The organism is Diaphorobacter sp. JS3051 (assembly GCF_015832135.1).
Classification (GTDB): domain Bacteria; phylum Pseudomonadota; class Gammaproteobacteria; order Burkholderiales; family Burkholderiaceae_C; genus Diaphorobacter; species Diaphorobacter nitroreducens.
Genome location: NZ_CP065406.1, coordinates 899,562 through 1,122,823 on the forward strand (window position 1 = coordinate 899,562; position 223,262 = coordinate 1,122,823).

Here is a 223,262-nt window from a genome sequence, read left to right on the forward strand (position 1 = left end):
ACTTCGACTTTCCAGGGCGTTCCAAGGACGTCCATGGAGTGTTGCAAGTCATTGTCACGGTTCGATTTTTTAAGAATCTTCGATCCAGTGACTTCCAGCGAAATCCACTGACAGCCGGTCAAAACCGGTACATCAGGTGGTACATCGCAATGCGGAGCTTCCCAGTTCCGCATTGTTGCTGGGGGAGCCGGGGCCCGACGGGAAACATGGCACTCAACTCGCTTTCAAGGAGTTGGGATCATGCTTTCGGACCTCACGGTTCGCCAGGCCAAGGCGACCGGCAAACCGTACACCCTGGCCGACACAGACGGCCTTTCCCTCTTTGTTTCAGCCACCGGTGCAAAGGCGTGGCACTTCCGCTTCTCGTGGGGCGGCAAGCGCGACCGCATGTCCTTTGGCACGTATCCAGCGCTCTCGCTGAAGGACGCCCGTGCGCTTCGCGATGAAGCCCGCTCGCTGCTCGCCAAGGGCGTCAATCCCCACAGCGAACGCAAGCGCAAGCGGCATGCGATCGTCCTGGCCGGCGAGCACACCTTCATGGCCGTCTACGAGCAATGGCTGGCCCATCGCCGGCTCTCGCTGGAGGAAGGACGGCAGACCAGCCTGGAACAGATCGGGCGCGTCTTCAAGAAAGACGTGTTCTCGTCGCTGCGGCACCTGACCATCTACGAGATTACCCGCGCGCACCTGCTGGACATCATCGGCAAGGTGGAAAAGCGCGGCTCGCTGTCGGTGGCCGAGAAGCTGCGGACCTGGTTCACCCAGTTGTTCACGTACGCCACGGTGGCGATTCCCAACATGGGCGAGAACCCGTCCAGGGACCTGGAAGTGGTCGCGTTGCCCTTGCCGCCGGTCGAACACAACCCGTTCCTGCGCATGCACGAACTGCCGGCCATGTTGCAGACGCTGCGCAAGTACCGCGGACGCCTGAACACGCAGTTGGGTTTGCGGCTGCTGATGCTCACCGGTGTGCGTACCGGCGAGCTTCGCTTCGCCACGCCCGATCAGTTCGACCTCGACCGGGGCCTGTGGATCATCCCGGTGGCCAGGCTCAAGCAGCGCAAGCTGCTCACCAGGAAGAAGCGCAAGCGCCTGATCGACATCCCGCCCTACATCGTGCCGCTGTCGGTGCAGGCGCAGGAGATCGTTCGCCACCTGCTCGACAACTGCAAGCCTGCCCAGGTCCATCTCATCCCAGGCGACTGGTGCCTGAAGAACCCGATCAGCGAGAACACGCTCAACGCCGCGCTCAAGCGCATGGGCTACGAGGACCAGCTCACGGGGCATGGCATCCGGGCGACGATCTCGACGGCGCTGAACGAACTCGGCTACCCGAAGAAATGGGTGGATGCCCAGCTATCGCATGCCGATCCAGACAAGATCAGCGCGACCTACAACCATGCCGAATACGTCGAGCAACGCCGCGTCATGATGCAGGACTGGGCTGATCGCCTGGACCTGTTCGAGCAGAACCAGGTCGAGGTTGCCAGCCGGCATCTGACCATCACGCTCCAGGGCCTGCCGACCATCGCCGGCCAGGCGGCCGTGCAGCCGCCGGTGGTCGACCTCACCGCGCCGCAGCTGATCGTGACCGCGCCGACGTCCAACCAACCCGAAGCGCCGGCATCGGTGCAGCGGCTGTCGGCCGTGCGCATGCCCGAGTACGCGCGGCCGCGCCTGTCGGAGGTGCAGCGCGGACGCCTGCAGGTGCTGGAGACCTTCGAGGCGCCACACAACCTCTCGGTGGCGGACTACGCCAAGCTCGCGGGCAAGTCGCGCCGCTGGATCACCTACGAGATCCAGGCCGGCAACCTGCTGTCGGTCCACATGGGGCATCGCGGGCAGCGCGTGCCGGACTGGCAACTCGATCCGCTCAAGCGCAGGCTGATCCAGTCCGTCCTGAAGCAACTGCCACGGGGTATCGACACCTGGGACATTTACCACGCTCTTCTGCGCTCGTACGAGGCTCTCGGGACACGGCCGGCCATCGAAGCCGTCAATCCAACGAACCTGCACCTTGCCGCGCGGTTGGTGGCCGCACAGTGCATGCAGGCGAGCGAGCCAGTCGTGACGACCGAGTTCCCTGAGCAGGTCCGGCAAAGCGTGCAGCGGCTGGTGCGCGAAGCCGTAGCTGCCGATGCCGCCGAAGTGACGCCCGGAGACTGATCGAGCCAGGGTCGCGCCGAAGTTCGGTCAGGCGCTTGCCTGGAGCGCTTGGAAGAACGGCTCCAGGCGGGTGCTGTCCGTATTTCGACGGCTCAGGAAGTACGTGGTGAGCGTCAGCGCGCCCTCTTGCAAGGGACGCTGGATAACGCCAAGGGAACGGTAACCCTCGATGCGGGCGGCGGGTGCCAGGCAGACGCCGTAGCCAGCGGCCACCAAGGTCATCATCAACCCGAACGACGTGGCCGTCGTGACGGCCGAGGGGACGACGCTGGCTGCCGTCAGCAGTGAGTCGATTTGCCTGCAGTAGCCCACACAGCCACGGCCATCCAGGGCGATCCAAGGGTAGTCGGCCGCCTGATCCAGGGACACTGACGCGAAGGCCAGCAAGGGGTGATGGACCGACACGGCCAGCGCCAGCGCATCGCGCCAGACGGGGCGGACATCGATGCCTTCAGGGGCTGTGGGCGACTGGCAGAGGCCCGCCTCGAAAGCCCCCGCGAGCAGTCCTCGATGCAGATCCTCCAGGCGTTCTTCATGAAGGCGAATGGGGTGGTCCGGATGGCGCCGACGATGTTCCGCCATCGGCACCGACAACCGGGGATAGGCCAGGCAGTCCGACAGGGCAATGTTCAAGGGATCGGGAGCGATCATCGTGTCACCTGCACAACGCCGACACTGGAAAAAAACCGGGCGCGACCGGTTGATGAGATAAGTTTAACGTGGTTTAAATTCACTTGGCACGTGACGCTTCGCTTCTATTGATGCAGAAGCGATCGGTGCAACGCGGGAGACCCGCAGGGACAAGAACCTATGAAAGCGAGCCAGCGCGCGCTTTCGGCGTTGCCGTGCGCGAGGCACGGACCGTGCAGGGGCTTGCCCAGGAGGTGCTCGCGGAACAGGCGGGCATCGCCCGGTCGCACATGGGCAAGATCGAGCGCGGCGAGCACATGCCCACGCTGGTGTTGATCCTGCGGATCGCGAAGGGGCTGGGTTGCTCGGCCGCGGCACTGATGGCCGCGACCGAATCGCGACTGTCCGGGGAACAGGACGCCACCGAATAGCCCGGCAACGCAGGCTTGGCTGGTCAGTCATCTGGTCGCAAGCATGCGGCATGCGTTGTGCCCGGGGGCGCAGAATTCTGCACCAAGGACAGGTAGGGGTTGTCCGGCGGGACTTCCGCGAACAATGCCGAAGGCGCCGCCAACAGATAGCCGTGCAACCGCCGCGACTTGCGCGGCCCGGTGACTTCGCAAGTCCAGATGTTCAGGCCGCTGCCCTGTTTGCGGTGCAGCCCCAGCTTTTCGAAGCGCTTTTGCACCCATTGCCAGTCGTGCATATTGTCCTGCCGGGCCAGCGCCTGGATCTCCGGATGTTCCTGCACGTAGCGCTGGAAGATGCCGGGGCTGACCAGGTACGCCGTGCCATCGACGGTATGCACCAGTGCTTTCGCATCGTTGATGATGAGCTTGCGCGACTCGATGCCTTGCTTGAGCCAGGCGATGAAGTCTTCCCCGGACGGCATGGCCTTCGCGGGAGCCGGCGTGGTGGCAGGAGTGGTCGGCGTCAAATGGGGCAAAGACGTAGTTGCGGTGGTGGATGGCGATGGCGGTTCCGCGCTGGCGGACGATGCGCTGGTGGTGGCTGCGTCGGACGCATCGAGCATCGACAGCAGATCGGAGACCGGGTCCGCGAGCCCGGCCGGGGAATCCGCCACCCCAGGGGACGGTGAGGTGGCCGGGATGCCGGCGGAGGCCGGCGCTGCCTCATCGCCAGGGAGGGCCTCTTCCGTCGTGACCGTGCCGGCGAACGGTGCGGGACGCTCGCCCGACTCCCAGATCAAGGCCGGCGACAGGCGCAGGAAGGTAAAGCTGTGGGACCAGCCGGTGCCGCTCGTGACGGTCGCCCGCCAGATCGCCTTCCCATCCGGGGCGGGCTGCACGATGCCATGGTCCTGGAGCACCGAGAAGACGGCGGTGTTGTTCGATGGGATGCTTTCGATGCCCTGCGACAGGAGATGCGCGCGCAGCTTGTCGCTGACCGTCTTGCTGACGAGCCAGAGTGCGTCCTGGGTCAGCCATCCATCCGACGGTCCGCCGGGCTGGTTCAGCTTGAACTCCTCGCGCAGCAGGTAGCGCAGGCCATCCAGCAGCTTGCGCTGCAGCGCATGCTTCGGCGCCGCCATGGCCCTGGCCGGATCACCACCGAGCGCCAGGGCCACCGATGCCTGGTCGGCCTTGACGACCAGTTCGCCCAGCGTGCCGGCATGTTCGTATTGGCCCGCCAGCACGTACAGCAGCGCCGACCACAGATCGTGGTAGTCGCTCAGCCAGTCGAGGATGCCGGCATCGAGCACACGGGTGTAGAGCAGCCCCGTGGCGGCGCCATGCAGCCGGTACTCGCGATCCGTCCGATAACGAAAGCGGTACGGCTGCCGCAGCGGCCCGTGCCAGGGGTGCCAGACCAGGCCATCGGCCTGCTCGACGTGCAGGTCGACCGCGATCTTGCCAATGTCGTGCAGCAGCGCGGCGTAGGCGGTACCGGCGGTCCAGGCCTCGGCTTGCGCGGCCTGGGCCTCGGGCGGGGCGCCGGCCGGGAGCAAGTGGGACTGCCTCAGCTTGAGCGCGTAGGCCACGATCTCCAGGCCGTGGTCCAGCATGCCGCCCGGCCAGGCATGGTGATGCGCCTCCGAGGCCGGGAACTGCTGGACCAGCTCGGCGTAGCGTTCCAGCGGCGCCAGGTACAGCGAGCGGAACTGCCGACGCGACAGCGAGGTGCGCTGCCAGATGTGTTCCAGCAGCCGCTGCCGGCGCGGCTCTGCCAGCAGCGCTGCGGCCGACTGCGGCCGGGTCAACCCTTTGGCAGGCTCGGCGGGAGGCGGCGCGGCGGCGGTGGCCGGCGGCACCCGTTTGCGCTGGAACAGCGAAAGCATGGCGACATCCTGGTGACGGGCTGGCCGGAGGAGCCTTTTGGCCTTTTCGGGTAGGGCCTTTCCCCTTGAGGCCATTCCCTTGCTCCATCCCCAGCCCTTTGGCCTTCGACAAGCCCTTTGATATAGGGGCAGTCGGCTTCGTGTGCCGCAATCAATGCGGAGCCGGTGCGCTCCAGGATCGGAATCGGAACAGGCACTGTGTTTTCACCGGATCAGGCAGTTTCAACCGGCGCTGGAAGCACGGCAGGCCCTGAAACCCCTGCACCCGAAGGCATGCTTGTCGAGAATGAAGTAAGGAAGTAAGATTTCCTTTGAAACTTACGGAGGCCTCCCATGCTTGCCAAGCTCACTTCGAAAAATCAAATCACGCTGCCCAAGGCGGCCGTGTCCGGCGTGGATGCGGCGGAGTACTTCGACGTGACCGTCGAGGGCGGTCGGATCGTCCTGACGCCGGTGCGGGTCCAGAAGGCCCAGGCCGTGCGCGAGAAGCTGGAGCAACTCGGGATCACCGAGCAGGACGTCGAGGATGCCGTGGCCTGGGCGCGGCGCTGATGCGCAGGGTCGTCCTCGACACCAACATCGTGCTGTCGGCGCTGATCTTCAATGCTGGACGCCTGGCCTGGATACGCCACGCCTGGCAGCACCAGCAGTTGCAGCCGCTGGTCTGCCGGGAGACGGCCAGTGACCTCCTGCGCGTCCTGGCCTATCCCAAGTTCAAGTTGTCGACGTTGGAACAGCAGGAACTGCTGGCGGACTTCCTGCCCTACGCCGATGTGGTGGAACTGCCGATGCCATGGCCCGACCTGCCGGCCTGCCGCGACGACAAGGACCAGGTGTTCCTGGTGCTCGCGCATGTCGGCAAGGCGGATGCGTTGATCACCGGCGATGCGGACATTCTCGCCATGCGAGAGGACTTTCCCGGCTTGATCATGAGCGCCGAAGCATTCGCGGCGCGGCAGGCATGAAGAAGACCGGCACCGCCATGCCCAACGACCGTGGAACGACCATGAGGTAGCCAACCATGAAGCACACCGCAGGCATGACCATCGCAGCGCGACTCGGCCGCTGGCTGGGCGGCGTATGGCGCGGTTGGCTGCGCGCGGAGCGTCGGACACATCGGTGGCTGATGGCGCAGGGACTGCCGACAGGCGGTGCAAGGGTGCTGACCTGGGTGATAAAGCTGGCGATCCTCGGTGTGCTGCTGTTGCTGTACGCCGCATTCTGGGTGGCGCTGATGCTGGTTGCCGTCGTTGTGGCAGCCAGGATGGCGGAGCAAGCGCCGCAAGGCAACGATGATTTCGATCTGCAATTTCCAGCGAGTCTGGATGAACTACGTCAAACGCCTGGCTACGATCCAAACCTTTACAACGACACCTCTCACGAGATGTACAGCGAAGACGATTGAAGCCGTTCATCGCTGAGTCATTTCAGCTTCCTCGACATGACGCCTGGCCCCTTGCCGCCTGCGTTGCCCGCGTCTTTGGTGCCTGCCGAGAAAGCATTTGCGACAGTTCCGGCCCGAATCCCAGCCCAAGTCAATGCGCCAATCCAGAATGCCGGGAGCACCAGGAACATCGTGGCCATCACGAAGTTCAGCAGCATGTCTCCGAAGGTGTTGTTGAGGCCCACCAGCGGATCGAAGTTCGTGTGCGGCCGGTTCCAGCCCCACCCCCAGCCGTAGAGCGCATCGAGGATCCTCGAGTCGATCCAGCGGGCAAGCTGAAACCAGAAATCGGTGAAGAACAGCGCGAACTGCACCACGCTCACCGTGACCACGGCCTTGAGGTCATAGGTGCCAATCAGCAGCACCAGCGGGATGCAGATGACCAGCGCCATCTTGAGCAGGGACAGCACCATCGGCAGCGCCTGCCGCACCACGTCCATCGCCGGGAAATAGCCCAGTGATCCGGCGGTCAGCCCGACGTCACTGGCGGCGCGCGTGACGATGTTGGGCAGCGTCATGTCGATCTGGCCACCGTAGTCCGTGTAGACCGCCCCCTGGTTGAGCTTCTGCTGGCGAGGGCTGGCGACGGCGCGGATCACCGAGTCGTTGACCTCGGCCTGGCTCAGGAAGCCTGCCCAGCCGGCCAGTCGTGTCAGCAGGCTGGGATCGACCTGGGCCAGCAGTCGTGCCCGCAGGCCCTGGCTGCCGTCGGCCCACCACTGCCGGCAGGTCGGGTAGCCGCCCCCGCCGGGCACCTGGGCCAGGCCGGCGTCGCGCGTGGCGTCGAACGGCCAGGCATCGCGCGGAGTCCTGGAGCGGTAGCTGTCGTAGAAGCCGGCGGTGCCGACGAAGTAGTTGGAGCCGATCCAGGTGACGTCGTGCATCTGCTCCTCGCTCAGGCTGGGCCGGGTCATGAACAGCTTGGCGCGGGCGGGGCCATAGCAGTCGCGGGTGAAGTCGCTGACCTCCTGGGCCAGCACCGGGTCGTCGATGCGGGTCGCGTCGATGTCCATGCGGATCTGCCGCAGGTCGGTGCCGCAGGGAATGGCCGCGACCGAGGCGCCGGTGATCGCGCGCGAGATCGCGTGCATGGCGAACCACCACACCGGCACCTTGGCCGACTGGTTGTTGATCGTGCTGAACGATTGCGACCAGCCAGTATCGGTCGGCTCCGGGACATTCACTTGGCATTGGGTCGAACGCGAACGGTCGTACTTGATGGTGTTGAAATCCACATCGATGAAGGGGATGCCCGCGAACATGATCACCAAGATGGCGACGAAGACGCGGTTCTCGATGCGGGCCGAGGACAGCACCCCCTTGTTGCCCTCGTCCGCGCCTTCCGCGCGGGCCTTCAACCATTCCTGGATGACGATCGCCAGGAACGGGACGGCGAACATGCCGCTGGCGACCAGCACCGACCAGATGCCGTTGTGGACCACCCAGGACACCAGCGTCAGGTAGTACTCCAGGTAGTCGGTCGTGAACAGCGTCATGGCGAACCTCGCGCTACCGTGCCTGCATCAGCAGGCTGGCTTCCAGCACGATCACGGCGACGATGGCCGCAACCTCCGCGCGCAACAGCCGCTGCCCGGCAGCGCGCTCCGGTTCCCGCGCGCGCAGGCGACGTCGCATCCAGAGCCACCCCCAGGCGGTGGCGGCGTACAGCAATAACCGCCAGGCCAGGAAGGCCCCGGATTGCGCCGCCATCCAGCGCTGCCAGCCCTCGATGCCACCCGCGATGCGGATGCCGACCACATTGACGGCGGTCGCGGCGATCAGCAGCGACACCGCCCACACCAGCACCAGGATGGCACGCCGGCTGGACAGCCAGCGCAGGCACCGCACCACGGTATTCATGGATGGCTTCCGCCGGACGGCGGCCGCTGCAGTTCATCGACGCGGTTGCGCACAGGATCGCCCTCGTAGATGCCACGCGCGCCGGCGGCGCGGGTGCTGTGGCGCTGGATGATCGCCATCGGCGAGTTGCTGGCCAGTTCGCGGCGCAGTTCCAGTTCGGTCTTCAGGTTGTGAATCTCGCGATCGAGGATGTCGCTTTCGTGGGTAACGGCCTTCTGGGCCAGTTCGTTGGCGGCGACGTTGGGCTCCTTGCGCCCGGTCAGCAGCGTGCGTTGCAGCAGCAGCGCCTTCTCCAGCACGCTGGCCAGAGCGACCTCCGAGGCCAGGCGCCGGGCCAGGATGTCCTGGTCCGTCTCGTCGCGAAGGGCCTCGATCACCCCACGGGTGATGGGCAGCGACGCGCTGCTCGCAGCCTGCAGGTTCTGCGCCGTGGTTGGACGGCTGCCGGCGACCAGTTCCTGCAGGGCCTGCAACTTGTCCTCGTATTCCTCCTGGATCAGCGGGGTCAGGCCAACGCCCGGCGTGGTGACGGTCTTGGTGCATGCATCGCAGGTGCGCTGTTCCTGCTCGCCCAGCACGCGAACGGCCCAGGCCGCGGCGGCATCGGGCGAACTCCAGGTCTGGCATGCCAGGTTGCCGCCGCAACTGGCTTGCGGAATCGAACTGGTGTCGCCGACGCCACGGCCGTTGAGCAGGTTGTAGCCGGCGCGGGTCACGTCGCCGACCACGCGCACCGGACGTTGGCCTGCGCCGCCGGCGTTGTCTCCGCCGACCCAAGGAACGCCATTGTTGCCACGGTTCGCCTCGGCGTCGTCGATCGCCGAGACCGCATCGGTGCTCGCGACGGCCTGCTTCAGCGCCATGCCTTCGGCGAGTTGGTCCCAGCCGAGCTGCCCACCCGCCATGTCGGCCATGCGATTGGCGATGGCACGGCAGGTCAGCTTGCTGCGATCGAAATCCAGCCTGGCTTGCAGCACCCCATTGGTCAAAAGGTTGTACAGCCCTGGATCGGCGCGCTGGATGATCAAGGCGGGCAGCGACGCCACGGCAGCGGTGGCGTTCTGGATCACCGAGGACATGATGGCCTGGAAGCCGTTGGTGATGCCGTTCAACTGGTTCTGCAGCGTGGTGGTGATGCTCATGTCGCCACAGATCAGGTTGCTGTTCCAGCCGACGCCAACGCCGATGGAGTGCATGTTGGCCGCACCGCTCATGGATACCGCGCGGCCGCCTCCAATGCTGTAGAGCACGTCGTCGCCGATCACGCTGCCCTGATACTGGACGCCGTACTCGTTGACGCTGGTCTGCGCCCCGGCGCTGGAGTAGCACAACGCTGCGACAACGGCCAATGCGACGTACAGAAATCGACGGGCGGTCGGAAATGAAGTAGTCATGGCATCGGGTCTCACAGGAAATCGACGCTGCCGAGGAACACCTGGCCGCGGCGCTGGCAGCAGCTATAGGGACGCCACAATGCCCAGGCGTAGTCGCCTTGCCGGGCCTGCACCTTGGCATTGCCATGGGGGAATACCGCGCAACTGCTGGACAGCGTGGGGGTCAGCTCCTGCCACTTGCCCGTGGCAGCATCGGTTTCCATCAGGGCGCCGGCCGGCCAGTAGCCATCGCGCGAACTGGCGAGCAGCGGTTGGTAGACGTGGATCTGGTTGCGGCGCGTCACGATGTCACCCGCGCGCTGGGCGACCACGGCTGCGGCCTTGTGATCATCCACCTGGTGCAGGAAGCCGCCACGCGGATAGACGTTGCCCCAGAGATTCAGGCCCGTGCGCGCGCCGATCTCGCGTCGGCCGGGAATCAGTGCTTCCGGATACAGCGCCTCGGGGATGTTGTAGCGCCATGCCAGCGTGTCGAGCGTGCTCAGCAGATAGGGCATGAAGGCGGTGCCGGCGCCCTCGCAGGTGTAGCCGGAGGCGCTGGCGAACTGGCTGAACACATAGCCACCCGGATGGCCGATGACGTCGGCGTTCTTGAACTTCGCCAGGTTGTTCTCGTGATCCTCGTTGGTGGTGCCGTCGCCGCCGGCCTTCGCGGTCGGGTTCGGCAGGCTCATCGCCCGCACCTCGACCCAAGGGTTCTCGCCGGTGTTCGAGTAGCTCGACACCACGGCATCCGGGATGTAGTGGCGCACCTTGACCGAGGTGCGTACGGTGCATCCCGTCCAGGTGCAATAGAGCCAATAGCAGATGCCGGTGACGCGGTATTCCAGGCAATCCGGCGACAGGGTGGAGGCCACGATGGTGGCGGTGTTCAGTGCAAAGGACGATGCGGAACACCCCAGCAGCAGCGCTGCGATGGCCAACCGCTGGCGCCGGGATGGCGCGAACGGACGCCTCGTCATGGCTGCGTCCTCCGGTATTGGTCGATGCGGGCTACCGCACGGGCCACGTCCGTCTCGCCATAGACCACGTATCGGCGATCCACCACGATGGCCGGAACCTTGGTGACGCCAAGGCTCCAGGCATCGGCAATACCCTGGTAGGCGGTGCCGATCCTTCGCTGCAGGTCTGTACCGCCCAATTTCAGGCGTTGCTGGACGATGGCGCTGGCGCGCTCAGGATCGGTGGGCAGGTTGTCGGCCAGCTCCGCTTCGAGCACCGCGGCCGCGTCCAGGATGAGGTGTCGGTCAGCCTGGCCATGGACCGGATGATGCGAGTCGGTAACGACCCATACTTCCGCCGCGGCGGCGCGGGTGGCCAATGCCAGGATGGCAATGCCCGAAGCAAACCATGCTGAGCGAGCGCGAGCGGCATGAGGAACAGCGCAAGAGTCCATGAGACAACACCGGAGGGAAGCCGATCCGGTGACAGTCGAACCGAAACCCGGCCTCGACACGACAAACAAACCGGAGACCGCCTCGCCCCGTTTTCACCATCCCTGTCCGCCCCGACTCGCTGATCGGACCTGCGCGCTTGCCAGAAGCTGACTGTGTGCAGTGGATGGGTATGGGCCGATCCGGCCCCGTGGCCCAAGCTGTTCACATCGGGCGCCGATGTGGCTTGATTGCTGACCGAGATTGATATCGGCGATGACAACGACCACGCATTTGGCTTTTGCGACTTGGGCCTGGGGCGCCGGAAGTCGGCTGCGTCAGTCTCGGCGAACTGGCGACGGTGCTCGGCGGGCTGGGGCTGCTGATCGAACGCGACCTGTCGTTCCGTGCCGAGAAGCGATTGCGTACCTATGCGCACGATGTGCGGCTGGCCAGGCGGATCGTTGACTCACTCGGCCCTTGGATCACCGCAAGGTGCTCCTGTCCACTACATTGAATCAGTGCAACGCCTTTTCGCCCGGGCGCAGCGTCAAGACACGCACACCGCTCGCAGTGACGGCAACGGTATGCTCGAACTGAGCCGACAGTTGCCCGTCGCGCGTGACGACCGTCCAGCCGTCGTCCTCAGTTCGAACGGCACGCCGTCCTTGGTTCACCATCGGCTCGATGGTGAACACCATCCCTTCCCGTAGCGCCAGACCCGTTCGCGGTTTACCCCAGTGCAGCACTTGCGGCTCCTCGTGCATTTCACGGCCGATGCCGTGGCCGCAGTATTCCCTGACGATCGAATAGCCATTCCTGCGGGCATGCCGCTCGATGGCGTGGCCCACGTCGCCGAGCGTAGCGCCCGGGCGGACGGCCTGGATGCCTTTCCACATCGCTTCATAAGCCACTTGCACGAGTCGCCGCGCCGGCTGTGACACCTCGCCGACCAGATAGGTCTTGCTGGAATCGGCGATGTAGCCGCTCTTTTCCAGCGTGATGTCGAAATTGACGATGTCCCCGTCCTGCAGGATGTCCTCGGCGGAAGGAACGCCGTGGCAGACCACATGGTTGCGGGAGGCGTTGAGCGCGTAGGCGTACCCGTATTGCCCTTTGCTGGCCGGGCGTGCGTTGAGTTCATGGACGATGAGGTCATCGACCAGATCGTTGACCTGCATCGTGGACATGCCGATCAGGTTCAATCGGTCAAGATGGCCGAACACCTGAGCCAACAGCCGGCCCGACTCGGCCATCAGCGCGATTTCTTCTGGGCGCTTGGTCATGCCGACCCCATCTTGATGGGGTGCGCCACAACGCCCGCGGCCTGCAGTTCACGAGCAACGATATCGTTGAAACTCTGTGTCGGGTTCATTTCGCAGAGCATGCCGATCCTGATCCAGAAGGCCGCCTGCGCATTGATCGACCGGCACGACACCGCGCTTGCCTTGCGCAATTGGTCATGCAGATCGTCGTCGATGTTCACGATACCCATGTGTTTTGGACTATATGAAACATATATGAATCATATAGTCCGCCTGGCTATGGCGCAAGTGAGCCGATGATGTGACCAAAGACTGGAGCATTGATGTCTGGGCGTTTCCGGCCAAGAAACATGGCTGGTCGCGCTATCGTGCTATGCATCAACCCCCTGCCGGGTTTCGCCCCTGTCGGGCTTCCATCGTTCCCTCGCTTCGCTCGGCTAACGCCTTCGGCCCGGCTTCCTAGATCCGGGGCTGGGTGCTTCGGTTGCCGTGTAGCCAGCGCTGAGGGAAGGCCGTTGCCATGTCCAGCCGTCTCCTCTGACTTCAACACCTTGTCCGCGACTGTTGCCCGTGTCCGTGTCATCGTATGCTCATCCCACAACCGTGCCCGTGAGTGTGCATGCTGGGGGGCCGCGTTCGGATCGACAGCCAAGGCGGCCGCCACAAGTTGGTCTCGCCTTCAGCAGCGATGAATCGCTTGGAGAACGAAGTCGGCCCGCTCGGCCACACTGGCGCGCGGAAGCAACCTGACTTCGTAGCCGAGTGCCCGGTAGGTTGCATCCAGGTGGGCGTACTCCGCCTCCGCCTCGGGAAAGCCGTGCCGCCGCGCCTCGTCGGCGCCATAGATGTCCGGCCAGGGCGGTGCGAGGAACACGAGCCGCCCATAAGGGTGGGATTCGCCCAGGCTTTGCGCCAACGGTACGCCGCAGAGTCGTTGAAGCGCTGCAGCGGCGTCGATCAGCCCTCGGTCGAAGAAAACCGGACCAGCGTCCCGTGCCGCGCCTTCGAGATCCATGGCGGCGACGCTCAGCGCCTCGCGCAGAAAGGCCGCCATGTCGGTCCATGGCAGGGCGTTGCCGCCCTGTCGAATCTGCTCGGCGATGATCCTCCGCCCGGGTTCGGCGACGGTCGCATGACCACGCCGCTGCAGTTCCCCGAGCAAGGTTGACTTGCCACCGCCGGAGCACCCCGAAATGACCACCTGAGATGACATCGACGTCACCAGTACGGCGCATCGTTGCCCGGCGGCACCGACGGTCGCGCATAGCCGGCCGGTGTTCGCGCCAGTTGCGCGCTGGGGCGCACGGCGCGCAACTGGCCGAAGCTGGAGGTTTCGTCGGCGAGCCAGGGGCTGAGGTCTGGCCTGCCGGCCCGCAGGCCATCCTCGATGCGCCCCAGCCCGCGCAGCCAGTGCCCGGTCTGCGCCAGCGACACCTGCACGTGCCAGCTTCCCCCTTCGCGTTGTTGTCGCCACAGCGCGGCGGCGGCGCCGAAAGCCATCAGGAAACCGCTGGCCTGGTCGAGGATCTGCATCGGCAGCGCGCGCGGTTTACCATCGCCCGCCGCTTCGCCTTCGGCGTGGTTGAAACCCATCGCCGTCTGCACCAGCGAATCGAAACCGCGCCGGTCGGCCCAGGGCCCTTGCGGGCCGTAGGCGGTCAGCGACATGGCGACGATGCCGGGCCGGCGTGCAGCCAGGGCCTCGGGCGAGAAGCCGAGCGCGGCCAGGCCGCCGGGCCGGTAGCCCTGCGAGAACACGTGGGCGTCTTCCACGAGCCGCCACAGCGCCTCGCGACCGGCCTCGGTGCGCAGGTCGATGTGCGCCGAGCGCTTGCCGCGGCTGGTCTCGGCGATGGCGGCGATGTTGGGCAGGCTCGGTGAATTGACCAGCATCACGTCCGCGCCGAACGAGGCCATCGCCCGCCCACCGACGGGGCCGGCCAGGATGCGCGTGAGGTCGAGCACGCGCAGGCCGGCGAGCGGCAGGTCGTCCGCCGCCAGGGCAGGCAGCGAGCGCGGCGGCGCGTCACCGATCCGGGTGATTGTCATCAGCGGTTGCGCGGCCAGGGCTTGGCCGTGGGGCGTGGTATCCCACTCGGCGAAGCTGCGCAGCGCCGTGGCCACCAGCGCGTGGTCGGCCGCGGCCTGCTCGAAGTCCAGCGCCTTCCAACCCAGCAGGGCCTGCTCGGCGTCGGCGCGTGTGGTGGTTGCCGGATCCAGATCCAGCAGGCGCAATGCGCCGTCGCGGTGGTGCCGGAAATTGGTATGGACGCGCACATAGCCATCGGCGCAGCGGTACAGGCCGGCGAACGGGTCCCACAGCTCGGGCTCATGGCCGTCGAGCGTGAACCAGCCGGTGCATTCGGCGGCGGCGTGGGCCATGTCCACGGCGACCCGCTGGCGCGGAGCATCCCGGGCATGGCCCAGTTCGCAGGCGGCGAGCGCGGCCGCGGCAATGCTGGCCTGCGCGGCGGTGCCGACGGCGAAGGACGAGGGAAACACCGGGTCTTGTCCGGTCAAGTCGATCCAATCCAGGGCTTGCGATGGCAGTCCGGACAGCGGCCATAGCGCGCTCAGCGCGTCACACGAGTTCATCGAAGGGGCTCCTTACAGGTGGTTCGCCTGCCCAATCGACATTCCACCATGCCAACAGTGATTCGCCGCCAGCCTGTTCTGCGATCGAATAAGCAGGCTCACGATCCCGGGGCGTGGGATCGCCTCGCACGACGCGAGCGCATCATCCAAGCGGTCGCAAGCATGGTCAGCACCGCCAGCCCGAGGCCCAGCAGGAACCCTTCTTTGTAGCCCACCCTCGCGGCCAAAGCGATCAGGAACGAGGACGCCATCGTTTCGCCGAGGTCGCGCGCGCTTTGCACCATCGTCATGTCGGTGCCGGCCTGGGTGCGTCGCCGGCAGAAATTCATCGCGGCGGTCATGATCGCCACCGAGGCACAACCCGATCCGATGCTGGCCAGCACCGTGGCCATGACGACAGCGGTCATGGGCATGGCCGGCGTCTGCGTTGCGAGCCAGGCCCAGGTCACGGCCGACAGGCCAGCGCTGGCAATCCCGAACTGGAACGCGGGCCAGGCCCCGAACCGATGCACGAGCCATGCGCCGCCACCGCACCCTACCAGGATCGTGAACGCGCCTCCCAGCATGCCGACCTGGCCAACGCGGGCCAGCGGCCATTGCGCATCGACCAGCAACAGCTTGCCCAGGCCGTGACATGCCACCACGGTGATGGCGGACAGACATGCCGCGACGACCAGCGCCCATGCATTGCGGCCCGATCGCAGGAAGTGCCATTGACTGGCCTTGCTGGTTCTTGCCGCCACTTCGAGCGCCTGTGGTTCGCGCCATGACAACGTGAGCACCAGGCTCGCGGCGATGGGCAGGACCAGTCCAACGATGGCCCAAGTCAGTCCGAGCATCCCGTAGAGCATGAGAAAGACCGGACCGCCGTAGAAGAAACCCACCATGGTGCTGGCCACTTGAATTGCATTGGCCATGGGCAGGGATTCGGTCGCAAACTGCTCCGCGACGAGGGCATCCGTGGCCACATCCTGGGTGGCGCTGGACAGCGAGGCGGTCACCGCCAAGCCCAGGATCCAGGGCAGCGTCTGCGCCGACAGGCCCAGCAGGGCGACCGCAAGCAACGCCGCCAGTACCAGACCTTGCATGGGCAGAATCCAACTGCGGCGGCGACCGGTGCGTGGGCTCCAATGATTGTCCACCCATGGCGCCCAGAGCCATTTCAGCACCCAGGGCAATCCCACGAGTGGCAGCCAGGCCAAGGCCTGCAGGTCCGTGCCGGCATGCCGCAGGGAGGCGGGCATGGCTTCCATCGCCAGGCCGAAAGGAATGCCCTGGGATACATACAGGCAGGCGATCAGAGGCCAGAGCCTGGCGGGCGTGCGCGAGAACGATGGTGATCCGCTCATTTCAGCGTTCCGAATCTCGTTGCCGATGCTCGCTGTCGGTCGCCGGTGTCACGAACAGCAATTGCCCTGGCTGCACCACTTCCAATCGGTGCCAGCATCCTTGGGGAACGACGAGGGAATGCCCGGCATCGACGTGCAGGCGCGTTTCCTCAAGGGGCGTATCCAGCACGACGTCGATACAGCCTTGAAGCACCGTGAGCATCTCATCGCCGCGGGGGTGACGTTCCCAGTGACTGCCATGCACCGAGATGGAATCACTGAAGGCGCGGATGCCGATGATCCAGTCGGACTTCACGCGGCCACGTTCGCTGAAGGGGACCAACTGCAAGGCGGAACCGGGTTGGAGCACTGCCAGTGTGCGAGTCAGGGAAAAAGGTTTCAGCATCTGGGTGGGATCGATTTTCATGGTGGTGTTTCCAGTTTGCGGGCGGTGCCCCAGAACGCGATGGCGCTCGACAGAAGCAGGACATTGATCGACAGGGCTGGCCACGGCGCTTGCCAGGCGCTACGCCATTGGGTTGCAAGGCTGGCTGCGGCCGCCACAGCGAGAAGCGCCGCAGCAAGCTGCAGCAATGTGGTGGGCAGTCGTGCGCGCCATTTCCCCGGCAGCAGGCAGCAAATCAGCGCACCCGCCCAGGTCAGCCCGAAGCCCATGGCCTGCCAGCGCTGGCGCGACGGCCATGAGTCAGGCGTCAACGCCGTGATGGCAAACATGGTGCTGCAGGCCAGCAGCAGGCCGAGGGTCATGCCGCTCAGCCATGGCCGCAGGTACTGAGCGGAGCTATCGCTGGCGTGTCGCCTGAGCCAAAGCCAGGTGCCACTGCCCGCCAGCACTGCGCCGGCCAGGCCCGCCAGGGCATGCAGCCAGCGGCTGGCCGCATCGGCATAGCGGGCAAAGTGCAGGGGCTGGATGGCGATGAAGCCTTGCGTGAACGGGCCCTGGTTGGCCGCGCTGTCGTGCCGCAGCAGGCCCAGGTCCGTGAGTGCATAGTGATAGCGTTCGAAGATGGCCGTGCTCAATTGCCAGCGCTGCGTGCCGCGCAGCGTGGCGTAGGCATGCGCGTCGCCCCAGTGGTGGACACTGATGCCCTGGACACGAAAGTCGGGATTCATCTGACGATGGCGCAGCATCAATTCGTCCATGCTGGCCATGGGCGCACGATGCCCGCTGGCCGGGCGCGCATAGGGTTGCATCAATGCCTGCATCACCTGGCCCGGCTTGTCGGGGAAGGCAAGCGGTGCCAACTGGACCGTGGCCAGCGCCCCGAGTCCCGAGAAGACGCCGGTGACCGCGATCAGCAACAGCAGCGGCGCCAGCCACAGGCCGAACAGCCGGTGCGCATCGTAGGCCGCGGTACGCAACACGGCTCCCAGGCGCAAACGCCACAGCGTGCCTTCCTGCCGGGGATGCAACACCACGCCGCCGACGACCAGGGCGCCCAGCGCAAACCCAAACAGGCTCACGAAGACGCGACCGGGGAAGCCCGCGAAAAAGGTGTTGTGCAGGCGGGTGACGATGCCGGTCAGGTCGCCATGCACGGCAGGCACGGGTGGCACAGACAGGGTTGGCGCCGGGCCTGCCCATCGTTGTTGCGACCGCATGGGTTGAACGTGCCATGGCCCAGGGCCGGCCTCGGGCCTGTCGAACTGAAGTGAGTCTGCCTCGGGAAAGGCTGCCAGCGCCTGCGCGAGCAGGTCATCCAGCCCGATGGGGGCCTGGGCAAGCTGCCGTTCGGTGGGCATTTCCCAACTGCGCAGTTCCGGCTTCAGCACCGACAGCGCACCGCTCAGGCAGATGACGAAGAGGACGCCGCCGAGCATCGCGCCCATCCAGTGGTGGCTGATGGACACCGCCCTGCGCAGTGGCAAGCTGGCCGGACGGCCAGCCACCAGGCCGACCGCGAGCAGCGCGCACTGCGTGAGCACGGCGCAGAACAGCCCTGCATAGAGGCGATTCAGTGGATCGGAGCCGGGCCCAAGGCATGTCATCCCGACGGCTACGCCGATACTCACCAGCGGTGCCACGACCAGTAAGAGCAGTCCTCGCGCCCGGCCATTGAAACCGGAGGGCCGCATGTCAGTACTGCGCTCGCAGTGTCAGCATGACGCTTCTCGGTTCCCCGTAGCGGTTGTTCCACTGCGGGCCGGAGAGGCTTTGGTAATAGCGGCGGTCGAACAGTTTGAACATATGTTCCGCACCGAGATACGCGGGACTACGCCAGCCCTCGCCGCAGCGAGTTTTCCTAGGGATGAAGCGGATTCACCATATCCCGGTGCCTTCTGCAACCCGACCTGATTCCCCGTCGCCAGGCTCCTACTTGGCCCCTGGAATCGGTCATCCCGAGGACTTCTCATGGCCAAGATCAAGCTCACCAAATCCGTGGTCGATTCGGCGGAACCCGAAGCCCACGACGTTGAACTGCGCGACACCCTCGTGCCCGGCTTTCTCTGCAAGGTCACGCCGGCCGGGCGCAAGGTGTTCATGCTCCAGTACCGCACCAATGCCGGCGATCGCCGCAAGCCCTCGCTCGGCCTGTTCGGCGAATTGACCGTCGAGCAGGCCCGCAGCAAGGCGCAGAACTGGCTGGCGGAAGTCCGCCAGGGCCGCGACCCTAGCGCGGCCAAGACCGAGGCGCGCAAGGTGCCGACCATGAAGGAGCTATGCACGCGCTTCATGGAAGACCACTCGAAGCGGCACAACAAGAAGTCTTCGCAGAAGACCTATCAGACCTATATCGACAACCACATCATCCCGAAGCTCGGCAAGCTCAAAGTCTCCGAGGTCAAGCGCGCCGACATTGCCGCGATGATGAAGAAGATGGAACACATCCCGACCTGCGGCAATCGCACCTACTCGCTGCTGCGGGTGATGTTCAACCTGTCCGAAGTGTGGGGCTACCGGCCCGAAGGCTCGAACCCGTGCCGCCACATCAAGGGACTTCCCGAGCGGGGCCATTCCCGGCTCATCACCGACGAGGAAATGGTCAAGCTGTTCGCCTACCTCGATCAAGCGGAGATCCAGCGCACCATCCGCCCCGAAACCATGTTGGCGATCCGTCTGCAATTCGAGTTCGCGGCGCGCATGTCGGAAATCCTGTACCTGCAATGGGACTGGATCGACTTCGAGAACCGCCGCGTCAACTGGCCCGACAGCAAGACCGGCCCCATGTCCAAGCCCATGAGCGAGGAAGCGCACCGGTTGCTGTCCAATGCCACGCGCTACGAGGATTCGCCCTATGTCATCACCGCCGCACGCAATCACAAGCGGCCCATGTCCAAGGGCGTTTACTACCATGCGTGGTGCGTCATCGCCCAGCGCGCCGGTCTGGAGCACGTCGGCACCCACGGCATCCGCCACCGCTCGGCCACCGACATTGCCAATTCCGGCATCCCGATCAAGGTGGGCATGGCGCTGACCGCGCAGAAAACCGTGGCGACGTTCATGAACTACGTCCACACCGAGGACAAGGCCGAGCGCGAGGCCAGCGACGTGGTGGCGAAGCTGCGCAAGTTGATCGCCAGCGGCCAGCAGGCCGCGCCCACGAAGGCCGAGGAAGCGACGGAACTGCCGCAGGCGCTGGCCGAACTGTTCAAGTTGCTCAAGCGTTCGCCCGAACTGCTGGAAAAGCTGGAAGCCGCGTGATGCCGGCCCAGGCCATACCGGGAAATGTCGTGACGGCGACACGACATTTCCCGTCCTCGCCCGGCCCCGAATTGTCGTATCACCGATACGACAATTCGCGCAGCCGAGAACGAGCGGATGCTACGCCGGAACACGCTCCAGCGAGTTTCCGGCCGCGCTTGCCTGCGGCATCCTTCCTTCATTTGCGGATGGACGCCCGCGCCGCTTGAACTGACCGGCTTCGTTCCACTGGGCATGCCTGGGCGGGCCGTACCTGCCACGGCAAACGAGCCTGCCTAGCGATCTGGCAGCATCCATCCCTTCATGGACAAGTCATGCCACTGAGTGGTATAGTGAGGACAGAGATGCACATCTTCAAAACCCGTCACTTCCAGCGGTGGATGCGCAAGACGGCATTGGGCGATTCTGATCTGCGCAAGGCTGTCCTTGAAATGGACGCCGGGCTGATCGACGCTGATCTCGGCGGTGGCGTGGTGAAGAAACGTATCGGATTGGCCGGGCGCGGCAAGCGCGGCGGAGTGAGAACGCTCGTCGCCACCAACAAGGGCAACCGCTGGTTCTTCGTCTTCGGGTTTGAGAAGAACGAGCGGGACAACATCAGCGACGCCGAACTGCAAGCCTTGCAGGACTACGCCGCCGATTTGTTGGAGCGCACGGCCGCACAACTGGATGCCGCCGCTGCCGACGGCACTTTGCTGGAGATCACCGATGACTGAAAAAGCCCAACCCAAGAGCCGCATTCTGGAAGCGGTGCATGAAGGCGCCCGCGACCTGCACCGCTTGGGGTTCATCGACAAGCGCAAGATGCAGAAGTACGACCTGCTGTGCCTGGAGCCGGTGCAGGACTACGATGCCGCCAGGATCAAGGCGCTGCGCGAGCGCCTGCAACTGAGCCAGGCCGTGCTGGCCTCGGTGCTCAACACCAGCGCGTCCACCGTCCGCAAGTGGGAAGTGGGCGACAAACGCCCCAGCGGCCCGTCGCAAAAGCTGCTGGACATCATCGAGCGCAAGGGCCTGGAAGCCGTGCTCTGAACGGCCGCAGGTACATTGCATTCGCCCCTTCTCCAGAGAGGTGGTTCCTCATGACCAAGACCCGCGCACAACGCAAGCCGACCGCAGCGCCTGACAAAGCGGCTTCTGCTGGTCGCGTCTTCAAGTTCTCGCTCAAGGGCATCCCGGCCGTGGATGCGGCGATGGAAGCCCGCCTGGAAGCCGCAGCGCGGATTCCGCGCAAGGATCGGCATTGCCCGGTCATGGTCGAAGCGCCGGACGCCTGAGCCAGCGCCGATCAGACGAACAAAACCCGCCAGCGATGGCGGGTTCTGCATTTCAGGGGTCGGCGCAGCGGCCCATCGGCACTTACACCGACGCGCAGAACCGCGAAACCGCATCAGCGACCACCTGCGGCGCTTCCCGCTGCGGGAAGTGCCCGACGCCATCGAGCACCTGCCGCTCGTAGCGGCCCGTGAAGAACGCTTCCCGTCCCTTGGAACTGTCGGGGTGGTTGCAGGTATCGACCCCGCCGTGCAGCACCAGGGTCGGCACGGCCAGGACGGGCGCGGGGTTCAGGTGCGCCTCGTCCTCCGCGTAGGCCGGGTCGCCCTCGGCGAAGCCCCAGCGGTGGCGGTAAGAGTGCAACACGATCTCGGCCCAGTCCTCGCCCTGGAACGCCCGCGCTGCCTCGTCGAAGTCGGCCGGGTCATACCAGCCGGTCGGCGCCCAGGTGTCCCACATCTGCCGGGCGAACGCCTCGCGTTCTTCCCGTACCACGCGCTCGCCGCGCGGCGTGGCCATGTACCAGTGATACCAGTAGTTGCGCGCCTGCGCCAAGGACAGCGGCTGGTTCGGGTCGTTGGTGCCGTATCCGACCGACAACATCACCAGGTGCGAGGCCGCACCTTCGCGCAGGCCGCAGGCATTGGCGGCGGCCCGCGCGCCCCAGTCATGGCCGATCAGTGCCGGGCGCTCCAGCCCCAGCACGTCGATGAAGCCCAGCAGATCGCGCCCCAGCGCGGACAACTGGCCGCTGCGTGGCGTGGCGGCATCGCGGAACCGGATCGGCGCGAAACCGCGCAACGCCGGCGCCAGCACGCGGTAGCCGGCTTCGGCCAGCACGGGTGCCACGGCCTTCCAACACTCAGGGCTGTCCGGCCAGCCGTGCAGCAGTATGGCGGTTCGGTCGCCCTGCGGATTCCATTCGAGATAGGCAATGTCCAGGCGGTCGGTTAAGGCATGCTGGTAGGCGTTCATGGTGTCGTCCCTTGTCATGGTGGATGACCCAGCGTAGCTGGACGACACTGTTCGATTAGCGAATAATCATCGTCTATTAATGACTTTTTGCATTTAATGATCGAATGGACACTGCTTCGCCCGCCGCCGATGGCACACCGCTGGACACCGTGCTGCTGCGCACGTTCCTTGAAATCGTGGACAGCGGCAGCTTCGCCGCGGCCGCCGAGCGCCTAGCGCTGACGCCCTCGGCCGTCAGTGGGCACATGCGGCGGCTGGAGCAGATTGCCGGCGCCAGCCTGCTGGCGCGCACCACGCGCCGCCTGGAGCTGACCCAGGCAGGCGACACCCTGTACGCCTACGGCCGCAACATCCTCGATCTGGAGCGCGAGGCCCGCGCCAAGCTGCGGGGTACACCGCTACGCGGAAAACTGCGCATCGGTGCATCGGAAGACTTTGCCGGCGCCTGGCTGCCCCAGGTGCTGCACCGCTTTCGCCAGTGGCACCCCGACGCAACGGTCGAACTGAAGGTCGGCATCACCGCCGACCTGCTGCGCCAGCAGGAGCGCGGCCGCCTGGATCTTGTCTTCGGCAAGCAATGCAGCCGCGTCGAGGGCAGCGGCACGTTGTTGTGGGAAGAACCGCTGGTCTGGGCCTATGCGGCGGATCAGTCCTTGCCGGCGGGCCAGCCGCTGCCGCTGGCGGTCTTCCCCGAGCCGTGCGTCTATCGTGAGTCCGCCGTCACGGCACTGGGCAAAACAGATCAGGCTTGGCGCATTGTCTTCGAAAGCAGCAGCATGGCCGGTTGCCTGTCGGCGGCGCGGTCGGGCTTTGCCATTACCGTCATCGCCGACAGCCAGCGCAGCGACGCTTTGCGCGTGCTGGGCAGCGAAGACGGTCTGCCCGAACTGCCGGCGGCGCGCTTCTACGCCTTCGCCCGCGAGGACAGCGCCGCCAGTGCGGCGCTGGTCGAGGCGGCCCGCCGCGCAGGCCAAGGCCGTTTCATGGGGCACGGCCTTCGGGACTGACAATGGCCGAGCCGGTCTTCGCGGGGCGCTGCTGCGTTGCCGCCCCACGGCGGAACCCTCTATCGCCGGCCATGAAGGCTTCCAGCATGTGCGGGATCAGCGTCGCCGCATCGACCGCTTCGCCATAGGTCTGCGCGTGCAGCGCGGCGTAGCGGTCGAGGTCGGCTTTCAGTCCGGCTGGGCAGGCAAAGGTCAGCTTCGTGGATTCCATCTTTGGCAGCGGCCCCAGCCGCAGCTTTTTGGTGGTGCTCATCGTGAAGTCCCCCGGTTAAAGAACAGCGGCTGGTACGGCCGCAGCACCAGATCGCGGTTGACGATGATGCGTACCGGCAAGCCGGGGCGCTGGGTCAAGGTGGGCTGGATGTTGAGGTTGCGCCGGGTCATCTCCTGGCCGACCTGATTGATGCTGTCCTGCGCGCTGTCGCGCCCGGCGATGATGACGCGATCACCGTCCTGCCGGTTCTCCGGCGCGGCCAACTCGGCACCAATGCCCAACAGCGTCGTCAGCGCCGCGCCGGCAAAGATGCGATCCCAATGCCAGTCCACATCGTCTTCCAGGCCGGCATAGCCGGCCGGGTCGGTGCCGGCCAGGTTGTCGAGCGTCAGCGATGACGTGTCGGGCAGGATGACCCGGTTCCACACCACCTGCACGCGGCTCTGCCCGTAGCTGACCTGGCTGTTGTAGCGCCCGAGGATGCGCGCGCCCTGCGGGATCAGCAGGAACTTGCCGGTGGCCGTGTCATAGACCGGCTCCGTCACCGTGGCGATCACGTCGCCCGGCAAGTCCGACTTGATGCCCGTCACCAAGGCGCCTGCGATCACCGTTCCGGCCATGACCTGATAAGGCGAAGCCGGCAGGGTCAGATTGCCGGAATTACGGGTTTCCGTGGAACCGCCTTTCAAGAACGCCTCTTTCTGGTCTTGCCGGTTCTGTACGGCGGTCGGGTCGGCAGGCTGGGCCGCCGTCGAGGCCGGGCCAGCCGCCAGTGGGTCGAACGCCGCATTGGCGGCGAAGCCCGGCGCGGCGGCCACCTGCGTCTGCGCCACCGGCGCGGCCTGCTGCGAACCCGAGCGGAAGAACACCGACGATGCTGCGGCCGCTTCGGCTTCCTTGCGCAGCGCGTCGTTGGGATCATGGCCAGGGGCCGCGTAGGCGGCCGTCACCGGCTGCTGCGACTTCACGATGGCCGGGCCAAGATCGCCCGGTAGCGGCGGCCCCAGCTCGGGAACGGCGGGCGGCAGCTTCGAGTAGTCCGTCGGCAGCGCATCCAGTCCTTCCGACTTCGACACGCGATCCACGTTGTAAAGCTCGGTCTGCTCGCTGGTTCCGCGCCGCTGCGGTTGCAGCGACCACATCAGCGCGCCAAGCACGGCGACCGACAGGGTGCCTGCGAGGATGGCCAGCGTGCGCCGGTTCAGCCGCGTGACCGGGTGCGGTTGGGCGCGCAGCGCCACCGCCTCGGGCGCGACCTTGCCCGTCGCCTGCGACGCAGTGAGGTCGGGAGTGTCGTCCTGGCTCATGGTCAGTTCCTCCCACTCCTTGATACGACGCCATCGGTGCGCTCGATGCGTACCACGTCGCCACCATCGCCGCCCAGGCGCAGTTCAGCCGCGCCGAACAGCCGATCCACGATGTAGTACGGCGGGCGGAAGCGGTAGTTCACCAATTGCCCGTCACCTTCCGGCCCGATCACGAACAGCGGCGGCAGCTCGCCCTGGGCGATGCCCGGCGGGAACTGGATATAGACCTTCTCGCCGTCATCGAAGGCGCGCAGCGGCTTCCACGGCGGATTGCTGCCGCTGACCGCGTAGCGGAAGCGGATCTTCTCCAGCGACAAGCCAGTATCGACTGGCGCGGCGGCGCTGGCCGCCTGCGACTGGCGCTGCAAGGCCAGCATCCGGTCTTTCGGATAGTCCCAGGACACCGAGGCCATCCACGCCTTTTCCGTCGAGGTCAGCTCCAGCAGATAGGTGCGACGGCTGGTGGTGATGACCAGATTGGTTTTCAGGCCCGATCGGATGGGCTTGACCAGCACATTGACGCGCAGCGCGTCGCCGCTGCCGCTGGACGTGTCGCCCACGATCCAGCGCACGGTATCGCCTGCGGCGACCGTCACCAGTTCCTCGCCCGGCTGGAGCGAAACCACGGTCACGCGCCCCGGCGCGGCATAGACCTGATAGAGCGCGCCATCGGTGAAGGGCCACACCTGAATCGCATTGACGTAGCCCTCGCGCGTGGGCGCGATGCGCGCCTCGGCATTGGCGCGCGAAACGCGCACCTTCTCATCGGCCGGCTCCGGCGCGGCCGGGGCCGCATCAGCCTCCGGCAGCGGCTTCAACTGCGCAGGCAGCGCCAGCGGCTCGGGGACGGCGACGACTTCCACCGGCACGGGCGGTTCGGGCAGCGGCTGGGCCTGAACCGGCTCATCGAGTGAGATGGCCGGCGGCGGCTTGCCTTGCGTGGCGCAGCCTGACAGGGCTGCAAGCGTCAGCACGAAAGCGTAAAAGCGGAAAGGCAGGTTCATGGCTTGGCTCCTTCGGAAGAATCCAGTTCGCGGCTCCACGCCAGGCCATTGACGTAGATGCCCAAGGGGTTGCGGCGCAGGCGTTCTTCGGTGCGTGGGGTTTGCAGCACGATGGACACCACGGCCGTCCACCGCTCCAGGCCGGCGGCTGCGCCGTTGACGTAGCGGCGTTCCGTCCAGCGCACGTTGAACGACGTGTCGCTGGCGCGAACCACGCTGGTGATCTGCACCGTCACCGACTCCTTGCCGATGCGCGCGAATGGGTCATTGGTGCGGGCGTAGTCGTTGAGCACGGCCGCGCCCTTGTCGGTGGTGTAGTCGTAGGCATCCAGCCAGTTCTGCCGCACAACGATGGGATCGACGGACAGCGAGCGAACCATCGTCACAAAGCGCGCCAAGTGGTGTGCGATCTGCGCATCGCCTGGCCGGTACGGCGTGGCGGCTTCGCCCACGGCGCGTACCTGTCCGGCCTGATCGACCTCGATGACGTAAGGCGTCACGATGGACTGCGCGGAACGCCACACCAGACCGCCGGCCATCAGCAGCGCAAGCACCAGGCAGCCGAAGGCCATCAGCCGCCAGTTCTTCGCCTGCACGCGGGCCGAGCCGATGCGGTCGTCCCACACCTGGGCGGCGGATTGATATGGGGTGGCAGGCTGCGGCGTATCGGCGTAGCGCACCTGCGGGCGTTTGAATCGCATGGGTGTTCTCCTTGGTGGTCAGGTATCGGAATCGCGCAGGCTCGGGCCTTGCCCCGGGCCGCCGCCGTCGCCACCGCGCAGCGTGTGGGCGGCGGTGGTCGCGGCATGGGTGATCTGCTGGCGGCGGTGCATCCGCTTGGCCCAGGCGGGTTGCTCTTGCTTGGGCGCGCTGGCGGTGCCGTCCGCGCCTTCGCCTGCGGCGGCCTGGCCGGAACCGGCAGCGCCGGCGCTGGCATCGGTGCCGTTCCAGCCAGCCCGGAAGGAATCGGCCACCTTCTGCCCGGCGGCGGAAGCGCCGGACGCGGCGCGGCGCCCTGCGGCCTGCGCGCCGGTCTTGGCGACATTCCCAAGGCCAGCCGCCGCGCCCTTGGCCCCGCCGCCCGCAGCGGCGGAACCGGCCTGGAATGCCGATCGGGCACTACCAGCCGCCGACGTGGCGGCGCGTGCACCTACGCCGGCCAGCTTGGCGGCAGCCGGGGCCATGCGTGCCCCGGCCATGACGGCACCGCCCACGCCAGTCGCGGCGGCGCCAACGGCAACGCCAGTACCGACAGCACCAACCGCCGCGCCGGCCATCGCGCCCGCGCCGAGTTGCGGCGCACCGGACACGAGGCCCGTGGCGATGCCGGGGCCGAAGATGCCGAGCGCCAGCAAGGCGAGCGAGGCCAGCATCACGACCAGCGCGTGGTCGATGGATGGCTCGTCGGGGTGAACCTGGAACTCCGTGAACAGGCCCGATCCGATGCCGACGATGACGGCCAGCACCAAGACCTTGATGCCTGACGACACCACGTTGCCGAGTACCTTTTCCGCCAGGAAGCTCGTCTTGTTCCAGAGTGCGAATGGGATCAGGACGAAGCCGGCGAGCGTCGTCAGCTTGAACTCGATCAGCGTGATGAAAAGCTGCACCGCCAGCACGAAGAAGCACAGGATCACCACCAGCCAAGCGAGGAACAGCACCACGATGGGGTCGAGGTTCACGAACACTTCGGGAAAGCCAGCCATGTCGCCGATCTGCTCCAAGATCGGCGCGCCTGCGTCGATGCCGGTCTTCGCCAGCCGGCCCGGTTTCAGGAAGTTATCCATGCTCAACGTCGAGCCGGTGGCCGTCAGGCCCAGGCCGGCAAACGACCGGAAGACGATGCCGGCCAGCCAGTTGAAGTTGTTGATGATGTAGGCGAAGGCACCCACGTAAAGCACCTTGCGCAGGAGCTTGGCGATCACGTCCTCGCCTTGGCCAGTCGCATGGCTCATGGCCCAATACAGGCCCGCGATGGTCATGTCGATGACGATCAGCGTGGCGGTCAGGAACGCCACTTCGCCATGCAGCAACCCGAAGCCCGAGTCGATGTAGCGCGAGAAGGTATCGAGAAAACGGTCAATGATGGTCACGTCGTTCATGGCGTGTCCTCCGTAGCCGCGAGCGGCGCATCGCCTTCTGGCGCGTCGTCAGTGGGTGTGTCGAAGCTCGGCGGGATCGGTGGCAGTTCGGCCAGCGTCCGGTATTCGTCCGGCCCGGTCTGGCCGGCGAAGAAGCGCCGCCGGAAGGCTTCGGCGGCGGCGCGGCAGGCGTCTTCGCCTGCGGCTTGCCGGTCGGTTGCGCATTGGGCGCGCAGCGCCTTGAGTCGCACGGGATCGGCGGCCAAGGTGGCGGCCAGGTCTTCGGCCCTTTGTTGGTCGGACGACTGGCCGCAAGCGGTCAGCAGCACGGCCAGCAACGAAACCGGCAGGACGTGAACGCATCGCATGGCCGCCTCCTGTCAGTTGTTGTAGAAGTTGACGGACTGCGGCGTGTACGGCGTGCCGGTGCCGAGGAAGCGCCGCCGCACTTCGCGGGCGCGCTCGGTGGCCGCCGCCTGCCGCGCCAGTTCCAGCGAGGCCGCCCGGTCTTGCGTGATCTGGAGCTGCTGGGCCTGGATGGACTGCTTGGCCTGCAAGGCGAGAAGCTGGTTCGTCGCCTGCATCGCTTGCAGCGCGCCGGTGGCGGACTGGCTCTGGCTGACCAGATCGGCCAGCGCGCTTTCGTCTTGCGCCAGGTTCTGCGACACCTGGGCTTGCATCCGCATCGCGGTGTGCAGGCCGTTGAGCGTGTTTTTCCAACGCTCCTGCGCATCGCGGAACATCTGATCGCCACTGACGGTTGCGGCGTATTGCTCGGGGTACAGACGTGCGAACTCCCGATCCATGTTCGTCACGTCGTAGGCCAGCCCCTGCGCTTCGGCGATCAGGCGCTCGGTGGTGGCGAGCGTCGAGCGCAGCCGGTTGACGATGTTGAAGTCCAGATTCGCCAGGTTGCGCGCCTGGTTCATCAGCATCTGGGCTTCGTTCTGGAGCTGATTGATCTGGTTGTTGATCTGCTCCAGCGTGCGGATGGCGGTCAGCGTGTTCTGCACCAAGTTGACGGGATCAACGAAGGTGAGTGCCGCCGCCGGCTGGGCGAGCATCAGCGAGCCGGCCAGCGCGGCGGCCAGCGTTACGGAAAGCACACGGGTCTTCATGGCAGGTTCTCCTGTCGTGGTTGGGAAAGGAAAGAAGCCGCTGCCGGCGAGGACGGCAGCAGGTCGGCGGCCCAATCAAGGCCGCGATGGCGCAGCCACGCGCCGGCGAAGCCGGGGGCGCCGGCCTGCGTCAGTACGCGGTCGATGTCGCGTTGGTCTTGTGGTGTGGATGCCCCGGCAAAGGCGAGCGCGGCCGGCCCCAGGTCGAGGTCGAACAGGCGATTGCCAAGGCGAGATTGGTAGTAGTAGTCGCGCTTGGGCTGCGCAGTGGCGATGATTTCGATCTGCCGGCTGTTGAGGCCGAAGCCCTCGTAGATCGTGCGAATCTGCGGCTCGGTGGCCTGCGGGTTAGGTAAGAAAATCCTGCTCGCGCAGCTTTCGATGACCGCCGGTGCGATGGATGACTCTTTGACGTCGGCGAGCGACTGCGTATCGAAGACGACGGAAACCTGCTTTTTCCGCAAGGTCTTGAGCCACTGCCGAAGCCGGGCCGCGAATATGGGATCGTCCAGAAAGACCCACGCCTCCCCAAGAAAAAGCATCGTTGGCGAGCCATCGAATCGTTCTTCCAGGCAGGCAAAGAGGTAGTTCAGAACGGCCAGCACGGCGGCCTTGCTGTGCATGAGTTCTTCCATCTCGAAGCACTGCACATCCGCGCTACCCAGCCGGTCGTGGTCTGCATCCAGCAACTTGCCGTGCGCGCCACCGAGGACATAGGGCGCGAGCGCCTGGCGCAGCACGTTCGATTGCAGCAGGACGGACAGGCCGGTCAGCGTGCGCTGCTCCACGGGCGCACCGGCCAGGCTGCCGAGCGCCGACCAGATGGCAGCCTTCTCGTCGGGGCCGACGGTCACGCCTTCGTGCAGCAAGCGCCCTTCGATCCATTCGGCGGCCCAGGTGCGGTAGCCCTCGCGGTCGATGCGGGCCAGCGGCTGAAAGGCAATCTCGCCATCCGCACTGAGGTCGTAGTGCTCGCCACCCAGGCCCAAGGTAGCGGCGCGTATGGATCGCCCTACGTCAAAGACAAAGACACGCGAGCCGCGATAGCGGCGGAACTGCATGGCCATCATGGCGACCAAGACCGACTTGCCCATGCCGGTCGGGCCGACGATCATCGTGTGCCCCACGTCGCCGATGTGCGCCACCAGCCGGAACGGCGTCGCGCCATCGGTGCGCGTGACGATCAGCGGCGGGCCATCCAGATGCTTGTTGCGCTCGGGGCCGGCCCACACGGCAGACACCGGCATCATGTGCGCCAGGTTCAGCGTCGAGACGATGGGCTGGCGCACGTTGGCATAGGCGTTGCCAGGGATGGACGACAGCCACGCATCCACGGCATTGAGCGTTTCGGGGATGGTGACGAAGCCGCGGCCCTGAATCACACGTTCCACCATGCGCAGCTTTTCATCGGCAGCGGCCGGGTCGGCGTCGAGCACCGTCACCGTGGCGGTGAGGTAGCCGAAGGCGACTTGATCGCTGCCCAGCTCCTGCAAGGCGGCATCGGCATCGGCCGCTTTGTTGCTGGCGTCGGTATCGACCAGCGGGCTTTCCTGCTGGAAGATGGTTTCGCGCAGCAGCGCCACCACGTTCTTGCGCTTGGCGAACCACTGGCGGCGCAGGCGGCCCAACTCCTTTTCCGCCTCGGCTTTGTCGAGGCAGAGGAACCGGGTTGACCAGCGATAGGCAAAGCCCAGGCGGTTGAGGTCGTCCAGCAGGCCCGGCCAGGTCGAGGTCGGAAAGCCCCGCACCGACACCACGCGCAGATGCTGGTCGCCCAGCATCGGCGCGAGGCCGCCGACCAAGGCGGAATCGGCCAGTAGCGCGTCGAGGTGAAACGGCACTTCGGGCACGCCGACGCGGTAGCGCCGCGTGGACACCGTGGCGTGCAGGTAGGTCAGCGTCTGGCTGTCGTCCAGCCATGCGATCTCCGGCATCACGCCATCGAGCAGGTCAAAGACCCGATCGGTTTCCGCCACGAAGGCATCGAGTCGGCCTCGCCAGTCCACGCCGTCGCCGGGTGCGTGCTCGTAGAGCAGCTTGGCGGCGCGGGCGCGGGATTCCTCCGGCGGCAGGTACACCAGCGTCAGGTGATAGCCGCTCTCGAAGTGGTTGCCCGATTCCTCGAAGGCGGCGCGGCGTTCCTCGTCCACCAGCCACGACAGCGGTTCGGGGAAGTCCGAATGCGGGTAGTCCGCTGCCGGCCGGCGCTCGGCTTCGATGAACAGCGCCCAGCCCGAACCCAGGCGGCGCAGCGCATTGTTGAGCCGCGCCGACGTGGCGATCAGCTCGCCTTGTGTAGCGCTGTCCAGATCCGGCCCGCGAAAGCGCACCGTGCGCTGAAACGAACCATCCTTGTTCAGCACCACGCCCGGCGCGATCAGCCCGGCCCAGGGCAGCCAGTCGGCCAGCAGCGCGGGCCGCTGACGGTATTCGGCAAGGTTCAGCATGGCATCCCCCTCACACGTCCAGCAGCGGCTTGTGCTTGATGTGTCGGGCGAAGACCTGCATGAACTGCGGATCGACACGCGCGCCCCACACGGCCAGCGAGTGGCCAACGATCCAGAGCACCACGCCAGGAATCCAGAGTTGCAGGCCCAGCCCGACGGCGGCGGCCAGCGTGCCGTTCGCAATGGCGACCGTTCGTGGCGCACCGCCCATGAGGATCGGTTCGGTCAGCGAGCGATGCAGTGGCACCTCGAAGCCCGGAAGATCGTTGGCCGTGCTCATACGACGGCCCCGCCGGAGAAGCTGAAGAACGACAGGAAGAACGAGGACGCGGCAAACGCGATGCTCAACCCGAACACGATCTGGATCAGCTTGCGAAAGCCCCCCGACGTGTCACCGAAAGCGAGCGCCAGGCCCGTGGCGATGATGATGATGACGGCGACGATGCGGGCCACCGGCCCCTGGATCGACTCCAGAATGGATTGCAGCGGGCCTTCCCACGGCATCGAGGAACCGGATGCCTTCGCCGTGCCCGCCGTCATCAACATGACGGCGGCCAGCAGCAGGCCGTGATGCGCGGGGCCGGCCAGTCGCCGCAGGCGCGCAAGGATTGAGGCCGGATTTACGGAAGTACGGAAAGCGTGAGCGTGCATCTGCGTCATGGCAGTTCTCCAGGTTGGTCAAGGGACGGGGAGGCGCAGCGGCATTGGCTGCAAGAGGAACCGGCGGCAGCTCGGGAAACGGCGTTTCCAGCGCGTCCGCCAGGCGATAGCCCACGCCGTCGAAGCCGACGACACGGGCGATGCTTCCGACGCGGCGCTTGCGGCCACGTCCGGCGATGTGGATGACGACATTGACCGCCTCGGCGATCAGCGCACGCGGCGGATTCACCGCGACTTCGAGAATCAACTGTTCGAGGCGCAGCAGTGCGCCCAGCGCGGAACCGGCGTGGATCGTTGCGATACCGCCGGGATGGCCGGTGCCCCACACTTTGATGAGGTCGAGGGCTTCGCCGCCGCGCACCTCGCCGACGATCACGCGGTCGGGCCGCAGGCGCATCGTGGCGCGCACCAGCTCGGTCATCGACACGACGCCAGCGCGGGTGCGCAGCGGCACATGGTCGCGGGCGGCGCATTGCAGCTCGATGGTGTCTTCGAGCACCAGCACGCGGTCACCGGAGGCGGCAATCTCAGCCAGCAAGGCATTGGCGAGCGTGGTTTTGCCGCTGCTGGTCGCGCCTGCGATCAGGATGTTCTGGCGCTCGCGCACGGCGCGGCGCAGGAAGTCCGCTTGGCTTGCGGTCAGGATGCCGTCGCTGACGTAGAGATCCAGGCCGATGATGCTCACGGCCCGCTTGCGCAGCGCGAAGGCCGGGCCGGGTGCGGCCGGCGGCAGAATGCCCTCGAACCGTTCGCCGGTTTCGGGCAACTCGGCGGTCAGCAGCGGCTGGCCGCGATGCACTTCCGCACCGACATGCGCGGCCACCAGCCGGATGATGCGTTCGCCATCGGCCTCGGGCAGCTCCGCGCCCAGCGGCGCGCGGCCCGACGAAAGCCGATCCACCCACAGGGTGCGGTCGGGGTTGAGCATGATCTCCACCACGTCCGGGTCTTCCAGCGCGGAGGCGATCAGCGGCCCCATTGCCGTGCGCAGCATCTGGATACGACGATCCAGCGAGGTTGCGGCGGACGAATGGGGTTCGGGCTGGGTCTTCGGGACGGCGCTCATGAGGCACGCTCCGCAGCGCGTTCATGGCCTTCGGCCTGCGCCGCCGCGTCATCCATCCGCATCGGGTCGGGGTGCAGTTCTTCCACCACGTCGCGCACCAGGCTCCGACCGCGCAGCAAGTGGCGGCCGAGCTGTTCGACGAACTGCTCAAAGCGCGCTTTGCCCTGTGCGCGGGCCGCATCTTGATGCGCTTCGGGAACCGGCGTGCTGACGGTCAGGAAGTAGCGGATGAACAACGCCAGTGTTTCGATCTGGATGTTCTGGTCGCGCTCCAGGCGCTCGGCCTGCCGTGACAGGCGATCCAGCCGCTTAGCGATGGCGGCCTCGCGCTGATCGTCAGCGTCGGGCGATAGCCAGGACGCCAGCGCGGCGGCAACGATGCTGGACTTCGAGACGCCTTTCTTGGCGGCCAGTTCGTCGAGGCGTTTGACGTGTTCGTGCTGGATGAACAGATTGAGGCGGTATTGGCTCATAAGTCGATTCCGTCGTTGGGGTTCAGCGATGCCAGCCGGGCTGTGCGCTGCATCGCGGGGTCGAGCTGGCCGGGAAGCGGCAGCGGTAGGTCGTCGTCATCGAGCAGCGCCAGGTCGGTCGCGTGCGCGTCCGGCAGGGGGTCGTAGGCGACGGTTTCGGAGAGTTCGGGCTGGCGGCGCGGGCCGCCGTCATCGGCACCGCCAAGGTCATCGGTGGATGACATGGCCGGAGTGGCGGGTACGGCGGGAATCGCCAGGTCGCTCCAATCGTCAGGGCGGGCCGGCGGCACATCGGCATAGCGTCCGGCCGCGAGCGCAGGCGGCGGCAGTACGCGCCGGGTGAAGTTCTCGTCCTCGTAGTAGCGCAGCTTCCGCGCCTTGATCGGCGGATGGCCGGAGATCATTACCACCGCCTCGTCGGGTGGAAGCTGCATGACTTCGCCCGGCGTCAACAGCGGTCGAGCCATCTCTTGACGCGACACCATGAGATGCCCGAGCCAGGGGGCCAATCTGTGCCCGGCATAGTTGCGCTGCGCGCGCAGCTCGGTGGCAGTGCCGAGCATTTCGGAAATGCGCTTGGCCGTGCGCTCGTCATTGGTGGCATACGCCACCCGCACATGGCAGTTTTCCAAAATGGAATTGTTCGGGCCGTAAGCCTTTTCGATCTGGTTGAGCGATTGCGCGATGAGGAAGCTGCGGATGCCGTAGCCAGCCATAAAGGCGAGCGCCGTCTCAAAGAAATCCAGCCGGCCGAGTGCAGGGAACTCATCGAGCATCAGCAGCAATTCGCGCTTGCGCTCGATGCCATCGGAACCATCAAGGGACTCGGTGAGCCGGCGGCCGATCTGGTTGAGGATCAGGCGCACGAGTGGCTTGGTGCGGCTTATGTCCGAAGGCGGCACCACCAGGTACAACGACACTGGCCGTTCAGCGGAAATCAGATCAGCGATGCGCCAGTCGCAGCGCGACGTGACTGCGGCTACCGTGGGGTCGCGGTAGAGGCCCAAGAACGACATGGCGGTGGACAGCACACCCGACCGCTCGTTGTCCGACTTGTTCAGCACTTCCCGCGCGGCGGATGCGACAACCGGGTGCGGTGTATCGCCTAAGTGCTTCGTCGTCATCATCCGGTGCAACGTCAGCTCGAAGGGACAAGCCGGGTCGGACAGGAAGTTGGCGACGCCGCGCAGCGTCTTGTCTTCGCCTGCATAGAGCACATGCAGGATCGCGCCGACCAGCAGTGCATGGCTGGTCTTCTCCCAATGGTTGCGTTTCTCCAACGCGCCTTCGGGATCGACCAAGATATCCGCAATGTTTTGCACGTCGCGGACTTCATGCACACCGCGTCGCACTTCCAGCAGTGGGTTGTAGGCGGCGGATGCCGGGTCAGTGGGGTTGAACAGCAGGCAATGCGAGAACAGCGAGCGCCAGCCGGCGGTCAGCTTCCAGTTCTCGCCCTTGATGTCGTGAATGACTACCGACGAAAGCCAGGAAAGCAGCGTCGGGATCACCATGCTGACCCCCTTGCCGGTGCGCGTGGGAGCAAACGCGATGATGTGTTCGGGGCCGAGGTGCCGCAGGTAGTAGCGGAGCCTGCCCAGCATCCGGCCCAGGAAGACGCCTGCGGCCTGTGTCAAACCGGCGTGCTTGATTTCCTCGTCAGTCGCCCAGCGCGCCGAACCGTAGGTCGTGACCATGCGCGATTGCCGCGAGCGCCACACCGACATGGCGATGGCGACGACCACGGCCAGCAGGCCGCTGCCGCCTGCGATGGCCCCGCCTATGTCGAAGACATGCGGCGCATAGGCATCGAAGAAGAACCACCACTCGAACAGCCGCCAGGGGTGATAGACCGGCGTGCCGAAGAAATCGAACCACGGCGAGCCAAGGCGTACTTGATAGCCCAGGGCGGCGGCTGTCCATTGCGTTGCACTCCATACGCCGGCGATCACGATGCCGAAGACGGCGGCGATCTGCCCAAACAGCACGCCCTGAGCTTGCATTGACTGGCCTCCGATGTTCCTGCGCTTTTCCTCGTTCCGAAGCGGCACAAGGACGTGCCGCATAGCGCGAGGATCAGTGCCGGGTCAGTGCCGGTCAAAGACTGTTATCGGAAGCAAGATGATGAAAAAAGCAACGATTCGTGAATCGTCGTACCTGAGTAAATCGCCGCGAGTAAGGGCGCCTTGTGACGCGACGGGAACATTGGCGGCGAAATTTCCATCCGATCAGCCCGATGGGGATTGCTGGAAACCAAGCAACGTCCACGCGAGGTTGAAATCCCGCAAGCCGGATAGTTGCCTTATGCTGACGGCAAAGTGGTTGCAATTAGGTATTGCGGTGCCGTGTGGAGCGCAATTTCGTACAAAGAACAATGAAGGCGGATACGGCCATGACAGACAAGGCCAAGACACGGGAGCGCACCCGATACCAGCGCCTCGACATGCTCGGCGGGCTGGACATGCTGGAAGCGCGCTACCACCAGCAGCGGTTCTCCCGGCACGTCCACGAGACGTTCTGCATCGGCGTCATCGAGGAAGGTGCCCAACGCTTCTATCGCTCCGGCGCGGAGCACGTGGCACCGAAGGGCGACATCATCCTGGTCAATGCCGACGACGTGCATACCGGCAGTTCGGAAATGGAAGGTGGCTGGGCCTATCGGGCGATCTATCCCCATCCCGACCTGTTCTTTGCGATCTCCAGGGACATGCAGAGCGCGGCGGGGACAATCCCCTGGTTTCCTGATGCGGTGCTGCACGACCCCGGCCTGGCGCAGCAACTGCGCATGACGTTCGACCTGCTTGCCCGTCCGGGGGACACGCTGCTCAAGGAAACGCTACTGCTGTCGTCGCTGACCTGGCTGCGGCTGCGCCACGGCAAGACGCGCCGCCCGCCACGAGCCTTGCCCTGCGCGACGACGCAGATCGCCAATGTCAGGCAGCGGATGGATAGCAGCCCTGAACATGACTTTTCCCTGATCGAACTGGCGGACATGGCCGGTCTTAGCCCGTGGCACTTCTTGCGGCAGTTCAAGGCGGTGGCCGGGATTCCGCCGCATGTCTATCTCGTCCAGGCGCGACTGCGCAAGGCCAAGGACATGCTGCTGCACGGCAGTCCCATCGCGGCGGTTTCGATGGCCTGCGGCTTCACTGACCAAAGCCATTTCAGCCGCCATTTCAAGAAGTCGCTGGGCGTGACACCCGGCGAGTTCGTGCGCGGGATTTCACGCCAGTAGGCTCGGCCTCGATACGGCAAGATCGTTCAAGACGCCATCGCCGCGTGCCACTAAAGTCCCCGGTCAGTTTGTTTCAGACCTGACCAGGCAGACGATGGACGATTCGGCCGCACCGCATACACCGCCCCTGCGCGCATCGCAGCGAAGGCAACAATTTTTCCAAGGCGTCGTGGAGATGCTGCCGCTTTGCCTGGCCGTGGTGCCGTGGGGCCTGTTGGCCGGCTCGATGGCCATCCAGTCCGGCCTGAGCGTGTGGCAGAGCGTCGGCATGTCCGCCATCGTCTTCGCCGGCGCCGCGCAACTGGTCACGCTGGGTTTGCTGGTGTCGGGCGCCAATGTCCTGACGATCGTGATCTCGGTGTTCCTGATTACGTCCCAGCACTTCATCTATGCCCTGTCGTTGCGCGGCTTCGTCTCCCGCCTGCAAGCGCGTTACCGGCTTCCGATCGGCTTCCTGCTGACCGATGAACTGTTCGCCCTGAGCAGCACGAAAGACAGCACGCGCGAGCTATCCGTCAGCTACCTGCTGGGCGCGGGCCTAGCCTTCTACCTCGGCTGGGTGGCGTTCAGCGTCGCGGGCATCGTCATGGCGTCGTCCATTCCCGACCTGGATCGTTACCACCTCGATTTCTCCATCATCGCCACCTTCGCCACCATCGTCGTGCCGATGGTCAAGGACAAGAGCACATTGTCGGGCGTCGCCGTGTCGCTGCTGCTGTCCATGCTGCTTGTCTACGGCCATGTCGAGGGCGGCATCGTGATCGCGGGACTGTGTGGCATGGCGTTCTCCGTCGCGGTGGCCCGGATGACGCAGGTGCGGCCATGAGCTGGACGCTGCTGCTGGCGCTTGCCGCCATCGTGTTCGCCAATCGCTACGTGTTCCTTGAACCGCGGCTGCCCGTGCGGATTCCGAAACTGCTGCATGACGCCCTGAAATACTCGGCCCCGTGCCTGCTGACGGCCATCTGCGGCCCCATCATCCTGATGGACAACGGCGCGCTCCGCTCGTTTCCCGACAACCCCTACCTGTGGGGCAGCCTGTGCGCGGTCGTCATCGCCTTCTTCGTCAGGCAAATGGTCGTTGCGGTTCTAGCGAGCTTGCTGGTGTTCTACGTGCTTGTCTTCGTGCTCGGTTGAACCGCGTCCTGGGCGCGTGAGAGACGCAGCAAGCCAAGCTAAGAGTTCTCGCAGCGCCGAAACTTCAGAACTTCGGTGGCGTCTCCGATGGCGTGTAGGGTGTCTTGCCATCGCCATAGAACCGCTTGCGCGTGGCCTCGGCCACCCGGTTGCAGAGCACGTCTCCCAGCGTCGCACGGTCGGTCTTGCATTGCTGGCGCAGTTCCTTCAACCGCGCTGGATCGGCGGCCAGCTCGTCCACGGTCGGCACGTTGGCCGGCTTGGGCGTCTCGGATTGGCCGCAGGCCGTGAGCGCGGTGATCAATAGCAGTGGTGCAATGCGTTTCATGGCGGGGTGTACTCCTGCGGATCAGGTTCAGGTGGCGGCGCGGGCCTCGCGCCTTCAGGCAGGTCGATGGCCGGCACCCGTTCGATGAAGCGGGCGAGCGTTTCCGAAGGCTCGCCTTCCGGGCGCAGCAGGTAGGTCGTCAGCAGGGGCGAGCGTCCAGCCAGGGGCCGGGCCACCACACCAGATTCCTGGCTTGCCGCGATATGTGGCGCACCGGCCAGGCCCAGGGCGAAGCCGGCTGATACGACCACCATCATCAGCTCGAACGAGGCGACGCGCTCGGCGATCAGGGGTTCCCGGTCGGCATGGCGCAGCAACCGATCGACCTGGCGCGCATGCCCCTCGCACGCCTGCGGATCGCATAGCACCAGCGGAAACTGCAGCACTTCATCCAGCGGAATCCGCTTGTGCTTGAGCAGATGATGGCGCGCCGGGACGGCCACCATCAGCGGATCGTTCCAGACTGCTTCGGCGGTGATGCCTTCACCGACCTCATCCGACTGTGCAAAGCCCACGTCGTACAGGTCGTCTTGCAGTCCTTTGATCTGCTGCGCCAGCGGTACTTGGAACAGCCGAATATCGACCTCGGGCTCCTCCTGTCTGCACATCGCCAACAAGGCCGGCAACCGTGACGGCGTGATGCCATCGGACAGTGCAATGCGCAACTGTCCGTGGAAACCATTGGCCGCCGCCTTCACGCTGTCGCGTGCCTGCTGCAAGGCCGAGAACACGCGCGGCACATGCTCCAGAAACAGCTTGCCCGCTCGCGTCAGGCGCGTGCTGCGGCTGGTGCGGACGAACAACTGTTCGCCCAGGTCTTCTTCCAGTTCCTTGATGGTGCGCGATAGGGGCGACTGCTCCATGTGTAGCTTTTCCGCCGCGCGTGCGAAGTGGAGTTCTTCGGCAACAGCCAGGAAGCAACGAAGATGCCGGAGTTCCATCGCGCACCTTCCCCTGTCAGCCTGCCGACCGCTGTGTTCTTGCCAGCATCAGCAACAGGATGCAGACCAGCAGAGCGGCACCGAGGTTGTAGAGCATTCCGACGACGAAGGCGGAAGCGTATTGGCCTGCTTGCGCCACCGCGTCATCGCCTGCGGCCAGCGCCGCACCGAACAGGATGCCGACCACGGCCACGCCTAGCGCGGCGCCGACCTGCTGCACGGTCGAGATCACGCCCGAAGCCATGCCAGCCTGCGCTTCATCGACAAAGCCCAGCACCAGGTTCAGCAGCGGCGTCATGATGAAGCCTTGGCCGGCACCGACCACGACCAGAACGGGGATCAGCCGCATGGGCACCAGTTCCGCGCCCGCGGCTTGCACCTGGGCGATCAGCAGGCCGATCGAAGCGGCATAGACCAGCGCCCCGCTGACGATGGCGGCGGTTCCCCAGCGGGCAACCAGCCGAGGCGCTGCCAGCGATGCCGCGACGAAGCCCACACTGCACGGTGCGAAGATGCTGCCCGCCACGAAGGGATCGAGGCCCAGCCCCGTCTGCACCAGCAGCGCGAAACACAAGAAGAAGGAACTGGACGTGGAATAGACCAGCAGCACCAGCACCGCGCCCAGCGCGAAACGGCGCTGCGCCAGCAGGCGCATGTCCACCAGCGGCAAGCCACCGGCAATCCGCCGCTGCTCCTGCTGCCGGTAGAACAGCATGAGCAGCGCCGTCGCCACGCCCAGCGACCCCAGGCTCCATGCCGGCCAGTCTTGGCCCGGCCCCTCGATCAGCGGCACTAGCAGCAACGCCAGCCCGGCGCTGACCAGTGCCACGCCCGTCCAGTCCAGCGCCGGGCGCTGCGGCGCGCGCGACTCGGGAACGCACCGTGCGGCGGCGATGGCGAACAGGCCAATCGGTACGTTGATGAGGAAGATGCTGCGCCAGCCCAGCCCAAACAGGTCGGCATGCACCAGCCAGCCGCCCAGCACCTGCCCGGCGATAGCGGCCAGGCCCAGCGTCATGCCCAGTAGGCCGAAGGCACGGCGGCTGTCGTCGCCGTCGAAGTTGACCCGGATGGACGCATAGACCTGCGGGAACAGCAAGGCGGCCGCCAGCCCCTGCAACACCCGCGCGCCGATCAGGAAACCGGCGCTGGGCGCCAGTCCGCACAAGGCCGAGGCGAAGGTGAAGCCCGCCATGCCGACGATGAACAGCCGGCGACGCCCGAACAAGTCGCCCAGCCGGCCGCCGGTAATCAGCAGCACACCGAAGGCCAGCTCATAGCCGGCCACGATGAAACCGATCTGCGCGAAGCTCGCGCCCAGCCCGGCCTGCATGCTGGGGATGGCCACGTTGACCACGAACAGGTCGAAGATCGTGACGAAACCGGCGAGCAACAGCACGGACAAACCGAGCCACGGCGGGCCACTGACGGCGCGCTCGGGCGGCCTCGCAAAGCAGGGATTTGAGTTCATCTTGCGTATCCAGGGTAAAGACGCGATCATTCTCAAATCCTTTTTAAACAATTACAATCTAACTGTTTATGCTATTACTAAAAACAATGAGGTAGCGATGCGAACCCTGGAACGAACGCGCTCCGATCTGGCGGCTTTCCTGCGCGCGCACCGCGAACGCCTGTCGCCGGCCGACGTAGGGTTGCCCAGCGGTGGCCGCCGCCGCACGCCAGGACTGCGGCGCGAGGAAGTCGCCGCGCTCGCTGGTGTCGGCTTGACCTGGTACACATGGCTGGAACAGGGGCGCGATATTGGTGTTTCGGCCACCTTTCTGGACAACCTGGCGCGAGTGCTGAAACTGGATGCCGCCGAGCGGCGACACCTGTTCCTGCTGGCGCACGAGAGGCCACCGGCCGAGCCGGGCAAAACATGGTGCGTGCTGCCGCCGCTGGTGCGGCGCTTGATGCACGACCTGCCGCACCCGGCCTTCGTGCTCAACCTGCGCTGGGACGTACTGGGCTTCAATGCGCCTGCCGATCAGATTTTCGGCTTCGGCGCGCACGCGCCCGAGCGGCGCAATCTGCTCTGGCTGCTGTTCACCGATCCCGCCCTGCACGAGCGCGTGGACGCCTGGGAAGAACAAGCTCCGCTGATGCTGTCCAGCTTCCGACGCGACTTTGCCCGCGCCACGCAGGAAGCGGACATTCACGAACTGGTGGACGAACTGGAACGGGTTTCGCCCGAGTTCAAGACATGGTGGCGGCAGCACGACGTTCATGCGGCCTGCAATGGCGTTCGCAAGCTGCTGATCGACGGCAAGCCCGAGCCGTTCGAGCACACCTCGCTGACCGTCGATGAAGACCGGCACCTGCGGCTGGTGGTGTATGCGCGCCAGGAGACTGCCGCGCATAGCCCGTAGTCGGAACCGTGACGACTGCTCGATGTGCAACGCTTCGGGGACGCGGGCGAAGTGCGGTTCTTCAACCACGACCAGAAAAGAGCGTAGATGCCGAAGCGCCATGCTGCACCTACCCTTGAAGCCCTGCGCCGACGAAAGCCGGACGCCGCATCTGCCACAACATCCAGACGATCCCCAACCCCACGGCAACGGCACCGACCCATGCCGTGCTGGTCAGCCCCATCGCCTCCAGGCTCGCCCCGCCCAGCAGCGAACCCAGCGCGATGCCGCCATTGAAGCCGGCGATGTTCAGGCCAGCGGCCACCGCCGGCGCTTGCGGCGCGTGGATGTGCGACAACCCGATCCCCCGCGCCTGCAAGGCCGGCACCGCCGCATAGGTCAGCGCACCCAGCAGGCCCGTCAGCAACACCATCAATGGCAACGACGGCGCCGATGCCCAGATCGCCAACAGCACCATGGCCAGGCCGGCCAGTACGGTCATCACGGCCGCATCTGCGCCCCTGCGGTCGGTCAGCCGCCCGCCCCAGATGTTGCCGATGGCTGCCATCACACCGTAGCCCAGCATCAACAGGCTGCTAGTACTTTCGCTGACGTTCGTCACTTGCAGCAGAATGGGCGAAATGTAGGTGTAGAGCGCGAACGACCCGGCATAGGCCAGCACTGTGATGCCGGCCCCGGCCAGCAGGCGCGGATTGAACATGGCTTGCAGGCCATCCATCGCGTTGGCCTGCGCCGAGGCATCGTCCCGATCCGTGGGCATCAGGGCCAGCAGGCCCAGGAAGCCAATCGCGCCGCTGGCGGCGACGGCCATGAAGATGACCTGCCAGCTCAACACGCTGCCCAGGTAGGTGCCGAGCGGCACGCCCAGCGCCAGGGCCAGCGTCAAGCCGCCGAACACCACCGCCACCGCCGCACCGGCCCGATGCCGCCCCGCCAGTTGCGTGGCGACGCTGGAGGCCACGGCCAGAAACACGCCATGCCCAAGCCCCGAGGCGAAGCGGGCAATCAGCATGGGCGTCAGCGCATCGGACAGGCTGACCACCGCGTTGCCCAGCGTGAACAACCCCATCGCCACCAGCAGCAGGCGCTTGCGCGGCCAGCGCGTGGCCAGCGCCGTCAGACCCGGCGCACCGATCACTGCTCCTAGCGCGTAGGCCGTGACTGCCGTACCGACCTGGCTGACGCTGGCATGCAGGTCAGCGGAAATGGTGGACACCAGGCCAATGGTGACGAACTCGGTGAAGCCCAGGGCGAACGCGCAGAGCGCGAACACGTAGATGACGAAAGGCATGCGCTGGTTCATGGTTCAGGCCCGTCCTGCCGATGCCAGCAGCGGCAACATCGCTTCGCCCACGCCCTTGGCCGAAGCAGGGTTCTGGCCCGTTACCAGCCGTTCGCTCACGACCACCTGCGCCTGGAAGTTCGGCGCAGGCACATGCCGGGCGCCGCGCGCCTGCAAGGCATCGGCCAGCAGGAACGGCACTGTGCCGTACAGGCCAACTGCGCGTTCCTCGTCATTGGTGAAAGCCGATACGTTCTTGCCCGCGACCAGATAGCGGCCATCTGACAGCTTGACGTTCACCAGCCCGGCCGGGCCGTGGCACACCGCCGCGACCACGCCGCCGCGCTCGTAGATGCGTGCGGCAATCGCGGCCAGCTCGGTGCTGTCGGGGAAGTCCCACATCGTCGCGTGGCCGCCGGCATAGAAGACTGCGGCATAGGCGTCGGCATCGACCTGGGACGGTGCCAGTGTGGTGTCGGTGGCGCCACGCAGCGTTGCATCGTTCCAGAACGCGGCATTGACCGGATCGTCCAGATCAAGGCCGTCAACATGCGTCTTGCCGCCCTTGGGGCTGACGAAATCCACGGCGTAGCCGGCATCCGCGAGTACCCGGTGTGGATGCGTGACCTCGGAGAGATAGAAGCCGCTGGGCGCCGCGTCGGCGGCGTCAACCGGCCCCTTACGGTCGTGGCTGGTGAGGACGAAAAGAATGCGCTGGCTCATCGAGAACTCCTGTCGGGCTGCGCTGCGGGGCGCACCTCCAAAGGGAGCATGGCGACGGCAGCATGGGGGACAAAGAGTGTCAGTCTCGCGGATTCGGTATATCCTTTAAATGACCAAAATAGACAAACACTTTCCACGAAATGACCTAAATGGCTCTGCGCAACCTCGATGACCTGGCGGTGTTCGTGCACGTGGTGGAGCGCCAGAGCTTTTCCGCCGCCGCACGCGACCTGCACCTCGCGCCCAAGACGGTCAGCAAGCAGATCGCCCGGCTGGAACAGGCGCTGGGCACCACGCTGTTCGAGCGCAACACCCGCAACCTGCGCATCACCGGCGAAGGCCGCGCCATCGCCGAGCGCGCACGGGTCGCGCTCGGCGTGCTGGAAGAAGTGCAGGAACTGGCGAGCGGCGCCAGCCAGGAGCTGAGCGGCACCATTCGCCTGACCGCGCCCACGCCGTTCGGCCGCAAGTTCGTGGCACCGGCGATCCACGACTTCTGCCGCCTGCATCCCAGGGTCGGCTTCGACCTGCGCCTGTCCGATCAGGTGCAGGATCTGTATAGCGGCGACCTGGACATGGCGATCCGCATGGGCGAGCTGGCCGATTCGCGCTTGGTGGCGCGGCGCGTGGCCGACAACCGGCGCATCCTGGCGGCATCTCCCGCCTACCTGAAAGCGCATGGACAACCCGCGCAGCCGGAAGAACTGGAGCGGCACAACTGCCTGGTGTTCGCCTACCCGGGCCTGCTGCAAAACACCTGGCCGCTGCGCAAGGGCCGCCGGGAGAAGCCTGTCGCGGTCAGCGGTACGCTGTGCAGCGACAACGGCGACGTGCTGCATGCCTGGTGCCTGGCCGGACTGGGCATCTCGCTGCGCGAGACCTGGGACATTCACGAGGAACTGCGCGACGGGCAGCTGGTACGTGTGTTGCCGGACTGGGAAGCCACGCCCTCGAAGATCAGCATCGTGCGGGCACGGCGCGAACCGGTGCCGCGCCGGCTGACGGCGTTCAGCGATTTCCTGCTGGAACGCTGGCAGAACGCGCCGTGGGATCGCTGACTCGGCATACTGCCGATAGAGTTGCGCCCACGGTTCACGGTCGCTTTGTGCGACGCCCCTGAAGGTGACGGCGTCCGCGCTTTGATGCGTGGTGTTCGCGTTCATGCGGTGTCCGTCCATCTGGCCGCCAACAACCGCCTGGGTTGTCGTGCCAAGGGAATGTTCCTGCCGCTCGTCCATGATGAGCATCTCCCGTTCAGCGCTGACGGGCGATCGTCGCCGTGCGTTGCAAAGTCATCGCCCAGAACAGCAACGCCAGCAGGCTGACCGCCGCGCCCAGCGCACAGACGCCCTGCCAACCGGCATGCGCATAGGTCACGGTGGTGCCGATCGCACCCTGCCCACTGCCGACCGCATAGAACAGCATGTAGAGGCCGACCAGCCGGCTGTGCGCCTCGGGCCGGGTGCGGAAGATCAGGCTCTGATTGGTGACATGCAGCGCCTGGCAGCCCAGATCGAGCAGCACGATGCCGATCACCAGCGCCCACAGCGACCATTCCATCAGCGACAGCGGCCACCACGCCAGCAGCAGCACCGCAAGCGCCGCCGCGCTGGTGCGTTGGGCATGTCCCCGATCGGCCCATTGCCCGGCACGCGCAGCGGCCAAAGCGCCCACCACGCCGACCAGGCCAAACGCACCGATGACAGTGTGCGAAAAGTCGTAGGGCGGCGCGCTCAACGGCAGCACCAGCGCGCTCCAGAAGATGTTGAACGCCGCGAACAGCAGCAGCGCCAGCATGCCGCGCACCTGCAACACCTTTTCTTCCCGCAGCAGTGTCAGCATCGAGGCGATCAGGCGGAGGTAAGGCATCGGATTCGGTGCCGGAGGCAAGGCAGGCAGTCGCCGCCACAGCGGTAGCGCGATCACCAGCATCAGCACGGCGGCGCAGAAGTACACGCCGCGCCAGCCCGCCAGATCGCTGACACCGCCAGCGAACACTCGCGCGAGCAGCAGGCCGATGAACACGCCGCTCTGTGCCGCTCCCACAACGCGGCCTTGTTCACGGGGAGCAGCGGCGCTGGCCGCGTAGGCGATCAGCCCCTGTGTCATCGCCGTTCCCAGCAGGCCCACGGCAAGCATGCCTGCCAGCAGGATTGGCGCAGACGGCGCCATGCCGACCATCACCAGTGCCGCCACCAGCGCCAGTAGTTGCACCGCCATCAGGCGGCGGCGCTCAACGCGATCGCCCAGCGGCACCAGCAACAACAAGGCCACGGCGCATCCGACCTGCGTGGCTGTCACCACGCCACCCACGGCTGCATGGCTGATACCGAAATCGCGGGCCAGCGCATCGAGCAGGGGCTGCGCGTAGTACACGTTCGCCACGCTCAGGCCACTGGCAGCGGCAAACAGCAGTACCAGGCCGCGTGGCATATCGGCAGTTCGGGTTGGCATCGTCTCCAGAGGGGCCGGCACCATCGAAACGTGGGATGACTTCATGATCCATCGCCCATTCAATCTAGTTTCAAAATAAAACTGTTTGAATGTTAGATCAAGTGGTTTTAAAATGCAACCATTAGCCTTATCCCTGTCAGCCAGCCAGGAGATTTCATGCCAACCCGCAAACCTATGAACGACGCACCTTGTCCTGTTGCGCGCTCCGTCGATCTGATAGGGGATCGCTGGTCGTTGCTCATCGTGCGCGATGCCTTCGACGGCATGCGCCGCTTCGGCGACTTCCAGCGCAGCCTGGGCGTCGCTCGCAACATCCTCTCCGACCGCCTGCGCAAGCTGGTCGATGCCGGCGTCCTTGAAACGCAGGCGGCCTCGGATGGCACCGCCTACCAGGAGTACGTGCTGACAGCCAAAGGGGAAAACCTGTTCCCCATCGTGGTGGCGTTGCGGCAATGGGGCGAACAACATCTGTTCGAGCGTGGCGAGCGGCATTCGGTGCTGATCGACACGCGCACCGGCAAGCCGATTCCGCGCATGGCACCCACGGCGAGGGATGGCTCCGTGCTGGAACCGGCCACGACCGAAGTACGGAAGGTCACATAGGGCAATCGGTTGTTGTCCGTTCTTCATTGCCCCTTCAATCCTTCACCATCCTGCGCGACAAGGCCGATTCCCGCCTGCGCAGGAAGTCCCGCAGCAGCGCCGGGTAGTCTGGATGCGCGGCCTCGCGCACCGACGCGCGGCCGGCCAGCGCAGCACGCCAGGCCGTGGTCTTGGGCAAGCCGTCGAAGAAGCGGAAATCCCCCAGGCCATCGAACACGTCGAAGTAGCGAAACACCGGCCCGAACACCGCATCCACCAGACTGAACGCTTCCCCCGCGAACCAGGCGCCGTTGCCGGTGCGAATGGCCAGCGCAGCCTCGACCTGCGCCAGCCGCGCACGGAGCTGATCGGCTTGCGCGTCCAGCGCTGCATCGTCCTTGGCGTTGTAGAACGCGGCGATGGTGTTGAGCAGCGATGAACCGAACTCCATCCAGGCGCGATGGCGGGCACGGCTCAGCGCATCCTCGGGATGCAGGCGCGGCATCAGAGTGTCATCCAGGTACTCGCAGATCACGGCCGACTCGAAGATCGGCGCATCACCGACCAGCAGCACCGGCGTCTTGCCCAGCGGCGAGCAGGCCAGGAACCAGTCTGGCTTGTGTGCCAGATCGACATCGCGGCGCTCGAAGGGCACGCCCTTTTCCTTGAGCACGATCACCGCGCGCTGCACATACGGGCACAGCACATGGCTGACCAGGGTGAGTGGGTGGCTCATCGCGCGATCTCCCGCTCAAGCTGCCGGCACGAAGCGATGGCTGCGCCGCAGCGCATGTGCGCCGTCGCCCAGCAACCACAGCGCCACCGAGGCCGCGACCAGGAACACCGGGTACTCCCAGCCGCCGCCGGCATTGGTATGCGCCCAGCCATTGGGCACATGCACCCAGGCCGCCACGGCCATGACCGGCACCAGTGCCAGCGCGATCTGGCGCGCATAGAAGCCCAGCAACAACGCGATGCCGCCCAGCAGCTCCACGGCGAACACCGGATAGGCCAGCCAGCCTGGAATGCCGACGCTGCCGAAATACTGCGCCGTACCCGGCAGGGTGAAGACGAACCATTTGAGCAACGCGTGCGCCACCCACATGACGCCCAGGCTGATGCGCAGCAAGGCAATGCCATAGGCCGAAGAAGATGGCGTGATTGCCATGAAACCTCCAATTTACGAATGAATGGTCTCAATCGTATGATTGCGGTGACGCAATAAAAATAGGCAGGCAGGAAAGAAGTGATTGCAAAAACGCAATACAAACTGGGCGCAGGCGACCTGGAAATCGTCCTGGCCCTGGTGCGTGCCGGCAACCTGGCCGGTGCGGGCGAACGGCTGGGCGTCGATGCCTCGACCGTCTTCCGCTCGATCCGTCGCATCGAGCGTGGCTTGGGGCAAAGGCTGTTCGAGCGGTCACGCGCGGGCTACTTGCCGTCGGAGCAGGCGCAGGTGCTGGCCGAACATGCCGAGCAGGTGGAGTCGCGGCTGGAACAGGCGCGCTCCGCCGTGCAGCTCACGCCCGAGCAAGTGTCGGGCACGGTGCGCATCACCACCACCGACACCATCCTGCACGGGCTGATCGCGCCAGCGCTGCGCACACTCGCTACCCGCCATCCCTTGCTGGACTATGAGCTACATACCGGCAATGAGTTGACCAGCCTGACGCGGCGCGAGGCTGACATTGCGGTGCGCGCCACCAAGAAACCGCCGCAGCACCTGGTCGGCAAGCACATCGGCCCGATCCGGGTGGCGCTGTACGCCAGCAAGGGCAGCGGCATCCGGCGCTACCAGGATGTTGAAGCCGGCAAGGCCGCCTGGATCGCGCCCGACGATGCGCTGCCGGAACACCCCTCGGTGCTCTGGCGCAAGCGCCATCATCCCAAGGCAGTGCCGCGCTACCGCGTCAACAGCATCCTGACGGTGATGGAACTGGTGGCCGCCGGTATGGGTGTCGGCGTGCTGCCGGTATTCCTGGCGCAGCCGCGCAAGGACTTGATCGCGCTGACCGACATCCTCGACGAATGCCAGACTGAACTGTGGCTGCTTACGCACCCCGAGTCTCGGCATCTGCGGCGGGTGTCTACGGTGTTCCGGCATCTGGGGGAGCACTTGAACCTTTGACTGCCAGGGTGCTTGCCAGCGGGTCGATTTCATCTGCACGGCTAAAGCGATCAAAACCGCCCGGAAAGCAGATACCCCGCATCAGGTACATGCGCCGCCAAACCCAGGGTTTTGAGTATCTGATACCGGAAACAGTGGAAGACCTGCAGCATCACGAATGCCTATCGTTCAGCCCGACAGCCTTGTCCTATTGGCTTGGCACTGGTGAGGACGTGCGTCGTCGATCAGTGTCGGGAAGATTGCAGATAAACAACGGCCAGGCACTCCGCATTGCTGCACTCAATGGCATGGGCATCGTCTTGCAATCCACCCTTCTGTTGGAAGAGGACATTCAAGCTGGCCGTTTGATTCAATTGTTTCCCGAGCAAGGTCTGCCGAGCCGACCGATGAGCGTTGTTTACCTTCCTGACCGCTACCATTCGACCAAGCTACGTAGTTTTGTGGCGTTTCTCATGGAGCACTTCCCGCCAATGGCCCGCGTGTAGTGCCTGCACCTAACAACTCAGCTTATTGAGAGATTGCGCTGCCGCCCGATTTCCCATGACACTCCACCGCCGCGCACCGTCGCTGCAAGCTGCTGCCCCAGCCGCTGTTCAATCACCGGACGCCACGGCACAAGCGAGAAGCCCATGCCGTCGTCCAGCATCGCGTACCGCCCGCTGGCGAGCATGACCGAGCGCCGGTAGATGCCGGCTACGCGCTGTCCGTCCGCCACTGGGCGATGTGACAGTCCGGTTTCGGCGGCAATGTCCTTTCCAACTTGCGCCAGCTCCCGGTTGCGCAGCGTCGCCAGCAGGTTGCGGGCGAGGATCACGCGCTGGCCGCGCCGCTGGGCCAAGCCCTGTTCTTCAAGGAAATCGGCGCGCTGCTGCATCGCCTGCTTGGTCTCGCTGCCAAAGCCCAGGTCGCCCAGCCCCTTGCCGCCGCCGATCAACTGCTGATCCAGCCAGGTCGCGCCGATCACCCGCGCCTGTCGCTCGATCGGCAGGTGCGATTTCAGCTCCACGGCCACGCCACCGAGGCGCTGTGCGTCGTTCTGGCGGCCACGTTCGGCCAGGTCGTCCGGCACCTTCCATAGTCCATCAGCCACACGTTCCACGATGCCGGCCCGGCGCAGGGCTTCCAGTCGGCGGACATGGGCCGCGACGACCTCCTGCGGGTCGCGGCCGGGCTTGGCTCGGCCTTGCTCGATCGCCAGGTGATGATCGGCGCGGTACAGGCCATCGCTCGCCAGCGCGACGATGTTCTTGTCGGCCGCCCGCACCTCGTTGGAACCGCGTACCTCCACCACGGCTCCGGTGGGATAGTTCGCCAGCTCGTCGCGGGCGTTCAACGCGACGTAGTGGGCCTTGCCGTCCACCCCGTCGATGACCAGATAGCCGCCGTCGTGCAGCTCGTCGGCCAGCCCCTTGCCAGCCACGCGACCGACGATGCTGCGGCCGCTTCCATCTGCATTTTGGCCCGGCTCGAACACCGCCAGCTCGCGCGGCTGACCGCTCATGGCACGTTGCATCGTTCGGATGATGTCGCCACGCTCGCCCAATGCGCGCAAGGTCTTCTCCGCATCGGCATGGACGGCCCAGGTGCCGGGCTGCGTATCGTCGGCCAGGCCCAGGCGCTGCAAGCGTTGCAGGCGGCCGATCAGCAGCAGGCGCTGGCGTTGCAGCCGGGGTTCGTTGAAGCGTTCGATCTGCACCCGGCCATCCTCGCCGGCCTCGCGTTGCAGGGTGCGGTCGAGGCTCGTCCAGCGCTCCTGTTCCACCTCGCGCTGCAAGGTCTGCTGGATCTCCAGTTCGGTGCGCGGCCCCAGCCATTCGGTCGCCAGTTCGGCGGCGCGATGGCGGAAGCCGTGGGCGATGTAGTCGCCGGCGATGATGAGGTCTTTGCCGGTGTCGTCACGTCCGAGCACGATCAGGTGGGTGTGCGGGTTATCGGTGTTCCAGTGATCGACCGCCACCCAATCCAGCCGCGTGCCCAGGTCGGCTTCCATGCGGTCCACCAGATGCCGGGTGTAGGTGCGCAAGTCGTCCAGTTCCGCGCCGTCTTCGGGCGAGACGATGAAGCGGAAATGGTGCCGGTCGTCGGCGCAGCGTTCCTTGAAAGCGTCCAGGTCGGCTTCGTCCGTCTGCGCCCCATAGGCCCGCCCCGGTTCGCCATCCCGGCCCGCGCCGTCGCGCTCGATGTAGCGCAGATGCTTGGCGAGCGATTGCGGGCTGGCATTGCGCTGATTGACCAGCAGGGTCTTGATGGTCACGCGCCGCGACATGGGCGTCAGCTTCACCCCGGCGAAACGCGCCGCCGTATGGCCGCGCCCCAGGCGCGAGCCGGGCCGCTGGCCGGTGCCGGCCGCCCCAGGACTGCGCACCGCTGACTTGCCGCTGCTGGCTTTGCCGGCCTGCTTGAGCACCCTGGAAACGAAGCTCTGCCCCTGGCCCTTGCCCCGGTTCTTCGGGGCGCTGGGGCGCACCCGGAAATCGTCGTCGCGGCGGTCGGTCATGGCTGCGCTCCTTGCAAGCTCTGGCGTGTCCTGTCGTGCGAAGCACGCGGACATGCCTGCATTGGCGCGACCTTCGCGCCCCACGCGGCACGGCGGCGGAGCCGCTGCGTGCCGCGCCACCCCCATGTGCAGACAGGCTCTCGACGCGGCCTGGTGCCGCGTCCTTTTGTCTTGCCTTCCGCCTTTGCCCTTCGCTGTCGCTCCGGGCGTCGGCGGCCCGGCGGCGCTGCGCTGCTTGCAACCCGCCCGCCGGCGAACGCGCCAATGGCTGCAGGCCGGGCGCGTTCGAGGCAAGACGCCTGCACGTTGGACGGCTGCGCCGGATGTTGCGCGAGGCGCGGCGCGGATGCGCCCGCGCTGCACGCGCGACGACACGGCGGCAGCCACCGGAACGACATGCCCGATGGCACGATGAGATGCACGGCAACGTGCAGCGAATCGGCGGCCATCATGGGCGTGTTTCCAGCCAGACCGGATACGCGACGCCGATCACGGCGGATGCGCTGACCGGCCCGAAATACCGGCTGTCGAACGATGCCGGATTCGTCACGCTCAACAGGAGCAGCTCGCCCGGGTCGAGGCGTCGGCAAAGCTGCAAGGACGGCAGCGGCCGGCCCAGCCGGTCGGCAGGCAACGCGGCGGCCACCGGCACGCCGTCGATGCGTACCTGACCGGCGACGATGCAAACGTGTTGCGGTGCGACTGCGCCCACACGTTTGAGCAGCGGAATGCGCGTCGGCAGGTAGCCGCGCTGCGCAGCCAGTGCGGCGGCCTCGGCCGGCAGCGGCACCAGCACGATGCTGTCCACGGACAACGGACGTGACAGCGAGGCGGTGCGCGGGTCGAACGGCTCGATGCGATACCAGCCGACCGCCACGCTGTCGGATGGGTTGTACGTCAGGCGAGGCAGCGGCGACACGAGAGCCGCCCAGGCCAGCGCAGCGAGGCCGCAGGCGGTCAGGCCCGCCAGCACGATGCGAGCGCGCAGGCGCGAGCGAGGACGTGGCGCGGGGCCGGTCGTAGAAATGCTGGTCATGGGAATGTCCTTCCGGCCAGCCAAGCGGCGTGCCGTTCGATGCTGTATTCGGGCAGCGGCAGGCGCGCCGCTAGCCGGTTGCTCAGCGTGCGCCAGTACGCAGGCGAGACGGCAGACGGGGCGATGCCCAGCGCCTCGATGGCGTCGATGCGTTCCAGCACGGCGCGCACGCTGGCGTCACCCTCGGCGTGCAGCAGCAGGCGCGCACCGGGCCGCACGCCGGGGATGCGCTGCAAGGCATCCAGCGGCGTGGCGGCTTGCATCACCATCAACTGCCAGCGGATCGTGCCGTAGTCATTGGCCTGCCAGCGGATGCGGCAGAACATCGCGCCTGGCAGGAACTCCGCACAGCGCCGCCAGCGGTCGAGCCGAAGCGTGCGCGCCGGTTCGCCGAAGCGCAGGTAGAGCTTGAATCGCGGTTCGATGTAGGCCAGCGATACGCGCGTCAGCGGCACGTTGCCGGCCTGGCCGGCGAGTACCGCGAGCGACGGCGCAGCCGCAGGCGATGCGGCAGCCGTGGCCGTGTTCGCGGCGGGTGCAGCGGATGCGTTCATAGCGTGTTCTCCGTGCGGTTCTCGGGAAATTCCCGCTCTAGCAAAGCGCGCAGCAGTTCGGCCACCGTCACGCCCCGCGTGAAGGCCGACACCTTGATGCGCGCCCGCATGGCGGGCGTCACGTCGAGCGTCAGGCGGGCTGTGTAGAGGTCGCCCTTGTTGAGCGCATCGGCGTCGCCCTGGCGAATCCATGCCTCGGCATGCGGATTCGCGGGCGGACGTGCGCCGATACCGACGCGCTTGGCCGTGCGTTTGCTGTTATGTGGTGGTGGCTTCGCTGTCATGTCGGCCACCGCAACAGTTCATCGACCAGCGCCGTGATTTCGCGCGCGGCAGCGCTGTCCGGTGCCGTCTCGCGGGCCAGCCGGCCAGCGGCCACGCTGTCGGCGAAGACGATGCGCTGGCGAACCTCGGCGCGTAGCGCCGGCAGCGGCTGCTCGGCCAGCGATTGCCGCGCCTCCCTGCCAATGATCGTCGTGCTGATGCGCCGGTTGATGACGAAGGCTGCGCGCAGCGCAGGCCGGAACACCTGCGCCTCGCGGATCAGCGCCACCATCTCGGCGCTGGCCCACACGTCATAGGGGCTGGGCTGCACCGGGATCAGAACACGCTCGGCCGCCAGGAGCGCAGAGCGCGCCAAGGCGGCAATCCTGGGTGGCCCATCAATGACGACGTGATCGGCCCGCCTGGCAAGTTCTGGCGCTTCCTGATGCAGCGTTTCGCGGGCCAGGCCCACGGTGCTGAACAGCCGTGGCAAGCCTTGCTGGCTTCTGCGCTGCGTCCAATCCAGTGATGAGCCCTGCGGATCGGCATCGAACAGGACAACATGCTGGCCGCGCAGCGCCAATTCGCCCGCGATGTGGGTGGCGAGCGTGGTCTTACCGACACCGCCTTTCTGGTTGAGCAGAGCGAGAATCATGGTGCGGCCCTCCGTGTTGGAAAGCCGGTCTTTCGCTTCTGCATTTCGTGCCGTTTGGTGGTTGTCCACCGAAACGGCGCTTCTCTACTAAAAGTTAGAGAATTTAAGTTAGGAATGTTAGAGGGCGGCAAAACCCAATGGTGGCAAGGGTTTGCGGCCGATTTTGTTGCCTGATAGCACGAGGATTTGTTGCCTGATAGCACGAGCCTCCTGTTGCCTGATAGCACGAGTGAATTAACAGGTTTTCCCGCAGTTATCCCCGTGCCGTGGGCGGCACGGGCCGGAAGGTCAGCAGCTCGGTTTTCTCGCCGGGCATCCGCTCGATGCCCAGGACGTAGCCGGGCAACGATTGCCGCGCCACCAGGGCGCGCAGGTCGGCGGCGAAGTCGTAGAAACGCGCCACGCTGCCCGACTTGCGGTACAGATGCTGGAAATCGAATTGCCAGCCGTGCTCCTGCCGGCCGCCATGCTTGCGCACCAGGCGGTACAGCCAGCGTTCGATGCCGCCCGTGAGCCGGAAGTACGTCGGGTCGATGGTCAGCACCAGGGCCGCGTCCACCACGCCCGCGTAGAACCAGTCCGGCAGGATCAGCTCGATGCCCAGCGGCGTGCCGCTGGCATCGGCCAATTCCTTCCACTCGTTGATCCACGAAAAACGGTGCAGCCGCCTTCCCGTGGTTTCGCGGATGGACGTGGCCACTGTGGTCGATTGCAGCCGGTCGAGGGCGGCTTTCAGGCGCTGGTAGTCGCGCAAGCTTGTGCCACGCCCGATGAAGCGCAGGATTTCGTAGGGGCGCACCTGCATCAGCCGCGAGGTCGGGATGCCCGCATCGCGGGCTTCCACGATCTGGCTGGCGGCCCAGATCAGGATGTCGGCATCCCAGATCGTCGCGATGCCGTGTTCCTGCGTCCCTTCCACGCGGATGGTGATGCCGCCCGCCCGGAAGTCGATCGGCGCGGTGCGCCGCGACTTGGCGAGCGAGAAGAACGGAAAGGCCATCAAGTCCTGGCTGTCGCGCGGCGCCATGTCGCCCGGCAGCGCGCGGAACAGGTCGAGCTGTTCGCGCTGCTGCGCTGGTCGCTGCCGCAGGGGCAGCGATGGGCTGGACATGGCGATGGCCACCGGCGAGCCAGAGATCAGCGGCCGTCACGATAGTCGCCCGCATGCCGCTCGGCGTATTCCGGGTCGGAAGTCGCCGCGTAGCTGCGCGCATCGGCCCAGGCGTCGAGGTCGCTCACGGCATACATGACGCGGCGGCCGAACTTGCGGAACTTCGGCCCGCCACCGATCACGCGCTGTTTCTCCAGCGTGCGCGGCGACAGGCGCAGGTAGTCGGCGGCTTCGTCGTTGGTGAGATAGCGTTGGGGCTGCGCGGGCGCAGCGGCGGCAGGCCGCAAGGGAGCAGGTCGCATGGGAAGTACCTCCATCAAGCCCGGCCACACCACGCGGCCGGATAGAGGCACTTTCAAGAAAGCGAGGCTTCTTGCTAAGGGACGAATTGCAGGGACTGCAAAACGTCCCCCCTTACTGCGATACAACTGGCGGGAGCTGCGCCAGGCTGCGATAGCCGCCGCGCATCAGCGCCTCGCCACGGCGCACCAGCCTCCGCACGCGGGCACGCAAAGCACTGTCTTTGTGCCAGTCGGCCGCGACGGCATCTGCGCCGAACAACCCTTCGGCCACTTCGCGCAAGGATGCACCTGCCAGGGTCGCGTCGAGGGCCTGCAAGGTATGCAGTTCCAGCACCGCGGCCGGCATGGGTCGGGAACGAGCCGCTGCCGCCGGTGCAGCAACCGTGGCGGCGGCCAAGGCATCCAGTTCGGCCGCCAGCGTGCGATAGCGCGCGCAGGGCGTGGCGCAGGCGCGGGTGGCGTAGAGGTAGGCCATGCCATCCTCCAGGCCCGGCCCGAGGGCGAGCCGCAGGCAGCAGCCGGGCCAGTGCGACACCAGCACCAGGCGCTTGCCGTCGTGGATCAGTTGCTTGCGGCCAGGCACGCGCCAGAACTCGAAGGCGTAGGCATCGGGCGGCGGATCTGCATCGGGGTAGAGCTGCACCACGGCATCGTGATCGGGGAACCAGGCCGGATGCGCGTCACGCGCATCCAGGGTGGGATCTTCCAGCAGGCGCAGGCCCCACGCCTGCGCCGCGTCCGGCCGGCGGCGACGGCGCAGCCAGTCGCGGCGGTAGTCGGGATTCCTTCGCAGGTACTCCCAGGCCAGCGCGGGGCCGTCCAGGTGCAGGATGTAGAGATAAGCCGCTGTCGGATACCAGTGTTCGGCGCTTCGATCAGTCATGGCGAGACCTCCCTGTGCTTGGGGTGCGTCGCCACGGATTCCGTCGTGCGGGAGCTATCGAAACGCCATCAGGTCGTCATCAAAAAAGATTAAGCTGTAACTGTCGGTGTCAAGACCGTTTGGCTCCGGCGTGTTGCGGAAATCGTCTGAATGCGACGGCTACGCAACCCGGAAATGGTGCGCGGCATCGGATACCGTGCCGCAGGCCGCGCCAAAGATCATGACTGTTTGCATCAGGCTGGCACCGCTTCGGTGCATCAATGCCGATTGAGACCGTACAGGTCTTGGGTAAGACCGAAATAGTCACAATGCGCCCCGGCTGGCCGGGCTGCGCTGGCCTTCATCAGTCCGTGATCGCGCCGTTTTCCTGCGCCAGCCGGACGTACTCCGACAGCGGGCGTAGCGCCTGGAAATACCGATCCCGCCGCACCGGCAGCTTGCGCGGGCCGACGATGCCGGCCAGGTCGGAGAGCTTGACCGTGCCCAGCGAGGGCATCCCGATACCGAGGTCGATCAGCCCGTAGGCCGTGTCGCCGTCCACCGGGTCGAGCGACACCAGCAGCCAGGTCACATGCGCATCGGGGGTAAACAGCCGCACCACGGGCAGCGGGTCGAGGTGCTGGCCAGCGGCGAGCGCCGCGCCGTGGGCGAGCAGCCGGGCGCGTTCGTCAGCGGTGACAAGTGGCAGGGTCATGGCCGGAACCTCCACGAAACCGAGGATGCACGGATGCGCTTCTGCGTCGAAGCACGGAACCGCCGAACCGTCTCCGTGCTTTCGTGCGCAAGCACGGATGCGCAAGCCATCGCATCCTGAGAAGAACGCAAGCGCAAAAGCGGAATTGTAGAAAGCCGGAAAGACACGGATGCGATTCCCCGGTTCTGCTGGAATCCGTAGATACGGATTTCCGTAAAGGCACGGAACAGCGTTTTTTCGTCAATGAGTTAAAGATAACGTGGTTTTAATTGTCCTTCGATTCGACGCTTCTGTCTATGCAGAAGCGATCCGTTCAGCCAGGCCGACCGGCCGGCGTTACCACCTTCGATGCCGATCTGGCGCAAGCCTTCGGCGCGGCGGTGCGCGCGCTACGGATGGAGCGAGGGATTGCGCAAGAATCGCTGGCGCACCTGGCCGGCATCGAGCGTTCGCACATGGGCAAGGTCGAGCGTGGCGAACACATGCCCACGCTGGCGGCCATCTTCAAGATCGCCCGCGCACTCGATTGCAGTACGGCGGTGCTGATGGCCGAGACGGAAAGCCAGATCGCGGCGTCCGAGACATAGCCGCAAGCGGAGCGCGCAGCGCCATCAGGCGCGAAGGCGTGAGGGATTGAAGCCGCATGGCCGTGACGGCTTGCCGGTACGGGGCGCAGCCCGAAAGCCCGGCGGCGCTTCCAGCGCCGACACGCCATCTTGCGCTTGCTGCCACGGGCTTCGAGCCATTCGACCATCACCGATGCGATGCCGTCGCTGGACATGCGGGGCAGGAGACAACCGCCGAAACCATGTGCGTGCGGCGCTGCGATCAGCAGCATCGCGCCCCGCCGCAATGGGCGGGGCGCGGTGGGCGGCCGTCAGGCCGCCTTGGGCTTGTTGCGCGACCAGATCAGGTCGTGCGTGCCGTTCTCACCTTCGATCAGGCGGGCATAGACGGTCGCCGGGAACGAAGGATCGTCCAGGGTCACGGACACGTAGGGGCGCCCGGCCTCGCTGGTCTTCCTCCACGCAGCGCCGATGTCGTGGCCAGCCGCTTGCAGGCGGTAGTCGGGAGCGTTCTCGTTGTCGCCCTTGTCGTTGGGAACCAGCTTGACCTTGACGTTGAGGGTCAGGGTGCGAAGCGTGCCGGTGAAGCCGTCTTTCTCTGCGGTGAAGGTGCCGATGTTTGCCATGATGAATTTCCTTTCGGTTGAACAGGGTTCGCGCCCATCGCGTCCTGTTGTGATCCGACCGGCGGGGGACGGGCTGGCTGCACCGCTTGCGGGCGCAACGCAGTGGAGCGCCTGGAAGCGAAAAGAATTTGTCCCGCGAGGAATGCGCGCAGCGCAGGGGAAATTGTTTTCGCTGGAAGGTTGCAGCCATAGAAGCCCGGCCACCGCCAGGATTCACAAACAGAAAGGACGCCTTGGGCCGACCCGCTCCGAAAGGAAACATGGCCGACTCGGCTCCCCGCGTGACGGCTTCATCGGCTTGCGCCCTGACACGGGCAAGGACAACGCCCAGCGACAAGGTGAAAGCGTCCCTGACGTAGCAGGTGGCTTCTTGCCTGAGGCGTGGCGTGGAAGCTCCATTGCAAGGCCGGGCGGCGTGTCGGTGAACCGTCCTTCGTGACGTACAAGCGACGAACCGCCAGCGTCGAGGACGGCACGCTTTCATGCAACCTGTGGCAGCAAGCCGGGGCGTAGGCCCACAAGCCCCGATCATTGTGGCGGGGCGCATTCGGAATGTCGTCGGTGCTGTGCGCCGACGCACTGATGGGCTTCGAGGGTTTCTCGCGCACAAGGCTACTTGTGCGCCGCCCCTGCGTCGCCTGCCCGAAGGCGGCGCAGGGGCGCTCTGGCTTTGGGCCTTGAACACCGGGCGCGGCCACGACCGCGCCCGGATTTTTGGCATTCCCCGCGCCCAAGACGGAACGGCTTGGGCGCGGGCTGCTCCCTATTCTTTGGTTTCGATGATCCACCACACGGCACGCGGCAAGGCGCGGCCCGTAATGGGGTGCAGGTCGGTCAGGGCGGCGCGGGCTGTCCAGCCGCGAGGCGGGCGGTAGCCGCGCACGTCGCCAGCGCCATGCCAGCGGCGGGCGCGTACCGTGCCGGGGGCGTAGGTCGCGGCCATGCGGGGGCGGTTCGTGGTGTCGTGGCTCATGGGGGAATCCTCGGCATGAAGCGCCCCGGCCGGAACCGGGGCGCTATCTGTGGTGCAAGGTCACGCGGCCAGTGCCTCGGCCTGCGGCTGCTCATCCGCCACGGCGGCGACTTCCTCCGGCGGTTCGGCTTCCTCGTCCGCCGTCACGTCCTGCGCGTCCTGCTGCGGGGCTTCGGCACGGAAGATGGCGGGCATCCAGCCGGTGCCATCGGCCAGCCGCTCGGCTTCGCTGGCAATGTCGCCTTTCTTCAACTTCGCCAGCCGGGTGACGTGCACCGGGGCGTACTGCTCCACGGCTTCCAGAATTGCGGCCTTCGGCACATGCTGGAAATAGCCGTCAGCGGTGGGCTTCCACCATGCGGCCATGTCCAAGCCGACAGCCTGCGCCAGTTCCGCGCCCGGTTGCTGCGTCGTAGCGCGGGGCGTCACCACGTCCACCGTGGAAGCCACGCACACGGCCAGCAGCCGCACCAGTTCATCCTGCGACTTCGCCACCAGCGCGGCGAATAGTTCGGCGCTGTCCTCCGGCAAGGCTTCGCCCGCGACTTCCTGCAAGGTGCGCAGCGCCACGGCGGCAGGCGATTCCGACACGTCCGGGGCAAGGCTTTCCAGCCGGTCTTGCACTTTCAGGCTCACGCCCAGCGGCAGGTCGTGCCCGTAGTGGCTTTCCTGCAAGACGGTCTGCACCATGCCATGCACCAGCGCGGCCAGCGCCACTTGCGGATGCCGGGCGACTTCGATTTGCAGCGCGGTGGTGCGGTGGGCGCTCAACCGCTGCGCCAGCTTGTCAGACATGGCGGCGGTCTTGGGCTGCCCTTCGCTGTCTCCGTCCTCGCCTTCGTCGTCGTTCTCGGCTTCTGTGCCGCCGAAACCCTGCCGCAGCCGTTCCAGCGTGCGCAGCGCCTTGGCTTCGGCTTCGCGCATCAGGCCGCGATGCACCACGGCTTCGCCGCTGCGGTCGATGGTGACGATGGCACCGGCTGCCGCCTTCACGTTCGCGCCGTAGTCCTGCAAGCCATCTTCCAGCGCCTGCAACTGCTCGCCCAGGCGTTCGCCTTCCTCCTGCAAGGCATCGGCCTTTTCCTCGTCGTCGGCGTCCAGCGCGGCATCCACGGCCTCGGCCAGTTCGTGCAGCTTGGCTTGCAGCTTCTCGATGCGTGCGGCTTCGCGCTTGTTCGGTTCGCGGCGTTCCCTCGGGGCGCGTTGGAAGGCGTGCAGGTCGGCATGGGTCGTGCCGGGCGTGGCATCCACCCATGCCCATCCCTCGGCCTTCACCTCTGCGGCGATGCCTGCCAGCTTGTCTTGCGCCAGCCGTTCCAGCAGCGCGGCATCGGTCAGATACACGCCCGCATCGCCTTCGGCGAACAGGTCGCGGCGGATGCCGCCGCCTGCGGCGTCGTAGGTGTCCAGCCCGACGAAGCGCACCAGCGGATGCCGGTAGGCGTCGATTTCGCGTTCGGTCAGACGGTCGCGCAGCGCGGACGGCTGGCGCTGCCACGTTGGCGCATCGTAGAAGGCGCTTTCCTGCGCGGCGTGGTCGTCGGTGATGGCAAGGGCCATCAGCTGGTCGAGCGCGACGGCATCGGCGCGGTAGTCGGCCAGCAGGCGCGGCGACACGTTGGCGAGTTTCAGGCGGCGTTGCACCACCAGCGGCGTGACGCTGAAATCCGCTGCAATGTCCTCGATGCTGCGGCCATCGGCCACCAGCGCGGCGAATGCCTCAAACTGGTCGGCGGGGTGCATGGCTTCGCGCTGCACGTTCTCGGTGAGGCTGGCCGTGCGGGCGGTGCCATCGGCCACCAGCAGGCAAGGCACTTCCCATTCCTTGCTGATGCGGTGCTTCTTCGCCAGCAGCTTCAACGCGGCGAGGCGACGGCCACCGGCCACCACTTCGTAATGCTCGCCATCGGCGGCGGCAATGATGATGAGGTTTTGCAGCAGGCCGACACGCTGGATGCTGGCGGCGAGTTCGGGAATGGACATGCGCGGGGTCTTGCGCACGTTGCGGCCAGTCGGCCGCGACACCAGCCGCGACAGAGGGACAAGAATCAGGTTCTTGGTCGGGTCGGCGGTTTCCAGCGGGATAGCGGCGGCGGTGTTGAGGGCGCGGGCTTCGGTTTGGGTAATGGCGTTCATGGTGATAACTCCTAACGGTTCAGGGATGCAGCAACGAGGGATGCGGCAAGGGCTGCTGCCTGCCCCTGCCGCGTGGGGAATCAGGCTTTCAACTGGCGCATGCCATCGGCCAGCAGCCAGAGGGCGCGATTCAGTCGGATGTTTTGGTCGATGCCCTGCACCGGGCGGGTTTGCTGCCGGCGTCCGTTGGCGCTGCGCCCGCGCAGGCCGCCTTGGGTCAGGTTCTCTTGCGTGCGGTTGAACACGCTCCACAAGTCCGGGCGGCGGTCATCAAAGCGGCGCGGCATCAGGATTTGCGATTCGGTGATGGGTGCGGGCTTTTTATCGGTGGGGTCGTACTTGAGTGCCAGCGCGGAACGGGCGAACACTTCGGCCTCGCCTTCGTCCAGCGTGATGGCGCGCATGGCATCGCGGGAATCCTTCACCCGGTCGAAGCCGCGCAAGACTTCGTAAGCGCCTTCGATGACATGCCCGGAAACATCGCCCTTGTGCGGCACGCGCACATCGGCCACGGTGTCGCCGCAGACAAGGCCATTGCTGCACACGAACCGGAACATGCCGGCCAGCATCTGATAGCTGCTCGTCCCGTCATGCGAGTTCAGCAACACAATTTCATTGGCCTCCGCGCCGTTGATCTGGCTGGCGTGGCGCAGGCGCAGCATGTGTTTGGTGTGCTCGCGCTTACCTTGGTCGCGCACGCGGGTCTGCGTCACCATGAAGGGCTGGAACCCTTCTTTGCGAAGCTCGGCCAGCACGGCGGCGGTGGGGATATAGGCGTAACGCTGCGAACGGCTTTCATGCGGCGCGTCCGCGAAGATGGACGGCGCTACGCGGTGAATCTGGTCATCGGTCAGCGGGTAGTCGCTGCGCAGCGAGGGGGAACGGGAAGCGAATCGGGATGCGAGTTGCATGGTCTTTCTCCTGACGAAAAGGGTTTGCTGTTCACACCGCACACCGGATTCCTAGATTCGGAGCCCAGCCTTTCGGCTGTTCGGTGCGGTCGGCACGAGGAACCCGGTTGGCCCTGTTGCCACCGTCTTTCCTGAGTTCATCGCCCGCGGCCAAAGGAGCGCGCGGACGGGGGCCGTCAAGGAAACAAGCGCGGGGTTGGTGCGGCCCGCAGGCGCAGCCGAGGACACGGCCCTGCGCGCCTTGACGGCACACGGAAGCGGGCTACGGTCGCGGACAAGGTGATGAAGTCAGGGGAGACGGCTGGACATGGCAACGGCCGCCCTTGTGTGACGAACCGCACGGCAAGCGAAGCGCGCAGGCCCGGATCTGGAAGCCGGGCCGGAGGCGTCAGCCGAGCGGAGCGAGGGAACGATGGAAGCCCGTCAGGGGCGAAACCCCGCAGGGGGTTCGATGCGCAGCACGACAGCGCGACCGGCCATGTTTTCTGGCCGGGGACGCCCATCCCGCCTTTGCCTTGGCGCTGCTGGAGCTGATGCCGAAATCGGTGCGTTTTTGAGCGAATTTCGACTGGAGACAAAGAAGGTGCCTGCCTATCGTGAAGGCTTCCCAACTTCGGAGAGTTCCCGTGACACAACAACCTTGCACCGAGGCTTCAACGACCAGCGCATCACCGTCAGGCATCTTTCTGCCCTCGATGGTCTGGACGACCGACCGCGAGACAGTCGCAGCGGAGAAAAAGCGGCTGCTGGCCCTGCATCAGCAGCTCAATGCCGTGGTGAACAACGCGCACCATGCCGACGAATGCGCCACCTGGCACATGATGGCCGAGGCGTCGCTGTTCCAGTTGGATCAAGACATTGACGCGCTGTTCGACTGGCTGGAAGCCAATGAGCGCGGACAACGGCGAGAGCGCCCGGACAGGATGTACGACTGACGCCATACAGTGCCGATCCGGCGCCAGCCGGTTCGGCGGCATCGAGGGGCGCGAAGGCATTAAGCCGCGTCGTCAGGGCGCAGGCTGGATTCCGCGACTGGCATCCAGGGCGAGGTCGAATTGATGAAGTAGCGTCGGCCGAGCGCGTACAGCCCGCAAGGCCCGGCAGGCTGATAGAACCCGGTGACGCGGCGATGGAACTGTGCGCCGAAGTCGTTGGTGTAGATCACCGCGTCGCCGATCTTGAAGCGCAGCGGCTGGCCGTTCTCCGGCGCGAACGGCTTGTGCGCGTCGTGCTGTGCCGAAACTTCGATGACCCAATCGTGATGGCTGCTCATGACATGAACTCCTGAAAGGTTGCCGGGCGGAATTGCCCGCCCCTTTCGGGGCACGGCGCAGCGCAAGCAGTCAGGGGTCGCAGACGGCCGCCAGGACGCAAGCGCGCACAAGCGCGCGCCGCCCTTGACGGCGAGAACGCCGTGGCACGATGAAGGGAACAGCAAGACCGCCCACACCCTCCATGCGCCTCGGCGCGGCAGATTCGCCAGACACCATCTGGCTTTTTCGAGGTGGCATTGCGCGAAAGCGCGAAGGACGCGGATACAGCAAAAAAAATGGCGCGTCGTCCCGAAGGACAACGCGCCGGATGGTGGCTGTGCGATCAATGCGCGGTCATCGCCTGCAACTGCTCGATCACGCCGGGTTCAACGAACACGCAGGGCTGCTTGTCCTCGATAGGCACGTTGAACACATCGGCGAATACCTCGCGTTTCAGGTGCGCCAGGCGGCCCGTGCGGTACGCCTGTTCGGGCTTCATGCGGCCGCTGGCCTGTGAGCCGCTGCGCTGCGGGTCGCATTCGACCAAGGCGACAAAGCCATCGTCGGACAGCTTCTGATGTTCCGGGCACAAGCCCCAGCCTGTCGCCGTGTGGCGCTCCATGCTCGCGCGCAGGCGCTTGTCCAGCAGGATCGCGCCGGTGTCGAAGCGAGCGCCGCAGACCAGGCAAACGTGTTGTTCGAGGGAAACGTGCGATTTGTCGTTCATGACGATCTCCGGTTGCACGGGCGGAATTGCCCGGAACCGTCGCCAGCACGACGCAGCGCAGCCGTCAGGGGTCAAGGACGGCCACGGGCCGCAAGCGTGCTCGCACGCGCAGCCCTTGACGGAGAGAACGACGTGATACGGTGAAGGGGACAGCAAGACCGCCCCACGTCATGCACAAACCTTGGCATGCTGAATTTCCGAAACACTGTCTCGGATTTCCGTGGCGGTCAGCGTGAGCCGCGCGCCACCGCCAGCAGAACGCCGAAGCCGACCAGCAGCCCGCCGAAAGCACGGTCGATCCAATGGCGCACCGCCAGCAGCCGGTCGCGCACGGCCCCGGCCGAGAAGCACAAGGCGACCAAGGCGAACCAGGCCATGTGCGCCACGGAGATGAAAGCGCCATAGCCGATCTGCACCGCCAGCGGGGTGTCCGGCCGCACCACCTGCATGAACAGGCTGACGATGAACACCGTGGTCTTGGGATTCAGCGCATTGGTCAGGAAGCCGGTGCGCAGCGCCGCCGCATCCGACAGCGGCGCCACGGTGCTGTCAGCCAGCGCGCCGGCAGGCTTGGCCCGCAGCATCTTCACACCGAGATAGACCAGATACGCGGCACCGACCAGCTTGATGGCATTGAACAGCCACAACGACTGCTGGATCAGCAGGCCCACGCCGACCAGCGTATAGGTGACATGCACCAGCACGCCCAGGCCGATGCCCAGGGCCGTCAGCACACCGGCGCGACGCGACAGCATCAGGCTGTTGCGCGTGACCATCGCAAAGTCCGGCCCAGGGCTGATGACAGCCAGCAAGGTGATTGTGATGACAGCTATCAGTTCTGGCATGGCGTATCCTGTCGAATAACAACGAATTGTCGAGATACTACCGACGAAAATCCCCAGTGAATAACGATGCTTTCTGACAAGAATGGTGAGCTGGAATCACCATTGACCGACACGCGCCTGCCTTCGCTGCTGGCCTTGCGCTGCTTCGAGGCAGCGGCCCGGCTGGAGAATTTCAGCCGGGCCGCCGACGAACTGCACCTGACCCACGGCGCGGTCAGCCGGGCCGTGGGTCTGCTCGAAGACGAGCTGGGCGTGGCCCTGTTCGAGCGCCGCAGCCGGCGCGTGTTCCTGACCGATGACGGGCGCACACTGGCGCGCGCCGTGGGCAATGGCCTGGATCTGATGCGGCAGGCCGTCGGCGAGCTGCGTGCCAGCGCCCGCCAGGGGCGGCGCTGGGTGCTGTCGTGCGAGCCGACCTTGCTGATGCGCTGGCTGATCCTGCGCTGGCCGGACTTCCAGGCCCGGCATCCGGGGATCGACGTGCATCTGGTGGCCGGCGGCGGGTCGTTCTCCTTCGCCAGCGGCATCGACCTGGCCATCCGTCGCGACGACTTCCCCTGGCCCGAGGGCTACCACGCCGAACCCTTGTTCGCGGAAAAGGTCGGCCCGGTCTGCCGCCCCGACAAGGTGGCGACCTGGTTCTCCACGAAGAAGGCCGGCGCCGTGCTCAAGGCCGGCGCACCGCGCCTGCACACGCGCACGCGGCCGGGCGCATGGTCGGAATGGGCGACGGCCGCAGGCCAGCCCGTGTCGGACGCGCCGGGGCAGACCTTCGAGCACTTCTATTTCAGCTTGCAGGCGGCCGTGGCCGGCCTCGGCGTCGCCATCGGCCCCTGGCACCTGGTGCGCGACGATCTGGACAGCGGCGTGCTGGCCGCGCCGCTCGGCTTCATCGAAGACGGCTCGCGTTACTGCCTGCTATCGCCCCAGCCCCTGCCGCCCGATGGGCCGCAGGCCGACTTGCTGGCATGGTTGCGGGCAATGGCCTGAGCGAGCTGCGGACGCAGCAAAAAGGGGCCGAAGCCCCTTCGGTCAGAGCAGGCCGTGTTCGGCAAATGAAGTGGTCTTGCTGCCCGCCACGATGATGTGATCCAGCGTGCGGACATCCACCAGCGCCAGCACCTCCTTGAGCTGCTTGGTCAGCACCTTGTCTGCGGCGCTCGGCTCCGGGTTCCCGCTCGGGTGGTTGTGCGAAATGACGACTGCCGCCGCGTTGTGACGCAGGGCCGTCTTGACCACTTCGCGCGGATGCACCTCGGCCGAGTCGATCGTGCCGCGGAACATCTCGGCATACTCGATCAGGCGATGCTGTGTATCGAGGAACAGCACCGCGAACACCTCATGCTCGAAGCCGGCCAGCTTGGCGCGCAGGTACTCCTTGACGGCCGCCGGCGACGTGAATGAATCCCCGCGCTGCATCTTGTGCTCGATGGCCTGGCGCGCAGCTTCCAGAATCTGGTCGGCCGTCGCCGGCCGATAGCGGCCGCGACCATCGCGCACCATGAGCGGAGAATCGACGGAAGGAAGAAGGGTCAGTTGCGACATGATCGTGCTCCGGTTGCTCGGGCGGAATTGCCCGGAACCGTGGCGAGCACGGCGCAGCGCAAGCAGTCAGGGATCGAAGACGGCCATCAGGCCGCAAGCGTGCGAGCACGCGCAGTCATTGACGGCGAGAACGCCGTGATACGGTGAAGGGAACAGCAAGACCGCCCACACCCCGCCCACTGCACAAAGTCGGCTTTTGGGGCAAGCGGAGCGCGCAGGCCTGTGGGGCCAAAAGCGTCAGGGAAGATTTCCCAGACACTGCCTGGGAAATTTCCATAGCGACGACCGAGGGCCGAAGGCGTCAGGGGAAAAAGCCGGATGGCCGCGATTCGGCACGAAGCGCGGGGCGCAGCCCGCGCACCCGACGGCGGAACGCCGGGACGCCCAACATGGGCATCGAAGGAACAGAGGAATTGGGGGAACTGCTGCGCTGGAACACGCCATGCTTGTCCGGTGGCGTTCTTTCCCTTGGCTCTTATCCGGCTCCTAGACCAGGCAGGCAGGGCATCTTGGGCAGCGAGGAACGGGCGCTAAACCCGCATGGGGACTGGCTTTCCGGCGATCAGGCCGCTTGAAAATTCTGCTTGACAAAACTATCGAACAGGTTGTTGAGATGCAGGGCCGCACTCAGGTTGCGGTTGATACGGTAGCCCAAGCGCGCGCTGACCAGCGCATAGCCGCCCTGGCGCAGCGTCAGGCCACCCGACTGCACGGTATAGGCGCTTTGTGCCTGCACGCCCATGCCGGCGCTGAGGCGGCCGCCGTCCCAGGGAAACGCATAGTTGGCCCACAGGCGTGCGATGTGCCTGGGCGTGAAGCTGGCGAAGGCCTGTCCTTGCGACTGGGCATCCTTCAGATACTTCGTGGTGTTGTAGGTGTAGCCGAACGAGAGGTCGAGACCAGGCAGCGGCCGGCCGCTGATCTCGGCTTCCACGCCCTGGCTTTCCACCTCACCGCCACTGATGTAGAAGCAGGCCGTGCCGGCGCACGGGTACGCCGGGTCAACCTGGGCGCGATTGCGCTGGCGGATGTTGAAGAACGCCAGGCTGGTGTTGAGCTTGCCATCCAGCAACTCGCCCTTGATGCCCGCTTCCAGGTTGGTGCCCTTGACGGGATCCAGCGTCTTCCCGTCCCAGGTCGTCTGGGTCTGCGGCTGGAAGATCTGCGCGTAGCTTGCGTAGAGGGACCACTGGGGAGCGATGTCGAGGACCACGCCGCCGTAGGGCGTGAGTTCGTTGCCCAGTTTGGTGGACGTGCCTGCGCCTTCCTGTTTCCAGCGGCTCAGCCTGACCCCGGTGATCAACGTGAGAGGATCGGCCAGCGAGAATCGGCCCACCGCATAGAGCCCGGACTGCGTCGTGCGGGTCGGGCCACGGGACGCGTAGGGTCCGATGCCGGGTTCGGGCACGCTGCCGGGGTCCCAGTCCCAGACGTTCACGGGCTGGTTCACCGGCGTCAGGAAGCTTGCCGAGAATTGCTCCAGGCTCGCGCGCTGGTAGTTCCATCCCAGCGTGGCCTCGTGGCGTCGCCCCAGGAGCTGGAAGGGGCCATTCAGGTAGCCGTCGATGCTCTTCTGGTCGTTCTCGAACTTGTAGGCCCCACCAGTCAGGCGCGGCCCCGCGCCCGTGGCGGGGTCGACAGCCCCGTTGGCGCCGGCGTACTTCAGCGTGGAATCACCGTTCTGGTAGTTGACGGACAGCTTGGCGGTCCACGCATTGCCGAAGGCATGCTCGATGCCGCCGAACACGCGGGTGGTATCCCAGTCGAAGCGATCCCAGTCCACGTCCAGATAGGTGGAGCGAGGCAGGCCGATGTCGGAGCCGTCCTTGTAGAACGGCACGCCGGCCATGTTGGTGGTGAAGCGGATGCGTTGCCGCTGCAGGCCGACGGTCAGCACCGTGTCCGGCCCCAGGTCGAGATCGGCCGTGCCATAGACCGAACTGGTCTTCTGGCCGGCGACGTCGTAGAAGAAATCGCGATCCTCGTGGTTGGCAACGATGCGGGCCCTCAGGCTGCCGCTCTCGTTGAGCGGGCCGCCCACGTCGACCAGGCCGCGATAGCGATTCCAACTGCCGGCCGACAGCTCGCTATTCGCCAGGAACTCGCGCGGAGCGCGCTTGGGAACGAGGTTGACCGTCGCGGCCGGGTTGCCCGATCCCTGCATCAGGCCGTTCGCGCCACGCAGGATCTCGACGCGTTCGTAGATACCGGCATCCTGGGGCGGGCTGGCCATCTGCCCCATCTGGATGGGGACTCCGTCCTGCTGGAACGAGTCGATCTTGAAGCCGCGAGCGTAGTAGCCGGTGGTCAGCAACTGGTACGGTTGCACCGTGATGCCGGGGGCGTGCTGCAGGACCTCATCCAGGCTTTGCAGGTTCTGCTGGTCCATTCGTTCGCGCGTGATGATGGTCACGGACTGGGGCGTTTCCCTCAGCGTCTGCGAACCCTTCAGCAGCGAGGGCGTGGTTTCCCGGTCGGCTGTCACCGTGACGGTGTCCAGCTGGCTGATTTCGGTGGTCGATTGTGCGAAGGCACCTGGTGGGAGCAACAGCAAGGCCGACAGGCTGGAACAACTGCTCGCGCGCAGCCATCCACGCGTTCTGGAGATAGGCATGGTAAGGACTCAAAAGCAACTGGGAATCAATTGCATTGAGTCTAGGCATCGCGCAGCGCTGCCAATGGCGCTGGCCGGTATTCTTCTGGCGTTCGCCGATATCGTTCAGCGGCAGAGTGTGTGCGGCGCGATGCCGAAGCGCCTTTGGAAGGCCTTGGAGAAATGCGAGTCGGTATAGCCGCACATGCCGGCGGTGGCGGAGACGCTGCATTCCCCGGTCGCCAGCATTCGATAGGCTTGCTGGAGACGCTGCTCCCGCACGAACTCGTAGATGCTCATGCCGAACAACTGGCGAAAGCCACGCGTCAGGAGCGTGACGCTCAGCCCGACCTGGCTTGCCAGCCAGTCGAGTCCCGGTGGATGGCTGATATCGTGCATCAGTATTTCGTGGGCGCGATGGAGGCGATCGCGATGGCGTACCGGCAGGGTGATTGCTGTCGACGAGGGCGGTTGTACGTCCAGCGTTGCCAGCACGTTGGCCGTCAATTCCAGCGCCTTTCCAGACAGGTACAAGTCGCGCAACGCGCCCTGCAAGGGACATAGCAGCAATTGCTTTGCCAGTGCCTGCAGTGCCGGGCCAGCCTTCGCATCGTGGATGAACGGCGTCGAGCCGGCCATGTCCAGGAGGCGATCCATGGGCCTGCCTTGCGTGTCGAACCACTGCATCAGGCTCGACTGGGGCATGCGTACGGCCACATAGCGCAGGGGCGTATGGGCATGGAAGCTATGGGTGACCGTGAACGGCTGGTCGCTCAAGCTCAGGTGGAGGGCCGGCCCGCTCACCTGGGTGGGCTGCGACGGTGGCATGCGGTAGCGGACAGCGCCGTCCCCGAGCATGAGCACGAGTTTCAACCCCGGCTCGTTGTCTTCGGTGATGACCTGGTCCGGCTTCACGCGCATCGCGCCGCCGCCGATGGTCATCGGCGCCGTCGAAGCCTGTAACTGCCATTGCCCGGACATCATCACCCTGCCGTATATGTTAATGACAATCATTATTGCCCATTCGCATCGACATGCCGGTCAAGCCACCCTGCTGGCAATGCATCAGGTCCTTGCCGGACCTCACGAAGGCCCTTCGCATCGGCCGGCCGTGAAAGGCCGTGGTCGTCACGGCCGTTCGAGGATGCGGGGACCGGGCCCTTCCGCCCCCAGTGCGTCCTGAGGATTGCGCAACGGGCATTCGTCCAGCGACAGGCATCCACAGCCAATGCAACTGTCCAACTCGTCGCGCAGCCGGGTCAGTTTGGTGATGCGTTCATCCAGATTGGCGCGCCAGCGTGTGGACAGTTCCCGCCACTGGGCCGCGGTGAGCTTGCTTCCCGGTGGATAGCGGCCAAGTGCCTCCTTGATTTCCTCAAGGGGAATGCCCGTGCGCTGGGCCACCTTGATCACGGCGATGTAGCGCAACACGACCGAGGCGAACCGGCGCTGGTTGCCGGCGTTGCGTGTGCTGGCGATCAGTCCCTTCGACTCGTAGAAGTGGATGGTGGAAACCGGCACGCCCGCGCGATGCGCCACCTCGCCCACGGTGAGCAGGCGCGAGAAATCGATCGGCTTCTTCGGTTGCATGGCTTGACCTCAACTTTACTTGAGGTTTTATAGTCCGCCGCATCGATCCTGGCAAGTCCCTTCGGGGCGGCCAGTCTTTCTCCAACCCACCGGTCGCGCGGCTGAGCCGTGCGGCCGTTTCTTCGAGAGCGGACACGCATGCGAAACATCGTTGACAAGACATTGGACAGCCGCTGGCTGTGGATTGGCGCCCGCGTCCTGCTGGCGGTAGTGTTCCTGTCTTCCGGGCTGGCCAAGCTGCTCGACTTCCAGGGCGGGCTGGCCGAAATGCGCGCCGCGGGGCTGGAGCCGGACTGGCTGTTCAACATCGCCACCATCGCGGTGCTGCTGGGCGGTTCGGTATTGCTGTTGCTCGATCGTGCGCTGTGGCTGGGCGCCGGCGCATTGGCGATGTTCCTGATGCTGACCATTCTCGTGGTGCACCGCTTCTGGGCGCTGCCGGAACCGCAGGCCCAGGCGGCCATGTTCTGGGCCCTGGAGCACATCAGCCTCATCGGTGGCCTGGTCGCAGCGGCGATCGCCAGCCGCCTGCGTCGGCAGTTGGAGGGCAAGGCATGAACGCCCGCTTTGCTTTTCTTGGCTTGGTACTGGCGTGCTCGATCGGGCTGGTTGCCTGCACCTCGGGCGCGGACGAAGGCGGTGGCTGGCCGGCCACCAAGGTGGCGCTGGCGCCGGTCGAGCGTGCGCAGGCGCCGCGCGCGTTCCATGGGGTCGGAGAGCTTGAAGCGGCGCGGCAGGTGGAACTGGCGTCGGAAACCGCCGGTCGGGTCACGCGCATCGCGTTCACCTCCGGGCAGCGGGTGAAGCAAGGCGACCTGCTGGTGCAGCTCAACGATGCGCCCGAGCAGGCCGAGCGCTTTCGGTTGCGCGCGCAGCTGCGCAATGCCGAGACCGTGCTGGCGCGCACCCGCCTGCTGCTGGCCGACAAGGTGGCCACGCAGGAGCAACTCGACCACGCGCAGGCCGCGCGCGACATGGCGCAGGGCGAACTGCGCGGGATCGAGGCGGTCATCGCGCAGAAGGCGATCACCGCGCCGTTCGCGGGCACGATCGGCATTCGCCGCGTGCACGAGGGGCAAACCCTCGCTGCGGGCGATGGCATCGCCAGCCTGGTCGATGCCGGCACCCTGCACGTCAACTTCGCGCTGGAGGAACAGGCGGTTCCGCACGTGCGGCCTGGCCAACCGGTCGAGATCCGGGTCGATGCCTGGCCGGAGCGCCGTTTCGAGGCGCAGGTATCGGGCGTCGATCCGCTGATCGGCGCGTCGCGCACGCTACGCGTGCAGGCGAGCCTGCCGAACGCCGACGGCGTGCTGCAAGCCGGCATGTTCGCCAACGTGCGCCTGCTGCGTGAGCAGCCCGCGCCGGTGCTGGCGGTGCCCGAGACCGCGGTGACCTACACCGCCTACGGCCAGACGGTATTCGTCGCCGAAGCCGCCGAGCCGCAGGGAATGACCGTGCGCCGCGTCGCGGTGAAGACGGGCGAACGCTGGGATGGCCGGGTCGAGATCGTCTCCGGCCTGAAGGAAGGCGACCGGGTGGTGGTGTCCGGCCAGCTCAAGCTCAGCGACGGCATGGTGGTCGAGCCCGTTGCACGCGACGCGCTGCATGGGAACGCCGCCTCGCCCCAGGCGAAGACGGCCCGGGAGCAGGCGACATGAGGTTCACCGACGTCTTCGTGCGCCGCCCGGTGCTGGCGCTGGTGGTCAGCAGCCTGCTTGTCTTGCTGGGGCTGTTCGCCCTGGGCAAACTGCCGATCCGGCAGTACCCGACGCTGGAAACCGCCACCATCACCGTCAGCACCGAGTACCCGGGCGCCTCGGCCGAGCTGATGCAAGGCTTCGTGACCCAGCCGATCGCGCAGGCGGTGTCCTCGGTCGAGGGCATCGACTACCTGTCCTCCTCGTCGGCGCAAGGCCGCAGCCTGGTCACGTTGCGCATGGAGCTCAACCGTGACTCAAACCAGGCGCTGACCGAGACTATGGCCAAGGTCAACCAGGTGCGTTACCGCCTGCCCGAGCGCGCCTATGACCCGGTGATCGAACTGTCGGCCGGGGATTCGACGGCGGTGGCCTATGTGGGCTTCTCCACCGGCAGCCTGTCCACGCCGGAGCTGACTGACTACCTGTCGCGGGTGGTCGAACCCCTGTTCTCCGGCATCGACGGCGTGGCCAAGGTGCAGGTGGACGGCGGGCAGAAGCTGGCGATGCGCCTGTGGCTGGACGCCGAGCGCCTGGCCGGGCGCGGCCTGACCGCCACGGACGTGGCCGACGCGATCCGCCGCAACAACTACCAGGCCGCGCCGGGCCAGGTGCGCGGGCAGTACGTGATCGCCAATGTGCGGGTCAATTCCGACCTGACCAGCGTGGAGGAGTTCCGGGATCTGGTCATCCGCCAGGATGGCAACGGCCTGGTGCGCCTGCGCGACGTGGGCACGGTGGAACTGGGCGCCGCCTCGACGCAGACCAGCGGCCAGATGGACGGCGAGCCGGCGGTCTACCTGTCGCTGTTCCCCACGCCCAAGGGCAATCCGCTGGTCATCGTGGACGGCATCCGCCAGTTGCTGCCGGACATCGAGAAGACCTTGCCGCCGGGCGTTAAGGTCGCCATGGTCTACGAGCGCGCGCGCTTCATCGATGCCTCGATCCAGGAAGTGGTCAAGACGCTGCTGGAAGCGGTGCTGATCGTGGTGCTGGTGATCTGGCTGTGCCTGGGCTCGCTGCGCAGCGTGGTGATCCCGGTCGTCGCCATCCCGCTGTCCATGCTGGGCGCGGCGGCGCTGATGCTGGCGTTCGGCTTCAGCATCAACCTGCTGACCCTGCTGGCGATGGTGCTGGCCATTGGGCTCGTGGTGGACGACGCCATCGTGGTGGTCGAGAACGTGCATCGCCACATCGAGGAAGGTAAGTCGCCGGTGGCGGCGGCGCTGGTCGGCGCGCGCGAGATCGCGGGCCCGGTGGTGGCTATGACGCTGACCCTGGCCGCCGTTTACGCCCCCATCGGCCTGATGGGCGGGCTGACCGGCGCGCTGTTCCGCGAATTCGCGCTGACCCTGGCCGGCGCCGTGATCGTTTCCGGCGTGGTGGCGCTGACGCTGTCGCCGGTGATGAGTTCGCTGCTGCTGAAGTCCAGCCATCAAGGCAACGGACCGGGGCGCATGGCCCGCATGGCCGAACGGGTCTTCGGCGGCCTCGCGGACCGCTACGGACGGGTGCTGGGTCGGTCGCTGCGGCATCGCTGGCTCAGCGGCGGCTTCGCCCTGCTGGTGGTCCTGAGCCTGCCATTCCTGTACCAGATGCCGCAGCGCGAGCTGGCACCGCCGGAAGACCAGGCGGCGGTCCTGGCGGCGGTCCTGGCGGCGGTGAAGTCACCGCAGCACGCGAGCCTGGACTATGCGGAACGCTTCGCCGATGAATTGCACCGCGTCATGTCCGCGGTGCCCGAGACGATCGGCACGTGGATCATCAACGGCACGGACGGCCCGGCCAACAGCTTCGGCGGCCTGATGCTGTCCGACTGGGGCGAGCGCGCACGCAAGGAGCCGCAGATCGTGGCCGAACTGCAGGGCGCCGTCGGCGAGATCGTCGGCAGCGACATCTTCGTGTTCCAGGTCGCGCCCCTGCCGGGCGGCAGCGGCGGCCTGCCGGTGCAACTGGTGCTGCGCAGCGCGCAGGACTACCCGGTGCTGTACGAGGCCATGGAGGGGATCAAGCAGCGTGCCCGCGACAGCGGCCTGTTCGTGGTGGTGGACAGTGACCTGGAGTACGACAGCCCCGTCGTGCAGGTGACGATCGACCGCGCCAAGGCGGCAAGCCTGGGCATGGCGTTGCAGGACATCGGCGACTCGCTGGGCGTGCTGGTCGGCGAGAACTACGTCAATCGCTTCGCGCTGTTCGGACGCTCCTACGACGTGATCCCGCAGAGCGTGGGCGAGCAGCGCCTCACCTCGCAGGCACTGGCGCGGCAGTACGTTCGCACTGCGGGCGGCGAACTGGTGCCACTGTCCACCGTGGTGCGCCTGGACATGGGCGTGGAGCCCAACCGGCTGAACCAGTTCGACCAGCAGAACGCGGCCACCCTGCAGGCCATTCCCGCGCCGGGCGTCTCCCTGGGCCAGGCCGTGGCCTTTCTCGAACAGGCCGTGGCCGAGTTGCCACCCGGCTTCAGCCACGACTGGCAGTCCGAATCGCGCCAGTACGTGCAGGAGGGCAACGCGCTGGTGTTCGCCTTCCTGGCCGCATTGGTCGTGATCTACCTGGTGCTGGCCGCGCAGTACGAGAGCCTGGTCGATCCGCTGATCATCCTGATCACAGTGCCCTTGTCCATCTGCGGCGCGCTGCTGCCGCTGGCGCTGGGCTGGGCCACGCTGAACATCTACACCCAGATCGGGCTGGTGACGCTGATCGGGCTGATCAGCAAGCACGGCATTCTCATGGTCGAGTTCGCCAACGAACTGCAGGTCCACGAACGGCTGGACCGCCACGCCGCCATCATCCGCGCCGCGCAGATCCGCCTGCGGCCGGTGCTGATGACCACCGGGGCGATGGCTTTCGGCGTGGTGCCGCTGCTGTTCGCCAGCGGGGCCGGCGCCAACAGTCGTTTCGGCCTGGGGGCGGTGATCGTCTGCGGCATGCTGGTGGGCACGCTGTTCACCCTGTTCGTGCTGCCCACCATCTACACCTGGCTTGCGCGCGACCATCGCGTGCAGGGTGCGCGCAGCCGGCAACTGGCCGAGATCGAAAGGGCCGAGGGAGCGTCGACATGAACACAGTCACCACGATCTTCCGCGCATGCTCGGCCACGGCGTTGGCGACGGCGCTGGCCGGCTGCGCGGTCGGGCCCCAGTATGTCCGGCCGCAGGCGCCCGCCATCGTGCTGGCCAGTCCGCAGGCCGCGGAATTCGCCGCGCCTGGCACCGAATCGATGCCTGCCGCGTGGTGGCGCATCTTCGAGGACGACGACCTTGGTCGCTGGATCGAGATGGCGCTGGCGCACAACCACGACATCCGCCAGGCCCGCGCCAGCCTGCTGGCCGCGCGCGCCGTCTTCGACGAGCGCCGGCTCGACCGGCTGCCGGGCGTGACCAGCGGCGCTGGATACACCCGTGGCATCCAGCAGCAACCCAGTCGGGGCGGTGCGCGCACGCTGTCGGAATCCTGGCAGGCCGGCTTCGACGTGCAGTGGGAGATTGACCTGTTCGGCCGGCTGGACCGGCTGCAGGAGGCTGCGATGGCGCGGGCCGAGGCCAGCGAGGCGGAACTGGAGATGACGCGCCAAAGCATCGCGGCGGAGGTCGCCCGCACCTGGTTCGAGGCGCAGGGCGACCGGCGGCAACTGGAGGTGGCGCGGCGGGAGGTCGACAACTGGCGGGAAACCGTGCGGCTCGCACAGGCCCGCCTGCGCGCTGGCGCCGGCCTGCCCGAGGACGTGGAGAACGCCCAGGCCAACCTGTTGCGCAGCGAGGCGGCGATTGCGCCGCTGACGGCCGCGTTGCAGCAGGCCCGCCATCGGCTCGATGTGCTGGCCGGGCGCCAGCCGGGCCAGGGCGGCCTGCCCGATCCGGGGCACGCGCAAGCCGCGCCGCTGGCGGCGCAGCTGCCGCTGGGCGATGTCAACCGGCTGATCCTGGCGCGGCCCGACGTGGCGCAGGCGGAGCGGCTGCTGGCCGCCAGCGTCGAGGACGTGGGCGCGGCCACCGCCGACCTGTATCCGCGCATCGACTTGGGGGGCTTCCTCGGCTTCTTCGCCCTGCGCGACGGCGACTTCGGCAGCGCCGCCTCGCGCGCCTTCCAGGTCGCGCCCACGGTGACCTGGCCCGCCCTGCGCCTTGGGAATGCCCGCGCCCGCCTGCGCGGGGCAGAGGCCCTGGCGGACGGCGCGCTGGCGCGCTACGAACAGGTGCTGCTGACCGCCCAGGAGGAAGTCGAGAACGCGGTGACCCACCTGGCCGAACAGCAACGCCAATTGGCCGCGCTGCTGCAGGCGGGGCAGCATGCCCAGGCCGCGTTCGACATCGCCGACAGGCGCTACCGCGCCGGGGCCGGCAGCTACCAGGCGGTGCTGGAGAACCAGCGCACCCTGTTCCAGTTGCGCCGGCAGGTGGCACAGCAGGAAGCCATCTCCCAGGCGCGGATCGTGGCCCTGTACAAGGCATTGGGATGGCCTGTCCCGAGTCCCGGGGACGTGGCGAGCCTGTCTGCCGGCCCGGGCCGGCAGGACCCGGGGCGGGATTCCGGAGCGTAGCGATGCTGATGCGCCATATCCGGTATTTCATCGCCGTGGCGGAGGAACTCAGCTTTACCCGTGCTGCGGAGCGGCTTCACATCGAACAGTCGCCGCTGTCGCGATCCATCCGCCAACTGGAGGATGACCTGGGCGTCCGGCTGTTTGAGCGCAACAGCCATGGCACCCGGCTCACCTGGGCTGGACAAGTCTTCCTCGAGGAGGCGCGGCGCGTGCTGGCGGCGGCCGAGCAGGCCCGTGCCGGCGCAAGGGCTGCCGCGACCGGATACCGCGGGCTCCTGCGAATCGCGCTGTCCGACGGTATCTCGCCATCGCACTTGAGCAACCTGCTGGCCCGCTGCCGCGAGGAGTCGCCCGAGGTCGAGATCAGCCTGTTCGAAGTGACGCTCGCCCAGCAGCTGAAAGGCCTGAGAGAGGGCGACTACGACGCGGGGTTCGCGAAGGCGGAGCATCCGGGGGAAGGATTGCTGGCCACGCCGGCGTGGAGTGAGCCTCTGGTCGTCGCGGTGCCGGCGAGGCATCCCGCCTTGATCCATCCCGAGCTTTCCCTGATGGAACTGCAGGCCCATCCACTGGTGCTGTGCGACCCGGACGCGTGCGCAGGATGCAGCCGGCAGCTCGACAGGCTCCTGCGTGCCGCGGAATGCGAGGTCAGGATTGCCGAAAGGGTGGCATCCCATGACCTGCTGATGGCGCTGGTGGCGGCGGGCTACGGCCTTGGGATCACCACCCGCACGCATCTGTCCCTATGGCGGCACCCGGATGTCGTCTCGCGTCCGCTGGCCGGTGAAGTGCCCCCGTTGGTGACCTATCTGCTGCGCCGGGATGCCGAGGATTCGGAGCAACTGCGCAGCTTCGTCGAAAGGTTGCAACGACCCAGGAGGCAGGTGCCCGACAAGGAGTAAACCGCCTGTTTAAATTTCCAGAAGTAGATCGGCCAAAGCCTGCGGATGGCTGATCATTGCATCATGCGGCGCATCCAGTTCCAGATAGTTCCAGCCGTCGTTCCTGGCCCGTGCGACAGAGCGTGCGAGAAGCTCGCCGGGCGCCTGGCTACAGCGGACGTAGGTCCTGCGGCAGCCGGACAACGGGCTTTCCAGGCGGACGGATTCGAAGTAGCTGTGTGCGGGCTGGCTCCTCAGGCGCATGTCGACCCATGCCTGGTCGGCCGGGGAGATGCCAAACTGCGCAGCGGGCAAGGGAGGGATCCGCCAATCCGGATCGGAGTCCATGGCACTGGCGTAGCGGTCAATGAGATGAGGCGCGTGATCGAGCAACTTCTCTCCGTCGACTGGAAGGAACGCGTCGAGGAGCACCAGATGGTCGATCCTTTCTCCCAGGCGTGATGCGGCGGCGCAAACCGGGAATCCGGCATAGCTGTGGCCGACCAGCGTGATCGATTCGAGGTTCTCGGCATGGACGAGGATGTCGTCGACGTGGTGGCTCAGTCCGAAGCGCCCAGGGGCGCCATCCAGGCCGCTCAGCGTCGGTGTCACCACACGTCGTCCCGCAGCAGCCATCAGTGAGGTCACGCGATCCCAACACCAGCCGCCGTGCCAGGCGCCATGCACGAGGAGAAGGTCGCTCGCATGGAGGGATCGTGTCATTGCGTGGCCTGATTGGACAGCAGGGGATACAGCGACAGCACGAGCAGGATGGCCATTGCGATGTTGAAGATGCGCAAATGGCGCTTGTCCGTGAGCCAACGACGCAGCGTCGTGCCGAAGGCGGCCCAGACGGCAACGCTGGGCGCATTGACGAGGGCATAGAGTGCAGCGATGACGATCACCGCCAGCACGCCGCCCTCTGCGGGTGCGTAGGTGGCGATGGCTCCGATGGCCATGATCCACGCCTTGGGATTGACCCACTGGAAGGCGGCGGCCTTCCAGAAGCCGAATGGCCGACCAGGGGCGGCCGTCTCCTGCAACGGCTGTGAGGTCGCGATCTGCCAGGCAAGCCAGAGCAGGTAGATCGCACCGACCACGCGCAACGTGGTGTACAGGGATGGGTACGCGAGGAACAGGCGCCCGAGTCCCGCACCCACGCCGAACACCATCGCCGCGAAGCCGATGCTGATGCCGAGGATGTGCGGCACGCTGCGAACGAACCCATGGTTGAGTCCCGAGGCGAGCAGCATGGTGTTGTTGGGGCCGGGCGTGATGGAAGTCACGAACGCATAGGTCATGAAGGCAAGGAGCAGGTCGGGTCGCATCGGCGTAGGGGCATCGCGGTCATGGAAGAGGAAGCTGGGTGAGGTCGAATGCTGCGCCGGGTCACGGTGCGCCGGTGCAATGCGCGACGAATCCGCTGCGCTGTTCGATGCGGCGGTAGTAGGCGTCCACTGCATCCAGGCGGGGATGCTCGAAGGGCGTCTGGTACCAGCGATGGACCGACAGTCCAACGGCGATGTCCGCCAGGCTGAAGTCCTCGCCCGCGACGTAGGCGCCCGTGTCGACCAACTGGCCGTCCAGTACGCGCATGAACCGATGCCAGTCTTCCAGGGATCGCTGGACCTGCCGGGCGTCCGCGTGCTCCGGCGAGCGTCGAACCAATGCCATGAAGGCATGGCTCCACGCGCGGTTGAGGTCCGACGCCTGCCAGTCCAGCCACTGGTCGACGCGGGCGCGCGCCATGGCACCGTGTGGATACAGCGCGCCGTCGCCATGGCGATTGGCGAGGTAGCGCAGGATAGTGTTCGATTCCCACAGCACGAAGTCCCCGTCGACCAGCACGGGCACCATCGCGTTCGGGTTGAGCGCCTTGAAAGTGTCCGTGTTTACATCGGTGTAGCCGCTGCCCCAGTCTTCCCGCTCGAACGGCAAGCCGAGTTCGGCACAAGCCCAAAGGACCTTGCGGACGTTGATAGAGGATCGCTTTCCAAGGATCTTGAGCATTGCTGTCTCGGTAGGTCGTTCGAAGTCACGCGGCAGTGAGCGACTTCAGCTGCGCTGATGGAGCATCAGGTGAGAGGCAATTCCTGACGATGCGTGATGATGCGAGAGACAAGCCCATAAGAAATCGCCTCTTCGGCCGGCATCCAAAGATCGCGCTCGATATCCTTCTGCACCCGCTCTAGCGGTTGGCCTGTTTCACGCGAGATGACTTGGGCGATGCGTTCCCGGGCCTTGATGATCTCCTTGGCCTGGATGGCAATGTCGCTTGCCGGTCCGCCCGCGCCTCCGCTTGGCTGATGGATAAGGAACCGCGTCTGCGGCAGGCAGAAGCGCCGCTCGCGTGGCGCTCCCAAGTAAAGATGGTTGGCTGCACTGCCAACCCACCCGGTGCCCACCATGTTGACGGGCGCGGAGATGAAGCGAACCACATCGTGGATTGCATCGCCGGATTCAAGATGCCCCCCCGGCGAGGAAACGATCATGGTGATGGGAGCGCTGGATTCGGCGTCCAATGCCAGGAGCTTGCGGACGGTTTCGCGAGCCAACTCATCTGTCACGGTTCCGAACACCAACACCATCCGTGCCCGAAAGGCTTTTTCTTCCATGAAGATGCTGCTGACAGGCTGAGCAGTCTGTCGTTTTTCGTCGTTGCTTTCGGGCATGGTTCGATACGCCTGGGGAATGTAGCGAGGCCGGCACAACGCATGACGTAGCAAAGAAGGCCGGTCTTTCGGAAAGATGTTGCTCAGACTATAAGTGCCAATTATCATTACAATCAAAAAATTGTCATGGATACATTTGCGGGATGCCGACTGCACGCTACAAACGCTTGGTTGACAGATTTGCCACCGAGATTCGGTCTGGTCAGTTGCCGCCGGGTACTCGCTTGCCGACGCATCGACAACTGGCGGCAAAAGAGAAGATCGCGCTGGTCACCGCCAGTCGTGTCTACGCCGAGTTGGAGGAAATGGGGCTGGCCATAGGCGAAGCAGGGCGCGGCACCTTCGTGCGCGAGATTGCACTGCCGGCGGGGCTGGGCATGGATCAGCAGGCGATCGCTGCGGACATGGTTGATCTGAACTTCAACTACCCCGCCTTGCCAGAGCAGACCGAGCTGCTACGGGCCGCCTTGCGGCAACTGGCTAGCGCCGGCGATCTGGACGCGTTCTTGCGTTGTCATCCGCATGGGGGCCGGACACATGAGCGAGCGGTTTTTGCCGCGTATCTGGCACGGTCCGGCCTGCAAGTGAAACCAGAACACGTATTGGTGGTCAATGGCGCTCAACATGGCCTGGCCGTCGCGGTTATGGCGCTGTTGCAACCCGGCGACGTGGTCGCCGTCGATGCGCTGACCTACCCAGGGTTCAAGGCCTTGGCCGATCAGTGCAGGCTGGATCTGGCCACGCTTCCAGTTTCCGGCCTGGAGCCCGATCTGGATGCGCTGGAGCGCTTGTGCCGCGAAAGGCCCGTGCGCGCCGTCTATGCCATGCCGACCATCCACAACCCGCTGGGATGGGTCCAATCTGCCGATAGTCGCCAGCGGCTGGTCAAGCTTGCCCGAAAGCATGACTTGATCCTGATCGAGGATGCTCCCTACGCCTTTCTTGAACCGAATCCACCCGAGCCGCTTGCGGCGCTGGCACCAGAGCGATGCGTTCACGTCACTACGCTCTCCAAGAGCGTGGCAGCCGGACTGCGCGTGGGTTTGGTCACCGCGCCGGCAGACTGGATTGCCCGGCTCGAACGCGCAATCCGGGCGACGATCTGGAATACGCCCGCGGCGATGACCGCGCTGGCTTGCGCGTGGCTGACAGATGGAACGGTGGACAGATTGATAACCGAAAAGCGCCGCGATGCGGCAGCCCGGCAAGCGGTGGCAGCACAGGTGCTCGCCGGATTGAACCCGGTCAGCCACCCGGTTTCCTACTTCGTATGGCTGCCACTGGGCGAAGAAGTGCGTGCCGAGTCCGTGGCCATGTCGCTTCTGGAGCGAAACATATCGGTGTCTACCGCCACGCCCTTTTCCGTGGGTTCGAATACCCCCCATGCCTTGCGTATCGCGTTGGGATCGGTCGACCTCGCCACGTTGAAGCAGGCGTTGGGTACGGTACGGGACACCATCGAGTGTGCGTGTTGATCCGAATTTCAATACCGTCCAGCAATACCTTCTTTGTGGAATGCGATAACAGCAACGGATACTGATCTATTCAGGCGCAGTGTATTGATGGGTGGCTGCATTGCCGACCCAACCTGTGCCCACCATGCTGACGGGCGAGGAAACGAAGCGCACGACATCGTGGATCGCATCGCCAGATTCAAGATGGTCTCCCGCGGGGGACACGATCATGGCGATCGGCCACATCCCCGCGAAGCGACCTTCTCGGGTGGACCCATGGCAAGGACCGGACAGGCCGCGAGCTCGGGTGCGGGTGACGACATCACCGGATGGTCGTCATTGCGGAGTGCGGGTGTCTTCGCTGAGTGCCGCGTCGGCGGCATGGGTGGGCCCTGGAGCGCGCGACGCATCGCTGGCAACCAGATCAAGTGCAGACAGCAGCGCATCGCCCTCGACCAACCCATGCAGCAGCAGTGATCTTCCCGTGAGGCTGTCTTCCAGCCGCACGGTGGGCGTGGCGGTGATGCCGCTGCGCAGGGCCTCGTCGGCCTGCGCGCGAACGATGGCTGCGGGGCGCTCGCTGTCCAGGCATGCCTGGATGGCGGTGGTTATGCCTGGCCAGGTCAGGTCTGCCGGCAGCCCCTGGCCATCGCCCCGGGTGTTTTGGTAGAGCCATGCGATGGCACCGAAGAACGCCTCGTGGCCTTGCGCCTCACCTGCGCACTCGGCCATGCGGGCCAGCCGACTCGCCTCGGGATCGTGCATCGCCAGCGGCAGGTGATGCCACCGCAGGCTGGTCTCGGGATGGGCATCGATCCAGGCCATCAGGGTCGGGGAGTAGGCCTTGCAGAACGGACACTCCAGGTCGGCGTACAGCGTCAGCGTGAAGCGCGCATCGGCTGGGCCGCGGCGCCAGGGTGGGCCGGCCGGATGCGCCTGCGCGACCTCGGGCCCCGTGCGCGGTGCCGGCGCACCGGGCGTGCGGTACAGGAGCCATCCCAGCAGGCCCGCAGCCAGGATGCCAGCCACCATCCAGTGCAGCCGTGGCAGGCGCCCGGCGCGCTTGCGAATGGCCTGGGCCCGGCCCGGCAAGGTGGTTCGCTTCGAGGACATGACGCGCTCCGGTCATTTCGGCAAGAACAGCGGCGGCGATGCGATGCCACGCGCCTGGTCGATCTTCTCGGCCACCTTGAAGGCGGCATCCAGTTCGCCGATGCCGTACTGGCGCATGAGCTGGTAGCGCTCGGCCTTCTCTTCCGGTTCGGTCTGCGCAAGGGCCAGATAGAGGCTGGGCGGCACGGCGCGGAACAGCACTTCCATCGACTTGGACAGGATGACGCCCTCGCTGAACTTGCCCGCCTCCTTGCGCGCGGACAGCATCAGCGCCTTCTGCGCGGGTGAAAGTTCGCGGAACCGGGCGATCTTCTCCACCTCGTCGGGCGGCATCGACAGGCAGATCCACCACTCGATCATGTTGAGCATGGGCTCGGCGGCCTTGGGCAGGTCGTCGATGTTCTGCGTCGCCAGCCAGTACCACGCACCGAGCTTGCGCCACATCTTGGTGATCTTGACCACGTAGGGCGCGAGCAGCGGGTTCTTGGTGATGATGTGGCCTTCGTCGGTGACGTTGATGATCGGCCGGCCCAGGAACTGGTCGCGCTCGGCGATGTTGTTCACCGTGTTGATCAGCGAGATATAGGCGATGGAGAGCTGCGCGTTGTAGCCCTCGCGCGCGAAGGTGGCCAGATCCACGATGGTGATGTCCGCCTCGGGCCAGGGCGTGCCCGGACGGTCGAACATCTCGCCGTCCGCGCCCTGGCAGAGCATGTCCATCGCATCGGCCATCTCCAGCAGCCGCGCGCGCCGGGCATCCGGCAGGTTGGCGTCGCGGGCGCGTTCGCGCAGCGCGTCGCGCACGTCGCGGGTGAGCACCGTGCGCGCCTGTGCCACGCAGCGCTGGGCGGCGTCCAGGATGCACTGGCGAATCAGGCTGCGGTCGGCGCGCGTCATGCGCGCTTCCTCCTTGTCCTCGCCGCCGGTGATCATCAGCCGGGCGGTGATTTCGAGTTCGCCGAGCACGTCGCGCTGGTCATCCCCGTCGTCGGCCTGATGGGTGTCGCCGTCCTCGTCCAGAGCGTCGGCATCCAGCGTCTGCACCTGGCCCGGCGTATCGACCAGGCGCCAGGCATCGGCGAATGGCGCCAGGCTCACGCCCGAGCCGGGTGCCAGCTTCACGCGATGCACGCTCAGGCCCAGCCGCGCGGCGAAGTCACCGAACAGGCCGAAGCTGTTGCCGGCCTCGACGATGAACAGCCTGGGCCGGTAGATCGCCGTGACCTGGTTGAGGATGTTGTTCAGCGTGGCGCTCTTGCCGGAGCCGGTCGGGCCGAAGAGGAACAGGTGGGCGTTCATCTGCCGGTCGAGCCGGTTCAGTGGATCGAAGGTGATCGTGCCGCCGCCCCGGTTGAAGAAGGTGATGCCCGGATGGCCGGTGCCCTGGCTGCGCCCCCACACCGGCGCCAGATTGGCCGCGTGCTGCGCGAACATCAGTTGCGTGTACCACTGCCGCTTGTCCGCCGCCGGGTCGAACAGGCAGGGCAGCCAGCGCAGGTAGGTGTTGAGCGGGGCCACCTCGTCCTCTTCGCGCACCGGCTGCAAGCCCGCATTGAGCATGACATTGACCAGTTGCAGGCCGCGGGCGTCGAGCTGCGCCATGTCGCGGCCGCGCAGGTAGAACGCCAGCGTGCCCCGGTACAGCTTGTGCGCGCTGCCGATGAGGCCGCGGGCCTGCTGCACGTCCTGGCGCGCCTGCTCGCTGGCGAGCGTTTCGCCGACCGCCTTGCGGGCCAGGTGGTTGAGGTGCGCCTCCAGCACATCCTGCGGCGTGGCGACCAGGGTCAGGCACATCACCGTGTCCTCGGGCATCTGGTCGAACAGCGCGTTCATCGCATCGCCGCCCTTGTGCGTTTCGCCGGTCACGTGTCCGGTGGCGGGCGGCGAGCGCAGGCGGTCCATGACGATGACCCGGTGCGGCATGCTGTCGAAGAACCACAGGCCGTTGGCGACATCCGAGCGCGGCTGGCCGAAGAACAGGCGTTGCGCGAAGTCGCCGCTGGCCAGTTCGATCTCACCCTCTTCCCGTTCCTCGGGGTAGCGGGCGAGCGCGTAGAAGCGTTCCCGGTCTTCGGTCGTGCTGCCCAGCGCGCCGGGATTCGGGTTGAACCAGCGCAGCAGCCAGTCGTGAATGTCCGCCGCGCCAAGGCGCCGGGCCTTGACGCCGGCATTCGCCAGGCCACCGACCAGGCGGTCGCAGATCGTCGCCAGGGCCTGCTCGGGCGATTGCCCTCGCCGGGCCGATGCGGCGTCCGGGGTGCGCCGATAGACCACCATGCGCACGCGCCGGGTCTGGCCGCGCCACGGCAGGCGTGTGACCGTGGTGTCCTCGAACAGGCCGCCCGGCTTGGCGATCGCGCGCAGATGGTGACCGAAGAAGCGCAGATAGAACTCGCTGAACGCGCTGCCCTGCGCGCGTGGATGCAGGTATGCCCCCAGCGTGCGCAGGTAATGGTCCCAATCGGCTTCGTCCTGCGCGTAGAGCTGCACCACCCACGGGTTCTCGTCCAACTCGTCGAAGGAGTCCTGCAGCGCATTCTCCAGGGCATCGCGGGCCTGCCACAGCCAGGCGGCCTCGCGCCCTTCGGTACCGATCGGCTGCAACTCGAAGAATGCCGCCACCGATTGGCCATCTTCGAGCAGCATGCACTGCGTGCCCGGCAGGTACTCGACCCAGGGCAGCAGGTCGGCGAAGGACGGCGCCACGTCGTAGAGCGCCGCGTGGTCGGACTGCGTCGCGGGTCGCCGATGATGCCGCCCAGGGGCGGCGCCAGGTGCCTCGATGCCGTGCGCGGCAAGGCGGGCGACATGCTGCGCCCAGGCGTTCGGCTCGATGTCGGCCTGGACTGGCCCGGGGGGCGGGCGACGCAGCCATGGCAGTCGCCAGCCCATCAGTAGTCCTCCAGCCGCTCGCCGGGCATTGCGTACTGCACGCGCTGGTAGAGCGGGAAGACGGTGCTGTAGCCGGGCACCGGTACCGGGTCGGAGCCGGCCAGATGCGGAAAGACGTACATCACCAGATCGGGGTTCGGCAGTCGATGGAACTGTCGCTGGATCTCGTTCTCTGCAGTGCGGGTGTAGGCCGCGTTCCGGGCGGGCGCCGCGAGGGTGTCAGCGTCGGTCAGCGGGCGGCGCAGGTCCTGGCGTGCGTCGAGCAGCAGGCGGCCGGCCTGGCCTCGGCTGTAGCCGCCAGTCTCGTGCTGCCAGATGTCCAGCATGGTGTGCTCGCCCCGGGGCAGCAGCTTTTCCGAACTGGTGGCACAACCCGCGAGAACGGCGGCGGCGAGCAGGACAAGGGGGCGGTCAATCCAGGTCCGACGCATGCGCTTCTCCCATGAGGTGATTCACCCGGCGCCCCTTGGCGTCGTGGTCGATGGCGATCGGCTGCTCCAGGTGCACGGCCACCCTGGCGCCGGGCTGCACGTAGACCGCCGCGAAGGCCTGGCCGTAGAGCTTGTTGACCCAGTCGGCCATGTCGCGCACGCCACCTGCCAGGATGCGGCCCATGGCCTCGTTGCCCGAAATGCCGACCGTGCCCAGCGAACCGCTGTTGTTGGCGACCACGGCCACGCTGCCGTTGTCGGACTTGATGAGCGAGGCGGCGCCTGCGCCGGCCGCGGTGATCAACGCCTGCGATCCCAGGTACTGCTGGGCATTGCTGCGGCGCTCGCCCGAGACGCACGGGATGCCGTAGGGATCGCTGATCCAGCCCAGGCCATCCAGCAGACTGGTGCTGTTCTGGCTTCGACTGCGCTTGCCGTCGTCTTCCGGCACCGTGCGGATGGTGCCGTCGCTGAACACGAAGGTGATGGAGCGGACCTGCCCACGCACGCACGAGAGCGTCCAGTCGCCCGAGGCCGTGCCGCTGACCACCGCACCGGCCACGTCGGGAATCTCGATGCCGTTGGCCGCCAGGTTGTCGGCCCCGATCAGCACCTTGAAGGGAAACGGGTCGTTGACGGTGCCGTCGATGGGAATGCGCCCGATCAGCGCGGTCATGGCGACCGAGCCCATCAGCGTGGCGTTGGTGGGCACCGTATAGACCGCCTGGGTGGTGCCGGCAACGGTCTGCGCCGGCCTGTCGCTGACGGCCTCCGTCGCGGCCGTCAGCCCCGGCGAGGCTGGGCCGAAGCTGGAGGGAAATCCCGGCAAGCGCTGGCCGCCGGCCGAACCGCCCTTAGGATCGGGCCGGGCGTCATCCGGTTCGATCCAGCGCATGCCGCCATCCTTGAGCGGCCCGCCGTCATGCCCGTCCAGTCCAAGGCCGATCGGTAGGTCGGCGGCATCGCCCTTGCCGGACAGCCCGTCCAGGCGGCGCTGCAATTCCTGCATCAGCCCTTGCGTCTGCTGCCGGTCGCTGGCGGCCTGGGTGCGCTCCTGTTCCAGGCGGCGGCGTTCGCTGTCGAGGGCGTTCTGGATGCGCTGGTCGATCGCGCCCTCGCGGGTACGCAGGCGCTCGTTCTCGGCCTTGTGCTGGCGGTTGTCGCTCAGCGCGGTCTGCAGTTCGGTGCGGAGCTGCTTGACCTGCGCGACCAGGGTGGCGACGGTATCGCGCGGGGTGTCGCCCGCGATGCCGAGCGCCTTCATTTCCTCGGGAGTGAGCTGTCCGGGGGCATCCGGCTTGCCAGGCGCGGCGTCGCCGCCCGAGAACAACCTGGCGCCGACGAACACCAGCAACAATGCCATCGGAATCAGCAGCCACTTCAACAGGGGATTACTCCTCATCGGACGTCCTCCCCGCAGCGGCGGCCGGCGGCAAGTTCGTGCCGGCATCGATGGGACTGAGCACCGGCATCAGGGACTCGGCCAGGCCACGGCCGCGCGTGACCAGGTAGACCACTGTGGTGTCGGTCGAAGTGCCCGCCGGCCCCAGGTCGGGATGCTGGAAGGTCGCGGCCACGAAGTCGCCTTGCAGCACCCTTGGATCGAGATCGATACGGTGAGGCGAGGTGTTGGTCAGGCGCACCGCGGTGACCCACTGGTCTTCGAGTCGCCAGGCCGCCAGCGCCCGCGCCTTCAGCGGCAGCGTTGGCAGCAGTGTGTCCAGCGCGAGCGGGCGCCGCAGCGGCACGCGCCCGATGCCGGCCACGGGCTCGACGGTGCGCAGCGGTGCGTAAAGGTTCTGCGCCGCGTAGCGCGTCAGGACAACGGTTATCGGCGTTTGCCGACTCCTCGCGGGTCGCACTGCTTGGGTTGGACCGGCGGCAGTGTCACCGCCGGCCTCCGCAGCGGCGTCCTGCAGGACGATGCGTACAGGCTCCAGCGGCTGCTCGCCTTCCCCGGCGTCCGTGGCTGCGATGTCGACCAGCACGATGGCGCCGGATTCCACGTCCTGCAGTTGCAGCCGCGTCGGCGCGATGGCCTCGCTGGCGCGCAGGTAGATGGCTCCACCCGCACTCTGCACGCGCAGCCGCTCGCCCAGGCTCGGGGGCAGGCCGACACGCACGTTGCGGTCGATGAAGACCACGCGCTCCTGGCCGACGACCAGCGGGACGGCCAGCGGTAGCCGCTGCCAGCGCAGGATCTCGATGGCATGGCTGTCCGGCACCAGGCCGAAGCCGAGGGCCAGGCTCGCCACGATGGTGAAGACGTGGTGTTTCATGGGTTGCCTCCCTGCGAAAGGCCGCCGCCGGGCGTGCCGGACGGAGGCACTGCCGGCGACGGTGCCTCAATCCGCTGCGGCGCGCCGTCATAGCAGTCCAGCGCAAGGCCGAAGGGGTTGTGCTGGGGATCGACGTCCAGCCGCACCACTTTCAGCGGATAGCGCACCAGGGCCCGCTTGACCTGCTCGGCGCCGTAGTACTCGTCCGCGCTGACATCGAGCGTGACGATCCAGTCGCGGCTGGAAACCGTCTTTACCCGCATCGTGGGGTTGTCGCCAAAGCCGCGCCCCGGAATCTCGTAGATGCCACGCACCCGCTGGCGCAATTCGCCACTGCTGCGCCGGTGCTCGTAGTCCTGGCGCAGGAAGGCCTGGCAGGCCGGTGTGAAATAGGCCGACAGCGCGTGGAGGTTGCGCGGGTAATCCTGTTCGCCATCCGTCGGCCAGCGCTGGACCTGCTGCCAGACGTAGAAGGCGAACGCATAGACATTCTCGGGCGGCACATCCCACCAGGCGCGGGTGCTGCCCGAGCGCAGATCGGGGGGCACGTGGATCGTCAGTTGCCTCGGCGCACTCCACCAGCCGAAACCGAGCAGCAGCGCCACCACGAACAACGCACCGGCGCCCAGGCGCAGCGTGCGCACATGGGCCTGCAGGTGATGGACTTCATTCCTGAAACGGCTCATGAGGCGGCTGCTCCGCGTGAGCGCCGGGTGGTCCAGTACCCAGACCGCGTGATGAGACGGTGCCCACCGAGCCAGGACGCTGCCAGCGGATGGCGCAGCGCCAGGCGCCACTGCAGTTGCCGGTACAGCCAGATGTCCGGGCGGCCGCGCTTCTGCCGGCGCAGGAAGCCGCCACCACCGAACACGCCAGCCGCCACGCCGGCCACGATCAGGGTCGGCACCATGGCGACGCTGTGCGTGGCCCAGGCCAGCGGCACGCCGGCGATGAACCCCGCCACCGCGGACAGACCGGCGCAGATCCAGAGTTCGTCGGCGGTCAGGCCCCTCACCACCACGGGCTGGCGGTTCAGCCTGTGCGGCAGGAAGGTCACCAACCCGTCACGCGCGATATCGTTCAAGGCAGCCATCGCCGCTCAGAGCACGCCAGTGGCCTTGGTCAGCAGCCAGATGCCGACCACCAGCAGGATCGCACCCACGGCCACGGTGAGGCCGAACTGGCCCCAGGTGGCGCGGCCGGTATGGATTTCCGAGTAGCGTGTATAGGCGTGGTAGCACACGCCGACGAACATCGAGGCGACCACCAGCAGCGCAATCAGCAGCACGATGTCGTAGCCGTAGTTCTGCAGCGTCTGCATGATGCCGCTGCCCTGGCCGCGCGAGGGGTCCTCGATGGTCGGCAAGCCCTGCGCCCGGGCCGCCAATGGCAAACCCATCAGCATCAATGGCGCGAGGATCGTGGTGGCAACGCGATGGGGAATCGGATGGGTCTTCATGGCGGTAGGGCCTTTCGTGGTGGTCAGGACAGGAGGAAATAGGTCAGCACCAGGTACATCGCGACGAAGCGCACGACGACACCCAGGAACTGACGCTGGGACAGGCGCTGCTCGGCCCAGCCGGTGTAGGCGGTACGCATGGCCCACACGCCCCACAGGAGCAGGACGGCGAACACCAGACCGAGCACCACCGTGGCCACGGCGGCGGGGGCGAAGCCGCCATTGGCCTGGAAGGCGCTGACCTGGGCGGCGTTCATTGGGGTGCCTCCTGGTCGGAGGGCGGGCTGGACTGGCGGTAGTCGCCGGACAGCTCGACCGGATCGCGCGGCTGGGCGCGCGGCGGCGTCAGGTAGTCCTGGATGCCGGCCCGAACGCGCTGGAGGTCCTTGCGCAAGCGGGCATGGTCGAAGTGGTAGCGGGCGCGCTCCTGCGGAGCGGTGAGGGCGGCGTGCTCGGCCTGGCGATCAATCAGGTCGATCTGGCGAACCAGAGCCGCAAGCTGCTCGCGCTCGATGGCATCGTCTGACGCGGTGGCGGGTTGCCCGGCCGCAAGCAACATGGCCAGCAGCGACCATGCGAGCGTGTAACGGTTGGGTTGCGCCATCGAGCCATTCCCGTGAATGCGGATGGCCAGATGCTGTTCCGTCGCCGGCTTCGGTGCCGCCGTGAATGCGAAATGCGGTTCGACCGGATTCCATCCGATAGCTGCGCATTCGGGGCTGGATGCAGCCGCCGATGATTGGTCATCGGCCGGGGTTCGTTGGTAGAATTGAGCAAACTTGGCAAGCGAAGGCTATGAAAGATCAACCGAGACGGTTTTCAGATGACTGACGCCGAAAGCGAAATCCTGACGCTTGAAGAGGTCGCGGCATACCTAAAAGCTGGTAAGCGGACGGTCTATCGCCTGGCTCAAAGGGGAGAGATCCCGGCGTTCAAGTTGGGAGGGACGTGGCGTTTCCGGCGATCCGAGCTGGATCGCTGGATTGCTAGCAGCATTAGCAAGATGAAACCGGAGACGGACTGAGTCTGGAAAGGCTAGTGTAGTGTTGCATTCTGTTTGGAACTTAATCGGCTATTGGCGCGGATGACCTTTTGCAGGATGTCGCGAGCGTTCTTGGTCCAGATGAACGGCTTGGGGTTGGTGTTGTGATGCGCGATGTACTCATCGATGGCCGAGACGAGTTCGGGCACGCTGGTGAACACCCCGCGGCGTAGCCGGTTCTCGGAGATGTCGCGAAAGAAGCGCTCGACCATGTTCAGCCACGATGCCGAGGTCGGCGTGAAGTGCATGTTGAATCTGGGGTGCTTGGCCAGCCACTCCTGCACAGCTGGATGCTTGTGCGTGGCGTAGTTGTCGGCGATCAGATGCAGCGTCTTGTCCTTGGGCGTCTCCCGATTGATTTGACGCAGGAACTTCAGCCACTCGATGTGGGTGTGGCGCTGCTGGCACTGGCCGATGACCTGACCGTTGAGCACGTTGAGCGCAGCGAACAAGGTGGTTGTGCCGTTGCGCTTGTAGTCGTGCGTCATGGTGGCCGCGCGCCCCTTCTTGAGCGGCAGCCCGGGCTGCGTTCGGTCCAGCGCCTGCACCTGGCTCTTTTCGTCGCAGCACAGCACCAGCGCATGCTCGGGCGGCGACATGTAAAGCCCCACGATGTCTTCGAGCTTTTGCACGAACTGCGGATCGCGCGAGACCTTGAAGCCGCGCACGATGTGAGGCTTGAGACCGTGGGCCTGCCAATGGCGCATCACGGTGCTGGCGCTGACGCCCAACTCAGCGGCCATCGTGCGCGTGCTCCAGTGCGTGGCCGCCTCGGGCTTGGTCTGTGTGGTTAGCTTCACAAGCTTGGCCACATCCACCTTCACCGGCGGTGCGCCGCGCGGCAAGTCGCGCTCGATACCTTGCAGCCCCAATTGCAGGTAGCGTTCACGCCAGCGCGCCACCTGCACGCGCCCAATGCCAAGCTGCTCGGCAATATCCTTGTTTTGCAGCCCCTGCGCGGCCAGCAGCACGATCTGGGCGCGCTGGGCCAATCTGACGCTGGTGCGCTTGGAGCGCGCCAGCCGGCTCAGCTCGCTTTCCTCTTCATCCGTCAACACAATCGTCGGGGCAACTCGCAATTTTTCACTCCAATGCAAACCGTAGTAGAGCATTGGAGCGTGGTTGCTCAATTAAGTTTCATTAAGAATCAAACACTACACTAGCAGCCGACTACGCCTGAGACATAAGGGGGAGACCGCAGTTGACGACAACACAGCTCTTGACACCGCATCAACGTCAGTACGTTGCGTGGCTGCTCACGCGCCGTGCGGCGGGCGATTCCGTGGAATCGCTGGCTTCAACACTGGTCGACTCGCAGGTTGATCTCAATCCACATCAAGTGGATGCCGCTCTCTTCGCCTGCCGCAATCCCCTTTCGCGCGGTGTGCTCCTCGCTGACGAAGTGGGGCTCGGCAAGACCATTGAAGCAGGGTTGGTCATCTCTCAGCGTTGGGCCGAGCGACGCCGCAAGATTCTCATCATCGTCCCGGCCAACCTGCGCAAGCAATGGCACCAGGAACTGCAAGACAAGTTCGGCCTGCAAGGATTGATTCTCGAAGCCAAGAGCTACAACGCAATCCGCAAGCAGGAGCGACAGAACCCTTACCTGTTCGCCTCCGGTCCGGTCATCTGCTCCTACCAGTTCGCCAAGTCCAAGGCTGACGATGTCATGAGCATTGACTGGGACTTGGTCGTCCTAGACGAAGCGCATCGCCTGCGCAACGTCTACAAAACTAGCAACGTCATTGCCAAAACACTCAAGGAGGCGTTGTCGCACGTTCACTCCAAGGTGCTTCTGACCGCAACGCCGTTGCAGAACTCGTTGCTCGAACTCTATGGGCTGGTCAGCTTCATCGATGATCGCGTGTTCGGAGACCTTGACAGCTTTCGCTCGCAATTTACTGGCCGGGAACAGGCCTTCAACGCCTTGCGTGACCGACTGGCCCCCATCTGCAAGCGCACTCTGCGCAAACAGGTTCAGCCCTATGTGTCGTATACGGCGCGCAAGGCCATCATCCAGGAATTCACGCCGTCAAACGAAGAGCAGGAACTGTCCAGACTCGTCGCTGATTACTTGCGTCGCCCCAACCTGAAGGCCATGCCCGAGGGGCAGCGCCAGCTGATTTCACTGGTGCTATGGAAGTTGCTCGCGTCCAGCTCGCACGCCATCGCAGGCGCGCTGGAGACGATGGCCAAACGGCTTCAGGGAGTGCTTGACGAAACTGCCGAGATTCCCGATCTGGCCGAAGAACTCGACGAGGACTACGAGTCGCTGGACGAAACCGCTGATGAGTGGAGCGAGCAGGAAGCCGCTTCTACGACGCCGAGCCGCTCAGAGCGGAATGCCATCGCGCAGGAAATCGAAGAACTTCGCCACTTCAAGGCGCTGGCAACCAGCATCCGCGACAACGCCAAAGGCAAGGCGCTGCTCACTGCGCTGGATCGCGCCTTCGCCGAGCTGGACCGGTTGGGCGCGGCCAGAAAGGCCATCATCTTCACCGAGTCCAAGCGCACACAGGAGTACCTCCTCAGCTTGCTGGCTAACACGCCCTACGGCGACGGCATCGTGCTCTTCAACGGCACGAACAGCGACCAGCGTGCGCAGGCGATCTACAAGGACTGGCTCAAACGCCACGAAGGCACTGACCGCATCACCGGCTCCAAGACCGCCGACACTCGTGCGGCACTGGTTGAGCACTTCAAGGAGCGCGGCAAGGTCATGATTGCCACCGAAGCAGGCGCCGAAGGCATCAACCTCCAGTTCTGCTCGCTCGTCATCAATTACGACCTGCCGTGGAACCCTCAGCGCATTGAGCAGCGCATCGGGCGCTGCCACCGCTACGGTCAGAAGCACGACGTGGTGGTGGTGAACTTCGTTGATCTCAGCAACGAGGCGGACAAACGCGTCTACGAATTGCTGGCGCAGAAGTTCCAACTTTTCGAGGGCGTGTTTGGCGCCAGCGACGAAGTGTTGGGCGCTATCGGTTCGGGCGTCGATTTCGAGCGACGCATCGCTGATATCTACCAAAACTGCCGAGAGCCCGAGGAGATTAAATCCAGTTTCGAGCAACTCCGACTTGACCTTTCGGGAGAGATCAGCGACGCCATGGTCAAGACGCGTCAGCTCCTCTTGGAGAATTTCGATGAGGAAGTGCAAGCCAAGCTCCGTGTCCGCGCGGAAGATAGCCACAGCGCCCGGAGCAGATTCGAGCGGATGCTGATGGAGCTAAGCTGCGCGGAACTGGGCGAATTTGCCAGCTTCGATGACGACGGTTTCCTCCTGCAGCGTGTGCCGGACGGCATTGATTCCAGTGCACGCGCTGGAATCGAGCTGGGACGTTATGAGTTGCCCCGTCGCTCCGGCGACGCACACCTGTATCGAATCCATCACCCGCTGGCTTCATGGGTCACCGAGAAGGCCAAGGCCCGTACGCTTGAAGGTGCGAAGCTCGTGTTCGACTACGACGCATACGGTACCAGGGTGAGCACCCTGGAGCCTTATCGCGGCAAAGCGGGATGGCTCACACTGAAGCTGATCGAAGTCGATGCGTTGAGCAACCAGGAGCAGCACCTGCTGGTAACGGCCATCACGTCGGATGGCATCACTCTGCTGGAAGACGATCCCAGGAAGCTACTGCGCCTGCCCGCCGTTGCCCAGCCGCCCAGCCTGCTCAGCAGCGGGGTCGACTCCGCACTGGCGTCCGACGTCGAAGCCCGCAAGGCCGAGCTGCTGCGCGAGATCAATCAGCGCAATCTCGGTTACTTCGAGCAAGAAGTACAGAAGCTGGATGCGTGGGCTGACGACCTGAAGTTGGGCCTTGAGCAGGAAATCAAAGAGATCGACCGGCAAATCAAGGAGGTGCGCAGCACTGCCGCCACCGCGCCGACGTTGGAAGAAAAGCTGTCCTGGCAGAAGAAGCAACGGGAGCTTGAGGGCAAGCGGAGCAAGCTCCGCCGCGATCTGTTCTCCCGGCAGGACGAAGTGGAAGCACAGCGCAACGGGCTCATCGGCCAGTTGGAATTGCAGCTTCAACAGCAAGTGGAGGAGCGCATGCTGTTCACCATCGAGTGGGAACTGAAATGATGACAAAAAGAGAGATTTCTCGGGGTGCAATTTGGAGGCAGTGGGACCTGCATGTCCATACGCCCGCATCATTCCATTGGTCGGGAGAGAGGTTCGAAAACGACCTCTCCTCTGCGGCAAGCAAGAAGCTGGTCGATGAAATGATCGAGGCCATGAACAAGGCAGAACCTGCTGTGTTCGCGATCATGGACTACTGGACATTCGATGGCTGGTTCGCGCTGAAGCAACGACTCTCTGACGCGGACGCGCCAAAGCTCACAAAGAAGGTCTTTCCCGGGATTGAGTTGCGGCTGTCAGCGCCCACTGAAAAGCGGCTGAACGCGCACGTCATATTCTCAGACGAGATCGCCGATCAACATCTGAAGGATTTTCTTGCCAATCTCAAGATCGAGCGCCTTGATCGCTCCGTATCCAAGGACGCACTTGTAGATCTCGCTCGCGCGACTGCCGCCGATATGCTGGCAAAGAAGGGGCACAAGAAGGAAATTGTCGAAAGCGACTACGCGGATGCGCTGTTGGCTGGGTACAAGTTGGCTGAAGTAAAAACGGAGAGCTACAAGAACGCGATTGCACGTGTTCCGAATGAGTTCGCGATTGGGTTCATGCCATACGACACCAGCGACGGGCTTACAGAGGTTAAATGGGAACAGCACTACTCCTACTTCCTCGGGCTCTTTGAATCGTCACCTATCTTCGAGTCCAGGAATTTGGACCTGAGAACAGCTTTCCTGTGTGAGAAGACATCGACCAACCACGCCTGGATCGATAATTTCAAGCACGGGTTGAAGGGTATCCCCAGGCTCGTGGTGGCAGGCAGTGACGCTCATTGCTTTGTTGGCGCCGCCGGGAATGATGACAAGCGGGGCTACGGTGACTTCCCTTCAGGGAAAAGAACGTGGATCAAGGCCGACCCAACGTTCCACGGCCTTAACAGGCCGTTGAAAAAGTGCTTTTCGAACGCATCAGGGACGCTGAGTGCGAAGACACGAGCTGCCCAGACGCGTCTGCGCAGCGATTGCAACGGCCCATCTGGCCGGTTTGCAGGCCCTCCCGCCCATTTCGGGCGCACGTATCCCTGGGCTCACGCATGATGCGCGTCCCACCAGCCGCCGATGCTGCCCATTCGCACAAGGTTGTAGGTGGCAAAGCACAGCAGCGCCTGGCCCGTGAGCTTGGCCTGACCGATCAGCTTGGTCTTTGCCAGACCACCGACGGTCTTGATCCAGCCAAAGGCCTCTTCGATGCGCTTGCGCACCTTCAGGCTGGTCTTGTAGCCCTCGTGCCGTGTCACTCGCGCATCCACCGCCGAGTGTTTGTCCTTGGCCGCCACGTGGGGCGTGACTTTGAGCTTTCTGCAGCCTTTGATGAAGGCCTTGCTGTCGTAGCCCTTGTCGGCACCGACCGTGGCCCGTTTGTTCCTGTTGCCCCGACGCTCCAACATGGCCAGCGCCGCCTCGCGCTCGGCCGTGCCGCTGGCGTGGGTGATCTCGACATCCACGATCAGCCCGTTGCGGTTCTCCATGAGGATGTGCCCCATGTGGCACAGGCGGGATTTGTCGCCCTGGCTCTTCTTGAACAGCCGGGCATCGGCGTCCGTGGTGCTCTCGTGGGTGTCGTTGCAGCGCTCCTGCCCCTTGAAGTCCACCTCGGGGTTGCGCCCAGGCGGCGTGCCGCTGTCGTCGTCTTTGCGCTTGAAGCTCTTGTGCGAGGCCCAGGCGTCAATGAGCGTGCCGTCCACGCTGAAGTGCTCGTCGCTGGCGAGCTTGCCCCACTGGGCACTGAGCTTGACGCGCTCGAAGAAGGCGCGGGCGAGGTCTTCGTTGAACAGACGTTCGCGGTTGGCGCTGAAAGTGGAGTGGTCCCAGACCTTGTCTTCGATGTTCAGGCCCACGAACCAGCGGTACAGCAGGTTGTAGTTGATCGCTTCGACCAACTGGCGCTCGCTGCGGATGGAGAACAGGATCTGCAGCAGCAAGGCCTTGAGCAGCATCTCCGGTGGCACCGATGGGCGGCCACGGCGGGCGTACACCGCTTCGAACTCGCGGTTCATGGTTGCCAGCAGCGCATCAACCACCGCGCGCAACTTGCGCAGCGGGTGTGCCTGCGGCACGCGCTCTTCAAGGCTGATGTAGCTGAACATCGCCCCCTGGAAATCTTGACTGCCTCTCATCGTCCTCGTCTGGGTCGTTCACCGATGGCTTCAGATCGTAGCGGCCAACGCGGGCGTCGGCGGGGGATTTTTCAACGGCCTGTTAAGCCCAAACAGGCCGCCGCGCTTATCCAGCAAGCGCTAGCAGCTCATCATTCAATAGCACCCAGGAGCGTTGCCTCCTGGCGCACGCAATCGACGGCGAGCGACGTAGCGCATGGCGCGGGCCAGCACCTGTGACACCCCGTGTGGCACACAGGTGCCGCGGAAAGTCGCGCCACTGCGCCGCGCAGCCGAGCAAGCCGTGGGGCAGTACGGCGGACGCCAACATTGCCCGCCCGCCAACGCCGGAACACCTGGGGAGCACGAGAGGGGATCGTATTCACCTCGACCTTTCCGCCGTCGACCGGCACGGGCGACAGACGCGGCGCACCCTGGCTCACGACTTTGGTATGTTTTTGATAGCTGCTAGCGCCCGCCCCACAAGCGCCAAAGGCCAATTTGACCTCAACTCACAACAGCACAATGTCGTACTGCGCCTGGCCCATGGCGCTTTCGGCCTGCAGGGAGATCGGCTTGCCAATGAAGTCCGACAGGCCCGCCAGGTGCTGGCTCTCCTCGTCCAGGAACAGCTCCACCACGCGCGGGGACGCCACCACGCGGAACTCGCGTGGATTGAACTGGCGCGCCTCGCGCAGCACCTCGCGCAGGATGTCGTAACACACACTGCGCGCGGTCTTCACCTGGCCCGCGCCCTGGCACGTGGGGCACGGCTCGCACAGCATGTGCGCCAGCGATTCGCGCGTGCGCTTGCGCGTCATCTCCACCAGGCCCAGCTGTGAAAAACCGCCCACCATGGTCTTGACCCGGTCGCGCGCGAGCTGCTTGCGGAACTCCGCCAACACCGCGGCCTGGTGGTCCTCGCGCAGCATGTCGATGAAGTCGGCAATGACGATGCCGCCCAGGTTGCGCAGGCGCAGTTGCCGCGCGATGGCGCCCGCGGCCTCCAGGTTGGTCTTGAAGATGGTGTCGTCGAAGTTGCGCGCGCCCACGTAGCCGCCGGTGTTCACATCGATGGTGGTCAGTGCCTCGGTCTGGTCCACGATGAGGTAGCCGCCCGACTTGAGCTGCACGCGCCGGCCCAGCGCCAGGGCGATCTCCTCGTCGATGGAATACAGATCGAAGATGGGGCGCTCGCCCTTGTACAGCTGCAGCTTGGCTGCGGCCGCAGGCATGAATTCATTGCCGAACGCCTTCAGCGCCACGAACTGCTCGCGCGAATCGATGCGGATGCTCTGCGTTTGCTCGCCCGCCAGGTCGCGCAGCACACGCTGCAGCAGGCTCAGGTCCTGGTACAGCAGTGAGGTGGGCGGATGCGTCAGCGCTGCCTGCCGGATGCCTGCCCAGGTCTTGCGCAGGTAGGCGATGTCTTCGGCCAGCTCTTCGTCGCTGGCGTCCTCACCATTGGTGCGCAAAATGAAGCCGCCGCCGTTGCCCGATGCCTGGTCATCCACCAGCTTCTGCAACCGCGTGCGCAAGGCGTCGCGCTCGGCCTGGGGAATCTTCTGCGACACGCCCACGTGGTCGTCCTGCGGCAGGAAGACCAGCAGCCGCCCGGCGATGCTGATCTGCGTGGACAGGCGTGCACCCTTGCTGCCGATGGGGTCCTTGATGACCTGCACCATGAGCGCCTGGCCCTCGAAGACCTGCTTCTCGATGGGCACGGGCGGTTCGTTCTTGCGCGCGAACATCGGCGCCTCGCCGCCTTCCTGGCGGTGCCACACGTCCGCCACATGCAGAAAGGCCGCACGCTCCAGCCCGATGTCGATGAAGGCCGATTGCATGCCCGGCAGCACGCGCGAGACCTTGCCCAGGTACACGTTGCCGACCAGGCCCCGCTCCAGCGTGCGCTCCACGTGCAGTTCCTGCACGGCGCCGTTTTCGACCACGGCCACGCGCGTTTCCTGCGGCGACCAGTTGATGAGGATGTCTTGTTGCATGGGCTTTTGCCAGATGAGGCGCCCATGATGCCTCAGAACCAGCGCTGCCCGCCGCCATACCGGCGGCCGGCGCCCGTCACACCATCGTCGCCAGCATGCCCTGCATGAGTTGCGGCTGCAGCGCCACCACGTCGCCCACGATGATGAGCGCAGGGGGACGCACCCGGTGCTGCTGCGCCAGCGCGGGCAGGTCCTGCAGCGTGCCGGTGATGCAGCGCTGCCCGGGCAGCGAGGCTTGCTCCACCAGCGCTGCGGGGGTGCGGTCCGGCAGGCCGTGGCGCACCAGTTCGCGGCAGATGATCGGCAGCGTGCCCATTCCCATGTAGATCACCACGGTCTGGCGCGGGCGTGCCAGCGCCTCCCAGTCCAGCGCCACTTCGTTGTCGCCGCGCAGGTGGCCGGTGGCAAACACCAGGGTCGCGGAGTGGTCACGGTGCGTGAGCGGGATGCCGGCGCAGGCGCCCGCACCCTGCGCGGCCGTGATGCCCGGCACCACGTCGAACGCGATACCGGCCTCGGCCAGCGCCTGCACCTCTTCGCCGCCACGGCCGAAGATGAAGCCATCGCCGCCCTTCAGGCGCACCAGGCTACGCCCGCTGCGCGCCAGGCGCACCATGAGGTCGATGATCGATTCCTGCGGCAGCGTGTGGTGCGAGGACTGCTTGCCCACGTAGATCAGGTCGGCATCGTCAGCCACGTAGCGCAGCACCTCCTTGCCGACCAGGTGGTCGTAGAGCACCAGGCGCGCGCCGCGCAGGGCCTTGACGGCGCGCAGCGTGAGCAACTCAGGGTCGCCCGGGCCTGCGCCCACCAGTGTCACGTGTCCAGGCTTCGGGGGCTGTCCGGACTCTCCTGCTGCGGGTGCCACGGTGAACCAGCGCGCATCTTCAATGAAGCTCATATGGGCCTCTCCTTTGCGGATCATGGGGTGGCTCCATTGTTCAAAGGCTGCACCGTTTGCGTCCTTGAACCAGTTCAAGGACAGCGGCAACACCCGCTGCGACGATGCTCCCACTCGCATGAAGAGGGGATGGACAGCGACCTCGCGAGAGTGGCCGTGGCAGCCGCCAGGGCCCACCCAAGCGCTGATCCGTGACGCAGAGGACCCACAATGACAGCAAAGAGGATCGCCAGGCTGGTCGCATTAGCGGCCGCCACCCTGGTGTCTGCCACCGCTATGGCGCAGGACGCCAAGCCAGTCTCGGAGGCCGAGAAAAACTACCAGGCAGGCGGATCGCCGCTGGCGGAAGTGCCCATGTACCAGAGCACGAACCCCAAGGCACCCAAGATGACGCAGGCCGAGTTCGACCGCGCACGCCAGATTTACTTCGAGCGTTGCGCGGGCTGCCACGGCGTGCTGCGCAAGGGCGCCACGGGCAAGCCGCTCACACCGGACGTGACCCTGCCCAAGGGCACGGACTACCTCAAGGTCTTCATCGCCTACGGCTCGCCTGCCGGCATGCCCAACTGGCAGACGTCCGGCGAATTCGACGAGGCGACCGTGGACCTGATGGCCCGCTACATTCAGCAGGACCCTCCCACACCGCCCGAGTGGAGTCTGGCCGACGCCAAGAACACCTGGAAGGTCATCGTGCCGCCAGACCAGCGTCCCAAGAAGAAGATGAACAAGTACAACTTGGACAACATCTTCTCCACCACGCTGCGCGACACGGGCGAAGTGGCGCTGATCGATGGCGACACCAAGCAGATCATCAACATCGTCAAGACCGGCTACGCGGTGCACATCTCGCGCATGTCGGCTTCGGGGCGTTATCTGTTCGTGATCGGCCGCGACGCCAAGATCAACATGATCGACCTGTGGATGGAAAAGCCCGACAACGTGGCTGAAATCCGCGTGGGCCTGGAAGCACGCTCGGTGGACACCTCCAAGTTCAAGGGCTATGAGGACAAGCTGGCGATCGCCGGTGCATACTGGCCTCCCCAGTACACCATCATGGACGGCAACACCCTGGAGCCCCTGAAGATCGTGTCCACCCGCGGCATGGTCGTCGGCACGCAGGAATACCACCCCGAGCCGCGCGTGGCTTCCATCGTGGCATCGCACTACAAGCCCGAGTTCCTGGTGAACGTGAAGGAAACCGGCAAGACGATGATGGTGGACTACTCCAACCTGAATGCGCTGAAGACCACCGAGATCGGCTCGGCCCCCTTCCTGCATGACGGTGGCTGGGATGCATCCAAGCGCTACTTCATGGTGGCTGCCAACAACAGCAACAAGATTGCTGCGATCGACGCCAAGGACGGCAAGCTGGCCGGTCTGACCGAAGTGGGCAAGATCCCCCACCCCGGCCGCGGCGCCAACTTCACGCACCCCAAGTACGGTCCGGTGTGGGCCACGGGTCACCTGGGCGACGAGACCATCTCGCTGATCGGCACCGACCCGCAGAAGAACAAGCAATACGCCTTCAAGGAAGTGGCCAAGCTCAAGGGCCCGGGCGGCGGAGCGCTGTTCATCAAGACCCATCCCAAGTCCAAGCACCTGTGGTCCGACGCACCGCTGAATCCTGATCCCAAGGTTTCGCAAGCCGTGGTGGTGTTCGACATCAACAACCTGGACAAGGGCTACGTCACGCTGCCGATCGCCGAATGGGCAGGCCTGCCCGATGACGGTGGCGCCAAGCGCGTGACCCAGCCTGAGTACAACAAGGCAGGTGACGAAGTGTGGTTCGCCGTGTGGTCGGCCAAGGACAAGCAAAGTGCGCTGGTCGTCGTGGACGACAAGACGCTCAAGCTGAAGTCCGTGATCAAGGATCCGCGCCTGATCACGCCGACCGGCCACTTCAACGTGTACAACACCCAGCACGACGTCTATTGACGCACTTCGAAGGCCAGCCATGTCACGCACCGCGTTCCTGTCCCTGGTCCTGGCATTGGCCGCTTCGGCGGCCGGCGCACAGGGCACGCCCGACCCTGACCGAGCCGCCCAGCTCGTGCGCATGGTGCGGCAGGACTGCGGTTCGTGCCATGGCATGCGCCTGACGGGCGGCCTGGGTCCCGCGCTCACCCGCGAGGCCCTGGCCGGCAAGCCGCCCGAGTATTTGGCTGCCGTCATCACCCACGGCATCCCCGGAACACCCATGCCGCCCTGGAGCGCCATGCTGCAGGGAAGCGAGGCCCTGTGGATCGCCGAACAGCTGGCCAATGGGTTCCCCGAAGAAAACAGGAGGTCCGCCCCATGAAACGGCGTGCCCTGCTCTCCCTTACCGCCAGTGCACCCCTGATTGCCACGGGCTGTGCGGCTCCCTCTTCCACCACCTCCACATCCGCCGCTCCTGCAGCCACGCTGCAGGGCACGGGCGATCTAGGCGTGGTCATCGAGCGCGCCAAGGGCGCACTCACCCTGATCAACACCAGCCGGCGCGAAGCCGTGGGCCGCGTTACCGGCCTGGGCGACCTGTCGCACGCCTCGGTGGTGTTCTCGCGTGACGAGCGCTTTGCCTACGTCTTCGGCCGCGACGGCGGCCTGACCCAGGTAGACCTGCTCACCCAGCGCATCACGAACCGCGTGATGCAGGCCGGCAACTCCATCGGTGGCGCCATCAGCGCCGACGGCAGCCTGGTCGTGGCGCAGAACTACACGCCCGGCGGCGTCAAGGTCTTCGACGCCGCCACCCTTGAGTTGCTGGCCGACCTTCCCGCCCACACGGCCAGCGGCGAACGCTCGCGCGTCGTCGGCCTGGCCGACCTGCCGCAGCGCCGGTTCATCTACAGCCTGTTCGACGCGAACGCCATCTGCATCGCCGACTGCTCCAACCCCCGAAAGCCGCAGGTCACCACCATCCCCAACATCGGCCGCCAGCCCTACGACGCACTGGTCTCGCCCAACGGACGCCACTACATCGCCGGCCTGTTCGGTGAAGACGGCCTGGCCATGGTGGACCTCTGGGACAACCCGCCGCGCGTGCGCCGCATCCTCGCAGGCTACGGCCGCGGCCAGCAACCGCTGCCGGTGTACAAAATGCCCCATCTGCGCGGCTGGGCCATCGCGGGAGGCCATGCCTATCTGCCGGCCATTGGCCGCCATGAGGTGCTGGTGGTCGACACCGCCACCTGGGCCGAGGTCGGCCGCATTCCGGTCGCGGGCCAGCCGGTGTTCGTGATGGCGCGGCCCGACGGACGTCAGGTGTGGGTCAACTTCTCTGTGCCAGACTACAACCGCGTGCAGGTCATCGACACTCCGAGCCAGCGCGTGGTGCAGACGCTGGAGCCCGGCAAGGCCGTGCTGCACATGGAATTCACGCCGCGCGGCGAATCGGTCTGGATCAGCTGCCGTGACGACAACCGCGTTCAGGTCTACGACACGCACACCTTGCAGTCCCAAGCCAGGCTGGACGTGGACGCCCCCAGCGGCATCTTCTTCACTGCCCGCGCACAGCGCATGGGGTTCTAAGCCATGCCGAGCAGCCAGAACGCAACCCACCTCGCGCTGCTCAACCACTGGCAGCGCGGCTTTCCCTTGTGCGCCGAACCCTTCGCGGCCATCGGCCATAGCCTGGGGATGGATGCCGAGGCCGTGCTCAGCGGCTACGCACGGTTGTGGCAGGCGGGCGCGCTCAGCCGCATCGGCGCGGTGTTCGCGCCGGGCGCGGGGGGCGCCTCCCTGCTGGCGGCCATGGCCGTGCCGCCCGAGCGGCTCGACGACGTGGCCGCCACGGTGTCGGCCCACCCGGGCGTCAACCACAACTACGAGCGCGAGCACACCACCAACCTGTGGTTCGTGGCCACCGGCCATGACGCGGACCAGGTAGAGCGCCTGCTCCAGTCCATCGAGCACACCACCGGCCTGCCCGTGCAGCGCCTGCCCATGCTGCGCCCCTACCGCATCGACACCGCCTTCGACCTGGAGAGGACGTCCGCAGGCGTGGGGGACGGCGTCGGCACCACGGGCCCCACGGGCCGCGCACGCACCCCCCTGGCACCCGAAAACTGGCCCCTGGCCGCGCTGGCCGAGCAGGGCCTGCCGCTGACCGAGCGGCCCTATGACGTATGGGCCGACCAGCTTCACAGCAGCACGCCCGCCGTGCTGGCCACCATTGCCCGCTGGCAGGACGAAGGGCTGCTCAGCCGCTTCGGCGTGGTGGTGCGTCACCATGAACTGGGCTACACAGCGAATGCCATGGCCGTGTTCGACGTGCCGGACGACCACGTGGACACCCACGGCATGGCCCTGGCCCATGCGCACGGCGTAACGCTGGCGTACCGCCGTGCGCGCACGTCAGACTGGCGCTACAACCTGTACTGCATGGTGCATGGGCGCGACCGCGCAGCGGTGCATACCCAGCTGGCGCAGGCCGTGGCCCAGGCGGGCCTGGCCACTTGCCCCAGCGCCGTGCTGTTTTCGTTACGGCGCTTCAAACAGACGGGTGCGCGGCGGTTTGCCCACCATGCGCCCCATGCCATTCCCGAACCCATGCAGGAGGCCGTCGATGCTCTCCCCTGAAGACGCTCGGCTGATCGACCACCTGCACGGCGGCTTTCCGCTGGTGGACCACCCTTTCGCCGCCGTCGCCGCCGACATCGGCTGGACCGAAGAGCAGGTCATCGAACGCCTGCACCGCCTGCTCGCCCAGGGTGTGCTCACGCGCTTCGGCCCGCTGTTCCAGATCGAACGCGCAGGCGGCCAATTCGTCCTCGCGGCCATGGCTGTGCCCGAGGATCGTTTTGACGCCGTGTGCGCTGCCGTCAATGCCTTCACCGAGGTGGCGCACAACTACCGCCGCGAGCATGCGCTGAACATGTGGTTCGTGGTGGCGGCCGAGTCCCCCGCGCTGGCGCGCGAGACCCTGGCACGCATCGAAGACGCGACTGGCCTGCCGGTCTACGCCTTTCCCAAGGAAGAAGAGTATTTCGTGGAGTTGCGCCTGCCGCCCCTGCCGGCGCAGCCCACCGGAGAACACCATGGCGCTTGATGCCTTCGACCGTGCGCTGATCGCCGCCACGCAGGGCGGGCTGCCGCTGGTGGCGCGCCCCTACGAAGCCGTGGGCGCCATGCTGGGCGTGCCTGGCGAGCAGGTGCGCGAGCGCCTGGCCCGGATGATCGACGAGGGCCTGGTGCGCCGCATCGGCGCGGTGCCCAACCATTACCGCCTGGGCTACACGGCCAACGGCATGAGCGTGTGGGACGTGGACGATACCCAGGTCGCCGCGCTGGGCCGCCAAGTCGCCGCGCTGCCGGGCGTGAGCCACTGCTACCGCCGCCCGCGCCACCTGCCCCACTGGCCCTACAACCTGTTTGCCATGCTGCATGGCCCCAGCCGCGCGCATGTCGAGCAACAGGCCGAGCAGATTGCCGGCCTGCTGGGCGATGCCTGCCGCGCCCACGACATCCTGTACTCCACGGCCATCCTCAAGAAGACCGGCCTGCGCCTCAAGGAAGACTGACCATGTTTCGCATCAGCCAGTACCTGCGTGAACTCGCCCAGGCCCAAGCCACCGGAACCTACCCCACTTCGCGCGAACGGCACGCGCGCGGCCCCGTGGTCATCTGGAACCTGATCCGGCGCTGCAACCTCACCTGCAAGCACTGCTACGCGCTATCGGCCGACCACGACTACGCTGGAGAGCTGTCGTTGCAAGAGGTATACACCGTCATGGACGACCTCAAGGCCTTCGGCGTGCCGGCGCTCATCCTCTCGGGCGGCGAGCCACTGCTGCGCCCCGACCTCTTCGAGATCGCGGCGCGCGCGCGTGACCTGGGCTTCTATACCGGCCTTTCGACCAACGGCACGCTGATCGACGCGCCCATGGCCGCGCGCATCGCTGGCGCGGGATTCGACTACGTGGGCATCAGCCTGGATGGCCTGAAGCCCACGCATGACAAGTTCCGCCGTCTGGACGGTGCGTTCGACCGCAGCCTGGCCGCCATCCGCCACCTGGCCACGCACAACGTCAAGGTGGGCCTGCGCTTCACCATGACAGCGCTGAATGCACACGATCTGCCCGCACTGCTGCAGCTCATGAAGGACGAGGGCGCCAACAAGTTCTACTTCTCGCACCTGAACTACGCGGGGCGGGGCAACATCCACCGCGACAAGGACGCGCACCACCAGGCCACACGCCAGGCCATGGACCTGCTGTTCAACCATGCCTGGGCCGATGCCCAGGCCGGCAGCCTGGACGACTACGTGAGCGGCAACAACGATGCTGACGGTCCCTATTTGCTGCAATGGGCGCGCGAGCACCTGCCGCAATGGGAAGACGCCTTGCGCCAGCGCCTGGTGGCCTGGGGCGGCAATGCCAGCGGCCAGATGGTGGCCAATATCGACAATCTGGGCCATGTGCACCCCGACACCATGTGGTGGCACCACGACCTGGGCAGCGTGCGCGAACGCCCCTTCTCGCAGATCTGGAACGACATCAGCGACCCGCTCATGGCGGGGCTCAAGCAGCACCCGCGCCCTGTCCAGGGCCGCTGCGCCAGTTGCCAGTACCTCACGATCTGCAATGGCAACACCCGCGTGCGCGCACAGCAGCTCACGGGCAACCCCTGGTTCGAGGACCCCGGCTGCTACCTCTCCGATGCCGAAGTGGGCGCCTCCAGCACGCCCTTCGAGTCCCCCGCCAAGCATGAGCGCCGTCGCACGATCGAGATTGCCCATGCGTAAACTAGAAACACCTTTCCCTGAGCGGCTACGCCGCTTCCCCCTTCTCTGCGCTATCGCGAAAAAGGTGGATACCGCCGCGGCGAAGCGGCCCTTGCGCGGCAGCCGCTGGTCTGGACCGAGCCGTTATCTGGCGGCCTTGGGTCTGTTCTGGCTCACGGGCCTGCACGCCCAAACCACCGAAGCCCTCCAGCCCAACGCCCCCGCTCTGTACCAGCAGCACTGCGCTGTATGCCACGGCGCGCAGCGCACCGGCATCATGGGCCCCGCACTGCTGCCCGAGAGCCTGGAGCGTGTGCGCCCCGCCGAGGTGTTGCGCGTCATCCAGCAAGGGCGCCCCGCCACCCAGATGCCCGGGTTCTCCGAGCAGTTGGGCGACGCGGAGATTCGCGCCCTGGCCGCGTGGGTACGTACCCCCGTGGTGCCCGCGCCGCGCTGGGGCGAGGACGATATCCGGGCGTCGCGCACGTTCACGCCCGTGCCCGACGATGAGCCCGCCAAGCCGAAGTGGAATGCGGACCCGATGAACCTCTTCCTCGTCGTGGAAGGAGGCGACCACCATGTCTCGCTGCTCGACGGCGACCGCTTCGAGGTCATCACGCGCTTTGCCAGCCGCTATGCGCTGCATGGCGGCCCCAAGTTCACGCCGGACGGGCGCTACGTGTTCTTCGGTTCGCGCGACGGCTGGATCACCAAATACGACCTGTGGCGCCTGCGCGTGGTGGCCGAGGTACGCGCGGGCCTGAACATGCGCAACGTGGCCGTGAGCGGCGACGGGCGCTGGGTGATGGCCGCCAACTACCTGCCCCACACGCTGGCGCTGTTCGATGCCGATCTGAACCTCGTGCAGACATACGCCGCAGCCACGCTCGACGGCAAGGCGAGTTCACGCGTTTCGGCCGTGTACGACGCCACGCCGCGCAAGAGCTTCGTGGTGGCGCTCAAGGACATCCCCGAGCTCTGGGAAATCTCGTACGACCGGAACGCGGCCCCCATCTACGATGGTCTGGTGCACGACTACAAGATGGGAGAGGCCATCGCCAAGCCCGGCTACCTGGGCGTGCGGCGCACCCCCCTGAGCGAGCCGCTGGACGACTTCTTCTTCGACCAGTCCTACCGCCACGTACTCGGCGCCACGCGCCCGCGCAGTGGCGCCGACGAACGCGCAAGCGCACAGGTCGTGAACCTGGACATCCGGCGCAAGGTGGCCGATCTGCCCATCGCCGGCATGCCGCACCTGGGCTCGGGCATCACCTTCGCCTGGGGCGACACCACCGTGCTGGCCAGCCCAAATCTGGGCGGCGGGGCCGTGGACGTCATCGACATGCAGACCTGGAAGACGGTACGCACCATCGCCACGCCCGGCCCGGGTTTCTTCATGCGCAGCCATGAGGACACGCCCTACGCCTGGACCGACTCCATGATGAGCCCCACGGCCAAGGACACTCTGACCATCATCGACAAGCGCACGCTGCAGCCGGTGGCCCAGGTGCGCGAGCCCGGCAAGACGCTGGCGCACATCGAGTTCACCCGCGATGGCCGCTACGCCCTCGCCAGTGTCTGGGAAATGGACGGCGCACTGGTGGTCTACGACGCCGCCAGCTTCAAGGAAGTCAAGCGCCTGCCCATGAAAAAGCCCGTGGGGAAATACAACGTCTGGAACAAGATCACCCGCAGTGAGGGCACATCGCACTGAACGATTTGGGGTAGATCAAGTCAAAGCCTAGGGGTATCCCCTGTAATGCGCGCATGGACATCGCGCACTTCGACATACCGCGCTACCTTGCGGCACTGCCCCTGTTCCAGGAAATGGCACCCCAGGAGCTGGAACGCCTGGGCACGGGTTGCCGGCTACGCCGCTATGCGCGCGGCGAGATGGTGTTCAGCGTTGGCATGCCCTGCGAGGAATTCCACGTCACCGTAATGGGGCAGGTGAAGCTGTTTGCACTGTCGCCAGCGAGGCAGGAGAAGGTGATCGAGCTTGCCGGCCCCGGCATCAGCTTCGCCGAGGCGCTGATGTTTACTGATCGTCCCTATATCGTGAACGCCCAGGCCCTGACCGATACTCTGCTGCTCTCCGTAGGCAAGGCGGCCGTGGTGCGCGAGATCGAGAACGAGCCGCGCTTTGCCATGCGCATGCTCGCCGGCATCTCGCGCCGCCTGCACGGCCTGGTGCATGACGTGCAGACCTATACGCTGCACAACGGCGCGCAGCGCGTGATCGGCTACCTGCTGCACTCCCTGCCCGAGGACGCACCTCATCCCCCTGCCGCGCCTGTGCCTCCGCAATGCCCGGCCCGCGCGGCACTGCAGTCCGTTGCTCCCGCGCCGCCAGCCAGCGCGCGCAGCATCTCGCTGCCGGTGAGCAAGGCCACCATCGCTTCGCGGCTGTCGATCACGCCCGAGTATTTCTCTCGCGTACTGCACGACCTGGAGGCCGCCGGCCTGATCCACATCGATAAGCGCGACATCCACATCCCGGATACGGCGCGCCTGGCGAAATACCCGATGTAACCAGGCTCCGGGCCTGACAGGCTGCGCCTACACGGCCAGCACGCCCGCCGCGCGCAACAGGCGCGCCGTCTCATACATGGGCAGGCCCATGATGCCGGAGTAACTGCCCGACAGGTGCTCCACATAGGCGGCGGCGCGCCCCTGGATGGCATAGGCGCCCGCCTTGCCCAGCGGCTCGCCCGTCGCCACGTAGTCCTCGATCTGCGCCCGCGACATAGGCGCAAAGCGCACGCGCGAGACTGACAGCGCCGTGAGGCGTCGGGGACCCACCTGCAGCGCGACGGCCGTCAATACGCGGTGTTCATGCCCCGCCAACTCCCCCAGCATACGCACCGCGTCGTGCGCATCCTCTGGCTTGCCGTAGATGGTGCGACCCAGGGCCACGGTGGTGTCGGAGCACAGAATGGGCGCTGGCGACAGCCCGCGCCGCGCATGGCGCGCCACGGCAGCGTCCAGCTTGAGCCCCGTCACCCGCTCGACATAGGTCGTGGGCGCCTCACCAGGCAGCACGGCTTCGATGGCCTCGGCATCCTCGGCCTCGTCCCCCACCGCGTTGGGCAGCAGCAGCTCATGGCGCACCCCCAACTGCTCCAGCAACTGGCGGCGCCGCGGGCTCTGGGAGGCCAGGTAGATGAAGCGGTGTTCTTGAGTCAAATGGGCCTCCAGCGCCCGACCAGAAAGCGCGAGCAGCTATCAAATCTGAAGTTATTCGCGATGGTACGGGTGCCCGGCATTCACCGACCACGCACGGTAGAGCTGCTCGATAAGCAACACGCGCACCATGGCATGCGGCAGGGTCAGGTCGGACAGGCGGATGCGCTCGTGCGCCGCCTGGCGGAAGGCCGGGTCTAGGCCGTCGGGGCCGCCGATGACCAGGGCCACATCATCCCCCCCGAACTGCCAGTCCTTCAGCCGCTGGGCCAGGGCCTTGGTGGTGAGACTCGTGCCCCGCTCGTCCAGCACCACCACACGCGTGCCACGCGGGATGGCCGCTTCGATACGCTCGCGCTCGGCAGCATAGAGCGTCTCCAGCGTCTTGGAGCCGCGCGGCTCGGTCTTGACGGCCTTGAGCTCGACCTTCAGCTCGGGCGGGAATCGCTTGGCATAGTCGTCATAGGCCGTCTGCGCCCAATCGGGAACCCGCTGGCCCACGGCCACGATCAGCAGCTTCATGGGTCAGCGCAAGGCTCAGGCCTTCTTGCGTGCGGGGGCCTTCTTCGCGACAGCCTTGCCGGTGGATTTGGCGACCGGCTTGCGTGCCGTGGTGGTAGCGGCGGCCTTGGCGGGTGCCTTCTTGGCCACAGGCTTGTTCACCACGACGGTCTTCACCGCGTTCTTGATGGCTGGCTTCTTCGCCGCCACGGGCTTTGCCGTGGTCTTCTTTGCTGCGGGTTTGGATGCGGCCTTGACCGGTGCCTTCTGTGCCTTGCTCGCGGGCTTGGCAGCGGGCTTGGATGCTGGCTTCACTGCGGATTTCGCTGTCGGTTTGGCCGCTGCGGGAGCTGCCGCCTTGGCCGGCTTCTGGCCAGCTGCGGACTTCGTGGCGGGCTTGGCTGCTGCCTTCTTGGCAGCCGGCTTGCGCGCGGGCGCCTCGTCGTCGCCTTCCGAGGCCATGATCTTGCGCGGCTTGGCAGCGCCCAGCTTCAGGCGCACGGGCTTCTCGCCCCAGATCTCCTCCAGCCGGTAGTACTGGCGGATGGCGGGCTGCATGACATGCACCACGGCCTGGCCGCAGTCCACGATGATCCATTCGCCGTTGTCCTCGCCCTCGCTGCGCGGCTTGGGGAACCCGGCCTTGCGCACGGCGTCGCGCACGCTGGCGGCCAGCGCCTTGGTCTGGCGGTTGGAGCTGCCGGTGGCGACGACCACGCGCTCGAACAGCGGCGAGAGATGCTCGGTGTTGAAGACCTGGATGTCTTGCGCCTTGACGTCTTCCAGGCCATCGACGATGGCGCGCTGGAGCTTGGTGACGTCTTTCTTGGCGGCGGTTTCCGATTTGCTGGAAGTGGTCATCAGGTGGTCTTCAGTGAAGGAATGGAATCAATATAGCCTGCAAGCACCGCCACGGCCAAGGGGGGCGCGGAGCGGTTGTCAGGGCATGTTTCAGATATCAAAAACGGGTCTGGCGCTTGATGATCAAGCGCAGGTAGCTATTGAAATTATAGTTACCCGCGCTCACACACTCAGATCCAGTCGCGGCGCTGCAGAAAGCGCTCGGTCAACAGCGCCTCGGGCGAACCCGGCTGCGGCTCGCGCTGGTAGGACCAGGCCGCCAGCGGCGGCATGGACAGCAGGATGGATTCCGTGCGCCCACCCGACTGCAGGCCGAAGTGCGTGCCGCGGTCCCACACCAGGTTGAACTCCACATAGCGGCCACGCCGGTAGAGCTGGAACTCGCGTTCGCGCTCGCCATGGTCCATGTGCATGCGCCGCTGCACGATGGGCAGGTAGGCGCGCAGGAAGGCATCGCCCACGCTCTGCGTCATGGCCAGGCTCTGCTCGAAGCCCGGCTCCGCGAAGTCGTCAAAGAAGATGCCGCCCACGCCGCGCTGCTCATTGCGGTGCTTAAGGTAGAAGTACTCGTCGCACCAGGTCTTGAAGCGCGGGTACAGGCCTTCGCCGAAGGGTGCGAGCGCATCGCGGCAGGCACGGTGAAAGTGCACCGCATCCTCGTCGAAACCGTAGTACGGCGTGAGGTCCATGCCGCCGCCGAACCAGCAGATGGGACCCTGGCCTGCCTGACCTGCCGCACCTGTGCCAGCCGCACCTGTGCCAGCCGCACCTGTGCCGGCTGCGATCATGCGCACGTTCATGTGCACCGTGGGCACATAGGGGTTGCGCGGGTGAAACACCAGCGACACGCCCATGGCCTCGAACGGCGCGCCCGCCAGCTCCGGCCGGTGCTGCGTGGCCGAGGGCGGCAGGCGCGGCCCGCTCACGTGCGAGAAGCCGCAGCCCGCGCGCTCGAACACGCGCCCACCTTCCAGGATGCGCGTGATGCCGTCGCCCTGCAGTGCAGAGCCGCTTTCGCGCCGCCAGGCATCGGACCGAAAGCGCGCCCCGCCCTGGCTTTGCGGCCCCTCGATGTCCTCCAGCGCGCTGGTGATGCGCGCCTGCAGGCCCTCCAGATAGCCGCGCACGCGGGCCACGGTGTCCGCCGTGTTGAAGGTGGGTTTTTGTGTGGTCATCCGTTGGCCTTCACCGCGCGGTGGCCAATGTCGTGGCGGTACTGCGCGCCGTCGAAGTGAATGCCGCGCGCCACGTCATACACACGCTGCTGTGCCTGCTTGACGCTGTCGGCCAGCGCCGTCACGCACAGCACGCGCCCGCCACTGGTCCGCACCACGCCGTCCACGAGCTGTGTGCCGGCGTGGAAGACCATGGCGTCGTCCGCGTCCTGCGGCAGGCCGGTGATGGCATCGCCCTTGCGCGGGTTCTCGGGGTAGCCCTGGGCAGCCATCACCACGCCCAGCGCCGTGCGGCGATCCCACTGCAGTTCCACCTGGTCGAGCTTGCCGTCCACGGCCGCCCCCAGCACCTCCACCAGGTCGCTCTTGAGGCGCATGAGGATAGGCTGTGTCTCGGGGTCGCCCATGCGGCAGTTGAACTCCAGCGTTTTGGGATGGCCCGTCGCGTCGATCATCAGGCCGGCATACAGAAAGCCCGTGTAGGGGATGCCGTCTTTTTCCATGCCACGGATGGTGGGCAGGATCACCTCGCGCATGGCGCGCGCATGCACGTCGGCCGTGACCACCGGCGCAGGCGAATACGCGCCCATGCCACCGGTGTTGGGGCCTTGGTCGCCATCCTTCAGGCGCTTGTGGTCCTGGCTGGTGGCCAGCGCCAGGACGTTCTTGCCGTCGCACAGCACGATGAACGAGGCTTCCTCACCTTCGAGGAACTGCTCGATCACCACGCGGGCGCCGCCTTCGTTGTGGGCGACGCCGTACTTGTTGTCCACCAGCATGAAGTCCACGGCGTCGTGGGCCTCCTGCAGCGTCATGGCTACCACCACGCCCTTGCCCGCCGCCAGGCCGTCGGCCTTGATGACGATGGGTGCGCCCAGACGGTCCACGTAGGCATGCGCGGCCTGCGGGTCGGTGAAGGTCTCGTACTCGGCCGTGGGGATGCCGTGGCGCTTCATGAAAGCCTTGGAGAAGGCCTTGGAGCTTTCCAGTTGCGCGGCAGCCTGCGTGGGGCCGAAGATGCGCAGGCCGTGGGTACGGAACTCGTCCACCACGCCAGCGGCCAGCGGTGCCTCGGGGCCGACCACGGTGAGCGCGATCTTCTGCGCCTGCGCCCACTCGCGCAGGGCCGTCACGTCGCTGATGGGCACGTTCTCATACTTTGGCGACAGCGCCGTGCCGCCGTTGCCGGGCGCCACGTACACCTTGGAGGTCTTGGGGGACTGGCTCAGCTTCCAGGCCAGTGCGTGTTCCCGGCCGCCGCCGCCAATGACTAGGATTTTCATAGGGTGTCGGTGCTCAAGTTCCTAGAGCTCTGCGTTGTGGTAGACCTCTTGCACATCGTCGAGGTCTTCGATCATGTCCAGGAGCTTTTGCATGCGCGCGACATCGTCGCCCTCCAGGGCGATGGTGTTCTCGGGGCGCATGGTGACCTCGGCCACCTCCGGCTGAAGGCCCGCAGCCCCCAGCGCATCGCGCACCGCCTCGAAATCGCCGGGCGCGGTCAGCACCTCGATGGCGCCCTCATCATCGGTGATCACGTCCTCGGCGCCCGCCTCCAGGGCCACTTCCATGACCTTGTCCTCGCTGGTGCCGGGGGCGAAGATGATCTGGCCCACGTTCTTGAACTGGAAGGCCACGGAGCCTTCCGTGCCCATGTTGCCGCCGTACTTGCTGAAGGCGTGGCGCACTTCAGCCACGGTGCGCACGCGGTTGTCGGTCATGGTGTCCACGATGATCGCGGCGCCGCCGATGCCGTAGCCCTCGTAGCGGATTTCCTCGTAGCTCACGCCTTCCAGCGTGCCCGAGGCCTTGTCGATGTTGTACTTGATGCGGTCGGCCGGCATGTTGGCGGCCTTGGCCTTGTCGATGGCCAGGCGCAGACGCGGGTTGGCCGAGGGGTCGCCGCCGCCCGTGCGCGCCGCGACGGTGATTTCACGAATGATGCGGGTCCAGATCTTTCCGCGCTTTTCATCCTGGCGCCCCTTGCGGTGCTGGATGTTGGCCCATTTACTGTGTCCTGCCACTGCAGCGTCCTTTGATTGATTTAATCTTGCGGCCGCGATTTTACTTTTGACTCACCCCATCACTACCGCCATGTCCGAACCTCTCCTGATTGCACAGCGTGATTCCACGCAATGCCACCTGCTGCCGGGCCTGGCCAACCGGCACGGCCTGATCACCGGCGCCACCGGCACCGGCAAGACCGTGACGCTGCAGACGCTGGCTGAGCAGTTCTCGCGCATCGGCGTGCCGGTGTTCATGGCCGACGTGAAGGGCGATCTCACCGGCATCAGCCAAAAGGGCACCATTGGCGAGAAGCTGGGCAAGACGCTGGCCGACCGCGGCTTGGCCGCGCCCGAGCCCACGGCCTGCCCCACCACGCTGTGGGATGTTTTCGGCACGCAGGGCCACCCCGTGCGCGCGACCATCTCGGACATGGGGCCGCTCTTGCTGGGGCGCATGCTGAACCTGAACGAAACCCAGCTGGGCGTGCTCAACCTGGTGTTCAAGATCGCGGACGACAACGGCCTGCTGCTGCTGGACCTGAAGGACCTGCGCGCCATGCTCACCTACGTGGGTGACAACGCCAAGGACTTCACCACCGAGTACGGCAACATCTCCACGGCCAGCGTGGGCGCCATCCAGCGCGGGCTGCTGCAGATCGAGACGCAGGGCGGCGACCAGTTCTTTGGCGAGCCCATGCTCAACATCCAGGACTTCATGCAGACCGTGGACGGGCGCGGCGTGGTCAACATCCTGGCGGCCGACAAGCTCATGAACTCGCCGCGCCTGTACGCCACGTTCCTGCTGTGGATGCTGTCGGAGCTGTTCGAAACCCTGCCCGAGATCGGCGACCCCGAAAAGCCCAAGCTGGTGTTCTTCTTCGACGAAGCCCACCTGCTGTTCAACGAGGCGCCCAAGGTGCTCGTGGAGCGTATCGAACTGGTGGTGCGCTTGGTGCGTTCCAAAGGGGTCGGCGTGTATTTCGTCACCCAGAACCCGCTGGACATCCCCGACAGCGTGCTGGCCCAGCTGGGCAACCGCGTGCAGCACGCGCTGCGCGCTTTCACCCCGCGCGACCAGAAGGCCGTGAAGGCCACGGCCACCACCATGCGCCCCAAGGCGGGCCTGGACATCGAGGCCGCCATCACCGAGCTGGCGGTGGGCGAGGCGCTGGTGAGCTTCCTCGACGCCAAGGGCCGCCCCAGCGAAACCGAGCGCGTGTACGTGCTGCCGCCCGGCAGCCAGATCGGCCCCATCACCGACGTGCAACGCCGCGCACTCATCGGCGGATCGCTCGTCGCGGGCACCTACGAGCAGGCCGTGGACCGCGAATCCGCCTACGAGAAGCTGCGCGGCCGCGCCGAGCAGGCTGCCAGCACCGCCCCCAGCGCCCCCGGCAACGGCACGGCGCAGGGCGACAGCGGCCTCATGGGCGGCCTGAACGATGTGCTGTTCGGCAGCACCGGGCCGCGCGGCGGCAAGCGCGACGGCCTGGTGCAGACCATGGCCAAGTCGGCCGTACGCACCATGGGCACCAGCCTGGGCAAGGAAATACTGCGCGGCGTGCTGGGCGGCATCTTCGGCGGCAGGAAGCGCTGAGGCGTTCCAAGCCAAATTCAGCTCCAACGCCCGTCTATCAAGCGCTAACAGCTATTATTTAAGGAGCATCCGATGATCGACCTGTACTACTGGACCACGCCCAACGGCCACAAGATCACCCTCTTCCTGGAAGAAAGCGGCCTGCCCTACCGCGTGCACCCGGTGAACATCGGCCGGGGCGAGCAGTTCGCGCCGGACTTTCTGCGCATCGCGCCCAACAACCGCATCCCCGCCATCGTGGACCAGGCGCCCGCGGATGGCGGCGCGCCGCTGTCGGTGTTCGAGTCCGGCGCCATCCTGCTGTACCTGGCCGACAAGACCGGCCGGTTCATCCCGCAGGACCTGCGCGGGCGCAACGAGGCGCTGCAGTGGCTGTTCTGGCAGATGGGCGGCCTGGGGCCCATGGCCGGGCAGAACCACCACTTCACGCAATACGCGCCCGAGCCGGTGCCCTACGCCATTGACCGCTACGTGAAGGAAACCGCGCGCCTGTACGGTGTGCTGGACAAGCACCTGGCCGACGGGCGCGACTACATCGCAGGGGACTATTCCATTGCCGACATGGCCTGCTACCCCTGGATCGTGCCGCATGAGAGGCAGCGCCAGGACCTGGCGGATTTCCCGCACCTGCGGGCCTGGTTCGAGCGCATCCAGGCACGGCCCGCCACCGGCCGCGCCTACGCGCTGGCACAGACCATCAATACCGCGCCCACGGTGGACGAGGCAGCCAAGAAGATCCTCTTCGGCCAGGACGCCGGCACCGTGCGCCGCTAACCAAGCACCGAGGCGCCATGAAAAAAAGCCGCTGTTCAGCGGCTTTTTCGTGGGTGGACGGGGGCCTTGGCGGCACGGTGCATCGCGTGCATCAGTCCACGAGCCCCACGAACACGTTCTGCACGTCGTCGTTGTTTTCGATGCCCGCCAGGAAGGCCTGCACTTCCTCCTGCGCCTCGGGCGAAAGGCTGGCCATGCTCACCGGGTTCTTGGCCTTGTAGCCCAGCTTGACCGACAGCACCTTGAAGCCGAAGCCCGGCAATGCCTTGGCCACCGCGTCCAGATCCGAAGGGTCGGTCAGGAACAGGGTCTGGCCCTCTTCCTCGCCGGGCTCGAAGTCCTGGGCACCGGCCTCGATGGCGGCCAACTCCGCGTCGGCGCCGGCTTGCTCGGGCTCGCCCTCGATCATGCCCACGTGGTCGAAGTCCCAGGCCACGGCACTCATCTGCCCCTTGCGAAAGCACACGCGCATCTCGGGCGCCGTGCGGTTCACGTTGTCGGTCAGGCATTCCACCATCACCGGCACCTGGTGCGGGGCAAAGCCCTCGTAGATCACGCGCTCGTAGTTCACCGCGTCGCCCCCCACGCCCGAACCCTTCTTGATGGCACGCTCCAGCGTGTCCTTGGGCATGGACGCCTTGCGCGCCGCCTCGATGGCCAGGCGCAGGCGCGAATTGCCGGCCGGGTCGGCCCCCGCGCGCGCGGCGACGATGATTTCCTTGACCAGCTTCCCAAAAAGCCTGCCCTTGGCATCGGCGACCAGCGCCTTGCCCTTTGCCTTCCATTGCGCGCCCATGGCTGCGATTCCTTTGCTTGGAGCCAACAAAAAATGCGGCCTGCGCCGCAGCGGCAAAGTGTATACCTCGCCGCCAGACCGGCTGGACCGCGACAGAGGGGCGCCTGCCGGTGGCGCCGCGCGAGATGGCGCTTCTTTGCTATGCATCAAATAGCTGCCTGCGCTTGCCCTACAAGCGCTGCAGGCCGATTTCGGTCAGTGCCCGATGACCGCCGCACCGTCGCGCAAGCGACGCCCCGGCCCGCCGGCCACTCCTACAGTCGCGCCATGAACACCCTCACCTGCTTCACCCTCACCGTCACCGACCACGTGGCCCACTTGGTGCTGAACCGCCCCGAGGCCATGAACACCATGCACCCGCAGTTCTGGCGCGAGCTGGACACCGTGCTGGCCAACCTGCACCGCGGCGGCGAGGCGCGCGCGCTGGTCATCAGCAGCACGGGCAAGCACTTCAGCGCGGGCATGGCGCTGGAGACCTTCGGCGGCGCGATCACGCTGGACGACCGCAGCCCCGAGGGGCGCGCCGCCGTGTTCGACCAGCTGACGGACATGCAGGCCACCTTCACGCGCATCGAAGAGCTGCGCATCCCCGTGATCGCGGCCATCCACGGCGGCTGCATCGGTGGCGCGCTGGACATGGTGGCGGCCGCCTGCATCCGCTATGCCACGCGCGATGCCTTCTTCTGCATCCAGGAGATCAACATCGGCATGGTGGCCGACGTGGGCAGCCTGCAGCGCCTGCCCAAGCTCATGCCGCTGGGCCTGCTGAACGAGCTGGCCTACACCGGCCGCCGCCTGCCGGCCGAGCGCGCGCTGGAATGCGGACTGGTCACGCAGCTGTTCGACTCGCACGAAACGCTGGTGGCCGGCGCCCTGGCCTGCGCGAACGAGATTGCCACCAAGCCGCCGGTGGCTGTCTGGGGCACCAAGCAGGCCGTGCGCTATGCGCGCGACCACGGCGTGCACGACAGCCTGCGCCAGATGGGCTGGCTGCAGGGCGCCATCTGGAGCAACCGCCACGTGGGCGAGGCCGTCTCCGCCATGCAGGCCAAGCGCGCGGGCGACTTCCCGGCGCTGGCGCCGCTCAAGCGCTTCAGCGAACTCGGCTGACGCACGCGCCGCGCGGCCCCGGTTTCAAAGTTGATAGCTGGGCGCGCTTGCTGCAAGGGCGTTGCAGGCCAATCGAGGCATATACCGCCGGGTGTCGGGCTATGATGCGGCAACCCGCCTGCGGCGCGGCACCGCGCCGCGTTTCCATTCACCAGCGTTCGCCCACAGCCATGCACCTGCCGCGCCCTCCGCTGCCCACCTACGACGACGTTGCCGAAGCGGCCCATCGCCTCAAGGGCATGGCACACCGCACGCCGGTGCTGAGTTCCAGCACGTTGGATGCGCTGCTCGGCGCGCAGGTGTTCTTCAAGTGCGAAAACCTGCAGCGCATGGGCGCGTTCAAGTTCCGCGGCGCGTTCAACGCACTGGTGCAGTTCAGCGAGGCGCAGCGCCAGCGCGGAGTGATCGCGTTCTCGTCGGGCAACCATGCGCAGGCCATCGCGCTGTCGGCGCGGCTGCTGGAGATTCCCGCAGTCATCGTCATGCCGGAGGATGCGCCGCTTGCAAAGATAGCCGCCACGCGCGGCTACGGCGCCGAGGTGGTCACCTACAACCGCTTCACCGAAGACCGCGAGGCCATCAGCCGCCGCCTGGCCACCGAGCGCGGCATGACGCTGATTCCGCCCTTCGACCACGCCCACGTGATCGCCGGCCAGGGCACAGTGGCCAAGGAGCTGTTCGAGGACGTGCCGCACCTGGACTACCTGTTCGTGCCGCTGGGCGGCGGCGGCCTGCTGTCGGGCTGCCTGCTGGCAGCGCGCGAACTGGCGCCGCAGTGCAAGGTGGTCGGCGTGGAGCCCGAGACCGGCAACGACGGACAGCAGTCCCTCAACGCAGGCCACGTGGTGCGCATCGACACACCGCAGACGATTGCCGACGGTGCGCAGACGCAGGCACTGGGCGCGCTCACCTTCCCCCTCATCCACGCCGGCGTTTCTGACATCGTGACCGCCACCGATGCGCAGCTCATGAGCGCGATGCACTTCTTTGCCGAACGCATGAAGATCGTGGTCGAGCCCACGGGCGCGCTGGGACTGGCGGGCGCTTGCCATGGCGGCGTGCGGCTGCGGGGCAAGCGCGTGGGCGTCGTCATCAGCGGCGGCAACGTGGACATGACCCGCTACGCACAGCTGCTGACCGCGGCGTCGGCAGATTGACCTGAGGCGGATGGGCCGCTGGCCGGCGGTGCGTCGGCGCTGCCCGCGCGCAGGGGCTTGGCGCCAGAGTGCAAAATTCCGGTCTCGATCTTTTTTTCTACCCCAATAAGAGGCACCAGCCCATGAGCAACGTCCACGTCATCGACCACCCCCTGGTACAGCACAAGCTGACCCTGATGCGCAAGAAGGACGCCAGCACCAACAGCTTCCGCCGCCTGCTGGGCGAGCTGTCCACCCTGATGGCTTACGAAGTCACGCGCGACATGCCGCTGCAGGACATCCAGATCGAAACCCCCCTGGAGACCATGACCGGCAAGGTCATCGACGGCAAGAAGCTCGTGCTCGTGTCCATCCTGCGCGCGGGCAACGGCTTCCTGGACGGCATGCTCAACGTGGTGCCGGGCGCGCGCATCGGCCACATCGGCCTGTACCGCGACCCGGACACGCTGCAGCCGGTCGAGTACTACTTCAAGATGCCCTCCGAGATGGCAGAGCGCGACATCATCGTCGTGGACCCGATGCTGGCCACCGGCAACTCCGCCGCCGCGGCCGTCGCGCGCCTCAAGCAACTGCAGCCGCGCTCGATCAAGTTCGTGTGCCTGCTGGCTGCACCCGAGGGCGTGGCCACGCTGCAAAAGGCCCACCCCGACGTGCCCATCTACACCGCCGCCATTGACCGCGAACTCAACGATCACGGCTACATCCTGCCCGGCCTGGGCGATGCGGGTGACCGCATCTTCGGCACCAAGTAACGCGCTGGCGACAGGGCCTGCCCCGGCCCTGGCCGCGCCGGTCGCTCCTACTTCAGACCATTTCGGACGATTTCGGACGTCGGCTACTGCGGCACCACCTGACCCACCGTGGCCGATGGCGCGGCCTGACCCGCGGGTAGCGCCGGTCCGCCCGCGGCCTGGGCGTCGCGCCAGCCGGCCATGAGGTCATTGGCCATGGCCTGCAGCAACCGCTTTTCCCGCTCATCGAACGTGCGCGGCGCGGTGTCCATCAGGCACAGCGTGCCCAGCGCATGGCCCGCCGCGTCGCGCAGCGGAACGCCCGCGTAAAAGCGCAGACCCTGCTCGCGCAGCGCCGGATTGCCGGCAAAGCGCGCATCCCGCGCAATGTCGGGCACCACCAGCGACCGCTGCCGCGCCACCACATGCCCGCACAGCGACAGGCCGCGCGGCAGGCCCTGGCCCGCCGAGCAGGCCTGCCCCCCGCCGGCCGACAACGGGCCGTGCGCACACAGCGTAACCTGCCGCTCGCGATCCACCAACGACACCATCGCCAACGGTACGTCGAAGATGTCGGCCGCGCGCTGGGCCGTGTGCTGGCACAGCTGCTGCAGCGCGGGGCTGTCCAGCACGCCGCTGGCCTGCAGGGCGCGCAGGCGAGCCTCGTCGTCCGCGGGAATGGGCGCGGGGGTGTAGGCGCCTTCCACGCTGGCGCCCTGCAGCTGCGCCACCTGGGCCAGGGTTTCCTCCAGCGACAGGGCCAGCGCGTCGGCGCCCAGTTGGGCACTCAGCTCGTCCTGCGGCTGGGACTGCACCCCACCCCACAGCGCCAGCACGATGTGCACATGCGGCCAGCGGCGCTTGAGCCTGCGGCACAGGTGCCGCGCGGCGGCGGTGGGCTCGGGCGCGAGCCACACCACGCAGACCACGCGCACGGCGTCCAGGTCCAGGCCATCCAGATGTTCGGCGCTCATGGCGCCCTCCACGCGCGCCAGCGCCGGGCAATGCTGCAGCGACAGCGCATGCGCCAGCATGCGCGCCGCGAACAGATCCACCTCCCACTTGCCGCCCAGGCACACCACCGGCTCCTGCGCAGCGGCGTCGGGCACCGGGTACTGCTCCTCCAGCTCGTCCAGCAGCGCGTCCATGCCTTCGACCAGGCGCAGGCGGTGCTCAGGCGTGGCCACCTGCGCATGGTCGCCCACGGCCATGCGCAGCACGGGCACGCCCACCTGGCCGTAGAAAGCGGGCACGGCGCCCTTCAGGGCCTCGATGCGGGTGGTGCTCAGCTCGATGGCCTCCGCCGCGTCGCCCGCCAGCAGTCGCTGGTAGATGCGCGTGGGCTCGTCCAGCACCGGCCGGCTGCCCAGCAGCACCTCCAGGAAGGCCAACTGCGGCAGGTAGCGGCCGATCACCAGCAGGCACACGGTGAGCGGCGTGGACATGATGAGCCCCACCGGCCCCCACAGCGCCGCCCAGAAGGTGGCCGCCACGATGAGCGACAGCGCCGACAGCCCGGTGCTGGAGCCATACAGCCAGGGCTCGATGACGTTGTTGCTCACCAGTTCCAGCAGCACGATGAGGCCCAGCGTCCACAGCACCAGGTCCCAGCCCGGGTCCACCGCGAAAGCGAGGGTGAGCGGAAACGCCGCGGCGATGAACGGCCCCAGGTAGGGCACGAAGCGCATCACCGCGGCCAGCGACCCCCACAGCACGGCACCGGGCACGCCGATGAGCCACAGGCCCGCCGCCATGGGGATGCCGTAGCTCACGTTGACCAGCAACTGCATGGTCAGGTAGCGCGTGATGCGGTCGCCCGCCTCGTCCATGGCATCGGTGGCGCGGTGCAGATTGCCCCCCCACAGGCGCAGCAGGCGGTCGCGCAGATCTACCCGGTCCAGCAGGATGAAGATCACGAACACCAGCACCAGGCCCGCCTGGGTGAGCGGCCCACTGACCGCCGAGAGCGCGGCCATGAGCTGGTTGGCGGGCGACAGTACGGGCGGCTGCACCTGCACCTTTTGCACCGCCGGCGCGCGCGCGGCACCCGACAAGGCGGGTGCGGCCGCCTCCACCTCGCGCTGCACGATGTCGAAGGTGCGCTTGGCGCCGTCGAACATGCCGGGCGCGCGCAACTCCTGGCGCAGGCTGCGCAGCTTCTTGCGGATGGTGCTCTGGTAGGAGGGCAGCTGCGCGCTCAGCTCGCGCGCCTCGTTACCCACGAACAGCGCCCCCACGCCCAGCACCATCAGCATGGCCATCACCACCGCGATGACCGAGGGCAGGCGCGGCAGGCCCATGCGCTTGAGCTGCGCCACCAGCGGCTCCAGCACGAAGCTCAGCAGGAACGCCAATGCCAGCGGCACCAGCAGCGTACGGCCGAAATACAGGCCCGCGACCACCAGCGCCGCGATCACCAGGCCGATCATGAACCGCAGGCTGGGCACCGTGGCGTCCATGGCCGTGGCGGTGTGCACGGTGCGCTGCGGCGGATAGCCCGAAACGGTGGCGCCGCGCGCCGCCCCCGCATCCCTGGCCGGCCTGGAATCGGTCGGCTCCTGCGGCCCGCTGTTGCCCATGGCGTTGTCCCCTTGCATCGCTTCTCGAAGTCGTGTCCGGCGCGTATTGTCCGCTGCGCGGCCCCGCGGCCCTGTAGGCGGCAGCCGCCACAGACTGCACGCGGGCGGACGACTGACAGCGCACGCCGTGCACCGCGCCGCCCGTAAGGCGCTCCACACTACCGATCAATGACCTAAAATAGCCCCAGCGCGCTTGTAGCAAGCGCGAGCAGCTATCAAAATAAAAGCGCCTCTGCCGCACCGCCCCGTCGGCACGCACCTACCGGTCTACCCGAACAAAACCACCGCGCCGCCGCCTTGACCGCCACCGCCACTCCCCTGATTGCCGCCGGCACCCTGCTGGGCGGCATCGGCCTGTTCCTGCTGGGCATGACCATGCTGACCGACGGGCTCAAGCTGGCGGCCGGGCGCGCGCTGGAGCGCATCCTGGCCGCCTGGACGCGCACGCCGCTGCACGGGCTGGTGACCGGAGTGGCACTCACGGCGCTGGTGCAATCGTCCACCGCCATGACGGTGGCGGCCATCGGTTTCGTCAATGCGGGGTTGCTGGGCTTCAGCTCCGCGCTGTGGGTGGTGTTCGGCTCCAATCTGGGTTCATCGGTCACCGGCTGGCTCGTCGCGTGGCTAGGCTTTGCGGTGAAGGCCGATGCCTTCGCCCTTCCGTTCATCGGCATCGGCATGGCGCTGCAAATCACCGGCAGCGGCACGCGGCGCGGGGCGCTGGGCCAGGCGGTGGCGGGGTTCGGCGTGCTGTTCCTGGGTATCGAACTGCTGCGCCAGGGCTTCACCGGGCTGGATCCGCAGGCGCTGCCACCGCTGTCCAGCGACCTGCCGGGCCTGGCGCTGGCAGTGCTCATCGGCCTGGGCATGACGGTGGTGCTGCAGGCCTCGTCGGCCACGCTGGCGGTGGTGCTCACGGCCGTGGCGGGCGGCTCGCTGGCGGTGGAAGTGGGCGCGGGCGTGGTCATCGGCGCCAACGTGGGCACCACGCTCACGGGCATCCTGGCCGCCATCCACGCCACTTCCAACGCGCGGCGCCTGGCGGCGGCACACGTGCTGTTCAACGTGGTGACGGCCGCGGCGGCCCTGGCGCTGCTGTCGCCCCTGCTCGCGGCCATCCATCATCTGGGCGTATGGCTCACGGGTGAGGGAGACGCAGTGACGCAGCTCGTGATCTTCCACACCGCGTTCAACCTGCTGGGCGTGCTGCTCATGTGGCCGCTGTCGGGGCCGCTTGCGCGCTTTCTGCTGGCACGCTTTCGCTCGGCGGACGAAGACGTGGCCCGTGCGCAGTTCCTGGACCACAACGTGGCCGCCGTGCCCGCGCTGGCCCTGCAGGCGCTGCGCCGCGAGATGGCGCGCGTAGGCCACCTGGCACTGCAGCTGGCGTCGGATGCCACCCGCATGGCGCCCGTCGCCCTGCCCTGGCAACCGGCCGGCGCACAGGCCGCGAGCCAGCTCACGCGCCAGTTGCAGGCGCTGGAGCAGCTGCAGCAGCAGGTGGGCGCGTTTGTGAGCGACGTGAGCCGCCAGCCGCTATCGCGCGACGTGGCCGACCAGATGCCCGAGCTGCTGCGCATTGCGGGCTACTACGACACGCTGGCGCGTGTCATGCACCAGGTGGGCCAGCAGGCGCTGCGCGTCACGCACCCCGCAACGGTAGCGCCCACCACGCCCGAAGGCCACCCCCTGGCCGCGCTGCCCCTGGCCTTCACCGCGGCGCTGGATTTTTTTGCCGCCGCCGATCCCAAGGCCCACGACCTGGACCAGGTGAACACCGCACACACCGTGTTCGACGCGGCGTATGAAGCCGCCAAGGCCGCCGTGCTGCGCGCGGGTGCCCAGGGCTTGCTGGAAGTGACGGCCGTGCACGAGTGGACGGGCCTGCTGGGCGACCTGCGCCGCGCCGTGGAACAGGCCCACAAGGCAGCGCAGCATCTGGCAGCCCTGCCGCGTCTCAAACCCACCCCGCCCGCCAACGGCCCCACAGGCGGCACACCCGGCGCCGAGTGATCCGCGGGAGTAGATCAGGCAAAAGCGCCTAAAACTCCCTCGCATACTGCGCTGGCAGCTATATAAAGCATAGCAATCTGAGCACATCCGTACGGCTGCACCCCCAACGGGTGTTCCGTCATGGGCCGACGCACTGTTGCGTTATGGCACACGGCTGCGCCGCTGCGGCACAGCCGCGGCACGCCCCACCGCCCCTCCCCTCTGCAGCCGTTCTGGCACGGCGCTTGCACTGAGGCACTGCCGCCGCCGCATCGGTGGCATTCCTTCACAAGCACTCAGGAGACACCACATGAACATGGCCGAAATCGCCAGCCTTGGCATCGCCAACCCCTACAAGCAGCAGTACGGCAACTACATCGGCGGGCAGTGGGTGGCGCCCGTGGACGGGCAGTACTTCGAGAACATCTCGCCCATCAACGGCCAGAAGTTCACGGCCGTGCCGCGCTCCAACAGCAAGGACATCGACGCCGCACTGGACGCCGCGCACAAAGCCAAGGCCGCGTGGGGCCGCACCTCGACCACCGAGCGCGCCAACATCCTGAACCGCATCGCCGACCGCATGGAAGCCAACCTGCTGCAGATCGCCGTGGCCGAGACCATCGACAACGGCAAGCCGCTGCGCGAGACCATGGCAGCCGACATTCCGCTGGCCATCGACCACTTCCGCTACTTCGCCGGCGCCGTGCGCGCGCAGGAAGGCGGCATCAGCGAGATCGACGCCGACACCATCGCCTACCACTTCCATGAGCCACTGGGCGTGGTCGGGCAGATCATTCCGTGGAACTTCCCCATCCTGATGGCGGTGTGGAAGCTCGCCCCCGCGCTGGCTGCGGGCAACTGCGTGGTGCTGAAACCCGCGGAGCAGACGCCCGCCTCCATCCTGGTGCTGATGGAGATCATTGGCGACCTGCTGCCGCCGGGCGTGGTCAATGTGGTCAACGGCTTTGGCCTGGAGGCCGGCAAGCCGCTGGCCTCCAGCAACCGCATCGCAAAAATAGCCTTCACGGGCGAGACCACCACGGGCCGGCTGATCATGCAGTACGCCAGCCAGAACATCATTCCCGTGACGCTGGAGCTGGGCGGCAAGAGCCCCAACATCTTCTTCGAGGACGTGATGTCCGCCGACGACGGCTTCTTCGACAAGGCGCTGGAAGGCTTTGCGATGTTCGCGCTGAACCAGGGCGAGGTCTGCACCTGCCCCAGCCGCGCGTTGATCCAGGAATCGATCTACGAGCGCTTCATGGAGCGCGCGCTCAAGCGCGTGGCCGCCATCCAGCAGGGCCACCCGCTGGACAAGAACACCATGATCGGCGCCCAGGCCTCGCAGGAGCAACTGGAAAAGATCCTTTCTTACCTGGACCTGGGCAAGCAGGAAGGCGCCCAGTGCCTCATCGGCGGCGCGCGCAACACCGCCCTGGGCGGCGACCTGGCCGGCGGCTACTACGTGCAGCCCACGGTGTTCAAGGGCCACAACAAGATGCGCATCTTCCAGGAGGAAATCTTCGGCCCCGTGGTCTCGGTGACCACCTTCAAGACCGAAGAAGAGGCGCTGGAGATCGCCAACGACACGCTCTACGGCCTGGGCGCGGGCGTGTGGAGCCGTGATGGCGCGCGCGCCTTCCGCATGGGCAAGGGCATCCAGGCCGGGCGCGTGTGGACCAACTGCTACCACCACTACCCCGCGCACGCCGCGTTTGGCGGCTACAAGCAGTCGGGCATCGGCCGTGAGAACCACAAGATGATGCTGGACCACTACCAGCAGACCAAGAACCTGCTGGTGAGCTACACCCAGCAGCCGCTGGGCTTCTTCTAAGCCCATACAGCGCCCCCACTGGCCGTCCCAGCGGGGGCGGCTGGTGCACGGGGGCTCCCCTTGCGTTCATTTGCACAGAGAAGGAGGTTTATCCCATGCCAGCCAAGACAATGAAAGCCGCCGTGGTCCGCGAGTTCGGCAAGCCGCTGACGATCGAAGAGGTGCCCGTGCCCACCCCCGCCGCCGACCAGATCCTGGTGAAGATCGAGGCCTCGGGCGTGTGCCACACCGACCTGCACGCCGCCGAGGGCGACTGGCCCGTCAAGCCCAATCCGCCCTTCATCCCGGGGCATGAGGGCGTGGGCTTCGTCGCCGCCGTGGGCGCCAACGTCAAGCATGTGAAGGAAGGCGACCGCGTGGGCGTGCCCTGGCTGCACTCGGCCTGCGGCTGTTGCACGCACTGCCTGGGCGGTTGGGAGACGCTGTGCGAGTCGCAGAGCAACACGGGGTATTCGGTCAACGGCGGTTTTGCCGACTACGCGCTGGCCGACCCCAACTACGTGGGCCACCTGCCGAAAGACCTGGGCTTCGTGGACATCGCCCCCGTGCTGTGCGCCGGCGTGACCGTGTACAAAGGCCTGAAGGTGACCGACACCAAGCCCGGCGACTGGGTGGCGATTTCCGGCATTGGCGGCCTGGGCCACATGGCCGTGCAGTACGCCCGCGCCATGGGGCTGAACGTGGCTGCGGTGGACGTGGACGACGACAAGCTCGCGCTGGCCCGCCAGCTGGGCGCCAGCGTGACGGTGAACGCGCGCGACACCGACCCGGCCGCCTTCCTGCAAAAGGAGATCGGCGGCGCGCACGGTGCGCTGGTCACGGCCGTGTCGCCCAAGGCCTTCGAGCAGGCGCTGGGCATGGTGCGGCGTGGCGGCACGGTGTCGCTCAACGGGTTGCCGCCGGGCAACTTCCCTCTGCCCATCTTCGACATGGTGCTGCGCGGCGTGACCGTGCGCGGCTCCATCGTCGGCACGCGTCTGGACCTGCAGGAGTCGCTGGACTTCGCCGCGCGCGGCCAGGTGAAGGCCACGGTGCGCACCGAGAAGCTGGAGAACATCAACGACGTGTTCGCGCGCATGCACAAGGGCCAGATCCAGGGCCGCGTGGTGCTGGACATGGCGGCCTGACGCCGCGGCACAGGCAACGCCATGACCACGCCAGCGCCGCCCGCCACCCGCGTGTCGGCCACGCCCGAGGCCACGGCGCTCATCAAGCGCCTGGTGGCCCAGCACGGGCCGCTGATGTTCCACCAGTCGGGCGGCTGCTGCGACGGCAGCGCGCCCATGTGCTTTGCCCGCGGGGAGTTCCTGCTGGGCGATGCCGACGTGCTGCTGGGCGAGATCGCCGGGCAGCCGTTCTACATGAGCCGCTCGCAGTTCGCGTACTGGGAGCACACGCACCTCCTCATCGATGCGGTGCCGGGCGGCGGGGGCATGTTCTCGCTCGAAGGGCCCACGGGCATGCGCTTTCTCACGCGCTCACGGCTGTACACCGACGAGGAATGGGCCGCCATCGAAGCGCTGGGGCCGCCGCCAACGGGCGGCCAGTGACGCTGTTCTAGAGTTGCTCTTTATTTAATAGCTACTCGCGCTGTATCGGCGGCGTTTTTCAGGTCAATTTCGGCTGAATCGCCCGCCCAACCAGCGCAAATCGCTCCTTTTTCAGGAGCGACACGACTGCGCGCGCAGGTAGCGGTACACCGTGTTGCGCGACACGCCCAGCGCGCGCGCGGCGGCGGAGACATTGCCCGCGTGCGCATCCAGTGCCTGCTGCAGCGCATGGGCCGCCACATCGCCCAGCGGCCGCACGCTGGCCGGGGCCGGAGCCGGGGCCGCGGCGCGCGCGCCGTCCGCTGGCGGCACCGCTGGCTGAGAGAACGCCTGCGCCACCACGCGGCCCTGCTGCGCCAGCGCCTCGCATTCCTCCAGGAAGTCCTCCGGCAGGTGCGCGCACGTGATCGCGTCCGCGCCCTCGGCCAACAGCGCCGCCGTGCGCAGCACGTTGGACAGCTGGCGCAGGTTGCCCGGCCAGGGGTGGGCAGCGAACAGCGCCATCACCTCGGGCGCCACCGGTATGGGGCTGTCTGCGGCGGGAGAGTCATGCTGGGCGCGCAGCAACCGCTGCACGATCACCGCCAGGTCCGTGCGCTCGCGCAGCGCAGGCAGTCGCACTACCAGGCCGTTCAGCCGGTAGTACAGGTCGTCACGAAACTGGCCGTCGGCCATCATGGCGCGCAGGTTGCGGTGCGTGGCGCAGACCACGTTCACGTCCACCTCGATCTGCCGCGTGCTGCCCAGAGGCGCCACGCTGCGCTCCTGCAGCACGCGCAGCAGCCGCGCCTGCATGGCCAGCGGCATGTCGCCAATCTCGTCCAGGAACAGCGTGCCGCCGTGCGCCTGCACGATCTTGCCCACGCTGCCCTTGCGGCGCGCGCCGGTGAAGGCGCCCTCTTCGTAGCCGAACAGCTCGGCCTCGATCAGCGACTCGGGAATGGACGCGCAGTTCACCGCCACGAAGGGCCCCCGCGCGCGCGGGCCGTCGTTATGGATGGCACGCGCCAGCAACTCCTTGCCGGTGCCCGTCTCACCCAGGATCATCGTGGGCACGCCACGCCCCAGCAGCCGCGTGACGCGCTCGATCACCTGCGCCAGCTGGGCGTCGCCCGTGTCCAGGTAGCGCAGGCTGGACAGGCCGGGGGCCGCAGCAGGCCGCGCGCGCGGCGGCGGGGCCTCGGCCGGGACGTCCGGGCACACTGGCAGCGTGACGCCGCCGCGTGGCGCAAACTCCACCTGTGCGTGCACCGACACGCCTGCCGGCAGTTGCAGCGCCAGCAGCGTGGGCACCGAGCGGCGCGCATGCTCCAGCAGCGCGCCCATCGACAGGCCGAACAGCGAGGTGAAGGTGTGTGCCGCCAGCGCCGGTCCCGACAACCCCAGCTGGAACTGCGCGCTGCGGTTGGCCGCCAGAAAGCGCCCCTGCGGGGTAAACGCCGCCAGCCCTTCCATGAGCGTGCCCAGGAACTCGACGCGCGCATGAAAGCGCAGGCGCACGGCATCCTCGTACACCTTGCCGAAGAGGTGGTTCTCCACCATCGCGGCGGACATGCGCACCAGCGCCAGCGTGTGGGCGCTGTGGCCGCGGCGGTCGCCGCTCACGTCCAGCGCGCCGAGGATCTGCCCCTGCGGATCCAGGATGGGAGCGCATGAACAGGTGAGGAACTGGTTGGCTTTCAGGTAATGCTGGCGCCCGTTGATCTGCACCGCATCGCCCAGGGCCAACGCCGTACCAATGGCGTTGGTGCCCTTGCTGCGCTCCGACCAGCCCGCACCGGGCTGCAGGGCCACGCGGCCGGCGCGGTCCAGGAAGGCATCATCGCCCTCGGCATGCAGGATCACCCCCTGCGCGTCGGTCAGCATCACCATGCTCTGCGTGCCGCGCAGCTGCTGCGCCAGGGTTTCCATGACGGGGCGCGCATGGGCGCACAGGGCCTCGTTGCGTGCCACGGTCCAGGCCAGGGTCTGGCGGTCCAGCAGGTGCAGGTCGGCCTGCTCATGGGGCTGCAGCCCGAACGACTGCGAGCGGGCGTGGGCCTGGGCGACGACGCCTGCCGTGGTCAGCGCCAGCGCGGCACCCGCGGAAGGATGCGCGCCGGGCGTTGCGGTGCGGTGCATGGTGTCTCCTATGCAAGCTATGCGCTGCACGGCACGCGGCCAGGCGGCGCTTTGGGACCGCACGATAGCATCAACGGCCGCTGACGAGCCCAGCAACCGCGGCGGGCACGCTGGCATGGGGCTGCGCCCACGCGTGGGCCAACGCCTGCAGGGCAGTGCCTGCGTCCTGCTCCAGCTTGAGCGCCAGCAGCCCGTCGGCCCGTGTACGCCCCTGGTTGACCGCTGCCACGGGCAGGCCGGCATCGACCGCCGCCTGCACGAACCGAAAGCCCGAATACACCATGAGCGACGAGCCCACGACGAGCACCGCTTGCGAGCGTGCCAGCGCCGCGCGCGCGGCCTCCACACGCTCGCGCGGCACGCTCTCGCCAAAGAACACCACGTCGGGCTTGAGCAGGCCGTTGCCGCAGTGCGCGCAGGAAGGCACATCGAAGCCGCCGAAGTCCCGTCCGTCCAGATCGGCGTCCCCATCGGGCGCGGCGCCGGCCTGCAGCGCCACCCATCCAGGGTTGCGCCGCTCCAGTTCGTGTTGCAACGCCACACGCGGCGCACGCATGCCGCAGTCCATGCACAGCACGGTGTCGATGCGCCCGTGCAGGTCCAGCGTGCGCTGGCTGCCCGCTGCGCTGTGCAGGCCGTCCACGTTCTGGGTCAACAGCAGTTCGATACGGCCCGCCGTTTCCAGCGCAGCCAGCGCACGGTGCGCAGAACCGGGCTGGGCGCGGCCCATCACCCGCCAGCCCAGCAGGCTGCGCGCCCAGTAGCGCCGGCGCGTGGCTTCATCGCCCATGAAGGCCTGGAAGGTGACGGGCTGGGGGCGCTTCCATTCACCGTTGTGGTCGCGGTAGTCGGGAATGCCCACCTCCGTACTGCAGCCCGCGCCCGTGATGACGAACAGGCGCGGATGGCGGCGCACGAAGTCAAGCAGCGCATCAACGTTGGCGGCAGCTTGCATCACAGCCCTCAGTCCATGCCGGGCGCGATGCTCTCGGCGTAGTCGTACACCGCGCCGAGGATGGCCTCGGTGCGTTCGTCATCGGCCTCGGCACCCAGCGTGTCCAGGCGCTCGAACAGCGCGTCGAACGTCAGCCCGCCGCCCTCGCCCTCCACCAGCATGGCGACGCGGTGCGCCTCCCAGCGCTCCTGCTCCTCGGGCGAGAGCGTGTGCGGGAAGTTGCGCGCACGGTAGCGCCAGACCAGCTCGGCCAGGCGCGCGTCGTCAAAACCCAGGCGCTCGTGCGCCAGCTCTTCGCCGGGCAATGCGCGCAGACGGTTCAGGCGGCGGCGGTCCTCATTGCCCACGAAGCCGCCGTACAGGTCCTGGTCCACATCCAGCGGCCCCTCCGCAGGGCGCTGGAACACCTGGGCCCAGACGGCTGTCAGGTCGGGCAGCGCGCGCGCCGCGGCGGCATGTTGCGCGGCCTGTGGCAGGTCGATACCCCAGCGCTGCGCCATGGCTGGCGTGAGCGTATTGAGGTTACCCACCACCATCGGCGACTTGTTCAGATGCACGCTCTTGAGCGGCAGGCGTGTCACGCCCTCGGGCAGGTCGGCCGCGCGCGTGAACAGGCGCGTGCGGATCTCGTCAGCGGACAGCCGGGCCAGCTCGGAAGGGTCTTGCGCCAGATCCCAGGCCAGCAGCTCATTCTTGTTGGTCGGGTGGCTGGCCAGCGGCCACATCACGGCCAGGCAGCCGCGTTCGGCAGGGAACATGCCCGAGACGTGCAGGAACGGCCGTGCCTCCTGCGCCGTGGTGGGCAGGCGCAGCTCGGCCGCCACGCGGTCCTTCTTGTGCAGGGACAGCGCGAAGTCGAACAGCCGGGGGTTGCGTGAACGGATGAGCCGCGCCAGCGCGATGGTCGCACGCACGTCCGACAGCGCGTCGTGCGCGGCCTCGTGCGCCAGGCCGTTGGCCTTGGACAGATGCTCCAGGCGGAAGCTGGGCTTGCCGTCCACCTCGGGCCACGCGATGCCCTCGGGACGCAGCGCGTAGGTCAGGCGCACCACATCCAGCAGGTCCCAGCGGCCGCACTGGTTCTGCCACTCGCGCGCATACGGGTCCATGAGATTGCGCCAGAACATGAAGCGCGTGATCTCGTCGTCGAAACGGATGGTGTTGTAGCCCACGCCAATGGTGCCGGGCAGCGCCAGCTCGGCCTCGATGCGGGCGGCGAATTCGCGCTCGGGCAAACCCTTTTCCAGGCACAGCTGGGGCGTGATGCCGGTGATCAGGCACGACTGCGGATCCGGCAGATAGTCGTTGGCCGGGCGGCAGTAGATCATCAGCGGCTCGCCGATCTCGTTGAGCTCGGCATCGGTGCGGACGGCGGCAAACTGTGCGGGGCGGTCGCGGCGCGTGTTGGCGCCAAAGGTTTCGTAGTCGTGCCAGAGAAAAGTGTGCATGAGGAAGAAGTTGCAGCCGGAAACAGTGCCAGGGCGAAGTATGCAATGGCAGGCCGGCACAATGGCCGCATGCGTTTTCTCTTCATGCCCGACACCCTCACCCGGCGCCGCGCCGCCGCCTCCGCACTGGGCCTGGCAGCACTGGCGGGGTGCGCCTCCGCTCCGCCAGCGACCCCCGCCGTAGCGGCTCCATCCGCTGCACCCAGCGCCCCTGCGCCCGCGCCGGTTATCCCCCAACTGCCCTCGCCCGCAGCGCCCACCACCCCGGCGCCTGCCCCGGCAGCATCCACCGTGGAACCGGCGAGCACGCCGGTCGCGCCGGCGGCGCCCGACACCACCGCAACCACGCTGGCCGGCTTCCACGCCTGGGTGAGCGCCTTTGCACGCGAGGCGCTGGCCGCCGGCATCCGCCCGCAGACCGTGGCCGCCACCCTGGGCCAGGCGCAGTGGCAACCGCGCGTGGTGGAACTGGACCGCGCCCAGCCCGAATTCACCCGCCCGCCCTGGGCCTACCTGGACAGCGCCGTGTCACCCCAGCGTATTGCGCAGGGACGCGAGCAGCGCCGCCAGTACGCCGACGCGCTGGACGCAGCAGCGCAGCGCTACGGCGTGCCCGCCAGCGTGGTCACGGCCATCTGGGGCATGGAGAGCAACTATGGCCGCAACTTCGGCAGCTTCCGCACCGTGGATGCGCTGGCCACCCTCGCCTACGACGGGCGCCGCAGCGCATGGGCCCAGCGCGAGCTGCTGGCCGCGTTGCGCATCGTGGACCAGGGCGACATCGCGGCCGACGCGCTCATCGGCTCCTGGGCCGGGGCCATGGGGCACACGCAGTTTCTGCCTTCGGTGTTCCTTGCCCATGCGGTGGATGCGGACGGGGACGGGCGGCGCGACATCTGGGGCAGCGTGCCCGACGTGGTGGCGTCCACGGCCAACTTCCTGTCCCATTCGGGCTGGAAGAGCGGTGAGCCGTGGGGCGCCGAAGTGCTGCTGCCGCCCGGCTTCGACTACGCACGCGCAGAGCTGAGCGTGCGCCAGGCCAGCAGCGACTGGGCCGCTGAAGGGGTGCGCGGCGTGGGTGACGCGGAGCTGCCGCCGCTGCAGGACGCCTCCGTCCTTACCCCGGCAGGCGCGCGTGGACCCGCCATCCTGGTCGGGCCCAACTTCCGCGCGCTGCTGCGCTACAACAACTCGGTGAACTACGCCCTGGCCGTGGGCCTGCTGGCACGGCAGATCGACGGCGGCGCGGGCCTGGCATCCGCCTGGCCGCGCGAACTGCAGCCTCTGTCGCGCAGCGAAGTACGCGCGCTGCAGGAGGCGCTGAACGCACGCGGCCTGGACACCGGCACGCCCGACGGCGTGGCAGGGCCCGCCACGCGCGCTGGGGTGCGCCGCTACCAGCAAAGTGTGGGCTTGCCCGCCGACGGCTATGCCACGCGCGAACTATTGCAGCGACTGCTGACGCCCTGAGCCGGCGTCACCGCGTTGTTTTACTCCTTTTTTGATAGCTACTAGCGCTTTCTGCATGGGCGCTAGAGCCTGATTTCATCAAGATCGGCGCCTCACTCGAAGCCGCGACCCTCGCCCGCCTCCTCGTGGGTCACGCCGTCGCGTATGTGGTAGATGCGCTTGAAGGTGGGGATGATCTTCTCGTCGTGCGTGACGACGATGATGGCCGTCTCCAGGCGCCGAGCCATGTCGTTCAGGATGCGGATCACCGCCATGGCACGTTGCGAATCCAGCGGCGCCGTGGGCTCGTCGGCCAGGATCACCGGCGGGCGGTTGACCAAGCCGCGGGCGATGGCCACACGCTGCTGCTCCCCGCCCGACAGTTGCGATGGCATGGCCGTGGCCCGGTGCTGCACGTCCAGGGCCGTGAGCAACTCCAGTGCGCGGCGGCGCGCCTCGTCGTTGGGCACGCCGGCCAGCATGGGCAGCAGCGCCACGTTGTCGGTGGCATCCAGAAACTGGATCAGGTACGGCGCCTGGAACACGAAGCCGATCTGGTCACGGCGCAGCGCGCGCAGGTCGGGTACTCGCCAGCCGTCGTCATAGATCACCGTGTCGCCCAGCGTCATGCGGCCCGACGTGGGATCGATCACCGCGCCCAGGCACTTGAGCAGCGTGCTCTTGCCCGAACCGGACGGGCCGATCAGGCCCACCACCTCACCCGGTGCCACGTGCATGTTCACGTCCTTGAGGGCGAGGAACGCCGTGTCGCCGGAGCCGTAGCGCTTGGTCAGGCGCTCGATGTGGATCCCTTTCCTGCTCATTGCTGCGTCCTCACCCTATCGCCTCGGCCGGATCGACCCGCAGCGCCATGCGGATGGCCACCACGCTGGAGAGCACGCAGATCGCCAGCACCGCGATGAACCCCGCCACCGTATCGAACGGCACCAGCAGCACATATTTGGGAAACAGCGGCGCGGCAAAGGTGGCCGTGATCTTGCCGACGACGAAGCCGATCACGCCCAGCACCAGCGCCTGCTGCAGGATCATCCAGGCGATGGTGCGGTTGCGCGTGCCGATGAGCTTGAGCACGGCAATCTCGCGGATCTTGTCCATCGTCAGCGTGTAGATGAGAAAGGCCACGATGGCCGCACTGACCAGCGCCAGGATTACCAGGAACATGCCGATCTGCTTGGCCGATGTGGCGATGAGCTTGCCCACGAGGATGCCTTCCATCTGCGCCCGGTCGTACACCGTGAGCCGCTTCCAGCGGCGGATAGGCTCGGCCACCTCCTGGGATGTGAAGCCCGGCTGCATGCGCACCAGCACGGCATTCACATAGCTGTTGCTGGTTTGCGAGGCCACCACCGCATCCAGCAGGTCGGGAACGCCGGGGCGGTTGAAGGCCGGGTTGGCCTCGGTGCGCCGGCGCTGCATGAGGATGGCGTCGTTGTCCTTGAGGAACTGCGCCTCCTGCGCATCTTTCAACGGTATGAACACCATCGGGTCGCCGCTGGACGAGACCATGCGCCGCGTGAGGCCCACCACCGTGTAGTGGTTGCGCCGAATCTTCAGCACATCGCCCAGACGCACGCCGGCTGCCACGTCGGCGACGGCCTCGTAATGGCCGCGCGTGATCTGGCGCCCCGCCACCAACTGCGGTGGCCAGCCGGGCGCGCCTGGGCCGCTCGCGGTGATGCCCACCACCATGGAGCGCACATCCTTGTCGCCGTGGCCCACCTGCATGGTCAGGTAGGTGATGTTGGCGGCCTGCGCCACGCCCGACATGGCGCGGATGCCGCGCCACAGGTCGTCGGGCACGCTGGAGGATTCCGCGTAGGGGCCCAGCGTGTCTTTCTGCACCACCCACAGGTCGGCGCCGCTGTTGTCCAGCAGCACCTTACCGTCGTCCACCATGCCGCGGTAGACGCCCGCCATGGTCAGCGTCACGCCGATCAGCAGGCCCAGGCCGATGCCGGTGAAGACGAACTTCCCCCAGGCATGCAGAATGTCGCGCCCTGCCAGGCTGATCAAGGCGCCACCCCGGCAATGCGCTCGACCACGTGCACGCGGCTGCGCGCCGTGAGCGCCCTCTCGCTGTACACCACGATGGAGTCGCCCACGGCCAGCCCGTCCAGCACCTGCACATGGCCGTCGAGGTCCGCACGGCCCAGGCGTACCTGCGCAAACTGCGGCTTGCCACCGACCAGCTTCCACACGCCGCGCTGCCCGTCCACGAAGCGGATGGCCGCATTGGGGATGGTGGGCGCTTCGGGCAGTGCCGGCAGGCGCACGGTGACCTCGGCCAGTTCACCGACGGGGGGCAGCGGTGTAACCGGTGCATCGAAGACGATCTTGGCCAGCGTCTCCTCTGTCACCGCGTCCGCCAGGGGCTCGACGCGCAGCACGCTGCCGACCAGGTTGTCCCCGCGGCGCGAGCGCAGCACCACCTCGGCCGGTAGCCGGGCCGCCAACCCTTGGGCGGTGATCTGGTCAAAGCGCGTGTCGATCCACAGGCTGGCCGGGTCGATGAGCTTTACCACCGCCTGCCCCGCCACCACGGTCGTGCCAGGGTCGGCATCGCGCGCAGCCACCATGCCGGCTACGGGCGACACCAGCCGCAGGTTGCCACGCTGCGCGCGCAATGCCTGCAAGTCAGCGCGCAGACGGCTCGCATCCTCGCGGGCAGCGGCCAGCGCGGCGTCTGCCACGGCCAGTTCCTGCTGCTTGGTGGCGTAGCTTTCCTCGCTGGTGCCGCGCACGGCCACCAGTTTCCCGTAGCGCTGGTGCTGGGTCTGCGCATAACTCTGTCTGGCCTCTGCCTGGCGCAGCGCGGCTTCGGCGCTCTTGATGGCCGCCTGCTGTGCGCGCAGGCGGTCGTCCAGGTCCACCGGGTCCATTTCGCCCAGCACCTGCCCGGCCTCCACCCTGTCGCCCACCTGAACGTCCAGGCGCTGCACGCGCCCGGCGAAGGTGGGACCGATCTTGTACAGATAACGCGCCTGCACCGTGCCGATGCCCGAGAGTGCCGGGGCAATGGCGCGCGATTGCACGCTGCCCAGCGTGACCGCCACGGGCGCCAGCGGCCCCGAACGCAGAGCGACATAGACGAACAGCGCCACCAGCGGCGCAATGACGGCGATCAGCGCCAGCGTGCGGCGCTGCAGACGGGGAAACTTCATAGCGCTCTTCCGATGCCGCGGCGGTAAATGGCAAACACGCCCTGCGCATCGCGGCGCATGCGCTGCACGTCACCCGCGAGCAGCGACTGCATCACCAGCCCCTGCACGGTGCCGATGAACAGCACGGCAGCGGCCTGCGCATCCAGTTGCGGGTCCAGCTCGCCCGCAGCCTTGCCGGTCTCCAGCAGCCCGCGCAGGCGCTCGCCGTAGGCCGTGATCAGGGTCTGCACCATCTGCTTGGGCAGGGTTTGGCCGGGGCGTTGGAGCTCCCCAAAGATGAGGCGTGGCACACCGGGCCGCTCGCACACGAAATGGATGTGCGCCATGAACACCGCCTCCAGCGCCGCCAGGGGAGAGGCTGCCCCATCCGCGGCCGCGTCCACGCGCGCCATGAGACGCTGCGCCACCCACGACATCACCGCCTGCAGGATGGCGTCCTTGGACGCGAAATGCCGAAACAGTGCCCCCTGCGTCACGCCCATATGCTGGGCAATGGCGGTGGTGGTGATGTCGCTGGGGTTCTGCTGGGCCGCCAGATCGACCACGGCCTCCACCGTGGCGATGCGCCGTTCGTCGGCGGGCAGGTACTTGGGCAGTTCACTCATGCAGCCACCTAAAGAAAGTAACTTATTACTATCTTATCGACAAACACACTGTGCGCAAGGCACGAATGCCCTTCTGGAGCATCCCGGGTTCTCATTCGCACGACCACCCCCTGCAATTCGCTCTCTTATCGATAGCTGCTCTCGCTTGGTGGATGGGCGTCAGAGCCGCTTTTGCTCATAAGCATGGCGAGCACCCATAAAAAAACCCGCAGCGCGGGCTGCGGGTTTGTTGAAACGCGGCGGTGCCGGAATCAGTCGGCGGTGGCTTCTTCGGGCTCTGCCGGTTCGGACTTGGCCCCGCGCTCCTTCTTGGGCACCGGCTGGATGTCCAGCAGCACCTCGGAAGTCTCCACGCCCTTGTCATCCGTCTTGACTTCGATGTCCACCGTCAGGCGGCCCCCTTCGGTCAGGCGACCGAAGAGCAGCTCGTCGGCCAGCGCCTTGCGGATGGTGTCCTGGATCAAGCGCTGCATGGGGCGCGCGCCCATGAGCGGATCAAAGCCCTTCTGGGCCAAATGCTTGCGCAGCGCGTCGGTAAAGGTAACTTCCACTTTCTTCTCGGCGAGCTGCTGCTCGAGCTGCAGCAGGAACTTGTCCACCACGCGCAGGATGATCTGCTCATCCAGCGGCTTGAAGCTCACGATGGCATCCAGGCGGTTGCGGAACTCGGGCGTGAACAGGCGCTTGATGTCGCCCATCTCGTCGCCCGCCTGGCGCGGATTCGTGAAGCCGATAGCGGCCTTGTTCATGGTCTCGGCGCCCGCGTTCGTCGTCATGATGATGATGACGTTGCGGAAGTCGGCCTTGCGCCCGTTGTTGTCCGTCAACGTGCCGTGGTCCATGACCTGCAGCAGCACGTTGAAGATGTCCGGGTGTGCCTTCTCGATTTCGTCGAGCAGCAGCACGGCGTGCGGCTTCTTGGTGATGGCCTCGGTCAGCAAACCACCCTGGTCGAAGCCCACGTAGCCCGGAGGCGCACCGATGAGGCGGCTCACGGCGTGGCGCTCCATGTACTCCGACATGTCGAAGCGGATCAGGTCCACGCCCATGATGTAGGCGAGCTGCTTGGCGGCCTCGGTTTTGCCCACGCCTGTGGGGCCCGAGAACAGGAAGGAGCCGATCGGCTTGTCCGCCTTGCCCAGTCCCGAGCGTGCCATCTTGACGGCGGCGGCGAGCACCTCCAGCGCTTTGTCCTGGCCGAAAACCACGCTCTTGAGGTCGCGCTCAAGCGTCTGCAGCTTGCCGCGGTCGTCATTGGACACGTTGGCAGGCGGGATGCGGGCGATCTTTGCCACGATCTCCTCGATCTCGGCCTTGCCGATGGTCTTTTTGCGCTTGGACGGCGTCAGTATGCGCTGCGCGGCGCCAGCCTCGTCGATCACGTCGATGGCCTTGTCGGGCAGGTGGCGGTCGTTGATGTACTTGGCGCTGAGCTCGGCCGCGGCCTGCAAGGCGGCGGCGGCGTACTTCACGCTGTGGTGCTCCTCGAAGCGGCTCTTGAGTCCCTTGAGGATGTCGATGGTCTCCTGTACCGTTGGCTCGACCACGTCCACCTTCTGGAAGCGCCGCGACAGCGCCGCGTCCTTTTCGAAGATGCCGCGGTATTCGGTGAAGGTAGTCGCGCCGATGCACTTGAGCTGCCCGCTGGACAGCGCAGGCTTCAGCAGGTTGGACGCATCCAGTGTCCCGCCCGACGCTGCGCCCGCACCGATCAGCGTGTGGATCTCGTCGATGAACAGGATGGCGTTGGGCTTGTCTTTCAGGCTCTTCAAGACGCCCTTGAGGCGCTGCTCGAAGTCGCCGCGGTATTTGGTGCCCGCCAGCAGCGCGCCCATGTCCAGCGAATACACCGTGGCCTCGGCCAGGATCTCGGGCACGTCGTTCTGCGTGATGCGCCAGGCCAGGCCCTCGGCAATCGCGGTCTTGCCCACGCCGGCCTCACCCACCAGCAGCGGGTTGTTCTTGCGGCGGCGGCACAGGATCTGGATCGTGCGCTCGACCTCGTAGTTGCGGCCGATCAGGGGGTCGATCTTGCCGTCCTTGGCCGCCTGGTTCAGGTTCTGGGTGTATTGCTCCAGGGGCGACGCCTTTTCACTGCGCTCGCCTTGCGCGCCCTCTTCCCCGTCGGCCTGGCCCTCGGCCTTGGCAGGCTCCGGCGGCTCGCCCTTCTTGATGCCGTGGGCGATGTAGTTCACCACGTCCAGGCGCGTCACGCCCTGCTGGTGCAGGTAGTACACGGCATGGGAGTCCTTTTCGCCGAAGATAGCCACAAGCACGTTGGCGCCCGTGACCTCCTTCTTGCCGTTGCCCGTGGACTGCACGTGCATGATGGCGCGTTGAATCACCCGCTGGAAGCCCAGCGTGGGTTGTGTGTCCACCTCGTCGGTACCGGCGACCTGCGGGGTGTTGTCCTTGATGAAGTTGGTCAGCGATGCGCGCAGATCATCGATGTTGGCAGCGCATGAACGCAGCACCTCGGCCGCGCTGGGGTTATCGAGCAGTGCCAGCAGCAGATGTTCCACGGTGATGAACTCGTGGCGTTGCTGGCGGGCCTCGACAAAGGCCATGTGCAAGCTGACTTCCAGTTCCTGGGCAATCATGTGAGAACTCCTTTGTGCTTGCGTGTTAGGGATGACTGTAGATCGGGAGCAATGCCCCCTTATTCAACGGGCTCACTCAAACATTGCAGAGGGTGGCCCGCCTTGTGCGCCGCTTCCAGCACCTGGTCCACCTTGGTAGCGGCGACATCGCGCGTGTACACACCGCACACGCCTTTGCCGTCCAGATGGATCTTCAGCATGATCTGCGTGGCGGCCTCGCGGTCCTTGTTGAAGAACTCCTGCAACACGACGACGACGAACTCCATGGGGGTGTAGTCGTCGTTGAGCATGACCACCTGGTACATCTGGGGCGGCTGGGTCTTCTGCGTACGCCGCTCCAGCACGACCGAACCACCCTCGTCCCAGGACGGAGGGGTGGGAGCCGGCACCGGCGCGGGGATTGGGGGGGTGGTTGCCATGAATTTCATTCTAGCGAGGCCGATGCGGCACCTGAGCAGACCTCACATGGTGCCGCGCGGGCTTTTTTCAAGCGCTGATCACAGCCCTACTCATAGACCACGTTCACAGCACCGCTGCCCACCTGAGCGCTCCACGCGGCCAGCGCGGCATCGCTGGGAAAGAACCGGCTGGCCTCTCCCAACTGCACCTCGGCCGTGGCCGCGCCAGCCGCCGCTGTGCAGCGCAACTGCATGCGCACGCGCAGGCCATGGGCAAGCACCTCGCCGTGTTCGGTCTCCTCCCGTTGCGGAGGATAGTCACGCACCAGCGCCCCGATGTCTGGCAACTGCTGCCCCAGGCACACCTGCAGATAGCGCCCATAGCGTGCCCGCGCACCCGCCAAATCCCAGACCTGCTGCACCTTCATGCGCAGGCCTCCGCTGAAGTGGTCCAACTGCAGCCGACCACTCACCACTACGAATTCATCGTCCTTGAGCAGGCCGGCGTTCGCATTGATCAGCCCTTCGTCGGCGGAAGCCTCGATGACGCCAGACTTGTCGTCCAGCTTGAACAACGCCAGCCTGCCGCGCTGCCCGTTGATGACGCGGTAGTCGCTCACGATGCCGGCGACCACCTGCGTCTCGCGGCTGTCTACCAGTTCGTCGATAGCGGTGCGCACGAAGCGGCGCACTTCCTGGTGCACTTCGTCGAACAAGTGGCCCGAGAGGTAGAAGCCCACCGCGGTCTTCTCCTGCATCAGCCGTTCCTTGATGCCCCAGGGCATCACATCCACCAGATCAGGCTCCTGCGTGCTGGAGCCGATGGCGTCATCGCCCATCATGTCGAACAGCCCGCCTTGGTTGGCGTTGGCGATCTGCGCATTGGCAAACTCGAACGCCCGATCGAGGGATGCCACGAGCGCGGCACGGTTGAGCTGCAGGGCATCGAAGGCGCCCGCCTTGATGAGCGCCTCCACCGTTCGCTTGTTGACGCGCGTGCGGTCCACGCGTACGCAAAAGTCAAACAAGCTCTTGAAAGGCCCCCGGGTTGCGCCCTGTGGGCCCACGCCCTGCCCTTCGCGGGCGGCGATGATGGCCTCGATCGCCTGCTGTCCCGTGCCCTTGACGGCGCCCAGGCCATAGCGGATGACCTTGTCCGTCACCGGCTCGAAGCGGTAATTGCCGCGGTTGATGTCCGGCGGCTCGAAGGTCATGCCGAAATGTTTGACCGCGTCTTCATAGAGCACCTTGAGCTTGTCGGTGTCGTCCATTTCCACGGTCATATTGGCGCAGTAAAACTCCGCCGTGTAGTGCACCTTGAGCCACCCGGTGTGGTAGGCCAGCAGCGAATAGGCGGCGGCGTGCGACTTGTTGAAGCCGTAACCCGCAAACTTTTCCATCAGGTCGAAGACCTCGTCGGCCTTGTCCTGACTGATACCCTTTTCGGCTGCACCCTTGCGGAAGATGGCACGGTGCTCGGCCATTTCCTCGGCCTTTTTCTTGCCCATGGCGCGGCGCAGCATGTCGGCGCCGCCGAGCGAGTAACCACCCAGCACCTGCGCCGTCTGCATCACCTGCTCCTGGTAGACCATGATGCCGTAGGTCTCGGCCAGCACGGGCTCCACCAGCGGATGCGGGTACTCCACCACCTCCTTGCCGTGCTTGCGGTTCACGAAGCTGGGAATCAGGTCCATGGGGCCGGGCCGGTACAGGGCATTCAAGGCGATCAGGTCTTCCAGCCTGCTTGGGCGCGCTTCCTTGAGCATGCCTTGCATGCCCCGGCTTTCAAACTGGAACACGGCTTCTGTCTTGCCGTCCGAGAACAGTTTGTAGGTCGCAGCATCGTCCAGGGGAATGTTCTCGAACGCGAAGTTTTCCTGCCCTTTGTGGCGCTGCATGATGAACTCACGCGCGATTTCCAGGATGGTCAGCGTCGCCAAGCCCAGGAAGTCGAATTTCACCAGGCCGATGGCCTCCACGTCGTCCTTGTCGTACTGGCTCACCGCCGATTCGCTGCCAGGCTGCTGGTACAGCGGGCAGAAATCGGTCAGCTTGCCCGGCGCGATCAGCACGCCGCCGGCGTGCATGCCAATATTGCGCGTCATCCCTTCGAGCTTTTGCGCCATCTCGATGATGGTGCGCACGTCCTCCTCCTTGCGCACGCGCTCGTACAGGATGGGTTCCAACTCCAGGGCGTAGTTGTTCTTGTCCCCTTCCTTCTTGGGCTCTGGCGGGTAGGCCAGCGTATAGGTCTGGCCGGGTTTGCCGGGCACCAGCTTCGAGATACCGTCACAGAACGTGTAGCTCATGTCCATCACCCGCCCCACGTCGCGGATGGCTGCCTTGGCCGCCATCGTGCCGAAGGTGGCGATCTGGCTCACGGCCTCCTTGCCGTACTTGTCCTTCACATAGTCGATCACCCGGTCGCGGTTGGCCTGGCAAAAATCGATGTCGAAGTCGGGCATGGACACCCGTTCGGGGTTCAGGAAGCGCTCGAACAGCAGGTTGTATTGCAGCGGATCCAGATCCGTGATCTTGAGCGCATAGGCCACGAGCGAGCCCGCACCCGAGCCGCGCCCGGGGCCCACCGGGCAGCCGTTCTTCTTGGCCCACTGGATGAAGTCACCCACGATGAGGAAGTAGCCTGGAAAGCCCATCTTCAGGATCGTGCCCAGTTCGAACTCCAGCCGCTCCTGGTAGCGGGGGCGCTGGCGGTCGCGCTCGGCGGTGTCCGGGTACAGGTGCAGCAGCCGCTCCTCCAGGCCCTCGTGGGACGCGTGGCGGAAGTACTGCTCCATCGTCATCCCACCCGGAATGGGGAAGTTCGGCAGTTGCGGCTTGCCCAGCACCAGCGACACATTGCAGCGCTTGGCCACCTCAACGGTGTTGGCGAGGGCGCTGGGTACGTCGGCGAACAGCGCTTCCATCTCGGCACTGCTCTTGAAATACTGCTCGCGCGTGAAACGGCGCACGCGCCGCGGATTCGCCAAGATCTCGCCCTCGGCAATGCACACGCGCGCCTCGTGCGCCTCGTAATCGTCCGGCGTTGCGAACTGCACCGGGTGGGTGGCTACCACCGGCAGGGCCAGGCGCGCGGCAAGCTGCACCGCGGCGGTGACATGGGCTTCGTCGTCAGTGCGTCCGGCGCGCTGAACCTCCAGGTAGAAGCGGTGCGGGAAGATGCCCGCCAGACGCAGCGCCAGCTGCGCAGCTCCGGCGTCATCGCCCTTCATGAGCGCCTGCCCCACGGGACCGGCCTGCGCTCCAGCGAGGGCAATCAGGCCGTCGCCCAATTCCTGCAGCCACTGCCAGGTGCACAGCGCCTGGTTCCTGACGATGTTGCGCGTCCACGCGCGGGTCAGCAGTTCGGAGAGGTTCAGATACCCGGTGCGGTTCTGCACCAGCAGCACCATGCGCGAGGGTGCGCCTGCCGCTTCGCCCTCCAGGTAGATTTCGGCGCCCAGGATGGGCTTGACGCCCTTGCCCCGGCCTTCCTTGTAGAACTTGATCGCGCCGAACAGGTTGTTCAGGTCCGTGATCGCCAGGGCGGGCTGGCCGTCTTTCGCCGCCGCCTTGACGACCTCGTCGATACGGGTGGTTCCGTCCACGACGGAAAATTCAGTGTGCAAGCGCAAGTGGACAAACATGCGGCATTGTAGGAACGCGGGCATGTCCCATGCTTGCTCAGGGCCCCGCGCGCAGCATCCTTACAATGGCGCCATGCGGCAGTTCCATGAAGGTGCCGCCGTCGTCGCATACCCTTAATCCAAGAGCTGCCGCCATGCCGCGTTTTCCCCTGCCTTTGATTTCTGCCCTGCTCGCCGCCGGCCTGCTGGCTGCCTGCTCCAGCACGCCTGAAGACAAGACCGCTGGCTGGAGCACCGACAAGATTTATTCGGAAGCACGCGACGAGCTCAATGGCGGCTCTTACGACAAAGCCGTGCCGCTGCTGGAAAAGCTGGAAGGACGCGCCGCCGGCACGCCGTTGGCACAACAGGCCCAGTTGGAAAAGGCCTACGCGCAATACAAGGGCGGCGAGAAGGCGCAGGCTATTGCCACGCTGGACCGCTTCATGAAACTGCACCCCGCCAGTCCCGCGTACGACTATGCGCTGTACCTCAAAGGCTTGGTGAATTTCAACGACAACCTGGGCCTGTTCTCGTGGCTCTCGCGCCAGGATCTGTCGGAGCGCGACCAGAAGGCCGCCAAGGACTCGTTCGAGTCCTTCCGCGAACTGGTGACCCGCTTCCCCGAGTCGCGCTACACGCCCGACGCGCGCCAGCGCATGACCTACATCGTCAACTCGCTGGCGCAGTACGAAGTACACGTGGCGCGCTACTACTATGAGCGCGGTGCGTATGTGGCCGCCGTGAGCCGCGCGCAGAGTGCGGTTGCCGACTACAAGGACGTTCCGGCGACGGAAGAGGCTCTGTACATCCTGGTTCGGTCGTACGACGCGCTGGGGCTCACGCAACTGCGTGACGACACCCGCCGCGTGATGGATGCGTCCTATCCCCAGAGCAGCCTGCCGCAGACGGGATTCAAGGCGAAGGCGAACCCCTGGTGGAAGTTCTGGTAAGGGCATCCAGCGCCGCGCCGAACTCTTCCTGCGTATGCAGCCTCCGCATGGGGGCCAATGCCCGCAGCAGAGGCTTGCCATAGCCCTTGTGCAACAGGCGTGTGTCGGCGATGACCAGTATGCCGTGGTCGTTCTCGTTGCGGATCAGCCGGCCGGCCCCCTGCTTGAGCGCCACTGCCGCCGATGGCAGGGCGTGTCTGCGGAACACGTTGCCACCCTGGTCCGCCAGCCGCCGTGCCTGCGCCTGCTCCCACGGGTCACCCGGAGCGGGGAATGGCAGCTTGTCGATCACCACCATCTGCAGGGCCTCGCCTGGCACGTCGATCCCCTCCCAGAACGACGCCGCCCCCACGAGCACATGGCCCGCCGGCCGGCCGCTCGCGTCAAGCTGGGCACGAAAGCGCTCCACCATGCGCGACCGTGAGGCATGTCCCTGCACCAGCACCTCGATGCCGCCGCCGGGCGCGAACCGGCGGCATAGCTCATCCGCGATCACCGCAAGCGCCCGCAGACTGGTGGTCAACACCAGCGTATGCCCGCCAAGCCGTGCTACGGCATCACCCACCCAGCGCGCAAGCTGAACGCTGTGCCCCGCGTCGGAAGGCAGCGGGAGTGCGGGTGGCACATACAGCGCCGCCTGCCGTGCGTAGTCGAAGGGGCTAGGCACCTGCAGGGTACGAGCGCCCTCCAATCCACAGGCATCGGTAAACCAGCGCAGGTCCTTGCCATCGCCCAGCGTGGCGGAGGTATAGATCCACGAACGCGGTGCGGACGCGGCAGGCGGTTCGTCGCTCTCGTCCCAGGCGCCCTGCGTGGGGGGCTTTCCCTTCCACAGCGTGCGCAGGGCGCCGGCCACATCCAGGGGCGTTTCCACCATGCGCAACGCACCTGCAGATTCAACCCAGCGCACCGTGCCAGCTTCCGCGTCGGAACAGAAATGCAGTACACGCTCCAGCAACGCAACCGTCCGGCTGTGCAGGTGGGCCAGATCGGGAGCGTGCTGCGCCACGCCGTCCAGTGCGGCCAGCACCGCGCGGAGTGCCGCCACTACTCCCTCCAGCGCACCGTCCCAGGCTGACGGATCCAAGGCCTCGGGTGTGACGCCCGTCCAGGCGATGCGGGAGCCGGCTGCATCGGCATCTTCGCCCGGAGCGACCGCCAGGCGCAGCGCGTGCGCGCACTGGCGCAGGTGCTGGAGCAACCCCTGCCAATCCGCAGCGCCGCGCGCATGCCGCGCCCCAGCCGCCACCACATCCTGCCCAAGTTGCAGCAACTGGCTGGTGCTGACATGCGTGCCCAGGAAATGGGCCGCGGTCTCGGCCAACCGGTGGGCTTCATCGAACACCACGACCCCGGTGTCCGGTAGCAGTTGCGCGGCCCCCGCCCCCTGCGCACCGAGGTCCGCAAAGAACAGGTGGTGGTTGATGATGAGCACATCCGCCGCCTGCGCGTCGTGCCGTGCGCGGTAGACATGGCATTGGCGCAACCGCGGGCATCCGGAACCCAGGCAGTTGTCCACCGTCGAAGTGACCTGCCTCCAGGCGGCTGAGTATTCATCCAGACCGGGGACCTCCGCCAGGTCTCCGCTGCGCGTGGACTGGGCCCATCGCTCAACACACGCCAGATCGTGGGCGACTGCTTCGTCATGTCCCTCCCCGTTGCGACGCGCCTGCTCCAGTCGGTAAAGGCAAAGGTAATTGGCCCGGCCTTTGAGGGCCGCTACGCGTAGCGGGAGCGCCAGCGCCTGCTGCAGCAGCGGCAGGTCGCGCGTCAACAGTTGGTCCTGCAGCGTCTTGGTGGCCGTGGAAATGAGCACACGCTCGCCGCTCAGCAGTGCGGGAACCAGATAGGCAAAGGTCTTGCCAATCCCCGTTCCCGCTTCCACCACCAGTGACTCCCGGGCGTTGATGGCCTGCGCCACAGCGAGGGCCATGGCCGCCTGCCCCGGGCGGGAACGCAGATCAGGCCGCACACGCGCCAGGGGTCCGTCAGGCGCAAACACCGGGAGGACGAGATCGCTCAAGGACATGCGCCGCAGGCCAAAAGAAGTGTCAGAAAGGAATGGCCTTGCACCGGCCGTGATGCTCTAAAAACACAAGCAGACGCACCAGCGATGACAAGGCCCGGGAGTTGATCATAATAGGCGGCTCCCCCGCTTTCGCGACTGCGAGGCGGCCTTTCGTCCTCCGCTCCAATCCCATGACCAAAGCGTTCCGCCTCATTGCGTCGACCGGCATCCACAAGGGTGACCGCGAGTACCAGCAAGACCAGGTCGCCCTGCTGTCGCACCCGCGTTTCAATGGATGCGTACTGGGCGTGGTGGCCGATGGCATGGGTGGGCGCAGCGGAGGACGCAAGGCGTCCGACCAGGTGATGCTCACCGCGCGCCAGTTGTTTGAACGCTATTCGCCAGAAACGGACGACGCCGCCGCCCTGCTCAAGCACATCGTGGAGGAGGCGCACATCGTGATCCGCCTCACCGCGATTTCCGCGGAACAGGAGCCACACAGCACCATCGCGGCATTCGTGATCAACCCACGCGGCGATTGCCACTGGGCCCACGCAGGGGACTCGCGCATCTACCACTTCCAGGGGGGGCGGCTGGTGTTCCGCACCAGCGACCACTCGTATGTGCAGGCGCTCGTGGACCGTGGCGAGATCACGGAAGCCGAGGCCAACACCCACCCCCACTCCAACATCCTCGTCGGCTGTCTGGGCACCGAGAGCGACCCTCCCATCACCACCCACCTGATTCCGCAGATGCAGCCGGGCGACGTGCTGCTGGCCTGCAGCGACGGCGTGTGGCACTACTTCTCACCTGCGGAACTGGCGTCGGTCCTGGATTCGCTGACGCCGCGCGAGGCCACCGAGTTCCTCATCGACAAGGCGCGCTCGCGCGCACGCGGGGGCGGCGACAACCTGTCGCTCGCCATCGTGAAGATCGAAACGCTGGTAGAGGAAAAGAAGCCTCCACGCTTGGCGCAACTCACACCCGCCACCTAAAACGCGCGTGGAAGACGGCCCCGCATGGGCCGTGGCGTCCACCGGGCCCTAACAGGCCGTTGAAAAATCCCCCGCCGACGCCCGCGTTGGCCGCTACGATCTGAAGCCATCGGTGAACGACCCAGACGAGGACGATGAGAGGCAGTCAAGATTTCCAGGGGGCGATGTTCAGCTACATCAGCCTTGAAGAGCGCGTGCCGCAGGCACACCCGCTGCGCAAGTTGCGCGCGGTGGTTGATGCGCTGCTGGCAACCATGAACCGCGAGTTCGAAGCGGTGTACGCCCGCCGTGGCCGCCCATCGGTGCCACCGGAGATGCTGCTCAAGGCCTTGCTGCTGCAGATCCTGTTCTCCATCCGCAGCGAGCGCCAGTTGGTCGAAGCGATCAACTACAACCTGCTGTACCGCTGGTTCGTGGGCCTGAACATCGAAGACAAGGTCTGGGACCACTCCACTTTCAGCGCCAACCGCGAACGTCTGTTCAACGAAGACCTCGCCCGCGCCTTCTTCGAGCGCGTCAAGCTCAGTGCCCAGTGGGGCAAGCTCGCCAGCGACGAGCACTTCAGCGTGGACGGCACGCTCATTGACGCCTGGGCCTCGCACAAGAGCTTCAAGCGCAAAGACGACGACAGCGGCACGCCGCCTGGGCGCAACCCCGAGGTGGACTTCAAGGGGCAGGAGCGCTGCAACGACACCCACGAGAGCACCACGGACGCCGATGCCCGGCTGTTCAAGAAGAGCCAGGGCGACAAATCCCGCCTGTGCCACATGGGGCACATCCTCATGGAGAACCGCAACGGGCTGATCGTGGATGTCGAGATCACCCACGCCAGCGGCACGGCCGAGCGCGAGGCGGCGCTGGCCATGTTGGAGCGTCGGGGCAACAGGAACAAACGGGCCACGGTCGGTGCCGACAAGGGCTACGACAGCAAGGCCTTCATCAAAGGCTGCAGAAAGCTCAAAGTCACGCCCCACGTGGCGGCCAAGGACAAACACTCGGCGGTGGATGCGCGAGTGACACGGCACGAGGGCTACAAGACCAGCCTGAAGGTGCGCAAGCGCATCGAAGAGGCCTTTGGCTGGATCAAGACCGTCGGTGGTCTGGCAAAGACCAAGCTGATCGGTCAGGCCAAGCTCACGGGCCAGGCGCTGCTGTGCTTTGCCACCTACAACCTTGTGCGAATGGGCAGCATCGGCGGCTGGTGGGACGCGCATCATGCGTGAGCCCAGGGATACGTGCGCCCGAAATGGGCGGGAGGGCCTGCAAACCGGCCAGATGGGCCGTTGCAATCGCTGCGCAGACGCGTCTGGGCAGCTCGTGTCTTCGCACTCAGCGTCCCTGATGCGTTCGAAAAGCACTTTTTCAACGGCCTGCTAGGAAGCGCCCCAGGACGCCGGGCCCCGCCCTCCCCTTCACCCGCAAAGGAAGCACATGCGCATCGAGACATTGGCCGTCCACGCCGGCTATTCGCCCGACCCCACCACCAAGTCCGTGGCCGTGCCCATCTACCAGACGGTGGCCTACGCCTTCGACAGCGCCCAGCACGGCGCGGACCTGTTCGACCTGAAGGTGCCCGGCAACATCTACACGCGCATCATGAACCCCACCACCGACGTGCTGGAAAAGCGCGTCGCGGCGCTGGAGGGCGGCATTGCCGCCGTGGCCGTGGCCTCGGGCATGGCGGCCATCACCTACGCCATCCAGGCCATCGCCGAGGCGGGCGACAACATCGTCAGCGCCAGCACGCTCTATGGCGGCACCTACAACCTGTTTGCCCACACCTTTCCCCAGCAGGGCATCGAGGTGCGTTTTGCCGACGCACGCGATCCCGCCAGCTTCGGCCAGCTGATCGACGCGCGCACCAAGGCCATCTTTGTCGAATCCATCGGCAACCCGCTGGGCAACGTGACCGACATCCGCGCCCTCGCCGACGTGGCCCACGCCCATGGCGTGCCGCTGATCGTGGACAACACCGTGCCCAGCCCCTACCTGCTGCGCCCCATCGAGCACGGCGCCGACATCGTGGTGCACGCCCTGACCAAATACCTGGCCGGCCACGGCAACAGCATGGGTGGCACCATCGTGGACAGCGGCAAGTTCCCCTGGGCTGAGCACAAGGCACGCTTCAAGCGCCTGAACGAGCCCGACGTGAGCTACCACGGCGTGGTCTACACCGAGGCCCTGGGCCCGGCCGCCTATATCGGCCGCGTACGCGTGGTGCCGCTGCGCAACACGGGCGCTGCCATCTCGCCGCACAACGCCTTTCTGATCCTGCAGGGCATCGAGACGCTGGCGCTGCGCATGGACCGCATCTGCGAGAACACGCAGAAGATCGCCGAGGCGCTGCAGGGCCACCCCAAGGTGGAGTGGGTGCGCTACGCGGGCCTGCCGGACCACCCGGACCATGCCCTGGTGCAGCGCCAGATGAAGGGCCGCGCCTCGGGCATCCTGTCGTTCAGCCTGAAGGCCAGCGGCGACCCACGCGCCGCCGGTGCGCGCTTCCTGGACGCGCTGCAGCTGTTCACACGCCTGGTGAACATCGGCGACGCCAAGTCGCTGGCCACGCACCCGGCCTCCACCACGCACCGCCAGCTCAATCCCGAAGAACTGGCCCAGGCGGGCGTGACCGAGGGCATGGTGCGCCTGTCCATCGGCATCGAGCATATCGACGACCTGCTGGCCGACCTGCACCAGGCGCTGGACGCGGTTTAAGCGATTTTCGGCTCTAGCGCTTTCCTGGCAAGCGCTAATAGCTCCTGATTCAGGAGCATACCCACTGCTCAGCGGGCATCGCGTGCCAGCCGCAGGCCCGTGAACTGCCAGCGCGCCGTGGCGGGAAAGAAGTTGCGGTAGCTGGCACGCACATGGCCGGGCGGCGTGGCGCAGGAGCCGCCGCGCAGCACGTACTGGTTCACCATGAACTTGCCGTTGTACTCGCCCACGGCGCCGGGCGCGGGCGCGAAGCCGGGGTACGGGGCGTAGCTCGACTGCGTCCATTCCCAGACCTCGCCGCCCATCGGCTGGAAGGGATCGGCGCCGACCGCCGGCGCCGCGGGGCGGGGATGCAGCCGGCCGCCGTCGTCCAAGACATCGGCATCAGCGGGATGGTCCACGCAGCCCGCGGGCCCGGCACAGGCCGCCGCGGCCACCTCCCATTCGGCTTCCGTGGGCAGGCGCGCGCCGGCCCAGCGGGCAAAGGCATCGGCCTCGTAGTAGGACAGGTGCACCACCGGTTGCGCAGCATGCAGCCGGCGCTCGCCCGTCAGCGTGAATTCGCTCCAGCCGCCCGGCCCGCCGCCTTGGCCGCACTCCCCATCACCGCGCCAGTAGATGGGGTGCTCCAGCCCTTGCGCACGCCGCCAGTCCCAGCCCTCGGCCAACCAGTGGGCCGGCTCGCGGTAGCCGCCGGCCTGCACGAAAGCCAGGTACTGCGCGTTGGTCACCGGTCGGTTGGCGATCTCGAAGGGTTGCAGGAAGACGGTGTGGCGCGGCGTCTCGTTGTCGAAGGCGAAGCCCTCGCCATCGTGGCCGATCTGCGCCAGGCCGCCTTCCAGGCGCCGCCACGCGGTGTCTTGTGCCGCCATGGCGTCCGCCACCACGGCCGCGGCTGTGCCCTGGTAGGCCGGCCACAGCGGGTTGCACCAGAGCAGGTGCTTGACGTCGGTGAGGATCAGCTCCTGGTGCTGCTGCTCATGCTGCAGGCCCAGTTCCACCAGCGCCAGCACGTCACCCGGCACATCGGGCTGCGACAGGAGCTGCTGCATGCGCGCATCCACGTCGGCGCGGTAGGCCCGCACGGTGGCCAGGTCGGGCCGCGTGATCAACCCACGCTGCGGGCGCGGGTGCTGCCGCCCCACGCCGTGGTAGTACGAGTTGAACAGCACGCGGAACGCCGGATCGAACGCTCGGAAGCCGCTCTCGTGCGCCTCCAGGACGAAGGTCTCGAAGAACCAGCTCGTGTGCGCCAGGTGCCATTTGACGGGGCTGGCGTCGGGCATGGACTGGGCGCAGCAGTCCTCGGCCGAGAGGGGCCGCGCCAGCGCCTCGGTGGCCGCGCGCACCGCGGCGTAGCGCCGCGCCATCGAGGGTTGCGACTGCTGCGGCGACGACGGCAGCGTGAGAGTCGAGGGTGGCAAGCGCATGTGGTATCCCCTGGCGGCATCACGCCTGGGCATGCACCATGGCGAACCAGCCGCGATCGTCCGTCCAGGCCTGCGTGCGCGTGAAACCTGCCTCGTGCAGCAACGCGGTGAAATCCGGCAGCGGGTACTTGTAGCTGTTCTCGGTATGGATGCGCTCGCCCGCCGCAAAGTCGCGCCCGCCGCCCGGCCAGCGCACGCGCTGCGGCCCCGCGGCCTCCAGGTGCATTTCGATGCGCGAGGCATGGGGGTTGAAGAAGGCACGGTGGCGCCACTGCGCGGGCACGAAGTCGCTGCCGACCAGGCGGTTTACGTGGGCCAGCGCGTTGCGGTTGAAGGCCGCGGTCACGCCGGCGGCGTCGTCGTACGCGGCCTCCAGCACGGCCACGTCCTTGGGCAGGTCGAACCCGATCAGCAGGCCGCCATCGTCCAGCGCCAGTTCGCGCATGTGCCGCAGCAGGGCCAGCGCCTGGGGCGGGTCGAAGTTGCCGATGGACGAGCCGGGGTAGAAGACAAGGCGGCGCGCGCCGGGGACGTCCGGCGGCAGGTGCACACCCCGGGTGATGTCCGCGCCCACGGCGCGGGCATGCAGGCCCGGCAGTGCCACGCGCAGGCGCGCGATCGCATCCCGCAGGTAGTCGGCGGAGATGTCCACGCCCACGAAGTGCGTGGCCCGCACCAGCGCGCAGAGTTCGCGCGCCTTGTCGCAATTGCCCGCCCCGGGCTCGATCACCACACGCGCCGGGCCTATGGCCTGGGCAATGGCGTGCCCGTGGCGCCGCAACAAGGCACGCTCGGTACGCGTGGGGTAGTACTCGGGCAGGCGGGTGATGGCCTCGAAGAGTTCCGAGCCCCGCTGGTCGTAGAAATACTTGGGTGAGAGCGCCGCCTGCGGCTGCAACAGGCCGGCCAGGATCTCGCCGCGTTCGGCGGCCGAGGCCACATCCGCGGGCGGCTGCGGCGGTGCCAGGCCGAGGTGGTGAAGGACGCCGTCAAGCCGAGCAAGGGGAGAAACTGCAGACATAGCGCTGCAGCGTAGGCCAGGGGCCAAATCGCCCGCGCAATCCAACGACACCTCTTCAGGTAGGACGCACGCGCGATCTGCAGGGCAATCCACAGTGCACCTCTTGTGCCGGATTGCCCGCTGTGGTTGGCTTTTTCGCCGCCCTGCCAATAAAGGGTCAAATCGGGCGGAAGCGCTTGCCCATCAAGCGCAAATAGCTCCTTCAATGAGAGCATCGATTTACCGTCCGCCGAGGATAAAAAAAGGGCCGGCGCATGCGCCGGCCCACCCCACCATGAAGAACGGAACTTGCGTGCTTAGAAGCGGTAGCCCACGCCCACGCCGAACAGCACCGGGTCGACCTTGAAAGTGCCCACGCCGCGCACGTCGGTGTCGATGTACACCTTCTTCACGTCCACGTTCAGGGACCAGTTCTTGTCCAGCGCATAGTCGAAGCCCACTTGCAGGGCACCGCCCCAGCTGTTGCGCTTCACGTCCAGGCCCGCGGGCAGCTTCACGCTGGAAAAGCGCGTGTAGTTGACACCAGCGCCCACGTACGGCTTGAACGCGCCGAAGTTCGTGAAGTGGTACTGCAGCAGCAGCGAGGGCGGCAGGTGCTTGAGCGAGCCGATCTTGTCGCCGTTCAGGCGCACGTCGTGCTTTTGCGGGTAGGTCAGGACCAGTTCGGCAGCGAGGTTGGGCGTGAAGAAGTACGAGACGTCGACTTCAGGAATCCACTTGTCGTTGATGCTCACGCCCGCGTCGCCGGCGGCACCGTTGTTGGCGCTGTCCAGATGCACCGCGCGTGCACGCACCAGCCAGGAACCTTCCGCAACCTGCTGCGCGAAGGCAGCGCCGGAGGTCATCGCACACAGAACGGCCAGGGCCAGAAGATTCTTTTTCATGTTGACTCGATACGTTGGGTTGACCGGGGACGACCCCCGTGCACGTATTAAGCCCACGAGTAATATGGTCAATATTGCTGCAGATCAAACCCAGAATCTGTGTGTCTATTCGTATGTGTCTATTCCGTCACAAACGGCGGCATATGGCCTCATTCAATGCGTGCCATTGGCAGCCGCCTTGCCGCGCAGCCGTCCCACCAGCGTCCACCCCGCCAGCACCACGGCGCCCGCCACCAAGCCCACCACGGCATTGAGCAGGTTGGTCACCAGCACCGACCACAGTCCGCCCAGCGGCCAACCCTGCACCGCCGCGCCCACGCCCTCGACGGCATGGTGCAGCGCCGGCACGCCATGCACCAGGATGCCCCCGCCGACGAGGAACATGGCTGCTGTGCCGACCACCGACAGCGTCTTCATGAGCCAGGGTGCGGCCGCGACGATGCCGCGGCCCAGGGCCTGTGCCGCGTTGCTGGCCTGGCGGCTGAGCCACAGGCCCAGGTCGTCCAGCTTCACGATGCCCGCCACGAGGCCATAGACCCCCACCGTCATCAGGACGGCGATGCCCGCCAGTACCGCCACTTGCTGCGCAAAAGGCGCGCCCGCGACGGCGCCCAGGGTGATGGCGATGATTTCGGCAGAGAGGATGAAGTCGGTGCGCACGGCCGCCTTGATCTTGTCCTTCTCCACCCGCGCCAGGTCCACGTTGGGATTGGCGTTGGCCTGCGCATGGATCGCGTGTTGCACGGCGTCTTCCTCGGGCGTGTGCAAAAGCTTGTGCGCGAGCTTTTCGCAGCCTTCGAAGCACAGGAAGGCCCCGCCCACCATGAGCAGCGGCGTCACGGCCCACGGCGCAAACGCGCTGATGAGTAGCGCCGCCGGCACGAGGATGGCCTTGTTCACCAGGGATCCGCGGGCGACGCCCCACACGACGGGGATCTCGCGCTCTGCACGCACGCCGGTGACCTGCTGGGCATTGAGCGCCAGGTCGTCGCCCAGCACCCCTGCGGTCTTTTGCGCCGCCACCTTGGTCATGACGGACACGTCGTCGGCCATGGCGGCGCTTTTCTTGGCGGCCACCTTGGTCATGAGGGCCACGTCGTCCAGGATGGTGGCGATGTCGTCAAGCAGGGTCAGAAGGCTGGCGCCGGCCATGGGTGAGTTCCTTTCAAGAAGCCGCCATTCTGAATGAAAACACCCCTAACGCATGTGGGACAAGCGCTGACAGCTATTGATTTTGCAATACGGTGGGCAGGCGTACCATGGCGGCATGCCCTCTCGCACTGCGTCCTCGCGCCCCGTGCGCACCGCCGCCGCGCTGGCCGCGTTGGTGCTGTCCGCCTGCGCCGGCCCGTCGGCGCGCCTGGGCGTGGGCGTGCCGGTGGGGCCGTTCAGCGTGGGCGTCGGCGTGGGTTCGGGCGGCGTATCAGCCGGGGTGGGCACCGGCGTGGGGCCGGTGGGCGTCGGAGTGGGAGTGCACCCAAGCGGCCAGGTGACTGGCGGCGTGGGCGTGGGTGCCTCGGTTCCCATGGGCGGCGCACACGTCGGAGCCGGCGTGGGCTCATCCACCGTGCTGCACGATCCGTACCGGCCGCCGCAGCCACCCGCGCCGGCGGCGCCGTCTTCCGACAGTCCGCCGATGCAGTGGCGCGATGCGCAAGGGCGCATCGTGCCGGAGTGCCAGGTGCGCGGCGGCTGCTAGCCGCGCGCCGCGGCGCCGATCACCCCACCCACTTGCGCGCGTTGCGCCACACGCGCATCCAGGGGCTGAACGCGTCCTTGCCCCCCGTGGCGGCCAGATCGGTCCAGCTCATCTGGATGTTGCGGAACACACGCTCGGGGTGCGGCATCATGGCCGTGAAGCGGCCATCCGCCGTGGTCACGGCCGTGAGCCCGCCGGCGCTGCCATTGGGGTTGAACGGGTAGCGCTCGGTCGGCTGGCCATGGTTGTCCACGAAGCGCATGGCACGCACCACCTTGTCGGCATTGCCACGGTACTGGAAGTTGGCATAACCCTCGCCGTGCGCGACGGCGATCGGCAGGCGGCTGCCGGCCATGCCCTGGAGGAAGATGCTGGGCGATTCCAGCACTTCGACCATCGACAGGCGCGCCTCGAAGCGGTGGCTCTGGTTGGTGGTGAAGCGCGGCCAGTCCTGCGCGCCAGGGATGATGTCAGCCAGTTCGGCAAACATCTGGCAGCCGTTGCACACGCCCAGGGCGAAGGTATCGCCACGCGCGAAGAACTGCTGGAACTGGGCCGACAGGCGCTCGTTGAACGTGATGGAGCGCGCCCAGCCGATGCCCGCGCCCAGCGTGTCGCCGTAGCTGAAGCCGCCGCAGGCCACCACGCCAGCAAACTGCGCCAAGTCGGCACGGCCGGTCTGCAGGTCGGTCATGTGTACGTCGAACGCCTCGAAGCCCGCCTCGGTGAAGGTGTAGGCCATTTCCACGTGCGAGTTCACGCCCTGCTCGCGCAGCACCGCCACACGCGGGCGCGCGCCAGTGGCGATGTACGGCGCGGCCACGTTGTCCAATGGGTCGAACGTGAGCTGCACGTGCATGCCGGGGTCTGCGGGATCGCCGGCCGCGGCGTGCTCGCTGTCAGCGCAGGCGGGATTGTCACGCTGCTGGCAGATCTTCCAGCTCACCGCGTCCCATACCTGGTGCAGGTCCGGCAGGCTGGCGCTGAACACGGCCTTGGCATCGCGCCACACCTGCAACTCGCCCTTGCCCGCATCGATGGGCGAGGACAGCGGGCGCGTCTTGCCCACGAAGTGGCTGCAGGTGGACAGGCCGTGCGCGCGCAGCGTCTGCATGACCTCGTTGCGCTCGCTGGTCCTCACCTGCAGCACCACGCCCAGTTCCTCGTTGAACAGCGCGCGCAGCGTGCGCTCCTCGCGCCGGCCGCTGATCTGGGCGCCCCAGTTCTTGCCCTCGCCGCTGTCCATGCGGCCGTCGGTGATGCCGTCGCCCTCGGTAATGAGCATGTCCACGTTCAGCGCCACGCCCACCTGACCGGCAAAGGCCATCTCGGCCACGGTAGCCAGCAGGCCGCCGTCGCCCCGGTCGTGGTAGGCCAGGATCGCACCTTTAGCGCGCAGCGCGTTCACGGCGTCCACCAGGGCGATCAGGTCCTTGGCGTCGTCCAGGTCGGGCGTCTCGTCGCCGGTCTGGTTCAGCACCTGCCCGAGGATGGAGCCGCCCATGCGCATCTTGCCGCGGCCCAGGTCGATCAGCACGAGGGTCGTGTCCTCTTCCTTGGCGTCGAGCTGCGGCGTGAGCGTGCCGCGCACGTCGGCCAGCGTGGCGAACGCGGTGATGATGAGGCTGACGGGCGAGGTGACCTTCTTGGTCTCGCCGCCCTCGCTCCACTGGGTGCGCATGGACAGGCTGTCCTTGCCCACGGGGATGGAGATGCCCAGCTGCGGGCACAGCTCCATGCCCACGGCCTTCACGGTCTCGTACAGCGCGGCGTCTTCTCCGGGCTCGCCGCAGGCCGCCATCCAGTTGGCCGACAGCTTTACGCGCGGCAGTTCGATGGGTGCCGCCAACAGGTTGGTGATGCTCTCCGCCACCGCCATGCGGCCCGACGCAGGCGCATTGAGCGCCGCCAGCGGCGTGCGTTCGCCCATGGCCATGGCCTCGCCGGCAAAGCCACGGAAGTCGGCCAGCGTCACGGCCGCGTCGGCCACGGGCACCTGCCAGGGGCCCACCATCTGGTCGCGGTGGGTCAGGCCGCCCACGGCGCGGTCGCCGATGGTGATGAGAAAGCGCTTGGAGGCCACCGTGGGGTGGGCCAGCACCTCGATCACGGCCTTCTCCAGCGGCAGGCCGTCCACGTTCAGCGGCGCGAAGCTGCGCTGCACGCTGGTCACGTCGCGGTGCATCTTGGGCGGCTTGCCCAGCAGCACGTCCATGGGCATGTCCACAGGATATTTCTGGTCGCCGGACGTGACCGCCGTGTCTTCCAGCACCAGTTGGCGCTCCTCGGTGGCCGTGCCGATGACGGCAAACGGGCAGCGCTCGCGCTCGCAGAAGGCCGTGAACTGCGCCAGCGACTCGGGCGCGATGGCCAGCACATAGCGCTCCTGGCTCTCGTTGGACCAGATTTCCTTGGGCGCCAGGCCGGACTCCTCCAGCGGCACGGCGCGCAGGTCGAAGCGCGCGCCGCGGCCCGCGTCATTCGTCAGCTCGGGGAAGGCGTTCGACAGGCCGCCCGCGCCCACGTCATGGATGGCCAGGATGGGGTTGTCCGCCCCCTGCGCCCAGCAGTGGTTGATGACCTCCTGCGCGCGGCGCTCGATCTCGGGGTTGCCGCGCTGCACGGAGTCGAAGTCCAGCTCCGCCGCGTTGGTGCCCGTGGCCATGGAGCTGGCGGCGCCGCCGCCCATGCCGATGCGCATGCCGGGGCCGCCCAGTTGGATCAGCAGCGTGCCGGCGGGGAACAGGATTTTTTGGGTGAGCCGCGCGTCGATCGTGCCCAGGCCGCCCGCGATCATGATGGGCTTGTGGTAGCCGCGGATGATGGCGCCCTCGCCCGTTCCGACCACCTGCTCGTATTCGCGGAAGTAGCCCGTCAGGTTGGGCCGGCCGAACTCGTTGTTGAACGCGGCGCCGCCCAGCGGCCCCTCGGTCATGATCTGCAGGGGGCTGGCGATGTGCTCGGGCTTGCCCACCTCGCTGCCCCAGAGCTTGGACACGGTGAAGCCCGTGAGGCCCGCCTTGGGCTTGGAGCCGCGGCCGGTAGCGCCCTCGTCGCGGATCTCGCCCCCCGCACCGGTGGCGGCACCGGGGAACGGCGAGATGGCCGTGGGGTGGTTGTGCGTTTCCACCTTCATCAGCACATGGTGGGTTGCACTACGCTTTTGATAGCTTGGAGCGCTTACCTGTTGGGCGAAAGACTCGAATTTGGCGATGAATTGCTCGACCTCACTGCCTTCCATGATGGAGGCGTTGTCGGCATAGGCCACCACGGTATGCTGGGGCGACACGGCTTCGGTGTTGCGGATCATGCCGAACAGGCTCTTGTCCTGCGCCACGCCGTCGATGGTGAACTGCGCGTTGAAGATCTTGTGGCGGCAGTGCTCGCTGTTGGCCTGGGCGAACATCATCAACTCCACGTCGGTGGGGTTGCGCGCCAGGCCTGTGAAGGCATTGACCAGATAGTCGATCTCGTCGTCGGCCAGGGCCAGGCCCCAGGCCTTGTTCGCAGCCTCCAGCGCCGCACGCCCGCCCTGCAGCACATCCACGAAGGCCATGGGCTCGGCCTGCAGCTCGGTGAACAGGCGCTGCGCCTCGTCCAGCGTGGTGACCACCGATTCCGTCATGCGGTCGTGCAAGAGCGCCGCAACCTGCTGCAGCTGCTCGGTGCTCAACTCGGGCTTGCCACCCAGCAGCCCCCCCTTGAGGCTGATGCGGTATTCGGTGATGCGCTCGATGCGGCGCACCGCCAGGCCGCAGTTGTGGGCGATGTCCGTGGCCTTGGACGCCCAGGGCGACACCGTGCCCAGGCGCGGAGTGACATACAGCACCATGCCGTCCCGCGGGCCGGCGTATGGGTCGCCGTAGGTCAGCAGCGCGGCCAGGCGCTCGCGCGCGGCGGCATCGGGTGCGGCGTCGCCGGCCACCAGGTGCACGAAGCGCGCCGCAATGCCGTCGATCTTGGGATGAATGGCCGCCAGGGCGGGTTGCAGTTGCTGGGCGCGGAAGGTGCTGAGGGCATTGCCGCCCTCCAGCGGGGTGATGTGCAAGGTCACGGTAGCGGCCTGTGTGGTGGCAGAAAGAGGCGTTTCGCCCGCTGGTTGAGGCAGCCGCTGAATGGGGCCGCCGCGCCGGCAGCGCGTGTTGGTGGGAGCCCGCTATTTTAGCCCGCGGCACCGCCCTTGCCCGCCCCGCGCCCACAGGGGGCAAAGGCCGATGGGATAATTTGCGCCATGAGCATCACCATCAAAGACGCGCAGGGCATCGCCGGCATGCGCGAGGCCTGCCGCCTGGCGTCCGAAGTGCTGGACTACATTGCCCCACACATCAAGCCCGGCATCACCACCGCAGAGATCGACCGCCTGGGCGCGGAATGCATGGCCGCCCAGGGCACCGTGTCCGCCACCATCGGCTACCAGCCTCCGGGCTACCCGCCCTACCCCGGCCACCTGTGCACTTCGGTCAACCATGTGGTCTGCCACGGCATTCCCAACGACAAGCCGCTCAAGAAGGGCGACATCGTCAATGTGGACGTCACCGTGATCACCAAGGACGGTTGGTATGGCGACAACAGCCGCATGTACCTCATCGGCGAATGCTCCATTGCCGCCAAGCGGCTATCGCAGCTCACGTTCGAATCCATGTGGCTGGGCATCCAGCAGGTCAAGCCGGGCGCGCGCCTGGGCGACATCGGCCACGCCATCCAGAAGTTCGCCGAGGGCCACGGCCTGTCGGTGGTGCGCGAGTTTTGCGGCCACGGCATCGGCCAGAAATTCCACGAGGACCCGCAGGTGCTGCACTATGGCCGCCCCGGCACGGGCGAGGAGCTGGTGCCCGGCATGACGTTCACCATCGAGCCCATGCTCAACCTGGGCAAGCGCGACATCAAGGAGCTGGGCAAGGACGGCTGGACCATCATCACCAAAGACCACAGCCTGTCGGCGCAGTGGGAACACACCGTGCTCGTGACCGAGACCGGCTACGACGTGCTGACCCTCTCCGCCGGCTCCCCCGCGCTGCCGGCCTTCGTCACCGCCACCACGACCTGAGCCAGGCCGCCGCGCCCAGAGCGCCGCAAGGCATGCACGGTTCTTGCTAAACGTCCTCCATGCCTTCCATCCCCCCCTGCTCCCCCGCCACCGCACCGGATCTCGCGCAGCTGCATGCGCTGCGCGACGCCTACCGCCAGGACAAGGCCGCCCTGCTGGCGACCCTGCGCGCGCCCGGAGCGTCCACGCGCGGCGTGCGCAGCCTGCTGCATCGCCTCTCGTCGCTGACCGACGGCCTGCTGTGCCGGCTGTGGGACCGCGCGCAGTTGCCTGAAGGCATGGCGCTGGTCGCCGTGGGGGGCTACGGACGCGCACAGCTGTTCCCTTATTCCGACGTGGACGTGCTGCTGCTGCTGCCGGACGGCATGAGCGTGGCCGCGGGCCATGCAGGTGCGGCGCCCTGCACGCCGATCGAGACCTTCATCGGCAGCTGCTGGGACGCGGGGCTGGAGGTTGGGTCCAGCGTGCGCAGCGTGGCCGAATGCCTGAGCGAGGCCGCCGCCGATGTGACGGTGCAGACATCGCTGCTGGAAGCGCGCCTGCTGTGCGGCAACGCCGCGCTGTTCGATGCGTTCCGCCAGCGCTACGACGCGCAGATGGACCCGCGCGCCTTTCTGGTCGCCAAGACGCTGGAGATGCGCCAGCGCCATACGAAATACGAAAACACCCCCTACGCGCTGGAGCCCAACTGCAAGGAGTCGCCCGGCGGCCTGCGCGACCTGCAGCTCATCCAGTGGGTGGCGCGCGCCGCGGGCCTGGGGCGCAATTGGCGCGAACTGGCGGCCAGCGGCCTGGCCACACCGTTCGAGGTGCGGCAGATCGAGCGCAACGAGGCGTTGCTGTTCCTGATCCGCGCGCGCCTGCATGCGCTGGCCGGCCGGCGCGAAGACCGCCTGGTGTTCGATCTGCAGACCGCCGTGGCCGAGACCTTCGGCTACCGCTCCACCGCACCGGACGGCCAGCGCCTGGCGATGCGTGCCAGCGAGACGCTGATGCGCCGCTACTACTGGGCCGCCAAGGCCGTGTCGCAGCTGTGCCAGATCCTGCTGCTGGGCATCGAGGAGCGACTGAACCCCTCCACGCATGAACTGCGTCCGATCAACCCGCGCTTCTTCGAGAAGGCCGGCATGATCGAAGTGGCCAGCGACGACCTGTACGAAAGAGAACCCCACGCCGTCCTGGAAACCTTCCTTCTCTACGAGACCACCGTAGGGCTCAAGGATCTGTCGGCACGCACGCTGCGAGCGCTCTACAACGCGCGTGGCGTGATGGACAGCGAATTCCGGCGCGACCCCGCGAACCGCGCGCTGTTCATGCAGATCCTGCAGCAGCCCGCAGGCATCACGCACGCCATGCGGCTCATGAACCAGACCTCCGTGCTGGGCCGCTACCTGTGGCCCTTCCGGCGCATCGTGGGGCAGATGCAGCACGACCTGTTCCATGTCTACACGGTGGACCAGCACATCCTGATGGTGCTGCGCAACGTGCGGCGCTTTTTCATGGCCGAGCACGCACATGAATACCCGTCGTGTTCACAGCTCGCCGCTGGCTGGGACAAACCGTGGATTCTCTACATCGCTGCGCTGTTCCACGACATCGGCAAGGGGCGCGGCGGCGACCATTCACAGATCGGCGCGCAGGAAGTGCGGCGCTTTTGCCGCCAGCACGCGGCGCACGGCATCACGCGCGAGGACGCGCGGCTCATTGAATTCCTCGTGGCCGAACACCTCACCATGAGCCAGGTGGCGCAAAAGCAGGATCTGTCCGACCCCGACGTGATCGCCGCCTTCGCGCGCCGCGTGGGCAACGAGCGCTACCTCACCGCCCTGTACCTGCTCACCGTGGCCGACATCCGCGGCACCAGCCCCAAGGTGTGGAACGCCTGGAAGGGCAAGCTGCTGGAAGACCTGTACCACGCGACGCTGCGTACCCTGGGCGGGCGCGCACCCGACGCCGCCGCCGAGATCGAGGCGCGCAAACGCGAGGCGCTGGTGCTGCTGGCATTGGCCTCCCAGCCCTACGAGGCGCACAAGAAGCTGTGGGATACGCTGGACGTGAGCTATTTCATGCGCCACGAGGCGGCGGACATCGCCTGGCACACCCGCCACCTCTCGCGCCACGTGGGCGCCGGCAAGCCGGTGGTGCGCGCACGCCAGTCGCTGGCGGGCGAAGGCCTGCAGGTGCTGGTGTATGCGCCGGACCAAAGCGACCTGTTCATGCGCATCTGCGGCTACTTCGACCGTGCGGGCTTTTCCATCCTGGATGCGCGTGTGCACACTGCCAACAACGGCCATGCGCTGGACACCTTCCAGGTCGTTGCCTCCAGCCAGCCAGGCGCCTACCGCGAGCTCATTCACATGGTCGAGAACGACCTGCTGCGCGCCATCGAAGACCCGCGGCCGCTGCCCGAGCCTACGCGCAAGCGCGTGTCGCGTCGCGTCAAGAGCTTCCCCATCGCGCCGCGCGTCACGCTGCGCCCTGACGAAAAGGCCCAGCGCTGGCTCATCAGCATTTCCGCCAGCGACCGTGCCGGCCTGCTGTACCTGGTGGCGCGCGTGCTCTCGCGCCACGGCCTCAGCGTGCAGTTGGCCAAGGTGAGCACGCTGGGCGAACGGGTGGAGGACGTGTTCCTGGTGCAGGGCCCGGAGATGCAGAACAACGCGCGACAGATCCAGATCGAGACCGAGCTACTGCAGGCGCTGGCCGATCAATGACTATGATTTCGATAGCTGCTTGCGCTTGCCACAAGGGCGCTACAGCCTGATTGAGCGCTCAATCGTCTTCTACCGCACCAATCTCCGGAAACAACACCTCCGTGTAACCGAACTGCGTGAAATCGCGCACGCGCATTGGGTAGAGCTTGCCGATCAGGTGGTCGCACTCGTGCTGCACTACCCGCGCGTGGAAACCTTCCGCCACACGGTCGATGGGCGCGCCCAGCAGATCGACGCCGCGGTAGTGGATGCGCGCAAAGCGCGGCACCTTGCCGCGCAGGCCCGGCACGGACAGGCAGCCCTCCCAGTCGTCCTCCTCGTCGGCGCCCAGCGGCGTGATCACGGGATTGATGAGCACCGTGGGCGGCACGATGGGGCGGTCGGGGTAGCGCGGGTTGCGCTCGCCGGAGCCGAAGATCACCACCTGCCAATCCTCCCCGATCTGCGGTGCTGCCAGGCCCGCGCCGTTCACGGCCTGCATCGTCTCGCGCATGTCGTTCACCAGTTGGTGCAGCGCGGGCGTATCGAATGCGGTAACGGGTTGGGCCACCCGCAACAGTCGCGGGTCGCCCATCTTCAGGATGGTGCGGATGGTCATGGTGGGTCTGCGGGCTGCAGCCGCCAAGCGCAGGGCATGGCGAAAGGCATGGCGGCGTCCCTGCCTTGGAGCATAACGCCCGGCAACACCTGCACAATGGCAGGCATGTCCCCGCCGTCCGAGCCACTGCCGCCCGTCCCTGAGCAAGCGCCCCTGCCCGCGCTGGCGCGCTGGCTCTTGCTGGTGTTTGCCGCACTCTGCCTGGCGATGGGGGTGATCGGCATCGTCGTGCCGGGCCTGCCCAGCACGGTGTTCATCCTCATGGCGGGCTGGGCGGCCGCGCGCAGTTCGCCGCGCCTGTACCGCTGGCTGTGGTTCCACCCGCTGTTCGGCTCCATGCTGCGCAACTGGGCCAACGGCGGGCGCGTGAGCCGCCATGCGAAGTGGAGCGCCACCTTCCTGATGGCCCTGTGCGCGCTGGTGCTGTGGGTGGTGCATATCCCACGCTGGGCGACCATCAGCGCGGTGGTCAGCATGGCCTGCGTACTGGTGTGGCTGTGGCTTCGCCCTGAGCCGCAGCGCTGACATCGCCCTTCGCATCCCTTGCACAGCACAGCGTCAAGGCGGCACTTTTTTATGTATATAATCTAAGTCTTGTTCCTCGATAGCTCAGTCGGTAGAGCGACGGACTGTTAATCCGCAGGTCCCTGGTTCGAGCCCAGGTCGAGGAGCCAAATTCCAAGCCTTGCAATTGCACAAGGCCTGCCAAAAACAAGCACCGATCATTCCTCAATAGCTCAGTCGGTAGAGCGCCGGACTGTTAATCCGTAGGTCCCTGGTTCGAGCCCAGGTTGAGGAGCCATTCAAGGCCATTCCAGCATCTGTTGGGATGGCCTTTTTGCTGGGCGCTGACCTTGCGCTAGGGCAAAAAAACCCGCCGACCAGCGGCGGGCCCAGTCACGCACCCGTGGTTGGCGGGGCGCTTACATGTGGTCGATCATCACCTGCCCGAAGCCCGAGCAGCTCACCTGCGTGGCCCCGTCCATGAGGCGCGCAAAGTCATAGGTCACCTTCTTGCTCTGGATGGCCTTCTCCATGGAACTGATGATCAGGTCGGCCGCCTCGGTCCAGCCCATGTGGCGCAACATCATCTCGGCCGAGAGGATCTCGGAGCCCGGGTTGACATAGTCCTTTCCCGCGTACTTGGGGGCCGTGCCATGGGTGGCCTCGAACATCGCCACGCTGTCGGACAGGTTGGCACCCGGGGCGATGCCGATGCCGCCCACCTGCGCCGCCAATGCGTCGGAGATGTAGTCGCCATTCAGGTTCAGCGTGGCGATCACGCTGTACTCGGCCGGGCGCAGCAGGATCTGCTGCAGGAAGGCGTCGGCAATGCTGTCTTTGATGGTGATGTCCTTGCCGGTGCGGGGATTCTTGATGCGCATCCACGGGCCGCCGTCGATCAGCTGCGCGCCAAATTCCTGGGCTGCCAGTTCATAGCCCCAGTCACGAAAGCCCCCTTCGGTGAACTTCATGATGTTGCCCTTGTGCACCAGGGTCACGCTGGGCCGGTCGTTGTCGATGGCGTACTGGATGGCCTTGCGCACCAGGCGCTGCGTGCCCTCGCGCGACACCGGCTTGACCCCGATGCCCGATGTCTCAGGAAAGCGGATCTTCTTGACGCCGAATTCCTCCTGCAAGAACTTGATGAGCTTCTTGGCCTTGTCCGACTCGGCCTCGAACTCGATGCCGGCATAGATGTCCTCGGAGTTCTCGCGAAAGATGACCATGTTGATCTTCTCGGGCTCACGCACCGGCGAAGGCACGCCCTTGAAGTAGCGCACCGGGCGCAGGCAGACGTACAGGTCCAGCTCCTGGCGCAGCGCCACGTTCAGCGAACGGATGCCGCCGCCCACGGGCGTGGTGAGCGGCCCCTTGATGGAAACCACGTAGTCGCGCACGGCGTGCAGCGTCTCTTCGGGCAGCCACACGTCGGGGCCATAGACCTTGGTGGACTTCTCGCCGGCATACACCTCCATCCAGTGGATCTTGCGCTGCCCGCCATAAGACTTTGCCACAGCCGCATCCACCACCTTGAGCATCACGGGCGTGATGTCCATGCCCGTGCCGTCGCCTTCGATGAACGGGATGATGGGCTGGTGGGGCACGTTCAGCGACATGTCGGCGTTGACGGTGATCTTCTGGCCCTGGGGCGGAATCTGGATGTGCTGGTAGCTGGTCATGAAGAAGGTCTCCTGTAGGTGCGTGCGCAAGGCGGCGGGCTGCTCGCGCAGGAACGGCGCCCAAAGATTCTAGGGCAAGGCTGCAGGGTGGCCCGCCCCGCAGCGCATGTCGGCCCGGCATGATGCCCCGCGAAGGGTCGCTGTCAACGCGCGCTCCGGGAAGCCGTTGAGACAGGGCGTGCAACAGGCTCCGCGGCCGACGCACGCATCCGTGCCATGCGGCCTGGCCGCCTGGCGTATACCGGTATACCGACCCTTCCAAGGAATTGGCACATATGAAAAAACTCCTCGCTATCCTGGCCGGCGGTCTGCTCGCAACGGGGGCCTTCGCGCAATCGACCCCTGCCACGCCAGCAGTTCCCGCCACCCCGGCCGTTGTGGCCGCCCCCGACACGGCCGCCCCTGCGGCCGCCGCACCGGCTCCGGCCGCCGCCACCAAACCCGCCAAGCTGCGCAACCACCACGCCATGGCGCCCGCCAAGCACAAGAGCGCCAAGGTCGCCAAGAAGACCGCCAAGCGAAGCAAGACGGCCGCCTGATCGCCGCGGCCACTGCTGAACAGCCCGCTTCGGCGGGCTTTTTGTTGCCTGCTACGCTCAGGGTTCCGCATTGCCCCTGCCAACCCATGTCTTCCATGCCCATGTTTTCGCTCACCGCACCTGCCATGCCCATCGCGCGCTTGCTGCGCAGCTTTCTGTCTCCCCTGCTGGCATACGGCGTGGCCTTAGGCCTGTGCGCAGCCGCAGCGGCGCAGGGTGTTCCGCAAATGAACCTGCCGCGCGTGGAGTTGCAGGCCGGCATGCACCGCATCGACGCCCAGGTCGCCACCGCGCCGCAGGAGCGCCAAGTCGGCCTGATGCACCGCCGCGACATGCCCATGCACGAGGGCATGCTGTTCGTCTTCGAGCAGCCGGCCACGCAATGCTTCTGGATGCGCAATACGCTGCTGCCGCTCACCGCGGCCTTCGTGGCCGACGACGGCACCATCGTGAACCTGGTGGACATGCAGCCGCTGTCCGAAGAATCGCACTGCTCCAAGCGGCCGGTGCGCTTCGTGCTGGAGATGAACCAGGGCTGGTTCGCCAAGCGCGGGCTAAAGGCGGGCAGCAGGCTCAGCGGAAGACCGTTCACGCAGCGGTAGCGCGCTATTTATTCAGGAGCTGGCAGCGCTTTTCCCGCAAGGATTTCATGAGATATTTACCTTGAAACCATTGCGTATCAAGCGCGAAGAGCTTCATTTTTCATAGCATCCCTGTCCGCGATTGCGAGGGTCCACCCCACCCAAAGGCCGTGCAAAAAGAAACCGGCCTCCCCTTGCGGGAAGGCCGGTGACGGCCAGGTGCCAACGGCCAGGATGACACCCGGCCGGTGCTCCGTCAGGCGAGCGCTGCGATGGCCGCGTTGAACGTGGCGCTGGGGCGCATCACGGCGTCCAGCTTGGACAGATCGGGCAGGTAGTAGCCACCGATGTCGGCGGGCTTGCCCTGCACCACGCGCAGTTCCTCGACGATCTTGGCCTCGTTATCGGCCAGGGTCTTGGCCAACGGAGCGAACTTGGCGGCCAGCGCGGCGTCCTCGGACTGCGCGGCCAGGGCCTGGGCCCAGTACAGCGACAGATAGAACTGGCTGCCGCGGTTGTCGATCTCGCCCACCTTGCGCGAGGGCGACTTGTTCTCGTCCAGCAGCTTGCCGGTAGCCTGGTCCAGCGTCTTGGCCAGCAGCTTGGCGCGGGGGTTGTTTTCCTTCAGGCCCAGGTCTTCCAGCGACACGGCCAGCGCCAGGAATTCCCCCAGCGAGTCCCAGCGCAGGTAGTTCTCTTCGAGCAGCTGCTGCACGTGCTTGGGAGCGGAGCCGCCCGCGCCCGTCTCGTACATGCCGCCGCCGGCCATCAGGGGCACGATGGACAGCATCTTGGCGGAAGTGCCCAGTTCCATGATCGGGAACAGGTCGGTCAGGTAGTCGCGCAGGATGTTGCCGGTCACCGAGATGGTGTCCAGGCCGCGCGCCACGCGCTCCAGCGTGAAGCGCATCGCTCGCACCTGGCTCATGATCTGGATGTTGAGGCCGGTAGTGTCGTGGTCCTTCAGGTACTTCTCGACCTTCTTGATCAGCTCGTTCTCGTGCGGGCGATAGGGGTCCAGCCAGAACACGGCGGGCATGCCGGAGTTGCGCGCGCGGGTCACGGCCAGCTTCACCCAGTCGCGGATCGCAGCGTCCTTGACCTGGCACATACGCCAGATGTCGCCGGTTTCCACGTTCTGCGACAGCAGCACTTCACCCGTGGCGATGTCCACGATGTTGGCCACGCCGTCTTCGGCGATCTCGAAGGTCTTGTCGTGGGAGCCGTATTCCTCGGCCTTCTGCGCCATCAGGCCCACGTTGGGCACGGTGCCCATGGTGCGCGGGTCGAAGTTGCCGTGCCACTTGCAGAAGTTGATCATCTCCTGGTAGATACGGGCGAAGGTCGACTCGGGCATCACGGCCTTGCAGTCGTAAGGCTTGCCGTCGGCGCCCCACATCTTGCCGCCCTGGCGGATCATGGCGGGCATGGAGGCGTCCACGATGATGTCGTTGGGCGAGTGGAAGTTGGTGATGCCCTTGGCGGAGTCCACCATGGCCAGCGCCGGACGGTGCTCCTGGCAGGCGTGCAGGTCGCGGATGATCTCTTCACGCTTGGAGGCCGGCAGCGTCTCGATCTTCTCGTACAACGTGGCCATGCCGTTGTTGACGTTGATGCCCAGCTCGTCAAACAGCGCGCCGTGCTTCTCGAAGGCTTCCTTGTAGTAGATCTTCACGCAGTGACCGAACACGATCGGGTGCGAGACCTTCATCATCGTGGCCTTCACGTGCAGCGAGAACAGGATGCCGGCTTCCTTGCAGTCGGCCAGTTCCTTCTCGTAGAAGGCGCACAGGGCCTTCTTGCTCATGAACATGGAGTCGATGATCTCGCCGTCCTTGAGCGCGACCTTTTCCTTCAGCACCACGGTCTTGCCGGACTTCGTCTCCAGCACCATCTTTACGTCGCGGGCCTTGTCCAGGGTCAGGGACTTTTCGCCATGATAGAAGTCGCCCTCGTGCATGTGGGACACATGCGTCTGCGACCACTGCTTCCACTCGCCCATGGAGTGCGGGTGCTTCTTGGCGTAGTTCTTCACCGCGGCAGGCGCGCGGCGGTCGGAGTTGCCCTCGCGCAGCACCGGGTTCACGGACGAGCCCAGGCATTTGCCATAGCGGGCCTTGATGGCCTTTTCCTCGTCGGTGGTGGGGTTCTCGGGGTAGTCGGGCAGGTTGTAGCCCTTGCCTTGCAGTTCCTTGATGGCGGCGATCAACTGCGCCACGGACGCGCTGATGTTGGGCAGCTTGATGATGTTGACGTCGGGCTCGAGCGTCTTCTTGCCCAGTTCAGCCAGCGTATTGGGTACGCGCTGCTCGGGCGTCAGGAAGTCAGGGAACTCACCCAGGACGCGCGCCGCCAGGGAGATGTCGCTCTCGGCCACTTCGATACCGGCCACCGACGCGAAGCTGCGCACGATGGGCAGGAAGGAGGCCGTGGCCAGGCGGGGAGCCTCGTCGGTCAGGGTATAGATGATGGTGGGTTTCTGGGTGCTCATCTCGTCTCTCAGGTAAACAAAACAGAGGTCTTGCGCCGCCGGTCCGCGGCCTCGCGCGCAGTCATCCGATGTGACAGTCCGGATTGTGCGCGAGTCGTTGCGCGGAAATCGTGTAATTTGCAATCGAATATCGCATTGCAAAAAATTGACAGGGGAACTGGCACTTTTTTTTTGCAAGTCTTCTACAAGACTGTCGTCCCGCTGCCAAATTACCCAGGGAGGCCGTACCCAATGAGGCCGCCGCCCGGGCCGTCAAGCCAGACGAAAAAACGGCCCGCAGATTCCTCTGCGGGCCGTTTGTCTTTGGGTCGCTCACCGCCGCAGGGCGCGGCGTGCGCTTTCGGCTCAGGCGAAGTTGGCTTCGGCGAACTTCCAGTTCACCAGCTTGTCCAGGAAGGTCTCGACGAACTTGGGACGCAGGTTGCGGTAGTCGATGTAATAGGCGTGTTCCCACACGTCCACCGTCAGCAGCGCCTTGTCGGCCGTGGTCAGCGGCGTGCCGGCGGCGCCGGTGTTCACGATGTCCACCGTACCGTCGGCCTTCTTGACCAGCCAGGTCCAGCCGGAGCCGAAGTTGCCCACGGCGCTCTTCACGAACGCTTCCTTGAACGCGGCGTAGCTGCCCCACTTGGCATGGATCGCCTGGGCCAGCGCGCCGCCGGGCTCGCCACCGCCGTTGGGGGCCATGCAGTTCCAGAAGAAGGTGTGGTTCCAGATCTGCGCGGCGTTGTTGTAGATGCCGCCGGACGACTTCTTGACGATCTCCTCCAGCGTCATGTTCTCGAACTCGGTGCCCTTTTGCAGGTTGTTCAGGTTCACCACGTAGGCGTTGTGGTGCTTGCCGTGGTGGTATTCCAGCGTTTCCTGGCTGTAGTGCGGGGCCAAGGCATCAATCGCGTAGGGCAGCGGAGGCAGGGTATGTTCCATGGTCAAGTCCTTCGTGGGTTGGGATGGGGGAGATCGCGGCCACCAGGGCGCGGCGAAGCAACGGGCATTGTAGGAAAGTAATAGCACTCGCCGCTGTAGGCGGGCGGCGACTCCTGCCCTCTGGTACGGGATTGACCGGCGCCGCGTTCACAGCAAGCGGCGCTGCGATACTGTCAGGTCCAGTTCGCCCTCGGCCAACTGGGCATGCACGGCGTCGCCCAGGCGCACCTGGGCGGGGCGCGTCACGGGTTGCCCCTGCGCATCGGTCAGCAAGGCATAGCCGCGCTGCAGCACCAGGCGCGGATCCAGCAGTTGCAACCGCAGCGCCGCGCGCTCCAGGCGCTCTCTGCGCTGCACCAGGCTGCGCTGCACGATTTGAGGAAAATGACCCTGCAGCGCTTGCCCCGCATGCGCAAGCCGCTGCGTTTTCAATAGCAATCCGTGGCGCAGGCGCTGTTCCAGGCCGCTCAGCCGCAATTGCTGCCGCCCCACGAAACCCGAAGGCCGGCCCAGCCGCTGGGCCGTCTGGTCCAGCCGTTGGTGCCGCAGGTCCACCTGGCGCTGTACGCCGTCGGCCAGCCGTTGCGCCAGCAGGTCGAGTGCCCCCAGCCACACGGCACGCGGCTGTGCCACCAACTCGGCGGCGGCCGTGGGCGTGGGCGCACGCAGGTCGGCGCAGAAGTCGGCGATGGTGAAGTCGGTCTCATGCCCGACGCCGCTGACCAGCGGCACCGGGCTCTGCACGATGGCGCGGGCCACGCGCTCGTCATTGAACGCCCACAGGTCTTCGATGGAGCCACCGCCGCGCACCAGCAGGATCACATCGATGGCTGGCGGCGCCCCGGCATTCATAGCCAAATCACCGCCCAGCGCCCGCCCCTCCTGCGCAAGCAGATACATTTTTGATAGCGCTTCGGCAATCGATGCCGGCGCCTGCGCCCCCTGCACCAGGGCCGGCACCAGCACCACGGGAATGTGCGGCACGCGCCGGCGCAGTGCCGTCACCACGTCATGCAGTGCTGCAGCGCCCGGCGACGTGACCACGCCGATGCCGCGCGGCATGGCCGGCAGCGCGCGCTTGCGCGCCGCGTCGAACAGGCCCTCGGCCTCCAGTTGCGCCTTGAGGCGCATGAACTGCTCGAACAGCGCCCCCTGCCCCGCGCGCTGCAGGCTGTCGACGATGAGCTGCAGGTCGCCGCGTGCCTCGTACACGCCCAGCCGGCCGCGCACTTCGACCAGTTCGCCGTCGCGCGGGGTGAAATCCAGCACGCCTGCCGCACGGCGGAACATGGCGCAGCGGATCTGACCATTTCCATCCTTCAGCGTGAAGTAGCAGTGCCCGCTGGACGCGCGCGAGAAGCCCGTGATCTCCCCGCGCACCGCGACAGGATTGAACCGCGCCTCCAGCGCATCAGCAATGGCGCGGCATAACGCGCCAACCTCCCAGATTCGCGGCGCCACGCCTGTATCTGCACGCTCAAACACAGGCCGCTCCACGCTTGTACGCGCACCGGGCCGGTGCACTAGTCCACAGATCCGGGCATCCGGCGCCACGGCGGAAGGCCATGCGCCAACCCGGCCCCATACCACAAGAGTACGTGCAACCCATTGATTTCAAAGGTTTTTTTGATGCGCAGTTTTTCATCAAACTAAGCAAACCACGTAACGGCGCCGCTTCGCGACGGGTATGCACGTGGTTTCCCACAAAGTTATCCACAGAAAATGTGAGTCTCCCGGGCGACTCTACGTGCCCCGGCCCTGTGCTCCGAACAGGGGTGGCGTTAAGCAGACGATGCGCCCAAAGGCCGGGTTGGAAGCTGCGCCATAATCCCCGCTGCTTTTTACGTGAGCGGAGTGAGAATTGCTGTCGATCATACAAGCCGCGGGCTGGCCGATCTGGCCCCTGATTGCCTGTTCCATCCTGGCGCTGGCGCTGGTTTTTGAGCGCTTCGTCGCACTGAAGACCGCCCGTGTGGCCCCCCCGAAGCTGCTGGACGAGGCTATCTCGGTCTCCTCCAAGTCCATTCCCTCGCCCGATGTGGTGAACCAGCTGGCGCAGAACTCGGCCCTGGGCGAAGTGCTGGCCAGCGGCCTGCGCACGCTCAACAGCAACCCCCAGAGCACCGAGGCCGACGTGCGCGCCGCCATGGAGGGCGCCGGCCGCGCCGTCGCCCACCGGCTGGAGAAGTACCTCAACGCCCTGGCCACCATCGCCTCGGCCGCACCGCTGCTGGGCCTGCTGGGCACGGTGATCGGCATGATCGAGATCTTCGGCTCCCAGGCCGGCACGGGCGCCGTGGGCGCGACGGGCGGCGGCAACCCCGCGCAATTGGCGCACGGCATCTCCATTGCGCTGTACAACACCGCCTTCGGCCTGATCGTGGCCATCCCGGCGCTGATCTTCTGGCGCTACTTCCGCAGCCGCGTGGACGCCTACCTGTTGACGCTGGAACTGGCGTCCGAACAATTCGTGCGGCACATCAACCGCCTGCGCAAGTGAGCGGCGCCAGCGCACAGAGGCACGTTTCGCCATGAACTTTCGCCCCCGCCAAAAGGAAGAGCCGGAGATCAACCTGATCCCCTTCATCGACGTGCTGTTGGTGATCCTCATCTTCCTGATGCTGACCACCACCTACAGCAAGTTCACCGAGCTGCAGCTCACCCTGCCCGTAGCGGACGCTCAGCAGTTGCGCGACCACCCCAAGGAAGTCATCGTGGCCGTGGCCGCCGACGGACGCTACGCCATCAACAAGACCACGCTGGAGGGCCGGCAGGTCGACCAGGTGGCGCGTGCGCTGGCCGATGCCGCCACTGCGGGGCCGAACAGCGTGGTCATCATCAGCGCCGACGCATCGGCCCCCCACCAGTCCGTGGTCACGGTGATGGAGGCCGCGCGCCGCGTGGGCCTGTCGCAGATCACCTTTGCCACCCAGTCGTCGGCCACGGCCGGCAAGTAAGCCTGCGCCGATGGCCGCGCCCGGCCGCCCGTCCCCCCTGGTCGAGCGGCTGCGCGGCGCCTGGCAGCACCGTGGCGCGCTGGCCCTGGCGCTGTGGCCGCTGTCGCTGCTGTACGGCGTGCTCACGGCGCTGCGCCGCGCGCTCTATCGCACGGGTCTGCTGCGCAGCGAGCGACTGCCCGTGCCCGTCATCGTGGTCGGCAACGTGATCGCCGGCGGCGCCGGCAAAACGCCCGTGACCCTGGCCGTGGTGCGCCACCTGCAGGCCCGCGGCTGGCGGCCGGGCGTCATCTCGCGGGGATACGGCCGCGCCACCGCAGACTGCCACGAAGTGCTGCCCGCCAGCAGCGCGGCCGAGGTGGGCGACGAGCCGCTGCTCATCGCCCGCGCCAGCGGCGCCCCGGTCTTCGTGGCGCGCAGGCGTGCCCAGGCCGGGCGCGCGCTGCTGGCCGCCCACCCCGCCACCAACATCCTGATTTGCGACGACGGCCTGCAGCACCTGGCCCTGGCGCGCGACCTGGAAGTCTGCGTCTTCAACGACGAAGGCGCCGGCAACGGCTGGCTGCTGCCCGCCGGCCCGCTGCGCGAGCCCTGGCCGCGCGCGGTGGACCTGGTGCTCCACGCCGGCTCCCCGCCCGGTGGGGGCGCGCCGCAATTCGCGCTGTCACGTGAACTCGCCGCCCATGCCGTGAATGCCAGCGGGCAGCACCTGCCGCTGGAGCAATTGCAGGGCGAACCCTCGCACGCACTCGCGGCGATCGCGCGGCCGCACGACTTTTTTGCGATGCTGCACGCCAGGGGCATTCAGCCCGAGAGCGAGGAAGCACTGCCCGATCACTATGATTTTTCTAGCTGGAAGCGCCCGCCGGATAAGCGCTTACGGCTGATTTGTACCGAAAAAGACGCCGTCAAGCTCTGGCCCGCGCACCCGGACGCGCTGGCCGTGCCGCTGGCCCTGCGGATCCCGCCGGCCTTCTTCGACGCGCTCGACGCCCGCCTGGCGTCGCTATCATCGTCCGGCCATTGAGGAACACCATGGATCCCAAACTGCTTGAACTGCTGGTCTGCCCCGTCACCAAGGGCCCGCTGACCTACGACCGCGAACGCCAGGAACTCATCTCGCGCAGCGCGCGGCTGGCCTATCCCGTGCGCGACGGCATTCCCGTGCTGCTGGAAAACGAGGCCCGCCCCTTGAGCGACGAGGAGCTGGAACAGTGAGACGCGCCGCACCGTTCACGGTGCTGATACCGGCGCGCCTGGCCTCCACCCGCCTGCCCAACAAGCCCCTGGCCGATATCGCCGGGCTGCCCATGGTGGTGCATGTGGCCCGCCGCGCCAGCCAGAGCGGCGCCCAGCGCTGCGTGGTCGCGGCGGACGACGCGCGCATCGTCCAGGCCTGCCAGGCGCACGGGGTGCAGGCTCTGCTGACGCGCGCCGACCACGCCAGCGGCAGCGATCGCCTGGCCGAGGCCTGCGAGCTGCTGGGCCTGGCGGGCGAAGACATTGTGGTGAACGTACAGGGTGATGAGCCCCTCATCGACCCACGGCTGATCGACGCCGTGGCCGCACTGCTGCATGCGCGCGGCGATGCCAGCATGGGCACCGCCGCGCACGCCATCGACAGCGCGGAGGACTTTGCGAACCCCAACGTGGTGAAGGTGGTGCTGGACGCGCAGGGCCTCGCGCACTACTTCAGCCGCGCCCCCATCCCCCACGCACGCGACCACGGGCCGGGCAGCCTCTGGTGGCAGCCGGGCCAACCGGGGGTGCCCGTGGGTTTCGCACCGCTGCGGCACATCGGCATCTACAGCTACCGGGCAGGCTTTCTGCGCCGGTTTCCACAGCTGCCAGCGGCGCCGACCGAGCAACTGGAAGCGCTGGAGCAGCTGCGCGCCCTCTGGCACGGCCACCGCATCGCCGTGCACGTGACCGGCAGCGCACCCGGTGCGGGCGTGGACACGCCAGCCGACCTGGAGCGCGTGCGCACCCTCCTGGGCGGCTAGCGCGGCCGTCAGCTTGGCGCATGGCCCGCGTGCTATCCTTGTTCGCAACAAGAGCACCTGTCCCGCGCTGGCGCGCCGACGGCAAGCGTGCCCGCTGATTTCAAAACACTAGAGGACATCCATGAGACTGATTCTGCTCGGCGCTCCCGGCGCCGGAAAGGGTACGCAGGCCGCGTTCATCTGCCAGAAATTCGGCATCCCCCAGATCTCCACCGGCGACATGCTGCGCGCCGCCGTCAAGGCCGGCACGCCCCTGGGCCTGCAAGCCAAGGCCGTCATGGATGCGGGCCAGCTCGTCAGCGACGACCTGATCATCAACCTGGTGAAGGAGCGCATCGCCGAGCCCGACTGCGCCCAGGGTTTCCTGTTCGACGGCTTCCCACGCACCATCCCCCAGGCAGACGCCATGAAGGCCGCGGGCGTGAAGCTCGACTATGTGCTGGAGATCGACGTGCCGTTCGAGGCCATCATCGAACGCATGAGCGGCCGCCGCTCCCACCCCGCTTCGGGCCGCACCTACCACGTGAAGTTCAACCCGCCCAAGGTCGAAGGCAAGGACGACGTGACGGGCGAGCCCCTGGTGCAGCGCGAGGACGACAAGGAAGAAACCGTCAAGAAGCGCCTGCAGGTCTACAGCGACCAGACCCGCCCGCTGGTGGACTATTACTCCAGCTGGGCCAAGACCGATCCCGCCAACGCGCCCAAGTACCGTGCCATTCAAGGCACCGGCAGCGTGGAGGAAATCACCCAGCGCGCCCTGACGGCACTGTCAAGCTGACGAACCCGCCGCCGGCGCCCGCCAACGCCTCGCAACGCGGGGCGTTGTGCTGTGTGCCCAGGCAAACGCCTCGGCCCATGACGGTGCTTATGAATTAGCGGACTGCATCAGTTCCAGCAGCAAGCTCACGCGTGCCTTCACAGGGCTCAGCCCATCCGCATCGCGCCAAGGCGTGCCCGTCAGGTCCATCATCCGCCCCTGCGGGCAGCGCGAAGCCACGCGCACCTGCACCCCGGCCGCCACGGCACGCGCGAGCGCGGCCTCCAGCGCATGGTGCAGCGTGCCATTGCCGGTGGCGGCCACCACGATGCCGCGCACGCCCTTCTCCACCAGCCAGTCCACCAACGCGCCATCCGCGCCGGCGTGGCTGAGGACGATTTCCACGCGTGGCCAGGCGGCATCTGGCAGGATCGGCACCAGCGCGCCATGCGCGGGCTGTTCCACCTGCGGCGCAAGGCCGCGGGCCCAGCGCACGCGCCCCGCTTCCATCCAGCCCAGAGGCCCAGCATCGCCGGAGTCGAACGCGTCCAGCCGCAGCGGGTGCACCTTGCTCACCTCGCGTGCCCCGTGCACCACGCCAGCGGCCGCCATCAGAACCCCCCGCGCTGAGGGATCGGCCGCCAGCGTGACGGCATCCAGCAGGTTCTGCGGCCCGTCCGGCGCGAGCGCCGTGGCCGGACGCATGGCACAGGTCAGTACCACCGGCTTGGCGGTGGTATCGAGCAGGTTGTGCAGCAGCCAGGCGGTTTCCTCCAGCGTATCCGTGCCGTGGGTGATGACGACGCCGGCCACGGCCGGGTCGGCCAGGTGTGCGGCGCAACGACCGGCCAGGCGCGCCCACACGTCAAAGCCCATGTCCTTGCTGTCCAGTTGCACCACCTGTTCGGCCACCAGCGCGCCGCCCGCGGCCTGCACCAGCCCGGGCACCGCGGCCAGCAATTGCTCCACGCCGATCTGCCCGGCCGTGTAGCCCACGTTCGCACCTTGCACCGCGGAAGAGCCCGCAATCGTGCCGCCGGTGCCCATAACGACGATTTTTCTTGCAGCTGCCACTTGCATCCCTCCAAAAACTGTTCAAAAATACAGATACTGGATTAAAAAACAGTAACCCACTCAACCACCGACCGCATTGGATCGCACCATGCTCGACAGTCCCAAGCTCACCGCCCGCCAGCAGCAGATCCTGGACCTGATCCAGACCGCCATCGCGCGCACCGGCGCCCCGCCCACCCGCGCCGAGATCGCGGCAGAGCTGGGTTTCAAGTCCGCCAACGCGGCCGAGGAGCACCTGCAGGCGCTGGCCCGCAAGGGCGTGATCGAACTGGTCAGCGGCACCTCGCGCGGCATCCGCCTGCGCGGCGAAACCGTGCGCAACATCAATGCGGCGCGCGGCGCCCAGTTCAACCTGCCGATACCCGGCCTGTCGCAGCTCACGCTGCCGCTGGTGGGCCGCGTGGCGGCCGGCTCGCCCATTCTCGCCCAGGAGCATGTGGACCAGACCTATACGGTGGAAGGCAGCCTGTTTGCGCACAAGCCCGACTACCTGCTCAAGGTGCGCGGCATGTCCATGCGCGACGCGGGCATCATGGACGGCGACCTGCTCGCCGTACAGGCAACGCGCGAGGCGCGCAACGGGCAAATCATCGTGGCGCGCCTGGGCGATGACGTCACGGTCAAGCGCCTGCGCCGCACAGGCAGCGCCATCGAACTGCTGCCCGAGAACCCCGACTACCCGGTGATCCGCGTCGAGCCGGGCGAACCTTTCGAGATCGAAGGGCTGGCCGTGGGCCTGATACGCAACACCATGCTCATGTAGTCCGTTGAATGCAGCGCCGCCGCAGGTGGCGGGCGTCTGGCAGGCGGTAGCCCGGGCATGCCCCGTGGCTGCGGCATGCCAACCCTGCGGATGCGCGCTTGACGTCCTTGGCAATCCTGCCTGTGTTCCACCTTCATGCCCTGGCATGCCGGAGTCTTCACATGGGATTTGCCCTCTTTGCCTTTGCCTCCCTTTCCCGCCCCTTGCGCCGCCTGCGCCGATGGGGACTGGCCGCACGCCATATGTCGCGCGGCGCGGCACCCTCTGCCTGCACCACGCACAGACGCGCCGATGCACTCCAGGGAGCGACGCCCAACGCCGGCCCTCCCGATAGCCCCGCCGTGGCGGGCATGGCGCAAGAAAATCCGGCCCGCCACCGCGCCTTTGCCATGCCTGCCGCGGATGCGGCCACGCAGCACACAGGTCTGCGGCCTGCGATCTCCACCCGTTCGCTCCCCCTGCGCGTGATCCTGCGCCATGACACCGACGACGCCTGCAAGCTCGTGATTTCCGGCCGCATGGCCGATGTGTGCGCGGAACTGGAGCGCCTGGCCCTGCGCTGACCGCGGGGCACTGCTGCGACCGCTTCTGACACTTTTCGAAGGCGTCGCGGCCGCAGCGCGTTCATCGCAGGCCCGTTTCTACAATGCACGGCACTTGCAACTGCCCGCCCCCAAGCACGCCATGACCCACGAGTCCCGCCTGGACCGCTTGCTGCGGCAACTGCTGTGGGGCCGGCGCACGGCCGCGCTGGCAACGCTGCAAACCCTGCCCGGCGCGGAAACGGTTCCATTCACAACGCCGGCGGTGTCGTTCGTTCCGTATGCCATCGACTCCACGGCCCAGGTGCTGGTATTGCATGTCAGCGCCCTCGCCGCCCATACCCGCAACCTGCGGCAATCGCCCGCGGTTTCTCTCCTGATCACGGCGCCCGAGGACGCGGCCCAGCCCGTGCATGCGCTGGAGCGCGTTGCCATCCAAGGGCAAGCCGTGCTGCTTGCGCCCGAGGCAGCCGCCAGCGCGCGCGCCGCCTACCTGCGGCGCTTTCCTGAGGCAGCGCCCATGACGGCGCTGGGCGACTTCCAGTTCGTGCAGATCATCCCTTCGGTGGGCCGCCACGTGGCAGGGTTTGGCGCGGCGCGGGATTTATCTGCCGAGGAGCTAAAGGCGCTGCTCATGTCTTGACGCTGGGGCGATCGGCGCCGTCAGCAGTTGGATGGCAAGGGCCGTTCCGCCCAGGCGAGCGCTGGCGGCCGCAAGCCCGGTGCCTGGGAAGGCCACACGGGTCGCTGCCAGGGCCGGTTTGGTGACGGGTTGGCGGACGCTCGCCGTGCGCGCCAAAGCATGAACGGCCCCGCCCACGGCGGCTGGTGGCAGCACATCTGCCCCGACGGCCTGTCCCCGCGCGAGAGCCCCTCAAGACACCAGTTGCGACCAGACCTTGTCCAGCCGCTTGCCGCTGACCGGATACGGCGTGCGCAACTCCTGCGCGAAGAAGCTCACGCGCAGTTCCTCCAGCATCCAGCGGTACTCCTGCATGCGGGCATCCACCTGGCCCTTGCGCTCGGCCACCAGGCGCCAATAGCGCTGCTCCAGCGGCTGCAGTTCCTTGAGCTTGGCGGCATCGCGTGCCGGGTCGGCGCGGTACTTGTCCAGGCGCGTGGCGATGGCCTTGAGGTAGCGCGCGTAGTGCTGCAGCTGCGCCCAGGGCGCGGCGGCGATGAACTGCTTGGGCATCAGGCGCTGCAGCTGCTGTGACGCGTCGGCCGTGGCCTCGGGAGCGTTCTTGGTGTCTTTGATCTTGCGCTGCGTGGCGGCGTATTCGATGAGGATGGCCGCCGCCATGCGCGCCACCTCGTTGGCGATCAGCGTGAGGCGCCCGCGCCCGTCCTGCACGCGCTGCTTGAACTGGGCCTCGTTGCTGGGCAGCGGCTCTTGCAGGAAGGCGCGGTCGATGGCCACGTCGATGATTTGTGCGCGCAGCTCCTCCTGCGTGCCCAGCGGCATGAAGGCCACAGCCATCTTCTGCAGATCGGGGATGTTCTTTTCCAGGTACTTGAGCGCGTCCTTGATCTGAAGCGCAAACAGCCGGCGCAGGCCCACGCGGTGGCGCGCGGCGGCGACTTCGGGTTCGTCGAACACCTCGATGCCCACCGCATCGCCGTGGTCGATGAGCGCGGGGAAACCGATCAGCGTCTGGCTACCCTTGGCGATTTCCATCAGCTCGGGCAGTTCGCCAAAGCTCCAATCCTCGTAGCGGGCATCGGCCTTGCGGGCCGCGGGCGCGCCGACGAGTGGTTCTTTTTTGATAGCTGCTGGCGCCCGTTTTTCCTTGGTTTCAGATGGTTTTTCACCGGAGTCTGGCTTCTGGTGAGCGCCACCAGCTATCTTTAATGAAGCAAGCGCCTGGAACGCCCCACGAGCCTTGCTCCCCCACTCCGCCTTGAGCGCGCCCAGGTTGCGTCCCTGGCCGAGCTGGCGGCCGTGCTCATCCGTCACGCGAAAGTTCATGAACAGGTGCGGGCTGAGCATGTCCAGCTTGAAGTCCGCGCGCTTCACGTCGAGCGAGGTTTCATCGCGCACTTGCTTGAGCAGCGTGTCGATCAAGCTGCCCTGGGCCCAACGCTCTTCCTCGGTGAACAGCGACGCCAGCCGCGCAGCACTTTCCGGCAGCGGCACGAAACGGCTGCGCGGGCGCTGCGGCAGGCTCTTGAGCAGCGCCTGGATCTTGTCCTTGAGCATGCCGGGCACCAGCCATTCCGCACGCTCCTCGCTCACCTGGTTCAGCACGAACAGCGGCACCGTGACGGTGACCCCATCGCGCGCGTCACCGGGGCTGTGCAGGTAGCTGGCCGTGCAGTCCACGCCGCCCAGCTTCACCGTCTTGGGAAAGTTGTCGGTGGTGATGCCCGCGGCCTCATGGCGCATCAGCTCGTCGCGCTTGAGAAGCAGCAGGCCGGCGTTCTCCTTGCCGGCACTGCGGAACCACTTGTCGAACGTGGCGCCGCTGTACACGTCTTTGGGAATCTGCTGGTCGTAGAAGGCGAAGATCAGCTCGTCGTCCACCAGCACGTCCTGGCGGCGGCTCTTGTGCTCCAGCTCCTGCACCTTGCGCACCAGCTTGAGGTTGGCGCCCAGGAACGGCCAATGCGTCTCCCACTCGCCCTCGACCAGCGCCTGGCGAATGAACAGGTTGCGCGCCTCGTACGGATCCACGCGGCCATAGCTCACGCGGCGGCCGCTGTAGACCACCAGGCCGTAAAGCGTGGCGCGCTCGAGCGCCACCACGTCGGCCTGTTTCTTGGACCAATGCGGGTCCAGCAGCTGCTTCTTGAGCAGATGGCCGCCCACCTCTTCCAGCCATTGCGGTTCGATCGCCGCGATACCGCGGCCGTACAGGCGCGAGGTCTCGACCTGCTCGGCTGCGACGATCCAGCGGCCGGGCTTCTTGGACAGGTGCGCGCCCGGGTGCGGGTGGAACCTGATGCCGTGCGCGCCCAGGTAGGCCTCGCTCTCCTCGGCCTTGTAACCAATGTTGCCCAGCAGGCCCGACAGCATGGACAGGTGCACGGCCTCGTAGCCCGCGGGCTCGGTGTTCACCTGCCACTGGTGCTCCCGCACCACGGTGAGCAGCTGCGAATGGATGTCGCGCCACTCGCGCACGCGGCGGATGTTGATGTAGTTCTGGCGCAGCAACTGCTCCCACTGCCGGTTGCTGAGCTTGTGTGTGGCCTCCTCCGCATCGGCGGGGTGAAACTGCGCCAGGCGCTCCTCGCCTGCGGCCTCCGCTTGCGCGCCGCTGCTGCGCTGTGCGACGGGCAGGAAGGCCGTGTTGCGCGCTTGGGCCGCGGGGGCGGTCTGGGCCGCCATCTCCTTGCGCGTCTTGGCGACGATCTTGCCGCCGCGCGCATCCTGCAGCCACTTCCACAGGCGCAGGTAGCCGGTGAACTCGCTTTTCTCGTCGTCGAACTTGGCATGCTGCTGGTCGGCCTGCTGCTGCGCCTCCAGCGGCCGGTCGCGCACGTCCTGCACGCTGAGGGCCGAGGCAATGACCAGCACCTCGGCCACGGCGCCGCGGGTGCGGGCCTCCAGGATCATGCGGCCCACGCGCGGGTCCAAGGGCAGGCGCGACAGTTCGCGGCCCATGGGCAGCAAATTGCCGCGCTCGTCCACGGCGCCCAACTCCTGCAGCAGTTGATAGCCGTCGGCGATCGCACGGCCCGAGGGCGCCTCGAGGAACGGGAAGTTCACCACGTCGCCCAGGCCCAGCGACTTCATGCGCAGGATGACGCCCGCCAGGGACGAGCGCAGGATTTCGGGGTCGGTGAAGCGGTCGCGCTGGTGGAAGTCCGCCTCGTCGTACAGGCGGATGCAGATGCCGTTGGCCACGCGGCCGCAGCGCCCGGCGCGCTGGTTGGCCGCCGCCTGGCTGATGGGCTCCACCAGCAACTGCTCCACCTTGCTACGGAAGGAATAGCGCTTCACGCGCGCCGTACCTGCGTCAATGACGTAACGGATGCCCGGCACGGTGAGCGAGGTCTCGGCCACGTTGGTGGCCAGCACGATGCGCCGTCCGGTGTGGCCGTCGAAGATGCGGTCCTGCTCGGCCTGCGACAGGCGCGAGAACAGGGGGAGTACCTCGGCGTTCCGCAGCACTGGCGAGTGCTGCAGGTGCTTGCGCAGGTGGTCCGCCGCCTCGCGGATCTCGCGCTCGCCGGGCAGGAAGACGAGGATGTCTCCGCCCTTGCCGCCCGCCCACAACTCGTCCACGCCGTCGGCAATGGCATCGTTGAGGTCGAAGTCCTTCTTTTCTTCAAAGGGCTTGTAGCGCATCTCCACGGGATAGGTGCGCCCGGACACCATGATGACCGGCGCCGGACCGGCCTTGCCCTCGAAGTGCTTGGCGAAGCGCTCCGCGTCGATGGTGGCCGATGTCACGACCACCTTCAAATCGGGCCGCTGCGGCAGGATCTGCTTGAGGTAGCCCAGCAGGAAATCGATGTTCAGGCTGCGCTCGTGCGCCTCGTCGATGATGAGCGTGTCGTAGGCCTTGAGCAGCGGATCGGTCTGCGTCTCGGCCAGCAGGATGCCGTCGGTCATCAGCTTGACCGAAGCGCCCTTTTGCAGCGTGTCCTGAAAGCGCACCTTGTAACCCACCACCTCGCCCAAGGGGGTGTTCAGCTCCTCGGCAATGCGCTTGGCCACGCTGCTGGCGGCAATGCGCCGCGGCTGGGTGTGGCCGATCAGGCGCCCGCGCGTGCCCTCGGGCGCATTGCACTTGCCGCGTCCCAGGGCCAGCGCTATTTTTGGCAGCTGCGTGGTCTTGCCCGAGCCCGTCTCGCCGCAGACGATGATGACCTGGTGCTCGGCCATGGCCGCCATGATCTCGTCACGGCGGCTGGAAACGGGGAGTTGCTCGGGAAAGGTGATCGTGAGGGGCATAGGGGCGGGAATTATCCCAGCCCCCAGGCACCCGTGCCGCACCAGGGTCAGGCGGGGAACATGGCCTCCATCTCCCGGCGCACCCGATAGGCGTGGGTGGTGGTGTCCATCTCCACATCGTCCCAGGACAATGCCTGGCCTTTTGCCACCGGGCGCACCACGCGCGCGCTGTGCGCCAGGCCCAGCGGCAGGCCCCTGAGGCTGCGCGACGTCGCAGCCGGCAGCAGCTTGCCCCAGACGGTGTAGCCGCCCTCGCCATCCAGCAGGTCGCCCGGGCGCAGGTCACGCTTGGCCGTGGCCACCACATCGGCGTTCCAGCCCTGGGGCACGCCGGTGGGCTCGCCGCGCAGCGCCACGCTGGCCACCGACATGCCCACCTCCAGCCCGATGAGGTGCCAGCGCTTGTACAGCGTGAAGTAGCGGCCCGTGGGGTCGGTGTGGGCGTTGTATTCCTCGAAACAGTGGCGGATGTAGTCAGTCTCGCCTTCCACCGTGACCCACACGCCCATGCGGATGTCGTAGGGGATCCGGCGGCCGTCCTTCTCAAGCGACGAGATCACTTCCACCATGCCTTTTTTCTCTAGCACTCCGCCCTCGCCCACCGGGCGCGTGACGTAGGGAATGTCCTCCACACTGGCGGGCGGGTATTGCAGGCCATTGCTCGGCACGGCCAGGCCCGTGGCGTTGGAGACGGCCGTGCTCTCAATGCTGGGCTTGGACCCGTCCAGGAAGCTGTTGAACATCTTGGGGTTCAGGCCGCCACGCTGCGCCTGCTCGGGCGTCAGGCCGTAGTAGCCCCACACCGTCTCGGGCGTGGATTCGCAGAAATGCGGCAGCCACTTGTGCCCGCGCCCGGCCGCCACCACCGGAAAGCCGCAGGTGCGGGCCCAGTCCACCAGCTCGCAGATCATGGCGGGCTGGTCGCCGTAGGCCAGCGAATAGACCACGCCCGCGGCCTGGGCCTTGCGCGCCAGCAGCGGGCCGCAGAAAGCGTCGGCCTCCACGGTCACGTTCACCACATGCTTGCCGTGGGCGAAGGCGTCGAGGATATGGTCCACCGCCGCCAGCGGGTTGCCCGTGCATTCGACGATCAGCTCGATCTGCGGGTGGCGCACCAGGGCCTGCCAGTCCTCGGTGATCCAGGTCGTGCCCTGCTCCAGCGCCTGCTGGGCAGACGCGGCCTCCGACTGCTCGGGCGCCCATCCCACGCGCGCCAGGCTGGCGCGGGCGTTGGCCGGCGACAGATCGGCAATGCCCACCAGGTGCACGCCCGGCATGCGCGGCACCTGCGCCAGGTACATGGCGCCGAACTTGCCCGCGCCGATCAGCCCAATGCGGATGGGACGCCCTTGCCGGGCACGCTGCAGCAGTTTCTGGTGAAGGTTCATGGGTATGGCAAACGATGGAAGTGCGCCGCTGCGGCGCGAAACCCCGGCGCCTGCTGGCGCGCGGGCCGGTGGGAATCCCACAGCCACCGTAGCGCAGGGTACGCCCCACGTCTCTTGGGATACGCCCTAGGGCCGGGACACCGCCCAGTACCCCACCGCCTGCAAGGCATTGAAAAGGACCGTTATCCTGCGCACGTTCTCGGCCGGCGGGGCGCACCCTTTTGTCGCCGCGCCGCCCCCCCGCCGGCCCCATACGTCGGTGCCGCTTTCTTCTTTGCATCCCCGGCTTTCCATGGTGTCTCTTGCTGCGTTGGTGATTCCGCTGCTGGCGGTCTGGCTCTGGGGGCCCGTGCGCGGCATGTCGCGCCGGGCGCGCCTGGTGGCCATTGCGCTGACCGCCCTGCTGGGCGTGACACCGGCCCTGCTGCTCAAGCTCTTGCAGGCCGGCGCCATGGATTACGCCACGCTGGCCTATCTGCAGGTGCCCGGCGGCTGGGTGTTGGGCACGCTGGTGCTGATCATTGCTTTTCTTCTGGCGCGTGATGCCGCATGGCTCGCGGCGCGGGCCGCCGCGCTCATGGGCGGGGGCGACACATGGCACCTGCGGCTGCGCGGCAGGCGGTTGACCGGCACCGCCGTGGCGCTGGCGCTGGGCGCGGCGGGCTTTGGCACGGCGCAGGGCCTGCAGCCGCCCACGGTGCGTGAACAGTTGGTACACCTGCCGCAATTGCCCGAGGCCCTGGATGGCCTGCGTGTGGCCGTGCTGGCGGATATCCACGCGAGCCCCATCAACCATACCGCCTACGTGCAGAGCGTGGTGGAGCGCACCCACGCGGCGCGGCCCGACCTGATCGTGCTGCCCGGTGACCTGGTGGATGGCGACGTAGGCAGCAGCGCCGCCTTCGTAGCTCCACTGGCGCAACTGCGCGCACCGCACGGCGTATGGGCCGCGCCCGGCAACCATGAGTACTACGGCGGCTACGACGCCTGGATGGCGGAATTTCGCCGCCTGGGCCTGGGCGTCTTGGCCAACCAGACCCAGGTGCTGCAGGTGAATGGCGCGCGTCTGGCACTGTCCGGCGTGGGCGACCCGGTCTACGGCCGCACCTCTCACCACAATGCCGACCCGCGCGTGCCCGAGGGCGTGCCCCCCGATGTACCCGCGGTGGCCCGGCAGGCGCGCGCGGCGCAGGCCGACTTCCACCTGCTGCTGGCGCACCAGCCCAAGCTCGCGCGCGACAACGCCGCGCACGGCGTGGACCTGCAGGTCTCGGGCCACACGCACGGCGGGCTGATCAGCGGCATGGACCGCTGGCTGGTCGCTCCGTTCAACAACGGTTTCGTGCGCGGGCAATACGACGTGGACGGCATGCGCCTGTTCGTGAGCGCGGGCGCGGGCCTGTGGGCCGGCTTCGCTGTGCGGCTGGGCGTGCAGCCGCATATCGACCTGTTGGTGCTGCGCCGTGGCACAGCGTCGTAAGACCGCGCGACGGCCCGGCGCCGTCAAATACTGAATAAGTCGGCACGAGGGTACGCCCTGCGCTGCGAGGAGACGCACCTCGCACGCAAAGCCCCGCCATCACCATCGCGACCGTTTTGCAACGCAGCAGGCCGCAGAAAAGGTGGGGCTCACGACACGCGAGGGAACGTGTTCCGCATTGCCTCAGCGCAGCACGGTGAAGTAGCGCTCCAGCGCCTCGCGCTCGGTGCGTGTGCGGTTGACGGGTGCGCCCGCGTCTTCCCAGCCCAGCGCCATACCGCACACGACCACCTCGCTGGCAGGCAGGCCCAGCGCGTCGCGCACGACCTGCGGGTAGCTCGCCAGCGCACCAATGGCACAGCTGGCCAGCCCCTGGGACTGCGCGGCCAGCATCAGTCCGTGCAGGCACATGCCCAGGTCCATGAAGCCACCTGCGCCGAACCCGCGGTCAATGGTGACGATCAGCGCCACGGGTGCATCGAAGAAGCGGTAGTTGCGCTCGAACTGCGTGGCCCGACCCGCGCCGTCGCCGCGCGCCACACCCAGCGCCCCGTACAGCGCCTGCGCGGCTGCCACCTGGCGTTTGCGCAATGCCAGCGGCATGGGGCGGGGGAAATAGCCATAGTCCTCGGCCTCAGGCACCTGGTCGCGCCACGCCTGGCACAGCGCGGCACTCAGGCGTTCGCGCACCGCGCCCTCCACGGCCCAGAAGCGACCCGGCTGCAGATTGGCCCCGCTGGGCGCCAGCCGCGCCGCAGCCAGCAACCGCTCCAGCAGCGCGAGGGGCACGGGCCGCGGCAGGAAGGCGCGCACGGAATGGCGCGCCTGCGCCAGCGTCTCGAAGGCGTCCTGCGCCACAGGCATCGTCAGGGGTTCGGTCATTCTCACTCCGGTATTTCCACCCAGGTGGCCGCCCCCAGGCCGCCCGCACCCGCAATGCACGCCATGCCGCGCAGCGTGCGGTCGGTGCGGTCGGCACCCTGCCGCTGCGCCATCTGCGCCAGCACGCGCACCAGCGCAATGGCGCCCGATGCACCGATGGGGTGCCCGCGCGCCAGGCCGCCCCCGCCCCGGTTGATGGCACCGAGCGGCAAGCCCAGCGCATTGCAGAACGCCAGGCCCTGCGCCGCAAAGGCGTCGTGCAGTTCCAGCGCCTCCAGAGCCGCCCAATCCCAGCCACAGCGTTGCTGCGCGGCGCGTGCCACGTCGACGGCGCAGAGCATGGGCGACTCGGGCGCGCCACCCACGCTGACGCTGCCGCGCCACTGCGCACGCGGCCGCACGCCCCAGCGCGCGCAGGCCGAGGGCGTGGCCAACAGCAGCAGGGCCGCGCCGTCCGCCTTGGGCGACACGGCGACGGTGCTGAGGCTGCAATCCTGGTCGTCCACCGATTGACCGCTGGCCACCGCAGGCATGCGCGCCACACGCGCGGCGCTCAACAGGCGCGGGTAGGCGTCGTGCGCCAACCCCCGCAGCGGCACGATTTCATGGGCCATGGCAGCACGCGCCGCCACGCTGCGCGCGTGGCTGGCCATGGCGTACGCATCCTGCGCGTGGCGCGTGAGCCCCAGGCGCCGCGCGCCGTCCAGCGCGGCCAGCAGCATGTCGGGGTCGCGCGCGGGCCAGGGCGTGAAGGGTGGCCGGTCATAGGGCACCGGTGCCTCCTCCGCCTGCAGAGGCCGGTGCATGCGCAGGGGTGCGCGGCTCCACGCCTCGGCCCCGCCGGCAACCACGACATCGGCCTGGCCCAGCGCCAGCAGACCGCAGGCATGGGTGACGGCATCCAGCCCCGCGCAGCACTGGCTGTCCAGCGTCACGGCGGGAATGCCCTCGGGGAGGCCGGCCGCCAGCGCCAGCATGCGGGCGGGGTTGCCCCCGGCGCCCAGGGCGTTGCCCAGCACCACGGCATCGACGGCCTCGGGCGGCAACCCGGCATCCGCCAGCATGCGCGCCACCAACGGCGCCGCCAGATCGTGCGGCTGGCAGGCCGCGAGCGGCCCGCCGACCGGCGCCACCGGCGTGCGCGCCCAGGCCAATATGGGAATAGCGTTCACCGCCAGCGCTCCAGCGAGGGCGACGGTGCCTGCAGCGCGCGGGCGATGGCTGTGTGGTCGGTCTTGCCGCTGGGCGTCTGCGGCCAGTCGCCCACCCACACCCACCAGTGGCGCGGCGCCTTGTAAGGCTCCAACACCGCGCGGCACCAGGCCGCCAGCTCCAGCGATCCGGGTGGCGGCGCGTCGCCCTGCCACTGCAGCACCGCCTGCACACGCAGGCCGCGCAGGCCGTCGGCCACACCCTGCAGGCTGGCCTGCGCCACCTGTGGGTGGGCCAGCAGGCGCGCCTCCACTTCCTCGGGGAACAGGTTCTTGCCTTGGGTGACGAGCATGCGGTTCTCGCGACCGCACAGGTGCAGCAAACCGCTGTCGTCCACGTAACCCATGTCGCGCACCGAGAGCCAGTCGCCCTCGCGCAGGGCGGCGGTGCCGTCGGCGGCGTTCACGTAATCCATGAACAGCATGGGACTGCGCACCCAGATCAGCCCCGGCACGCCCTGCGGCAGCGCGGCACTGCGGGGATCGGGGCCGATGTGCAGGTCCACGTTGCTGAACGGCCGGCCCACGGCCTGGGCCGGTGCGCCCGGCTCAGCATCCATCCAGGCGACGTAGCTGGCCTCGGATGCACCGTAGAACTCCACGATGCGTGCGCGCGGGAACAACCGGCGCAGCGCGGGTGTGCGCTCGCGCAGCCAGCGCGCGCCGCTGATCAGCACCAGCTCCACCCCCTCGATAGGTGCCAGCTGCCGCCGCTCGGTCCACTGCAGCATCAGCACAAGCTGGCTGGGCACCGCCACCAGCAAGGGCGCGCCGCCCGCGCGCAGGGTGTCCAGCGCGCGCGGCGCGGAAAAGCGCTCCTGCAGCACCGCGCCAGCGCCCGTCCACAGGCCCAGCAGCGCGCCGAACAGGAACAGCGAATGCGACATGCGGCCCGGCGCCAGCACGCGCGTGGCCGCCGCGACACCAAAGTCCTGCAGGCTGACGCGAAAGCTCTCCACCCAGGAGCGGTGGTGGCGCATGAAGCCCTTGGGCAGGCCCGTGCTACCCGAGGTGAAGCCCACGTAGAAAGGCGACTGCGGCGTGGCCGCTGCCGGGGCTCCGGAGCCCAGAGGCAGCCGCCCGGCAACCGCCCGGGCCACACCCGCCGGCCACTGGGGATCGCCCATCGCCGCGCAGCGCCCGCTGGCGATCACGCCCAGGAATTCCACCACCCCCTCCAGCGTGCCGGCATCACCGGGCAGCAGCACGGTGGCCGGCGCGCCTTGCGCATCCCAGTAGCGCGCCCGCGTCTGCACACGGTCGTGCAGCGTCGCGAAGTCCCACTGGGTGGTTTCATTGGCCAGCGCCAGGGAGTGCGGCCGCGTGCGGGCCCAGTGCGCCAGGGGGCCATGTACCCACTCGAACAGATCGGGCAGCGCATCGCCCGTCAGCAGTTGCGGCAGGGGCGCCAGCGCCTGCCGCTTGCAAGGGTGGGTGTTCAACGTTCGCGCCCACCAAACGGCCAGTCTGGCAGCGCCTTGGCCACGGTATGCACCACCACCGCGCAGAGCGCGCACTTGACCAGGTCACCGGGCACGAAGACCAGGTCCGCCAGAAAGGCCTTGTCCAGCGGCATCTGCGCCAGCAGCACGAGGCCGGCAATGCCCATGGCATGCAGGAAGACCAGCCCGCCAAGCACGGAAGCGATGAACGCGCTCGCGGCCGTGCGCAGCGCCGTGCCCTGCGGCAGTGTGCGCATCAGCGCGCCTGTCACCCCTGCCGCCAGCGCGTAACCCACCAGGTAGCCGGCCGACGGCGCCATGAACACCCCCAGGCCGCCCCGCCCGCCCGACAGCAGCGGCAGGCCGGCCGCCACGGCCGCCAGGAACAGCAGCATGGACTGAAAGCCCCGGCGCGCGCCCAGCAGGCAGCCGGCCAGCATCACGCCCAGCGACTGCAGCGTGATCGGCACGCCCAGCGGTAGGTCGATCTTGGGAATGAGCCCCATCACGGCCATGAGCGCGGCGAACAGCGCCACCAGCGCCATGGAGTGGGAGGCCTTGCGGGATATGGCAGCAGTCATACAACTCCTTGGGTCGACAAGAAAAAACAGAAATAGTCAGCCGCCCAAACGGGCGTAGAGGGCATCGGCCACACGCTGCGCCCCCTGCAGCATCTGCACGGTGAGCGGCGCGATCAGCCGCAGGCCGCCGGCGCGGCCGGTGCGCAGGCGGTGGGCTTCGTCCAGCTTCTTCCACTGCACGAAGAAATGTTCGGTGAACCGCAGCATCAGCGCCAGTTGCAGCGACACGCGCTCCGGCCGCAGGCCAAGGCGCGCCAGGGGCCGCAGCAGCGCATCCAGCACCTGCAGCAAGTCCGTGGGACGCGTACTCACGGTGAGCGCCACCCCCAGCGTGGAGGCGCAGGCCAGGCGCAGCGCGCTCACCGCCGCCACCTCGGGTCGTCCCATCCACAGGTGAAAGCCCGCCACCAGCGCCGCGGCGATGAGCACCGACACGATAAGCCGGCGCGCCACGCGCGTGGCCGGCCCCAGGCTCCACCACAACAGTGCGCACGCCACGCCCACCGCCGCCAACGCCCCCGGCGCCGACAGCACGAACAGCAACGTGCCCAGCACCGCCATGCCGGCCAGCTTGCACCCCGCGGGCCAGCGGTGCAGCCAGGTGAGGTGTTCGCTGTAGAGGCTACCCATGGCGGTGCATCCTTCGCTCAGGCCGCGGCGCGCATACGGGCATGTGGCATGCCCGCCGCGGCGCGGGCCCGCGCCACCTGTTGGGCAACGGCGGCTTCATACGCCGCGCACACATCGTGGCCGCGGCCGTCCGCCTGCAACCGGCCTTCATGCAGCCAGACCACGCGCGGGTAGTCGCGCACATGCTCCAGCACATGGGTGGACACCACCACCTGCCGCCCGCAGGCGGCAATGTCATCGGCCAGCCGTGCCTGCCCCGGCAGGTCCAGGCTGGCGAAGGGTTCGTCCAGCAACAGCGTTCGCGGCCCGGCGAGCAGCAATGCGAGCCAACAAACGTGCTGGCGCTGGCCCTGGCTCAACGCCCCGACCGCGCGCGCGGCCCAGTCGGCAAGGCCCCGTTCGGCCAGGAAGGCGCGGGCGCGCGCCAGCGCATCACGCCGGGACAGGCCCTGCGGTTGCAGGCCCAGGGCGAGCTCCTCTTCCACCGTGGGAAAGATGATTTGATCGTCGGGGTTCTGGAACATCATGCCAACGCGCTGGGCCCGCAATTGCCCTTGCGGCAGTGCGTGCAAGTCCTGCCCGTGCGACAGCACCTGGCCTTCGTCGGGCACCTCCAGCGCGCACAACAGCCGCAGCAGGCTGGTCTTGCCTGCGCCGTTGTGGCCGATCAGTCCAATGCGCGGCTCGGCCAGCGTGAGATCAAGCCCGTCAAAGACCTGCGTGACCCCGCGGCGCAGGCGCACCTGCCGCACTTGCAGCACTGGAGCGTCAGGGGGGTGAGAGGAACAGGAGGGGAGCATGCCAAGAAAGCCAAGCAAATTCGCCGCGGATTCTACGCCCCTTAAAAATCCTTTTCTTTCAACAAAAAGCATCTATCACCAATCAATTTCCGCCAATAAGCAGGCAAATCACATCCGCAACCTTCAGCAAAAGAGCACAAAAATCCGGCCCTTTCAACGCAGTTATCTTCAACTGGGCTCATTTGCAACAACCCACCCTCTTCATGCCACCATCTGCATCCTTTATCGCGTCATCTACCGCGAAAAATGATGCATGGTCTATCCCGGAACCGTACATCCAGCGAAGACAATAGGCGTCCTGTTCGCCGCCTCCCGCCCATGAAGACCTCTTCCACCGCTCTTGAACGCCGCAATCTTGGCCTACTGGTCGCCGCCCAGTCATTGGGTGGCGCCTCGCCCCCCATCATCATTTCGCTCGGAGGCTTGGTGGGCCAGATGCTGTCGAGCACGCCTACCGCCAGCACGCTGCCCGTGAGCCTGTACCAGCTGGGCCTGGCCCTCTCTACCCTGCCCGCGGCATGGCTCATGCACCGCGCGGGCCGCCGCACGGCCTATTTGCTGGGCGCGGTGCTGGGCGTACTGTCGGGCTTGATCGCGGCCTGGGGCATCAGCCAGTCGGACTTCCTGCTGTTCTGCCTGGGCACGACGCTGGCGGGCTTCTACGGCGCCTGCGTGCAGAGCTACCGCTTCGCAGCGATCGACGCGGTGGGCGACACCACGCGCCACGCCAGCGCCATATCGCGGGTCATGGTGGGCGGGCTGATCGCGGCCATCATTGGCCCGCAGGTGGTGATCTGGACGCGCGACAGCCTGCCCGCCACGCCGTTCGCGGGCAGTTTCTACAGCCAGGCCGCGCTTGCGCTGCTGGCGTTGCCGCTGCTGCTGGCCTTGCGCCTGCCGCCCGCGCCGCCGCGTGCCGAGTCGCATGGCGCGCGGCCGCTGTCGCAGATCGCGCGCACGCCGCAGTTCGTCGTGGCGGCGATCGCGGGCGTGGTGAGCTATGGGCTGATGGCCTTTCTCATGACGGCCGCTCCCATGGCCATGGTGGGCTGCGGCCACAGCGTGGGCGAAGCCGCCCTGGGCATCCAGTGGCATGTGCTCGCCATGTTCGCACCCAGCTTCTTCACCGGCCGTCTGATCGCCCTTTGGGGCAAGCGCGCCGTAACGGGCCTGGGGCTGGTGCTGATTGCCGCGTCGGGCCTGCTGGCGCTGATGGGACTGGCGCTCACCCATTTCTGGGGCGCTCTGGTGCTGCTGGGCGTGGGCTGGAACTTCGGCTTCATCGGCGCCACAGCCCTGCTGGCCGACTGCCACCGCCCGTCCGAGCGCGCCAAGGTGCAGGCGCTGAACGACTTCCTGGTCTTCGGCACCGTGGCCGTGGCGTCCTTCGGCTCGGGCCAGTTGCTGCACAGCGTCGGCTGGGGCGGCATCAACGCCGGCATGCTGCCCATGGTAGCGGTGGTGCTGGCGCTGCTGGGCTGGCAGAGCCTGCGCCAGCGCCGCGGGGCCGCTGCGCGAGGTTGATTACTGCTGTTTTAATAGCTGGCAGCGCTTTATCAGCAAGCGCTACAGCACAAAACGCCTTAACGCTACGCCCCGTGCGCTACAACGGCAGCCAGCGCCGCCACGCTGCCACGCGCCTGGGCGGCGGCACGTCGCGCGCACCCCGGCTGCGCAGCAGTGCGGCCAGCTCACCGCGGCCATGGCGCAGCGCAGCCTGCAGCGGCGTGAGCCCGTCGAACTCCGACAGCAGGTGCGGATCCGCCCCGTGCTCCAGCAGGTAGCGCGCCACCGCATCGTGGCCCTGCACCAGGCTGGCGACGAGCGGCGTGCACAGCACCTCGGGATGCTGGTAATTGGGATCCACGCCCGCGCTGATGTGATAGCGCACCCGGGCCAAATCCCCCGCGGAGGCGGCGGCGTACAGGTCTTTCCAGTCTCCGGCGGACATGGGCGCTCCTTTCATCGGGTTCTCATACGGCACTGCCGCGCAATATAGACGCCGCAGTACGCGCGGCACACCGGGGAGCCCCCCATGGCAACCGCCCGCCATCGCGATGGACTGGTCCATACTCCCGGCGAGCGGTACCAGCCCGGCGCCGCCTTCTTCAGGAGCATGCGTGCAATCGGCGAGTGAGCAGTGGTTTGACGAGGCGTACTACCAGCGCTACTACTTCGACAAGAAAACCAGCGTGGTGGACCCCGGCCATGCGCAGCGGCTGGGCAGCTTCGTCTGCAGCTATCTGCACTACCTGCGCGTGCCCGTGGAACGGGTGCTGGACGTGGGCTGCGGCATCGGCCTGTGGCGGGACATGGTGCAGCACCACCTGCCCGGTGCGCTCTACCAGGGCGTGGAATACAGCCCCTACCTGTGCGAGCGTTTTGGGTGGGAGCGCGGCTCGGTGGTGGACTACACGGCGCGCGAGCCTTTCGACTTCGTGATCTGCCAGGGCGTGCTGCCCTACCTGGGCACGCAGGACCTGGCGCGCGCGCTGGACAACCTGGGGCGCCTGTGCCGCGGCGCGCTGTACCTGGAGGCCGTCACGCGCGAGGACTACGAGCGCGACATCATCGACGAAGACCTGACCGACCCGCGCCTGTACCGCCACCGCGCGTCGCTGTACCGCCGCGGCCTTGCGCGGCACTTCATCGACATGGGCGGGGGCCTGTGGCTCAGCCGCCAGGCGCAGGTGCCGCTGTTCGCCCTGGAGGCTCCGGGACAGTAGCAGCACTCATTGATTGATAGCTGCCCGCGCTTGACCGGTGGGCGTCAGACGCAAAAAAGGCCGTGAATCCTCACGGCCTTTTTTGTCACCTATTGCATGCGGTTAGTCCGCCGTAGCGCCCGATGCCTTGACCGCAGCACCCCACTTCTGAATATCGGCGGCGATCAGCTTGGCAAAGTCGGCCGTGCTCAGGCCATAGGCCTCGGCGCCCAGGTCGGAGATCTTCTGCTTCACGTTCTCCTGGGCCAGGATCTCACGCACGTATTTGTTCATGCGCTCGGCCAGGTCCTTGGGCAGGCCCTTGGAGCCGATCATGCCGTACCAGGGCTCGGCCTCGAAGCCGGGAAAGCCCTGCTCCGCCAGCGGCTTCACGCCCGGGAACTTGGGCGAGGCGGTCTTGCTGGTGATGGCCAGCGCCTTGATCTTGCCGGCCTCGATCTGCGGCTTGAGCGGCACGGGGTTGTCGATGGCGTACTGCACTTCGTTGGACATCACGGCCAGCACCAGCGGCGCGGAGCCCTTGTACGGCACGTGCATGGTCTTGGCCTTGGCCTGCATGTGGAACATCTCCACGATCATGTGCTGGGGCGAGCCCGCGCCGGCCGAGCCGAAGTTGATCTTGTCGGCCTTGATGAGCTTGAGCAGCTCGTCCACCGAGTTGATGCCCGAGTTGGCGCCCGTCACCAGCAGGAACGGCGCCTTGGCCAGCGGGGTGATGGGCGTGAGGTCCTTCACCGGGTCGTAGGGCACGTTCTTGTACAGCGTGGGCGAAATCACCACCGGGCTGCTGGAGCCCACCAGGAAGGTGCCGCCGTCGGGCTTGGCGCGGCTCACGTAGGCGGTGGCGATGTTGCCGTTGGCACCGGCCTTGCTTTCCACGATCACGCTGGCAGTGATGCGCTTTTCCAGCTCGTTGGCGATGATGCGCGCCAGCATGTCGCTGGTGCCGCCGGGTGCGTAGGGCTGCACCAGCGTGATGGTCTTGACCGGCCAGGCATCCTTGGCCAGCGCCATCGTGGGTGCGCCTGCGGCCAGGGCCAGGACTGCGCCAGCGGCAAGAACGGTTCTGCGGAACATAAGCTCTCCTTCATTGAAGGCCCTTGTGGGGCCAGTGTACGAGGCCCGCGAAGGGCCGCTTGCAGAAAAGAAAAAGCGTCCGCTGGGGCGAACGCATCATCAGGGTTAACCCTTTGATGGTAACCGGAAAGACAATTTCACCGTCTCCGCCATGGGCCCCCGCGTGCCCGCGGTCACGCCACGGTGGCTTGCAACGGAACTTCGCACTCACCCGAAAGTCATCCCCCTGAATTGGTAGCGACATTTGGTAACCCGCCGCCTATGGACGGCCCCTAAAATCGGACGGCCGGGCGCAGATCCGGCGCGGCACGCAGCGCGTGCCCACGACCGCAGGACCGCTTTCACGGCCTGCCTTCCCGACACAGGAGCGAAGGGTGCCGCGCCGTCCTCAGGGACGGCTGGCAGTGTCGACCACTCCCAGCCAGCGCAATGCGGCCAGGCACGGCCTGGGCAGCGCATTGGACTGGCGACAAGCCCATTCCGGGTCGGGATGTGATTGGTGATGAACACGGCGGGCGCCAGGCCTGCCCAGCAATGGAGGTGCCGCGTTTTGGCAGACAAAATGGACAACCCCCGGGTGAACCCCCTCAGCCATGACGGCCGCGCGCCGAGCCTGGCCTACAACAGCGCACTGGACGGACTGCGCGGCGTGGCGATCCTGCTGGTGATCCTGTCGCACGCCCATGCGCCACTGTTCGACGGCGCGTTCTACGGGGTGGACCTGTTCTTCGTGCTCAGCGGTTTCCTGATCACCTCGTTGCTGCTGCAGGAACTGCAAAGCAACGGCCGGCTGGACTACTGGCGTTTTTACCGCCGCCGCTTCTTCCGCCTGATGCCCGCGCTGGCGCTGTTCCTGGGGGCGTACTGCGTGTTCGCGCCGCTGCTGTGGCCGGACCTCACGGACGTGTATTCCGACGCGCTGGTGTCCCTGCTGTACCTGGCCGACTACGGCATCGCCTTCTTCGACAGCCCCGACACGCTCCTGCACATGTGGTCGCTGTCGGTGGAAGAGCACTTCTATCTGGTCTGGCCACCGCTCCTCGTGGTGTTGGCGCGCTTCACGCCGCGCGGCGCGCTGTGGCGCCCGGTGCTGGGCCTGCTGGTGCTGGCGTGGGCCTGGCGCGTGCTGTGGGTGGCGCAGGGCCAGCAGTTCTACGAGATTTTCTTCCGCTTCGACACCCGCGCCACGGGCCTGCTGGCCGGCAGCCTGCTGGCTACGCTGCTGCACGAGCAACCCGCCTGGTTCCAGGCGCTGCGCCAGCGGCTGCACCATTTCATGTGGGTGGTGCTGGCCGTGCCGCTGCTGATGGCCCAGTCCTGGGACGACATGAACGCCATGCTCTGGGGCATGACAGTGGTGGAATGCGCCGCCCTGGTGGTGCTGCTGGCGGTGCAGCAGCACCGCGGCGCGCTGCACCAGATGCTGAGTGCACCGGCTCTGATGCTGGTGGGCAAGCTGTCGTACGGCATCTACCTGTGGCACTACCCCGTGGTGCGCTACCTGCGCGCCGACCTGCCGTGGCCGGCCGTGGTGGTGCTGGGCTTCCTGATCTCGGCGGCGCTGGCGGCGCTGTCGTACTACACCGTGGAACGCTGGGCCATGCGCTGGCGCGATGCCCGCCCCGCCCAGCGCAAGCCGGCCCCCGTGCGGACGGCGCGGCCGGCTACCGCACGCGGTTCGCTGGCGCTGTCGGCGCGCGGTGGGCGCTGATGGCCGGATTGGCGCTATTATTTGAATAGCTGCCCACGCTTTCCCCGCGGTGTATTTCAGAAGAAAACCCTTCGGAAATCATCACAATCAAGCGCTGGCAGCTATTATTTGAGGAGCATTCCTCCTCCCTCCCCGCGCTGCCCGCGGCACGGCGCGCAGCCCGCTACACTGCGGCCTGCGCTTGCTGGCGCCCCTGCCCTGGTACAGGCGCATGGGAAGCCGCGAGCGCTTTTCGTCTCCGCCCCTCTTTTCACCGCTCCACCGCCAACCCTTTGACGCACCGCCCATGTCCACGGTCTTCAACTTCACCTTCGTTCCCTGGTTCCGGTCCGTGGCGCCGTACATCCACAAGTTCCGGCACCAGACCTTCGTGGTGGGCCTGACGGGTGAGGCCATCGCCGCGGGCAAGCTGCAGAGCATCGTGCAGGACCTGGCGATGATCCAGGCCATGGGCGTGAAGATCGTGTTGGTGCATGGCTTTCGCCCGCAGGTCAACGAACAGCTGCACGCCAAGGGGCACGCCCCGCGCTACTCGCACGGCATGCGCGTGACCGATTCCGTGGCGCTGGACTGCGCCCAGGAGGCCGCGGGCCAGCTGCGCTATGAGATCGAGGCCGCCTTCAGCCAGGGCCTGCCCAACACGCCCATGGCGGGCTCGCGCGTGCGCGTGATCTCCGGCAACTTCCTCACGGCGCGGCCCGTCGGCATCGTGGACGGCGTGGACTTCAAGCACTCGGGCCTGGTGCGCAAGGTGGACGTGGAAGGCATCCGCCGCACGCTGGAGTCCGACGCCATGGTGCTCATCTCGCCCTTCGGCTTCTCGCCCACGGGCGAGGCTTTCAACCTGGCCATGGAGGAAGTCGCCACACGCGTGGCCACCGAGCTCAAGGCAGACAAGCTGCTGTTCCTGACCGAAGTGCCGGGCATCCGCATCCAGCCGCTGGAACCCGACGCCGAGGACAACCCCATCGACACCGAACTGCCCCTGGCCGCAGCGCGCCAGCTGCTGGCCCAGTTGCCGCCCGCGCAGCAGCCGACCGATGTGGGTTTTTACCTGCAGCATTGCGTGAGGGCCTGCGAGCACGGCGTGGAGCGCAGCCACATCCTGCCGTTCGCGGTGGACGGCGCGCTGCTGCTGGAGATCTACGTGCACGACGGCATCGGCACCATGGTCATCGACGAAAAGCTGGAAGAGCTGCGCGAAGCCACCATCGACGATGTGGGCGGCATCATCCAGCTCATCGAGCCGTTCGAGCGCGACGGCACGCTGGTCAAGCGCGACCGCACCGAGATCGAGCGCGACATCGCCGCCTACACCGTGATCGAGCACGACGGCGTGATCTTCGGCTGCGCCGCGCTCTACCCCTACCCGGAGGCCGGCACGGCCGAGATGGCCGCCGTCACCGTGTCCCCGCAAAGCCAGGGCACGGGCGACGGCGAGAAGCTGCTCAAGCGCATCGAGCAGCGCGCGCGCATGCTGGGCCTGTCCAGCATCTTCGTGCTGACCACGCGCACCATGCACTGGTTCATCAAGCGGGGCTTTTCGCCCGTGGACCCCGACTGGCTGCCCGACGCACGCAAGCGCAAGTACAACTGGGACCGCAAGAGCCAGGTGCTGGTCAAGAAGCTCTGAGCCAAGCTGTGGCGAGCCGCCCTACCTGCGCGATGGCCACGTCGCGCTGCGCGGGCGCGGCCGGGCACTCGGCCAGGTAGCAGGCCACCACGGCCGGCGCGCCCTGCCCCGGCGCTGGCCGCACCACGCCCACGTCGTTGGCCGTGCCCTCGGCCGTGCCGGTCTTTTCCCCGACCCGCCAGCCGGGCGGCATGCCGGCGCGCAAGCGCTTGTCGCCCGTAAGGTTGCCCAGCAGCCAAGCCTGCAGTTGCGCGCGCGATGGCGGCGCCAGCGCCTCGCCCATTACCAGCATTTGCACGGTGCACAGCATGGTCAGCGGCGTGGTCGTGTCGCGCACTTCGCCGGGCGGCACGTCGTTCAGCGCGGTTCTGTGCGGTCCAGGCTCGTGTGGGTGTCGCCCAGCCCCCGAAGCCACGCCGTCAGGCCCGCAGGCCCGCCCTGCCGGCGCAGCAGCAGGTTGGCCGCGGTGTTGTCGCTCAGCACCATGGTGGCTTCGCAAAGCTCGGCCACCGTCATGCCCTCCCGGTCTGCATGCGGCTCGGTCCGCGGCGAGTATTCCACCAGGTCGCCTCGGCCGAAACCCACGCGCGCGTCCAGGCTCTCGCGCTCCCCGTCCGGCAGTACTGGCTATTCCGTCTCAAGTCGCGCCCGCCCACAGCGGCGCTGCAGGCGTTCCGCGCCTGGCTGCTGCGCGAGACAACACCGGGCGGCTGACGCGGCCCCGCCGCACACAGGGCCTATGGCGCGGCTAAAAACAATGCCATGGACGTTGGACGGGGCCGTAGATTCCGGCGGGCTGCCTGATGCCACACCGTGCCGGAGCTCGCATTCAGGGAGAACTCAAGCGCTGAAGCTCAAGTTTTGTATTCGACGAGGATCTCACGGTAATGCGTGGTGCCGGCATTCTTGGCGCTGTGCTTGGCAGGGATCTTGACGCCCTTGCAAATCTCAGACATCACCTCGATAAACCCGTCCTCCACCTTCAGTGAATAGACCGCCCCGGTAGGGACCTCCAGAGTCCCCAGGTCGTTTCCATGCTCATCGAACACCTGCAGATCCGTCCCCTGGATGGAATACCACACGTATGAATGCTCATGCGTATGGATCGGGGTCTGCTCACCTGGCTTCAACTCGAAGTTCCACACGATCACCTTGTCGTTTTCGAAAAGTTTCTCACTACCAACACCGGCCATGTTTGTCTCCTTGGATTGGGCTTGAAAAGCTTGACGCGCTAAATAAGCTGCGGCCAGAAGGTGTGTCTATTAGCATTCACCAATCTGACTATACAAGTGTAGACAGTTCCCCAAAAACAGACAACGTGATGAAGTTCTGGTTTTCACGGATGCATAGAAAAGTCACGCGGGTTCCTGGTACCGCTGTTGTTCGTCTTAGGCCCCTCGGCTCGCACAGCCATAGTGTCCCGACTACCTGGCCATGGATGCGGGCAACGGCTTCGCCCAGCCAGCCTGGCAGGCGGCCTACCCGGCGCTGATGGCCAAGGCACGCGCCAACGGCATCGCACTGCTGGCCGTCCGCAATTCGCGCCACTTCGCCGCCCTGTGGCCCGACGTGGAGCCCCTGGCGCGCGACGGCCTGATGGCGCTGGCCCTGTTCAAAAGCATGGCCTGCGTGGTGCCCAGCGGCGGCACCCGGGCGCTGTTCGGTACCAACCCCACTGCCTTTGCCGCGCCGCGCGCCGGGCACGACCCGCTGGTGTTCGACCTGGCGACCAGCGCCATCGCCCCTGGCGAAGTCAGATCGCTGCGCGCCATGCCATCGCCGAGCGCTGCGAAACCCTGGCGCGCCCTGGGCGGAGCGGGCCAGACCCGCCAGCCGGGTGAGCGCCGCTACCGCCAGCGCGAACGCTTGCTGCAGGAGGGCGTGGCGCTGCCGGTCGGCACCTGGGCCGAACCGCAGCGTTTGGCAGGTCGGCGGCTTGAAGGGAAACGCCTACAGCGCTTTCCCATCAATCGCTGACAGCTATTTTTTGGTAGCGCGATCAGGAAGCCGGCCAGGCCTGCAGCGCGGCGCGCACCGCCGCCGCCGTGGCGGATGACACCTCGCACATCGGCAGGCGCAGCCCGCCGCCGCACAGGCCGCGCAGCTGCGCCGCGTACTTGGCCGGGCCGGGGCTGCTTTCCATGAACAGCGTGCGCGTGAGCGGCAGCAGGCGCGCGAACAGCGTGCGCGCCTCGTGCAGCCGGCCGGCATCCATGTGGGCGCACAGAGCGGCCACCTCGGCCGGCAGGACGTTGGCCAGCACCGAGATCACGCCCTGCCCGCCCAGCGCAAGGTAGGGCAGGCTGGTGAAGTCGTCACCGCTGTACTGCGCGAAGCCCGGCGGCACGGCCTGGGCGACGTCGGCCGCGCGGGCCATGTTGCCCGTCGCATCCTTGATGCCCACGATGCGCGGATGCCGTGCCAGCGCGGCCACGGTGTCCACCTGCAGGTCGATGACCGTGCGGCCGGGCACGTTGTAGAGCACCAGCGGCAGCGCGGCGGCGTCAGCCTGGGCGGTGAAGTGCGCCACCAGCCCCTGCTGCGTTGGCTTGTTGTAGTAGGGCACGACGCTGAGCAGCGAGTCGGCGCCGCATTCTTCGGCAAAACGCGCCAGCGCCACTGCCTCAGCCGTCGAATTGGCGCCCACGCCGGCCATGACGTGGGTGCGGCCCGCCGCGTGCTGCACGGCGGCAGCCAGCAGCTCGCGGTGCTCGGCGTGGCTCAGCGTGGCGCATTCGCCCGTGGTGCCGGCGATGACGACGCCGGCCGTGCCGCTGTCGATGTGCCAGTCGATCAGGCGGCGCAGCGCCGGCAGGTCCGGGCGCAGGTCGTCGGTGAAGGGCGTGAGCAGTGCCACCAGGCTGCCGCGAGGCAGGGCCGGGCGCGCGCCGGCGGCGGGCGGTGTGGGCATGGTGGTTCCGGTTGAAGCTATGAAAACAGGAGCCTCCAGCGCTTTATTTACAGGGTTTTCATCACAAAAAACATGCGAAACCCTTGCAAATCAAGCGCCAGCAGCTATGAAGTTTGATGCTCAGGCGTTGCTGCGCAGGCGCTGCAGCAGCTGGGCCAGCTCAGCCTCGTAGGCCTGGCGCGCGGCCTCCTTCACGTGGCCGTAGCCGCGCACCTTCATGGGCGCCTGGGCGATCTGCACGGCCAGTTCGTGCTGGTCGGGCCGCGCCTCCTGCAGCAGGCGCTGCACTAGGGATTCGAAGGCGTCCACCATGGCGCGCTCGTGGCGGCGCTCCTCGGTGCGGCCGAAGGGGTCGAGCGCCGTGCCGCGCAGGAATTTCAGGCGCGCCAGCACGCCGAAGGCGGGCAGCATCCAGGCGCCGAACTCGCGCTTCTTGTCGCCCAGCAGCGGCGGCGCCAGGTTGAAGGCCAGGCGCGGTGCGCCCTCGAACTGGGCGGCAATCTGTTCGCGGAAGGCGGGCGCGGCGTACAGGCGCGCCACCTCGTACTCGTCCTTGTAGGCCATGAGCTTGAAAAAGCTCTGCGACACGGCGCTCGTCAGCTGCTCCTGGCCAGGCCAGACACGCGCTTCGTGCGTGCGCACGGCATCCACCAGCGCCTTGAAGCGCGCGGCGTAGGCGGCGTTCTGGTAGCCGGTGAGGAAATCCACGCGCCGCTGCACGGCCTCGTCCAGGGTGGCCGCCTGCTGGCGCGGCGCCGCGCCGGCGCTGGCCGCCACGGCCTGCGGGTCGACCGCATGACGGCGGCCCCAGCGGAAGGCGGCGATGTTCATCTTCACGGCCGCGCCGTTGAGCTCGATGGCGCGCTCGATGGCCTGCGCACTCACCGGCACCAGGCCGCGCTGGTAGGCGGCGCCCAGCATGAACAGGTTGGTGGCGATGGCGTCGCCGCACAGGGCCAGCGCCAGGCGGCCCGCGTCCACCTGCTCCACGTTGCCCTCGCCCAGGGCGCGCACGATGGTCTTGACCAGCGGGTTGCCGGGGAACTGCAGGTCCGGGTTCTGCGTGAAGGCGCCCGGCATGACCTCTTGCGTGTTCACGATGGCGCGGGTGGCGCCCTTGCGCGTCATGGTCAGGGTGTTGCTGGCCGCGGCCACCACCAGGTCGCAGCCGATCAGCGCATCGGCCCCGCCGGGGGCCACGCGCACGGCGGCAATCGCCTGCGGCGTGGCGCCGAAGCGCATGTGCGTCCACACCGAGCCGCCCTTTTGCGCCAGGCCCGCCATGTCCAGCACGCCCACGCCCTTGCCCTCCAGGTGCGCGGCCATGCCCAGCAGCGCGCCGATGGTGACCACGCCGGTGCCGCCCACGCCGGTGATGATGAGGCTGTAGACGCCCTGCGCCAGGTCGGGCAGCTGGGGATCGGGCAGCGGCGCGTCCAGCGCCTCCTTGCCCGCGGCCACGCCCTTCTTCAGTTGGCCGCCGCGCACGGTGACGAAGCTGGGGCAAAAGCCCTTGAGGCAGGAGAAATCCTTGTTGCAAGCCGACTGGTCGATGGCGCGCTTGCGGCCGAATTCCGTCTCCACCGGCACCACGGCCACGCAGTTGGACTTGGCGCCGCAGTCGCCGCAGCCCTCGCACACGGCCTCGTTGATGACCAGGCGCATGTCCGGATCGGGGAACTCGCCGCGCTTGCGCCGGCGGCGCTTCTCGGCGGCGCAGGTCTGGTCGTAGACCAGCACGCTGGTACCGGCCACCTCGCGCAGCTGGCGCTGCACCTCGTCCAGCGCGTCGCGGTGGTTGATGGTGACGCCCGGCGCCCAGCCGGTCACGCCGTCGTATTTACCGGGCTCGTCCGTCACCACGGCGATGCGCGCCACGCCTTCCGCGTGCACCTGCTGGGTGATGCGCACGGGGTCCAGCGGGCCGTCGTGGCGCTGGCCGCCGGTCATGGCCACGGCGTCGTTGTAGAGCACCTTGAAGGTGATGTTGGTCTTGGCCGCCACGGCCGCGCGAATGGCCAGCATGCCGGAGTGGAAGTAGGTGCCGTCGCCCATGTTCTGGAACATGTGCGCGCGCTTGGAAAACGGCGCCTCGCCCACCCAGGCCATGCCCTCGGCACCCATCTGGGTGTAGCCCAGCGTGCCGCGGTCCATGCTCTGCGCCATCCACGAGCAGCCGATGCCGGCGTAGCCGCGGCTGCCCTCAGGGATGCGCGTGGAGGTGTTGTGCGGGCAGCCCGCGCAGAAGTAGAAGCTGCGCGCCATGACGTCCACCGCACCCAGCACGGGCTTGCGCCGCGCCAGGGCGTGGGTCACGTCCAGCAGCGCCGGGTCGATCTCGGCCAGGCGGTGGCCCAGCACCTGGGCGATCATGGCGGCGTCCAGCGCCATCTCCACGCGCAGCAGCTTGGCGCCGCGCTCGTCCTTCTTGCCGATGACCTGCGGCGCACCCTCCTGGCCATACAGGATGTCCTTGAGCTGCGCTTCCAGCAGCGAGCGCTTTTCCTCGATGACGATGACCTTGTCCAGGCCCAGGGCGAACTCGGCAATGCCCTCGGCCTCCAGTGGCCAGACCAGGCCGACCTTGTAGACCGCCAGGCCCAGCGCCTGCGCGCGCGCCTCGTCGATGCCGAGATCTGCCAGCGCCTGGCGCACGTCGAGCCAGCTCTTGCCCGAGGTGACGATGCCGATGCGCGCGCCCTCGCGCCGCCCGAACGCCACGCGGTCGATGCGGTTGGCCTGCGCGAAGGCCTGCACCGCCGCCAGCTTGTGGTTGACCAGACGGAATTCCTGCGCGTGCGGGGTGTCGGGCAGGCGGATGTTCAGGCCATCCGCCGGCGCGTCCGACAGCTCGGGCAGCGTGAAGGCCGGGCCGGCCTCGTCCACCTCCACCGAGCCCGAGGCATCGGCCGTGTCCTTGATGCACTTCATGCCCACCCAGCAACCCGAATAGCGCGACAGCGCCCAGCCGTACAGGCCGTACTCGATCAGCTCCGACACGCCGGCCGGCGAGAGGATGGGCATCTGCGCGTCCACCAGCGCGAACTCGCTCTGGTGGCAGGTGGTGGATGATTCGCAGGTGTGGTCGTCGCCCATCAGCACCAGCACGCCGCCGTTCCTGGAGCTGCCCGCCAGGTTGCCGTGGCGGAAGGCGTCGCCCGAGCGGTCCACGCCCGGCCCCTTGCCGTACCAGATGGAGAACACGCCGTCGAAGCGCCCCGCCCCGCCAATCTCGGCCATCTGGCTGCCCCAGACGGCCGTGGCGGCCAGATCCTCGTTCACGCCGGGCACGAACACCACGTCATGCGCCTGCAGGTGTTTGCGCGCCTTGACCAGCTGATCATCGAAGGTGCCCAGGGGCGAGCCCCGGTAGCCGGTGATATAGCCGGCGGTGTTGAGGCCTGCCGCGCGGTCGCGGCGCTTTTGCATCATGGGCAGGCGCACCAGGGCCTGCACGCCGGTCAGATAGACCGTGCCCTGCGTGGCGGTGTACTTGTCTTCCAGGCCCACGGCCCGCAGGCTGCTGCCGACGCTCAGATCGCTCATCCCGAATATCTCCTTGCCTGTAATAGGTTGGCCAGCCCGGCCCGCGCGGCTTCAAGGTCACTGCTCCGCGCCGGAACCAGTCTTTACACAAAGTGTAGACACTTATGAAGACATAAGTCAATAAAATAGCGTCTCCTATGTGGAACACGTTCTGCCGCCGGCAATGCAAGGCCTAGAATGAGTTTCACCCAACCTTTTTTTATGTCCCGGCGCAGCGCTTGCGGCGGGCCTACTGCTTCATTAGCACCCATGGCCGTCAAGAAGAAAACCAGCAAAGAAGGCGCGCATGTGCCCCAGACACGCGACGCCAGCAGCGTGGAGCGCCTGTACCTGGAGCTGCGCGAGCGCGCCATGAACTACGACTTCCGCCCCGGCGCGCGCATCAACGAGCAGGCGCTGGGCCGCGAGTTCGACATCAGCCGCCCGCCGCTGCGCGAGGCGCTGAACCGCCTGGTGGCCGAGGGCTTCCTCGACTTCGTGATGAACAAGGGGTTCTTTCGCAAGGCCATCAGCGTGGAGGAGCTGTACAACCTCTACCAAGTGCGCATCGCCCTGGAGCGCCGCGCCCTTTTCCTGGCCGTGCACAACGCCACCGACGCCGAGATTGACAGCCTGCGCAGCTATTGGGAGGGCGTGATGGCCGAGGCCTCGGGCATGTCCATCGGTGACCTGCTGCTGGCCGACGAGGAGTTCCACCGCCGCCTCACGGCCCTGTCGCACAACCGCGAGCTGAGCCAGTTCCTCGAGCAGGTCACCCGCCGCATCCACGTGGCCCGCCACATCGACCTGGAGCAGTCGGACTGGAACGCGCGCGCCTTCAACGCCCACGCCCAGCTACTGGACCTGCTGCAGGCCCGCAAGCTGGAGCCAGCACTGCTGGCACTGACCGAGCACATTGACCTCAGCCTCAAGCGCGCGGTGCAGATCACCAAGGAGATGGTGGCCAAGTTCTTCCTGCACGATCAGGCCTGGACCTCCCGCCCCGCGGCGGCCGCGCCTGAGCTATCAGCAGACCTTCCCACCCATAAAGAGAAAAAGGCCCCTCCGCGTAAAGCGGCCCCCAGAACCGCGAAAGGCACGACGCCTTGAACGGCGGCGCTGCCACCCGGCACTGCTGGGCATAATCGCGGCCATGAACTGGCCACGCCTTCCGCTCACACTGCGCACCTGGGTGCTGGGCTGGTTCATGGCTTCACTGGGCGTGGCCGTGGCCTCACCGCTGGTGCATCCCCAGTCACTGCAGCTGGTGTGCACGGCTTCGGGCGCCATCATGCTCATGGTCCAGGCAGAGGACGGCAGCGTTGACGCGATGGGCGCTTCGGGCATGGACTGCCCGCTGTGCGCTCCCGCAGGCGCGCCCCCTGCGCCCGACCGGGTGGTGGTCAATCCCCCGCAACCCCTGGCCCATGCGCTGCAGCCCGTCGAAGCCGCGCGCATCGCCGCAGCCACTGCAGCGCCGCTGCCCGCGCGCGGCCCTCCCTCGACTCTCTGACCCTGCCGGGCCGCAAGGAGCCTGCTGGCTCCCCAGGCGGCCCTTGCCACGCCCACGCACTGGGTGTGCCTTGCCGCACGAGACAGCACCACCCCCCGCACACCACTGGGGCGGCGCGCTGCACTCGTCGGCCGTTCTTCCGCAGAGACCGAGAGAGTTTTCACGCATGTTCCGTATCGACATACGCCAGAGCGCCGGCGCGTTCACCTTGGCCGCGCTGGCCGGTGCCGCCTCCGCCCAATCCGCCGACCCGCTGACGCCCACCCTGCCCACCGTGGAGGTAAGCGACGCCACCCAGGCCCCCGGCCTGCTGCCGCTGGACACCCCGGTGGAGACAGGCAGCCGCCTGGGCCTGACCCCGCGCGAGACGCCCGCCAGCGTCACCGTGGTGGACCGCGCCACCCTCGAAGCGCGTGGCGCCCAGAACACGCAAGAGGCCCTGCGCGCCATCGCCGGCGTGACGGCCCATGATGCGCCGGGCAGCATCGGCGTGAGCTACCGGGGCTTCAGCAGCGGCTCCATCGCCCAGCTGTTCAACGGCATCAACGTGCAGTACTCGATCGCCGCGCGGCCCGTGGACAGCTGGATCTACGACCGCGTGGAGGCCATCGGCGGGCCGTCGAGCTTCCTGTTCGGCTCCGGTGCGGTCGGCGGGTCGATCAACTACCTCACCAAGACACCCGAGCGCTCGGACTTTGCCGAAGGGCAGGTGCGCGTGGGTGCCTACGGCCTCAAGGAGGTCTCACTGGGACTGAACCGGCGCCTGGGCGCCAGCGATGGCACGCCCGCGCGCCACCATGCGCGCCTGGACTTCAACCACCGCGACGCCGGCAGCTGGGTGCGCGGCACCGAGACGCGCGCCACCCAGCTGGCGGCTTCGCTGCTGTCCGATCTGGGCGGCGGCGCGACACATCTGCTGGCCTACGAATGGCAGCATGAGCATGTGGACCGCCCCTACTGGGGCACGCCGCTGCGCACGCCTGCGGTGGGCCGGCTGGGTGTGGACCCTGGCACGCGCTTTCAGAACTACAACAGCACGGACGGCCTGTATGCCCAGCGCGTGCAATGGCTGCGCTCGGTCACCCAATGGCAGGCCACACCCACGCTGCAGCTCACCAACACGCTGTACGCCTACGACGCGCTGCGCGACTACCGCAACGTGGAAACCTACCGCTTCAATGCAGCCAACACGCAGGTGGCGCGCAGCGCCGCCTTCCTGCAGCGCCACGACCACCAGGTGGTCGGCGAACGCCTGGAGGGCCGCCAACAGGGCACGCTGCTGGGCCGGCGCAGCGACTGGGCCTTCGGCCTGGACGTGAACGTGAACCGGCAAACGCGCTTTCCCAACAGCCTGTCCGGCACGGTGAACACCACCGATCCGTATGACCCGGTGGTGGAGCGCTTCTTCGACATTCCCGGCATGGCCCCGGGCTTCCACGCCGATCGCACCAACAAGGCGACCACCGCCGCCGTGTACCTGGAGAACCGCACGGCCCTCGTGCCCACGCTGCACCTGGTGACGGCGCTGCGGCACGAGCGCATCTCGCTGGACCTGACCAACCGCCGCGCCGTGACGGCCGCCCTGCCCGCCACGTTCAGCCGCAGCTACCAGCCGACGACGGGGCGCATGGGCCTGGTGTGGGACATCGTGCCCGGTGCCAACCTCTACGCCCAGTACGCGACGGCGGCCGACCCGCCGTCGGGCGTCCTGTCCACCGCCTCGTTCGCGGACGTGATCAACAACAGCCGCCTCACAAGCGGCCGCCAGGCCGAGGTGGGCGGCAAGCTCGACTTCTGGGACGGCAAGGGCACTGCCACGCTGGCGCTCTACACGATCACACGCAGCAACATCGCCACGCAGGACCCCGACCGTCCCGGCGTGACCGTGCTCGTGGGCGAGCAGTCGGCGCGCGGCGCCGAGATCGCCGTGGGCCTGCGCCCGTCGCCGCGCTGGCAGGTGCAGGCCAACCTCACGCATGTGGATGCGCAGTACGAGCAGTTCGTGCAGGGCGGCGTGTCGCTGGCGGGCAAGACCCCCACGAACACCCCGGCGACGGTGGCCAACCTCTGGCTGGCGTACGCGCTCACGCCCACGCTGCAGGCCAGCGCGGGCGTGCGCCACGTGGGCAAGGTATATGCCGACGCCGCCAACACCCAATGGTGGCCTTCCTACACGCTGCTGGACCTGGGCCTGGCGTGGAAGCTGAACCCCACGACCACCCTCTCGGGCCGCGTGCGCAATGCCACCGACCGCGTATATGCGGCCAACGTAGGCAGCCAGGCCTACCTGGGCGCGCCGCGCACGCTGGACGTAGCGCTGCACGTGGCTTTCTGAAGCACGGGGTACGCAAGCCATGTCGCACCTCAAACGCTGGATGTTCCTCGCCCACCGCTGGCTGGGTGTGGCGCTGTGCGCCTTCTTCGCCATGTGGTTCGTCTCCGGCGTGGTGATGATGTACGTGGGCTATCCCAAGCTCACGCCCGCCGAGCGGCTGATGCACCTGCCGCCGCTGCGCGGCGCCGCCGTGGCGCTGGAGCCCGACCAGGCCCTGGCCGCCGCCGGGCTGCAGGGCCCGCTGCGCGACTTGCGGCTGGCCGTGGCCAGCGGTGGGCGGGCGGTGTACCTGGCCACGCCCCAGCCGTCCAAGGCCGCCCCGCCCGGCGACGCACGCCCGCGCGGCGCCCCGGTGGTGATCGACGCCCGCACCGGCGCCGTGCTCATGGCCGTCGACGCGCCACGGGCATTGGCCAGCGCTGCAGCCTACGCGCAGGGTCCGGCCCATGCCGTTCACGAAGGCAGGCTGCAGGAAGACGCCTTCACCCACTCCCGCGCGCTGGACATGCACCGACCGCTGCACCGCGTGCGCCTGGGCGATGCACACGACACGGTGCTTTACATCTCCGGCACGACCGGCGAGGTGGTGCGCGATGCCACACGCACCGAGCGCCAATGGAACTACGCGGGCGCGTGGCTGCACTGGCTGTACCCGCTGCGCGGCGGCCTGGTGGACCGCTACTGGGCGGACATCGTCAATGCGCTGTCGCTGCTGGGTATCGCCGCAGTGGTCACAGGCGGCGTGATCGGCATCCTTCGCTGGCGCTTCGCGGGCACCTACCGCAGCGGCCGGCGTACGCCGTTCCCGTCCGCATGGGCGCGCTGGCATCACGTGGCGGGCCTGCTGTTCATGGTCGTCACGCTCGCGTGGATCTTCAGCGGCCTGATGTCCATGAACCCCTGGCGCATCTTCGACAGCGGCGCACCCGCTCTGCGCACCAACGCCATGCACGGCGGGCCCCTGCAGCTGCCGCACGCAGGCGCACCCGTGACCGCCCTGCTGCAGGCCGCGCCCACCGACACGCGCGAACTGCGCTGGACACGCACCGCCGGCCATACGCTGGTGCAGGCGTTGCCCGCCTCTGGCCCGCCCGCGGTGCTGGACGCGCATACCGCCCTGCCCCACGCATGGCAGCCGGGAGAACTGGAAGCCGCCGCCGCCCGGCTGGTCGATGCGCCGCTACAGCGCGTCGAGACCCTGCGCGCATACGACGCTTATTACTACACGCGGGATGCCCACACCATGACCGGCGGCACCGACAAACCGTTGCCCGTGCTGCGGCTGGTGTTCGGCGACCCGCACGCCAGTTGGGTGCACCTGGACCCACACACGGGCGCAGTGCTGGGTCGGCTGGACCGGCACCGCCGCACCTCGCGCTGGCTGTTCGGCCTGCTGCACAGCTGGGACTGGCTGCCGCTGCTGCAGCGCCGGCCGTTGTGGGACGTGCTGCTGGTGGCGCTGAGTGTGGGCGGCACGGTGATCAGCCTGAGCGGCATCGTGCTGGGCTGGCGGCGCGTACGGCGCAAGCTGGGCTGGCACACACCTGCCGCAACCCGTGCCCCGATGCGGTGATGGACAGCGCTGCATACTCGGGCGCATGCCCGCCACGTCTGCCCTGCCCGTTCTGTATTCGTTTCGCCGCTGCCCCTATGCCATCCGCGCGCGCATGGCGCTGGTGGTGAGCGGCCAGCGCTGCGAACTGCGCGAAGTGGTGCTGCGCGACAAGCCGGCGGCGCTGCTGGCCGTATCGCCCCAGGCCACGGTGCCCGTGCTGGTGCTGCCGGGGCAGGTGCTGGAGCACAGCATGGACATCATGCGATGGGCCTTGGCGGCCCATGACCCGCACGGCTGGCTCATCCCCGGCCGGGGCGACCTGGGCGCCATGCTGGAGCTCATCGCGCAGTGCGATGGTCCGTTCAAGCGGGCGCTGGACCGTTGCAAGTACCCCAACCGCTACCCTGACGCCAGCCCGGCGGACGAACGGGCCGCCGCCCATGCCTGGCTGCGGGTGCTGGAACAGCGCTTGGCCTTGGAGCCGGGCGGGCACCTGTTCGGCCCACGCGCCGCCCTGGCCGACATGGCCATCGCGCCCTTCGTGCGCCAGTTCGCCGGCATCGACGACGCGCAGTGGCAGGCCGCACCCTGGCCGCACCTGCGCGCTTGGCTGGTGCGCTGGCAGCAGTCGCCGCTGTTCCTGGGCGTCATGCACAAGTACGAGGCCTGGAAGCCCGGCGCGCCGCCCGTGGTCTTCCCACCCCCAACCGCGTGAGATGGGTTGGAGACGGGGTGAAGACGAGGTGAAGCGCCGCGGGGCGCCCGAAGGCGCCCCGCGAGAGGTCAAAAAAAAACGCGTAGTTATGCCCGGGCCAGCGTGTCCGGCGCGCCGCGCCCGCCGCGCACCAACAGCACCAGCAGCAGCACGGCAAACACCAAGAACCAGACAAACGACCAGTTGGCGATGGAGCCGCCGAGGAACGTCCAGTCCACCGCCGTGCAGTCGCCCGAGCCGCGGAAGATCATGGGGATGGCGCGGCTGATGGGGTAGTTCTCGATCATTCCGTAGAAGTCGCGCCCGCAAGTGGCGATCTCTGGCGGGTACCACTGCAGCCAGCTCTGGCGCGCGGCCGTGAAGCCGCCAAAACCCGCTGCTGCCAGCGCCAGCACCGTCCAACCCATCCACCAGCCTTTTGTGCCTCTAGCGCTTGCCAGTCCTGCGAAGACCGCTACACCTATGAGAGCATAGCGCTGCACGATGCACATCGGGCAAGGCTCCAGTCCCACCACATGCTGCAGGTACATGCCAAAGGCCAGCATGGCCACGCAGGCGGCACTGATCAGCGCCAGGATGCGGCGCGGGGCGGTATCAATCCAGTTCAACAACACTTTTTGTTTTCCTTGCAGGGAGCGGCCTCCGCATCCGCTCCCTTGGCAGGCAGCGGCTCTCAGATGCCGGCGGCTTCGTCCAGAAACACCTTGGCGCGCCGCGGTGTCACCACCAGCGTCTCGCCCTCACGCAGCCCCATCTCGTGGAATTGCTGCGCCGGAATCTGCGCTTCGATCAACGCGTCCGAGGGCGCATTGTCCGCCGATTGGGTATCGCCCTCGGGAATTAGTTCCAGCCGCGCGATCGGCCCCACCACGATGGCGCGCGCCAACTGCACCACGATGCCGCGCGGGCGCCCGTGCGCGTCCAGCGCCTGGCCGGGGGAATAGCGCTCCACGTCCAGGTCGTGCGGGCGCACGTAGGCGAACGCGCGCGCATCGTCGGCGTGCTGGGCCTCGGGGCTTTCCAGCTGCATGCCGTCGTCCAGGTACACCCGGCCGTCGTTGGCGCGGCCCTTGAACAGGTTCACGTCGCCCAAAAAGCCATAGACGAAGGGGCTGGCAGGGTTGTCCCACACCTGCTGGGGCGTGCCCTGCTGCTCGATGCGTCCCTGGTTGATGACGACCACGCGGTCGGCCACTTCCAGCGCCTCCTCCTGGTCGTGCGTGACGAAGATGCTGGTCACGTGCAGTTCGTCGTGCAGGCGGCGCAGCCAACGGCGCAGCTCCTTGCGCACCTTGGCGTCCAGCGCGCCGAAGGGCTCGTCCAGCAGCAGCACCTTGGGCTCCACGGCCAGCGCGCGCGCCAGGGCGATACGCTGGCGCTGCCCGCCCGAAAGCTGGGAGGGATAGCGGTCGGCGATCCAGTCCAGCTGCACGAGCTTGAGCAGGCTCATCACCTTCTCCTTGATCTGCGCTTCGGACGGCCGCTCCTTGCGCGGCTTCATGCGCAGGCCAAAGGCCACGTTGTCGAACACCGTCATGTGCCGAAACAGCGCGTAGTGCTGGAACACGAAGCCTACGCCGCGCTCGCGCACGTGCACGTCGGTCGTGTCCTCGCCGCTGAAGTGGATGCTGCCCACGTCGGGTGTCTCCAGCCCCGCGATGATGCGCAAGAGCGTGGTCTTGCCGCAGCCCGAGGGGCCCAGGAGCGCGATGAGTTCGCCCGACTGGATGTCCAGGCTGACGTCGCGCAGCGCCTGGAAGTCGCCGAACTGCTTGCTGACGTTGCGGATTTCAATGCTCATGTGTTCATCCTTCAGCGCGGCGCGCCGGGCGCGGGCGCAGGCCGCTCGGGCGGCAGCGCGGCCGCGGCCTTCATTTCCTGTTCGCTCTTCCACTCGGCCACCGACTTGATGACCAGCGTGACCAATGCCAGCAGTGCCAGCAGCGAGGCGGCTGCGAACGCGGCCACCGATTGGTATTCGTTGTAGAGGATCTCCACGTGCAGCGGGATGGTGTTGGTCTGGCCGCGGATGTGGCCCGACACCACCGACACCGCGCCGAACTCGCCCATCGCCCGGGCATTGCACAGGATCACGCCGTACAGCAGGCCCCACTTGATGTTGGGCAGCGTCACGTGCCAGAAGGTCTGCCAGCCGCTCGCGCCCAGCACCACCGCCGCCTGCTCCTCGTCGTTGCCCTGCGCCTGCATCAGCGGGATCAGTTCACGCGCGATGAACGGAAACGTGACGAACACGGTGGCCAGCACGATGCCCGGCACGGCGAAGATAATCTTGATGTCGTGCGCCGCCAGCCAGGGCCCCAGCCAGCCGTTGGCGCCGAACACCAGCACGTACATCAGGCCCGCCACCACGGGCGAGATGGAGAACGGCAGATCGATCAGCGTGGTCAAGAAGGCCTTGCCCTTGAACTCGTACTTGGCGATGCACCACGCCGCGGCGATGCCGAACACCAGGTTCAGCGGCACGGCGATCACGGCCGTGAGCAGCGTGAGCTGGATGGCGGACCAGGCGTCGGGCTCGCGCAGGCCCTCCAGGTAGGCATTCACACCCTTGCGCAGCGCCTCGGTGAACACGGCGGCCAGCGGCAACACCAGGAACAGCAGCAGGAACACCATGGCAAGGCCAATCAGCGCCCACTGGATCCAGCGCGCCTCGGTCGTTCCGGCCTGCGCGCGCCGCACGGTATGGGTGTTCGCGGCGCTCATGCGGGTGCTCCTGCGTGGCGGCGCTGCCAGGCCTGCAAGGCGTTGATGACCAGCAGAAGGACGAAAGAGATCACCAGCATCACCACCGCCACGGCAGTGGCGCCTGCGTAGTCGTACTGCTCCAGCTTGCCGATGATGATCAGCGGCGTGATTTCAGACACCATGGGCATGTTGCCGGCGATGAAGATGACGGAGCCGTACTCGCCCACGGCACGCGCGAACGCCATGGCAAAGCCGGTGAGCAGCGCGGGCATGATGGCCGGCAGGATCACATGGCGAAAGATCTGCCAACGCGTGGCGCCCAGGCTGGTGGCCGCTTCTTCCAACTCTTTCTCGCTGTCTTCCAGCACCGGCTGCACCGTGCGCACCACGAACGGCAGGCCGATGAAAATCAGCGCAATCACAATGCCGTTGGGGTTGAATGCGAGCTGGATGCCCAGCGGCTCCAGGTACTGCCCCACCCACCCATTGCCCGCGAGCAGTGCGGTGAGCGAAATACCGGCGACCGCCGTGGGCAGCGCGAACGGCAGGTCCACCAGCGCATCCACGATCTTCTTGCCCGGGAACTTGTAGCGCACCAGCACCCAGGCGATGAGCAGGCCGAACACCAAGTTCACGCAGGCGGCGATGAACGAGGCACCGAACGTGAGGCGGTACGACGCCAGCACGCGCGGCGACGCCACCGCTTCCCAGAACTGCGGCCAGGTCATGGTGAACGTCTTGAGCAGCAGCGCCAGCAGCGGGATCAGCACGATGATGCTCAGGTAAAACAGCGTGTAGCCCAGCGTGAGGCCAAAGCCGGGCAATACCCTCTTGGCTCGCCTGGGGGCGCTTTTCTTGCCACTCATATGGAGTTATCCGTTGTTCGCCGCCGGTCAAAAGCCGGTGCGGCCCACGCCCGCAGGCACCGCGCTTGCATGCGCGGGCACCGTCACCCTCCCCGTGCAGTCAGGGCGGGGTGAAGGCGCCAGGCGGCTCAGGGGCTTGTTCACTGCTTACTTGCCAGGCGTGTAGAGCTTGTCGAACTGGCCACCGTCGTTGAAGTGCACCTTCTGCGCCTCGGTCAGCGAGCCAAAGTACTTGGCCACCGTGAACTGCTGGATGGGCTTGAACAGGTCGGCATGCTTCTTGAGCACCGCCTCGGAGCGCGGGCGGATCGCGTGCTTGGCGGCGATCTCCTGCGCTTCATCCGAGTACAGGTAGTCGAGGTAGGCCTTGGCCAGTTCGCCCGTGCCCTTCTTGGCGACCGTGCGCTCCACGATGGCCACAGGGTTCTCGGCCGTCACGCTCACCGAGGGATAGACCGCGTCCACCTTGCCCTTGCCGAACTCACGCTCCACCGACACCACCTCCGACTCGAACGTGATCAGCACGTCCCCAATGTTGCGCTGCAGGAAGGTGGCCGTGGCATCACGCCCACCCTTGGCCAGCACGGGCACGTTCTTGTAGAGCTTGCCCACGAACTCGGCCGCCTGGGCGTCGCTGCCGCCCTTCTCGCGCACCGAGCCCCAGGCGCCCAGGTAGGCGTAACGGCCGTTGCCACCGGTCTTGGGGTTCACCACCACCACCTTCACATCGGGGCGGATCAGGTCGTTCCAGTCCTTGATGTTCTTGGGATTGCCGTGGCGCACCAGGAACAGCATGGTGGAGGTGGTGGGCGATGCGTCATGCGGGAATTTCTTGGCCCAGTCCTTGGCCACCACGCCGTTGTCCGCGAGGAACTGCACGTCGGTGGTGGTGTTGAAGGTGACCACGTCGGCGGCCAGGCCATCGTTCACGGCGCGCGCCTGGGCGCTGGAGCCGCCATGGGCCTGGTCCACCTTGATGTCCACGCCCTTGGTTTTCTTGTAGTGGGCGATGAAGGCCTGGTTGTAGTCCTTGTAGAACTCGCGCGCCACGTCATAGGAGACGTTCAGCAGCGCATTGGCCTGGGCCGAGGCCAGCCCGCTGGCCGCCAGGGCCAGCGTGGCGAGAAGGGTCTTGAGCTTGGTTGCCGGGGTCATGGGAGCGCCTCCACGTTGCAGGAAATCATGCATTGTGGAGAGCGCAGGTTAAAACTCAAAAGAATATATTTTTGTAAATTTATCCACGGATGAGCATATGCAATGCCATCTGGCACGCAGGCTCCAGGCACCGCCATGGAAAGTCAAATGGGTCTCCAGCCCTTATGCGATGAGCGCTACCAGCTATCAAAAGCAAAGCAACTATATCGATCCACCCCCACTGGGGATCAAGCCGCACCGCCCATGCATCCCGCGCTCTTGCGTACACCACGCGCCGCCGCATCAGCGGGGCAGTGCCGCGCCGGCCGTGGCCGTGTCGCCCCGCTCGCAGACCGCGGCGGAATGGCCGGGCACGGTTTCACCCAGAAAGTCCAGGAAGCTGCGCACCGCCGGCGACAAGCCGCGCCGCGACGCAAACACTGCATGCACCACGCTGCGCGGCTGCGTCCACTGGGGCAGCAGGTGCACCAGCCGGCCCTCCTGCAATTCGGACATGCACATGTAGTCCGGCATCCAGCACAGGCCCGTGCCCGCCAACGCGGCGAATTTGAGCGTCAGCAGGTCGTCGGCCACGTAGCGCGGCGTGAAGTGCACGGTTTCCTCGCGCCCCTCGGGGCCGATCAGGCGCAGGCTGGCGCGCCCGTCGGCCGCGGACATGGCCAGCGTGTCCAGCAGCGCCAGGTCGCGCAGCGAGGTGGGCGTGCCCTGGCGCCGCAGCTGCTCGGGGCTGGCCACCAGCAGCAGGCGCACCTCGTCCAGGCGCTTGACCACCATGCTGCCGCTGTCCTCCAGCGTGGGGCGCACGCGCAGCGCCACGTCCACGCCCTCTTCCACCACGTTGACCACGCGGTTGGTGACCTGCATCTCCAGGCGCACCTGGGGGTGGCGCTGCAGGAACTGCGGCATCAGCTCGGCCACCACCGTCTGCGCCAGCGTCACCGGGCAGGTCACGCGCACGGTGCCGCGCGGTTCGGTCTGTACCTGGTCCACCGTGTCCTGCGCTGCCTGGGCCGAATCACGCATGGCCTGGCAATGGCGCAGGTAGGCCTCGCCCACCTCGGTGAGCGACAGCGTGCGCGTGGTGCGCTGCAACAGGCGCACGCCCAGGCGCGCTTCCAACTCGGCCACGCGGCGCGACAGGCGCGACTTCGGGATCCCCAGCGCCCGGCCCGCCGCGGCGAAGCCGCCGCGCTCGGCCACCTCGGCGAAATAAAGCATGTCGTTCAGATCCTGCATCGTGCGCCTTTCGTTCCAAATTCAGAACAATCTATCGCAGCACCGCCTGCTTATCAAACATTCGTTCCAAAACGACAATCTATCCATCGCCCCATTGCGGGTTTGTCCCTATCTCCAGGAGATTTCCATGCAACTGCTGCACATCGATTCCGCCATCACCGGTGACCAGTCCGTCTCGCGCCAGCTCACGGCGCAGACCGTCGAGGCCTGGAAGGCCAGCCATCCCGCCACCCAGGTGAGCTACCTGGACCTGGTGGCCGACGCGCCTGCGCACTTCACGATGGATGCGATGGCACCGCGTACCGGCCAGACCGACGGCCTGAGCGAGGCGCAGCAGCGCGAGAACGCCGTGTCCGAGCGGCTGGTGAGCCAGTTCCTGGCGGCCGACGTGGTGGTGATCGGCGCACCGTTCTACAACTTCACCATCCCCACGCAGCTCAAGGCCTGGATCGACCGTATCGCCCAGCCCGGCCGCACCTTCCAGTACACCGCCAACGGCCCCGAGGGCCTGGCCAAGGGCAAGACGGTGATCGTGGCGTCGAGCCGCGGCGGCGTGTATTCCACCAGCGAAGGCGGCCGCGCCATGGAGCACCAGGAAAGCTACCTGCAGACCGTGCTGGGCTTCTTCGGTGTGACCGACGTGCGCTTCGTGCGCGCCGAGGGCGTGGCCATGGGTGGCGATGCCAGGGCCCAGGCCCTGGCCGCCGCCGCCCAGGCGATCGAGGCCCACGTAAAGGCCCATGCCGCCAACCAGGACCGCGTCAGCCAGGCCGCCTGATCGGCCCCGGCGCCTCGCCAAACAAAACCCGCCTCCGGCCATGCCGGGGCGGGTTTTTTCCTATCAAAATAGGCTCTAACCCTTGATAGTCAAGCGCAAACAGCTATCCAATCGATAGCAATCGTCAGCCGTTGTGGCGCTTGACCCAGGCGATGTACCGGTCCATCCAGCGCTGCAAGAAGTCCTTGCTGCCCTCGCCGATGGTGCCGTCTTCGTTGAACAGGCCGTCCTTGGCATGGATGAAGGCCTCGGGCTGGCCCAGCGTGGGCATGTCCAGGCAGGCCAGCACATTGCGCAGGTGCTGCTGCGCCATCGCCGTGCCCATGGCGCCGATGGACACGCCGATCACACCCGCGGGCTTGCCCGCCCAGGCGCTCTGGCCATAGGGGCGCGATGCGTTGTCGAGGGCGTTCTTGAGCACGCCGGGGATGGAGCGGTTGTATTCCGCGGTGACGAACAGCACGCCCTGCGACCCGGCGATCTCCTTCTTGAGCCGTTGCACGGACTCGGCCTGCTGGCCGTCGTCGTCCTGGTTGTACAGCGGCAGATCGTCGATGCGAACCTGGTGGAATTCGCAGTCCGCGGGCGCCATGCGCGCGAGCGCGTGGGCCAGCTTGCGGTTGAACGAATCCTTGCGAAGGCTGCCGACGACGACGGCAATGCGGTAGTGGCTCATACGGACCCTTTCTGGCAGAAGTAGGCGCCGCGCAGCGCCATCGCGATGGCGGGCGGCCGGACCATCTTACGGGCCGCCGTGGAACACTGCTGTCAGACAAGCGGCGGTCACGGCACCGGGGCCGGGGCGGTCGAGCCCCCCCCGCCGCGCGCCATCACCAGCCTGCCAGCACCGAGCCCTTGAACTGCGTTTCGATGAAGCGGCGGATCTCCTCGCTCTGGTAGGCCTTGACCAGTTGCGCCACCCAGGGCTTGTTCTTGTCGGCCTCACGCACCACGAGCAGGTTGACGTAGGGGCCGTCCGGGCTTTCCTGCGCGATGGAATCGGTCTTGGGGTTCAGGCCGGCGGAGATGGCGAAGTTGGTGTTGATGGCCGAGGCGTCCAGGTCGTCCAGCGAGCGCGGCAGCTGCGCGGCGTCCAGCTCCACGAACTTGAGCTTCTTCGGGTTGCCCACCACGTCCAGCGGCGTGGCCTTCAGGCCTGCGCCGTCCTTGAGCTTGATGAGGCCCTGCGCCTGCAGCAGCAGCAGCACGCGGCCGCCGTTGGTGGGGTCGTTGGGAATGCCGAAGCGCGCGCCTTCCTTCAGGTCGGCCAGCTTCTTGACCTTCTTGGAATACAGGCCGATGGGGAAGTTGACGGTGTTGGCCGCCACGGCGAACTTGTAGCCACGGTCCTTGATCTGCGCATCCAGGTAGGGCTTGTGCTGGTAGCTGTTGGCGTCCAGGTCGCCGGCGGCCAGAGCCGCGTTGGGCTGCACATAGTCGCTGAACTCCACCACCTGGATCTTCAGGCCCTGCTGTTCGGCCACTTTTTTGACCTGCTCGAAGATCTGCGCGTGCGGGCCCGCCGTCACGCCGATCTTCAGCGGCTTGTCCTGCGCCAGGGCGTGGCCCGAGAGGCCGGCGGCCATAGCCAGGGCCAGGGTCGATTGGAGCAGGGAGCGCTTGGAAATCACGGGAAACCTTTCATACCGTTACAGGGAGAGCCGGCATCGTAGCCCCTGCGGCGCGCCCTCCGAACGATTACTTTTCCATATCCAAAGAACCCGCACACATGAAGAGCACCCGGGCGGCAGAGCACCTGAGGGGGTGAAAGGCCGCGCATTCTCCACCTCCCCGGGAAGGCCGCGGCGCCGCCCCGTCAGCCCTTGAGCGCCACGTTGTTGAGCTTGTCCAGCCGCGCGGGCCAGCCGCCCTCCTCGGCCGACTGCAGCAGGATGCGCGTCCAGGCGATCCAGGCGTCCCACTGCACGCGCTTGTCCCAGGCATTGCCCCAGGCGCTGAAGGCCTGCAGCGCCCCGCGTGAGGCGCACGCCGCGTCCTGCGCGCGGCCGGCCGACAGGTACAGCTGTGCCAGCACCATCTGCGGCTCGCCCACCCAGGGGTTCAGGCGCACGGCCTGCTCCAGCGTGGCCGTGGCGCCGTCCAGGTCCACCAGCGGTTGCGCCAACTGGATCACCGACCAATACAGGGCCGTGGCGGCCGCCTCGTCCTGCGCCGTCAGGCCCTGGCTGCAGTGGTCGAACACGGGCGGCAGCGGCAACTGCCCGCGCAGCCCGGGGTGCTGCAACGCCAGGCCCAGCGCCGCGATCTGGCTGACCATGCGGGCCGTGGGGCGCATGGGTCCGGGCCACAGCGACGCGGCCCAGTGCACGGCCTGTGGGCGCGAAGGATCGACGGCGGGAAAGCGCGAGTAGATGTCGTCCTGCCAGCTGAACCACTGCTCGATCGTGTCGGCCATGCTGACGATGGTGAAAGCCGCCACCTCGTAGGGTGCGAGGTGCACGGTCTGGCGCGGCGCGGGGCCGTTCTTCTCCACGACCAGCGAGCCGTCGGCCTGCAGCTCGCCGGCCAGCACCTTTTGCACGAACTGCGCGCGGCTCATGGTGCAGAACAGGTACACCAGGTGCTCGGCGCTCTCGCCCACCAGCGCCTGCAGGCGGCCGCGCTCGCTGGCCGCGTCGAACTTCACCAGGTCGACGAAGGCATTGCCGTACACGCTGTGCAGCAGCCCGAGCAGACGCACGTCCCGGGGCTGGCCCCACAGCGCCAGCGACCGGGCCACGCCCACCAGGTGATGGCGGAAGGTTCCGGCCTTGTGCCAGTCCTGCCCCACGCCGCGCGCCAGCACCATGGGCAGCACGGGAGCCAGATCGGCATCGTGGGCCAGCCATTCATCGTCCAGCAGGGACTGGGCGCGCTGGAACAGCGCGTCATCCGGTGGCGCAAAGGCGGGCAGTGCGGACATGGCGGGGTCTCCTTCGTGGTAGTGGCTTTGCCATCGAGTATCGGCCAAGCCGCCCGCACACGCAGGTCTTCTGTCAAAACAGCCCGCAGCGCCCGCTGCACAAGCGCCAAAAGCTATCAAATCAGGAGCACACACATCCCGTGTGCGCCCTCCTGTCCTGCATCAGCGGTGCGACAGGCGGCGCACGGCCCAGTCACCCAGGCTCTGGATGGCTTGCACGAAGAAGATCAGGATGACCACCACGGCCAGCATGATGTCGGGCAGGAAGCGCTGGTAGCCGTAGCGGATGCCCAGGTCGCCCAGCCCGCCGCCGCCGATGGCCCCGGCCATGGCCGAGTAGCCCGTGAGGCTCACGAAGCTGATAGTCAGGCCCGCCACGATGCCGGGCAGCGCCTCGGGCAGCAGCACCTTCCACACGATCTGGCCGGTGGTGGCGCCCATGGACTGCGCGGCCTCCACCAGGCCGTTGTCGACCTCGCGCAGCGCCGTCTCCACCAGCCGCGCCACGAACGGCGCGGCGGCGATGGTCAGCGGCACCACGGCCGCCCAGGTGCCGATGGACGATCCGGTGATGAAGCGCGTGA

General features: G+C 66.9%; 206 protein-coding genes, 3 tRNA genes and 5 pseudogenes (2 of these 214 cut by a window edge). 85 read left to right on the plus strand and 129 right to left on the minus strand.

The annotated features are described in order from the left end of the window. A tRNA-Gly gene (locus I3K84_RS04245) sits at position 1 on the plus strand; it begins 73 nt to the left of the window's first position. Between the two features lie 239 nt (positions 2–240). Further along, a complete protein-coding gene (locus tag I3K84_RS04250; RefSeq protein WP_196995576.1) occupies positions 241–2,166 on the plus strand; it encodes an integrase arm-type DNA-binding domain-containing protein in 1,926 nt (641 codons plus the stop codon). A 27-nt stretch (positions 2,167–2,193) separates the two neighbouring features. Here the strand turns inward: I3K84_RS04250 and I3K84_RS04255 are convergent, their stop codons facing one another. Continuing rightward, positions 2,194–2,817 carry a LysR family substrate-binding domain-containing protein gene (locus I3K84_RS04255; RefSeq protein WP_196995577.1) on the minus strand — a complete coding sequence of 208 codons (624 nt, stop codon included), beginning with the start codon at positions 2,815–2,817 and terminating at the stop codon, positions 2,194–2,196. 110 nt (positions 2,818–2,927) lie between these two features. On the opposite strand from I3K84_RS04255, the gene I3K84_RS04260 reads away from it, so the two are divergent. Next, positions 2,928–3,227, plus strand: coding sequence for a helix-turn-helix domain-containing protein (locus tag I3K84_RS04260; RefSeq protein ID WP_196995578.1), 300 nt, complete (start codon positions 2,928–2,930; stop codon positions 3,225–3,227). A 23-nt stretch (positions 3,228–3,250) separates the two neighbouring features. Here I3K84_RS04260 and mobH read toward each other — a convergent pair whose 3' ends face one another. Continuing rightward, positions 3,251–5,095 carry a MobH family relaxase gene (gene mobH / locus I3K84_RS04265; RefSeq protein WP_196995579.1) on the minus strand — a complete coding sequence of 615 codons (1,845 nt, stop codon included), beginning with the start codon at positions 5,093–5,095 and terminating at the stop codon, positions 3,251–3,253. 333 nt (positions 5,096–5,428) lie between these two features. Between mobH and I3K84_RS04270 the strand changes: the two genes are divergently transcribed. Genes I3K84_RS04270 through I3K84_RS04280 form a run of 3 tightly spaced genes read left to right on the plus strand, consistent with a single transcriptional unit; the run spans position 5,429 to position 6,500 of the window. Then, a complete protein-coding gene (locus I3K84_RS04270) occupies positions 5,429–5,647 on the plus strand; it encodes an AbrB/MazE/SpoVT family DNA-binding domain-containing protein (protein ID WP_006489017.1) in 219 nt (72 codons plus the stop codon). After that, positions 5,647–6,060: a putative toxin-antitoxin system toxin component, PIN family gene (locus I3K84_RS04275; RefSeq protein ID WP_196995580.1), complete on the plus strand. Its 414-nt coding sequence runs from the start codon at positions 5,647–5,649 to the stop codon at positions 6,058–6,060. Before I3K84_RS04270 ends, I3K84_RS04275 begins: the two co-directional genes overlap by 1 nt. Positions 6,061–6,116: 56 nt before the next feature. Next, a complete protein-coding gene (locus tag I3K84_RS04280) occupies positions 6,117–6,500 on the plus strand; it encodes a DUF3742 family protein (RefSeq protein WP_196995581.1) in 384 nt (127 codons plus the stop codon). A gap of 17 nt (positions 6,501–6,517) precedes the next feature. On the opposite strand, the gene I3K84_RS04285 is transcribed toward I3K84_RS04280, so the two are convergent. The 5 genes from I3K84_RS04285 to I3K84_RS04305 are packed head-to-tail and all read right to left on the minus strand — an operon-like array spanning position 6,518 to position 11,189. Next, complete coding sequence (locus I3K84_RS04285; protein WP_196995582.1) at positions 6,518–8,035, minus strand: conjugal transfer protein TraG N-terminal domain-containing protein; 1,518 nt, start codon at positions 8,033–8,035, stop codon at positions 6,518–6,520. A 13-nt stretch (positions 8,036–8,048) separates the two neighbouring features. After that, positions 8,049–8,399: a hypothetical protein gene (locus I3K84_RS04290; RefSeq protein ID WP_196995583.1), complete on the minus strand. Its 351-nt coding sequence runs from the start codon at positions 8,397–8,399 to the stop codon at positions 8,049–8,051. Then, positions 8,396–9,793, minus strand: coding sequence for an integrating conjugative element protein (locus I3K84_RS04295; protein ID WP_196995584.1), 1,398 nt, complete (start codon positions 9,791–9,793; stop codon positions 8,396–8,398). The genes I3K84_RS04290 and I3K84_RS04295 overlap by 4 nt, the downstream gene beginning before the upstream one ends. A gap of 11 nt (positions 9,794–9,804) precedes the next feature. Further along, complete coding sequence (locus tag I3K84_RS04300; RefSeq protein ID WP_032972530.1) at positions 9,805–10,755, minus strand: TIGR03756 family integrating conjugative element protein; 951 nt, start codon at positions 10,753–10,755, stop codon at positions 9,805–9,807. Further along, positions 10,752–11,189, minus strand: coding sequence for a TIGR03757 family integrating conjugative element protein (locus I3K84_RS04305; RefSeq protein WP_196995585.1), 438 nt, complete (start codon positions 11,187–11,189; stop codon positions 10,752–10,754). Before I3K84_RS04305 ends, I3K84_RS04300 begins: the two co-directional genes overlap by 4 nt. A 177-nt stretch (positions 11,190–11,366) precedes the next feature. On the opposite strand from I3K84_RS04305, the pseudogene I3K84_RS04310 reads away from it, so the two are divergent. Further along, positions 11,367–11,683 (plus strand): annotated as a pseudogene (locus I3K84_RS04310) (DUF2958 domain-containing protein); the annotation flags it as partial. Position 11,684: 1 nt separating this feature from the next. Here the strand turns inward: I3K84_RS04310 and map (I3K84_RS04315) are convergent. From map (I3K84_RS04315) to I3K84_RS04345, 7 genes are all read right to left on the minus strand, one after another. After that, complete coding sequence (gene map, locus I3K84_RS04315; RefSeq protein WP_034036967.1) at positions 11,685–12,452, minus strand: type I methionyl aminopeptidase; 768 nt, start codon at positions 12,450–12,452, stop codon at positions 11,685–11,687. Next, positions 12,449–12,661, minus strand: a complete 213-nt coding sequence (locus I3K84_RS04320; RefSeq protein WP_034036966.1) for a ParD-like family protein — start codon at positions 12,659–12,661, stop codon at positions 12,449–12,451. The genes map (I3K84_RS04315) and I3K84_RS04320 overlap by 4 nt, the downstream gene beginning before the upstream one ends. A 449-nt stretch (positions 12,662–13,110) precedes the next feature. Continuing rightward, positions 13,111–13,593, minus strand: coding sequence for an AAA family ATPase (locus tag I3K84_RS04325; protein ID WP_370567780.1), 483 nt, complete (start codon positions 13,591–13,593; stop codon positions 13,111–13,113). A gap of 56 nt (positions 13,594–13,649) precedes the next feature. Beyond that, on the minus strand, positions 13,650–15,026 hold the full coding sequence (locus I3K84_RS04330; protein ID WP_034036964.1) for a CoA transferase: 1,377 nt from the start codon (positions 15,024–15,026) through the stop codon (positions 13,650–13,652). 98 nt (positions 15,027–15,124) lie between these two features. Then, positions 15,125–16,279 (minus strand): MFS transporter, encoded by a 1,155-nt coding sequence (locus I3K84_RS04335; protein WP_231403408.1) that lies wholly within the window; start codon positions 16,277–16,279, stop codon positions 15,125–15,127. A 97-nt stretch (positions 16,280–16,376) separates the two neighbouring features. Next, positions 16,377–16,781, minus strand: a complete 405-nt coding sequence (locus I3K84_RS04340) for a cupin domain-containing protein (protein ID WP_052191031.1) — start codon at positions 16,779–16,781, stop codon at positions 16,377–16,379. Continuing rightward, complete coding sequence (locus tag I3K84_RS04345; protein ID WP_196995586.1) at positions 16,778–18,364, minus strand: PepSY domain-containing protein; 1,587 nt, start codon at positions 18,362–18,364, stop codon at positions 16,778–16,780. The genes I3K84_RS04340 and I3K84_RS04345 overlap by 4 nt, the downstream gene beginning before the upstream one ends. A gap of 364 nt (positions 18,365–18,728) precedes the next feature. Here I3K84_RS04345 and I3K84_RS04350 point away from each other — a divergent pair, with 364 nt between their 5' ends. The 4 genes from I3K84_RS04350 to I3K84_RS04365 all read left to right on the plus strand — a co-directional run bounded on the left by I3K84_RS04350 (position 18,729) and on the right by I3K84_RS04365 (position 21,295). Then, positions 18,729–20,018, plus strand: coding sequence for a site-specific integrase (locus I3K84_RS04350; protein WP_079388661.1), 1,290 nt, complete (start codon positions 18,729–18,731; stop codon positions 20,016–20,018). Positions 20,019–20,362: 344 nt separating this feature from the next. Continuing rightward, the gene (locus I3K84_RS04355; protein WP_043156093.1) at positions 20,363–20,734 is read left to right on the plus strand and encodes a type II toxin-antitoxin system RelE/ParE family toxin; all 372 of its coding nucleotides are present in this window, start codon (positions 20,363–20,365) and stop codon (positions 20,732–20,734) included. After that, positions 20,727–21,050: a DNA-binding transcriptional regulator gene (locus I3K84_RS04360; protein WP_043156092.1), complete on the plus strand. Its 324-nt coding sequence runs from the start codon at positions 20,727–20,729 to the stop codon at positions 21,048–21,050. The genes I3K84_RS04355 and I3K84_RS04360 overlap by 8 nt, the downstream gene beginning before the upstream one ends. A 50-nt stretch (positions 21,051–21,100) precedes the next feature. Further along, entirely contained in the window at positions 21,101–21,295 is a 195-nt protein-coding gene (locus I3K84_RS04365) for a hypothetical protein (protein WP_043156090.1), read from the plus strand. Between the two features lie 82 nt (positions 21,296–21,377). Here I3K84_RS04365 and I3K84_RS04370 read toward each other — a convergent pair whose 3' ends face one another. Further along, positions 21,378–22,268, minus strand: a complete 891-nt coding sequence (locus tag I3K84_RS04370) for an alpha/beta fold hydrolase (RefSeq protein WP_043156088.1) — start codon at positions 22,266–22,268, stop codon at positions 21,378–21,380. Between the two features lie 104 nt (positions 22,269–22,372). On the opposite strand from I3K84_RS04370, the gene I3K84_RS04375 reads away from it, so the two are divergent. Then, complete coding sequence (locus I3K84_RS04375; protein ID WP_043156087.1) at positions 22,373–23,275, plus strand: LysR substrate-binding domain-containing protein; 903 nt, start codon at positions 22,373–22,375, stop codon at positions 23,273–23,275. Here the strand turns inward: I3K84_RS04375 and I3K84_RS04380 are convergent. The 13 genes and pseudogenes from I3K84_RS04380 to I3K84_RS04440 form a co-directional block, all read right to left on the minus strand. Then, entirely contained in the window at positions 23,250–23,528 is a 279-nt protein-coding gene (locus I3K84_RS04380; protein ID WP_052158454.1) for a DUF2274 domain-containing protein, read from the minus strand. The genes I3K84_RS04375 and I3K84_RS04380 overlap by 26 nt on opposite strands. Then, the gene (locus tag I3K84_RS04385; protein ID WP_054440889.1) at positions 23,525–24,796 is read right to left on the minus strand and encodes a TrbI/VirB10 family protein; all 1,272 of its coding nucleotides are present in this window, start codon (positions 24,794–24,796) and stop codon (positions 23,525–23,527) included. Before I3K84_RS04385 ends, I3K84_RS04380 begins: the two co-directional genes overlap by 4 nt. 2 nt (positions 24,797–24,798) lie before the next feature. Continuing rightward, positions 24,799–25,800, minus strand: coding sequence for a P-type conjugative transfer protein TrbG (trbG, locus tag I3K84_RS04390; RefSeq protein ID WP_054440886.1), 1,002 nt, complete (start codon positions 25,798–25,800; stop codon positions 24,799–24,801). Continuing rightward, positions 25,797–26,501, minus strand: coding sequence for a conjugal transfer protein TrbF (gene trbF / locus I3K84_RS04395; RefSeq protein WP_196995587.1), 705 nt, complete (start codon positions 26,499–26,501; stop codon positions 25,797–25,799). The genes trbG and trbF overlap by 4 nt, the downstream gene beginning before the upstream one ends. Before the next feature lie 18 nt (positions 26,502–26,519). Further along, positions 26,520–27,902, minus strand: coding sequence for a P-type conjugative transfer protein TrbL (trbL, locus tag I3K84_RS04400; RefSeq protein ID WP_196995588.1), 1,383 nt, complete (start codon positions 27,900–27,902; stop codon positions 26,520–26,522). Beyond that, a complete protein-coding gene (locus I3K84_RS04405; RefSeq protein ID WP_196995589.1) occupies positions 27,899–28,249 on the minus strand; it encodes a hypothetical protein in 351 nt (116 codons plus the stop codon). Before I3K84_RS04405 ends, trbL begins: the two co-directional genes overlap by 4 nt. 12 nt (positions 28,250–28,261) lie before the next feature. Continuing rightward, on the minus strand, positions 28,262–28,999 hold the full coding sequence (gene trbJ / locus I3K84_RS04410) for a P-type conjugative transfer protein TrbJ (RefSeq protein WP_054440878.1): 738 nt from the start codon (positions 28,997–28,999) through the stop codon (positions 28,262–28,264). Continuing rightward, the gene (gene trbE, locus I3K84_RS04415) at positions 28,996–31,446 is read right to left on the minus strand and encodes a conjugal transfer protein TrbE (protein ID WP_196995590.1); all 2,451 of its coding nucleotides are present in this window, start codon (positions 31,444–31,446) and stop codon (positions 28,996–28,998) included. Before trbE ends, trbJ begins: the two co-directional genes overlap by 4 nt. A gap of 10 nt (positions 31,447–31,456) precedes the next feature. Beyond that, entirely contained in the window at positions 31,457–31,726 is a 270-nt protein-coding gene (locus tag I3K84_RS04420; protein WP_032956449.1) for a VirB3 family type IV secretion system protein, read from the minus strand. Further along, positions 31,723–32,106: a TrbC/VirB2 family protein gene (locus tag I3K84_RS04425; protein ID WP_054440875.1), complete on the minus strand. Its 384-nt coding sequence runs from the start codon at positions 32,104–32,106 to the stop codon at positions 31,723–31,725. The genes I3K84_RS04420 and I3K84_RS04425 overlap by 4 nt, the downstream gene beginning before the upstream one ends. Then, positions 32,103–33,172 (minus strand): annotated as a pseudogene (gene trbB / locus I3K84_RS04430) (P-type conjugative transfer ATPase TrbB). Before trbB ends, I3K84_RS04425 begins: the two are co-directional and overlap by 4 nt. Next, complete coding sequence (locus I3K84_RS04435) at positions 33,169–33,645, minus strand: ribbon-helix-helix protein, CopG family (RefSeq protein WP_054440873.1); 477 nt, start codon at positions 33,643–33,645, stop codon at positions 33,169–33,171. The pseudogene trbB and the gene I3K84_RS04435 overlap by 4 nt, the downstream one beginning before the upstream one ends. Next, positions 33,642–35,648 carry a conjugal transfer protein TraG gene (locus tag I3K84_RS04440; protein ID WP_124148197.1) on the minus strand — a complete coding sequence of 669 codons (2,007 nt, stop codon included), beginning with the start codon at positions 35,646–35,648 and terminating at the stop codon, positions 33,642–33,644. The genes I3K84_RS04435 and I3K84_RS04440 overlap by 4 nt, the downstream gene beginning before the upstream one ends. Before the next feature lie 389 nt (positions 35,649–36,037). Between I3K84_RS04440 and I3K84_RS04445 the strand changes: the two genes are divergently transcribed. The 3 genes from I3K84_RS04445 (at position 36,038) to I3K84_RS04455 (ending at position 38,017) form a co-directional block, all read left to right on the plus strand. After that, positions 36,038–36,880: an AraC family transcriptional regulator gene (locus I3K84_RS04445; protein ID WP_124148198.1), complete on the plus strand. Its 843-nt coding sequence runs from the start codon at positions 36,038–36,040 to the stop codon at positions 36,878–36,880. A gap of 94 nt (positions 36,881–36,974) precedes the next feature. Further along, on the plus strand, positions 36,975–37,706 hold the full coding sequence (locus tag I3K84_RS04450) for an AzlC family ABC transporter permease (RefSeq protein ID WP_054440869.1): 732 nt from the start codon (positions 36,975–36,977) through the stop codon (positions 37,704–37,706). Beyond that, entirely contained in the window at positions 37,703–38,017 is a 315-nt protein-coding gene (locus tag I3K84_RS04455; RefSeq protein WP_054440866.1) for an AzlD domain-containing protein, read from the plus strand. Before I3K84_RS04450 ends, I3K84_RS04455 begins: the two co-directional genes overlap by 4 nt. 64 nt (positions 38,018–38,081) lie before the next feature. Here I3K84_RS04455 and I3K84_RS04460 read toward each other — a convergent pair whose 3' ends face one another. The 3 genes from I3K84_RS04460 to I3K84_RS04470 are packed head-to-tail and all read right to left on the minus strand — an operon-like array spanning position 38,082 to position 40,757. Further along, positions 38,082–38,345, minus strand: a complete 264-nt coding sequence (locus tag I3K84_RS04460) for an EexN family lipoprotein (protein ID WP_054440864.1) — start codon at positions 38,343–38,345, stop codon at positions 38,082–38,084. After that, positions 38,342–39,286 carry a LysR family transcriptional regulator gene (locus tag I3K84_RS04465; protein ID WP_054440862.1) on the minus strand — a complete coding sequence of 315 codons (945 nt, stop codon included), beginning with the start codon at positions 39,284–39,286 and terminating at the stop codon, positions 38,342–38,344. The genes I3K84_RS04460 and I3K84_RS04465 overlap by 4 nt, the downstream gene beginning before the upstream one ends. 16 nt (positions 39,287–39,302) lie before the next feature. Beyond that, the gene (locus I3K84_RS04470; RefSeq protein WP_054440860.1) at positions 39,303–40,757 is read right to left on the minus strand and encodes an MFS transporter; all 1,455 of its coding nucleotides are present in this window, start codon (positions 40,755–40,757) and stop codon (positions 39,303–39,305) included. Between the two features lie 97 nt (positions 40,758–40,854). On the opposite strand from I3K84_RS04470, the gene I3K84_RS04475 reads away from it, so the two are divergent. Then, positions 40,855–41,655, plus strand: a complete 801-nt coding sequence (locus tag I3K84_RS04475; RefSeq protein ID WP_054440858.1) for a helix-turn-helix transcriptional regulator — start codon at positions 40,855–40,857, stop codon at positions 41,653–41,655. Positions 41,656–41,764: 109 nt separating this feature from the next. On the opposite strand, the gene I3K84_RS04480 is transcribed toward I3K84_RS04475, so the two are convergent. Both I3K84_RS04480 and I3K84_RS04485 read right to left on the minus strand, forming a co-directional pair. Next, positions 41,765–42,958, minus strand: coding sequence for an MFS transporter (locus I3K84_RS04480; protein WP_054440856.1), 1,194 nt, complete (start codon positions 42,956–42,958; stop codon positions 41,765–41,767). 3 nt (positions 42,959–42,961) lie between these two features. Then, the gene (locus tag I3K84_RS04485; RefSeq protein WP_054440853.1) at positions 42,962–43,660 is read right to left on the minus strand and encodes a type 1 glutamine amidotransferase domain-containing protein; all 699 of its coding nucleotides are present in this window, start codon (positions 43,658–43,660) and stop codon (positions 42,962–42,964) included. A 149-nt stretch (positions 43,661–43,809) separates the two neighbouring features. Between I3K84_RS04485 and I3K84_RS04490 the strand changes: the two genes are divergently transcribed. Next, positions 43,810–44,718 (plus strand): LysR family transcriptional regulator, encoded by a 909-nt coding sequence (locus I3K84_RS04490; RefSeq protein WP_054441669.1) that lies wholly within the window; start codon positions 43,810–43,812, stop codon positions 44,716–44,718. A gap of 196 nt (positions 44,719–44,914) precedes the next feature. Here the strand turns inward: I3K84_RS04490 and I3K84_RS04495 are convergent, their stop codons facing one another. Next, entirely contained in the window at positions 44,915–46,114 is a 1,200-nt protein-coding gene (locus I3K84_RS04495; RefSeq protein ID WP_229637868.1) for an MFS transporter, read from the minus strand. A 156-nt stretch (positions 46,115–46,270) separates the two neighbouring features. Between I3K84_RS04495 and I3K84_RS04500 the strand changes: the two genes are divergently transcribed. Next, positions 46,271–46,717, plus strand: a complete 447-nt coding sequence (locus I3K84_RS04500) for a helix-turn-helix domain-containing protein (protein WP_033938336.1) — start codon at positions 46,271–46,273, stop codon at positions 46,715–46,717. A 34-nt stretch (positions 46,718–46,751) separates the two neighbouring features. Here I3K84_RS04500 and I3K84_RS04505 read toward each other — a convergent pair whose 3' ends face one another. Both I3K84_RS04505 and I3K84_RS04510 read right to left on the minus strand, forming a co-directional pair. Continuing rightward, positions 46,752–47,432: a glutathione S-transferase family protein gene (locus tag I3K84_RS04505; protein ID WP_054441668.1), complete on the minus strand. Its 681-nt coding sequence runs from the start codon at positions 47,430–47,432 to the stop codon at positions 46,752–46,754. Positions 47,433–47,447: 15 nt separating this feature from the next. Next, positions 47,448–47,864, minus strand: coding sequence for a DoxX family protein (locus I3K84_RS04510; RefSeq protein ID WP_054441666.1), 417 nt, complete (start codon positions 47,862–47,864; stop codon positions 47,448–47,450). Positions 47,865–47,942: 78 nt separating this feature from the next. Here I3K84_RS04510 and I3K84_RS04515 point away from each other — a divergent pair, with 78 nt between their 5' ends. Both I3K84_RS04515 and I3K84_RS04520 read left to right on the plus strand, forming a co-directional pair. Beyond that, a complete protein-coding gene (locus I3K84_RS04515; protein ID WP_054441664.1) occupies positions 47,943–48,824 on the plus strand; it encodes a LysR family transcriptional regulator in 882 nt (293 codons plus the stop codon). Positions 48,825–48,913: 89 nt separating this feature from the next. Then, complete coding sequence (locus tag I3K84_RS04520) at positions 48,914–49,309, plus strand: LysR substrate-binding domain-containing protein (RefSeq protein ID WP_082402904.1); 396 nt, start codon at positions 48,914–48,916, stop codon at positions 49,307–49,309. A gap of 17 nt (positions 49,310–49,326) precedes the next feature. On the opposite strand, the gene I3K84_RS04525 is transcribed toward I3K84_RS04520, so the two are convergent. The 9 genes from I3K84_RS04525 to I3K84_RS04565 all read right to left on the minus strand — a co-directional run bounded on the left by I3K84_RS04525 (position 49,327) and on the right by I3K84_RS04565 (position 56,820). Next, the gene (locus I3K84_RS04525; RefSeq protein ID WP_196995591.1) at positions 49,327–51,321 is read right to left on the minus strand and encodes a relaxase/mobilization nuclease and DUF3363 domain-containing protein; all 1,995 of its coding nucleotides are present in this window, start codon (positions 51,319–51,321) and stop codon (positions 49,327–49,329) included. A 448-nt stretch (positions 51,322–51,769) separates the two neighbouring features. After that, positions 51,770–52,357: a S26 family signal peptidase gene (locus I3K84_RS04530; protein WP_196995592.1), complete on the minus strand. Its 588-nt coding sequence runs from the start codon at positions 52,355–52,357 to the stop codon at positions 51,770–51,772. Beyond that, on the minus strand, positions 52,354–52,911 hold the full coding sequence (locus I3K84_RS04535) for a DUF2840 domain-containing protein (protein ID WP_054441656.1): 558 nt from the start codon (positions 52,909–52,911) through the stop codon (positions 52,354–52,356). The genes I3K84_RS04530 and I3K84_RS04535 overlap by 4 nt, the downstream gene beginning before the upstream one ends. After that, positions 52,908–53,195, minus strand: a complete 288-nt coding sequence (locus I3K84_RS04540) for a hypothetical protein (RefSeq protein WP_054441671.1) — start codon at positions 53,193–53,195, stop codon at positions 52,908–52,910. Before I3K84_RS04540 ends, I3K84_RS04535 begins: the two co-directional genes overlap by 4 nt. After that, entirely contained in the window at positions 53,192–53,830 is a 639-nt protein-coding gene (gene parA, locus I3K84_RS04545) for a ParA family partition ATPase (protein ID WP_054441655.1), read from the minus strand. Before parA ends, I3K84_RS04540 begins: the two co-directional genes overlap by 4 nt. A gap of 253 nt (positions 53,831–54,083) precedes the next feature. Beyond that, a complete protein-coding gene (locus tag I3K84_RS04550) occupies positions 54,084–54,941 on the minus strand; it encodes a replication initiator protein A (protein ID WP_054441670.1) in 858 nt (285 codons plus the stop codon). Positions 54,942–54,967: 26 nt separating this feature from the next. After that, positions 54,968–55,243, minus strand: coding sequence for a helix-turn-helix domain-containing protein (locus I3K84_RS04555; RefSeq protein ID WP_004335979.1), 276 nt, complete (start codon positions 55,241–55,243; stop codon positions 54,968–54,970). Positions 55,244–55,355: 112 nt separating this feature from the next. Further along, complete coding sequence (locus I3K84_RS04560) at positions 55,356–56,126, minus strand: DUF2285 domain-containing protein (protein ID WP_043154556.1); 771 nt, start codon at positions 56,124–56,126, stop codon at positions 55,356–55,358. Between the two features lie 343 nt (positions 56,127–56,469). Beyond that, on the minus strand, positions 56,470–56,820 hold the full coding sequence (locus I3K84_RS04565) for a DUF2958 domain-containing protein (RefSeq protein ID WP_028792031.1): 351 nt from the start codon (positions 56,818–56,820) through the stop codon (positions 56,470–56,472). 296 nt (positions 56,821–57,116) lie between these two features. On the opposite strand from I3K84_RS04565, the gene I3K84_RS04570 reads away from it, so the two are divergent. Continuing rightward, entirely contained in the window at positions 57,117–57,407 is a 291-nt protein-coding gene (locus I3K84_RS04570) for a helix-turn-helix domain-containing protein (RefSeq protein ID WP_004335983.1), read from the plus strand. A gap of 290 nt (positions 57,408–57,697) precedes the next feature. Here I3K84_RS04570 and I3K84_RS04575 read toward each other — a convergent pair whose 3' ends face one another. The 4 genes from I3K84_RS04575 to I3K84_RS04590 all read right to left on the minus strand — a co-directional run bounded on the left by I3K84_RS04575 (position 57,698) and on the right by I3K84_RS04590 (position 62,032). After that, complete coding sequence (locus I3K84_RS04575) at positions 57,698–58,012, minus strand: DUF736 domain-containing protein (RefSeq protein WP_043154548.1); 315 nt, start codon at positions 58,010–58,012, stop codon at positions 57,698–57,700. Between the two features lie 763 nt (positions 58,013–58,775). Then, the gene (locus I3K84_RS04580; RefSeq protein WP_043154546.1) at positions 58,776–58,985 is read right to left on the minus strand and encodes a hypothetical protein; all 210 of its coding nucleotides are present in this window, start codon (positions 58,983–58,985) and stop codon (positions 58,776–58,778) included. 60 nt (positions 58,986–59,045) lie between these two features. Continuing rightward, complete coding sequence (locus I3K84_RS04585; protein WP_043154543.1) at positions 59,046–61,121, minus strand: ParB/RepB/Spo0J family partition protein; 2,076 nt, start codon at positions 61,119–61,121, stop codon at positions 59,046–59,048. An 80-nt stretch (positions 61,122–61,201) separates the two neighbouring features. Next, a complete protein-coding gene (locus I3K84_RS04590; protein WP_043154539.1) occupies positions 61,202–62,032 on the minus strand; it encodes a DUF932 domain-containing protein in 831 nt (276 codons plus the stop codon). Positions 62,033–62,658: 626 nt separating this feature from the next. Between I3K84_RS04590 and I3K84_RS04595 the strand changes: the two genes are divergently transcribed. After that, positions 62,659–62,967 carry a hypothetical protein gene (locus I3K84_RS04595; RefSeq protein ID WP_052158434.1) on the plus strand — a complete coding sequence of 103 codons (309 nt, stop codon included), beginning with the start codon at positions 62,659–62,661 and terminating at the stop codon, positions 62,965–62,967. A gap of 59 nt (positions 62,968–63,026) precedes the next feature. On the opposite strand, the gene I3K84_RS04600 is transcribed toward I3K84_RS04595, so the two are convergent. From I3K84_RS04600 to I3K84_RS04610, 3 genes are all read right to left on the minus strand, one after another. Further along, positions 63,027–63,305, minus strand: coding sequence for a hypothetical protein (locus I3K84_RS04600; protein WP_043154534.1), 279 nt, complete (start codon positions 63,303–63,305; stop codon positions 63,027–63,029). 323 nt (positions 63,306–63,628) lie between these two features. Then, positions 63,629–64,012 carry a hypothetical protein gene (locus I3K84_RS04605; RefSeq protein WP_043154531.1) on the minus strand — a complete coding sequence of 128 codons (384 nt, stop codon included), beginning with the start codon at positions 64,010–64,012 and terminating at the stop codon, positions 63,629–63,631. A 227-nt stretch (positions 64,013–64,239) separates the two neighbouring features. Beyond that, positions 64,240–64,857: a LysE family transporter gene (locus I3K84_RS04610; RefSeq protein ID WP_043154526.1), complete on the minus strand. Its 618-nt coding sequence runs from the start codon at positions 64,855–64,857 to the stop codon at positions 64,240–64,242. A gap of 66 nt (positions 64,858–64,923) precedes the next feature. Between I3K84_RS04610 and I3K84_RS04615 the strand changes: the two genes are divergently transcribed. Then, positions 64,924–65,847, plus strand: a complete 924-nt coding sequence (locus tag I3K84_RS04615) for a LysR family transcriptional regulator (RefSeq protein WP_043154523.1) — start codon at positions 64,924–64,926, stop codon at positions 65,845–65,847. 42 nt (positions 65,848–65,889) lie between these two features. Here I3K84_RS04615 and I3K84_RS04620 read toward each other — a convergent pair whose 3' ends face one another. From I3K84_RS04620 to soxR, 4 genes are all read right to left on the minus strand, one after another. Next, a complete protein-coding gene (locus I3K84_RS04620) occupies positions 65,890–66,402 on the minus strand; it encodes a RadC family protein (protein ID WP_043154520.1) in 513 nt (170 codons plus the stop codon). 562 nt (positions 66,403–66,964) lie between these two features. Beyond that, positions 66,965–69,016: a TonB-dependent siderophore receptor gene (locus I3K84_RS04625; protein ID WP_196995593.1), complete on the minus strand. Its 2,052-nt coding sequence runs from the start codon at positions 69,014–69,016 to the stop codon at positions 66,965–66,967. A 105-nt stretch (positions 69,017–69,121) separates the two neighbouring features. Beyond that, entirely contained in the window at positions 69,122–70,009 is an 888-nt protein-coding gene (locus tag I3K84_RS04630) for an AraC family transcriptional regulator (RefSeq protein WP_052191029.1), read from the minus strand. 114 nt (positions 70,010–70,123) lie between these two features. After that, complete coding sequence (gene soxR / locus I3K84_RS04635; protein WP_034036961.1) at positions 70,124–70,585, minus strand: redox-sensitive transcriptional activator SoxR; 462 nt, start codon at positions 70,583–70,585, stop codon at positions 70,124–70,126. 138 nt (positions 70,586–70,723) lie between these two features. Between soxR and I3K84_RS04640 the strand changes: the two genes are divergently transcribed. From I3K84_RS04640 to I3K84_RS04660, 5 genes are read left to right on the plus strand one after another with little or no spacing between them, the layout of a single operon-like run. Next, a complete protein-coding gene (locus I3K84_RS04640) occupies positions 70,724–71,143 on the plus strand; it encodes a DoxX family protein (protein ID WP_034036959.1) in 420 nt (139 codons plus the stop codon). Next, on the plus strand, positions 71,140–72,246 hold the full coding sequence (locus tag I3K84_RS04645) for an efflux RND transporter periplasmic adaptor subunit (protein WP_034036958.1): 1,107 nt from the start codon (positions 71,140–71,142) through the stop codon (positions 72,244–72,246). Before I3K84_RS04640 ends, I3K84_RS04645 begins: the two co-directional genes overlap by 4 nt. Continuing rightward, positions 72,243–75,350, plus strand: coding sequence for a MexW/MexI family multidrug efflux RND transporter permease subunit (locus I3K84_RS04650; RefSeq protein ID WP_196995594.1), 3,108 nt, complete (start codon positions 72,243–72,245; stop codon positions 75,348–75,350). The genes I3K84_RS04645 and I3K84_RS04650 overlap by 4 nt, the downstream gene beginning before the upstream one ends. Continuing rightward, a complete protein-coding gene (locus I3K84_RS04655) occupies positions 75,347–76,828 on the plus strand; it encodes an efflux transporter outer membrane subunit (protein ID WP_052191028.1) in 1,482 nt (493 codons plus the stop codon). The genes I3K84_RS04650 and I3K84_RS04655 overlap by 4 nt, the downstream gene beginning before the upstream one ends. A 2-nt stretch (positions 76,829–76,830) precedes the next feature. Next, on the plus strand, positions 76,831–77,733 hold the full coding sequence (locus I3K84_RS04660; protein ID WP_034036956.1) for a LysR family transcriptional regulator: 903 nt from the start codon (positions 76,831–76,833) through the stop codon (positions 77,731–77,733). Between the two features lie 9 nt (positions 77,734–77,742). On the opposite strand, the gene I3K84_RS04665 is transcribed toward I3K84_RS04660, so the two are convergent. The 4 genes from I3K84_RS04665 to I3K84_RS04680 form a co-directional block, all read right to left on the minus strand. Further along, complete coding sequence (locus I3K84_RS04665) at positions 77,743–78,435, minus strand: alpha/beta hydrolase family protein (protein WP_034036955.1); 693 nt, start codon at positions 78,433–78,435, stop codon at positions 77,743–77,745. Continuing rightward, the gene (locus I3K84_RS04670) at positions 78,432–79,013 is read right to left on the minus strand and encodes a LysE family translocator (RefSeq protein ID WP_231403409.1); all 582 of its coding nucleotides are present in this window, start codon (positions 79,011–79,013) and stop codon (positions 78,432–78,434) included. Before I3K84_RS04670 ends, I3K84_RS04665 begins: the two co-directional genes overlap by 4 nt. 88 nt (positions 79,014–79,101) lie before the next feature. After that, entirely contained in the window at positions 79,102–79,722 is a 621-nt protein-coding gene (locus I3K84_RS04675) for a glutathione S-transferase family protein (protein ID WP_034036952.1), read from the minus strand. A 65-nt stretch (positions 79,723–79,787) separates the two neighbouring features. Beyond that, the gene (locus I3K84_RS04680; protein ID WP_034036950.1) at positions 79,788–80,384 is read right to left on the minus strand and encodes an ATP-dependent Clp protease proteolytic subunit; all 597 of its coding nucleotides are present in this window, start codon (positions 80,382–80,384) and stop codon (positions 79,788–79,790) included. Positions 80,385–80,527: 143 nt separating this feature from the next. Here I3K84_RS04680 and I3K84_RS04685 point away from each other — a divergent pair, with 143 nt between their 5' ends. Next, positions 80,528–81,859: a PLP-dependent aminotransferase family protein gene (locus I3K84_RS04685; RefSeq protein WP_196995595.1), complete on the plus strand. Its 1,332-nt coding sequence runs from the start codon at positions 80,528–80,530 to the stop codon at positions 81,857–81,859. Positions 81,860–81,940: 81 nt separating this feature from the next. On the opposite strand, the pseudogene I3K84_RS04690 reads toward I3K84_RS04685, so the two are convergent. The 11 genes and pseudogenes from I3K84_RS04690 to I3K84_RS04740 form a co-directional block, all read right to left on the minus strand. Then, positions 81,941–82,078, minus strand: a pseudogene (locus I3K84_RS04690) (ATP-dependent Clp protease proteolytic subunit); the annotation flags it as partial. Positions 82,079–82,174: 96 nt separating this feature from the next. After that, positions 82,175–82,951: a thioredoxin domain-containing protein gene (locus tag I3K84_RS04695; protein WP_231403410.1), complete on the minus strand. Its 777-nt coding sequence runs from the start codon at positions 82,949–82,951 to the stop codon at positions 82,175–82,177. Positions 82,952–82,963: 12 nt separating this feature from the next. After that, the gene (locus I3K84_RS04700) at positions 82,964–85,843 is read right to left on the minus strand and encodes a conjugative transfer ATPase (RefSeq protein WP_196995596.1); all 2,880 of its coding nucleotides are present in this window, start codon (positions 85,841–85,843) and stop codon (positions 82,964–82,966) included. Next, positions 85,843–86,274: a TIGR03751 family conjugal transfer lipoprotein gene (locus I3K84_RS04705; protein ID WP_034036946.1), complete on the minus strand. Its 432-nt coding sequence runs from the start codon at positions 86,272–86,274 to the stop codon at positions 85,843–85,845. The genes I3K84_RS04700 and I3K84_RS04705 overlap by 1 nt, the downstream gene beginning before the upstream one ends. Continuing rightward, positions 86,255–87,676: a TIGR03752 family integrating conjugative element protein gene (locus I3K84_RS04710; protein WP_034036945.1), complete on the minus strand. Its 1,422-nt coding sequence runs from the start codon at positions 87,674–87,676 to the stop codon at positions 86,255–86,257. Before I3K84_RS04710 ends, I3K84_RS04705 begins: the two co-directional genes overlap by 20 nt. Continuing rightward, on the minus strand, positions 87,666–88,553 hold the full coding sequence (locus I3K84_RS04715) for a TIGR03749 family integrating conjugative element protein (protein ID WP_196995597.1): 888 nt from the start codon (positions 88,551–88,553) through the stop codon (positions 87,666–87,668). The genes I3K84_RS04710 and I3K84_RS04715 overlap by 11 nt, the downstream gene beginning before the upstream one ends. Further along, positions 88,550–89,239 (minus strand): PFL_4703 family integrating conjugative element protein, encoded by a 690-nt coding sequence (locus I3K84_RS04720; protein WP_032958271.1) that lies wholly within the window; start codon positions 89,237–89,239, stop codon positions 88,550–88,552. The genes I3K84_RS04715 and I3K84_RS04720 overlap by 4 nt, the downstream gene beginning before the upstream one ends. Further along, complete coding sequence (locus I3K84_RS04725) at positions 89,236–89,646, minus strand: TIGR03750 family conjugal transfer protein (protein WP_020649417.1); 411 nt, start codon at positions 89,644–89,646, stop codon at positions 89,236–89,238. Before I3K84_RS04725 ends, I3K84_RS04720 begins: the two co-directional genes overlap by 4 nt. Positions 89,647–89,652: 6 nt before the next feature. Then, on the minus strand, positions 89,653–90,012 hold the full coding sequence (locus tag I3K84_RS04730; RefSeq protein WP_034036942.1) for a TIGR03745 family integrating conjugative element membrane protein: 360 nt from the start codon (positions 90,010–90,012) through the stop codon (positions 89,653–89,655). A gap of 23 nt (positions 90,013–90,035) precedes the next feature. Further along, positions 90,036–90,269, minus strand: coding sequence for a TIGR03758 family integrating conjugative element protein (locus I3K84_RS04735; RefSeq protein ID WP_009463356.1), 234 nt, complete (start codon positions 90,267–90,269; stop codon positions 90,036–90,038). Next, complete coding sequence (locus I3K84_RS04740) at positions 90,266–90,616, minus strand: RAQPRD family integrative conjugative element protein (RefSeq protein ID WP_164133164.1); 351 nt, start codon at positions 90,614–90,616, stop codon at positions 90,266–90,268. The genes I3K84_RS04735 and I3K84_RS04740 overlap by 4 nt, the downstream gene beginning before the upstream one ends. Before the next feature lie 219 nt (positions 90,617–90,835). On the opposite strand from I3K84_RS04740, the gene I3K84_RS04745 reads away from it, so the two are divergent. Beyond that, positions 90,836–91,036, plus strand: a complete 201-nt coding sequence (locus tag I3K84_RS04745) for a helix-turn-helix domain-containing protein (RefSeq protein WP_009463360.1) — start codon at positions 90,836–90,838, stop codon at positions 91,034–91,036. An 11-nt stretch (positions 91,037–91,047) separates the two neighbouring features. Here the strand turns inward: I3K84_RS04745 and I3K84_RS04750 are convergent, their stop codons facing one another. Then, positions 91,048–92,166, minus strand: coding sequence for an IS630 family transposase (locus I3K84_RS04750; RefSeq protein ID WP_231403305.1), 1,119 nt, complete (start codon positions 92,164–92,166; stop codon positions 91,048–91,050). An 89-nt stretch (positions 92,167–92,255) separates the two neighbouring features. On the opposite strand from I3K84_RS04750, the gene I3K84_RS04755 reads away from it, so the two are divergent. Both I3K84_RS04755 and I3K84_RS04760 read left to right on the plus strand, forming a co-directional pair. Further along, on the plus strand, positions 92,256–95,138 hold the full coding sequence (locus tag I3K84_RS04755; RefSeq protein ID WP_196995598.1) for an SNF2-related protein: 2,883 nt from the start codon (positions 92,256–92,258) through the stop codon (positions 95,136–95,138). Next, positions 95,135–96,091, plus strand: a pseudogene (locus I3K84_RS04760) (ABC transporter); the annotation flags it as partial. The gene I3K84_RS04755 and the pseudogene I3K84_RS04760, both read left to right, overlap by 4 nt. A 128-nt stretch (positions 96,092–96,219) precedes the next feature. Here I3K84_RS04760 and I3K84_RS04765 read toward each other — a convergent pair. The 3 genes from I3K84_RS04765 to cobA all read right to left on the minus strand — a co-directional run bounded on the left by I3K84_RS04765 (position 96,220) and on the right by cobA (position 100,188). Continuing rightward, on the minus strand, positions 96,220–97,308 hold the full coding sequence (locus tag I3K84_RS04765) for an IS5-like element ISDisp1 family transposase (protein WP_011803559.1): 1,089 nt from the start codon (positions 97,306–97,308) through the stop codon (positions 96,220–96,222). 491 nt (positions 97,309–97,799) lie between these two features. Then, the gene (gene rng, locus I3K84_RS04770) at positions 97,800–99,287 is read right to left on the minus strand and encodes a ribonuclease G (protein ID WP_011805165.1); all 1,488 of its coding nucleotides are present in this window, start codon (positions 99,285–99,287) and stop codon (positions 97,800–97,802) included. Between the two features lie 76 nt (positions 99,288–99,363). Continuing rightward, positions 99,364–100,188 carry a uroporphyrinogen-III C-methyltransferase gene (cobA, locus tag I3K84_RS04775; protein WP_041835984.1) on the minus strand — a complete coding sequence of 275 codons (825 nt, stop codon included), beginning with the start codon at positions 100,186–100,188 and terminating at the stop codon, positions 99,364–99,366. A 210-nt stretch (positions 100,189–100,398) separates the two neighbouring features. Between cobA and I3K84_RS04780 the strand changes: the two genes are divergently transcribed. From I3K84_RS04780 to I3K84_RS04820, 9 genes are read left to right on the plus strand one after another with little or no spacing between them, the layout of a single operon-like run. Beyond that, on the plus strand, positions 100,399–102,123 hold the full coding sequence (locus I3K84_RS04780) for a nitrite reductase (protein ID WP_011805163.1): 1,725 nt from the start codon (positions 100,399–100,401) through the stop codon (positions 102,121–102,123). A 19-nt stretch (positions 102,124–102,142) separates the two neighbouring features. Next, complete coding sequence (locus tag I3K84_RS04785) at positions 102,143–102,487, plus strand: cytochrome c (RefSeq protein WP_196995600.1); 345 nt, start codon at positions 102,143–102,145, stop codon at positions 102,485–102,487. Continuing rightward, positions 102,484–103,698, plus strand: a complete 1,215-nt coding sequence (locus tag I3K84_RS04790) for a cytochrome D1 domain-containing protein (protein ID WP_196995601.1) — start codon at positions 102,484–102,486, stop codon at positions 103,696–103,698. The genes I3K84_RS04785 and I3K84_RS04790 overlap by 4 nt, the downstream gene beginning before the upstream one ends. A 3-nt stretch (positions 103,699–103,701) precedes the next feature. Beyond that, the gene (locus I3K84_RS04795) at positions 103,702–104,748 is read left to right on the plus strand and encodes an Lrp/AsnC family transcriptional regulator (protein WP_196995602.1); all 1,047 of its coding nucleotides are present in this window, start codon (positions 103,702–103,704) and stop codon (positions 104,746–104,748) included. After that, positions 104,735–105,217 carry an Lrp/AsnC family transcriptional regulator gene (locus I3K84_RS04800; protein ID WP_196995603.1) on the plus strand — a complete coding sequence of 161 codons (483 nt, stop codon included), beginning with the start codon at positions 104,735–104,737 and terminating at the stop codon, positions 105,215–105,217. The genes I3K84_RS04795 and I3K84_RS04800 overlap by 14 nt, the downstream gene beginning before the upstream one ends. Beyond that, positions 105,207–105,689 (plus strand): AsnC family transcriptional regulator, encoded by a 483-nt coding sequence (locus I3K84_RS04805; protein WP_011805158.1) that lies wholly within the window; start codon positions 105,207–105,209, stop codon positions 105,687–105,689. Before I3K84_RS04800 ends, I3K84_RS04805 begins: the two co-directional genes overlap by 11 nt. A 2-nt stretch (positions 105,690–105,691) precedes the next feature. After that, the gene (nirJ, locus tag I3K84_RS04810) at positions 105,692–106,912 is read left to right on the plus strand and encodes a heme d1 biosynthesis radical SAM protein NirJ (protein ID WP_172206950.1); all 1,221 of its coding nucleotides are present in this window, start codon (positions 105,692–105,694) and stop codon (positions 106,910–106,912) included. Next, the gene (locus I3K84_RS04815) at positions 106,905–108,605 is read left to right on the plus strand and encodes a cytochrome D1 domain-containing protein (RefSeq protein ID WP_231403411.1); all 1,701 of its coding nucleotides are present in this window, start codon (positions 106,905–106,907) and stop codon (positions 108,603–108,605) included. Before nirJ ends, I3K84_RS04815 begins: the two co-directional genes overlap by 8 nt. 53 nt (positions 108,606–108,658) lie before the next feature. Continuing rightward, entirely contained in the window at positions 108,659–109,423 is a 765-nt protein-coding gene (locus I3K84_RS04820) for a Crp/Fnr family transcriptional regulator (RefSeq protein WP_196995604.1), read from the plus strand. A 27-nt stretch (positions 109,424–109,450) separates the two neighbouring features. Here I3K84_RS04820 and I3K84_RS04825 read toward each other — a convergent pair whose 3' ends face one another. The 6 genes from I3K84_RS04825 to I3K84_RS04850 all read right to left on the minus strand — a co-directional run bounded on the left by I3K84_RS04825 (position 109,451) and on the right by I3K84_RS04850 (position 114,635). Continuing rightward, positions 109,451–110,077 carry a nucleoside triphosphate pyrophosphatase gene (locus I3K84_RS04825; RefSeq protein ID WP_196995605.1) on the minus strand — a complete coding sequence of 209 codons (627 nt, stop codon included), beginning with the start codon at positions 110,075–110,077 and terminating at the stop codon, positions 109,451–109,453. A 51-nt stretch (positions 110,078–110,128) separates the two neighbouring features. Further along, complete coding sequence (rlmH, locus tag I3K84_RS04830; protein WP_196995606.1) at positions 110,129–110,596, minus strand: 23S rRNA (pseudouridine(1915)-N(3))-methyltransferase RlmH; 468 nt, start codon at positions 110,594–110,596, stop codon at positions 110,129–110,131. A 15-nt stretch (positions 110,597–110,611) separates the two neighbouring features. Next, the gene (gene rsfS / locus I3K84_RS04835; protein ID WP_172206956.1) at positions 110,612–111,436 is read right to left on the minus strand and encodes a ribosome silencing factor; all 825 of its coding nucleotides are present in this window, start codon (positions 111,434–111,436) and stop codon (positions 110,612–110,614) included. A gap of 170 nt (positions 111,437–111,606) precedes the next feature. Then, a complete protein-coding gene (gene hemF, locus I3K84_RS04840; RefSeq protein WP_172206958.1) occupies positions 111,607–112,611 on the minus strand; it encodes an oxygen-dependent coproporphyrinogen oxidase in 1,005 nt (334 codons plus the stop codon). Beyond that, entirely contained in the window at positions 112,608–113,894 is a 1,287-nt protein-coding gene (gene purD, locus I3K84_RS04845; RefSeq protein WP_011805150.1) for a phosphoribosylamine--glycine ligase, read from the minus strand. Before purD ends, hemF begins: the two co-directional genes overlap by 4 nt. Positions 113,895–113,915: 21 nt before the next feature. Beyond that, positions 113,916–114,635 carry a YebC/PmpR family DNA-binding transcriptional regulator gene (locus tag I3K84_RS04850; protein ID WP_011805149.1) on the minus strand — a complete coding sequence of 240 codons (720 nt, stop codon included), beginning with the start codon at positions 114,633–114,635 and terminating at the stop codon, positions 113,916–113,918. Between the two features lie 70 nt (positions 114,636–114,705). Between I3K84_RS04850 and I3K84_RS04855 the strand changes: the two genes are divergently transcribed. Further along, complete coding sequence (locus tag I3K84_RS04855; RefSeq protein ID WP_196995607.1) at positions 114,706–116,214, plus strand: helicase HerA-like C-terminal domain-containing protein; 1,509 nt, start codon at positions 114,706–114,708, stop codon at positions 116,212–116,214. Positions 116,215–116,286: 72 nt separating this feature from the next. Then, positions 116,287–116,988, plus strand: coding sequence for a glutathione binding-like protein (locus I3K84_RS04860; RefSeq protein WP_088886844.1), 702 nt, complete (start codon positions 116,287–116,289; stop codon positions 116,986–116,988). Between the two features lie 91 nt (positions 116,989–117,079). On the opposite strand, the gene I3K84_RS04865 is transcribed toward I3K84_RS04860, so the two are convergent. Continuing rightward, on the minus strand, positions 117,080–117,784 hold the full coding sequence (locus I3K84_RS04865) for a YebC/PmpR family DNA-binding transcriptional regulator (RefSeq protein ID WP_015913245.1): 705 nt from the start codon (positions 117,782–117,784) through the stop codon (positions 117,080–117,082). A 267-nt stretch (positions 117,785–118,051) separates the two neighbouring features. On the opposite strand from I3K84_RS04865, the gene I3K84_RS04870 reads away from it, so the two are divergent. The 3 genes from I3K84_RS04870 to upp all read left to right on the plus strand — a co-directional run bounded on the left by I3K84_RS04870 (position 118,052) and on the right by upp (position 120,803). Further along, positions 118,052–118,894 carry an enoyl-CoA hydratase-related protein gene (locus tag I3K84_RS04870; RefSeq protein WP_103738259.1) on the plus strand — a complete coding sequence of 281 codons (843 nt, stop codon included), beginning with the start codon at positions 118,052–118,054 and terminating at the stop codon, positions 118,892–118,894. A 170-nt stretch (positions 118,895–119,064) separates the two neighbouring features. After that, positions 119,065–120,051, plus strand: a complete 987-nt coding sequence (locus tag I3K84_RS04875) for a threo-3-hydroxy-L-aspartate ammonia-lyase (RefSeq protein ID WP_047351211.1) — start codon at positions 119,065–119,067, stop codon at positions 120,049–120,051. Positions 120,052–120,173: 122 nt separating this feature from the next. Next, entirely contained in the window at positions 120,174–120,803 is a 630-nt protein-coding gene (gene upp / locus I3K84_RS04880) for a uracil phosphoribosyltransferase (RefSeq protein WP_015913242.1), read from the plus strand. 83 nt (positions 120,804–120,886) lie between these two features. On the opposite strand, the gene I3K84_RS22485 is transcribed toward upp, so the two are convergent. Then, on the minus strand, positions 120,887–123,379 hold the full coding sequence (locus I3K84_RS22485) for an AI-2E family transporter (RefSeq protein ID WP_196995608.1): 2,493 nt from the start codon (positions 123,377–123,379) through the stop codon (positions 120,887–120,889). A 279-nt stretch (positions 123,380–123,658) separates the two neighbouring features. Here I3K84_RS22485 and I3K84_RS04890 point away from each other — a divergent pair, with 279 nt between their 5' ends. From I3K84_RS04890 to I3K84_RS04905, 4 genes are all read left to right on the plus strand, one after another. Beyond that, positions 123,659–125,374 carry a Na/Pi cotransporter family protein gene (locus I3K84_RS04890; RefSeq protein WP_196995609.1) on the plus strand — a complete coding sequence of 572 codons (1,716 nt, stop codon included), beginning with the start codon at positions 123,659–123,661 and terminating at the stop codon, positions 125,372–125,374. Positions 125,375–125,663: 289 nt separating this feature from the next. Then, positions 125,664–127,187 carry an aldehyde dehydrogenase gene (gene adh / locus I3K84_RS04895; protein ID WP_011805141.1) on the plus strand — a complete coding sequence of 508 codons (1,524 nt, stop codon included), beginning with the start codon at positions 125,664–125,666 and terminating at the stop codon, positions 127,185–127,187. Positions 127,188–127,282: 95 nt separating this feature from the next. After that, positions 127,283–128,314 (plus strand): alcohol dehydrogenase AdhP, encoded by a 1,032-nt coding sequence (adhP, locus tag I3K84_RS04900; protein WP_172206968.1) that lies wholly within the window; start codon positions 127,283–127,285, stop codon positions 128,312–128,314. A 21-nt stretch (positions 128,315–128,335) separates the two neighbouring features. Further along, the gene (locus tag I3K84_RS04905; RefSeq protein WP_047351214.1) at positions 128,336–128,737 is read left to right on the plus strand and encodes a DUF779 domain-containing protein; all 402 of its coding nucleotides are present in this window, start codon (positions 128,336–128,338) and stop codon (positions 128,735–128,737) included. Between the two features lie 111 nt (positions 128,738–128,848). Here the strand turns inward: I3K84_RS04905 and I3K84_RS04910 are convergent, their stop codons facing one another. The 3 genes from I3K84_RS04910 to sbcB all read right to left on the minus strand — a co-directional run bounded on the left by I3K84_RS04910 (position 128,849) and on the right by sbcB (position 133,261). Continuing rightward, positions 128,849–130,858, minus strand: coding sequence for a sigma-54-dependent Fis family transcriptional regulator (locus tag I3K84_RS04910; RefSeq protein WP_196995610.1), 2,010 nt, complete (start codon positions 130,856–130,858; stop codon positions 128,849–128,851). 70 nt (positions 130,859–130,928) lie between these two features. Next, positions 130,929–131,813 (minus strand): NAD-dependent protein deacetylase, encoded by an 885-nt coding sequence (locus tag I3K84_RS04915; RefSeq protein ID WP_196995611.1) that lies wholly within the window; start codon positions 131,811–131,813, stop codon positions 130,929–130,931. Between the two features lie 8 nt (positions 131,814–131,821). Further along, entirely contained in the window at positions 131,822–133,261 is a 1,440-nt protein-coding gene (sbcB, locus tag I3K84_RS04920; protein ID WP_196995612.1) for an exodeoxyribonuclease I, read from the minus strand. Positions 133,262–133,330: 69 nt separating this feature from the next. On the opposite strand from sbcB, the gene I3K84_RS04925 reads away from it, so the two are divergent. Continuing rightward, complete coding sequence (locus I3K84_RS04925; protein ID WP_196995613.1) at positions 133,331–134,731, plus strand: lytic murein transglycosylase; 1,401 nt, start codon at positions 133,331–133,333, stop codon at positions 134,729–134,731. Positions 134,732–134,823: 92 nt separating this feature from the next. Here I3K84_RS04925 and I3K84_RS04930 read toward each other — a convergent pair whose 3' ends face one another. The 7 genes from I3K84_RS04930 to dnaE form a co-directional block, all read right to left on the minus strand. Beyond that, on the minus strand, positions 134,824–135,534 hold the full coding sequence (locus I3K84_RS04930; protein WP_011805099.1) for an ABC transporter ATP-binding protein: 711 nt from the start codon (positions 135,532–135,534) through the stop codon (positions 134,824–134,826). Between the two features lie 10 nt (positions 135,535–135,544). Beyond that, positions 135,545–136,744: an ABC transporter permease gene (locus I3K84_RS04935; RefSeq protein ID WP_196995614.1), complete on the minus strand. Its 1,200-nt coding sequence runs from the start codon at positions 136,742–136,744 to the stop codon at positions 135,545–135,547. Further along, positions 136,741–137,892 (minus strand): efflux RND transporter periplasmic adaptor subunit, encoded by a 1,152-nt coding sequence (locus I3K84_RS04940; protein WP_196995615.1) that lies wholly within the window; start codon positions 137,890–137,892, stop codon positions 136,741–136,743. Before I3K84_RS04940 ends, I3K84_RS04935 begins: the two co-directional genes overlap by 4 nt. Beyond that, a complete protein-coding gene (locus I3K84_RS04945) occupies positions 137,889–138,497 on the minus strand; it encodes a TetR/AcrR family transcriptional regulator (RefSeq protein WP_011805096.1) in 609 nt (202 codons plus the stop codon). Before I3K84_RS04945 ends, I3K84_RS04940 begins: the two co-directional genes overlap by 4 nt. A 251-nt stretch (positions 138,498–138,748) precedes the next feature. Further along, the gene (clpA, locus tag I3K84_RS04950) at positions 138,749–141,097 is read right to left on the minus strand and encodes an ATP-dependent Clp protease ATP-binding subunit ClpA (RefSeq protein ID WP_196995616.1); all 2,349 of its coding nucleotides are present in this window, start codon (positions 141,095–141,097) and stop codon (positions 138,749–138,751) included. Between the two features lie 59 nt (positions 141,098–141,156). Continuing rightward, a complete protein-coding gene (gene clpS, locus I3K84_RS04955; RefSeq protein ID WP_015913417.1) occupies positions 141,157–141,525 on the minus strand; it encodes an ATP-dependent Clp protease adapter ClpS in 369 nt (122 codons plus the stop codon). Between the two features lie 77 nt (positions 141,526–141,602). Then, positions 141,603–145,142, minus strand: coding sequence for a DNA polymerase III subunit alpha (gene dnaE, locus I3K84_RS04960; RefSeq protein ID WP_172206978.1), 3,540 nt, complete (start codon positions 145,140–145,142; stop codon positions 141,603–141,605). Between the two features lie 134 nt (positions 145,143–145,276). Here dnaE and I3K84_RS04965 point away from each other — a divergent pair, with 134 nt between their 5' ends. Continuing rightward, the gene (locus tag I3K84_RS04965; protein WP_015913419.1) at positions 145,277–146,074 is read left to right on the plus strand and encodes an outer membrane protein assembly factor BamD; all 798 of its coding nucleotides are present in this window, start codon (positions 145,277–145,279) and stop codon (positions 146,072–146,074) included. Here I3K84_RS04965 and I3K84_RS04970 read toward each other — a convergent pair. Continuing rightward, complete coding sequence (locus tag I3K84_RS04970; RefSeq protein WP_196995617.1) at positions 146,037–148,103, minus strand: ATP-dependent DNA helicase; 2,067 nt, start codon at positions 148,101–148,103, stop codon at positions 146,037–146,039. The genes I3K84_RS04965 and I3K84_RS04970 overlap by 38 nt on opposite strands. Positions 148,104–148,273: 170 nt before the next feature. Here I3K84_RS04970 and I3K84_RS04975 point away from each other — a divergent pair, with 170 nt between their 5' ends. From I3K84_RS04975 to I3K84_RS04985, 3 genes are all read left to right on the plus strand, one after another. Continuing rightward, the gene (locus tag I3K84_RS04975; RefSeq protein ID WP_011805090.1) at positions 148,274–149,077 is read left to right on the plus strand and encodes a PP2C family serine/threonine-protein phosphatase; all 804 of its coding nucleotides are present in this window, start codon (positions 148,274–148,276) and stop codon (positions 149,075–149,077) included. 134 nt (positions 149,078–149,211) lie between these two features. Further along, positions 149,212–150,300, plus strand: a complete 1,089-nt coding sequence (locus I3K84_RS04980; RefSeq protein WP_011803559.1) for an IS5-like element ISDisp1 family transposase — start codon at positions 149,212–149,214, stop codon at positions 150,298–150,300. Positions 150,301–150,508: 208 nt separating this feature from the next. Then, complete coding sequence (locus tag I3K84_RS04985; RefSeq protein ID WP_011805493.1) at positions 150,509–151,789, plus strand: O-acetylhomoserine aminocarboxypropyltransferase/cysteine synthase family protein; 1,281 nt, start codon at positions 150,509–150,511, stop codon at positions 151,787–151,789. A gap of 68 nt (positions 151,790–151,857) precedes the next feature. Here the strand turns inward: I3K84_RS04985 and egtB are convergent, their stop codons facing one another. The 4 genes from egtB to I3K84_RS05005 form a co-directional block, all read right to left on the minus strand. Then, positions 151,858–153,219, minus strand: a complete 1,362-nt coding sequence (egtB, locus tag I3K84_RS04990; protein WP_196995618.1) for an ergothioneine biosynthesis protein EgtB — start codon at positions 153,217–153,219, stop codon at positions 151,858–151,860. A gap of 19 nt (positions 153,220–153,238) precedes the next feature. After that, on the minus strand, positions 153,239–154,240 hold the full coding sequence (gene egtD / locus I3K84_RS04995; protein ID WP_196995619.1) for an L-histidine N(alpha)-methyltransferase: 1,002 nt from the start codon (positions 154,238–154,240) through the stop codon (positions 153,239–153,241). A 296-nt stretch (positions 154,241–154,536) separates the two neighbouring features. After that, entirely contained in the window at positions 154,537–155,124 is a 588-nt protein-coding gene (locus I3K84_RS05000; protein WP_011805496.1) for an OmpW family protein, read from the minus strand. 153 nt (positions 155,125–155,277) lie between these two features. Further along, positions 155,278–156,276 carry a DUF808 domain-containing protein gene (locus I3K84_RS05005; protein ID WP_011805497.1) on the minus strand — a complete coding sequence of 333 codons (999 nt, stop codon included), beginning with the start codon at positions 156,274–156,276 and terminating at the stop codon, positions 155,278–155,280. Positions 156,277–156,391: 115 nt separating this feature from the next. On the opposite strand from I3K84_RS05005, the gene I3K84_RS05010 reads away from it, so the two are divergent. Continuing rightward, positions 156,392–156,823 (plus strand): hypothetical protein, encoded by a 432-nt coding sequence (locus I3K84_RS05010; protein WP_196995620.1) that lies wholly within the window; start codon positions 156,392–156,394, stop codon positions 156,821–156,823. Between the two features lie 19 nt (positions 156,824–156,842). Here I3K84_RS05010 and purL read toward each other — a convergent pair whose 3' ends face one another. After that, a complete protein-coding gene (gene purL / locus I3K84_RS05015; protein WP_196995621.1) occupies positions 156,843–160,877 on the minus strand; it encodes a phosphoribosylformylglycinamidine synthase in 4,035 nt (1,344 codons plus the stop codon). A 177-nt stretch (positions 160,878–161,054) separates the two neighbouring features. On the opposite strand from purL, the gene map (I3K84_RS05020) reads away from it, so the two are divergent. Both map (I3K84_RS05020) and I3K84_RS05025 read left to right on the plus strand, forming a co-directional pair. Further along, positions 161,055–161,870, plus strand: a complete 816-nt coding sequence (gene map / locus I3K84_RS05020) for a type I methionyl aminopeptidase (RefSeq protein WP_011805500.1) — start codon at positions 161,055–161,057, stop codon at positions 161,868–161,870. A gap of 59 nt (positions 161,871–161,929) precedes the next feature. Beyond that, complete coding sequence (locus tag I3K84_RS05025) at positions 161,930–164,584, plus strand: [protein-PII] uridylyltransferase (RefSeq protein ID WP_196995622.1); 2,655 nt, start codon at positions 161,930–161,932, stop codon at positions 164,582–164,584. A gap of 58 nt (positions 164,585–164,642) precedes the next feature. Here the strand turns inward: I3K84_RS05025 and def are convergent, their stop codons facing one another. Beyond that, positions 164,643–165,182, minus strand: a complete 540-nt coding sequence (gene def / locus I3K84_RS05030; RefSeq protein ID WP_011805502.1) for a peptide deformylase — start codon at positions 165,180–165,182, stop codon at positions 164,643–164,645. 105 nt (positions 165,183–165,287) lie between these two features. On the opposite strand from def, the gene I3K84_RS05035 reads away from it, so the two are divergent. From I3K84_RS05035 to I3K84_RS05045, 3 genes are all read left to right on the plus strand, one after another. Next, complete coding sequence (locus tag I3K84_RS05035) at positions 165,288–165,707, plus strand: YbaN family protein (RefSeq protein WP_011805503.1); 420 nt, start codon at positions 165,288–165,290, stop codon at positions 165,705–165,707. 73 nt (positions 165,708–165,780) lie between these two features. Then, positions 165,781–165,856: transfer RNA gene (locus tag I3K84_RS05040), tRNA-Asn, on the plus strand. 52 nt (positions 165,857–165,908) lie between these two features. Continuing rightward, positions 165,909–165,984, plus strand: a tRNA-Asn gene (locus I3K84_RS05045). A 121-nt stretch (positions 165,985–166,105) separates the two neighbouring features. Here the strand turns inward: I3K84_RS05045 and icd are convergent. Continuing rightward, positions 166,106–167,365 (minus strand): NADP-dependent isocitrate dehydrogenase, encoded by a 1,260-nt coding sequence (icd, locus tag I3K84_RS05050; RefSeq protein WP_196995623.1) that lies wholly within the window; start codon positions 167,363–167,365, stop codon positions 166,106–166,108. A gap of 275 nt (positions 167,366–167,640) precedes the next feature. Between icd and I3K84_RS05055 the strand changes: the two genes are divergently transcribed. After that, positions 167,641–167,904, plus strand: a complete 264-nt coding sequence (locus I3K84_RS05055) for a hypothetical protein (RefSeq protein ID WP_172206741.1) — start codon at positions 167,641–167,643, stop codon at positions 167,902–167,904. A gap of 86 nt (positions 167,905–167,990) precedes the next feature. After that, positions 167,991–168,506, plus strand: a complete 516-nt coding sequence (locus I3K84_RS05060) for a DUF192 domain-containing protein (protein WP_370567783.1) — start codon at positions 167,991–167,993, stop codon at positions 168,504–168,506. 235 nt (positions 168,507–168,741) lie between these two features. Here the strand turns inward: I3K84_RS05060 and I3K84_RS05065 are convergent, their stop codons facing one another. From I3K84_RS05065 to xseA, 3 genes are all read right to left on the minus strand, one after another. Next, the gene (locus I3K84_RS05065; RefSeq protein ID WP_172206740.1) at positions 168,742–170,976 is read right to left on the minus strand and encodes an NADP-dependent isocitrate dehydrogenase; all 2,235 of its coding nucleotides are present in this window, start codon (positions 170,974–170,976) and stop codon (positions 168,742–168,744) included. 345 nt (positions 170,977–171,321) lie between these two features. Beyond that, the gene (locus I3K84_RS22200) at positions 171,322–171,903 is read right to left on the minus strand and encodes a superoxide dismutase (RefSeq protein WP_231403412.1); all 582 of its coding nucleotides are present in this window, start codon (positions 171,901–171,903) and stop codon (positions 171,322–171,324) included. A gap of 147 nt (positions 171,904–172,050) precedes the next feature. Beyond that, positions 172,051–173,388: an exodeoxyribonuclease VII large subunit gene (gene xseA, locus I3K84_RS22205; protein ID WP_172206739.1), complete on the minus strand. Its 1,338-nt coding sequence runs from the start codon at positions 173,386–173,388 to the stop codon at positions 172,051–172,053. Positions 173,389–173,764: 376 nt separating this feature from the next. On the opposite strand from xseA, the gene I3K84_RS05075 reads away from it, so the two are divergent. The 6 genes from I3K84_RS05075 to adk all read left to right on the plus strand — a co-directional run bounded on the left by I3K84_RS05075 (position 173,765) and on the right by adk (position 177,641). Then, positions 173,765–174,403 (plus strand): MotA/TolQ/ExbB proton channel family protein, encoded by a 639-nt coding sequence (locus I3K84_RS05075; protein WP_011805510.1) that lies wholly within the window; start codon positions 173,765–173,767, stop codon positions 174,401–174,403. 31 nt (positions 174,404–174,434) lie between these two features. After that, positions 174,435–174,860, plus strand: a complete 426-nt coding sequence (locus I3K84_RS05080) for a biopolymer transporter ExbD (protein WP_011805511.1) — start codon at positions 174,435–174,437, stop codon at positions 174,858–174,860. 10 nt (positions 174,861–174,870) lie between these two features. Beyond that, entirely contained in the window at positions 174,871–175,887 is a 1,017-nt protein-coding gene (gene lpxK / locus I3K84_RS05085) for a tetraacyldisaccharide 4'-kinase (protein WP_196995624.1), read from the plus strand. 8 nt (positions 175,888–175,895) lie between these two features. Continuing rightward, positions 175,896–176,078 carry a Trm112 family protein gene (locus tag I3K84_RS05090; RefSeq protein WP_011805513.1) on the plus strand — a complete coding sequence of 61 codons (183 nt, stop codon included), beginning with the start codon at positions 175,896–175,898 and terminating at the stop codon, positions 176,076–176,078. Further along, on the plus strand, positions 176,075–176,863 hold the full coding sequence (gene kdsB / locus I3K84_RS05095) for a 3-deoxy-manno-octulosonate cytidylyltransferase (RefSeq protein WP_196995625.1): 789 nt from the start codon (positions 176,075–176,077) through the stop codon (positions 176,861–176,863). The genes I3K84_RS05090 and kdsB overlap by 4 nt, the downstream gene beginning before the upstream one ends. A 121-nt stretch (positions 176,864–176,984) precedes the next feature. Beyond that, positions 176,985–177,641 carry an adenylate kinase gene (adk, locus tag I3K84_RS05100; protein ID WP_196995626.1) on the plus strand — a complete coding sequence of 219 codons (657 nt, stop codon included), beginning with the start codon at positions 176,985–176,987 and terminating at the stop codon, positions 177,639–177,641. An 87-nt stretch (positions 177,642–177,728) separates the two neighbouring features. Here adk and I3K84_RS05105 read toward each other — a convergent pair whose 3' ends face one another. Next, positions 177,729–178,700, minus strand: a complete 972-nt coding sequence (locus I3K84_RS05105) for an asparaginase (RefSeq protein ID WP_196995627.1) — start codon at positions 178,698–178,700, stop codon at positions 177,729–177,731. Between the two features lie 82 nt (positions 178,701–178,782). Between I3K84_RS05105 and lexA the strand changes: the two genes are divergently transcribed. From lexA to I3K84_RS05120, 3 genes are all read left to right on the plus strand, one after another. Continuing rightward, positions 178,783–179,457, plus strand: a complete 675-nt coding sequence (lexA, locus tag I3K84_RS05110; RefSeq protein WP_011805517.1) for a transcriptional repressor LexA — start codon at positions 178,783–178,785, stop codon at positions 179,455–179,457. Between the two features lie 161 nt (positions 179,458–179,618). Beyond that, complete coding sequence (locus tag I3K84_RS05115) at positions 179,619–180,020, plus strand: hypothetical protein (RefSeq protein ID WP_196995628.1); 402 nt, start codon at positions 179,619–179,621, stop codon at positions 180,018–180,020. Between the two features lie 121 nt (positions 180,021–180,141). Further along, the gene (locus tag I3K84_RS05120) at positions 180,142–180,642 is read left to right on the plus strand and encodes a pyridoxamine 5'-phosphate oxidase family protein (RefSeq protein WP_196995629.1); all 501 of its coding nucleotides are present in this window, start codon (positions 180,142–180,144) and stop codon (positions 180,640–180,642) included. Between the two features lie 231 nt (positions 180,643–180,873). Here the strand turns inward: I3K84_RS05120 and hrpA are convergent, their stop codons facing one another. Then, positions 180,874–184,899, minus strand: coding sequence for an ATP-dependent RNA helicase HrpA (gene hrpA / locus I3K84_RS05125; protein ID WP_196995630.1), 4,026 nt, complete (start codon positions 184,897–184,899; stop codon positions 180,874–180,876). Positions 184,900–184,946: 47 nt separating this feature from the next. Continuing rightward, entirely contained in the window at positions 184,947–186,287 is a 1,341-nt protein-coding gene (locus I3K84_RS05130; RefSeq protein WP_135147813.1) for an NAD(P)H-dependent oxidoreductase, read from the minus strand. Positions 186,288–186,579: 292 nt separating this feature from the next. Here I3K84_RS05130 and I3K84_RS05135 point away from each other — a divergent pair, with 292 nt between their 5' ends. After that, positions 186,580–187,767: a metallophosphoesterase gene (locus I3K84_RS05135; RefSeq protein ID WP_196995631.1), complete on the plus strand. Its 1,188-nt coding sequence runs from the start codon at positions 186,580–186,582 to the stop codon at positions 187,765–187,767. A 183-nt stretch (positions 187,768–187,950) separates the two neighbouring features. On the opposite strand, the gene I3K84_RS05140 is transcribed toward I3K84_RS05135, so the two are convergent. The 6 genes from I3K84_RS05140 to I3K84_RS05165 are packed head-to-tail and all read right to left on the minus strand — an operon-like array spanning position 187,951 to position 193,313. After that, on the minus strand, positions 187,951–188,649 hold the full coding sequence (locus I3K84_RS05140) for a nitroreductase (protein ID WP_196995632.1): 699 nt from the start codon (positions 188,647–188,649) through the stop codon (positions 187,951–187,953). A gap of 2 nt (positions 188,650–188,651) precedes the next feature. Next, positions 188,652–189,821, minus strand: a complete 1,170-nt coding sequence (locus I3K84_RS05145; RefSeq protein ID WP_196995633.1) for a thiolase family protein — start codon at positions 189,819–189,821, stop codon at positions 188,652–188,654. Continuing rightward, on the minus strand, positions 189,818–191,302 hold the full coding sequence (locus I3K84_RS05150) for an AMP-binding protein (protein ID WP_196995634.1): 1,485 nt from the start codon (positions 191,300–191,302) through the stop codon (positions 189,818–189,820). The genes I3K84_RS05145 and I3K84_RS05150 overlap by 4 nt, the downstream gene beginning before the upstream one ends. Continuing rightward, on the minus strand, positions 191,299–191,883 hold the full coding sequence (locus I3K84_RS05155; RefSeq protein WP_011805526.1) for a biotin transporter BioY: 585 nt from the start codon (positions 191,881–191,883) through the stop codon (positions 191,299–191,301). Before I3K84_RS05155 ends, I3K84_RS05150 begins: the two co-directional genes overlap by 4 nt. 36 nt (positions 191,884–191,919) lie before the next feature. Then, positions 191,920–192,513 carry an energy-coupling factor transporter transmembrane protein EcfT gene (locus I3K84_RS05160; RefSeq protein ID WP_196995635.1) on the minus strand — a complete coding sequence of 198 codons (594 nt, stop codon included), beginning with the start codon at positions 192,511–192,513 and terminating at the stop codon, positions 191,920–191,922. Positions 192,514–192,530: 17 nt separating this feature from the next. Beyond that, the gene (locus tag I3K84_RS05165) at positions 192,531–193,313 is read right to left on the minus strand and encodes an energy-coupling factor ABC transporter ATP-binding protein (RefSeq protein WP_196995636.1); all 783 of its coding nucleotides are present in this window, start codon (positions 193,311–193,313) and stop codon (positions 192,531–192,533) included. Here I3K84_RS05165 and I3K84_RS05170 point away from each other — a divergent pair. Together I3K84_RS05170 and I3K84_RS05175 are read left to right on the plus strand one after the other, a co-directional pair. Next, positions 193,312–193,563, plus strand: a complete 252-nt coding sequence (locus I3K84_RS05170; protein ID WP_196995637.1) for a hypothetical protein — start codon at positions 193,312–193,314, stop codon at positions 193,561–193,563. The two genes, I3K84_RS05165 and I3K84_RS05170, sit on opposite strands and share 2 nt — an antisense overlap. Positions 193,564–193,631: 68 nt before the next feature. Further along, a complete protein-coding gene (locus I3K84_RS05175; protein WP_196995638.1) occupies positions 193,632–194,837 on the plus strand; it encodes an MFS transporter in 1,206 nt (401 codons plus the stop codon). Between the two features lie 79 nt (positions 194,838–194,916). Here the strand turns inward: I3K84_RS05175 and I3K84_RS05180 are convergent, their stop codons facing one another. Next, entirely contained in the window at positions 194,917–195,264 is a 348-nt protein-coding gene (locus I3K84_RS05180) for an ankyrin repeat domain-containing protein (RefSeq protein ID WP_011805530.1), read from the minus strand. Positions 195,265–195,433: 169 nt separating this feature from the next. Between I3K84_RS05180 and I3K84_RS05185 the strand changes: the two genes are divergently transcribed. After that, on the plus strand, positions 195,434–196,039 hold the full coding sequence (locus I3K84_RS05185; protein WP_123676377.1) for a trans-aconitate 2-methyltransferase: 606 nt from the start codon (positions 195,434–195,436) through the stop codon (positions 196,037–196,039). A gap of 102 nt (positions 196,040–196,141) precedes the next feature. Here I3K84_RS05185 and I3K84_RS05190 read toward each other — a convergent pair whose 3' ends face one another. Next, entirely contained in the window at positions 196,142–197,116 is a 975-nt protein-coding gene (locus tag I3K84_RS05190; protein WP_011805532.1) for a tripartite tricarboxylate transporter substrate binding protein, read from the minus strand. A gap of 562 nt (positions 197,117–197,678) precedes the next feature. On the opposite strand from I3K84_RS05190, the gene I3K84_RS05195 reads away from it, so the two are divergent. Next, complete coding sequence (locus I3K84_RS05195; protein ID WP_196995639.1) at positions 197,679–198,827, plus strand: acyltransferase; 1,149 nt, start codon at positions 197,679–197,681, stop codon at positions 198,825–198,827. Between the two features lie 286 nt (positions 198,828–199,113). Further along, positions 199,114–200,460 carry an amino-acid N-acetyltransferase gene (gene argA, locus I3K84_RS05200; protein WP_015913105.1) on the plus strand — a complete coding sequence of 449 codons (1,347 nt, stop codon included), beginning with the start codon at positions 199,114–199,116 and terminating at the stop codon, positions 200,458–200,460. Here argA and bla read toward each other — a convergent pair. After that, a pseudogene (gene bla / locus I3K84_RS22490) lies at positions 200,447–201,075 on the minus strand (class A beta-lactamase); the annotation flags it as partial. The gene argA and the pseudogene bla sit on opposite strands and share 14 nt — an antisense overlap. A gap of 239 nt (positions 201,076–201,314) precedes the next feature. Continuing rightward, positions 201,315–201,653 (minus strand): hypothetical protein, encoded by a 339-nt coding sequence (locus tag I3K84_RS05210; RefSeq protein ID WP_103738332.1) that lies wholly within the window; start codon positions 201,651–201,653, stop codon positions 201,315–201,317. Positions 201,654–201,894: 241 nt separating this feature from the next. On the opposite strand from I3K84_RS05210, the gene I3K84_RS05215 reads away from it, so the two are divergent. Beyond that, the gene (locus I3K84_RS05215; protein WP_196995640.1) at positions 201,895–202,437 is read left to right on the plus strand and encodes an Ldh family oxidoreductase; all 543 of its coding nucleotides are present in this window, start codon (positions 201,895–201,897) and stop codon (positions 202,435–202,437) included. Between the two features lie 22 nt (positions 202,438–202,459). Here the strand turns inward: I3K84_RS05215 and dapA are convergent, their stop codons facing one another. Together dapA and I3K84_RS05225 are read right to left on the minus strand one after the other, a co-directional pair. Then, positions 202,460–203,371 (minus strand): 4-hydroxy-tetrahydrodipicolinate synthase, encoded by a 912-nt coding sequence (gene dapA, locus I3K84_RS05220; RefSeq protein WP_196995641.1) that lies wholly within the window; start codon positions 203,369–203,371, stop codon positions 202,460–202,462. Positions 203,372–203,491: 120 nt separating this feature from the next. Further along, the gene (locus tag I3K84_RS05225) at positions 203,492–206,917 is read right to left on the minus strand and encodes an indolepyruvate ferredoxin oxidoreductase family protein (RefSeq protein WP_196995642.1); all 3,426 of its coding nucleotides are present in this window, start codon (positions 206,915–206,917) and stop codon (positions 203,492–203,494) included. Between the two features lie 249 nt (positions 206,918–207,166). Between I3K84_RS05225 and I3K84_RS05230 the strand changes: the two genes are divergently transcribed. The 5 genes from I3K84_RS05230 to I3K84_RS05250 all read left to right on the plus strand — a co-directional run bounded on the left by I3K84_RS05230 (position 207,167) and on the right by I3K84_RS05250 (position 213,014). Next, on the plus strand, positions 207,167–208,006 hold the full coding sequence (locus I3K84_RS05230; protein WP_231403413.1) for a GntR family transcriptional regulator: 840 nt from the start codon (positions 207,167–207,169) through the stop codon (positions 208,004–208,006). Positions 208,007–208,049: 43 nt separating this feature from the next. Then, positions 208,050–208,409 carry a DUF2946 family protein gene (locus I3K84_RS05235; RefSeq protein ID WP_196995643.1) on the plus strand — a complete coding sequence of 120 codons (360 nt, stop codon included), beginning with the start codon at positions 208,050–208,052 and terminating at the stop codon, positions 208,407–208,409. A 166-nt stretch (positions 208,410–208,575) separates the two neighbouring features. Further along, on the plus strand, positions 208,576–210,744 hold the full coding sequence (locus tag I3K84_RS05240) for a TonB-dependent siderophore receptor (protein WP_196995644.1): 2,169 nt from the start codon (positions 208,576–208,578) through the stop codon (positions 210,742–210,744). Between the two features lie 19 nt (positions 210,745–210,763). Then, positions 210,764–212,317, plus strand: coding sequence for a PepSY-associated TM helix domain-containing protein (locus I3K84_RS05245; RefSeq protein ID WP_196995645.1), 1,554 nt, complete (start codon positions 210,764–210,766; stop codon positions 212,315–212,317). A 25-nt stretch (positions 212,318–212,342) separates the two neighbouring features. Then, positions 212,343–213,014: a glutathione S-transferase gene (locus tag I3K84_RS05250; protein WP_196995646.1), complete on the plus strand. Its 672-nt coding sequence runs from the start codon at positions 212,343–212,345 to the stop codon at positions 213,012–213,014. An 86-nt stretch (positions 213,015–213,100) separates the two neighbouring features. Here the strand turns inward: I3K84_RS05250 and I3K84_RS05255 are convergent, their stop codons facing one another. The 6 genes from I3K84_RS05255 to I3K84_RS05280 form a co-directional block, all read right to left on the minus strand. Then, a complete protein-coding gene (locus tag I3K84_RS05255) occupies positions 213,101–213,628 on the minus strand; it encodes a disulfide bond formation protein B (protein WP_088886957.1) in 528 nt (175 codons plus the stop codon). Between the two features lie 59 nt (positions 213,629–213,687). Beyond that, complete coding sequence (locus I3K84_RS05260; protein WP_011805541.1) at positions 213,688–214,815, minus strand: sulfate/molybdate ABC transporter ATP-binding protein; 1,128 nt, start codon at positions 214,813–214,815, stop codon at positions 213,688–213,690. Positions 214,816–214,826: 11 nt separating this feature from the next. Next, complete coding sequence (gene cysW / locus I3K84_RS05265; RefSeq protein WP_088886958.1) at positions 214,827–215,738, minus strand: sulfate ABC transporter permease subunit CysW; 912 nt, start codon at positions 215,736–215,738, stop codon at positions 214,827–214,829. Further along, positions 215,735–216,586: a sulfate ABC transporter permease subunit CysT gene (gene cysT / locus I3K84_RS05270; RefSeq protein WP_011805543.1), complete on the minus strand. Its 852-nt coding sequence runs from the start codon at positions 216,584–216,586 to the stop codon at positions 215,735–215,737. The genes cysW and cysT overlap by 4 nt, the downstream gene beginning before the upstream one ends. 147 nt (positions 216,587–216,733) lie before the next feature. Next, the gene (locus I3K84_RS05275) at positions 216,734–217,741 is read right to left on the minus strand and encodes a sulfate ABC transporter substrate-binding protein (RefSeq protein ID WP_015913096.1); all 1,008 of its coding nucleotides are present in this window, start codon (positions 217,739–217,741) and stop codon (positions 216,734–216,736) included. Between the two features lie 282 nt (positions 217,742–218,023). Continuing rightward, positions 218,024–218,977 (minus strand): LysR family transcriptional regulator, encoded by a 954-nt coding sequence (locus tag I3K84_RS05280; protein ID WP_015913095.1) that lies wholly within the window; start codon positions 218,975–218,977, stop codon positions 218,024–218,026. A 127-nt stretch (positions 218,978–219,104) separates the two neighbouring features. Between I3K84_RS05280 and I3K84_RS05285 the strand changes: the two genes are divergently transcribed. After that, the gene (locus I3K84_RS05285; RefSeq protein ID WP_172206720.1) at positions 219,105–219,755 is read left to right on the plus strand and encodes an FMN-dependent NADH-azoreductase; all 651 of its coding nucleotides are present in this window, start codon (positions 219,105–219,107) and stop codon (positions 219,753–219,755) included. 124 nt (positions 219,756–219,879) lie between these two features. Here the strand turns inward: I3K84_RS05285 and I3K84_RS05290 are convergent, their stop codons facing one another. From I3K84_RS05290 to I3K84_RS05305, 4 genes are all read right to left on the minus strand, one after another. Beyond that, entirely contained in the window at positions 219,880–220,431 is a 552-nt protein-coding gene (locus I3K84_RS05290; protein ID WP_196995647.1) for an NADPH-dependent FMN reductase, read from the minus strand. A gap of 154 nt (positions 220,432–220,585) precedes the next feature. Beyond that, positions 220,586–221,386: a MetQ/NlpA family ABC transporter substrate-binding protein gene (locus tag I3K84_RS05295; RefSeq protein ID WP_011805548.1), complete on the minus strand. Its 801-nt coding sequence runs from the start codon at positions 221,384–221,386 to the stop codon at positions 220,586–220,588. A 185-nt stretch (positions 221,387–221,571) separates the two neighbouring features. Further along, on the minus strand, positions 221,572–222,678 hold the full coding sequence (locus tag I3K84_RS05300) for a DUF6817 domain-containing protein (protein WP_196995648.1): 1,107 nt from the start codon (positions 222,676–222,678) through the stop codon (positions 221,572–221,574). 162 nt (positions 222,679–222,840) lie between these two features. Continuing rightward, a protein-coding gene (locus I3K84_RS05305; RefSeq protein WP_011805550.1) for a methionine ABC transporter permease crosses the window boundary here: on the minus strand, positions 222,841–223,262 show its 3' portion. 244 nt of this gene lie beyond the right edge of the window; 422 of the gene's 666 nt are visible here — the last part of the coding sequence; its start codon lies beyond the right edge, outside the window; it ends in the stop codon at positions 222,841–222,843.

Excerpts from the sequence above, each read along its gene's own strand:
- I3K84_RS04250 (WP_196995576.1), top strand. The coding sequence starts at position 241 with ATGCTTTCGGACCTCACGGTTCGCCAGGCCAAGGCGACCGGCAAACCG.
- I3K84_RS04255 (WP_196995577.1), bottom strand. The coding sequence starts at position 2,817 with ATGATCGCTCCCGATCCCTTGAACATTGCCCTGTCGGACTGCCTGGCC.
- I3K84_RS04260 (WP_196995578.1), top strand. The coding sequence starts at position 2,928 with ATGCAGAAGCGATCGGTGCAACGCGGGAGACCCGCAGGGACAAGAACC.
- mobH (WP_196995579.1), bottom strand. The coding sequence starts at position 5,095 with ATGCTTTCGCTGTTCCAGCGCAAACGGGTGCCGCCGGCCACCGCCGCC.
- I3K84_RS04270 (WP_006489017.1), top strand. The coding sequence starts at position 5,429 with ATGCTTGCCAAGCTCACTTCGAAAAATCAAATCACGCTGCCCAAGGCG.
- I3K84_RS04275 (WP_196995580.1), top strand. The coding sequence starts at position 5,647 with ATGCGCAGGGTCGTCCTCGACACCAACATCGTGCTGTCGGCGCTGATC.
- I3K84_RS04280 (WP_196995581.1), top strand. The coding sequence starts at position 6,117 with ATGAAGCACACCGCAGGCATGACCATCGCAGCGCGACTCGGCCGCTGG.
- I3K84_RS04285 (WP_196995582.1), bottom strand. The coding sequence starts at position 8,035 with ATGACGCTGTTCACGACCGACTACCTGGAGTACTACCTGACGCTGGTG.
- I3K84_RS04290 (WP_196995583.1), bottom strand. The coding sequence starts at position 8,399 with ATGAATACCGTGGTGCGGTGCCTGCGCTGGCTGTCCAGCCGGCGTGCC.
- I3K84_RS04295 (WP_196995584.1), bottom strand. The coding sequence starts at position 9,793 with ATGACTACTTCATTTCCGACCGCCCGTCGATTTCTGTACGTCGCATTG.
- I3K84_RS04300 (WP_032972530.1), bottom strand. The coding sequence starts at position 10,755 with ATGACGAGGCGTCCGTTCGCGCCATCCCGGCGCCAGCGGTTGGCCATC.
- I3K84_RS04305 (WP_196995585.1), bottom strand. The coding sequence starts at position 11,189 with ATGGACTCTTGCGCTGTTCCTCATGCCGCTCGCGCTCGCTCAGCATGG.
- map (WP_034036967.1), bottom strand. The coding sequence starts at position 12,452 with ATGACCAAGCGCCCAGAAGAAATCGCGCTGATGGCCGAGTCGGGCCGG.
- I3K84_RS04320 (WP_034036966.1), bottom strand. The coding sequence starts at position 12,661 with ATGGGTATCGTGAACATCGACGACGATCTGCATGACCAATTGCGCAAG.
- I3K84_RS04330 (WP_034036964.1), bottom strand. The coding sequence starts at position 15,026 with ATGAACTCGTGTGACGCGCTGAGCGCGCTATGGCCGCTGTCCGGACTG.
- I3K84_RS04335 (WP_231403408.1), bottom strand. The coding sequence starts at position 16,279 with ATGGAAGCCATGCCCGCCTCCCTGCGGCATGCCGGCACGGACCTGCAG.
- I3K84_RS04340 (WP_052191031.1), bottom strand. The coding sequence starts at position 16,781 with ATGAAAATCGATCCCACCCAGATGCTGAAACCTTTTTCCCTGACTCGC.
- I3K84_RS04345 (WP_196995586.1), bottom strand. The coding sequence starts at position 18,364 with ATGACATGCCTTGGGCCCGGCTCCGATCCACTGAATCGCCTCTATGCA.
- I3K84_RS04350 (WP_079388661.1), top strand. The coding sequence starts at position 18,729 with ATGGCCAAGATCAAGCTCACCAAATCCGTGGTCGATTCGGCGGAACCC.
- I3K84_RS04355 (WP_043156093.1), top strand. The coding sequence starts at position 20,363 with ATGCACATCTTCAAAACCCGTCACTTCCAGCGGTGGATGCGCAAGACG.
- I3K84_RS04360 (WP_043156092.1), top strand. The coding sequence starts at position 20,727 with ATGACTGAAAAAGCCCAACCCAAGAGCCGCATTCTGGAAGCGGTGCAT.
- I3K84_RS04365 (WP_043156090.1), top strand. The coding sequence starts at position 21,101 with ATGACCAAGACCCGCGCACAACGCAAGCCGACCGCAGCGCCTGACAAA.
- I3K84_RS04370 (WP_043156088.1), bottom strand. The coding sequence starts at position 22,268 with ATGAACGCCTACCAGCATGCCTTAACCGACCGCCTGGACATTGCCTAT.
- I3K84_RS04375 (WP_043156087.1), top strand. The coding sequence starts at position 22,373 with ATGGACACTGCTTCGCCCGCCGCCGATGGCACACCGCTGGACACCGTG.
- I3K84_RS04380 (WP_052158454.1), bottom strand. The coding sequence starts at position 23,528 with ATGAGCACCACCAAAAAGCTGCGGCTGGGGCCGCTGCCAAAGATGGAA.
- I3K84_RS04385 (WP_054440889.1), bottom strand. The coding sequence starts at position 24,796 with ATGAGCCAGGACGACACTCCCGACCTCACTGCGTCGCAGGCGACGGGC.
- trbG (WP_054440886.1), bottom strand. The coding sequence starts at position 25,800 with ATGAACCTGCCTTTCCGCTTTTACGCTTTCGTGCTGACGCTTGCAGCC.
- trbF (WP_196995587.1), bottom strand. The coding sequence starts at position 26,501 with ATGCGATTCAAACGCCCGCAGGTGCGCTACGCCGATACGCCGCAGCCT.
- trbL (WP_196995588.1), bottom strand. The coding sequence starts at position 27,902 with ATGAACGACGTGACCATCATTGACCGTTTTCTCGATACCTTCTCGCGC.
- I3K84_RS04405 (WP_196995589.1), bottom strand. The coding sequence starts at position 28,249 with ATGCGATGCGTTCACGTCCTGCCGGTTTCGTTGCTGGCCGTGCTGCTG.
- trbJ (WP_054440878.1), bottom strand. The coding sequence starts at position 28,999 with ATGAAGACCCGTGTGCTTTCCGTAACGCTGGCCGCCGCGCTGGCCGGC.
- trbE (WP_196995590.1), bottom strand. The coding sequence starts at position 31,446 with ATGCTGAACCTTGCCGAATACCGTCAGCGGCCCGCGCTGCTGGCCGAC.
- I3K84_RS04420 (WP_032956449.1), bottom strand. The coding sequence starts at position 31,726 with ATGAGCACGGCCAACGATCTTCCGGGCTTCGAGGTGCCACTGCATCGC.
- I3K84_RS04425 (WP_054440875.1), bottom strand. The coding sequence starts at position 32,106 with ATGACGCAGATGCACGCTCACGCTTTCCGTACTTCCGTAAATCCGGCC.
- I3K84_RS04435 (WP_054440873.1), bottom strand. The coding sequence starts at position 33,645 with ATGAGCCAATACCGCCTCAATCTGTTCATCCAGCACGAACACGTCAAA.
- I3K84_RS04440 (WP_124148197.1), bottom strand. The coding sequence starts at position 35,648 with ATGCAAGCTCAGGGCGTGCTGTTTGGGCAGATCGCCGCCGTCTTCGGC.
- I3K84_RS04445 (WP_124148198.1), top strand. The coding sequence starts at position 36,038 with ATGACAGACAAGGCCAAGACACGGGAGCGCACCCGATACCAGCGCCTC.
- I3K84_RS04450 (WP_054440869.1), top strand. The coding sequence starts at position 36,975 with ATGGACGATTCGGCCGCACCGCATACACCGCCCCTGCGCGCATCGCAG.
- I3K84_RS04455 (WP_054440866.1), top strand. The coding sequence starts at position 37,703 with ATGAGCTGGACGCTGCTGCTGGCGCTTGCCGCCATCGTGTTCGCCAAT.
- I3K84_RS04460 (WP_054440864.1), bottom strand. The coding sequence starts at position 38,345 with ATGAAACGCATTGCACCACTGCTATTGATCACCGCGCTCACGGCCTGC.
- I3K84_RS04465 (WP_054440862.1), bottom strand. The coding sequence starts at position 39,286 with ATGGAACTCCGGCATCTTCGTTGCTTCCTGGCTGTTGCCGAAGAACTC.
- I3K84_RS04470 (WP_054440860.1), bottom strand. The coding sequence starts at position 40,757 with ATGAACTCAAATCCCTGCTTTGCGAGGCCGCCCGAGCGCGCCGTCAGT.
- I3K84_RS04475 (WP_054440858.1), top strand. The coding sequence starts at position 40,855 with ATGCGAACCCTGGAACGAACGCGCTCCGATCTGGCGGCTTTCCTGCGC.
- I3K84_RS04480 (WP_054440856.1), bottom strand. The coding sequence starts at position 42,958 with ATGAACCAGCGCATGCCTTTCGTCATCTACGTGTTCGCGCTCTGCGCG.
- I3K84_RS04485 (WP_054440853.1), bottom strand. The coding sequence starts at position 43,660 with ATGAGCCAGCGCATTCTTTTCGTCCTCACCAGCCACGACCGTAAGGGG.
- I3K84_RS04490 (WP_054441669.1), top strand. The coding sequence starts at position 43,810 with ATGGCTCTGCGCAACCTCGATGACCTGGCGGTGTTCGTGCACGTGGTG.
- I3K84_RS04495 (WP_229637868.1), bottom strand. The coding sequence starts at position 46,114 with ATGCCAACCCGAACTGCCGATATGCCACGCGGCCTGGTACTGCTGTTT.
- I3K84_RS04500 (WP_033938336.1), top strand. The coding sequence starts at position 46,271 with ATGCCAACCCGCAAACCTATGAACGACGCACCTTGTCCTGTTGCGCGC.
- I3K84_RS04505 (WP_054441668.1), bottom strand. The coding sequence starts at position 47,432 with ATGAGCCACCCACTCACCCTGGTCAGCCATGTGCTGTGCCCGTATGTG.
- I3K84_RS04510 (WP_054441666.1), bottom strand. The coding sequence starts at position 47,864 with ATGGCAATCACGCCATCTTCTTCGGCCTATGGCATTGCCTTGCTGCGC.
- I3K84_RS04520 (WP_082402904.1), top strand. The coding sequence starts at position 48,914 with ATGCGCCGCCAAACCCAGGGTTTTGAGTATCTGATACCGGAAACAGTG.
- I3K84_RS04525 (WP_196995591.1), bottom strand. The coding sequence starts at position 51,321 with ATGACCGACCGCCGCGACGACGATTTCCGGGTGCGCCCCAGCGCCCCG.
- I3K84_RS04530 (WP_196995592.1), bottom strand. The coding sequence starts at position 52,357 with ATGACCAGCATTTCTACGACCGGCCCCGCGCCACGTCCTCGCTCGCGC.
- I3K84_RS04535 (WP_054441656.1), bottom strand. The coding sequence starts at position 52,911 with ATGAACGCATCCGCTGCACCCGCCGCGAACACGGCCACGGCTGCCGCA.
- I3K84_RS04540 (WP_054441671.1), bottom strand. The coding sequence starts at position 53,195 with ATGACAGCGAAGCCACCACCACATAACAGCAAACGCACGGCCAAGCGC.
- parA (WP_054441655.1), bottom strand. The coding sequence starts at position 53,830 with ATGATTCTCGCTCTGCTCAACCAGAAAGGCGGTGTCGGTAAGACCACG.
- I3K84_RS04550 (WP_054441670.1), bottom strand. The coding sequence starts at position 54,941 with ATGTCCAGCCCATCGCTGCCCCTGCGGCAGCGACCAGCGCAGCAGCGC.
- I3K84_RS04555 (WP_004335979.1), bottom strand. The coding sequence starts at position 55,243 with ATGCGACCTGCTCCCTTGCGGCCTGCCGCCGCTGCGCCCGCGCAGCCC.
- I3K84_RS04560 (WP_043154556.1), bottom strand. The coding sequence starts at position 56,126 with ATGACTGATCGAAGCGCCGAACACTGGTATCCGACAGCGGCTTATCTC.
- I3K84_RS04565 (WP_028792031.1), bottom strand. The coding sequence starts at position 56,820 with ATGACCCTGCCACTTGTCACCGCTGACGAACGCGCCCGGCTGCTCGCC.
- I3K84_RS04570 (WP_004335983.1), top strand. The coding sequence starts at position 57,117 with ATGCAGAAGCGATCCGTTCAGCCAGGCCGACCGGCCGGCGTTACCACC.
- I3K84_RS04575 (WP_043154548.1), bottom strand. The coding sequence starts at position 58,012 with ATGGCAAACATCGGCACCTTCACCGCAGAGAAAGACGGCTTCACCGGC.
- I3K84_RS04580 (WP_043154546.1), bottom strand. The coding sequence starts at position 58,985 with ATGAGCCACGACACCACGAACCGCCCCCGCATGGCCGCGACCTACGCC.
- I3K84_RS04585 (WP_043154543.1), bottom strand. The coding sequence starts at position 61,121 with ATGAACGCCATTACCCAAACCGAAGCCCGCGCCCTCAACACCGCCGCC.
- I3K84_RS04590 (WP_043154539.1), bottom strand. The coding sequence starts at position 62,032 with ATGCAACTCGCATCCCGATTCGCTTCCCGTTCCCCCTCGCTGCGCAGC.
- I3K84_RS04600 (WP_043154534.1), bottom strand. The coding sequence starts at position 63,305 with ATGAGCAGCCATCACGATTGGGTCATCGAAGTTTCGGCACAGCACGAC.
- I3K84_RS04605 (WP_043154531.1), bottom strand. The coding sequence starts at position 64,012 with ATGAACGACAAATCGCACGTTTCCCTCGAACAACACGTTTGCCTGGTC.
- I3K84_RS04610 (WP_043154526.1), bottom strand. The coding sequence starts at position 64,857 with ATGCCAGAACTGATAGCTGTCATCACAATCACCTTGCTGGCTGTCATC.
- I3K84_RS04615 (WP_043154523.1), top strand. The coding sequence starts at position 64,924 with ATGCTTTCTGACAAGAATGGTGAGCTGGAATCACCATTGACCGACACG.
- I3K84_RS04620 (WP_043154520.1), bottom strand. The coding sequence starts at position 66,402 with ATGTCGCAACTGACCCTTCTTCCTTCCGTCGATTCTCCGCTCATGGTG.
- I3K84_RS04625 (WP_196995593.1), bottom strand. The coding sequence starts at position 69,016 with ATGCCTATCTCCAGAACGCGTGGATGGCTGCGCGCGAGCAGTTGTTCC.
- I3K84_RS04630 (WP_052191029.1), bottom strand. The coding sequence starts at position 70,009 with ATGATTGTCATTAACATATACGGCAGGGTGATGATGTCCGGGCAATGG.
- soxR (WP_034036961.1), bottom strand. The coding sequence starts at position 70,585 with ATGCAACCGAAGAAGCCGATCGATTTCTCGCGCCTGCTCACCGTGGGC.
- I3K84_RS04640 (WP_034036959.1), top strand. The coding sequence starts at position 70,724 with ATGCGAAACATCGTTGACAAGACATTGGACAGCCGCTGGCTGTGGATT.
- I3K84_RS04645 (WP_034036958.1), top strand. The coding sequence starts at position 71,140 with ATGAACGCCCGCTTTGCTTTTCTTGGCTTGGTACTGGCGTGCTCGATC.
- I3K84_RS04650 (WP_196995594.1), top strand. The coding sequence starts at position 72,243 with ATGAGGTTCACCGACGTCTTCGTGCGCCGCCCGGTGCTGGCGCTGGTG.
- I3K84_RS04655 (WP_052191028.1), top strand. The coding sequence starts at position 75,347 with ATGAACACAGTCACCACGATCTTCCGCGCATGCTCGGCCACGGCGTTG.
- I3K84_RS04660 (WP_034036956.1), top strand. The coding sequence starts at position 76,831 with ATGCTGATGCGCCATATCCGGTATTTCATCGCCGTGGCGGAGGAACTC.
- I3K84_RS04665 (WP_034036955.1), bottom strand. The coding sequence starts at position 78,435 with ATGACACGATCCCTCCATGCGAGCGACCTTCTCCTCGTGCATGGCGCC.
- I3K84_RS04670 (WP_231403409.1), bottom strand. The coding sequence starts at position 79,013 with ATGACCTATGCGTTCGTGACTTCCATCACGCCCGGCCCCAACAACACC.
- I3K84_RS04675 (WP_034036952.1), bottom strand. The coding sequence starts at position 79,722 with ATGCTCAAGATCCTTGGAAAGCGATCCTCTATCAACGTCCGCAAGGTC.
- I3K84_RS04680 (WP_034036950.1), bottom strand. The coding sequence starts at position 80,384 with ATGCCCGAAAGCAACGACGAAAAACGACAGACTGCTCAGCCTGTCAGC.
- I3K84_RS04685 (WP_196995595.1), top strand. The coding sequence starts at position 80,528 with ATGCCGACTGCACGCTACAAACGCTTGGTTGACAGATTTGCCACCGAG.
- I3K84_RS04695 (WP_231403410.1), bottom strand. The coding sequence starts at position 82,951 with ATGTCCTCGAAGCGAACCACCTTGCCGGGCCGGGCCCAGGCCATTCGC.
- I3K84_RS04700 (WP_196995596.1), bottom strand. The coding sequence starts at position 85,843 with ATGGGCTGGCGACTGCCATGGCTGCGTCGCCCGCCCCCCGGGCCAGTC.
- I3K84_RS04705 (WP_034036946.1), bottom strand. The coding sequence starts at position 86,274 with ATGCGTCGGACCTGGATTGACCGCCCCCTTGTCCTGCTCGCCGCCGCC.
- I3K84_RS04710 (WP_034036945.1), bottom strand. The coding sequence starts at position 87,676 with ATGAGGAGTAATCCCCTGTTGAAGTGGCTGCTGATTCCGATGGCATTG.
- I3K84_RS04715 (WP_196995597.1), bottom strand. The coding sequence starts at position 88,553 with ATGAAACACCACGTCTTCACCATCGTGGCGAGCCTGGCCCTCGGCTTC.
- I3K84_RS04720 (WP_032958271.1), bottom strand. The coding sequence starts at position 89,239 with ATGAGCCGTTTCAGGAATGAAGTCCATCACCTGCAGGCCCATGTGCGC.
- I3K84_RS04725 (WP_020649417.1), bottom strand. The coding sequence starts at position 89,646 with ATGGCTGCCTTGAACGATATCGCGCGTGACGGGTTGGTGACCTTCCTG.
- I3K84_RS04730 (WP_034036942.1), bottom strand. The coding sequence starts at position 90,012 with ATGAAGACCCATCCGATTCCCCATCGCGTTGCCACCACGATCCTCGCG.
- I3K84_RS04735 (WP_009463356.1), bottom strand. The coding sequence starts at position 90,269 with ATGAACGCCGCCCAGGTCAGCGCCTTCCAGGCCAATGGCGGCTTCGCC.
- I3K84_RS04740 (WP_164133164.1), bottom strand. The coding sequence starts at position 90,616 with ATGGCGCAACCCAACCGTTACACGCTCGCATGGTCGCTGCTGGCCATG.
- I3K84_RS04745 (WP_009463360.1), top strand. The coding sequence starts at position 90,836 with ATGACTGACGCCGAAAGCGAAATCCTGACGCTTGAAGAGGTCGCGGCA.
- I3K84_RS04750 (WP_231403305.1), bottom strand. The coding sequence starts at position 92,166 with ATGCTCTACTACGGTTTGCATTGGAGTGAAAAATTGCGAGTTGCCCCG.
- I3K84_RS04765 (WP_011803559.1), bottom strand. The coding sequence starts at position 97,308 with ATGAGAGGCAGTCAAGATTTCCAGGGGGCGATGTTCAGCTACATCAGC.
- rng (WP_011805165.1), bottom strand. The coding sequence starts at position 99,287 with ATGCAACAAGACATCCTCATCAACTGGTCGCCGCAGGAAACGCGCGTG.
- cobA (WP_041835984.1), bottom strand. The coding sequence starts at position 100,188 with ATGAGCTTCATTGAAGATGCGCGCTGGTTCACCGTGGCACCCGCAGCA.
- I3K84_RS04780 (WP_011805163.1), top strand. The coding sequence starts at position 100,399 with ATGACAGCAAAGAGGATCGCCAGGCTGGTCGCATTAGCGGCCGCCACC.
- I3K84_RS04785 (WP_196995600.1), top strand. The coding sequence starts at position 102,143 with ATGTCACGCACCGCGTTCCTGTCCCTGGTCCTGGCATTGGCCGCTTCG.
- I3K84_RS04790 (WP_196995601.1), top strand. The coding sequence starts at position 102,484 with ATGAAACGGCGTGCCCTGCTCTCCCTTACCGCCAGTGCACCCCTGATT.
- I3K84_RS04795 (WP_196995602.1), top strand. The coding sequence starts at position 103,702 with ATGCCGAGCAGCCAGAACGCAACCCACCTCGCGCTGCTCAACCACTGG.
- I3K84_RS04800 (WP_196995603.1), top strand. The coding sequence starts at position 104,735 with ATGCTCTCCCCTGAAGACGCTCGGCTGATCGACCACCTGCACGGCGGC.
- I3K84_RS04805 (WP_011805158.1), top strand. The coding sequence starts at position 105,207 with ATGGCGCTTGATGCCTTCGACCGTGCGCTGATCGCCGCCACGCAGGGC.
- nirJ (WP_172206950.1), top strand. The coding sequence starts at position 105,692 with ATGTTTCGCATCAGCCAGTACCTGCGTGAACTCGCCCAGGCCCAAGCC.
- I3K84_RS04815 (WP_231403411.1), top strand. The coding sequence starts at position 106,905 with ATGCGTAAACTAGAAACACCTTTCCCTGAGCGGCTACGCCGCTTCCCC.
- I3K84_RS04820 (WP_196995604.1), top strand. The coding sequence starts at position 108,659 with ATGGACATCGCGCACTTCGACATACCGCGCTACCTTGCGGCACTGCCC.
- rlmH (WP_196995606.1), bottom strand. The coding sequence starts at position 110,596 with ATGAAGCTGCTGATCGTGGCCGTGGGCCAGCGGGTTCCCGATTGGGCG.
- rsfS (WP_172206956.1), bottom strand. The coding sequence starts at position 111,436 with ATGACCACTTCCAGCAAATCGGAAACCGCCGCCAAGAAAGACGTCACC.
- hemF (WP_172206958.1), bottom strand. The coding sequence starts at position 112,611 with ATGACCACACAAAAACCCACCTTCAACACGGCGGACACCGTGGCCCGC.
- purD (WP_011805150.1), bottom strand. The coding sequence starts at position 113,894 with ATGAAAATCCTAGTCATTGGCGGCGGCGGCCGGGAACACGCACTGGCC.
- I3K84_RS04855 (WP_196995607.1), top strand. The coding sequence starts at position 114,706 with ATGTCCGAACCTCTCCTGATTGCACAGCGTGATTCCACGCAATGCCAC.
- I3K84_RS04860 (WP_088886844.1), top strand. The coding sequence starts at position 116,287 with ATGATCGACCTGTACTACTGGACCACGCCCAACGGCCACAAGATCACC.
- I3K84_RS04865 (WP_015913245.1), bottom strand. The coding sequence starts at position 117,784 with ATGGGCGCGCAATGGAAGGCAAAGGGCAAGGCGCTGGTCGCCGATGCC.
- I3K84_RS04870 (WP_103738259.1), top strand. The coding sequence starts at position 118,052 with ATGAACACCCTCACCTGCTTCACCCTCACCGTCACCGACCACGTGGCC.
- I3K84_RS04875 (WP_047351211.1), top strand. The coding sequence starts at position 119,065 with ATGCACCTGCCGCGCCCTCCGCTGCCCACCTACGACGACGTTGCCGAA.
- upp (WP_015913242.1), top strand. The coding sequence starts at position 120,174 with ATGAGCAACGTCCACGTCATCGACCACCCCCTGGTACAGCACAAGCTG.
- I3K84_RS22485 (WP_196995608.1), bottom strand. The coding sequence starts at position 123,379 with ATGCAAGGGGACAACGCCATGGGCAACAGCGGGCCGCAGGAGCCGACC.
- adh (WP_011805141.1), top strand. The coding sequence starts at position 125,664 with ATGAACATGGCCGAAATCGCCAGCCTTGGCATCGCCAACCCCTACAAG.
- adhP (WP_172206968.1), top strand. The coding sequence starts at position 127,283 with ATGCCAGCCAAGACAATGAAAGCCGCCGTGGTCCGCGAGTTCGGCAAG.
- I3K84_RS04905 (WP_047351214.1), top strand. The coding sequence starts at position 128,336 with ATGACCACGCCAGCGCCGCCCGCCACCCGCGTGTCGGCCACGCCCGAG.
- I3K84_RS04910 (WP_196995610.1), bottom strand. The coding sequence starts at position 130,858 with ATGCACCGCACCGCAACGCCCGGCGCGCATCCTTCCGCGGGTGCCGCG.
- I3K84_RS04915 (WP_196995611.1), bottom strand. The coding sequence starts at position 131,813 with ATGCAAGCTGCCGCCAACGTTGATGCGCTGCTTGACTTCGTGCGCCGC.
- sbcB (WP_196995612.1), bottom strand. The coding sequence starts at position 133,261 with ATGCACACTTTTCTCTGGCACGACTACGAAACCTTTGGCGCCAACACG.
- I3K84_RS04925 (WP_196995613.1), top strand. The coding sequence starts at position 133,331 with ATGCGTTTTCTCTTCATGCCCGACACCCTCACCCGGCGCCGCGCCGCC.
- I3K84_RS04930 (WP_011805099.1), bottom strand. The coding sequence starts at position 135,534 with ATGAGCAGGAAAGGGATCCACATCGAGCGCCTGACCAAGCGCTACGGC.
- I3K84_RS04940 (WP_196995615.1), bottom strand. The coding sequence starts at position 137,892 with ATGAAGTTTCCCCGTCTGCAGCGCCGCACGCTGGCGCTGATCGCCGTC.
- I3K84_RS04945 (WP_011805096.1), bottom strand. The coding sequence starts at position 138,497 with ATGAGTGAACTGCCCAAGTACCTGCCCGCCGACGAACGGCGCATCGCC.
- clpA (WP_196995616.1), bottom strand. The coding sequence starts at position 141,097 with ATGATTGCCCAGGAACTGGAAGTCAGCTTGCACATGGCCTTTGTCGAG.
- clpS (WP_015913417.1), bottom strand. The coding sequence starts at position 141,525 with ATGAAATTCATGGCAACCACCCCCCCAATCCCCGCGCCGGTGCCGGCT.
- dnaE (WP_172206978.1), bottom strand. The coding sequence starts at position 145,142 with ATGTTTGTCCACTTGCGCTTGCACACTGAATTTTCCGTCGTGGACGGA.
- I3K84_RS04965 (WP_015913419.1), top strand. The coding sequence starts at position 145,277 with ATGCCGCGTTTTCCCCTGCCTTTGATTTCTGCCCTGCTCGCCGCCGGC.
- I3K84_RS04970 (WP_196995617.1), bottom strand. The coding sequence starts at position 148,103 with ATGTCCTTGAGCGATCTCGTCCTCCCGGTGTTTGCGCCTGACGGACCC.
- I3K84_RS04975 (WP_011805090.1), top strand. The coding sequence starts at position 148,274 with ATGACCAAAGCGTTCCGCCTCATTGCGTCGACCGGCATCCACAAGGGT.
- I3K84_RS04980 (WP_011803559.1), top strand. The coding sequence starts at position 149,212 with ATGAGAGGCAGTCAAGATTTCCAGGGGGCGATGTTCAGCTACATCAGC.
- I3K84_RS04985 (WP_011805493.1), top strand. The coding sequence starts at position 150,509 with ATGCGCATCGAGACATTGGCCGTCCACGCCGGCTATTCGCCCGACCCC.
- egtB (WP_196995618.1), bottom strand. The coding sequence starts at position 153,219 with ATGCGCTTGCCACCCTCGACTCTCACGCTGCCGTCGTCGCCGCAGCAG.
- egtD (WP_196995619.1), bottom strand. The coding sequence starts at position 154,240 with ATGTCTGCAGTTTCTCCCCTTGCTCGGCTTGACGGCGTCCTTCACCAC.
- I3K84_RS05000 (WP_011805496.1), bottom strand. The coding sequence starts at position 155,124 with ATGAAAAAGAATCTTCTGGCCCTGGCCGTTCTGTGTGCGATGACCTCC.
- I3K84_RS05005 (WP_011805497.1), bottom strand. The coding sequence starts at position 156,276 with ATGGCCGGCGCCAGCCTTCTGACCCTGCTTGACGACATCGCCACCATC.
- I3K84_RS05010 (WP_196995620.1), top strand. The coding sequence starts at position 156,392 with ATGCCCTCTCGCACTGCGTCCTCGCGCCCCGTGCGCACCGCCGCCGCG.
- map (WP_011805500.1), top strand. The coding sequence starts at position 161,055 with ATGAGCATCACCATCAAAGACGCGCAGGGCATCGCCGGCATGCGCGAG.
- I3K84_RS05025 (WP_196995622.1), top strand. The coding sequence starts at position 161,930 with ATGCCTTCCATCCCCCCCTGCTCCCCCGCCACCGCACCGGATCTCGCG.
- def (WP_011805502.1), bottom strand. The coding sequence starts at position 165,182 with ATGACCATCCGCACCATCCTGAAGATGGGCGACCCGCGACTGTTGCGG.
- I3K84_RS05035 (WP_011805503.1), top strand. The coding sequence starts at position 165,288 with ATGTCCCCGCCGTCCGAGCCACTGCCGCCCGTCCCTGAGCAAGCGCCC.
- icd (WP_196995623.1), bottom strand. The coding sequence starts at position 167,365 with ATGACCAGCTACCAGCACATCCAGATTCCGCCCCAGGGCCAGAAGATC.
- I3K84_RS05055 (WP_172206741.1), top strand. The coding sequence starts at position 167,641 with ATGAAAAAACTCCTCGCTATCCTGGCCGGCGGTCTGCTCGCAACGGGG.
- I3K84_RS05060 (WP_370567783.1), top strand. The coding sequence starts at position 167,991 with ATGTCTTCCATGCCCATGTTTTCGCTCACCGCACCTGCCATGCCCATC.
- I3K84_RS05065 (WP_172206740.1), bottom strand. The coding sequence starts at position 170,976 with ATGAGCACCCAGAAACCCACCATCATCTATACCCTGACCGACGAGGCT.
- I3K84_RS22200 (WP_231403412.1), bottom strand. The coding sequence starts at position 171,903 with ATGGAACATACCCTGCCTCCGCTGCCCTACGCGATTGATGCCTTGGCC.
- I3K84_RS05080 (WP_011805511.1), top strand. The coding sequence starts at position 174,435 with ATGAACTTTCGCCCCCGCCAAAAGGAAGAGCCGGAGATCAACCTGATC.
- lpxK (WP_196995624.1), top strand. The coding sequence starts at position 174,871 with ATGGCCGCGCCCGGCCGCCCGTCCCCCCTGGTCGAGCGGCTGCGCGGC.
- I3K84_RS05090 (WP_011805513.1), top strand. The coding sequence starts at position 175,896 with ATGGATCCCAAACTGCTTGAACTGCTGGTCTGCCCCGTCACCAAGGGC.
- adk (WP_196995626.1), top strand. The coding sequence starts at position 176,985 with ATGAGACTGATTCTGCTCGGCGCTCCCGGCGCCGGAAAGGGTACGCAG.
- I3K84_RS05105 (WP_196995627.1), bottom strand. The coding sequence starts at position 178,700 with ATGCAAGTGGCAGCTGCAAGAAAAATCGTCGTTATGGGCACCGGCGGC.
- lexA (WP_011805517.1), top strand. The coding sequence starts at position 178,783 with ATGCTCGACAGTCCCAAGCTCACCGCCCGCCAGCAGCAGATCCTGGAC.
- I3K84_RS05115 (WP_196995628.1), top strand. The coding sequence starts at position 179,619 with ATGGGATTTGCCCTCTTTGCCTTTGCCTCCCTTTCCCGCCCCTTGCGC.
- I3K84_RS05120 (WP_196995629.1), top strand. The coding sequence starts at position 180,142 with ATGACCCACGAGTCCCGCCTGGACCGCTTGCTGCGGCAACTGCTGTGG.
- hrpA (WP_196995630.1), bottom strand. The coding sequence starts at position 184,899 with ATGCCCCTCACGATCACCTTTCCCGAGCAACTCCCCGTTTCCAGCCGC.
- I3K84_RS05130 (WP_135147813.1), bottom strand. The coding sequence starts at position 186,287 with ATGAACCTTCACCAGAAACTGCTGCAGCGTGCCCGGCAAGGGCGTCCC.
- I3K84_RS05135 (WP_196995631.1), top strand. The coding sequence starts at position 186,580 with ATGGTGTCTCTTGCTGCGTTGGTGATTCCGCTGCTGGCGGTCTGGCTC.
- I3K84_RS05140 (WP_196995632.1), bottom strand. The coding sequence starts at position 188,649 with ATGACCGAACCCCTGACGATGCCTGTGGCGCAGGACGCCTTCGAGACG.
- I3K84_RS05155 (WP_011805526.1), bottom strand. The coding sequence starts at position 191,883 with ATGACTGCTGCCATATCCCGCAAGGCCTCCCACTCCATGGCGCTGGTG.
- I3K84_RS05160 (WP_196995635.1), bottom strand. The coding sequence starts at position 192,513 with ATGGGTAGCCTCTACAGCGAACACCTCACCTGGCTGCACCGCTGGCCC.
- I3K84_RS05170 (WP_196995637.1), top strand. The coding sequence starts at position 193,312 with ATGCCAAGAAAGCCAAGCAAATTCGCCGCGGATTCTACGCCCCTTAAA.
- I3K84_RS05165 (WP_196995636.1), bottom strand. The coding sequence starts at position 193,313 with ATGCTCCCCTCCTGTTCCTCTCACCCCCCTGACGCTCCAGTGCTGCAA.
- I3K84_RS05175 (WP_196995638.1), top strand. The coding sequence starts at position 193,632 with ATGAAGACCTCTTCCACCGCTCTTGAACGCCGCAATCTTGGCCTACTG.
- I3K84_RS05180 (WP_011805530.1), bottom strand. The coding sequence starts at position 195,264 with ATGTCCGCCGGAGACTGGAAAGACCTGTACGCCGCCGCCTCCGCGGGG.
- I3K84_RS05190 (WP_011805532.1), bottom strand. The coding sequence starts at position 197,116 with ATGTTCCGCAGAACCGTTCTTGCCGCTGGCGCAGTCCTGGCCCTGGCC.
- I3K84_RS05195 (WP_196995639.1), top strand. The coding sequence starts at position 197,679 with ATGGACAACCCCCGGGTGAACCCCCTCAGCCATGACGGCCGCGCGCCG.
- argA (WP_015913105.1), top strand. The coding sequence starts at position 199,114 with ATGTCCACGGTCTTCAACTTCACCTTCGTTCCCTGGTTCCGGTCCGTG.
- I3K84_RS05210 (WP_103738332.1), bottom strand. The coding sequence starts at position 201,653 with ATGGCCGGTGTTGGTAGTGAGAAACTTTTCGAAAACGACAAGGTGATC.
- I3K84_RS05215 (WP_196995640.1), top strand. The coding sequence starts at position 201,895 with ATGGATGCGGGCAACGGCTTCGCCCAGCCAGCCTGGCAGGCGGCCTAC.
- dapA (WP_196995641.1), bottom strand. The coding sequence starts at position 203,371 with ATGCCCACACCGCCCGCCGCCGGCGCGCGCCCGGCCCTGCCTCGCGGC.
- I3K84_RS05225 (WP_196995642.1), bottom strand. The coding sequence starts at position 206,917 with ATGAGCGATCTGAGCGTCGGCAGCAGCCTGCGGGCCGTGGGCCTGGAA.
- I3K84_RS05230 (WP_231403413.1), top strand. The coding sequence starts at position 207,167 with ATGGCCGTCAAGAAGAAAACCAGCAAAGAAGGCGCGCATGTGCCCCAG.
- I3K84_RS05235 (WP_196995643.1), top strand. The coding sequence starts at position 208,050 with ATGAACTGGCCACGCCTTCCGCTCACACTGCGCACCTGGGTGCTGGGC.
- I3K84_RS05240 (WP_196995644.1), top strand. The coding sequence starts at position 208,576 with ATGTTCCGTATCGACATACGCCAGAGCGCCGGCGCGTTCACCTTGGCC.
- I3K84_RS05245 (WP_196995645.1), top strand. The coding sequence starts at position 210,764 with ATGTCGCACCTCAAACGCTGGATGTTCCTCGCCCACCGCTGGCTGGGT.
- I3K84_RS05250 (WP_196995646.1), top strand. The coding sequence starts at position 212,343 with ATGCCCGCCACGTCTGCCCTGCCCGTTCTGTATTCGTTTCGCCGCTGC.
- I3K84_RS05260 (WP_011805541.1), bottom strand. The coding sequence starts at position 214,815 with ATGAGCATTGAAATCCGCAACGTCAGCAAGCAGTTCGGCGACTTCCAG.
- cysW (WP_088886958.1), bottom strand. The coding sequence starts at position 215,738 with ATGAGCGCCGCGAACACCCATACCGTGCGGCGCGCGCAGGCCGGAACG.
- cysT (WP_011805543.1), bottom strand. The coding sequence starts at position 216,586 with ATGAGTGGCAAGAAAAGCGCCCCCAGGCGAGCCAAGAGGGTATTGCCC.
- I3K84_RS05275 (WP_015913096.1), bottom strand. The coding sequence starts at position 217,741 with ATGACCCCGGCAACCAAGCTCAAGACCCTTCTCGCCACGCTGGCCCTG.
- I3K84_RS05280 (WP_015913095.1), bottom strand. The coding sequence starts at position 218,977 with ATGCAGGATCTGAACGACATGCTTTATTTCGCCGAGGTGGCCGAGCGC.
- I3K84_RS05285 (WP_172206720.1), top strand. The coding sequence starts at position 219,105 with ATGCAACTGCTGCACATCGATTCCGCCATCACCGGTGACCAGTCCGTC.
- I3K84_RS05290 (WP_196995647.1), bottom strand. The coding sequence starts at position 220,431 with ATGAGCCACTACCGCATTGCCGTCGTCGTCGGCAGCCTTCGCAAGGAT.
- I3K84_RS05300 (WP_196995648.1), bottom strand. The coding sequence starts at position 222,678 with ATGTCCGCACTGCCCGCCTTTGCGCCACCGGATGACGCGCTGTTCCAG.